The sequence below is a fragment of the Bradyrhizobium sp. RD5-C2 genome (assembly GCF_019972155.1).
Taxonomy (GTDB): domain Bacteria; phylum Pseudomonadota; class Alphaproteobacteria; order Rhizobiales; family Xanthobacteraceae; genus Bradyrhizobium.
Window position 1 is genome coordinate 136,634 of the sequence record NZ_BOVL01000026.1, and the last position, 226,232, is coordinate 362,865.

At 64.3% G+C, this 226,232-nt stretch carries 208 protein-coding genes, 1 tRNA gene, 2 other RNA genes and 2 pseudogenes (1 of these 213 cut by a window edge); 126 read left to right on the forward strand and 87 right to left on the reverse strand.

The genetic code is table 11. From position 1 onward, the window contains the following. A partial coding sequence (locus tag BraRD5C2_RS32390; protein WP_223975405.1) for a hypothetical protein occupies window positions 1-399 on the forward strand: 399 nt, incomplete at its 5' end. An 81-nt stretch (window positions 400-480) separates the two neighbouring features. Here BraRD5C2_RS32390 and BraRD5C2_RS32395 read toward each other — a convergent pair. Together BraRD5C2_RS32395 and BraRD5C2_RS32400 are read right to left on the reverse strand one after the other, a co-directional pair. After that, a complete protein-coding gene (locus tag BraRD5C2_RS32395) occupies window positions 481-1,551 on the reverse strand; it encodes a helix-turn-helix transcriptional regulator (protein WP_223975406.1) in 1,071 nt (356 codons plus the stop codon). Between the two features lie 138 nt (window positions 1,552-1,689). Further along, entirely contained in the window at window positions 1,690-2,337 is a 648-nt protein-coding gene (locus BraRD5C2_RS32400; protein WP_223975407.1) for a TetR/AcrR family transcriptional regulator, read from the reverse strand. A 190-nt stretch (window positions 2,338-2,527) separates the two neighbouring features. On the opposite strand from BraRD5C2_RS32400, the gene BraRD5C2_RS32405 reads away from it, so the two are divergent. The 4 genes from BraRD5C2_RS32405 (at window position 2,528) to BraRD5C2_RS32420 (ending at window position 9,113) form a co-directional block, all read left to right on the forward strand. Then, on the forward strand, window positions 2,528-3,841 hold the full coding sequence (locus tag BraRD5C2_RS32405; protein ID WP_223975408.1) for an HlyD family secretion protein: 1,314 nt from the start codon (window positions 2,528-2,530) through the stop codon (window positions 3,839-3,841). A 50-nt stretch (window positions 3,842-3,891) separates the two neighbouring features. Further along, complete coding sequence (locus BraRD5C2_RS32410) at window positions 3,892-5,481, forward strand: DHA2 family efflux MFS transporter permease subunit (protein ID WP_223975409.1); 1,590 nt, start codon at window positions 3,892-3,894, stop codon at window positions 5,479-5,481. 364 nt (window positions 5,482-5,845) lie between these two features. Beyond that, window positions 5,846-7,645, forward strand: a complete 1,800-nt coding sequence (locus BraRD5C2_RS32415) for an ABC transporter ATP-binding protein (protein WP_223975411.1) — start codon at window positions 5,846-5,848, stop codon at window positions 7,643-7,645. An 82-nt stretch (window positions 7,646-7,727) separates the two neighbouring features. After that, window positions 7,728-9,113 carry an MATE family efflux transporter gene (locus BraRD5C2_RS32420; protein ID WP_223975412.1) on the forward strand — a complete coding sequence of 462 codons (1,386 nt, stop codon included), beginning with the start codon at window positions 7,728-7,730 and terminating at the stop codon, window positions 9,111-9,113. 31 nt (window positions 9,114-9,144) lie between these two features. Here BraRD5C2_RS32420 and BraRD5C2_RS32425 read toward each other — a convergent pair whose 3' ends face one another. After that, window positions 9,145-9,888 (reverse strand): sulfite exporter TauE/SafE family protein, encoded by a 744-nt coding sequence (locus tag BraRD5C2_RS32425; RefSeq protein WP_223975413.1) that lies wholly within the window; start codon window positions 9,886-9,888, stop codon window positions 9,145-9,147. 209 nt (window positions 9,889-10,097) lie between these two features. Here BraRD5C2_RS32425 and BraRD5C2_RS32430 point away from each other — a divergent pair, with 209 nt between their 5' ends. Continuing rightward, window positions 10,098-10,814 carry an alpha/beta fold hydrolase gene (locus BraRD5C2_RS32430; protein ID WP_223975414.1) on the forward strand — a complete coding sequence of 239 codons (717 nt, stop codon included), beginning with the start codon at window positions 10,098-10,100 and terminating at the stop codon, window positions 10,812-10,814. Between the two features lie 594 nt (window positions 10,815-11,408). Here the strand turns inward: BraRD5C2_RS32430 and BraRD5C2_RS32435 are convergent. Both BraRD5C2_RS32435 and BraRD5C2_RS32440 read right to left on the reverse strand, forming a co-directional pair. Beyond that, window positions 11,409-11,936, reverse strand: a complete 528-nt coding sequence (locus tag BraRD5C2_RS32435; protein WP_223975415.1) for a hypothetical protein — start codon at window positions 11,934-11,936, stop codon at window positions 11,409-11,411. 169 nt (window positions 11,937-12,105) lie between these two features. Continuing rightward, window positions 12,106-12,285, reverse strand: coding sequence for a hypothetical protein (locus tag BraRD5C2_RS32440; RefSeq protein ID WP_223975416.1), 180 nt, complete (start codon window positions 12,283-12,285; stop codon window positions 12,106-12,108). 231 nt (window positions 12,286-12,516) lie between these two features. Here BraRD5C2_RS32440 and BraRD5C2_RS32445 point away from each other — a divergent pair, with 231 nt between their 5' ends. Both BraRD5C2_RS32445 and BraRD5C2_RS32450 read left to right on the forward strand, forming a co-directional pair. Next, window positions 12,517-13,536, forward strand: a complete 1,020-nt coding sequence (locus BraRD5C2_RS32445) for a patatin-like phospholipase family protein (RefSeq protein WP_223975692.1) — start codon at window positions 12,517-12,519, stop codon at window positions 13,534-13,536. A gap of 4 nt (window positions 13,537-13,540) precedes the next feature. Beyond that, a complete protein-coding gene (locus tag BraRD5C2_RS32450) occupies window positions 13,541-14,992 on the forward strand; it encodes a GntP family permease (protein ID WP_223975417.1) in 1,452 nt (483 codons plus the stop codon). Window positions 14,993-15,101: 109 nt separating this feature from the next. Here BraRD5C2_RS32450 and rnpB read toward each other — a convergent pair. Continuing rightward, window positions 15,102-15,516: RNase P RNA component class A (gene rnpB / locus BraRD5C2_RS32455), an RNA gene on the reverse strand. 135 nt (window positions 15,517-15,651) lie between these two features. Here rnpB and BraRD5C2_RS32460 point away from each other — a divergent pair. Both BraRD5C2_RS32460 and BraRD5C2_RS32465 read left to right on the forward strand, forming a co-directional pair. Beyond that, a complete protein-coding gene (locus BraRD5C2_RS32460) occupies window positions 15,652-16,551 on the forward strand; it encodes a LysR family transcriptional regulator (protein WP_223975418.1) in 900 nt (299 codons plus the stop codon). 105 nt (window positions 16,552-16,656) lie between these two features. Next, window positions 16,657-17,085, forward strand: a complete 429-nt coding sequence (locus BraRD5C2_RS32465) for a PAS domain-containing protein (RefSeq protein WP_223975419.1) — start codon at window positions 16,657-16,659, stop codon at window positions 17,083-17,085. Window positions 17,086-17,109: 24 nt separating this feature from the next. Here the strand turns inward: BraRD5C2_RS32465 and BraRD5C2_RS32470 are convergent, their stop codons facing one another. Beyond that, a complete protein-coding gene (locus tag BraRD5C2_RS32470; RefSeq protein WP_223975421.1) occupies window positions 17,110-17,310 on the reverse strand; it encodes a hypothetical protein in 201 nt (66 codons plus the stop codon). Window positions 17,311-17,317: 7 nt separating this feature from the next. Next, a complete protein-coding gene (locus BraRD5C2_RS32475; RefSeq protein ID WP_223975423.1) occupies window positions 17,318-17,473 on the reverse strand; it encodes a hypothetical protein in 156 nt (51 codons plus the stop codon). Window positions 17,474-17,708: 235 nt separating this feature from the next. Between BraRD5C2_RS32475 and BraRD5C2_RS32480 the strand changes: the two genes are divergently transcribed. Both BraRD5C2_RS32480 and BraRD5C2_RS32485 read left to right on the forward strand, forming a co-directional pair. Next, window positions 17,709-18,068, forward strand: a complete 360-nt coding sequence (locus BraRD5C2_RS32480; RefSeq protein WP_223975424.1) for a YciI family protein — start codon at window positions 17,709-17,711, stop codon at window positions 18,066-18,068. Window positions 18,069-18,137: 69 nt separating this feature from the next. Further along, complete coding sequence (locus tag BraRD5C2_RS32485) at window positions 18,138-19,373, forward strand: RNA polymerase sigma factor (protein ID WP_223975693.1); 1,236 nt, start codon at window positions 18,138-18,140, stop codon at window positions 19,371-19,373. A 115-nt stretch (window positions 19,374-19,488) separates the two neighbouring features. On the opposite strand, the gene BraRD5C2_RS32490 is transcribed toward BraRD5C2_RS32485, so the two are convergent. Next, complete coding sequence (locus BraRD5C2_RS32490) at window positions 19,489-20,340, reverse strand: N-acetylmuramoyl-L-alanine amidase (RefSeq protein ID WP_223975425.1); 852 nt, start codon at window positions 20,338-20,340, stop codon at window positions 19,489-19,491. 477 nt (window positions 20,341-20,817) lie between these two features. On the opposite strand from BraRD5C2_RS32490, the gene rsmH reads away from it, so the two are divergent. The 21 genes and pseudogenes from rsmH (at window position 20,818) to ligA (ending at window position 47,621) form a co-directional block, all read left to right on the forward strand. Further along, entirely contained in the window at window positions 20,818-21,813 is a 996-nt protein-coding gene (gene rsmH, locus BraRD5C2_RS32495; protein ID WP_223975426.1) for a 16S rRNA (cytosine(1402)-N(4))-methyltransferase RsmH, read from the forward strand. A gap of 2 nt (window positions 21,814-21,815) precedes the next feature. Further along, on the forward strand, window positions 21,816-22,268 hold the full coding sequence (ftsL, locus tag BraRD5C2_RS32500; protein ID WP_223975427.1) for a cell division protein FtsL: 453 nt from the start codon (window positions 21,816-21,818) through the stop codon (window positions 22,266-22,268). Window positions 22,269-22,279: 11 nt separating this feature from the next. Continuing rightward, window positions 22,280-24,037, forward strand: coding sequence for a peptidoglycan D,D-transpeptidase FtsI family protein (locus tag BraRD5C2_RS32505; RefSeq protein WP_223975694.1), 1,758 nt, complete (start codon window positions 22,280-22,282; stop codon window positions 24,035-24,037). A 49-nt stretch (window positions 24,038-24,086) separates the two neighbouring features. Further along, window positions 24,087-25,544, forward strand: coding sequence for a UDP-N-acetylmuramoyl-L-alanyl-D-glutamate--2,6-diaminopimelate ligase (locus BraRD5C2_RS32510; RefSeq protein WP_223975428.1), 1,458 nt, complete (start codon window positions 24,087-24,089; stop codon window positions 25,542-25,544). Beyond that, entirely contained in the window at window positions 25,541-26,974 is a 1,434-nt protein-coding gene (locus BraRD5C2_RS32515; RefSeq protein WP_223975429.1) for a UDP-N-acetylmuramoylalanyl-D-glutamyl-2,6-diaminopimelate--D-alanyl-D-alanine ligase, read from the forward strand. Before BraRD5C2_RS32510 ends, BraRD5C2_RS32515 begins: the two co-directional genes overlap by 4 nt. A gap of 10 nt (window positions 26,975-26,984) precedes the next feature. Next, the gene (gene mraY / locus BraRD5C2_RS32520) at window positions 26,985-28,091 is read left to right on the forward strand and encodes a phospho-N-acetylmuramoyl-pentapeptide-transferase (protein ID WP_097674583.1); all 1,107 of its coding nucleotides are present in this window, start codon (window positions 26,985-26,987) and stop codon (window positions 28,089-28,091) included. An 8-nt stretch (window positions 28,092-28,099) separates the two neighbouring features. Beyond that, a complete protein-coding gene (gene murD, locus BraRD5C2_RS32525; RefSeq protein WP_223975430.1) occupies window positions 28,100-29,500 on the forward strand; it encodes a UDP-N-acetylmuramoyl-L-alanine--D-glutamate ligase in 1,401 nt (466 codons plus the stop codon). A 384-nt stretch (window positions 29,501-29,884) separates the two neighbouring features. Further along, window positions 29,885-31,036, forward strand: a complete 1,152-nt coding sequence (gene ftsW / locus BraRD5C2_RS32530) for a putative lipid II flippase FtsW (protein ID WP_223975432.1) — start codon at window positions 29,885-29,887, stop codon at window positions 31,034-31,036. A 103-nt stretch (window positions 31,037-31,139) separates the two neighbouring features. Next, window positions 31,140-32,240, forward strand: a complete 1,101-nt coding sequence (gene murG, locus BraRD5C2_RS32535) for an undecaprenyldiphospho-muramoylpentapeptide beta-N-acetylglucosaminyltransferase (protein ID WP_223975434.1) — start codon at window positions 31,140-31,142, stop codon at window positions 32,238-32,240. 37 nt (window positions 32,241-32,277) lie between these two features. After that, window positions 32,278-33,117 (forward strand): class I SAM-dependent methyltransferase, encoded by an 840-nt coding sequence (locus tag BraRD5C2_RS32540; protein ID WP_223975436.1) that lies wholly within the window; start codon window positions 32,278-32,280, stop codon window positions 33,115-33,117. Between the two features lie 185 nt (window positions 33,118-33,302). Next, window positions 33,303-34,706: a UDP-N-acetylmuramate--L-alanine ligase gene (murC, locus tag BraRD5C2_RS32545; RefSeq protein WP_223975438.1), complete on the forward strand. Its 1,404-nt coding sequence runs from the start codon at window positions 33,303-33,305 to the stop codon at window positions 34,704-34,706. 2 nt (window positions 34,707-34,708) lie between these two features. Further along, window positions 34,709-35,629, forward strand: a complete 921-nt coding sequence (gene murB, locus BraRD5C2_RS32550) for a UDP-N-acetylmuramate dehydrogenase (protein ID WP_223975696.1) — start codon at window positions 34,709-34,711, stop codon at window positions 35,627-35,629. Between the two features lie 149 nt (window positions 35,630-35,778). Continuing rightward, window positions 35,779-36,765, forward strand: a complete 987-nt coding sequence (locus BraRD5C2_RS32555; RefSeq protein WP_223975440.1) for a D-alanine--D-alanine ligase family protein — start codon at window positions 35,779-35,781, stop codon at window positions 36,763-36,765. Window positions 36,766-36,891: 126 nt separating this feature from the next. After that, window positions 36,892-37,160 (forward strand): annotated as a pseudogene (locus BraRD5C2_RS32560) (hypothetical protein); the annotation flags it as partial. Then, window positions 37,100-38,107: a cell division protein FtsQ/DivIB gene (locus tag BraRD5C2_RS32565; protein WP_223975443.1), complete on the forward strand. Its 1,008-nt coding sequence runs from the start codon at window positions 37,100-37,102 to the stop codon at window positions 38,105-38,107. The pseudogene BraRD5C2_RS32560 and the gene BraRD5C2_RS32565, both read left to right, overlap by 61 nt. Continuing rightward, window positions 38,104-39,420, forward strand: coding sequence for a cell division protein FtsA (gene ftsA / locus BraRD5C2_RS32570; protein WP_223975445.1), 1,317 nt, complete (start codon window positions 38,104-38,106; stop codon window positions 39,418-39,420). Before BraRD5C2_RS32565 ends, ftsA begins: the two co-directional genes overlap by 4 nt. An 89-nt stretch (window positions 39,421-39,509) precedes the next feature. Then, entirely contained in the window at window positions 39,510-41,294 is a 1,785-nt protein-coding gene (ftsZ, locus tag BraRD5C2_RS32575) for a cell division protein FtsZ (protein WP_223975447.1), read from the forward strand. Between the two features lie 351 nt (window positions 41,295-41,645). Beyond that, window positions 41,646-42,608, forward strand: coding sequence for a UDP-3-O-acyl-N-acetylglucosamine deacetylase (lpxC, locus tag BraRD5C2_RS32580; RefSeq protein ID WP_223975449.1), 963 nt, complete (start codon window positions 41,646-41,648; stop codon window positions 42,606-42,608). A gap of 258 nt (window positions 42,609-42,866) precedes the next feature. Next, window positions 42,867-43,775, forward strand: coding sequence for an outer membrane protein assembly factor BamD (locus tag BraRD5C2_RS32585; RefSeq protein ID WP_374708072.1), 909 nt, complete (start codon window positions 42,867-42,869; stop codon window positions 43,773-43,775). 13 nt (window positions 43,776-43,788) lie between these two features. Further along, entirely contained in the window at window positions 43,789-45,459 is a 1,671-nt protein-coding gene (gene recN, locus BraRD5C2_RS32590; RefSeq protein WP_223975451.1) for a DNA repair protein RecN, read from the forward strand. 8 nt (window positions 45,460-45,467) lie between these two features. Beyond that, a complete protein-coding gene (ligA, locus tag BraRD5C2_RS32595) occupies window positions 45,468-47,621 on the forward strand; it encodes an NAD-dependent DNA ligase LigA (protein WP_223975452.1) in 2,154 nt (717 codons plus the stop codon). A gap of 159 nt (window positions 47,622-47,780) precedes the next feature. On the opposite strand, the gene BraRD5C2_RS32600 is transcribed toward ligA, so the two are convergent. Beyond that, a complete protein-coding gene (locus tag BraRD5C2_RS32600; protein ID WP_223975453.1) occupies window positions 47,781-49,058 on the reverse strand; it encodes a multidrug effflux MFS transporter in 1,278 nt (425 codons plus the stop codon). 216 nt (window positions 49,059-49,274) lie between these two features. Further along, window positions 49,275-51,104, reverse strand: coding sequence for an aminopeptidase P family protein (locus BraRD5C2_RS32605; protein ID WP_223975454.1), 1,830 nt, complete (start codon window positions 51,102-51,104; stop codon window positions 49,275-49,277). A 187-nt stretch (window positions 51,105-51,291) separates the two neighbouring features. Between BraRD5C2_RS32605 and BraRD5C2_RS32610 the strand changes: the two genes are divergently transcribed. Beyond that, window positions 51,292-51,477, forward strand: coding sequence for a hypothetical protein (locus tag BraRD5C2_RS32610; RefSeq protein ID WP_223975455.1), 186 nt, complete (start codon window positions 51,292-51,294; stop codon window positions 51,475-51,477). Window positions 51,478-51,484: 7 nt separating this feature from the next. On the opposite strand, the gene BraRD5C2_RS32615 is transcribed toward BraRD5C2_RS32610, so the two are convergent. The 3 genes from BraRD5C2_RS32615 to BraRD5C2_RS32625 form a co-directional block, all read right to left on the reverse strand. Next, window positions 51,485-51,751, reverse strand: a complete 267-nt coding sequence (locus tag BraRD5C2_RS32615) for a hypothetical protein (protein WP_223975456.1) — start codon at window positions 51,749-51,751, stop codon at window positions 51,485-51,487. A gap of 85 nt (window positions 51,752-51,836) precedes the next feature. Continuing rightward, window positions 51,837-52,337 (reverse strand): YkgJ family cysteine cluster protein, encoded by a 501-nt coding sequence (locus tag BraRD5C2_RS32620; RefSeq protein ID WP_223975457.1) that lies wholly within the window; start codon window positions 52,335-52,337, stop codon window positions 51,837-51,839. A gap of 1 nt (window position 52,338) precedes the next feature. Next, window positions 52,339-53,226 carry a 50S ribosomal protein L11 methyltransferase gene (locus BraRD5C2_RS32625; protein ID WP_223975459.1) on the reverse strand — a complete coding sequence of 296 codons (888 nt, stop codon included), beginning with the start codon at window positions 53,224-53,226 and terminating at the stop codon, window positions 52,339-52,341. A gap of 170 nt (window positions 53,227-53,396) precedes the next feature. Between BraRD5C2_RS32625 and BraRD5C2_RS32630 the strand changes: the two genes are divergently transcribed. After that, entirely contained in the window at window positions 53,397-53,561 is a 165-nt protein-coding gene (locus tag BraRD5C2_RS32630) for a Flp family type IVb pilin (RefSeq protein WP_223975461.1), read from the forward strand. 272 nt (window positions 53,562-53,833) lie between these two features. Here BraRD5C2_RS32630 and BraRD5C2_RS32635 read toward each other — a convergent pair whose 3' ends face one another. Then, on the reverse strand, window positions 53,834-55,441 hold the full coding sequence (locus BraRD5C2_RS32635) for a phytoene desaturase family protein (protein ID WP_223975463.1): 1,608 nt from the start codon (window positions 55,439-55,441) through the stop codon (window positions 53,834-53,836). 181 nt (window positions 55,442-55,622) lie between these two features. Between BraRD5C2_RS32635 and BraRD5C2_RS32640 the strand changes: the two genes are divergently transcribed. The 3 genes from BraRD5C2_RS32640 to BraRD5C2_RS32650 all read left to right on the forward strand — a co-directional run bounded on the left by BraRD5C2_RS32640 (window position 55,623) and on the right by BraRD5C2_RS32650 (window position 59,119). Next, window positions 55,623-56,342, forward strand: coding sequence for a hypothetical protein (locus BraRD5C2_RS32640; protein ID WP_223975465.1), 720 nt, complete (start codon window positions 55,623-55,625; stop codon window positions 56,340-56,342). A gap of 6 nt (window positions 56,343-56,348) precedes the next feature. Then, on the forward strand, window positions 56,349-56,744 hold the full coding sequence (locus tag BraRD5C2_RS32645; protein ID WP_223975467.1) for a DUF6915 family protein: 396 nt from the start codon (window positions 56,349-56,351) through the stop codon (window positions 56,742-56,744). Window positions 56,745-56,854: 110 nt separating this feature from the next. Further along, the gene (locus BraRD5C2_RS32650; protein WP_223975468.1) at window positions 56,855-59,119 is read left to right on the forward strand and encodes a spermidine synthase; all 2,265 of its coding nucleotides are present in this window, start codon (window positions 56,855-56,857) and stop codon (window positions 59,117-59,119) included. Window positions 59,120-59,136: 17 nt separating this feature from the next. On the opposite strand, the gene BraRD5C2_RS32655 is transcribed toward BraRD5C2_RS32650, so the two are convergent. Further along, window positions 59,137-59,724 carry a TetR/AcrR family transcriptional regulator gene (locus BraRD5C2_RS32655; protein WP_223975469.1) on the reverse strand — a complete coding sequence of 196 codons (588 nt, stop codon included), beginning with the start codon at window positions 59,722-59,724 and terminating at the stop codon, window positions 59,137-59,139. 138 nt (window positions 59,725-59,862) lie between these two features. Between BraRD5C2_RS32655 and BraRD5C2_RS32660 the strand changes: the two genes are divergently transcribed. Beyond that, window positions 59,863-60,420, forward strand: coding sequence for a DUF308 domain-containing protein (locus BraRD5C2_RS32660; RefSeq protein ID WP_223975470.1), 558 nt, complete (start codon window positions 59,863-59,865; stop codon window positions 60,418-60,420). 48 nt (window positions 60,421-60,468) lie between these two features. On the opposite strand, the gene BraRD5C2_RS32665 is transcribed toward BraRD5C2_RS32660, so the two are convergent. Next, on the reverse strand, window positions 60,469-61,314 hold the full coding sequence (locus tag BraRD5C2_RS32665) for an alpha/beta fold hydrolase (protein ID WP_223975471.1): 846 nt from the start codon (window positions 61,312-61,314) through the stop codon (window positions 60,469-60,471). Between the two features lie 258 nt (window positions 61,315-61,572). Beyond that, entirely contained in the window at window positions 61,573-62,367 is a 795-nt protein-coding gene (locus tag BraRD5C2_RS32670) for a L,D-transpeptidase (RefSeq protein ID WP_223975472.1), read from the reverse strand. A 285-nt stretch (window positions 62,368-62,652) separates the two neighbouring features. On the opposite strand from BraRD5C2_RS32670, the gene BraRD5C2_RS32675 reads away from it, so the two are divergent. Further along, entirely contained in the window at window positions 62,653-62,982 is a 330-nt protein-coding gene (locus BraRD5C2_RS32675; protein WP_223975473.1) for a hypothetical protein, read from the forward strand. Window positions 62,983-63,114: 132 nt separating this feature from the next. Here the strand turns inward: BraRD5C2_RS32675 and BraRD5C2_RS32680 are convergent, their stop codons facing one another. The 5 genes from BraRD5C2_RS32680 to BraRD5C2_RS32700 all read right to left on the reverse strand — a co-directional run bounded on the left by BraRD5C2_RS32680 (window position 63,115) and on the right by BraRD5C2_RS32700 (window position 68,927). After that, window positions 63,115-63,876, reverse strand: coding sequence for an ABC transporter permease (locus BraRD5C2_RS32680; protein ID WP_223975475.1), 762 nt, complete (start codon window positions 63,874-63,876; stop codon window positions 63,115-63,117). Then, window positions 63,873-64,796 (reverse strand): ABC transporter ATP-binding protein, encoded by a 924-nt coding sequence (locus tag BraRD5C2_RS32685; protein WP_223975477.1) that lies wholly within the window; start codon window positions 64,794-64,796, stop codon window positions 63,873-63,875. The genes BraRD5C2_RS32680 and BraRD5C2_RS32685 overlap by 4 nt, the downstream gene beginning before the upstream one ends. A gap of 347 nt (window positions 64,797-65,143) precedes the next feature. Continuing rightward, complete coding sequence (locus BraRD5C2_RS32690) at window positions 65,144-65,836, reverse strand: OmpA family protein (protein ID WP_223975478.1); 693 nt, start codon at window positions 65,834-65,836, stop codon at window positions 65,144-65,146. Next, a complete protein-coding gene (locus BraRD5C2_RS32695; protein WP_097674553.1) occupies window positions 65,833-66,246 on the reverse strand; it encodes a hypothetical protein in 414 nt (137 codons plus the stop codon). Before BraRD5C2_RS32695 ends, BraRD5C2_RS32690 begins: the two co-directional genes overlap by 4 nt. Before the next feature lie 101 nt (window positions 66,247-66,347). Further along, window positions 66,348-68,927 carry an ATP-dependent helicase gene (locus tag BraRD5C2_RS32700; protein WP_223975479.1) on the reverse strand — a complete coding sequence of 860 codons (2,580 nt, stop codon included), beginning with the start codon at window positions 68,925-68,927 and terminating at the stop codon, window positions 66,348-66,350. 293 nt (window positions 68,928-69,220) lie between these two features. Here BraRD5C2_RS32700 and BraRD5C2_RS32705 point away from each other — a divergent pair, with 293 nt between their 5' ends. Next, the gene (locus BraRD5C2_RS32705; RefSeq protein WP_212310518.1) at window positions 69,221-69,394 is read left to right on the forward strand and encodes a DUF1328 domain-containing protein; all 174 of its coding nucleotides are present in this window, start codon (window positions 69,221-69,223) and stop codon (window positions 69,392-69,394) included. A 45-nt stretch (window positions 69,395-69,439) separates the two neighbouring features. Here the strand turns inward: BraRD5C2_RS32705 and BraRD5C2_RS32710 are convergent, their stop codons facing one another. After that, window positions 69,440-69,958 carry a thioesterase family protein gene (locus BraRD5C2_RS32710; protein ID WP_374708073.1) on the reverse strand — a complete coding sequence of 173 codons (519 nt, stop codon included), beginning with the start codon at window positions 69,956-69,958 and terminating at the stop codon, window positions 69,440-69,442. Between the two features lie 130 nt (window positions 69,959-70,088). Here BraRD5C2_RS32710 and BraRD5C2_RS32715 point away from each other — a divergent pair, with 130 nt between their 5' ends. Together BraRD5C2_RS32715 and BraRD5C2_RS32720 are read left to right on the forward strand one after the other, a co-directional pair. Then, window positions 70,089-71,513, forward strand: coding sequence for an FAD-binding oxidoreductase (locus BraRD5C2_RS32715; RefSeq protein WP_223975480.1), 1,425 nt, complete (start codon window positions 70,089-70,091; stop codon window positions 71,511-71,513). Between the two features lie 34 nt (window positions 71,514-71,547). Continuing rightward, window positions 71,548-71,940 (forward strand): hypothetical protein, encoded by a 393-nt coding sequence (locus tag BraRD5C2_RS32720; RefSeq protein ID WP_223975481.1) that lies wholly within the window; start codon window positions 71,548-71,550, stop codon window positions 71,938-71,940. A gap of 90 nt (window positions 71,941-72,030) precedes the next feature. Here BraRD5C2_RS32720 and BraRD5C2_RS32725 read toward each other — a convergent pair whose 3' ends face one another. From BraRD5C2_RS32725 to BraRD5C2_RS32770, 10 genes are all read right to left on the reverse strand, one after another. Further along, window positions 72,031-73,719 carry a SulP family inorganic anion transporter gene (locus tag BraRD5C2_RS32725; RefSeq protein WP_223975482.1) on the reverse strand — a complete coding sequence of 563 codons (1,689 nt, stop codon included), beginning with the start codon at window positions 73,717-73,719 and terminating at the stop codon, window positions 72,031-72,033. Window positions 73,720-73,815: 96 nt separating this feature from the next. Continuing rightward, complete coding sequence (locus BraRD5C2_RS32730) at window positions 73,816-74,805, reverse strand: gluzincin family metallopeptidase (RefSeq protein WP_223975483.1); 990 nt, start codon at window positions 74,803-74,805, stop codon at window positions 73,816-73,818. Then, window positions 74,802-75,578 carry a creatininase family protein gene (locus BraRD5C2_RS32735; protein WP_223975485.1) on the reverse strand — a complete coding sequence of 259 codons (777 nt, stop codon included), beginning with the start codon at window positions 75,576-75,578 and terminating at the stop codon, window positions 74,802-74,804. Before BraRD5C2_RS32735 ends, BraRD5C2_RS32730 begins: the two co-directional genes overlap by 4 nt. A 12-nt stretch (window positions 75,579-75,590) precedes the next feature. Continuing rightward, on the reverse strand, window positions 75,591-76,376 hold the full coding sequence (locus tag BraRD5C2_RS32740) for an HvfC/BufC N-terminal domain-containing protein (protein WP_223975487.1): 786 nt from the start codon (window positions 76,374-76,376) through the stop codon (window positions 75,591-75,593). After that, a complete protein-coding gene (bufB, locus tag BraRD5C2_RS32745) occupies window positions 76,373-77,272 on the reverse strand; it encodes an MNIO family bufferin maturase (protein WP_223975489.1) in 900 nt (299 codons plus the stop codon). The genes BraRD5C2_RS32740 and bufB overlap by 4 nt, the downstream gene beginning before the upstream one ends. Window positions 77,273-77,374: 102 nt before the next feature. Beyond that, entirely contained in the window at window positions 77,375-77,632 is a 258-nt protein-coding gene (gene bufA2, locus BraRD5C2_RS32750) for a BufA2 family periplasmic bufferin-type metallophore (RefSeq protein WP_021077200.1), read from the reverse strand. 185 nt (window positions 77,633-77,817) lie between these two features. Next, window positions 77,818-78,081, reverse strand: a complete 264-nt coding sequence (gene bufA2, locus BraRD5C2_RS32755; protein ID WP_212310512.1) for a BufA2 family periplasmic bufferin-type metallophore — start codon at window positions 78,079-78,081, stop codon at window positions 77,818-77,820. A gap of 322 nt (window positions 78,082-78,403) precedes the next feature. Then, entirely contained in the window at window positions 78,404-80,194 is a 1,791-nt protein-coding gene (locus BraRD5C2_RS32760; RefSeq protein WP_223975490.1) for a thioredoxin domain-containing protein, read from the reverse strand. Between the two features lie 97 nt (window positions 80,195-80,291). Beyond that, on the reverse strand, window positions 80,292-80,756 hold the full coding sequence (locus BraRD5C2_RS32765; protein WP_223975491.1) for a DoxX family protein: 465 nt from the start codon (window positions 80,754-80,756) through the stop codon (window positions 80,292-80,294). 135 nt (window positions 80,757-80,891) lie between these two features. Next, entirely contained in the window at window positions 80,892-81,623 is a 732-nt protein-coding gene (locus BraRD5C2_RS32770; RefSeq protein WP_092115881.1) for a cytochrome c biogenesis CcdA family protein, read from the reverse strand. A 190-nt stretch (window positions 81,624-81,813) separates the two neighbouring features. Between BraRD5C2_RS32770 and BraRD5C2_RS32775 the strand changes: the two genes are divergently transcribed. Continuing rightward, window positions 81,814-83,859, forward strand: coding sequence for an adenylate/guanylate cyclase domain-containing protein (locus BraRD5C2_RS32775; protein ID WP_223975492.1), 2,046 nt, complete (start codon window positions 81,814-81,816; stop codon window positions 83,857-83,859). 74 nt (window positions 83,860-83,933) lie between these two features. Next, window positions 83,934-84,218, forward strand: a complete 285-nt coding sequence (locus tag BraRD5C2_RS32780) for a hypothetical protein (protein WP_223975493.1) — start codon at window positions 83,934-83,936, stop codon at window positions 84,216-84,218. Window positions 84,219-84,230: 12 nt separating this feature from the next. On the opposite strand, the gene BraRD5C2_RS32785 is transcribed toward BraRD5C2_RS32780, so the two are convergent. After that, on the reverse strand, window positions 84,231-84,962 hold the full coding sequence (locus BraRD5C2_RS32785; RefSeq protein ID WP_223975494.1) for a FadR/GntR family transcriptional regulator: 732 nt from the start codon (window positions 84,960-84,962) through the stop codon (window positions 84,231-84,233). Between the two features lie 159 nt (window positions 84,963-85,121). Between BraRD5C2_RS32785 and BraRD5C2_RS32790 the strand changes: the two genes are divergently transcribed. The 7 genes from BraRD5C2_RS32790 (at window position 85,122) to BraRD5C2_RS32820 (ending at window position 93,773) form a co-directional block, all read left to right on the forward strand. After that, window positions 85,122-86,153 carry a TRAP transporter substrate-binding protein gene (locus BraRD5C2_RS32790; RefSeq protein ID WP_223975495.1) on the forward strand — a complete coding sequence of 344 codons (1,032 nt, stop codon included), beginning with the start codon at window positions 85,122-85,124 and terminating at the stop codon, window positions 86,151-86,153. A 9-nt stretch (window positions 86,154-86,162) separates the two neighbouring features. Next, a complete protein-coding gene (locus BraRD5C2_RS32795; protein WP_223975497.1) occupies window positions 86,163-88,019 on the forward strand; it encodes a TRAP transporter large permease in 1,857 nt (618 codons plus the stop codon). A 12-nt stretch (window positions 88,020-88,031) separates the two neighbouring features. Then, window positions 88,032-89,015, forward strand: a complete 984-nt coding sequence (locus BraRD5C2_RS32800) for an NAD(P)-dependent oxidoreductase (RefSeq protein ID WP_223975498.1) — start codon at window positions 88,032-88,034, stop codon at window positions 89,013-89,015. A gap of 161 nt (window positions 89,016-89,176) precedes the next feature. Next, on the forward strand, window positions 89,177-90,373 hold the full coding sequence (locus BraRD5C2_RS32805; protein WP_223975499.1) for an ABC transporter substrate-binding protein: 1,197 nt from the start codon (window positions 89,177-89,179) through the stop codon (window positions 90,371-90,373). A 19-nt stretch (window positions 90,374-90,392) separates the two neighbouring features. Continuing rightward, on the forward strand, window positions 90,393-91,250 hold the full coding sequence (locus BraRD5C2_RS32810; RefSeq protein ID WP_223975500.1) for a branched-chain amino acid ABC transporter permease: 858 nt from the start codon (window positions 90,393-90,395) through the stop codon (window positions 91,248-91,250). Then, on the forward strand, window positions 91,250-93,049 hold the full coding sequence (locus BraRD5C2_RS32815; protein ID WP_223975501.1) for a branched-chain amino acid ABC transporter ATP-binding protein/permease: 1,800 nt from the start codon (window positions 91,250-91,252) through the stop codon (window positions 93,047-93,049). The genes BraRD5C2_RS32810 and BraRD5C2_RS32815 overlap by 1 nt, the downstream gene beginning before the upstream one ends. Then, entirely contained in the window at window positions 93,030-93,773 is a 744-nt protein-coding gene (locus BraRD5C2_RS32820) for an ABC transporter ATP-binding protein (RefSeq protein WP_223975502.1), read from the forward strand. Before BraRD5C2_RS32815 ends, BraRD5C2_RS32820 begins: the two co-directional genes overlap by 20 nt. A gap of 51 nt (window positions 93,774-93,824) precedes the next feature. Here the strand turns inward: BraRD5C2_RS32820 and BraRD5C2_RS32825 are convergent, their stop codons facing one another. From BraRD5C2_RS32825 to BraRD5C2_RS32835, 3 genes are read right to left on the reverse strand one after another with little or no spacing between them, the layout of a single operon-like run. Beyond that, window positions 93,825-94,862, reverse strand: a complete 1,038-nt coding sequence (locus BraRD5C2_RS32825; protein WP_223975503.1) for an A4/G1 family peptidase — start codon at window positions 94,860-94,862, stop codon at window positions 93,825-93,827. Next, window positions 94,859-95,740: a phosphatase PAP2 family protein gene (locus BraRD5C2_RS32830; protein WP_223975505.1), complete on the reverse strand. Its 882-nt coding sequence runs from the start codon at window positions 95,738-95,740 to the stop codon at window positions 94,859-94,861. The genes BraRD5C2_RS32825 and BraRD5C2_RS32830 overlap by 4 nt, the downstream gene beginning before the upstream one ends. 43 nt (window positions 95,741-95,783) lie before the next feature. Then, window positions 95,784-97,553: an adenylate/guanylate cyclase domain-containing protein gene (locus tag BraRD5C2_RS32835; RefSeq protein WP_223975507.1), complete on the reverse strand. Its 1,770-nt coding sequence runs from the start codon at window positions 97,551-97,553 to the stop codon at window positions 95,784-95,786. A gap of 701 nt (window positions 97,554-98,254) precedes the next feature. On the opposite strand from BraRD5C2_RS32835, the gene BraRD5C2_RS32840 reads away from it, so the two are divergent. Then, window positions 98,255-99,547 (forward strand): MFS transporter, encoded by a 1,293-nt coding sequence (locus BraRD5C2_RS32840; RefSeq protein WP_223975509.1) that lies wholly within the window; start codon window positions 98,255-98,257, stop codon window positions 99,545-99,547. 4 nt (window positions 99,548-99,551) lie between these two features. Here BraRD5C2_RS32840 and BraRD5C2_RS32845 read toward each other — a convergent pair whose 3' ends face one another. Continuing rightward, window positions 99,552-100,163, reverse strand: coding sequence for a TetR/AcrR family transcriptional regulator (locus BraRD5C2_RS32845; RefSeq protein ID WP_223975511.1), 612 nt, complete (start codon window positions 100,161-100,163; stop codon window positions 99,552-99,554). A gap of 171 nt (window positions 100,164-100,334) precedes the next feature. Between BraRD5C2_RS32845 and BraRD5C2_RS32850 the strand changes: the two genes are divergently transcribed. Both BraRD5C2_RS32850 and BraRD5C2_RS32855 read left to right on the forward strand, forming a co-directional pair. Continuing rightward, window positions 100,335-101,567, forward strand: coding sequence for a cytochrome P450 (locus BraRD5C2_RS32850; RefSeq protein WP_223975513.1), 1,233 nt, complete (start codon window positions 100,335-100,337; stop codon window positions 101,565-101,567). 229 nt (window positions 101,568-101,796) lie between these two features. Further along, complete coding sequence (locus BraRD5C2_RS32855) at window positions 101,797-105,519, forward strand: AsmA family protein (protein ID WP_223975515.1); 3,723 nt, start codon at window positions 101,797-101,799, stop codon at window positions 105,517-105,519. 67 nt (window positions 105,520-105,586) lie between these two features. Here the strand turns inward: BraRD5C2_RS32855 and BraRD5C2_RS32860 are convergent, their stop codons facing one another. From BraRD5C2_RS32860 to ssrA, 6 genes are all read right to left on the reverse strand, one after another. Then, complete coding sequence (locus tag BraRD5C2_RS32860; protein WP_223975517.1) at window positions 105,587-105,940, reverse strand: VOC family protein; 354 nt, start codon at window positions 105,938-105,940, stop codon at window positions 105,587-105,589. 55 nt (window positions 105,941-105,995) lie between these two features. Next, a complete protein-coding gene (locus tag BraRD5C2_RS32865) occupies window positions 105,996-106,271 on the reverse strand; it encodes a ribbon-helix-helix domain-containing protein (RefSeq protein ID WP_021077181.1) in 276 nt (91 codons plus the stop codon). Beyond that, window positions 106,268-106,456 carry a DUF4169 family protein gene (locus BraRD5C2_RS32870; protein ID WP_097674527.1) on the reverse strand — a complete coding sequence of 63 codons (189 nt, stop codon included), beginning with the start codon at window positions 106,454-106,456 and terminating at the stop codon, window positions 106,268-106,270. The genes BraRD5C2_RS32865 and BraRD5C2_RS32870 overlap by 4 nt, the downstream gene beginning before the upstream one ends. 275 nt (window positions 106,457-106,731) lie before the next feature. Further along, window positions 106,732-108,147, reverse strand: a complete 1,416-nt coding sequence (gene fumC, locus BraRD5C2_RS32875; RefSeq protein WP_223975519.1) for a class II fumarate hydratase — start codon at window positions 108,145-108,147, stop codon at window positions 106,732-106,734. A 176-nt stretch (window positions 108,148-108,323) separates the two neighbouring features. Then, entirely contained in the window at window positions 108,324-108,842 is a 519-nt protein-coding gene (locus BraRD5C2_RS32880; RefSeq protein WP_223975521.1) for an SspB family protein, read from the reverse strand. A gap of 143 nt (window positions 108,843-108,985) precedes the next feature. Further along, window positions 108,986-109,351, reverse strand: a transfer-messenger RNA (tmRNA) gene (gene ssrA / locus BraRD5C2_RS32885). Window positions 109,352-109,427: 76 nt separating this feature from the next. Between ssrA and BraRD5C2_RS32890 the strand changes: the two genes are divergently transcribed. From BraRD5C2_RS32890 to BraRD5C2_RS32945, 12 genes and pseudogenes are all read left to right on the forward strand, one after another. Then, window positions 109,428-110,039: a chromate transporter gene (locus tag BraRD5C2_RS32890; protein ID WP_223975523.1), complete on the forward strand. Its 612-nt coding sequence runs from the start codon at window positions 109,428-109,430 to the stop codon at window positions 110,037-110,039. After that, complete coding sequence (locus BraRD5C2_RS32895; RefSeq protein ID WP_223975525.1) at window positions 110,036-110,569, forward strand: chromate transporter; 534 nt, start codon at window positions 110,036-110,038, stop codon at window positions 110,567-110,569. The genes BraRD5C2_RS32890 and BraRD5C2_RS32895 overlap by 4 nt, the downstream gene beginning before the upstream one ends. Window positions 110,570-110,713: 144 nt before the next feature. Next, window positions 110,714-111,163: pseudogene (locus BraRD5C2_RS32900) on the forward strand (tripartite tricarboxylate transporter TctB family protein); the annotation flags it as partial. Between the two features lie 7 nt (window positions 111,164-111,170). After that, window positions 111,171-112,685, forward strand: coding sequence for a tripartite tricarboxylate transporter permease (locus BraRD5C2_RS32905; RefSeq protein ID WP_223975529.1), 1,515 nt, complete (start codon window positions 111,171-111,173; stop codon window positions 112,683-112,685). Window positions 112,686-112,815: 130 nt separating this feature from the next. After that, the gene (locus BraRD5C2_RS32910) at window positions 112,816-113,796 is read left to right on the forward strand and encodes a tripartite tricarboxylate transporter substrate binding protein BugD (protein WP_223975530.1); all 981 of its coding nucleotides are present in this window, start codon (window positions 112,816-112,818) and stop codon (window positions 113,794-113,796) included. 177 nt (window positions 113,797-113,973) lie between these two features. After that, a complete protein-coding gene (locus tag BraRD5C2_RS32915) occupies window positions 113,974-114,768 on the forward strand; it encodes a thymidylate synthase (RefSeq protein WP_092115855.1) in 795 nt (264 codons plus the stop codon). After that, complete coding sequence (locus BraRD5C2_RS32920) at window positions 114,768-115,253, forward strand: GNAT family N-acetyltransferase (RefSeq protein WP_223975531.1); 486 nt, start codon at window positions 114,768-114,770, stop codon at window positions 115,251-115,253. The genes BraRD5C2_RS32915 and BraRD5C2_RS32920 overlap by 1 nt, the downstream gene beginning before the upstream one ends. Beyond that, window positions 115,253-115,765: a dihydrofolate reductase gene (locus BraRD5C2_RS32925; RefSeq protein ID WP_223975532.1), complete on the forward strand. Its 513-nt coding sequence runs from the start codon at window positions 115,253-115,255 to the stop codon at window positions 115,763-115,765. The genes BraRD5C2_RS32920 and BraRD5C2_RS32925 overlap by 1 nt, the downstream gene beginning before the upstream one ends. Before the next feature lie 144 nt (window positions 115,766-115,909). Next, entirely contained in the window at window positions 115,910-117,052 is a 1,143-nt protein-coding gene (hflK, locus tag BraRD5C2_RS32930; RefSeq protein ID WP_223975533.1) for an FtsH protease activity modulator HflK, read from the forward strand. Further along, window positions 117,049-117,948 (forward strand): protease modulator HflC, encoded by a 900-nt coding sequence (hflC, locus tag BraRD5C2_RS32935; protein ID WP_223975534.1) that lies wholly within the window; start codon window positions 117,049-117,051, stop codon window positions 117,946-117,948. The genes hflK and hflC overlap by 4 nt, the downstream gene beginning before the upstream one ends. A 106-nt stretch (window positions 117,949-118,054) precedes the next feature. Next, on the forward strand, window positions 118,055-118,255 hold the full coding sequence (locus BraRD5C2_RS32940; protein WP_092115850.1) for a DUF2065 domain-containing protein: 201 nt from the start codon (window positions 118,055-118,057) through the stop codon (window positions 118,253-118,255). 186 nt (window positions 118,256-118,441) lie between these two features. Continuing rightward, window positions 118,442-119,938, forward strand: a complete 1,497-nt coding sequence (locus BraRD5C2_RS32945; protein WP_223975535.1) for a Do family serine endopeptidase — start codon at window positions 118,442-118,444, stop codon at window positions 119,936-119,938. Between the two features lie 159 nt (window positions 119,939-120,097). Here the strand turns inward: BraRD5C2_RS32945 and serB are convergent, their stop codons facing one another. Continuing rightward, a complete protein-coding gene (serB, locus tag BraRD5C2_RS32950) occupies window positions 120,098-121,015 on the reverse strand; it encodes a phosphoserine phosphatase SerB (RefSeq protein ID WP_223975537.1) in 918 nt (305 codons plus the stop codon). Between serB and miaA the strand changes: the two genes are divergently transcribed. The 8 genes from miaA (at window position 121,014) to ilvC (ending at window position 129,088) form a co-directional block, all read left to right on the forward strand. After that, window positions 121,014-121,943, forward strand: a complete 930-nt coding sequence (gene miaA / locus BraRD5C2_RS32955) for a tRNA (adenosine(37)-N6)-dimethylallyltransferase MiaA (RefSeq protein ID WP_223975539.1) — start codon at window positions 121,014-121,016, stop codon at window positions 121,941-121,943. The genes serB and miaA overlap by 2 nt on opposite strands. Before the next feature lie 395 nt (window positions 121,944-122,338). Continuing rightward, window positions 122,339-124,114 carry an acetolactate synthase 3 large subunit gene (locus BraRD5C2_RS32960; RefSeq protein WP_223975541.1) on the forward strand — a complete coding sequence of 592 codons (1,776 nt, stop codon included), beginning with the start codon at window positions 122,339-122,341 and terminating at the stop codon, window positions 124,112-124,114. 14 nt (window positions 124,115-124,128) lie between these two features. Continuing rightward, window positions 124,129-125,115, forward strand: coding sequence for a threonine dehydratase (locus BraRD5C2_RS32965; protein WP_223975542.1), 987 nt, complete (start codon window positions 124,129-124,131; stop codon window positions 125,113-125,115). Between the two features lie 22 nt (window positions 125,116-125,137). Continuing rightward, entirely contained in the window at window positions 125,138-125,680 is a 543-nt protein-coding gene (gene ilvN, locus BraRD5C2_RS32970; RefSeq protein WP_016841057.1) for an acetolactate synthase small subunit, read from the forward strand. 3 nt (window positions 125,681-125,683) lie between these two features. Then, complete coding sequence (locus BraRD5C2_RS32975) at window positions 125,684-126,379, forward strand: class I SAM-dependent methyltransferase (protein ID WP_212310478.1); 696 nt, start codon at window positions 125,684-125,686, stop codon at window positions 126,377-126,379. Between the two features lie 43 nt (window positions 126,380-126,422). Beyond that, complete coding sequence (locus BraRD5C2_RS32980; RefSeq protein WP_223975543.1) at window positions 126,423-127,301, forward strand: EamA family transporter; 879 nt, start codon at window positions 126,423-126,425, stop codon at window positions 127,299-127,301. A gap of 7 nt (window positions 127,302-127,308) precedes the next feature. Next, window positions 127,309-127,917, forward strand: coding sequence for a LysE family translocator (locus tag BraRD5C2_RS32985; protein ID WP_223975544.1), 609 nt, complete (start codon window positions 127,309-127,311; stop codon window positions 127,915-127,917). A 151-nt stretch (window positions 127,918-128,068) separates the two neighbouring features. Then, on the forward strand, window positions 128,069-129,088 hold the full coding sequence (gene ilvC, locus BraRD5C2_RS32990) for a ketol-acid reductoisomerase (RefSeq protein WP_223975545.1): 1,020 nt from the start codon (window positions 128,069-128,071) through the stop codon (window positions 129,086-129,088). Window positions 129,089-129,245: 157 nt separating this feature from the next. Here the strand turns inward: ilvC and BraRD5C2_RS32995 are convergent, their stop codons facing one another. Both BraRD5C2_RS32995 and BraRD5C2_RS33000 read right to left on the reverse strand, forming a co-directional pair. Next, window positions 129,246-130,352, reverse strand: a complete 1,107-nt coding sequence (locus tag BraRD5C2_RS32995; protein WP_223975546.1) for a DUF2336 domain-containing protein — start codon at window positions 130,350-130,352, stop codon at window positions 129,246-129,248. A 182-nt stretch (window positions 130,353-130,534) separates the two neighbouring features. Then, the gene (locus BraRD5C2_RS33000; RefSeq protein ID WP_223975547.1) at window positions 130,535-131,554 is read right to left on the reverse strand and encodes an adenylate/guanylate cyclase domain-containing protein; all 1,020 of its coding nucleotides are present in this window, start codon (window positions 131,552-131,554) and stop codon (window positions 130,535-130,537) included. A gap of 133 nt (window positions 131,555-131,687) precedes the next feature. Between BraRD5C2_RS33000 and BraRD5C2_RS33005 the strand changes: the two genes are divergently transcribed. Together BraRD5C2_RS33005 and BraRD5C2_RS33010 are read left to right on the forward strand one after the other, a co-directional pair. Next, a complete protein-coding gene (locus tag BraRD5C2_RS33005) occupies window positions 131,688-132,086 on the forward strand; it encodes a lysozyme inhibitor LprI family protein (RefSeq protein ID WP_223975549.1) in 399 nt (132 codons plus the stop codon). 28 nt (window positions 132,087-132,114) lie between these two features. Continuing rightward, the gene (locus tag BraRD5C2_RS33010; RefSeq protein ID WP_223975551.1) at window positions 132,115-132,348 is read left to right on the forward strand and encodes a hypothetical protein; all 234 of its coding nucleotides are present in this window, start codon (window positions 132,115-132,117) and stop codon (window positions 132,346-132,348) included. Between the two features lie 12 nt (window positions 132,349-132,360). On the opposite strand, the gene BraRD5C2_RS33015 is transcribed toward BraRD5C2_RS33010, so the two are convergent. Next, on the reverse strand, window positions 132,361-132,981 hold the full coding sequence (locus BraRD5C2_RS33015) for a hypothetical protein (RefSeq protein WP_223975553.1): 621 nt from the start codon (window positions 132,979-132,981) through the stop codon (window positions 132,361-132,363). Window positions 132,982-133,092: 111 nt separating this feature from the next. On the opposite strand from BraRD5C2_RS33015, the gene BraRD5C2_RS33020 reads away from it, so the two are divergent. After that, complete coding sequence (locus BraRD5C2_RS33020; protein WP_223975555.1) at window positions 133,093-133,809, forward strand: TetR/AcrR family transcriptional regulator; 717 nt, start codon at window positions 133,093-133,095, stop codon at window positions 133,807-133,809. 169 nt (window positions 133,810-133,978) lie between these two features. Then, window positions 133,979-135,691, forward strand: coding sequence for a sulfatase-like hydrolase/transferase (locus BraRD5C2_RS33025; protein WP_223975557.1), 1,713 nt, complete (start codon window positions 133,979-133,981; stop codon window positions 135,689-135,691). Between the two features lie 99 nt (window positions 135,692-135,790). Here BraRD5C2_RS33025 and BraRD5C2_RS33030 read toward each other — a convergent pair whose 3' ends face one another. The 3 genes from BraRD5C2_RS33030 to BraRD5C2_RS33040 all read right to left on the reverse strand — a co-directional run bounded on the left by BraRD5C2_RS33030 (window position 135,791) and on the right by BraRD5C2_RS33040 (window position 138,510). After that, window positions 135,791-137,341, reverse strand: a complete 1,551-nt coding sequence (locus tag BraRD5C2_RS33030) for an ABC transporter permease/substrate-binding protein (protein WP_223975559.1) — start codon at window positions 137,339-137,341, stop codon at window positions 135,791-135,793. Then, entirely contained in the window at window positions 137,338-138,126 is a 789-nt protein-coding gene (locus BraRD5C2_RS33035) for an ATP-binding cassette domain-containing protein (RefSeq protein ID WP_223975561.1), read from the reverse strand. Before BraRD5C2_RS33035 ends, BraRD5C2_RS33030 begins: the two co-directional genes overlap by 4 nt. A 168-nt stretch (window positions 138,127-138,294) precedes the next feature. After that, entirely contained in the window at window positions 138,295-138,510 is a 216-nt protein-coding gene (locus BraRD5C2_RS33040; protein ID WP_021077148.1) for a hypothetical protein, read from the reverse strand. 228 nt (window positions 138,511-138,738) lie between these two features. Here BraRD5C2_RS33040 and BraRD5C2_RS33045 point away from each other — a divergent pair, with 228 nt between their 5' ends. The 4 genes from BraRD5C2_RS33045 (at window position 138,739) to BraRD5C2_RS33060 (ending at window position 141,070) form a co-directional block, all read left to right on the forward strand. Beyond that, entirely contained in the window at window positions 138,739-139,575 is an 837-nt protein-coding gene (locus BraRD5C2_RS33045) for a metal-dependent phosphohydrolase (RefSeq protein ID WP_223975563.1), read from the forward strand. Between the two features lie 124 nt (window positions 139,576-139,699). Beyond that, window positions 139,700-140,410: a hypothetical protein gene (locus BraRD5C2_RS33050; RefSeq protein WP_223975565.1), complete on the forward strand. Its 711-nt coding sequence runs from the start codon at window positions 139,700-139,702 to the stop codon at window positions 140,408-140,410. 41 nt (window positions 140,411-140,451) lie between these two features. After that, on the forward strand, window positions 140,452-140,724 hold the full coding sequence (locus BraRD5C2_RS33055) for a DUF3551 domain-containing protein (protein WP_223975566.1): 273 nt from the start codon (window positions 140,452-140,454) through the stop codon (window positions 140,722-140,724). A 76-nt stretch (window positions 140,725-140,800) separates the two neighbouring features. Then, window positions 140,801-141,070 (forward strand): DUF3551 domain-containing protein, encoded by a 270-nt coding sequence (locus tag BraRD5C2_RS33060; RefSeq protein ID WP_223975567.1) that lies wholly within the window; start codon window positions 140,801-140,803, stop codon window positions 141,068-141,070. A gap of 32 nt (window positions 141,071-141,102) precedes the next feature. Here BraRD5C2_RS33060 and BraRD5C2_RS33065 read toward each other — a convergent pair whose 3' ends face one another. From BraRD5C2_RS33065 to BraRD5C2_RS33095, 7 genes are read right to left on the reverse strand one after another with little or no spacing between them, the layout of a single operon-like run. Next, on the reverse strand, window positions 141,103-142,302 hold the full coding sequence (locus BraRD5C2_RS33065) for an FAD-dependent monooxygenase (RefSeq protein ID WP_223975568.1): 1,200 nt from the start codon (window positions 142,300-142,302) through the stop codon (window positions 141,103-141,105). Window positions 142,303-142,317: 15 nt separating this feature from the next. After that, window positions 142,318-142,713 carry a hypothetical protein gene (locus BraRD5C2_RS33070; protein ID WP_223975569.1) on the reverse strand — a complete coding sequence of 132 codons (396 nt, stop codon included), beginning with the start codon at window positions 142,711-142,713 and terminating at the stop codon, window positions 142,318-142,320. A gap of 23 nt (window positions 142,714-142,736) precedes the next feature. Continuing rightward, window positions 142,737-142,931: a hypothetical protein gene (locus BraRD5C2_RS33075; RefSeq protein ID WP_223975570.1), complete on the reverse strand. Its 195-nt coding sequence runs from the start codon at window positions 142,929-142,931 to the stop codon at window positions 142,737-142,739. A gap of 15 nt (window positions 142,932-142,946) precedes the next feature. Continuing rightward, complete coding sequence (locus BraRD5C2_RS33080; protein ID WP_223975571.1) at window positions 142,947-143,540, reverse strand: 3-phenylpropionate/cinnamic acid dioxygenase subunit beta; 594 nt, start codon at window positions 143,538-143,540, stop codon at window positions 142,947-142,949. Window positions 143,541-143,571: 31 nt separating this feature from the next. Then, the gene (locus BraRD5C2_RS33085; RefSeq protein ID WP_223975572.1) at window positions 143,572-144,378 is read right to left on the reverse strand and encodes an SDR family NAD(P)-dependent oxidoreductase; all 807 of its coding nucleotides are present in this window, start codon (window positions 144,376-144,378) and stop codon (window positions 143,572-143,574) included. Beyond that, window positions 144,375-145,724: an aromatic ring-hydroxylating oxygenase subunit alpha gene (locus tag BraRD5C2_RS33090; RefSeq protein ID WP_223975573.1), complete on the reverse strand. Its 1,350-nt coding sequence runs from the start codon at window positions 145,722-145,724 to the stop codon at window positions 144,375-144,377. Before BraRD5C2_RS33090 ends, BraRD5C2_RS33085 begins: the two co-directional genes overlap by 4 nt. A 57-nt stretch (window positions 145,725-145,781) precedes the next feature. Further along, entirely contained in the window at window positions 145,782-147,011 is a 1,230-nt protein-coding gene (locus BraRD5C2_RS33095; RefSeq protein ID WP_374708076.1) for an ABC transporter substrate-binding protein, read from the reverse strand. Window positions 147,012-147,139: 128 nt separating this feature from the next. On the opposite strand from BraRD5C2_RS33095, the gene BraRD5C2_RS33100 reads away from it, so the two are divergent. Together BraRD5C2_RS33100 and BraRD5C2_RS33105 are read left to right on the forward strand one after the other, a co-directional pair. Beyond that, window positions 147,140-147,949, forward strand: coding sequence for an IclR family transcriptional regulator (locus tag BraRD5C2_RS33100; protein WP_223975575.1), 810 nt, complete (start codon window positions 147,140-147,142; stop codon window positions 147,947-147,949). A 396-nt stretch (window positions 147,950-148,345) separates the two neighbouring features. Beyond that, window positions 148,346-152,122 carry a C2 family cysteine protease gene (locus BraRD5C2_RS33105; RefSeq protein ID WP_223975576.1) on the forward strand — a complete coding sequence of 1,259 codons (3,777 nt, stop codon included), beginning with the start codon at window positions 148,346-148,348 and terminating at the stop codon, window positions 152,120-152,122. A 33-nt stretch (window positions 152,123-152,155) separates the two neighbouring features. Here the strand turns inward: BraRD5C2_RS33105 and BraRD5C2_RS33110 are convergent, their stop codons facing one another. Then, a complete protein-coding gene (locus tag BraRD5C2_RS33110; protein ID WP_223975577.1) occupies window positions 152,156-153,079 on the reverse strand; it encodes a ketopantoate reductase family protein in 924 nt (307 codons plus the stop codon). 170 nt (window positions 153,080-153,249) lie between these two features. On the opposite strand from BraRD5C2_RS33110, the gene BraRD5C2_RS33115 reads away from it, so the two are divergent. Continuing rightward, window positions 153,250-154,065, forward strand: coding sequence for an ABC transporter ATP-binding protein (locus BraRD5C2_RS33115; RefSeq protein ID WP_223975578.1), 816 nt, complete (start codon window positions 153,250-153,252; stop codon window positions 154,063-154,065). Then, entirely contained in the window at window positions 154,065-154,850 is a 786-nt protein-coding gene (locus BraRD5C2_RS33120) for an ABC transporter permease (RefSeq protein ID WP_223975579.1), read from the forward strand. The genes BraRD5C2_RS33115 and BraRD5C2_RS33120 overlap by 1 nt, the downstream gene beginning before the upstream one ends. Window positions 154,851-154,926: 76 nt before the next feature. Here the strand turns inward: BraRD5C2_RS33120 and BraRD5C2_RS33125 are convergent, their stop codons facing one another. Together BraRD5C2_RS33125 and BraRD5C2_RS33130 are read right to left on the reverse strand one after the other, a co-directional pair. Beyond that, entirely contained in the window at window positions 154,927-155,202 is a 276-nt protein-coding gene (locus BraRD5C2_RS33125; RefSeq protein WP_223975580.1) for a hypothetical protein, read from the reverse strand. Window positions 155,203-155,314: 112 nt separating this feature from the next. Further along, window positions 155,315-156,163, reverse strand: a complete 849-nt coding sequence (locus BraRD5C2_RS33130; RefSeq protein ID WP_223975581.1) for a helix-turn-helix transcriptional regulator — start codon at window positions 156,161-156,163, stop codon at window positions 155,315-155,317. A gap of 92 nt (window positions 156,164-156,255) precedes the next feature. On the opposite strand from BraRD5C2_RS33130, the gene BraRD5C2_RS33135 reads away from it, so the two are divergent. Both BraRD5C2_RS33135 and BraRD5C2_RS33140 read left to right on the forward strand, forming a co-directional pair. Continuing rightward, window positions 156,256-157,146 (forward strand): SDR family oxidoreductase, encoded by an 891-nt coding sequence (locus tag BraRD5C2_RS33135; protein ID WP_223975582.1) that lies wholly within the window; start codon window positions 156,256-156,258, stop codon window positions 157,144-157,146. 34 nt (window positions 157,147-157,180) lie between these two features. Then, window positions 157,181-157,891, forward strand: coding sequence for an SDR family oxidoreductase (locus tag BraRD5C2_RS33140; protein ID WP_223975583.1), 711 nt, complete (start codon window positions 157,181-157,183; stop codon window positions 157,889-157,891). Window positions 157,892-158,010: 119 nt separating this feature from the next. Here the strand turns inward: BraRD5C2_RS33140 and BraRD5C2_RS33145 are convergent, their stop codons facing one another. Both BraRD5C2_RS33145 and BraRD5C2_RS33150 read right to left on the reverse strand, forming a co-directional pair. Beyond that, window positions 158,011-159,336 (reverse strand): 4Fe-4S binding protein, encoded by a 1,326-nt coding sequence (locus tag BraRD5C2_RS33145; RefSeq protein ID WP_223975585.1) that lies wholly within the window; start codon window positions 159,334-159,336, stop codon window positions 158,011-158,013. A gap of 228 nt (window positions 159,337-159,564) precedes the next feature. After that, window positions 159,565-160,014 (reverse strand): cupin domain-containing protein, encoded by a 450-nt coding sequence (locus tag BraRD5C2_RS33150; RefSeq protein WP_223975587.1) that lies wholly within the window; start codon window positions 160,012-160,014, stop codon window positions 159,565-159,567. A gap of 167 nt (window positions 160,015-160,181) precedes the next feature. On the opposite strand from BraRD5C2_RS33150, the gene BraRD5C2_RS33155 reads away from it, so the two are divergent. The 3 genes from BraRD5C2_RS33155 (at window position 160,182) to BraRD5C2_RS33165 (ending at window position 162,781) form a co-directional block, all read left to right on the forward strand. Beyond that, complete coding sequence (locus tag BraRD5C2_RS33155) at window positions 160,182-161,207, forward strand: ABC transporter substrate-binding protein (protein WP_223975589.1); 1,026 nt, start codon at window positions 160,182-160,184, stop codon at window positions 161,205-161,207. A gap of 59 nt (window positions 161,208-161,266) precedes the next feature. Further along, on the forward strand, window positions 161,267-161,968 hold the full coding sequence (locus tag BraRD5C2_RS33160) for an NUDIX hydrolase (protein ID WP_223975701.1): 702 nt from the start codon (window positions 161,267-161,269) through the stop codon (window positions 161,966-161,968). 111 nt (window positions 161,969-162,079) lie between these two features. Continuing rightward, window positions 162,080-162,781: a glutathione S-transferase C-terminal domain-containing protein gene (locus tag BraRD5C2_RS33165; RefSeq protein WP_223975591.1), complete on the forward strand. Its 702-nt coding sequence runs from the start codon at window positions 162,080-162,082 to the stop codon at window positions 162,779-162,781. Window positions 162,782-162,926: 145 nt separating this feature from the next. Here BraRD5C2_RS33165 and BraRD5C2_RS33170 read toward each other — a convergent pair whose 3' ends face one another. Continuing rightward, on the reverse strand, window positions 162,927-163,478 hold the full coding sequence (locus BraRD5C2_RS33170; protein WP_223975593.1) for a TetR/AcrR family transcriptional regulator: 552 nt from the start codon (window positions 163,476-163,478) through the stop codon (window positions 162,927-162,929). 72 nt (window positions 163,479-163,550) lie between these two features. On the opposite strand from BraRD5C2_RS33170, the gene BraRD5C2_RS33175 reads away from it, so the two are divergent. From BraRD5C2_RS33175 to BraRD5C2_RS33215, 9 genes are all read left to right on the forward strand, one after another. Further along, the gene (locus BraRD5C2_RS33175; protein ID WP_223975595.1) at window positions 163,551-163,787 is read left to right on the forward strand and encodes a DUF2798 domain-containing protein; all 237 of its coding nucleotides are present in this window, start codon (window positions 163,551-163,553) and stop codon (window positions 163,785-163,787) included. 103 nt (window positions 163,788-163,890) lie between these two features. After that, on the forward strand, window positions 163,891-164,808 hold the full coding sequence (locus BraRD5C2_RS33180) for an SDR family NAD(P)-dependent oxidoreductase (RefSeq protein ID WP_223975596.1): 918 nt from the start codon (window positions 163,891-163,893) through the stop codon (window positions 164,806-164,808). 91 nt (window positions 164,809-164,899) lie between these two features. Further along, complete coding sequence (locus BraRD5C2_RS33185; protein ID WP_223975597.1) at window positions 164,900-165,469, forward strand: hypothetical protein; 570 nt, start codon at window positions 164,900-164,902, stop codon at window positions 165,467-165,469. Window positions 165,470-165,672: 203 nt separating this feature from the next. After that, window positions 165,673-166,983: an ABC transporter substrate-binding protein gene (locus BraRD5C2_RS33190; RefSeq protein ID WP_223975598.1), complete on the forward strand. Its 1,311-nt coding sequence runs from the start codon at window positions 165,673-165,675 to the stop codon at window positions 166,981-166,983. A gap of 21 nt (window positions 166,984-167,004) precedes the next feature. Then, on the forward strand, window positions 167,005-167,778 hold the full coding sequence (locus BraRD5C2_RS33195; protein WP_223975599.1) for an ABC transporter ATP-binding protein: 774 nt from the start codon (window positions 167,005-167,007) through the stop codon (window positions 167,776-167,778). Between the two features lie 5 nt (window positions 167,779-167,783). Beyond that, window positions 167,784-168,488, forward strand: a complete 705-nt coding sequence (locus BraRD5C2_RS33200; RefSeq protein ID WP_223975702.1) for an ABC transporter ATP-binding protein — start codon at window positions 167,784-167,786, stop codon at window positions 168,486-168,488. Window positions 168,489-168,692: 204 nt separating this feature from the next. After that, the gene (locus BraRD5C2_RS33205) at window positions 168,693-169,574 is read left to right on the forward strand and encodes a branched-chain amino acid ABC transporter permease (RefSeq protein ID WP_223975600.1); all 882 of its coding nucleotides are present in this window, start codon (window positions 168,693-168,695) and stop codon (window positions 169,572-169,574) included. After that, a complete protein-coding gene (locus BraRD5C2_RS33210; protein WP_223975601.1) occupies window positions 169,571-170,581 on the forward strand; it encodes a branched-chain amino acid ABC transporter permease in 1,011 nt (336 codons plus the stop codon). The genes BraRD5C2_RS33205 and BraRD5C2_RS33210 overlap by 4 nt, the downstream gene beginning before the upstream one ends. After that, on the forward strand, window positions 170,547-171,503 hold the full coding sequence (locus BraRD5C2_RS33215; protein ID WP_223975603.1) for a polyphosphate kinase 2 family protein: 957 nt from the start codon (window positions 170,547-170,549) through the stop codon (window positions 171,501-171,503). The genes BraRD5C2_RS33210 and BraRD5C2_RS33215 overlap by 35 nt, the downstream gene beginning before the upstream one ends. 219 nt (window positions 171,504-171,722) lie before the next feature. Here BraRD5C2_RS33215 and BraRD5C2_RS33220 read toward each other — a convergent pair whose 3' ends face one another. Together BraRD5C2_RS33220 and BraRD5C2_RS33225 are read right to left on the reverse strand one after the other, a co-directional pair. Then, entirely contained in the window at window positions 171,723-173,918 is a 2,196-nt protein-coding gene (locus BraRD5C2_RS33220; protein ID WP_223975605.1) for a spermine/spermidine synthase domain-containing protein, read from the reverse strand. A 278-nt stretch (window positions 173,919-174,196) separates the two neighbouring features. Then, window positions 174,197-174,622, reverse strand: coding sequence for a nuclear transport factor 2 family protein (locus BraRD5C2_RS33225; RefSeq protein WP_223975607.1), 426 nt, complete (start codon window positions 174,620-174,622; stop codon window positions 174,197-174,199). A 126-nt stretch (window positions 174,623-174,748) separates the two neighbouring features. Here BraRD5C2_RS33225 and BraRD5C2_RS33230 point away from each other — a divergent pair, with 126 nt between their 5' ends. The 4 genes from BraRD5C2_RS33230 to BraRD5C2_RS33245 all read left to right on the forward strand — a co-directional run bounded on the left by BraRD5C2_RS33230 (window position 174,749) and on the right by BraRD5C2_RS33245 (window position 179,639). Then, complete coding sequence (locus BraRD5C2_RS33230) at window positions 174,749-175,318, forward strand: bifunctional transcriptional activator/DNA repair enzyme AdaA (RefSeq protein WP_223975609.1); 570 nt, start codon at window positions 174,749-174,751, stop codon at window positions 175,316-175,318. A 407-nt stretch (window positions 175,319-175,725) separates the two neighbouring features. Further along, entirely contained in the window at window positions 175,726-177,288 is a 1,563-nt protein-coding gene (locus tag BraRD5C2_RS33235; RefSeq protein WP_223975611.1) for a 2-isopropylmalate synthase, read from the forward strand. A gap of 464 nt (window positions 177,289-177,752) precedes the next feature. Beyond that, the gene (locus tag BraRD5C2_RS33240) at window positions 177,753-178,730 is read left to right on the forward strand and encodes a LysR family transcriptional regulator (RefSeq protein WP_223975613.1); all 978 of its coding nucleotides are present in this window, start codon (window positions 177,753-177,755) and stop codon (window positions 178,728-178,730) included. A gap of 270 nt (window positions 178,731-179,000) precedes the next feature. Then, a complete protein-coding gene (locus BraRD5C2_RS33245) occupies window positions 179,001-179,639 on the forward strand; it encodes an HD domain-containing protein (RefSeq protein ID WP_223975615.1) in 639 nt (212 codons plus the stop codon). 18 nt (window positions 179,640-179,657) lie between these two features. On the opposite strand, the gene mobA is transcribed toward BraRD5C2_RS33245, so the two are convergent. Together mobA and BraRD5C2_RS33255 are read right to left on the reverse strand one after the other, a co-directional pair. Then, window positions 179,658-180,275, reverse strand: coding sequence for a molybdenum cofactor guanylyltransferase MobA (gene mobA, locus BraRD5C2_RS33250; RefSeq protein ID WP_223975617.1), 618 nt, complete (start codon window positions 180,273-180,275; stop codon window positions 179,658-179,660). Then, entirely contained in the window at window positions 180,268-181,152 is an 885-nt protein-coding gene (locus BraRD5C2_RS33255) for a formate dehydrogenase accessory sulfurtransferase FdhD (RefSeq protein WP_223975619.1), read from the reverse strand. The genes mobA and BraRD5C2_RS33255 overlap by 8 nt, the downstream gene beginning before the upstream one ends. A 194-nt stretch (window positions 181,153-181,346) precedes the next feature. Between BraRD5C2_RS33255 and BraRD5C2_RS33260 the strand changes: the two genes are divergently transcribed. The 5 genes from BraRD5C2_RS33260 to BraRD5C2_RS33280 all read left to right on the forward strand — a co-directional run bounded on the left by BraRD5C2_RS33260 (window position 181,347) and on the right by BraRD5C2_RS33280 (window position 188,967). Continuing rightward, window positions 181,347-182,600 (forward strand): molybdopterin molybdotransferase MoeA, encoded by a 1,254-nt coding sequence (locus BraRD5C2_RS33260; RefSeq protein ID WP_223975621.1) that lies wholly within the window; start codon window positions 181,347-181,349, stop codon window positions 182,598-182,600. 209 nt (window positions 182,601-182,809) lie between these two features. Further along, window positions 182,810-184,522, forward strand: coding sequence for an NADH-ubiquinone oxidoreductase-F iron-sulfur binding region domain-containing protein (locus BraRD5C2_RS33265; protein WP_223975623.1), 1,713 nt, complete (start codon window positions 182,810-182,812; stop codon window positions 184,520-184,522). Between the two features lie 36 nt (window positions 184,523-184,558). Continuing rightward, window positions 184,559-187,345: a formate dehydrogenase subunit alpha gene (gene fdhF / locus BraRD5C2_RS33270; protein WP_223975624.1), complete on the forward strand. Its 2,787-nt coding sequence runs from the start codon at window positions 184,559-184,561 to the stop codon at window positions 187,343-187,345. Window positions 187,346-187,406: 61 nt separating this feature from the next. Beyond that, window positions 187,407-188,201, forward strand: a complete 795-nt coding sequence (locus BraRD5C2_RS33275) for a dienelactone hydrolase family protein (RefSeq protein ID WP_223975625.1) — start codon at window positions 187,407-187,409, stop codon at window positions 188,199-188,201. 31 nt (window positions 188,202-188,232) lie between these two features. Beyond that, on the forward strand, window positions 188,233-188,967 hold the full coding sequence (locus tag BraRD5C2_RS33280) for a substrate-binding domain-containing protein (protein WP_223975626.1): 735 nt from the start codon (window positions 188,233-188,235) through the stop codon (window positions 188,965-188,967). An 85-nt stretch (window positions 188,968-189,052) separates the two neighbouring features. On the opposite strand, the gene BraRD5C2_RS33285 is transcribed toward BraRD5C2_RS33280, so the two are convergent. Next, window positions 189,053-189,592: a hypothetical protein gene (locus BraRD5C2_RS33285; RefSeq protein WP_223975627.1), complete on the reverse strand. Its 540-nt coding sequence runs from the start codon at window positions 189,590-189,592 to the stop codon at window positions 189,053-189,055. 38 nt (window positions 189,593-189,630) lie between these two features. Here BraRD5C2_RS33285 and BraRD5C2_RS33290 point away from each other — a divergent pair, with 38 nt between their 5' ends. The 10 genes from BraRD5C2_RS33290 (at window position 189,631) to BraRD5C2_RS33335 (ending at window position 200,819) form a co-directional block, all read left to right on the forward strand. Continuing rightward, window positions 189,631-190,269 carry an exopolysaccharide biosynthesis protein gene (locus BraRD5C2_RS33290; RefSeq protein ID WP_223975628.1) on the forward strand — a complete coding sequence of 213 codons (639 nt, stop codon included), beginning with the start codon at window positions 189,631-189,633 and terminating at the stop codon, window positions 190,267-190,269. Between the two features lie 115 nt (window positions 190,270-190,384). Beyond that, window positions 190,385-191,596, forward strand: coding sequence for an ABC transporter substrate-binding protein (locus BraRD5C2_RS33295; RefSeq protein WP_223975629.1), 1,212 nt, complete (start codon window positions 190,385-190,387; stop codon window positions 191,594-191,596). A 902-nt stretch (window positions 191,597-192,498) separates the two neighbouring features. Beyond that, window positions 192,499-192,891: a nuclear transport factor 2 family protein gene (locus BraRD5C2_RS33300; protein ID WP_223975630.1), complete on the forward strand. Its 393-nt coding sequence runs from the start codon at window positions 192,499-192,501 to the stop codon at window positions 192,889-192,891. Between the two features lie 186 nt (window positions 192,892-193,077). Continuing rightward, window positions 193,078-194,697, forward strand: a complete 1,620-nt coding sequence (locus BraRD5C2_RS33305; protein ID WP_223975631.1) for a GMC family oxidoreductase — start codon at window positions 193,078-193,080, stop codon at window positions 194,695-194,697. Between the two features lie 248 nt (window positions 194,698-194,945). After that, the gene (locus BraRD5C2_RS33310; protein ID WP_223975633.1) at window positions 194,946-195,722 is read left to right on the forward strand and encodes a bestrophin-like domain; all 777 of its coding nucleotides are present in this window, start codon (window positions 194,946-194,948) and stop codon (window positions 195,720-195,722) included. Window positions 195,723-196,752: 1,030 nt separating this feature from the next. Continuing rightward, window positions 196,753-197,757 (forward strand): TRAP transporter substrate-binding protein, encoded by a 1,005-nt coding sequence (locus BraRD5C2_RS33315; RefSeq protein ID WP_223975635.1) that lies wholly within the window; start codon window positions 196,753-196,755, stop codon window positions 197,755-197,757. Between the two features lie 225 nt (window positions 197,758-197,982). Continuing rightward, window positions 197,983-198,555 (forward strand): TRAP transporter small permease, encoded by a 573-nt coding sequence (locus tag BraRD5C2_RS33320; RefSeq protein ID WP_223975637.1) that lies wholly within the window; start codon window positions 197,983-197,985, stop codon window positions 198,553-198,555. Continuing rightward, on the forward strand, window positions 198,555-199,841 hold the full coding sequence (locus BraRD5C2_RS33325) for a TRAP transporter large permease (protein WP_223975639.1): 1,287 nt from the start codon (window positions 198,555-198,557) through the stop codon (window positions 199,839-199,841). The genes BraRD5C2_RS33320 and BraRD5C2_RS33325 overlap by 1 nt, the downstream gene beginning before the upstream one ends. 155 nt (window positions 199,842-199,996) lie before the next feature. Then, window positions 199,997-200,578, forward strand: a complete 582-nt coding sequence (locus BraRD5C2_RS33330) for a Spy/CpxP family protein refolding chaperone (protein ID WP_223975640.1) — start codon at window positions 199,997-199,999, stop codon at window positions 200,576-200,578. 165 nt (window positions 200,579-200,743) lie between these two features. Then, window positions 200,744-200,819 (forward strand) — tRNA-Lys (locus tag BraRD5C2_RS33335). 57 nt (window positions 200,820-200,876) lie between these two features. Here BraRD5C2_RS33335 and BraRD5C2_RS33340 read toward each other — a convergent pair. From BraRD5C2_RS33340 to BraRD5C2_RS33360, 5 genes are all read right to left on the reverse strand, one after another. Continuing rightward, entirely contained in the window at window positions 200,877-201,335 is a 459-nt protein-coding gene (locus BraRD5C2_RS33340) for a hypothetical protein (RefSeq protein ID WP_223975641.1), read from the reverse strand. A gap of 290 nt (window positions 201,336-201,625) precedes the next feature. Next, on the reverse strand, window positions 201,626-202,480 hold the full coding sequence (locus BraRD5C2_RS33345; protein WP_223975642.1) for an FAD binding domain-containing protein: 855 nt from the start codon (window positions 202,478-202,480) through the stop codon (window positions 201,626-201,628). Further along, a complete protein-coding gene (locus BraRD5C2_RS33350; RefSeq protein ID WP_223975643.1) occupies window positions 202,477-204,849 on the reverse strand; it encodes a xanthine dehydrogenase family protein molybdopterin-binding subunit in 2,373 nt (790 codons plus the stop codon). The genes BraRD5C2_RS33345 and BraRD5C2_RS33350 overlap by 4 nt, the downstream gene beginning before the upstream one ends. Further along, window positions 204,842-205,339 carry a (2Fe-2S)-binding protein gene (locus BraRD5C2_RS33355; protein ID WP_223975644.1) on the reverse strand — a complete coding sequence of 166 codons (498 nt, stop codon included), beginning with the start codon at window positions 205,337-205,339 and terminating at the stop codon, window positions 204,842-204,844. Before BraRD5C2_RS33355 ends, BraRD5C2_RS33350 begins: the two co-directional genes overlap by 8 nt. A 20-nt stretch (window positions 205,340-205,359) precedes the next feature. After that, window positions 205,360-206,085: a hypothetical protein gene (locus tag BraRD5C2_RS33360; protein WP_223975645.1), complete on the reverse strand. Its 726-nt coding sequence runs from the start codon at window positions 206,083-206,085 to the stop codon at window positions 205,360-205,362. Between the two features lie 117 nt (window positions 206,086-206,202). Between BraRD5C2_RS33360 and BraRD5C2_RS33365 the strand changes: the two genes are divergently transcribed. The 4 genes from BraRD5C2_RS33365 (at window position 206,203) to BraRD5C2_RS33380 (ending at window position 209,552) form a co-directional block, all read left to right on the forward strand. Next, window positions 206,203-206,694: a winged helix-turn-helix transcriptional regulator gene (locus tag BraRD5C2_RS33365; protein ID WP_223975646.1), complete on the forward strand. Its 492-nt coding sequence runs from the start codon at window positions 206,203-206,205 to the stop codon at window positions 206,692-206,694. Window positions 206,695-206,859: 165 nt separating this feature from the next. Beyond that, entirely contained in the window at window positions 206,860-207,657 is a 798-nt protein-coding gene (locus BraRD5C2_RS33370) for an enoyl-CoA hydratase/isomerase family protein (protein WP_223975647.1), read from the forward strand. Between the two features lie 2 nt (window positions 207,658-207,659). After that, the gene (locus BraRD5C2_RS33375; protein ID WP_223975648.1) at window positions 207,660-208,925 is read left to right on the forward strand and encodes a CaiB/BaiF CoA transferase family protein; all 1,266 of its coding nucleotides are present in this window, start codon (window positions 207,660-207,662) and stop codon (window positions 208,923-208,925) included. A 153-nt stretch (window positions 208,926-209,078) separates the two neighbouring features. Continuing rightward, on the forward strand, window positions 209,079-209,552 hold the full coding sequence (locus BraRD5C2_RS33380; RefSeq protein WP_223975649.1) for a winged helix-turn-helix transcriptional regulator: 474 nt from the start codon (window positions 209,079-209,081) through the stop codon (window positions 209,550-209,552). 237 nt (window positions 209,553-209,789) lie between these two features. Here BraRD5C2_RS33380 and BraRD5C2_RS33385 read toward each other — a convergent pair whose 3' ends face one another. Next, window positions 209,790-210,470 carry a hypothetical protein gene (locus BraRD5C2_RS33385; RefSeq protein ID WP_223975650.1) on the reverse strand — a complete coding sequence of 227 codons (681 nt, stop codon included), beginning with the start codon at window positions 210,468-210,470 and terminating at the stop codon, window positions 209,790-209,792. 138 nt (window positions 210,471-210,608) lie between these two features. Between BraRD5C2_RS33385 and BraRD5C2_RS33390 the strand changes: the two genes are divergently transcribed. Next, the gene (locus BraRD5C2_RS33390) at window positions 210,609-211,697 is read left to right on the forward strand and encodes a M91 family zinc metallopeptidase (RefSeq protein WP_223975651.1); all 1,089 of its coding nucleotides are present in this window, start codon (window positions 210,609-210,611) and stop codon (window positions 211,695-211,697) included. A 258-nt stretch (window positions 211,698-211,955) separates the two neighbouring features. Here BraRD5C2_RS33390 and BraRD5C2_RS33395 read toward each other — a convergent pair whose 3' ends face one another. Both BraRD5C2_RS33395 and BraRD5C2_RS33400 read right to left on the reverse strand, forming a co-directional pair. Next, complete coding sequence (locus BraRD5C2_RS33395; protein ID WP_223975653.1) at window positions 211,956-213,338, reverse strand: hypothetical protein; 1,383 nt, start codon at window positions 213,336-213,338, stop codon at window positions 211,956-211,958. A gap of 39 nt (window positions 213,339-213,377) precedes the next feature. Continuing rightward, window positions 213,378-214,391: a hypothetical protein gene (locus BraRD5C2_RS33400; RefSeq protein ID WP_223975655.1), complete on the reverse strand. Its 1,014-nt coding sequence runs from the start codon at window positions 214,389-214,391 to the stop codon at window positions 213,378-213,380. A gap of 47 nt (window positions 214,392-214,438) precedes the next feature. Between BraRD5C2_RS33400 and BraRD5C2_RS33405 the strand changes: the two genes are divergently transcribed. Further along, complete coding sequence (locus BraRD5C2_RS33405; protein WP_223975657.1) at window positions 214,439-215,014, forward strand: hypothetical protein; 576 nt, start codon at window positions 214,439-214,441, stop codon at window positions 215,012-215,014. A gap of 88 nt (window positions 215,015-215,102) precedes the next feature. On the opposite strand, the gene BraRD5C2_RS33410 is transcribed toward BraRD5C2_RS33405, so the two are convergent. From BraRD5C2_RS33410 to BraRD5C2_RS33450, 9 genes are all read right to left on the reverse strand, one after another. Then, window positions 215,103-216,689, reverse strand: a complete 1,587-nt coding sequence (locus BraRD5C2_RS33410; RefSeq protein WP_223975659.1) for a methyltransferase regulatory domain-containing protein — start codon at window positions 216,687-216,689, stop codon at window positions 215,103-215,105. Window positions 216,690-216,694: 5 nt separating this feature from the next. Then, window positions 216,695-219,331 (reverse strand): type VI secretion system ATPase TssH, encoded by a 2,637-nt coding sequence (tssH, locus tag BraRD5C2_RS33415; RefSeq protein WP_223975660.1) that lies wholly within the window; start codon window positions 219,329-219,331, stop codon window positions 216,695-216,697. A gap of 99 nt (window positions 219,332-219,430) precedes the next feature. Beyond that, window positions 219,431-220,495, reverse strand: a complete 1,065-nt coding sequence (gene tssG / locus BraRD5C2_RS33420) for a type VI secretion system baseplate subunit TssG (protein WP_223975704.1) — start codon at window positions 220,493-220,495, stop codon at window positions 219,431-219,433. Then, window positions 220,459-222,426, reverse strand: coding sequence for a type VI secretion system baseplate subunit TssF (gene tssF, locus BraRD5C2_RS33425; RefSeq protein WP_223975661.1), 1,968 nt, complete (start codon window positions 222,424-222,426; stop codon window positions 220,459-220,461). The genes tssG and tssF overlap by 37 nt, the downstream gene beginning before the upstream one ends. Before the next feature lies 1 nt (window position 222,427). Next, entirely contained in the window at window positions 222,428-222,976 is a 549-nt protein-coding gene (tssE, locus tag BraRD5C2_RS33430) for a type VI secretion system baseplate subunit TssE (protein ID WP_223975662.1), read from the reverse strand. A gap of 67 nt (window positions 222,977-223,043) precedes the next feature. Beyond that, window positions 223,044-223,529 carry an Hcp family type VI secretion system effector gene (locus BraRD5C2_RS33435; RefSeq protein ID WP_223975663.1) on the reverse strand — a complete coding sequence of 162 codons (486 nt, stop codon included), beginning with the start codon at window positions 223,527-223,529 and terminating at the stop codon, window positions 223,044-223,046. Between the two features lie 51 nt (window positions 223,530-223,580). Beyond that, window positions 223,581-225,083, reverse strand: coding sequence for a type VI secretion system contractile sheath large subunit (gene tssC, locus BraRD5C2_RS33440; RefSeq protein WP_223975664.1), 1,503 nt, complete (start codon window positions 225,081-225,083; stop codon window positions 223,581-223,583). Between the two features lie 16 nt (window positions 225,084-225,099). Then, window positions 225,100-225,627: a type VI secretion system contractile sheath small subunit gene (tssB, locus tag BraRD5C2_RS33445; protein ID WP_223975665.1), complete on the reverse strand. Its 528-nt coding sequence runs from the start codon at window positions 225,625-225,627 to the stop codon at window positions 225,100-225,102. Between the two features lie 125 nt (window positions 225,628-225,752). Continuing rightward, on the reverse strand, window positions 225,753-226,232 hold the 3' end of the coding sequence (locus BraRD5C2_RS33450) for a type VI secretion system protein TssA (RefSeq protein WP_223975667.1). Its footprint extends 834 nt past the window's final position; 480 of the gene's 1,314 nt are visible here — the last part of the coding sequence; the start codon falls outside the window, past its right edge; the stop codon is at window positions 225,753-225,755.

Here is a 226,232-nt window from a genome sequence, read left to right on the forward strand (position 1 = left end):
CCGCAATCTGCTTGCGGCGGGTGGGTGATCGGGACATTCGAAATGACGTGGCGTTTGCCGATATTTGCCATCTCCGCAATCACCCTTGGTGTGATCGACATGACCGCGACGACGCAGATGAACGCGACAAGTGCACTTGCCGCTTCGCCGATCTCGGGCGCCGCGCCGCTTGAGGTGACCTTCACCGGCATGGGGCCGGGGATGCTGGAGGGGGTGGTCGTGCTCGATTTCGGCGACGGCCGGACCGATGACACGATCTCACCGATCCGCGGCTTTCGGCGGACGCACGTCTATCGCGCGGCTGGATCGTATACGGCCGTGCTCAAGAGCGGCGCGTACGGCGGTCAACGCCCGGCCGTGCTGGGCGAAATCGGGCGGGTAACCATCATTGTGGATTGAGTCGAATCTCTCTCTCCCGTGACGCTACGGCGCGCGCAGCGCGTCTCGAAGGGTAAGCGCCGCGCCGGTGCGGCGCCATGCTCAGGCAATCCGAAGCACGAGGCTGACCAGTTCGGGCTGGCGGTGCGTGCCGGTTTTGGCGAAGGCCGACTTCAACTGGTTGCGTGCCGTGTCCCGAACGATCCCGAGCCGTTCGGCAGCGTCGTCGATCGAGAGGCCGCCCGCGAGCAGCGCCACCAGCCGCGCTTCTGCCGGCGTGAGGCCGAATGCCTGCGCGATCATGCCGGGCTCGGGCATCGCGCGTGGCGTCAAATTGACGAAGATCAGCATCGCCCGCGCGCCGAGGAAGACGTTGCGTGCCGCACCGTCGATCGGCAACACGCGCAACACCACGGGCCCCTTGTGCATGCGGTGGATCACGATCGGTTCGATCGGCAGCGCCGCGCGCTCGGGGGCAGCCCGGATCAGATCGACGACTTGATCAAGCCGCGCCTGTGCCGCTTTGTCGCGCACGATCAGCCGGCGATCCCTGATCCTGATATCAGCGTCGAAGCCGGCATCGGCCGCTTCGTTGCGATCGATCACGAGGCCCGCGCGGTCGAGTACGACGGCCGGCTGCCGCACCCGGTCGAGAATGCCGGTGATGGAGGCGAGCGCGATGCGGCCGACCGCAGTCGACAGTGTCGCTGTCTCCGTCAGGCGCGGCCCCAGCTGCGCCAGCAGCCGCGTCTCGCGTGTATCGAAATGTCCTTCCTCTCCGGTGCGCTGCAACGTCAGCACCCACGGTGCGCTGTCGGCCCAGAAGCCGATGCCGGCGAACCATTTGAAGCCGAACGGATACAGCACCTCGTTGTACATCGGATCGGACCGGATCTGCTCGGGCGTCAGCAAGTCCTGATCGGTGATCACTTCGCCGGCCATTGCTCGCGGAACGCCTGGAGCGCGCGAATCCTGCTCATGCCAGTTGTGTGCGAAGTAGTGCTGCACCATCTCTTCGGTCGACGCCGTGCGCGGCACGTCCGGGGTCCGCACGTCGCTTTGCAGTAGCACGGCGCCGGTTGCGCCTACCGCTTCGCAGATCGACGTCATGATGCCGGTCCACGCCGCCGGGTCGACCACGGCGTCCCCCAGCCGCGCCATCACGCTGGACATTCGATCTGGGTCGATATCCCCGTTCATGCAGGGAAGTGTTGCGCGAGGTGGCGTCGCGCGACAAGCGCTAAGTTGCAGTCCTGCCAAAGGAAATAGTCGTATTGGATCGTCACTCGCCCGTCTTGCGACGGCGAGGGTTCAATCCGCCTGCTTTGGCCGGTATGCGGCGAAGAACACCCGTGTCGCGCTGTCGACGACATCAGCGATCCGCTCAGGCGAGGGCGACGGATTGGCCTGGAAGATGAACGCCTGGAACAGCGTTGCCTGGCACATCTGCATGAACTGCCAGGCCGCGAGCTGATAGTCGTCGATCACCAGCTCGCCGAGCGCGGCGCGTGCCTCGAGATAGGCGGCGAAGCGGTCGACGGTGTGGGCGATCACATGGGTGTAGAACCGGCTGCCGAGCTCGGGCATCCGCTCGGCGATCGCCATCACGGTGCGGATCGCCGAGCCGCCGCCGGGGCGACACAGCACCGCGACATAGGCGCGGCCGAATTCGGGGAGGGTGGTGTCGACGTCGCGCGCCGGATCGAAGTTGAACGCGACCTTGCCCTGTTCGCGCTTTTCCTCCTCGACGATCGCCGCGAACAGCCCAGCCTTGTCGGGGAAATACACGTACAGGGTGCCCTTGGAGACGGCGGCGGCGCGGGCGATCTCGCCCATGCTGGCGCCGTCGAAGCCGAGCTCCAGGAATACCTTGCGGGCGCCGTCCAGGATCTGGCGGCGCTTCGAGGATTCCTCGTCGCCGGCGACGAGGTGGAGGGGGTTTGGGGGCGCTGCAACCATTGATTTAGCTTCTCACGAAAGAACCCAACCCAGAATCAGTCCGGGAAGAATCGAAGCCTTATAATCCGCTGGACGGGAATATAGATTGACCGAACCGTTCGGTCAATGGTATTGGTGCGAGTGGCGATGCGCCGTACGGCCTTTCTTCCGCCATTGCGGGCGTCGAGATTTTTTCTGGGGAGCCTTGGTTATGGCCGCAGCACGAGATCAGGCTGCACGCATTGTTCGTTCCGAGCCTGACATGGCCGAGGACGCGATGGCGCGCGACGCGTCCGTCGATCTCGGTGAGCAGGCCAGAACTGACGAGGCCAAGAGTCCCGGCGACAAAGGTCCTGGTGACAAGCGTCCCGCCGAGGCGCCGCCCGCTTCCGCACCCGAGCAGCCGGCGGCGTCGCCTGTCGCCGCAGCACCGAAGTCCGGCAAGCGCAGATTCGTGATGATGGGTGTGCTCGGGCTGCTCGCGCTCGCCGCCGCGAGCTATGCCGCCTATTACCTGATGGTCGGGCGCTTCTACATCTCGACCGACGACGCCTATGTCCGGGCGAACAACACCATGCTCGGCGCGCGCGTCGCGGGCCATATCGCGGCGATCCTGCCTGGCGACAACGCGCTGGTGCGCGCTGGCGATGTGATCTTCCGGATCGATGACGGTGACTATCGCATCGCGGTCGATGCCGCGCGCACGCGGATCGCGACCCAGCAGGCGACGATCGAGCGCATCGGTCGCCAGGTCGCGGCGGCCGAAAGCTCGGTGGAGCAGGCGCAGGCGCAACTCGTCTCCGCCGAAGCCGGTCTGAAGCGCGCCGATCTCGATTTCGATCGCCAGCAAGCCCTGAGTACCAAGGGCTTTGCCTCGCGCGCCACTTTCGAAGTCTCCGAAGCCGGCCGTGATCAGGGCGCGGCCGCGGTGCGGTCGGCGCAGGCTGCCTACGATGCCGCAAAGAGCAACGTCGATGTCACCAAGGCGCAGCAGGCCGAGGCCCGCGCCCAGCTTGCCGAGTTGCAGACCCAGCTCGCCAAGGCCGAGCGCGATCTCGATTTCACCCAGGTGCGCGCGCCGGTCGACGGCACCTTCTCCAACCGCCTGGTCAACACCGGCGACTACATCAATGTCGGCCAGCGGCTCGGCAATGTGGTGCCGCTCGACGGCGTCTTCATCGACGCCAACTACAAAGAGACCCAGCTCAAGCGCATCCGTACCGGACAGCGGGTGACGATCAAGGTCGACGCCTACGGCTTCCGCAAGTTCACCGGCATCGTCGACAGCATTTCGCCGGCGGCAGGCTCGGTGTTCACGCTGCTGCCGCCCGACAACGCCACCGGCAACTTCACCAAGATCGTGCAGCGCCTGCCGGTCCGCATCCGGGTGCCGAACAGCGTCGCGAAGCAGGGCATGCTGCGCGCCGGGATGTCGGTCTACACCACCGTCGACACGCGAGAGGGCGCGGCCGACGCCGACGCCGATACCGACCTCGACGCGTCGATGATGATCCATCCGCAGTGATGCCTTGAAGCTTCGAACCGCAGGTTCGAAGCGCGGAGCCTGATGAGCCCATGGCCGACGCGACCACTGCTTCGCCCTCGATGATGACCGGCGCCTCGGAGACCGAGCGGCTCCAGCCCAAGCGGGTGGTCGCCTTCATCATCATGGTGTTCGGCATGTTCATGTCGATCCTGGACATCCAGATCGTCTCGGCCTCGCTCACCGAGATCCAGGCCGGCCTGTCGGCGTCGTCGACCGAAGTGTCGTGGGTGCAGACCGCCTATCTGATCGCCGAGGTGATCGCGATCCCCTTGTCGGGATTCCTGTCGCGCGCGCTTGGCACCCGGCTGCTGTTTGCGATCTCGGCGTTCGGCTTCACGGTGTCCAGCCTGCTGTGCGGCTTCGCCTCCTCGATCGAGCAGATGATCCTGTGGCGCGCGCTGCAGGGCTTCCTCGGCGCCGGCATGATCCCGACGGTGTTCGCCTCGGCCTACACCATCTTCCCGCGCTCCAAGTTCTACATCGTGGCGCCGATCATCGGCCTGGTCGCGACGCTGGCGCCGACCGTTGGGCCGACCGTCGGCGGCTACATCACCGATCTGATGTCGTGGCACTGGCTGTTCTTCATCAACATCGTGCCCGGAATCATCATCACCGTCGGCGTGCTGGCGCTGGTCGATTTCGATCAGCCGAACTTCGCGCTGCTCGAGCGCTTCGACTGGTGGGGCCTGATCTTCATGGGCGGCTTCCTCGGCTCGCTCGAATATGTGCTCGAGGAAGGCCCGCAATATGAATGGCTGCAGGACACCTCGGTGGCGATCTGCGCCGCGATCGGTTTCGTCTCGGCGGTCGCCTTCTTCTGGCGGGTGCTGACCGCGGAGGAGCCGATCGTCGATCTCTATGCCTTCTCCAACCGCAACTTCGCGGTCGGTTGCGTGCTGCAGTTCTGCATCGGCATCGGGCTCTACGGCCTGACCTACGTCTATCCGCGCTATCTTGCCGAGATCCGCGGCTACAGCGCGCTGATGATCGGCGAGACCATGTTCATCTCCGGCATGACGATGTTCTTCATGGCGCCGGTGGTCGGCCGTCTCATGCAGAAGGTCGATCTGCGCTACATCATCGCCTTCGGCCTCGTCACCTTCGCGCTCGGTTCCTGGCAGATGACCTGGATCACGCGCGAGTACGATTTCTACGAGCTCCTGGTGCCGCAGATCCTGCGCGGCATCGGCATGATGTGCGCGATGGTGCCGACCAACAACATCGCGCTCGCCACGCTGCCGCAGGACCGCGTCAAGAACGCCTCCGGCCTGTTCAACCTGATGCGCAATCTCGGCGGCGCGGTCGGGCTTGCCGTGATCAACGAGGCGCTCAACGACCGCACCGATCTGCACATCTCGCGGCTGCAGGACCGTGTGACCTGGGGCAATGCGACCGCGGTCGAGACCCTCAACAATTTCGCCCAGCGCCTGCAGGGCATGGGCGATGCCACGACCATGGCGATGAAGCAGCTCTCGCAGCTCGTGCATCGCCAGGCTCAGGTGATGAGCTATGGCGACGCATTCTTCATGCTGTCGCTGTTCTATGTCGGCCTCAGCCTCCTGGTGCTGTTCGTCAACAAGCCGCCGTCGATGACCGCGGGCGGCGGCGACGCGCATTGAGCGCATCGGCTTTTGCGTGGTGTGCGCCCGGTCGCGTGCAGAGCGTTGCATCGCCGACACATTGACGCACTCTCGTTCTTGTCATCTTGCCAATTGCGCGTGATGCATTTATAAGCAGCGCATTCCTTACTCGAACCCGGGAGATGCGCATGAAGTCGTTTATTCCGCAGATCGCGCGCCCGCGTTCGATGGTGCTTGACGTCGTAGCGCGTTAGCTCCCGGCGCTGATCGGGCCTGATCCCCGATCACCCAAACTTCCCAACACGTTATCTACAATTTCCAGCGACATTAGCGGCCGGATTCCGTCCGCCTGTCGCCTCAGATGGAGCCGGCTTGCGCTGCAGAAGCGTGGCCGGAATGTGCCATGACCTCTCTGACGACCAAGCGACCGGCCGCGATCCGGATCGTCCTGCCATTCGTGTTCCGCCACTGGCTGGAGCAGCCGCTGCGCGCCTTCGCCGTCACGGCGGGCTTCCTCGGTGCGACCGCGGCCGACCTGTTCATGCCGGTGTTTTCCGGCCATTTGGTTGATGCGCTGACCGCGGGTGCCACCGATGCCGCCGCGCGCCATGCGGCGATGCTGGCATTCGGCGCCATCGTCGGCCTCGGCGCGCTGTCGCTGATGCTGCGGCTGGTCGGTATCCAGACCATCGTGCCGTTCACGCTGAAGACGATGTCCGATGTCGGGCAGCAGGCCTTCATGCGCGTGCAGCGCTTCTCGACCGACTGGCACGCCAATTCGTTCGCGGGCTCCACCGTGCGCAAGATCACGCGCGGCATGTGGGCGCTCGACCTGCTGAACGACACCATCCTGATGGCGCTGTTGCCGTCGCTCGTGGTGCTGCTCGGCTCGATGATCCTGCTCGGGCTGCACTGGCCATCGCTCGGCGCGGTGATCGCTGTCGGCTCGGTGATCTATGTCGCGATGACCATGGTGTTCCAGGTGCGCTACGTCGCGCCGGCCGCGCGCGTCTCCAATGCGTGGGACACCAAGGTCGGCGGCACACTGGCCGACGCCTTGACCTGCAACGCGGTGGTGAAGTCGTTCGGCGCCGAGACGCGCGAGGACATGCGGCTCGACGGCGTCATCAGTCGCTGGCGTCGGCGGGTGCGGCGGACCTGGTTGCGCTACAACCACACCTCGACGGCGCAGCTCCTGGTGCTGTTGTGCTTCCGCGCTTCGGTGATCGGCGGCGCGATCCTGCTGTGGGCGGCCGGCCACGCCACGCCGGGCGACGTCACCTATGTGCTGACCAGCTACTACATCATCCACGCGTATCTGCGGGATGTCGGGATGCACATCAACAACCTGCAGCGTTCGGTCAACGACATGGAGGAGCTGGTGCAGATCCATGGCGAGCCGCTCGGCATTGTCGATGCAGATGACGCGAGGACGATCGACATCCAGGGCGGCCGCATCGTGTTCGACGACGTCACGTTCCACTATGGCGGCCATCGCTTGCCGCTCTATGACGGGCTGTCTGTCGACATCGATGCCGGCGAACGCGTCGGCCTCGTCGGGCGCTCCGGCTCCGGCAAGACGACCTTCGTCAAGCTGGTGCAGCGGCTCTACGACGTCACCAGTGGCAAGATCCTGATCGACGGTCAGGACATCGCCAGGGCGACGCAGCAATCGCTGCGCAGCCAGATCGCGATCGTGCAGCAGGAGCCGATCCTGTTTCACCGCACGCTGGCGGAGAATATCGCCTATGGCCGGCCGGGCGCCAGCATGGAGGCGATCGAGCAGGCGGCGCGGCTTGCCAATGCGCACGACTTCATCATGCGGCTGCCGAAGGATTACGGCACGCTGGTGGGCGAGCGCGGCGTCAAGCTGTCGGGCGGCGAACGGCAGCGCGTGGCGCTGGCGCGCGCCTTCCTGGCGGATGCGCCGGTCCTGATCCTGGACGAGGCGACCTCGAGCCTCGATTCGGAATCCGAGGCGCTGATCCAGCAGGCTATGGAGCGGCTGATGAAGGGCCGCACCTCGATCGTGATCGCGCACCGGCTGTCGACCGTGCGCAGCATGGATCGCATCCTGGTGTTCGATCGTGGCGAGATCGTCGAGCAGGGCACGCATGAGGTGCTTGCCGCGCGGCAGGGCGGTATCTACCGCGGCCTGTTCGAGCGGCAGGCGACCGAGTTTGGCCAGGCGGCGGCGGAATAAGGCGGCGGCGCGCGGCTGACGGATCGATCTCCGGCAGCCGCGCGCCCGAATTGACACGAGACGATTTGAGACTGGAATTGAAATGAAAGACCTTACGCGCGGCTCCATTGTGAGCCACATATTGGTCATGGCTCCCCCGATCGTGGTCGGCATGATCACGATCATGATCTGCCAGCTGGTCGACCTGTATTTTGTCGCGGGTCTCGGCGACGCGGCCGTCGCCGGGGTGGCCGCAGCCGGCAATGCCGGCTTCCTCGTCAACGCGCTGATGCAGGTGCTGGGCGTCGGCAGCGTCGCGCTGATCGCGCATGCGGTGGGACGCAAGGACCGCGGCGACGCCAACCTCGTGTTCAATCAGTCGGTCGTGCTGTCGGTGCTCTGCGGGCTGTTGACGCTGGCCGTGGGGGCATTGCTGTCGCGCCCTTATATGCGCTCGGTCGCGACCGACCCGGCCACCATCGAGGCGGGCACCACCTATCTCCTGTGGTTCATGCCGGCGCTGGCGCTGCAATTCATCATCCAGGTGATGGGGTCCGCGCTGCGGGCAACCGGTATCGTGCGGCCCAGCATGCTGGTGCAGGCGGTGGCGGTCATCATCAACATCGCGCTGGCGCCGGTCCTGATCGCGGGCTGGGGCACCGGTCACGCGCTCGGCGTTGGCGGCGCGGGTCTGGCAAGTTCGATCGCCGTTCTCATCGGCGTGCTGATGCTGTTCGCGTATTTCCGCAAGCTGGAACGCTATGTCGGATTCGATCCCGCGCAATGGCGTCCACGGTTGCGGCAATGGGCGCGCATCCTCAATGTCGGCCTGCCTGCCGGCGGCGAGTTCGCGCTGATCTTCGCCTGGATGGGCGTGATCTATTATGTGCTGCGCGATTTCGGCCCGGCGGCCCAGGCCGGGTTCGGCATCGGGACGCGCGTGCTCGGCCTGATCCAGATGCCGGCATTGGCGGTGGCGCTCGCCGCCGGCCCGATCGCCGGACAGAATTATGGCGCGGGCAATGGCAGGCGCGTGCAGGAGACCTTCGCCAAGGCGGTGTCGATCGGCACCGTCGTCATGATCGTCTTCACGATTCTCGCGCAGTGGAAGCCGGGACTGTTGCTCGACGGCTTCTCGAACGATCGCGAGACCATGGCGGTCGCAGGAGGGTTCCTGCACTTCGTCTCCATCAATCTCGTCGCGCAGGGCGTGATCTTTACCTGCAACAGCATGTTCCAGGGCCTCGGCAACACCAGGCCGGTGTTGCTGAGTTCGGCCGTGCGCCTCTTCACCTATGCGGTGCCGGTGATCTGGCTCTCGAGACAGCCCGGCTTCCGGATCGAGCATGTGTGGTATTTGTCGATCGCGACGACGACGCTGCAGGCCGGTTTGAGCTTGTGGTTGCTGCGTCGCGAATTCAGCAAGCGTCTCGTGCCGCCGGCGCGCGACGTCGCGCCGGAACGCGTTGGTCTCGAGCCGGTGGGATGACCGGCTCAGCCGATGTTGCGGTGGCGGTCGGTCATCTCGGCGCCAGCCCGTTCCATACCAGCGCCACGCCGGACAGGAACAACAGCACCAGCACGATGTCGGAAAAATTGCGGTCGCTGAGTGCGTGGTAGAGGCGGGCGCCGAGCCAGGCGCCGAGCAGCGTTCCCGGAAACGCGCAGGCCACGAGCCAGATCAATTCGGGCTTCACCAGGCCGCTTGCGATCTGGACCAGAAGCGCGGCCGCCAGGATCGTGAAGTTGAAGATCTGAAACACGCCGCGGCGCTGCTGCTTGCCCCAGCCGCGCAGGCTTGCCCACAGGATCGGGAGCGGGCCTGACAGTCCGGCGAGGCCGCCGAGGATGCCGCCGGCAAATCCGATCGCGCCGTCGGCCCATTTGCCGCCGAAGGCGATCGACATCGGCTTGCGTTGCAGGAACAGCAGGGTCGGGAACACCAGCAGGAAAACGCCGATCGTCAGCTTGAAGACCTCGGGGTCGGCGCGGGCGATCAGCAGGATGCCGATCGGCACGCCGGCCAGGCCCGCGATGACGAACGGCCAGACCAGACGGAAATCGATGGTCTTCCAGATCGACGGCAGCGTCGACACCTGCGCGATCACCGAGCAGACCAGCACCAGCGGCACCGCAAGCGTCGGCGGCAGCACATAGAGCCAGATGCCGAGCGCCATCAGTGCGGTGCCGAAGCCGGCCAGCCCGGAGACGAAACCGCCGGCAAGCGCGCCGAAGAACAGGACCGCGTAGCTTGCCGGGTTCATCGTGGCCTTTCGATCGTCATTCCGGGGCGATGCGAAGCATCGAACTATGGCGCGCAATTGCGCGCCTGAGAATCTCGAGATTCCGGGTCTGGTCCTTCGGACCATCCCGGAATGACGATCATGTTTTGCCGCGACGTTTACACGACGCGCGCGGCGGGTACACTTCAAAATCGCGGCTCATCAACGACAATCGGAATGGAAGCGTGCCCATGACTGCGAATTCGTCGAAAACCGTTCTGGTCTGTCACGGCGCCTGGTCGGCCGGATGGGCGTGGAAGAAGATGCATCCTTTGATGCAGGCCGCCGGGCACCGGCTGGTCACGCCGAGCTACACCGGGCTCGGCGAGCGCGCGCACCTTGCCCATCAAGGGCTCGACCTGGAGGCGCATATCCAGGACGTGCTCAGCGTCATTTCATACGAAGATCTGCGCGACATCGTGCTGATCGGCCACTCCTATGGCGGCATGGTCGCGACGGGCGTCGCAGACCGGGTGCGCGGGCGGATCGCGCAGATGATCTATATCGACGCCTTCGTGCCGCGCGACGGCCAGTCGCTGTTCGACCTCAACGAGCCGGCCATCGAGACCATGCGCGAGCTCGCTAGCGACGGCGACGGCTGGCGCATCCCGCCGATGCCGCCGCCGCCGGATACGTCTCCAGCAGATGTCGAATGGCTCACAGCGCGCCGCGTCGACATGCCGATCAAATGCTTCGAGCAGAAGCTGAAGCTGCAACACGGCGAGACGAATTTGCCGCGCAGCTACGTCTACGCGACCCGCACCACCCAAGCCGATACGTTCGGCCAGTTCGCCAGGCGCATCAAGAATGAACCCGGCTGGCGCTATTTCGAGATCGACGCCAGCCACTCACCGAACGTCACCGCCCCGGAGGCGCTTATGGCGCTGCTGCAGGAGATCGTGGCGTAGCGATTCGTCATTGGGTTCGATGCGGAGCATCGCACCCGGCATCTCGAATTCTGTCGCCGATTGTGCGCGACGCTACCGCGAGACAGCCTTCGCAGCCGACCCGAGCGAGGCAGCCGCATCTCTCTTGCAAACCAGCTTTAGCCTATATAACAACTCGATCGGCTTGTTTCAGCTGGAGGTTGTCGGTGCAAACACTAGGCTTGACTCTGAAAGCGGCGATCGTCGCACTGCTGCTGCTGTCGAGTGTCGACGCCAATGCGGCGCGGGTCGATGTGGGCCCCCGTACTTGCAGCAATCAGCGCGATCGGTGCGTTGCCTACCGGTTTCGCATTGGTCCGATCGGGTCCGAAGAGGTCTGCATGAGCGTGTTTCGTGGCTGCATGCGGTCTGGTGTTTGGGACGGCGCTACTGCGTTTCCCTATGGGGGAGCACGTATCACCGGAATGATCCGTCGCTAGTGCAGCCTTGCTGCGGTGGCCGTTGTCCAATTAGGCCCACGGCCCGCAGCAGGAGATCGGTTCCTGACGAGCCGTCATTCCGGGGCGACGCGAAGCATCGTCCCGGAATCGATCGGGTGCGTGTGTTCACCCGGCGTCATGCGCCACGCGCGTCGCGCGCGGCCTGAGCGACTTTCGTCGCCTGCGACACGCGTCCGATTTTCGCGCCTGCAATGATCTTTCTTCGACGTTCGCTTGGCTTCGGCGCCATGCCTTCGCTCGGGGTTGCTCCGGCCGAGGGACGGGTTGTGAAGTTCGCAGCTCGGTGCAGCGCGAGGGCTTTTCGAGCCGCTTCGACATGCGCAGTCCGGGTCGCCAGATTGTGCTGACGCTTGAGCTCCGTGTTCACCCGCTTCAACGCCGCTGCGAACACTTGCTTCCGTTCTGATGCATGCGTGGCGGTTCCCGGAAAGCTTGTCCCGCGAGCCTCGGCTTTTCCGCGGCTCTCTCGCTGCTTTTGCCGGCCGACCGTTCGTTCCTTGTCGCGCATCTTGCGCAAGCGGGGGCGCATGGCCTCGAGCTCGGCTACCTCGACGCCATAGATTGCGGGATGATGCGTCAGGCGGATTGCTTCATATTCTTCGTGGCTGAGAATGCTGCGCTCGAACTTGCAGGCAACCGACATTATCATTCCTCCTCTTGATCTTCTTGAATTTGGGGGCAGAAGGACACGCCCAACTCGAGCGGATCATAGCTGCAATGCCGCCGGATGGCCAATCTGCCACCATCCAAACTGGGACAGTTTCGATCGCAGCGATCGATCGCCTTGCGATAGCGTCAAAGTACGGTGGCTCCTACTTTTCTGCTTCGTCGTCCTTGAGACGAATCCCTTCAGTTCGCAGAGCCGCAAAGAGAGCCGCGATGTCTCCGGGCTCCATGTTGTTGGGACACATTCCGTTGAGTTGTTCGGTCGTGATCGTGCCAGTGCTCTTGGCGATATCCCGCGCCTTCGCCATGATTTTCTGAAGGTCCATCTGCGATCCTCCGCGAGGCACACATCTTACGCCCGCCAACCCATTATGTCGCCTTTTAAGAAACGTGCGCCTACGCCGCGAAGCGAACCAATCGCGTTGGTGCCGCCAACGATGAGGCAACATCCTTCGAGAAGTTCGCCATCGGAACCGGACGGTGACCGCAACTTTGTCTCGCATGTTCCGCCAAACCGCGACATAATCAGCGTCTCGCGTGCTGGTGAACATGGCCTCATGAACCGCAGCCCCGTGCTCGTAGATCTGGCGCTCCAGGGTGGAGGATCGCATGGTGCGTTCACATGGGGCGTCCTGGATCGACTTCTCGAAGAATCATGGTTTCAGATCGCGGGCATATCCGGGACATCGGCCGGAGCGATGAATGCCGCCGTGCTGGCGGATGGCTGGACCGCGGGCGGCGCTGCGGGCGCACGCGAAGCGCTTGAAAAATACTGGCGAAGCGTCTCACGCGCCGCCGCATTCAGTCCGTTGCAACGCTCGCCGCTCGACCGTCTGATGGGACGCTGGTCGCTCGACAGCTCTCCGGCCTATCTCTTCACGGATTTGATGTCGCGGATGCTTTCACCCTACGACCTCAATCCCCTCGGCTTCAATCCGCTGCGCGACATATTGAACAACAGCATCGATTTCGAGCGCCTTGCGCGCGCGCCGATCAAGCTCTTCATAACCGCCACACGGGTCCGTACGGGGCGGGGGCGGATTTTTCGCAACGCGGAGATTACCGCGGATGTCCTGCTCGCGTCGGCCTGCCTGCCAACGATGTTTCGTGCGATCGAGATCGATGGCGAGCCCTATTGGGACGGCGGCTATGTGGGCAATCCCACGATCACGCCGCTGGTCCGCGAGACCGACGCACACGATACGGTCGTGGTCCAGATCAACCCGACCGAGCGGCCGGAGCAGCCGCGCACGGCCGCTGACATTCTCGACCGGCTCAACGAGATCTCATTCAATTCGCCGCTGGCAAAGGAGCTGCGGATGATCGCGTTGCTTCGTCAGGTTGCCGACCCCGGCACCGGAGAGGGCGCCCGCTGGGCCCAGATGAAAACGCATCGGATCAAGAGCGACATGCTTGCGACGTTCGGTTCATCATCCAAGCTCAATGCCGAATGGGCGTTCGTGACCAAGCTGCACGAGGAAGGGCGGCGTGCCGCCGGCGAATTCCTCGACGCGCATGGCGCCGATATCGGTGAGCGCTCGACCGCCGATCTGGATATTCTGCTGGCGGAGTGCTGAGCCGATGGGTCTACTCGGCATTCTCGTCGGGCTTGGACTGCTGGTCGGTCTTGCGTTCCGCGGCTGGAGCGTCCTGCTGCTCGCGCCGCTCTGTGCGTTGGTGGCCGCAGCCTTCGGTGGCGAGCCGTTGCTTGCCAACTGGACGCAGACCTTCATGGGCAGCGCGTCGGACTTTCTCGCGCAGTTCTTTCCGATTTTCCTGCTTGGCGCCGTGTTCGGGAAACTCATGGATGACAGCGGCGCGGTCGGTGCGGTCGCGGGCTTCATCTCCCGATGTCTGGGCGAACGCCGTGTCATCCTCGCGGTCGTGCTCGCGGGTGCACTGGTCACCTACGGCGGCGTCAGCCTCTTCGTCGCGTTCTTCGTCATCGTTCCGATGGCGCAGTCGCTGTTTCGCACGGCAGGGATTCCGCGTCGTTTGGTGCCGGCGGCGGTTATTCTCGGGACTTCGACCTTTACCATGTCGGCGCTGCCGGGCACGCCGTCGATACAGAATGCGATACCGATGCCTTTCTTCGGCACGACTCCGTTTGCCGCGCCGGGCCTTGGCATTGTCGCATCGATGATCATGCTTGGTGTCGGGCTTTGGTGGCTTCTTCGCGCGGAGAAAGCGGCGCGTCGCACAAATGAGGGTTATGGCGACGAGCCGCCGGTTTCGGCGGATGTAGCCGACGATGAGTTGTTGCGCGAGCGGGCGACGACGGCGCGAGAATTCGACCCGGCGGAGATCCGCCACGGACATCACAGCGACGCCGCCGTCCCGGTCTTCAACGCCATCCTTCCCCTGATCGTCGTTGTCGCAGTCAATCTGCTGATGTCGCTCGTTGTCCTGCCCCGGCTTGATTTCTCATTCCTGGCCGAACAGCGATGGGGAAATACATCACTGGCTGCCGTGGCCGGTGTCTGGTCGGTTGTCGTGGCGCTGGCGGGAGCGATCGTAACGGTCATACTCTGCAACTGGACGCGACTGCCCGCATTGCGACGAACCATGGATGCCGGCGCCAATGCGTCGGTGCTGCCGGCGCTCAGCGTCGCAAGCCTTGTCGGATTCGGCGCCGTAGTCGCCTCGCTTCCCGCTTTCGGCGTGGTGCAGGAATGGGTATTGCGAATTGAGGGCGGCCCATTGGTGTCGCTCGCAGTCGCGACGAACATCCTTGCCGCGCTGACGGGGTCGGCTTCCGGCGGCTTGACGATTGCGCTCGATGCGCTGGGCAAGACCTATATGGGTCTTGCTGCGGAGGCGGGTATTGATCCCGGCCTTCTGCATCGCGTCGCGGTGATCGGCTCGGGAACACTGGACATTCTGCCTCACAACGGCGCGGTCGTTAGCCTGCTCGCGATCTGCGGGCTCAAGCATCGCGACAGCTATCTCGACATCGTCATGGTCGGCATTGTGAGTTCCGTCATTGCTCTCGCCGCGGTGATTGCAATCGGCACCGCGTTCGGGTCGTTCTGACGCAAGACGATGGGTCGGCTCGACCGGCCGAGGGCGCGCGTAGCTGGAACGAAGTTTACCGAAAATGGCGAGGGGCCCGGCGTGTTGCGCCGAGCCCCTCATACTCCAAAATATCAGCCGGCCTGTAAGCCGGGTTCTGTAGGGCACCATTCTTGCGAATGGTACGCGACGGCCATTCCTCTGGGACAAGGTTTGCACCTTGCCTCGAGCAACCTACCCGGACAGCGGGCCTGACATCGCCCTGCGGTGTTATCGCGCGAGCGCGAACTAACCGCGTTGCCGTCCCTATTCGGTTTTGCTCCCGGTGTGGTTTGCCATGCCGTCTCCGTTGCCGGAAACGCGGTGCGCTCTTACCGCACCTTTTCACCCTTGCTTCCTCCGAGGAGGGAGCGGTTCGTTCTCTGTGGCACTTTCCCTGGGGTCGCCCCCGCCGGACGTTATCCGGCACCGCATGTCGATGGAGCCCGGACTTTCCTCCCCCGCGGCCTTTCGGCACCAGCGGGAGCGGCCGTCCGGCCGACTGACGGCCTGTGCATGCGGGCTTTGGCCGCCCGCGTCAAGCGATTGCGATGGTTAACCGGTCGCCGGCGTTCGATTTTGACATCCGCGAAGGAGGAGCTTTTGATATCGATTTGATCGAACCAAAGGGGTGAGGCGCCATGGACACCGAACTGGCCCGGACGTTCCTGACGGTGGTGAGCGCCGGCAATTTCATCACCGCGGCGGAACGGCTTCACGTCAGCCAGTCGACGGTCAGCACCCGCATTCACACCCTCGAGCAGCAGCTCGGCTGCGTGCTGTTCGTGCGCAACAAGGCCGGCACCACGCTGACGCCGGCCGGCCGGCAGTTTCAGCGTCACGCCTCGGTGCTGGTCCGCACCGTCGAGCAGGCCCGCCACGATGTCGGAATCCCCAAGGGGTTTTCCGCGACGCTGGTGGTCGGCGGCCGCATCGGACTTTGGGAAGAGTATCTGCTGCGCTGGCTGCCGCTGATGACGCGGGCGCATCCCGACATCTCGATCCGCGCCGAGAGCGCACTCGAGCCCGAGCTGATGCAGGGCCTGGTCGAGGGACGCATCGATATCGGCGTGATGTACACGCCGCAGAGCCGCCCGGGCCTCAAGGTCGAGCAGCTGTTCGAGGAACAGCTCATCCTGGTGTCGACCGATCCCAAGAGCGCACCGGAGCCGGGGCAGGGCTATGTCTATGTCGATTGGGGACCGGAATTCTATGCGCGTCACGCGACGCTGTTTCCGAACTTCACCGGCCCTGCGCTGACGGTGAATATCGGCTGGCTCGGATTGCAGCATCTGCTGGTGAATGGCGGCTCCGGCTTCTTCGCGCGCCGCATCGTGGAGCCGCTCCTGAAGGCACGGCGGCTGCACGCCGTCGCCGGCGCACCCAGCTTTGCGATGCCGGCCTATGTCGCCTATCCGGCTGATCGCCAGGACGACCATCTGGCGCGTGCGGTCGCGATCATGCATCGCCTCGCCGCATCTCAGGTCCAGGTCGCCACGGAGGTCCCGCGGGCCAAGACCGGCACGCGGCGGCGGCGTTGATCGCAATTGCTATCGGCATCGCCGATCGGTTGCATCGGCATTCTTCGCTTGTCAGCGCCTTCGCCAGAGTCCAGAGCAGGATCGGGATCAGCAGGAGGTCAGGCGATGGACATTGCGGCAGCGGTGGGAGATGCGTTGCTCAACAGCGCGTCCGACGCGATCGTTGCGACCGATGCGAGAGGCCGCATCACCCTGTGGAATCCCGGCGCGGCCAGGGTATTCGGCTTCACGCCTGAGGAGGCCGTCGGACAATCGCTCGACCTGATCATTCCGGAAGCCTTGCGCGCGCGTCACTGGGCCGGCTTCCGCCACACGATGGCGACCGGGACGAGTCGTTACGGTCAGGGCGATCTGTTGTCGGTGCCTGCGCTGACCAAGGATGGCGCGCGGATCTCCGTCGAATTCACCATCGTGATGCTGCATGATGCGGAGCACAAGGTCGCCGGCACCGTCGCCGTGATGCGCGACGTGACCAAGCGCTTCGTGGAGCTCAAGGAGCTGCGGCGCCGCGCCGCGCAAGGCGGGCCATCCTGACAAGGCCGCTGGTGGCAACGCCAGCTATTTTCCCGATCGCAGACGGGATTCAGCCAGCGCGGTCACGAGGCCGACGATCAGCATCGAGGCGACAATGTCGGCTTCTGCACCGAAGCCAAACACGATTGCCGTCGCCGAGGCGACTGCCGCAAGGATTGCGATGGTCAGCCCTTCGTCGGCGACTAGCTGACGCAGCGCCTTCAGGCGCGTGATGCCCCCTTGCATCGCCTGTTCACACGCCGAGCGGATGGCCGGCCGCGGCGATCGCAGAGGCGACCTGGCTGGCACGGTGGCCCGGTTGCGCGACCATCCGGCCGCGCAGCATCCGATACAGCGTCCACAGCAGGAGCCGCCAAAGGCGTGTTGCTGACTGCGGCAGTAATGTCATGGCCAGTCCTCCTGATATCCCACCCAAGGCTACGCGCGGCCATGAATTTAACAAACGAATAATATTGGCGGTTGGTATCGGATTGTCAGATATAAGCTTCGGCCGGGTCCGCCCGCCGCGCGCCGGAGATGCGCTCACGCGGGCCGGCCAAAATAATTTATCCTGACCCTGTCGTCCTGCATGCCGCCCGTTCGACTGGGTGTCGGCGATCCAGCCGATCAAGAGGAGAGACGAGATGCAATATTTGCTGCTGATCTACCGGAGCGACGCGGAATACACCCACATGACCGCTGACGACCGCAAGGCCGTGACGGCGGAGTACGGCGCTTACACGCAGTCGATCATCCAGAGCGGGCACTTCAAGGCGGGCGACGGGCTGCAGCCGGTGTCGACGGCCACCACCGTGCGGGTTCGTGACGGCAAGACGCTGACGACCGATGGGCCGTTCGCGGAAACCCGCGAACAACTCGGCGGCTACTATCTGGTCGAAGCGAAGGATCTCGACACCGCGCTCGGCCTCGCGGCGCGGATTCCCGGCGCCAAGACCGGCTCGATCGAAGTCAGGCCGGTGATGATCTACGACAACCCGCGATGACGCCATTATCGCATCATGAATGCAGCGGCCGCGTCGCCTGGCGCGGCCGCTGAGCAACGATTGATGGCCATGACCCCCCGCCAGATCGAGAAAATCTTCCGCGACGAGGCGGGCCGGGCGCTCGCAACGCTGATCCGTCTCGTCGGCGATTTTGACCTGGCCGAGGATTCCCTGCAGGAGGCCTTCGCGGTCGCGCTCGAGCGCTGGCCGATCGGTGAATTCCCCGCCAATCCGCGCGCCTGGCTGGTCAATGTCGGCCGCAACAAGGCGATCGACCGCGTCCGCCGCGCGGTTTCGTTTCGCGGCAAGCAGCAGGAATTGACGCATCAATTGCTGCTGGATGCGGAGGCGTCGCCCGAGCCGGCCGATGCGACGCTCGATGACGACATGCTGAGGCTGATCTTCACATGCTGCCATCCGTCCTTTGCCGCCGAGGTCCAGGTTGCGCTGACCTTGCGCACGGTGTGCGGCCTGACCACGGCGCAGGTCGCGCGCGCGTTCCTGGTGAGCGAGGACGCGATGGCGCAGCGGCTGTTGCGTGCCAAGCAGAAGATAAAACTCGCCGGCATTCCCTATGAGGTGCCGGAGCGCGAGGCACTGGAGCCGCGGCTCACCGTCGTGCTTGCCGTGATCTACCTCGTCTTCACCGAAGGCTATGCCGCGACCGCCGGCGAGGATCTGATGCGGCCCGATCTGGCGCGCGAGGCGATCCGGCTGGCGCGGCTGCTCGACGGATTGATTCCGGCGCGCGGCGAGATCAAGGGCCTGCTGGCGCTGATGCTGCTGCACGATGCGCGCCGCGCCGGTCGCCAGACCGCAGGCGGCGACATCGTGCTGCTCGAGGAGCAGGACCGCTCGCTGTGGGATTTCCGACAGATTGCCGAAGGTGTGAGGCTGGTCGAGGAGGCGCTGCAGATGCCAGGCCGGCCGCAATCCTACGCGGTGCAGGCCGCGATCGCCGCACTGCACGCGCGCGCGCCGAGCTATAAGGATACCGACTGGCCGCAGATCGCCGGTCTCTATGAGGTGCTGCTCCGCATCAGCCCGTCGCCGGTGATCGAGCTCAATCATGCCGCCGCGGTGTCGATGGTCGATGGCCCGGCGCGTGCGCTCGATCTGATCGATGCGCTGGACGCGCGTGGCAGCTTGAAGGGATACGACCAGCTGCCCGCGGTGCGCGCCGATCTGCTGCGCCGCCTCGGCCGCAAGGACGAGGCGCGGCAGGCCTATGTTGCGGCCACCGCCGCGACGCAGCTTGAGCCGCTGCGACGGCTCTACGCGCGCCGGATCGCCGAGATGGGGTGACGCACTAACGTCTCCGCGTCATTGCGAGGAGCGAAGCGACGAAGCAATCCATCTATCCATGGGCGGAGGAATGGATTGCTTCGCTTCGCTCGCAATGACGATGGAGAGACCGAGCTTACTTCGTCGCATCCGGCGGCAGGCTCTCGAGCAGCGCGTGCAGCGTCGCCATGGTGGAGCGGTCGGCGATCCCGTCGACGCGCTCGGGGCGGAAGTGACGCTGGAAGGCGGTGACGACCTCCATGGTCGGGCCGTCGAACTTGCCGTTGGTCGGGATGTTGTAGCCATAGCGCCGGAACGCGGCCTGCATGTTGGAGACGCTGTCGCTGATCGCGCCGAGCTGCAACGCGTCGCCGCGCACGATCGGCACCGGCTGCACCCAGTGCCCGACGCCGGAATTGGCCAGCGAGTGCCAGGGGAATTTCTCGCCGGGATCCTTCTTGCGCCCCGGCGCCACGTCGGAATGGCCGAGCACGCGATGCGAGACCACGTTGCGGCGAAGCATGATGCCGCGGCACAGCGCGATGATGGCCGCGATCTGCCGCAGCGGGAAGTCGGGATAGCCCCAATCGTGGCCGCGGTTGACGATCTCGACGCCGATCGAACAGGAATTGATGTCGTCCTCGCCGGCCCAGGCGGCGACGCCGGCGTGCCAGGCGCGCTTGCTCTCCGGCACGCATTGCACGATGCGGCCGTCCTCGAGCACGATGTAGTGCGCCGAGACCTCGGTGCCGGCCGTACAGAGCTGGGCGATCGCGCCCTCGACGTCGGGCATGCCGGTGTAGTGCAGCACGATCATGTCGGGCTGCCGATTGTTGGCGCGGTCGCCGAAATTCACCGACGGGATCACGTCGGAGGCGATCGAGGAATCCGGCGTGAACGTCTCCACGTCGGCCACGCCCTTCGGAACAGGAAGGACGCGCTGACGCTTCGAATCAGCGTTGCCGGACGAGGACGAACCAGAAGCCATACGAATCACTCAAAACCCGAACCAGGAGAAAGCATTTTGACATATGGATAAACAAATAGGCGTTTACTATTCCTTTACCGTGAGGGCCGCCGCAATCGGCCTGCCGGTTCCAGGGTCTGCTCCATGAGCCGCGCAATGATGCCGGAGCGAGGGCCGAGAATATCACTCGAATGCGGATCAAAGTCGTGCGATTCCGCTAACCGATCATCAACGTTTTCTTAACGTTAAGTGCCGTTACTGAGAGGTGAAGTGCCGAACCGGTTTCGGGGACGGCCAAGGTCCGCTGTTGCGCGAAATCCCATGGAAACCCTCCCAATTCCGGTCGGATATCAGGATTTGCGGCCGAGGACGGGAGTTGGCGCTGGGATCACGCAGCGGCCTTTTTGCCGGAACAGCCAGCGCGAGGATTCGAGACGCAATGAGTCGGCGCGCAGCCAGCTTGCATGCCTGTTATGCGGCCCTGTCCGGGGGCGGCGCATGAGCGAACGTGCTCCCCGTCACATTTCCGTGCTGGGCCGCGAGGCGGTCGCCTATCTCGAGCCGCGCGCCGGCGGCATCTATGTCGACGCGACCTTCGGCGCCGGCGGCTACAGCCGCATGATTCTCGATGTCGCCGATACGCGCGTCATAGGCATCGACCGCGACCGCACCGCGATAACCGGCGGCTTCGATCTGGTCGACGGCGCGGGCGGCCGGCTGACGCTGGTCGAGGATCGCTTCTCCAATCTTGCCGACGTCTGCGCATCGCAGGGGGTGGATCAGGTCGACGGCGTCGTGATGGATGTCGGCGTCTCCTCGATGCAGCTCGACCAGGCCGAGCGCGGCTTCTCGTTCCGCCTCGGTGGTCCGCTCGACATGCGAATGGCGCAGAGCGGCCCGACCGCGGCCGATGTGGTCGCCACCGCGTCCGAGAAGCAGCTCGCCGACATCATCTATATCTTCGGCGAGGAGCGACACTCGCGCGGCGTCGCGCGCGCCATCGTCGCCGCGCGCAAGGACGCGCCGATCACGACGACCGAGGCGCTCGCCGACATCGTCGGGAAAGTCGTGCGCGCCAAGCCGAACGAAATTCATCCGGCGACGCGGACCTTCCAGGCGCTGCGCATCTTCGTCAATGAAGAGCTCGATGAGCTGCATCGCGCGCTGGCTGCGGCCGAGCGCGTGCTGAAGCCGGGCGGGCGACTTGCCGTGGTCTCGTTCCATTCGCTGGAAGACCGCATCGTCAAGAATTTCCTGAGCGAGCGCGGCAAGGTTTCCGGCGGCTCGCGGCATCTGCCGGAAGTGGCGCAATCCGCGCCGAGCTTTCAGATCCTGACCAAGCGCCCGGTGACGCCCGGAGACGCCGAGGTCTCAGCCAATCCGCGCGCCCGGTCGGCCAAGCTGCGCGCAGCCGAGCGCACTGCGGCGCCGGCGCATGCGGACGACGAGCTGCCATCATGGCCGCGTCTATCAGACCTGAAGCGAGGAGGCTGACGATGCGTCTCCTCCATCTCCTCGTCATCGGCATGCTGATCTTCGCGGCATCCTATGTCTACCGCATCAAGATGGAATCGACCGCGCGCGTCGAACGCGTGTTGCAGCTCAATGCCGAGATCCGCGAGCAGCGCAACGCGATCGCGACCTTGCGCGCCGAATGGGCCAAGCTCGACGCGCCGCTGCGGCTGCAAGGGCTTGCCGAGCGCCATCTGCCGCTGAAGCCGGTCAACGCCAACCAGTATGATTCCCTGAAGAACCTGCCGGAGCGGCCGCCGAGCTTCACGCGGCCCGGTTCGCGCGATCCGATCGGCGCGATGATCGACACCATCGAGGCCGCCGCCGCGCCCGACAGCACGACCGGCTCGATCGGCAAGCCGGCGACCGACCAGCCGGCCGCCGACCAGCCCGCGTCCGCAGAAGATTCCGAGCAGGGCGGGGGAGACCAGCAATGACGGGACCTGCCATGACCGATCCGGCACCCGCCACCACGCCGGCCGCGAAATCCGCCGAACCCTGGCGCACGCGGCTGATCCGCACGCTGCTGTACGGAAGCAATGTCGACCGCGCCGCGAAGGCGCGCGCGCGCGTCGGTCTTGCGATCCTCGCTTTTGCCGCGGTCTATTGCGTGCTGGCCGGACGGCTGGTGCTGTTCGCCGTTGGTGCCGACAGCCATGGCGCGCGGCGCACCGCCTCGCAGGACGCGATCGCCACCGCCAGGCCCGACATCACCGACCGTAACGGCGAAATTCTTGCCACCGACGTCAAGGCGCCGAGCCTGTTCGCCGAGCCGCGCCGCCTGATCGACAAGGACGAGGCGATCGAGCTCTTGACCGCGGCCTTGCCCGACCTCGACAACAGCGAAGTGCGCGACCGCCTGTCGTCGCGCAAGGGCTTTGTCTGGCTGAAGCGCGAGATCACGCCGAAGCAGCAACTCGACATCCACCGCCTCGGTCTTCCCGGCGTCGGCTTCCTGCGCGAGAACAAGCGCGTCTATCCGACCGGCAACGAGGTCGCCCACCTGATCGGTCTCGTCAACATCGACAACCAGGGCATCGCCGGCATGGAGAAGTGGCTGGACAGCAACGGTCTGGCCGATCTGCATCGCGCGGGCTTCGCCACCGACAGGCTGCAGAAGCCGGTGGAGCTGTCGGTCGATCTGCGCGTCGAGCACGCGCTGCGCGACGAACTGATCAAGGCGAAGGAGAAGTTCAAGGCCAAGGCCGCTTCCGGCCTCGTCTCCAACGTGCGCACCGGCGAGATCGTGGCGATGGTGTCGCTGCCGGATTTCGATCCGAACAATCCGAAGGAAGCGCACGATCCCGATCGCATCAATCGCCTGACCACCGGCGTCTACGAGATGGGCTCGACCTTCAAGGCGTTCACGCTGGCGATGGCGCTGGACAGCGGCCGGTTCGATCTCAACTCGATGTGGGATGCGCGCGGCCCGCTGCACTACGGCAAGTTCGCGATCCATGACGATCACAACATGGGCCGCATGATCAACATGAAGGAGGTGTTCTACTATTCCTCCAACATCGGCGCCGGGCGCATTGCGCTCGCAATGGGCGTCGACGCGCACAAGGCGTTCCTGCGCAAGATGGGGCAGCTCGAGCGGCTGCGCACCGAATTGCCGGAGAGCGCCTCGCCGATCGTGCCGAAGAAGTGGGGCGAATTGAACACCGTCACGATCTCGTTCGGTCACGGCATCGCGGTGGCACCGCTGCAGGCGGTGATGGGCATCGACGCGCTGGTCAATGGCGGCTACCTGATCCCGCCGACCTTCCTGAAGCGCACCGAGCAGGAAGCGATGGCGCTGGCCAAGCGCGTCATCAAGCCCGAGACCTCGGACAAGATGCGCTATCTGATGCGGCTCAACGCCGAGATCGGCACCGCGAAGAAGGCCGACGTCAAGGGCTACTACATCGGCGGCAAGACCGGCACCGCGGAGAAGGTGATCAACGGCCGCTACGCCAAGAAGCGCGTGCTGAACGCCTTCACCGCGATCCTGCCCGCCGACAATCCGAAATACCAGCTGCTGATCATGCTCGACGAGCCGCAGCCCCTGAAGGAGACGTACGGTTTCATCACCTCGGGCTGGAATGCGGTGCCGACCGGCGGCAACGTGATCGCCCGAATTGCGCCGCTTTTGGGCGTTGAACCGCGCTTCGACCTGCCGCCGTCCGACCGCCTTATTCTTGCGGCATCCAGAACAACCCAGTAAGGCGTATCATCACGCGGCGCCAGAACGGCGCCGGCCAGACTGGAAGATCATGAGACTTCGCGACCTCTTCAGCGCCGATGCCACGATCGATCCGAGTGCCGACACGATCGTTGTCGGAGGGCTTGCGGTCGACAGCCGCGCGGTGAAGCCGGGCGACCTGTTCTTTGCGCTGGCAGGCAGCAGGACCGACGGCGCGCGCTTCGTCGATGCGGCGATTGCCGCCGGCGCAGTCGCGGTCGCCAGCGACCATCTGCCGCAAGGCCACGGCCGTGTTCCGTTCGTCATCACGCCCAATCCGCGCCGCGCGCTGGCGCTTGCCGCCGCGAAATTCTTTTCCGGCCAGCCCGCGACGATTGCGGCGGTGACCGGCACCAGCGGCAAGACCTCGGTGGCGGCGTTCACGCGCCAGATCTGGCAGCGGCTCGGTCACTCCTCTGCGAGCATCGGCACCATCGGCCTCGTCTCGGACAAGCGCACCGTCTACGGCTCGCTGACCACGCCCGATCCGATCGCGCTGCATCGCCAGCTCGACGAGATCACGGGCGACGGCGTCACGCATCTAGCCTTCGAGGCCTCCTCGCACGGCCTCGACCAGTATCGGCTCGACGGCGTGCGCATCGCGGCCGGCGGCTTCACCAATCTGTCGCGCGACCACATGGATTATCATCCCGATGTCGCGCATTACCTGAATGCAAAGCTCCGGCTGTTCCGCGATCTCGTCGCCGACGGCGGCACCGCCGTGATCTCGGCCGATCATGACTGCTCGCGAGAGGTGATCGATGCAGCACGGGCGCGCGGCTTGCGTATCATCACGGTCGGCCGCAACGCTGACCTCACCGAGGGCATCAAGCTCACGAACGCTGCGATCGAAGGCTTCGCCCAGCAGCTCGCCATCGAGCACCGCGGCCGCAAGCACGCGATCCGGCTGCCGCTGGTCGGCGAATTCCAGATCGAGAATGCGCTGGTCGCCGCGGGCCTTGCGATCGGCACCGGCAGCGCCGCCGATGACGTGTTTGGCACGCTCGAACATCTCGAAGGCGCCAAGGGTCGGCTCGAATTCGTCGGCGAGCACAATGGCGCGCCGATCTTCGTCGACTACGCGCACAAGCCCGATGCGCTCGCCAAGGCGCTGCAGGCGCTGCGGCCCTATGCGAAGCGCAGGCTGGTCGTGATCTTCGGCGCCGGTGGCGACCGCGACGCCGGCAAGCGTCCGATCATGGGCGCGATCGCCGCCGAGAATGCCGATCACATCATTGTCACCGACGACAATCCGCGCAGCGAGAAGCCGGAGGCGATCCGCGCCGCGATCATGGTAACCGCAAAGGGCGCGCGCGAGATCGGCGACCGCGCCGCCGCGATCCGCGCCGGCATCGCCGGCCTCGAGCCGGGCGACGCGCTGGTCGTGGCCGGCAAGGGCCATGAGGTCGGGCAGATCGTCGGCAGCACGACGCTGCCGTTCAGCGATCATGAAGCGGTCGCGAATGCATTGGCCGAGGAGGGCGCATGAGCACGATGTTGTGGACCTCGGATGCGATGGTGCAAGCGATGCGCGCCGCCACGCAAGGCGCATTGCCGGAGGGCGTCACCGGTCTCTCGATCGACAGCCGCACCATCGCGCCGGGCGATGCGTATTTTGCCATCAAGGGCGACGTCCATGACGGCCACGCCTTCGTCGCGGCGGCGCTGAAGGCCGGCGCCGGGCTCGCGGTGGTCGAGACCGCGCAGCGCGAAAAATTTCCCGCCGACGCGCCGCTGCTGGTGGTCGATGACGTGCTCGCCGGCCTCGTCGAGCTCGCGCATGCCTCGCGGGCGCGGCTCAAGGCGCAGATCATCGCGGTGACCGGCTCGGTCGGCAAGACCTCGACCAAAGAGGCGCTGCGGCGCGTGCTGTCGGCGCAGGGCGAGACGCACGCGTCGGTCGCGTCGTTCAACAATCATTGGGGCGTGCCGCTGTCGCTGGCGCGCTGTCCGGCGAGCGCGCGCTTTGCGGTGTTCGAGATCGGCATGAACCATGCCGGCGAGATCACGCCGCTGGTCAAGATGGTGCGGCCGCATGTTGCCGTCATCACCACGATCGAGCCAGTGCATCTGGAGTTCTTCTCCGGCATCGAGGCGATCGCCGACGCCAAGGCGGAGATCTTCGCAGGGCTGGAGCCCAATGGCGCCGTCGTGCTCAACCGCGACAACGCCCAATTCGCGCGGCTGCAGAAGCAGGCGAAGAAGGCCGGCATCTCGCGCATCGTCTCGTTCGGCGCCGACAAGCGCGCCGAGGCGCGGCTGATCGACCTGTCGCTGCACGCGACCTGCTCGGCGGTGCATGCCGATATTCTGGACCATGACATCACCTACAAGATCGGCATGCCCGGCCGCCACATGGCGATGAACTCGCTCGCGGTGCTCGCGGGCGCCTCGCTGCTCGGCGCCGATATCGCGCGCGCGGCGCTGTCGCTGTCGCAGCTCGAGGCGCCGACCGGCCGCGGTCTTCGCCGCACGCTCGAGGTCGGCCATGGCGAGGCGACGCTGATCGACGAGAGCTACAACGCCAACCCGGCCTCGATGGGTGCCGCGCTCAACGTGCTCGGCCAGGCCCAGACCGGGCCGCACGGCCGCCGCATCGCCGTGCTCGGTGACATGCTCGAGCTCGGGCCGACCGGGCCCGACCTGCACCGCGGCCTCAACGAAGCCGTGACCGCCAACCGTATCGACCTCGTATATTGTTGTGGTCCGCTGATGCGGAATCTGTGGGATGCCCTTTCCACCGGCAAGCGGGGAGGCTATGCCGAGAGTTCGGCGGCGCTCGAAGCGCAGGCGGTCGCCGCGGTCCGTGCCGGTGACGTGATCATGGTGAAGGGCTCGCTGGGATCGAAGATGAAGCTCATTGTCAGCGCGCTGGAAAAACGCTTCCCCGACAAGGCCGCGCACGAAGAAGCGGTATAGGACTTTTTGAATGTTCTACTGGTTGATCGAACTGTCCAACACCGTTCCGGGGTTTGGGGCATTCCGCAGCGCTCTGAACGTGTTCCGCTACATCACCTTCCGCACCGGCGGCGCGATGGTGACCGGCGCGCTGTTCGTGTTCCTGTTCGGGCCCTGGATCATCGATCATCTGCGGCTGCGGCAGGGCAAGGGCCAGCCGATCCGCACCGATGGTCCGCAGTCGCATTTGATCTCCAAGAAGGGCACGCCCACCATGGGCGGGCTGATGATCCTGTCCGGGCTCGTGGTGTCGACGCTGCTCTGGGCCAACCCGCTCAATCCCTATGTCTGGATCGTGCTGGCGGTGACGCTCGGCTTCGGCTTCGTCGGCTTCTATGACGATTATCTGAAGGTCACAAAGCAGTCGCACAGCGGCTTCGCCGGCAGGCTCAGGCTCCTGATCGAGGCGGCGATCGGGCTCGCCGCCACCTACGCGCTGGTCCGGCTCGGGCGTGACGTGTCCTCGACCTCGCTTGTGATTCCGTTCTTCAAGGACCTCGTGATCAATTTCGGCTGGTTCTTCGTGATCTTCGGCGCCTTCGTGATGGTCGGCGCCGGCAACGCGGTGAACCTGACCGACGGCCTCGACGGCCTTGCCATCGTGCCGGTCATGATCGCAGCCGCGAGCTTCGGCATGATCTCGTATCTGACCGGCAACGCGGTGTTCTCGGATTACCTGCAGATCAACTACGTCGCCGGCACCGGCGAACTGGCGGTGCTCTGCGGCGCGGTGCTTGGCGCGGGCCTCGGCTTCCTCTGGTTCAACGCGCCGCCGGCCTCGATCTTCATGGGCGACACCGGCTCGCTCGCGCTCGGCGGCATGTTGGGTGCCACCGCGGTTGCGGTGAAGCACGAGATCGTGCTCGCCGTGATCGGCGGCCTGTTCGTGCTGGAGGCGGTCTCGGTCATCGTGCAGGTCACCTCGTTCAAGCTCACGGGAAAACGCGTGTTCCGGATGGCGCCGCTGCACCATCATTTCGAGCAGAAGGGCTGGACCGAGCCGCAGATCGTGATCAGGTTCTGGATCATCTCGGTGATGCTGGCACTCGCCGGCCTTTCCACCCTCAAGCTGCGCTGAGCGCCATCATGGTTCCGGTCACCTCCTTCTCGGGCAAGACGGTCGCAGTCTTCGGGCTCGGTGGCTCCGGGCTCGCGAGCTGCCACGCGCTGAAGGCCGGTGGCGCGGAGGTGGTCGCGGCCGACGACAGTGCCGACAACGTCGCCAAGGCGGCGCAGGCCGGCTTCACCACCGCTGATCTGCGCACGGTGTCGTGGGCGAATTTCGCCGCGCTGATCCTGACCCCCGGCGCACCGCTGACCCATCCGGCGCCGCACTGGAGCGTGCTGATGGCGCGCGAGGCCGGTGTCGAGGTGATCGGCGACGTCGAACTGTTCTGCCGCGAGCGGCGCCGTCACGCACCGAACGCCCCGTTCGTCGCCATCACCGGCACCAACGGCAAGTCGACGACCACAGCGCTGATCGCGCATCTGATGAAGGTGGCAGGCTACGACACCCAGATGGGCGGCAATATCGGCACCGCGATCCTGTCGCTGGAGCCGCCGCGGATGGGCCGCGTCCATGTCATCGAGATGTCGTCCTACCAGATCGACCTTGCGCCGTCGCTCGATCCCTCGGTCGGCATCCTGATCAACATCAGCGAGGACCACATCGATCGCCACGGCACGCTGGCGCACTACGCCGCGGTCAAGGAGCGGCTGGTCGCGGGTGTGCAGCAGGGCGGCACCGCGATCGTCGGCGTCGACGACGGCTGGTGCCGCGACATCGCCGACCGGCTCGATCGCGCCGGCAAGCGTGTGGTGCGCATCTCGGTGAAGAACCCGCTGCCCGACGGTCTTTATGTCGAGCACGAGAGCATCGTGCGCGCCTCGGGCGCGGCGCGCAGCGAGATCGCGCGTCTCGGCGGCATTGGCTCGCTGCGCGGCCTGCACAATGCGCAGAACGCCGCCTGCGCCTCGGCCTGTGCGCTGGCGATGGGGATCGCGACCGATGTGTTGCAGAACGCCCTGCGCAGCTTCCCGGGTCTGGCGCATCGCATGGAGCAGGTCGGCCGCCGCGGCAACGTGCTGTTCGTCAACGACTCCAAGGGCACCAACGCGGATGCCGCCGCGCATGCGCTGTCGTCGTTCGCCGACATCTACTGGATTGCCGGCGGCAAGCCGAAGGCCGGCGGCATCACGGGCCTCACCGGCTATTTCCCGCGCATCCGCAAGGCCTATCTGATCGGCGAGGCGGCGGCCGAATTCTCCGGCACGCTCGGTGACCGCGTCCCGCATGACATGTCCGGCACGCTCGACGTCGCGATCGCCGGCGCCGCGCGCGATGCGGAAGCGTCGGGGCTCGCAGAGGCCGTCGTGCTGCTGTCGCCGGCGTGTGCGTCGTTCGACCAGTACCGCAATTTCGAAATCCGCGGCACCGCCTTCCGCGACATCGTCCAGGCGCTGCCGGGTGTGAAGCCGGTGGTGTGAGAGCCTGCAGAATTGTAGGATGGGTAGCGTAGCGAACCCATCAGATCGCGCCACGCATTCGCTGTCGTCCCGGCCTAGTGCGCGATTGCGCACGGGGACCCATAACTCATCGTCGTCCTGGCGAAAGCCAGGACCCATTACCCCAAATCTCAATTGTTGCGCGACGCTGGGGCCGCCATCCTCTTCATCATTGAATGCGGTGGTTATGGGTCCTGGCTTTCGCCAGGACGACGGCTGTGTGAGGCGACCGCATGCCCGGATGGCGACACCGGAGGCGCCGCGGGCCTCCCAATCCACCTCCCTCAAAAGTTACCGATCCCGTTAATCCCTTGGAAACCATCCTGCGCCACGAATGAACGTTATCTCTGCCATCTGGGGACGCCCATGCTCGCCCGTGACCAACGCACCCCGTTCTCGGACTGGTGGTGGACCGTCGACAAGCTGCTGCTTGTGGCGATCGCCGCGTTGATGCTGGCCGGCGTCATCCTGTCGCTGGCGGCGAGCCCGCCGGTCGCGACCCGGATCGGGCTCGATCCGTTCCACTTCTTCAACCGCCACGTCATGTTCCTGGTGCCGTCGCTGATCGTGCTGATCGGGGTGTCGTTCATGACGCCGCGGCAGATCCGGCGCACTGCGCTGATCGTGTTCGCGGTCTCGATCGTGCTGATCGTGCTGACGCTGCTGATCGGGCCCGAGGTCAAGGGCTCGCGGCGCTGGATCACGTTGCTCGGCGTCAACATCCAGGCTTCCGAAGCTGCCAAGCCCTCGTTCGTCATCGTCGCGGCCTGGCTGTTTGCGGAATCGACCAAGCGGCCGGAGATGCCGGCAACCTCGATGGCGCTGGTGCTCTTGATGATGCTGGTCACGCTGCTGGTGATGGAGCCCGACTTCGGCCAGACCATGCTGATCCTCACCGTGTGGGGAGCGCTGTTCTTCATCGCGGGCATGCGGATGATCTGGGTGTTCGGGCTCGCCGGCGCCGCCGGCGCCGGCCTGTTCGGCGCCTATCTTTTGGTGCCGCACGTCGCGGGCCGCATCAAGCGTTTCATGAATCCGGCCTCCGGCGACACCTTCCAGGTCGACACCGCGATGGAAGCGTTCTGGAATGGCGGCTGGTTCGGGCTCGGGCCGGGCGAGGGCATCGCCAAGCGCAGCCTGCCGGACAGCCACACCGACTTCGTGTTCGCGGTGGCGGCGGAAGAGTTCGGCATCATCCTCTGCCTGATGCTGGTCGCGCTGTTCGGCTTCATCGTGATCCGCACGCTGACCCGCGCCTATGCCACCGAGGACATGTTCTCGCGCTTTGCGGCATCGGGGCTTGCGATCCTGTTCGGCGTGCAGGCGACCATCAACATGGCGGTCAATCTGCAACTGATCCCGGCCAAGGGCATGACGCTGCCGTTCATCTCCTATGGCGGCTCCTCATTCGTCTCGCTGGCCTATGGCGTCGGCATGATGCTGGCGCTGACGCGGCAGCGGCCGCGCACCGAGATCGAATCGATGGAAGGCGCCAGCGCTCGGCGCGCCTATGCATGAAGCTTCCCGTTGGCATTGCGAGGAGCGCCATGGATTGCTCCGCCTTCGCCAAGGCTTCGGCGGACAAGTCGCTTCGCTCGCAATGACGGTATAAATTGTAGCCATGGCTGAGTCCCCCCTGATTCTGCTGGCGGCCGGTGGCACCGGCGGCCATCTGTTCCCGGCCGAAGCGCTCGCCGTGGAATTGATCAGGCGTGGCCTGCGGGTGCGGCTAGCGACCGACGGCCGCGCGCTGCGTTACTCCGGCCTGTTCGGCCGGGAGAGCATCGAGCTGGTGCCGAGCGCGACCGTGCGCAGCCGCAACCCGATCTCGCTGGCGCACACCGTGCTGATGCTCGGCTACGGCACGCTGGTGGCCGCCAATGTGGTGCGCCGGCTGAAGCCGTCGGCCGTCGTCGGCTTCGGCGGTTACCCGACCTTGCCGCCGCTGATGGCGGCGCGGATGCTTGGCGTCCCCGGCATCATTCATGACGCCAACGCGGTGCTCGGCCGCGCCAACCGCTTCCTCTCCGGCCGCGTCAACGCGATCGCGACCTCGCTGCCCGGCGTGCTCGATCGCGATCCTGCGCTCGCCGGCAAGGCGACCACCGTCGGCACGCCGATGCGGCCGGCAATCCTCGCCGCCGCTGCGGTGAAATACACCCCGCCCGCGTTGAACGGCCCGCTGCGCCTGCTCGTCGTCGGCGGCAGCCAGGGCGCGCGGGTGATGAGCGACATCGTGCCGCCGGCGATCGAGCAGCTCGATCCCGCGCTGTGGAGCCGCCTGATCATCACCCAGCAGGTGCGCGAAGAGGACATGGCGCGGGTGCGCGCGGTCTATGATCGGCTCAAGATCGATGCCGAGCTCGCGCCGTTCTTTCCTGACCTGCCGGCGCGGCTGGCCTCGAGCCAGCTCGTGATCTCGCGTTCCGGCGCCGGTACCGTCGCCGAGCTCGCCGCGATCGGCCGGCCCTCGATCCTGGTGCCGCTGCCGGGCGCCATCGATCAGGACCAGTTCGCCAATGCCGGTGTGCTGTCGCAGGCGAATGGCGCGCTACGCATCACGCAGGGCGACTTCACGCCCGAAAGACTCGCGGCCGAGATATCGGCCTTCGCCGCCGCGCCCGAGAGACTGACCGCGATGGCGGATGCGGCGCGCAGCGTCGGCCGGCTCGATGCCGCCGAGCGGCTGGCCGATCTGGTTGCCAAGGTGGCCGGGATTTGATGCGCCAATCCGGCAGGAGGCCGGGGGAGACTTGATCATGACGGGTCTTTTGATCCACTCCGTCTCGGAATTCTCGGACCTGATCCTCGAAGCGCTGCGCGTGGCGGACGCGCGAGACATCGTCGAGATCGGAGCGGAGTATGGCGGCATGTCGGCGCTGCTTGCCGATCACTGCCGGGCCCGCGGCGGCCAGTTCACCAGCGTCGATCCGGCGCCGAAGCGCGAATTCCTTGATTGGGTGAGCGCCAATCCGGATGTGCGTCACGTCGCGAAACCCAGCCTCGATGCGTTCGGCGAGCTTGATGCCGTCGACGCCTGGATCGTCGACGGCGACCACAATTGGTACACGGTCTATCACGAGCTCCGGCAGATCGAGGCGATCAGCCGCCGTGACGGCAAGCCGGTGCTGGTCTTCCTCCACGATGTCGGCTGGCCCTGCGGGCGGCGTGACATGTATTACGCGCCCGGCCAGATTCCGGCTGAGTTTCGTCACCCGCACAGTTTCAACGCCGGCGCCACGCTGGATCGCCCGGCGCTGGTCGAGGGCCGCGGATTTCGCGGCGCGGGCTTCGCCGCATTCGCGAACGTCGCCGGCGGTGCGCGCAATGGCGTGATGACCGCGATCGATGACTTCCTGGCTGAGGAGCTGGCGCAGGGCAGGGAGTTCGGTTTTGCCGAGATCCCCGCCGTGTTCGGCCTCGGTGTGCTGTTCGATATGAACGCTGCCTGGAGTGGACAGCTTGCCGAGCTCGTGCTGCCCTATCACCAGAACAAGCTGCTGCGCGCGCTCGAGACCAACCGGCTGCGCAATTATCTTCGCGTCATCGAGATGCAGGACGAGTTTGCGGCGCGCGCCGTGCGGCCGGGAGCGGCGTAACCGCCGGCCGGGATGGAGATGTCCGTGACGTCAGATCACCAGCACTGGCCGGTAGCTGACAACAGCGACATTTCCGCGGCTGCGGGGTGGAAAAAGCCCTTGTCACGCATGGGAAAAGCGGGGCATCCAGTAGTCTGCGCGACCAATGTGAGGCGCACAGAGACGATGATATCAGGAACCGGATCATGAGACTGCCGCGCGAGATCGGACCCATTCACTTCGTCGGGATCGGCGGCATCGGCATGAGCGGCATCGCCGAGGTGCTGATCAATCTCGGCTACACGGTGCAGGGCTCCGACGCATCGGACAATTACAACCTCGACCGGCTGCGCAAGAAGGGCGCCAAGGTCTCGGTCGGCCACACCGCCGAGAACGTCGATGGCGCCGATGTCGTCGTGGTCTCGACCGCGATCAAGCGCGACAATCCGGAGCTGATGGCGGCGCGCGCGCGGCGCATTCCCGTGGTGCGGCGCGCCGAGATGCTGGCGGAATTGATGCGGCTGAAGAGCTGCGTTGCGATCGCCGGCACCCATGGCAAGACCACCACGACGACGATGGTTGCGACCTTGCTCGACGCAGGCGGGCTCGATCCGACCGTGATCAACGGCGGCATCATCAATGCCTATGGCTCCAATGCGCGGCTCGGCGCCGGCGACTGGATGGTGGTCGAGGCAGACGAGAGCGACGGTACGTTTTTGAAGCTGCCGTCCGATGTCGTCATCGTCACCAACATCGATCCCGAGCATCTCGATCACTTCAAGACCTTCGAGGCGATCCAGGACGCGTTCCGCAATTTCGTCGAGAACGTTCCGTTCTATGGTTTTGCCGTGATGTGCACAGATCATCCGGTGGTGCAAACGCTGGTCGGCAAGATCGAGGACCGCCGCATCATCACCTATGGGCAGAATCCGCAGGTCGACGCGCAGCTGCTGGACCTGACGCCGATGGGCGGCGGCTCGAAGTTCACGGTTGCGATCCGCGATCGCAAGTCAGGCGCGACGCACGAGATCGCTGATATCATGCTGCCGATGCCGGGGCGCCACAACGCGTCGAACGCGACGGCGGCGATCGCGGTCGCGCATCAGCTTGGCGTGTCCGACGATGTGATCCGCCAGGCCATGGCCGGCTTCGGCGGCGTCAAGCGGCGCTTCACCAAGACCGGTGAGACCAACGGCATCACCGTGATCGACGATTACGGTCATCATCCGGTCGAGATCGCGGCTGTGCTGAAGGCGGCGCGGGAATCCACCAACGGCAAGATCGTCGCCGTGGTGCAGCCGCATCGCTACACTCGCTTGCAGTCGCTGTTCGAGGAATTCTGCACCTGCTTCAACGATGCCGACGCGGTCGTGGTTGCCGACGTCTATCCGGCCGGCGAGGCGCCGATCGCAGGAATCGACCGCGACCATTTCGCCGCCGGCCTGCGCGCCCACGGTCATCGCAACGTTGTCCCGCTGCCGAACGCCGGCGAGCTCGCTAAGATCGTTCACGGCCTCGCGAAGTCCGGCGACCTCGTCGTCTGCCTCGGCGCCGGCAACATCACGCAATGGGCCTACGCACTGCCGGACGAATTGAAGGCGCTGGGGTGAGCGTGACCTTCCCCGACATCACGCCCGACCTGAAAGCCGCAATGCCGGAGCTGCGCGGGCGGCTGCTGGCGAACCAGTCGCTTGCGGAGCTGACCTGGTTTCGCGTCGGCGGTCCTGCGCAGGTGCTGTTCACGCCCGCGGACGAAGACGATCTCGCCTATTTCCTGAAGCGGCTGCCGCAGGAATTGCCGGTCTATGTCGTCGGCGTCGGCTCAAATCTCATCGTGCGCGACGGCGGCATGCCGGGTGTCGTGATCCGGCTGGCGCCGCGTGCCTTTGGCGAGACCAGCGCGGCCGGCGATGTCGTCACCGCAGGCGCCGCGGCACTCGACAAGCGCGTGGCCGAGACGGCGGCTGCTGCAAACATCGGTGGCATGGAATTCTTCTTCGGCATTCCCGGCACGGTCGGCGGCGCACTGCGCATGAACGCCGGCGCCAATGGCGGCGAGACCAAGGACGTGCTGATGGAGGCCACCGGCATCGGCCGTGACGGCACCAAGCACACGTTCGGCAATGCCGGCATGAAGTTCGTCTATCGCAACTCTGGCGTCGATCCGTCCATCGTGTTCACCTCAGCGCGCTTTCGCGGCAGGATAACCGATGCGGACGCGATCCGCGCACGCATGAATGAAGTGCAGATCCATCGTGAGACCGCGCAGCCGATCCGCGAGAAGACCGGCGGCTCGACCTTCAAGAATCCGCCTGATAGCAGCGCCTGGAAATTGATCGACGCCGCCGGCTGCCGCGGCCTCAAGGTCGGCGGCGCGCAGGTGTCGGAGATGCACTGCAACTTTCTGATCAACACCGGCAACGCCACCGGGCATGACATCGAGACGCTCGGCGAGACGGTGCGCGAACGGGTCAAGCAGACCAGCGGAATTGAGCTGCACTGGGAAATCAAGCGGATCGGGAATTCATTGTAGTCGTCATTCCGGGATGCGCCGAAAGGCGCAGGCCTCAGATGCGCAAGTTGCGCATCGGGGAATCCATAACCACGATCGGGAGTATGGATTCCGGGCTCTCGCTTCGCGGGCCCCGGAATGACAGAAGTAGCGAGCGACAGGTAAAGAACATGCAGGTGACCATTCTGTTCGGCGGCACCAACAAGGAGCGGCTGGTCTCGGTGGCGAGCGCGCAGGCGCTGCACCGCGCACTGCCCGACGCTGACCTCTGGTTCTGGGACGTCGACGACACCGTGCATGCGGTGACGTCCGAACAGTTGCTCGGCCACACACGGCCCTTCGAGATCGACTTCAAGCCCGATGGTCGCGGCATCGCGCTCGACCAGGCGCTCGATAAAGCAGGCGCCGAGCAGCGCGTGCTGGTGCTTGGCTTGCACGGCGGTCGCGCCGAGAACGGCGAATTGCAGGCGATGTGCGAGATGCGCGGCGTCGCCTTCACCGGCTCCGGCTCGGCGTCGTCGCATCTGGCGTTCGACAAGCCTTCGGCGAAACGCTTCGCCGCGATCGCGGGCCTCAACGCACCGCAGGGTATCACCGTCGACCGGATCGATGATGCCTTCGCGAAACATGGCAGACTGATCGCAAAACCCGCCAAGGACGGATCGAGCTACGGGCTGATCTTCGTCAACGCCAAGCAGGACCTCGTCGCGGTCCGCAATGCCGCGAAGCATGAAGACTATCTGATCGAGCCGTTCGTGTCGGGCGTCGAAGCGACCTGCGGCGTGCTCGAGCAATCCAACGGAACGGTGTTCGCGCTGCCGCCGATCGAGATCGTGCCGGCGGAGGGGGGGTTCGACTACACAGCCAAATACCTCCTGAAGTCGACCCAGGAGATCTGCCCCGGCCGTTTCGCGCCCGAGGTCAGTGCCGCGATCATGGACCATGCGTTGCGGGCGCACCGCTCATTGTCCTGCACCGGCTATTCGCGCAGCGATTTCATCGTGTCGGCCAATGGCCCGGTCTACCTTGAGACCAACACGCTGCCCGGCCTCACCGCGGCATCGCTGTACCCTAAGGCCTTGAAAGCACAGGGCATCGCCTTTGCCGACTTCCTGGCCGACCAGATCGAGCTCGGTCGCCGCCGCGCCAGGAGTTAAGGCCGACTGGGCGGGGAACCCGCCAGACTCGGCCGGATGGAACCCGGGCGCTGTTGCTAAAATGCTAACGGGTTCGCGGCAAAGTATTCAGAGCGTTGATCAAAATACACTCCAGGCTGAACTCCTTTACCATTTGTTTACCAGGAAGCCCGAAGGTTAACGCTGGCGGCGCATGTAGCGCTTGGCTGCCGGGGCGTGAGCTGTCGCGGATTACCGCTTCGAGGATCGCAACCAGGGAACAGGGGGCCTCTCTAATCCCACCGGTCTAGCCGAGACGACACTTGTGCCGAGATCCCGCAGGGTTTGCGGGCGCAACATGTGACGAGCTCGTGCAATGGATGGTGCAGGACGCCTCACCCGATCGCTGCGATCGCTGGGGCCTCAAGCTGACCTGAAAGCAGCCGCTATTGGAGCGGCAATGCTGCTGCGCGAGTATGTCGGCGCCCATCTCGCGCGTCGCCGCCGGCGTCCCGCCAGGCGGCCGCAGGTGATCGATCGCGAGCCGCCGAACCGCTACATCATGCTGGTCGAACGCTATCTGCCGCGCCGCATCGGCCTGGTCGCGACGCTCGCGATCCTGTTCGGCAGCCTGGGCTTCGGCATCGTCAGGGGCGGCCATCTCGAGGAGTTCACCACCGCGCTCAGCGACACCCGCAACGCGCTGGCCAATTCCGCGGGCTTCCGCATCACCACCGTCGGCATCAACGGCCGCAAGCAGCTGAGCCAGGACGAGGTGCTTGCGATCGGCGGCGTCAACGGCCGCTCCTCGCTGCTGTTCCTCGACGCCGATACCGTGCGCGCCAAGCTGAAGGCCAATCCCTGGATTGCCGACGCCACGATCCTCAAGCTCTATCCGGGCCGGCTGCAGATCGACATCGTCGAGCGCACCGCCTTCGCGCTGTGGCAGCAGAACGGCCGCCTGTCGGTGATCGCCTCCGACGGCGCGGTGCTCGAGCCCTACGTCTCGCGCCGCTTTCTCAATCTGCCGCTGGTGGTGGGCAAGGGCGCGGACACCCGCGCCCAGGACTTCCTGGCGCTGCTCGACCGTTATCCGCAGGTGCGTTCGGTGACCAAGGCCGCGATCTTCGTCGGCGAGCGGCGCTGGAACCTGCGCCTCAAGGACGGCCTCGACGTCCGCCTGCCGGAGAACGACGTCGGCAACGCGCTGGCCGCGCTCTCCAGGCTCGACAAGGACGAGAAGCTGTTCTCGCGCGACATCGTCGCCGTCGACATGCGGCTGCCCGACCGGCTGATCGTGCAATTGTCCGACGAAGCCGGCAAGGCGCGCGACGAACTGTTCAAGGACAAGAAGTCCAAGAAGAAGCCGGGTGACTCCGCATGACCGGCCTCGATCGCAATCTGACCCCGAAGACCCGCCCGATGCAGAAGCGCACCGCGATGGTGGCTTCGCTCGACGTCGGCTCCAGCAAGATCGCCTGCATGATCGCGCGGCTCAGGCCGTCGCCGCCGAACGAGGCGCTGCGCGGCCGCACCCATGCGGTCGAACTGATCGGCTACAGCCAGATCCAGTCGCGCGGCGTCAAGGCCGGCTCCGTCGTCGATCTCGCCGAATGCGAGAAGGCGGTGCGCCATGCCGTGGCGCTGGCCGAGCGCATGGCCAAGGTCCGTGTCGAATCCGTCCTGCTGTCGGTCTCCGGCGGCAGGCTGCATGGCCAACTGGTCGAAGCCGCGGCCGATATCCACGGCGGCTCGGTGACCGCGGACGATATCAGCCGCGTCACCTCGGCCGGCATGCGCCACGCCGCCGGCGTCGGTCGCACCGTGTTGCACGCGCTGCCGGTCGGCTACGCGCTCGATGGCGTCAAGGGCATCCGCGATCCCAAAGGCATGGTGGCGCGCCAGTTCGGCGTCGACATGAACGTGGTGACGTCGGATGCGACGGTCGCCAAGAACCTGATGCTGGTGGTCGAGCGCTGCCATCTCAACGTCGAAGCCATGGCGTCGAGCCCGTACGTTGCGGGCCTGTCGGTGCTGACCGATGACGAGGCCGATCTCGGCGCTGCCGTCGTCGAGATGGGCGCGGGCTCGACGACGATCGCGACGTACTCCGGCGGGCGCCTCGTGCACGCATCCGGATTTGCGCTCGGCGGGCAACACATCACGATGGATCTTGCGCGCGGCATCGGCGCGTGCATTGCGGATGCCGAGCGAATCAAGACTTTATACGGCACGGTACTGACCGGCGGTTCGGACTCGCGCGAGTTGATGTCCGTTCCCACTGCAGGCGACGATCGGGAGACTCCGCAAATCGTGTCCCGCGCCACGATCGCCAACATTGTCCGGCATCGGGCCGAGGAGATTTTCGAAATGATCCGTGACCGGCTCGCGGATTCTCCCTTTGCGGCAGAGCCGAGGGCGCGCGTCGTGCTGAGCGGCGGCGCGTCGCAGCTCACCGGCACCGTCGAGCTTGCCACCCGTATCCTGAACCGTCAGGTCCGCATCGGCCGCCCGCTCGGCTTCGGCCGGCTGCCGAACGAGGCGAAGGGCGCCTCGTTCTCGGTGCCGACGGGCCTCTTGGTCTATCCGCAATACGCACATCTTGAACATGTCGAACCGCGGCGCACGCGGCAGCTCAGGACAGGGACAGACGGTTACTTCGGAAAGGTCGGACGATGGCTTCGCGAGGGCTTCTGATGACCACACCCCGGCTCATTGCATTTTCACCAGATCCTGCGGCCAGCGGCCGGGACGAACCAACGCGCGCATAATCGAGAGAGGCAACCATGGCACTCAATCTGACACCCCCTGACATCAGCGAGCTGAAACCGCGGATCACCGTCTTCGGCGTTGGCGGCGCGGGTGGTAATGCCGTCAACAACATGATCACCGCCGGGTTGCAGGGCGTCGACTTCGTCGTCGCCAACACCGACGCGCAGGCGCTGACCATGTCGAAGGCGCAGCGCATCATTCAGATGGGCACCCAGGTCACCCAGGGCCTCGGCGCCGGATCGCAGCCCGATGTCGGTGCTGCGGCCGCGCAGGAAGTCATGGACGAGCTGCGCGATCACCTGACCGGCGCCAACATGGTGTTCGTCACGGCCGGCATGGGCGGCGGCACCGGCACCGGTGCTGCGCCCGTGATCGCCAAGGCCGCCCGCGAGATGGGAATCCTCACCGTCGGCGTGGTGACGAAGCCGTTCCACTTCGAGGGCCAGCGCCGGATGCGCACCGCCGAGCACGGTATTTCCGAGCTCCACAAGGTGGTCGACACGCTGCTGATCATCCCGAACCAGAACCTGTTCCGGGTAGCCAACGAGAAGACCACCTTCGCCGACGCGTTCGCGATGGCCGACCAGGTGCTGTACTCGGGCGTCGCCTGCATCACCGACCTGATGGTCAAGGAAGGCCTGATCAACCTCGACTTCGCCGACGTCCGCGCCGTGATGCGGGAAATGGGCAAGGCGATGATGGGTACTGGCGAGGCCACCGGCGAGAAGCGCGCGCTGACCGCTGCCGAAGCTGCGATCGCCAACCCGCTGATCGACGATAGCTCGATGAAGGGCGCCCGCGGCCTGTTGATCTCGATCACCGGCGGCAAGGACCTCACGCTGTTCGAGGTCGACGAAGCCGCAACCCGCATCCGCGAGGAAGTCGATGCCGACGCCAACATCATCGTCGGCGCCACGTTCGACGAGTCGCTCGACGGCGTGATTCGCGTCTCGGTGGTCGCAACCGGTATCGAGCAGGCCGCGATCGCCTCCCGTGCCCAGGCCCCCGCGCAGCAGACGGGCGGCTCGCCCGAGAGCCGGCTGGCCGATCTGACCGCGCGCCTGCGTGCCGACAACCAGCGCATGGCCGAGCGCGCCCAGAAGCTGGAACCGCCGACCGGCGTGACGGTTGCTCCGATTGCAGCTCCCGCCGCAGCCCAGCAGCGTCCGGCTGTCGAGCGCGCCGCGCTCGCGGCAATCGCCGCCGCGGTTGCCCCGGACAGCGCACCGGCTCAGGCGCCGATGCAGCCGGGGTCCTACGGTGACGTCACCGTGCGGCCGATCGCCCAGAAGCCGACGTTGTTCCCGGACCACGAGGCGGCCCGCGCCGAACAGCACGAGCCGATGCCGCCCGAGACCTTCATCCCGCAGGCGGCAGAGCGGTCGCCGGTCCGTGCCCCGCGGATGCCGAAGTTCGAGGATCTGCCGATGCCGGCGCAGGCGGAGATCCGCCAGGCCAGCGGTGACGGCGAGGCGGAGCACCCGCAGAAGACCCGGCTGTCGCTGTTGCAGCGGCTGGCCAATGTCGGCCTCGGCCGCCGCGACGAAGAGACCGAACCGCCGATCGCGGCCCGTGCCTCGGGTCCGGCGATGCCGACGATGCCGCCGCTGCCCGATCGCAAGCCGGCTCGCAGCGTCGCCCAGCAGATCTCGGCGAACGAATCGCCGGTATCGGAATATGCGAAGCGCCCGGCACCGCAGGGATTGGACGCCCATGGCCGTCAGGCGCCTGTTGCCCCGGCGCCACAGGGTGACGACCATCTTGATATCCCGGCCTTCCTGCGCCGGCAGGCAAACTGAAGTTTGTTACAACCTTGACCACGAAGAAGGCCTCGGCGGGGAACCGCCGGGGCCTTCTCCTTTTGGCGGGCAGGCGGTTGCATCGGGTAAACAAGCAACTGATTTTAAATGATTAATTATTATTTTGGTGGTCAGATAGTCACTCGCCGAGGGCCGTTTTCGCTGCCGCAATTGGGTTAACCTTGGGCGCGAATGCGGCGGAGATGGGGTAACAATCGGTAAAGAAGCGTGAGTTGGCGCGGTTTGGGGCTGTGACTATGGTCTGCCGGGACTTGGGGAGCTCATGCGAGTCGGCCTTGGGGAAGTTTGGCCACTTGATGTTGAGCGAAGTCGGGTAGTGGGCATTATCGAATGAAGTTCAGCCGTCAGACAACGCTTCGGTCGCAAGCCACCGTGACTGGCGTAGGCGTTCATTCCGGTCTTCCTGTCAGTCTCACGCTGGGACCTGCACCCGTCGATGCGGGTTTTATTTTTGTCCGCACCGGTCTCGACGGTGCCGACCGCGAAGTTACCGCCACCGCCGACGCTGTGATCGCGACCGAGTTCGCGACGGTGCTGGGTGACCGCGAAGGACCGCTGGTCTCGACCGCTGAGCATGTTCTCGCCGCGCTGCGCGGCATGGGCGTCGACAACGCCACGATCGAAGTCGACGCTGCAGAAGTTCCGATCATGGACGGTAGCGCTGCGGCGTTTGTCGCGGCCATCGATCAGGCTGGTATCGTGACCCAGCCCGCCGTCCGCCGCTTCATCCAGGTGCTGAAGCCGGTGCAGGTCAAGATCGGCGATGCGATGGGCGAGCTGCGTCCGTTCGCCAGCGGGTTCCGCGCCGAAGTCGAAATCAATTTCGCCAACAAGGCGATCGGTCACCAGACCTACGCCTTCGATCTGTCGCCGGAAGGCTTCCGCCGCGAAGTCGCGCGGGCCCGCACCTTCGGTTGCATGAACGACGTGGCGCGGCTGTGGGGCGCCGGCTTCGCGCTCGGCGCCTCCTTCGACAACACCGTGGTGTTCGACGAGGCCCGCCTGCTCAACGCCGAGGGCCTGCGCTACGCCAACGAGTGTGCCCGCCACAAGGTGCTCGACGTGATCGGCGACCTCGCACTGGCCGGCCTGCCGCTGCTCGGCAGCTACCGTTCGGTTCGCGGCGGTCACAAGCTCAACAACGCGGTGCTCAAAGCGCTGCTCGCCGACCGCAGCGCCTGGCGCATGGTCGAATCGGAAACCGCCCGGCGGCCGGTCCGCGGCCATGTCGAGGCCGGTGCAAGCGCGGTGGGCGGCCTCGTCGCCCCGGCCTACGGTCCGGACGTGTCCTGAGCGCCCAAGTCCTGATCGCCTCGCCGGTCGGCCCGATTTCCGTAATAACCACAGCAGGCTGTGAGCATCGCCGGGTCGCCTTATTCCCGGCGGATTGGCTCCCTATTCGGTTGGTCGACGGTCATTTTTCGGTTAAACAGGCCTGCGGTTGCCTTGATACGGCGCCAACGGCGCGAGTGATGTTGCATCCATGATCGCGGTTCATGGGTGGAGTGGGGTCGCCGTTAACCGCATCAAAGGCGTCAGGTTTTACAATCCATGTCGGCAATGCGTATGGCGCTCGAACCACGCTCTTCTTCTGACGTCTCCGGCCTGACCAGGGCCGTGCGCACGCTGCGTTTCGCGGCGGGCCTGATCATACTTGCATTGCCACTCTCAGGCTGCGGCACCGGCGCGCTGTGGGACAAGTTCATGGCCAAGGACGACACGTTCGTCGATGAGCCCGCGGACAAGCTCTACAATGAGGGCTTGTACATGATGAACGAGAAGAAGGACCTGAAGGCCGCTTCGAAGAAGTTCGAGGAAGTCGACCGTCAGCATCCCTATTCGGACTGGGCGCGCAAGTCGCTCCTGATGTCGGCCTATTCGTACTATCAGGCGGGCGATTACGACAGCTGCATCGGCTCCGCCACCCGCTACGTGACGCTGCATCCCGGCAGCCCGGACGCGTCCTACGCGCAGTACCTGATTGCGGCATCACATTTCGACCAGATCCCGGACATCTCGCGCGACCAGAGCCGCACCGAGAAGGCGATCGCGGCCCTCGAAGAGGTGGTGCGCAAATATCCGACCTCCGAATACGCCACCCAGGCCAAGAACAAGATCCAGGCTGCGCGCGACCAGCTCGCCGGCAAGGAGATGGCGGTCGGGCGTTATTACATCGAGAAGCGCGACTTCACCGCTGCGATCAACCGCTTCAAGACCGTCGTCACCCAGTACCAGACCACCCGCCACGTCGAAGAGGCGCTCTACCGGCTCACCGAGGCCTATATGGCGATCGGCATCGCCGGCGAGGCGCAGACCGCCGCCGCGGTGCTTGGCCACAATTTTCCGGACAGCCGCTGGTACAAGGACGCGTATAATCTAGTAAAGTCCGGCGGTCTCGAGCCGAGCGAGAATCAGGGATCCTGGATCAGCAGGACCTTCAAGAAGATAGGTCTCGGCTAGGAATTGTCCTCGCATGCTGGCCCGTCTGTCGATCCGTGACATCGTCCTGATCGAACGGCTCGATATCGAATTTTCCCGTGGCCTGGCGGTGCTGACCGGCGAAACCGGCGCCGGCAAATCCATCCTGCTTGATGCCTTTGCGCTGGCGCTCGGCGGCCGCGGCGATGCCGGGCTGGTGCGCCATGGCGCCGAGCAGGGCCAGGTCACCGCCACGTTCGATGTCCCGAAGGGGCATCCGGCCGCAAAAATCCTCGCCGAGAACGGCCTCGACGACACCGGCGAGATGATCCTGCGCCGCGTGCAGCTCGCCGACGGCCGCACCCGCGCCTTCATCAACGACCAGGCGATCAGCGTGCAGACCCTGAAGGCGGTCGGCGCGGTTCTGGTCGAAATCCACGGCCAGCACGACGAGCGCGCTTTGGTCGACGCCTCCACCCACCGCCAGCTGCTCGACGCCTTCGCCGGCCATGAGAAGGACGTCACGGCGCTGGAAGCGTTGTGGGATATCAGGCGGACGGCCAACGCCGATCTCGACGCGCATCGCGCCGGCATGGAGCGCGCCGCGCGCGAGGCCGACTATCTGCGCCATGCCTCCCAGGAGCTGAAGGCGCTGGCGCCGAAGGAGGGCGAGGAGACCGAGCTCGCCAACCGCCGTACCACCATGATGCAGGGCGAGAAGGTCGCGACCGATCTGCGCGAGGCGCAGGAGGCGATCGGCGGCTCGCATTCGCCGGTGTCGGCGTTGTCGGCCGCAGTGCGGCGGCTGGAGCGGCGCGCCGCGAATGCGCCCGGCCTGATCGAGCCGGCGGTGAAGGCGATCGACATCGCGATCAACGCGCTGGAAGAGGCCGACCAGCACCTCCACGCCGCACTTGCTGCGACCGATTTCGACCCGGCCGAGCTCGAGCGCATCGAGGAGCGGCTGTTCGCGTTGCGCGCCGCCTCGCGCAAATACTCGACGCCGGTCGATCTGCTGGCGGCGCTGGCGGCGCAATACGCCGGTGACGTCGCGCTGATCGATGCCGGCGCCGACCAGCTGAAGAAGCTGGAAGCGGCCGCCGCTGAAGCCGACAAGCGCTATACTGCCGCGGCGGCAAAGCTGTCGGCGGCGCGCACCAAGGCGGCCGAGAAGCTCAACAAGGCCGTCAATGCCGAGCTCGCGCCGCTCAAGCTCGAGCGTGCGAAATTCATGACCCAGGTCGAGGCAAATGCCGCCGCGCCGGGGCCGCAGGGCATCGACCGCGTCGAGTTCTGGGTCCAGACCAATCCGGGCACCAAGCCGGGGCCGATGATGAAGGTCGCCTCCGGCGGCGAGCTGTCGCGCTTCCTGCTGGCGCTGAAGGTCGTGCTGGCCGATCGCGGCTCGGCGCCGACTTTGGTGTTCGACGAAATCGACACCGGTGTCGGCGGTGCGGTGGCGGATGCGATCGGTACGCGGCTGGCGCGTCTCGCCGGCAAGGTACAGGTGATGGCGGTGACGCATGCGCCGCAGGTCGCAGCCCGCGCCAGCCAGCATCTTCTGATCTCCAAGGATGCGCTCGACAAGGGCAAGCGGGTCGCCACCCGCGTCAACGCGCTCGCCGCCGATCACCGCCGCGAAGAGATCGCGCGCATGCTGGCCGGCGCCGAGATCACCGCCGAGGCCCGCGCCGCTGCGGAACGGCTGCTTAGGGCCGCGAGCTAGTTGCGCCCATGGCCACCAAGGCGAAGAAAGCGCTGGTCGACGTCGACAAGCTCACCAAGGCCCAGGCCAAGGTCGAGCACATGCGGCTGTCACTCGAGATCGAGGGGCACAACGAGCGCTACTATCAGAAGGACGCGCCGACTGTATCGGACGCGGCCTACGACGCCTTGCGGCAGCGCCTGGAAGCAATCGAGACCAGGTTTCCCGATCTCGTCACCAAGGACTCGCCGACGCAGACGGTCGGTGCGGCACCGGCGCGCGGCTTTGCCAAGGTGCAGCATGTCGTTCCGATGCTGTCGCTCGGCAACGCGTTCAGCGACGAGGACGTCACCGAATTCGTCGAACGCATCAGGCGCTTTCTCAAGCTGGATGCCGACCATATTCCGGCGCTGGTCGCCGAACCGAAGATCGACGGCCTGTCGCTCTCGCTGCGCTACGAAAATGGCGAGCTGGTCCGCGCCGCAACCCGTGGCGACGGCTTCACCGGCGAGGATGTCACCGCCAATGTCCGTACCATCAAGGACATCCCGCACAGCCTGAAGGGGCGCAACGTTCCGGCCGCCTGCGAAATGCGCGGCGAAGTCTACATGCTCAAGAAGGACTTCCTTGAGCTGAACAAGAAGCAGGCCGCGGCCGACGACACGGTGTTTGCCAATCCGCGCAATTCGGCAGCGGGTTCGCTGCGCCAGAAGGACGTCTCGATCACCGCGTCACGACCGTTGAAATTCTTCGCCTACACATGGGGCGAGATGAGCGAGCCGCCCGCCGACACCCAGCACGGCATGCTGGAGTGGATGGACAGAGCAGGCTTTGTGGTCAATCCGCTGATCACGCTCTGCAAGAGCGTCGACGACGTCCTGAAATTCTACAACAAGATCGGCGAGGAGCGGGCTTCGCTCGGCTACGACATCGACGGCGTGGTCTACAAGGTCGACCGCCTCGACTGGCAGGAGCGGCTCGGCTTCGTGTCGCGCAGCCCGCGCTGGGCCATCGCACACAAATTCGCGGCCGAACAGGCAACGACGGTTCTCAGGGGCATCGACATCCAGGTCGGGCGCACCGGAGCGATGACGCCGGTCGCGCGGCTCGAGCCGGTGACGGTCGGCGGCGTCGTGGTTTCGAACGCGACCCTGCACAACGAGGACTACATCAAGGGCATCGGCAACGACGGCAATCCGATCCGGGATGGCGTCGATCTGCGCATCGACGACACCGTCGTGGTGCAGCGCGCCGGCGACGTCATCCCCCAGGTCGTCAGCGTCGTTCTGGACAAGCGGCCGAAGAGTGCAAAGCCGTACAAGTTTCCGGACACTTGCCCGGTGTGCGGCAGTCACGCGATTCGCGAGGAGGGCGAGGCGGTGCGCCGCTGCACCGGCGCGCTGATCTGTCCGGCGCAGGCGGTCGAGCGGCTGAAGCATTTCGTGTCGCGCCTTGCTTTCGATATCGATGGTCTCGGCGAGAAGCAGATCCAGGAATTCTACGACGACGGGCTGGTGATGTCGCCGGTCGACATCTTCACCCTTCGCGAGCGAGACAAACGTTCGACCAGCAAATTGATGGAGCGCGAAGGCTACGGCGAAACCTCGGTACGCAACCTGTTCGACGCGATCGACGCCCGCCGCAACATCGACCTGCATCGGCTGATCTTTGCGCTCGGCATTCGCCATGTCGGCGAAGGCAATGCCAAGCTGCTGGCGCGCCACTACCACACGATCGAGAATTTCCGTGACGCGATGCTGGCCGCCGCCAAGGGCAGCACGGATGAGGAGAACACCACCGAGGCCTACCAGGACCTCAACGATATCGATGGCGTCGGCGAGATCGTCGCCGATGCGGTGGTCGAGTTCTTTGCCGAGCCGCGCAACGTCAAGGCGCTCGGTGAATTGTTGCACCAGATCGAGGTGAAGCCCGCCGAGCAGCCGCGCAACAGCTCGCCGGTCTCGGACAAGACCGTGGTGTTCACGGGGTCGCTGACGAAATTCACCCGCGACGAAGCCAAGGCGATGGCCGAGCGTCTCGGTGCCAAGGTCGCGGGCTCGGTTTCAAAAAAGACGGATTACGTCGTCGCTGGCGAAGAGGCCGGCTCGAAGCTGACCAAGGCGCGCGAGCTCGGCGTCGCGGTGCTGACCGAAGACGAGTGGCTGAAGCTGATCGAGGAGTGAGGTGCGCGCAGCAGCGCCGCGTTCTCCGCTGTCGTCCTCCGCGAAAGCGGGGGACCCAGTATTCCAGAGACCGCAGTGATTCACCCGGTAGGCCGCGGCGTACTGGATCCCCCGCTTTCGCGGGGGATGACGAGGCGAGAGCGCGGTACGAGCGCAGCCTCACATCATTCCCTGCTCATCCTCCTCGGCCTGCGCGATCAGCTCTTCGCTCACCACCAGGTTCCGCCGCGGCACCACGAAGATCATGGTGCAGGCGCAGGCGAGCGAGATCGCGAAGACCGCCGATGTCAGCGGCAGCGTCGTGGTCGAGTGGCCGCCGAGATAGGCGCCGAACTGCGAGATCAGCGAACCGATGCCCTGCTGCAGGAAGCCCATGGCGCCGGAGGCAGTGCCGGCGGCCTCGGGGCGGATGCTGATGGCGCCGGCAGCGGAATTGGCCATCACGAAGGCATTGGCGATCATCACGATCATCTGGGTGCCGAACAGCCACAGCGGCGCCTGGTTCAGCCCAGCGAAACTCCAGATCAGGTTCAACAGACTGCCGCCGACCTGCAGCGCGAGGCCGAACCAGATCAGCTTCTCCAGCGAGTGGCGCGGCGCGAAGCGGACGCAGAGCAGATTGCCGATGAAATAGCCGAACCCGGTCATCGCGAACCACGCGCCGTATTCGGCGCTGCTGCGGCCCATCTGGGTGACGACGATGTAGGGGCCTCCACCGGCGAAGGCGAAGATGATCTGCGAGGCCAGCACTTGGCACAGCAGATAACCGACGAAGGCGCGGCTTCGCATCAGCTTGCCGAGGTCGCCGCGGAAGCTCGAGCTGTCGGCGCGGTCGCGGCGGGTTTCAGGCAATGCGAGCGCGATGAAGATCGTGGTGATCAGCGACGCCGCGGTGATGAGATAGAGGATCGCGCGCCAGCCGAATGTGGTCTCCAGCAGACCGCCGGTCAGCGGGCTCACCATCTGCGCGATCATCAGCGCGGCGACGACGAGGCTGATCATCGCGCCGACCCGCTCGCGCGGATAGAGATCGCGGATGATGGCGCGGCTGATCACCATGCCGCTGGCGCCGCCAAGCGCCTGGAAGAAGCGCGCCGCGATCAGCTGCGGCAGGGTCTCGGCGAACACCGAGGCGATGCCGGCCACCACCATCAGGCCGAGGCCGGAGAGCAGCACCGGACGGCGGCCGAACTTGTCGGACAGCGGTCCCATGATCAGCTGCGAGAGCGCGATGCCGACCATGTAGAGCGACACGGTCATCTGCGCGATTGAAATGTCGCGGCCGAACGTCGTCGCCAGCACCGGCAGCGCCGGAACCAGCATGTAGAGCGAGATCGGCGCGACGCCCGTCATCACGACGAGCATCAGCAGCATGACCTTCGATGTCGCGATGTTATTTGTGGCCGCGCCGGGCGGCTTGCCCATCACGCCGTGCATTCAGATCCGATCCAGCATTGTGGAACGACTGTAGCGTGCCGGTTCGCGCGGAATACGGGAGTTTCGGCATACGGCCATGCATTTCGGGTGGCGAACCGGTGGAGTTTCGTCTCGCGCAACAAGCGCCGCTGTCGTGAGCCACAAATTCCACTGTCGTCCTCCGCGAAAGCGGGGGATGACACCGAGTATGAGGAGCGTTGAGCGCTAAACTCGACGCTACGTCAGCGCCGCCGTTGCCTCATCCAGCCACAGCTTGGTGGCGTTGTCGTCGAGATGCGGGCGCACCACGCGGGCGACGCGGGCGTGGTAGTCGTTGAGCCAGCTCAATTCGGCTTCGCTCAGCATGCTGACCTCGATCAGGCGGCGATCGATCGGCGCCAGGGTGAGCGTCTCGAATGCGTTGACCGGCTTCTCGGCGCCGGCGATGTCGGTGCCGATCACCAGCTCGAGGTTCTCGATCCGGATGCCATAGGCGTCGGTCTTGTAGTAGCCGGGCTCGTTGGACAGGATCATGCCGCGCTTCAGCGGTGTGGTGCCGAGCTTCGAGATCCGCGCCGGCCCTTCATGGACGCTGAGATAGCTGCCGACGCCGTGGCCGGTGCCGTGCTCAAAATCGATGCCGGCCTGCCAGAGATGTTGCCGCGCGAAGCTGTCGAGCTGTGCGCCGGTGGTGCCGTCGGGGAAGACCGCGCGGGCAATCGCGATATGGCCGCGCAGCACGCGGGTGAAGCGGTCGCGCATCTCGTCGGTCGGCTGGCCGATCGCGATGGTGCGAGTGACGTCGGTGGTGCCGTCCTCATATTGCGCGCCGGAATCGATCAGCAGCAGATCGCCGGGCGCGATGCGGCGGTTGCTCTTGCGTGTCACGCGATAATGCACGATGGCGCCGTTCGGCCCGGTGCCGGCGATGGTCGGGAACGAGACGTCCTTCAGCGCGCCGGTCTGGCGGCGGAAGGTTTCCAGCGCCTCGACAGTGTCGATCTCGGTGAGGTGGCCTGACGGTGCCTCGCGGTCGATCCAGGCGAGGAAGCGCACGAGCGCCACCGCGTCGCGCTGATGCGCGGTGCGCGTGCCGTCGATCTCGGTGAGGTTCTTGACCGCCTTCAGCAGGCTGACCGGATCGTTGCCGCGCACCGGCTTGCCGCCGGCGCCGGAGATCAGGCGGCTCAACGCGTTGGCCGCGGTCGCGCTGTCGAGTGCGATCGAGGCGCCGCGTTTGGCGAGCTCGGTGAGCTTCGGTGTCAGCGCCTCCGGCTCCTCGACATCGGCGGATTGCTCGAGATGGTCGCGGGTCGCGTTGGACAGCTTGCGGTGATCGATGAACACCAGCGGCCGGCCTTCCTTCGGCACCAGCGCGTAGGACAGCGGCAGCGGCGTATGCGAGACGTCGGCGCCGCGGATGTTGAAGGTCCACGCCACCGCGTGGCTGTCGGAGAGCACCAGCGCATCGACGCCGAGCTTGTTGATCTCGAGCCGGATGCGCTTCAGCTTCTCGGCCTCGATCTCGCCGGAAAACTGCGCGCCGTGGATCGCGACCGGGCCGAGCGGCGGCGCCGGCCGTTCGTGCCAGATCGTATCGATCGGGTTGCCGTCGACGGCGACCAGCTCGGCGCCGGCCTTGGCGCAGGCCGCCGCCAGCCGTTCGGCTGCCGCAGAAGTGTGCAGCCAGGGGTCAAATCCTAGGCGGTCGCCGGCTGCCAGATGCCGGGTCAGCCAATGCTCCGGCGGCGGCTCGACCAGCGGCTCGACCTGCCAGGCCTTGCGGTCGATCTGCTTGCCGGCCTGCAGCGTGTAGCGTCCGTCGACGAACAGGGCGGCTTCCTTGGCCAGCACGATCGCGAGTCCGGCCGATCCGGTGAAGCCGGTCAGCCAGGCAAGCCGCTCCTCGGACGCCGCAACATACTCATTCTGCTGCTCATCGGCGCGCGGAACCACAAACCCGGTCAGCTTGCGCCGCGCCAATTCCTCGCGCAGCGCGCTCAAGCGCGCAGTCAGCGCCACGCCGCCTTCGGGCTCTTCGAACGTCTGGAAATGGGCTTCGAACATCGCCTTTGCACTCTCTTCGGATGCCGCATGACCTTCGCGTAAACGCGCTGAGGCATGACCACATTTTTGGCATTACTTATGCTTGAATCATGGCATAGTTGAAGTGACTGGACGATGTCCACCATCGCCGGTCAAGCGTACAGGGGGTGTCCAGGAGTGTCTCAACTCAACGGTGAGGAGAAGCACGATGCCTGCATTCACGTTTGAGAAGATCTCGCCGCCGGTCCCCCGCGGCCCGATCCCTCCGATCGAACAGAAGCAGCGTGGCGTCATCGTGCAGATGCTAGACCGTTTGGTCGCGGCGCGGGCCAGGCGCGCAGCCGGTCAGGACAACGTCGAGACGCCCGGCCGCGATTCTGAGCCATCCGCCTAGCACTCCTTCAATCGTCGTGACGCTGGCCGAGGTACACGCCTCGGTCCCGGTCTTCGTACTCCAGAGGATACGATCCGCTCGGCCAGCCACGCTCGCGACCGCCGCTGCGCAGCCGCAGCCGGTTGTCATGCCTCCCGATCGCATAATCGCGATAGGACTCGCCAGCATGGCTGCGGCCGCTGACGGGGCGGAAGCCGGCCCCTTCATTGGCGACCGCCGGAGACACGACGGTGAGGATCGCCGCAATTGTCAAAGCGCGAACCGTACGTTTCATGCACATGGTCTCCCTTGCCAAGATTCCGGACCAACGCTTGATGATACCTGCCGTTGCAAGGCTTTAGTCCTTGCCCCTTTGGCGACTATTCCAGGTCGGACGCCTTCGCCACGGTTACGTTGACGACTCTGGTGCCCTCGAGTTCACGCACAATCCGCTCATCGGGGCCGACGATACCCAGATCGAATTCGCGCTCCGCCGTCAGCAGCGTGATGCGCTGACCGACGATCACGACGACGGTCATGTCGAGCGCCTCGCCGGATCTCGCCCATTCCCTGAGCTCATTGCGAAACGGCTGCCTGCGCCAGGCATCCGGGAAGCCCGGATCGCATCTGACCTCGAGGCCGTCGTTGGAAGTGGTCAGGACGAGCTTCGATCGGGAGGGCTTCCAGTGCTCCTCCAAAAGCTCGTTGACCAGCCAGACGCAGCTGAACGTGCGGCACTCCGCCGGCCGGCTTGGATAGATCCGGCAGCCGCGCCCCGGCCTGCAGTGCGGGCACCATTTGTCGGCGGGCTTCGCCAGCGCCTCGATCGCCATCACCTTGCAGCAGAGCGTGCAGTCGCACTGTCTGCCGGCGGCGGTCATGTCACCTGACCGAGCGCAGCAGCAGGCTGCTCCAGCCCTCGATCTTCAGGTGCCGCAGTGGCACCAGGCCGCGGGCGCGATAGGCGGCAATGACCGCCGGCGCCTGGTGCGTCAGCAAGCCCGAGAGGATGACCTGCGCCGACGATGCGAGGTGCCGGGCCATCGGCCCCGCCAGCTGGCGCAGCGGATTGGCCAGGATGTTGGCGAGCACCAGATCGAACGGCCCGTCCTCGGCAAACCGCGGCGCGGCGAAGCCAGTGGCGCGGATCACATCCACCAGATGTCCCGCCCCGTTCAGCCGGGCGTTTTCCTCGGCGACCTTGACCGACGGTGGGTCGATGTCGCTCGCCAGCACCTTGCGATGCTGTGCCTTGGCGGCGGCAATCCCCAACACGCCGGTCCCGGTGCCGAGATCGAGCACCCGGCGGGGCTGATAGGCCTTCAGCACGTGGTCGAGCAGCAGCAGGCAACCGCGCGTGGTGCCGTGATGGCCGGTGCCGAAGGCGAGCGCCGCTTCGATCTCGATCCCGAGCTTGTTCGGAGGTATCCTGTGCCGGTCATGTTGGCCGTGGACGATAAACCGGCCGGCTGCTACCGGAATCAGGTCCTCCAGGCTGGCCTTGACCCAATCCTTCGCCTCGATGATGTCAAATACCAAAGTCGATGCGACATCCTGCCGCACAATCGCCTGGCCGACCAGCTCGCGCAGCAAGGTCTGGTCCGGCGCGTCGGCAAAATGGACGGTGACGTCCCAGCGGCCGTCCGGCCGCTCGAAGGCCGCAAAAGCCGCCTGATCCTCGAAATACAGCTCGGACAGCGCGTCGACCACGCGTTTTGCGGTCGATTCGTCCGGAAGGGTGACGCTGGCGCGGTGTGTGGACGGGGTCATCGGAGGCCGGTAGCGCGGTTTTTGTTAAAATTTCAACCCGTATTCAATCGAATTTCGCGAGAATCGATAGGTTCCCGATTCAGGCAACTTTAGATTTCACCGTAGTAGTACCGGTTCCGGAACAGGGAACTCCCCGGTTCCAAGGCATCACAACCCAGGGCAGGGCTGCAATGAAGACTCTTTTCGTTAGATTCTTGAAGAATGAAGCCGGCGCGACCGCCATCGAATACGGACTGATCGCGACCGGTATCGCCATCGCCATCATCGCTGCGGTGAATGGCGTCGGCACCAACTTGAGCGGGACGTTCAACACGGTCGCCAGTTCGCTCAAGTAATTTCGCAGACGGCGTTCTCGAGCAAGCACCGGGCAACGAGGCCCGGTGTTTTCTTTTTGACAGGTTGTCCACAGCGCCACGCGTAGCCTGTCCACAAGATATACAGCCAGTCGTCCCGGGGTTGTCGGCCTCTGTTCCACAGGCAGTCCACCGGGATACTCACCGATTGTCCCGCTAGGGGACACCAGGTCTGACCCCGGTCGACCCACAGCTTCTCAACAGACATGTCCACAGCTTGCCACGCCATCGGCGCGCCCGGTGCGTCCTCCGCCCTATGTGAACAGCGCGCGATGGTCGGCGAGCACGGCCCGCGCAGCGTTATGCCCAGGGGCGCCGGTGACCCCGCCGCCCGGATGGGCCCCGGAACCGCAATGGTAGAGACCGCGCAGCGGACCGCGGTAATCGGCATGGCCGAGCATCGGACGCGCCGAGAACAACTGGTTCAAGGTCAGCGCGCCGTGAAAGATGTCGCCGCCGAGCAGGCCGAACTGCCGCTCGAGGTCGAGCGGCGACAGAATCTGGCGGCCGAGCACGCTGCCCGCGAAGCCGGGGGCGTAATTATCGACGGTTGCGATCATGAGATCGGCGACCTCATCGCGATGATCGTCCCATGATTTGCCGTCGGGCAATTGCGGCGCGACGTGCTGGCAGAACAGGCTCGCGACGTGCTGGCCCGGCGGGCTCAAACTGTCGTCGAGCGTCGAGGGGATCAGCACCTCGACGACCGGCGCGCGGCTCCAGCCGGACTCACGCGCATCGCGCCAGGCGCGATCCATGTAGCCGAGACCAGGCGCGATGATGATGCCAGCGGTGAGGTGATCGCCCGGGCCGGGCAGCGCGGTGAACGAGGGCAGGGTATCAAGCGCCACGTTCATCCTGAACGTCCCGGAGCCGTTCTGCCATCGCGCGATGCGCGCGCGGAATTCGCTTGCCAGCGCGCCCTCCGGCACCAGGCGCGTGTAGAGCAGCTTCGGGTTGACGTTGGAGACGACATATCTGGCGCGCACCGTCTCGCCATTGTCGAGGATGACGCCGGTGGCGCGATCCTTCTCGACGATCACCTCGCGGACACCAGCATCGGTTTCGATCTCGACGCCATGGATGCGCGCGGCGCGCGCCATCGCCTGGGTGATCGCGCCCATGCCGCCGATCGCGTGGCCCCAGACGCCCTTCTTGCCGTTCACCTCGCCGAACGCATGGTGCAGCATCACATAGGCCGAGCCGGCCGCGTAGGGGCTGGCATAGTTGCCGACGATGGCGTCGAAGCCGAACAGCGCCTTGACGAGGTCGTTCTCGAAGCGCTCGTCGAGCATCTCGCCGGCCGAACGTGTGAACAGGTCGAGCAGATTGCGCTGCTGCTCGAGCGACAGCCGCCTGAGGATGTTGGCGGAGCCAAGCGCGTTGAAGGCTTCACTCATGGCGCCGAGGCCAAAGCCTTCGACGACGTTCGGCGGCGCGCGCAGCACGAATTGGCGCAGCACATCGGCGATGGCTTCGAGTTCCGCCGAGAACACGCCGATTGTCGCCGCGTCCCGCTGGCTGAGTTTCGCCACCGACTGTTGTGTGCGGCCTTCGCCGGTCAGCAGATAGCTGCCATCGGGTGCGGGCAGGAAGTTCTGCGCGCGGCGCTCGACGATCCGCAAGCCGTGATCGGCAAGTTTGAGGTCGGAGATGATCTGCGGATTGAGCAGGCTCACCGTGTAGGCGGCGACCGAATTGCGGAAGCCCGGACAAAATTCTTCGGTAACGGCGGCGCCGCCGACCACCTTGCGGCGCTCGACGATCCTGACCTTGAGCCCGGCCATCGCGAGATAGGCCGCGCAGGTGAGGCCGTTGTGCCCCGCACCGATGATGACGACGTCGACTTCATGATTGGACATGGTGCTTCTATAGGCCGGATGATCTCATCCGGCCACCATCCGCGATGGCTCGCATCCGGCGGGTCACAAAACCGTACCGATCCGGATACGATAATTCGACCGCGATGGTGCGGGCCGTGAGCCGCCGGCGGGGCAGGCAAGGCGCCTCGTTCGTTCCGTGTTGCCAAGCCGTGGAGTGCAAATGCCGTTTGTTTTTGATCAAACTCAAATCGAGTGGCCCGACGACGATTCCGATCTGCCGCCGCCGCGTGCCGACCAGTTCGTCTATCTGCCGGCGCCGGATTTCGGCGGGGAACGCGAGCCGGTGCATTTCTCGCTGGACGTTCCACCCGAGCCGCCCGCGCCGGCGCTGATCACGCCGGTCATGAAGCCGCCGAGCCTTTGGGATCGCCTGCGGGGCCGACGGTATCCGACCGCGCAGATCACGCCGGCGGTCAGGGCCGCCGCGACGGCGCGGGCTGCCCGGGAGGTCTTTACCCCCCAGCGTCTGATCGCGGTCGCTGTGCCGGCGCTCCGCGAACTCGGCGTGCAACGGCTGTATTGCCGCTATGACGGCGGCAACGACGAAGGATTCGCCTGGCTCGACAGCGCCGCGCTCCGCGAAGGCACGCGCATCGACGCCGATGCGCTGGCGCAGCGGCTCACCGAGCAGAAATTTCTCGATCGACTGGTGGACCACGGCGTGATGAAGCGGGTCGATGGCGCCAGTGAACGCGACCAGGTTGCTTCCTTCGTCCGCGATTGGTTGTGCACGGAATGGGCGACCTTGCTGCTTGGCCGCGGCTTCGGCACCGGCGAGTACGTAATGTACGGCGCCTTCACAGTCGATCTCGACAGTTGCACCGTAATCGACGATCCCAAGGCCGATGCGGTCACAAGCAACGTCGAGATCACGAGGTAGCCTGCGATGGCGCATCCCTATCATCATGCCGTGCGTTCCGCGCGCCTGTTCGGCGGTGTTGCCGAGGATTACCTGCCGATCCACGACTGGTTCGACGAGAGCAAGGCGCATCTCGCCGACGTGCGGCACCGCGCGCTGCGTCATCACAGCGAAGGCATCTTCCTCTGCGAGAAGATCTTCGGTGCGACGCTGACCAACAGCGCCGGCAAGCAGGTGCCGATGCGGACGGTCGGCGAGCAGCACGTCAAGGACGATCTCGGCTGGATCCCTTCGGTCAAGGATTGGCTGCAACATCTGGAAATGCAGCCGTGGATGGGACGGACGCCGTTCCGGCCGCAGATGGACGAAACCGCATCGCTCACCGGCGCGGCAAGTTCGGCCGATGATGTCGTGAGAGGCTGAACCGCTCAAGCGATTGGCATCGGTGGCCGTGTTGCCCGCTGCGTGGCGCTATGATTCAATGCAATGTATGTACCCGGTGTTGATCTGCCGGATCGTGACCGGGAGTATTCATGTCGTCTGAGCCGTCCGCTTCGCGAAACCGGCTGGTGCTGGTTGTCTACACCGCCGCGATCTTCGTCAGCGCGTTGTTGCTGTTCTCGGTGCAGCCGCTGTTCACCAAGATGGTGCTGCCGCGGCTCGGCGGCTCGCCGGCAGTGTGGTCGGTGGCGATGGTGTTCTTCCAGTCGCTGCTGCTCGGCGGTTACGCCTACGCGCATCTCCTGATGAAGCTGAACAGCCGCATTGTGCCGATCGTGGTGCATCTCGTGCTGCTCGTCGTCGCGCTGCTGACTTTGCCGCTCTCGATCAAGAGCGGCTGGGGCGAGCCGCCGACCTCGGGCTATGCGGTCTGGCTGCTCGGCCTGTTCGCGGTCTCGATCGGCCTGCCGTTCTTCGCGCTCGCTGCCAACAATCCGCTGCTGCAGGCCTGGTTCGTCCGCACCGGTCACCCCAACGGGCCCGACCCGTATTTTCTCTATGCGTCGTCGAACATCGGCAGCTTCCTGGCGCTGCTGTCCTATCCGGTGCTGCTCGAGCCGATGTTCACATTGCGCACCCAGAACCTGATCTGGACCGGCGGCTACGGTCTGCTGATCGTTCTGATCGCAGGCTGCGGCGTGCTGCTGTTGCGTGCGCCGGCCTATGCCGCCGCACGCAATATGCAAGTCGATGATGCCGATGCGCCGGCGCCGTCCTGGTCGCGGCGGGCGCGCTGGATCTTCCTGGCTGCCGTGCCGTCCGGCCTCTTGATCGCGGTGACGGCGCATATCTCGACCGACGTCGCGGCCGCTCCCTTGCTCTGGGTGCTGCCGCTGTCGCTGTATCTGTTGACCTGGGTGCTGGTGTTCCAGTCGCGGCCGCTGCTGCCGCACAAATGGATGCTGCTGGCGCAGCCGCTGGCGATCGCCGGCGTCGTGATCCTGCTCGCGGTCGGCGGCGAGCAGAACCTGCTGCTCACGCTCGGTGGCCATCAGCTCTGCTTCTTCATCATCGCGATGGCCTGCCATGGCGAGCTCGCGCGCACCCGTCCCGCGGCGAAATACCTCACCGGCTTCTATGTCGCGCTGTCGTTCGGCGGCATGGTCGGTGGCCTGTTCGCGGGGCTGATCGCGCCGTTCACCTTCTCGTGGATCGCCGAATATCCGATCCTGTTGGCGCTCGCGGCGCTGTGCCGTCCGCCCGGCGGCGCGGAGCGGCTGCCGCGCTGGAGCGCCTGGTACTGGCCGTTCCTTGCGGTGCTGGCGGTGGCGCTGATCGCGCCGAGCTATTCTGCCGGCGACATCTTCAACTGGTTCGACGACCACCGGGTGTGGGTGATCGGCGCCGTCGGCGTGCTCTCGGCGCTGCTCGCGCTCGCACTGAATGCCGATCGCTGGAAGATCTTCGCCACCGTCGCCGTCGCGCTGGTGGTGCTGCGCGCCTATCCCTCCGACGACGGCCGCGTCGAAACCGTGCGCAGCTTCTTCGGCGTGCACAAGATCGTGGTGACGCCGAACGGCCAATATCACGTGCTGATGCACGGCACCACGATCCATGGCGCCGAGAAGTTCAAGAACGACGACGGCACGCCGGTCACCGGTAAGCCGGAGCCGATCAGCTACTACCACAAGGACGGCGGCATCGGGCAGGCCATCACCGCAATCCGCGAGCGCAAGGGCGCGCCGCTGAAGGTGGCCGTCATCGGGCTCGGCTCGGGGACGCTGACTTGTTCATCGCTCCCCGGCGAGGACTGGCGCTTCTTCGAGATCGACCAGTCGATGGTCGATACCGCGCGCGACCCGAAATACTTCACCTACATCCAGAACTGCGAGCCGAACCTGAAGCCTGTGATCGGCGACGCGCGGCTGACCTTCGCCAAGGAGCCGGACGGCGTCTACGATCTCATCATCGTCGACGCCTATTCGTCGGACGCGATCCCGATCCATCTCGCGACCGAAGAGGCGATGGCGATCTACAAGGAGAAGCTGGCGCCGCAGGGCGCGGTTGTGATGCACGTCTCCAACCGGCATCTCGAACTTGCCAGCGTCGTGGTCGGCATTGCGGACGCCAACGACATGAGGAGCTGGGTCTACAGCGAGGATTCCGGGCGCGACAACGAGTATATCTTCTCGACCTCGGTCGTGGTCTCCGCGCGCGAGGACGCCGATGTCGGCAAGCTCGCATCATCGGACGTCTGGACCGAGACCGATGCCAACGAGAAGCAGCGGGTCTGGACCGACGACTATTCGAACGTGCTTGGCGCGGTGTACCGGCGCCTGCGCGACGGCGAGCAATAGGGGCGAGCGATCTTGCTCTAGCGGTCCGCCATTAGCAGCCTTGCGACCTGGGGCTTGACGATTGCGGCAAACAGTCCGGGATCGTCGAAAGCGCGCGCAGAGAGCATGGCGCCATGGACCGATGCCATCAGCATCTGGGCCTCCTCGTTCGGCCGCCTGCCCAGCCGGAACAGGTGCTGATCTGCGCCAGTCTTCAGCACCGACGTAAGCCATCCCGCGAGATGATCGAAATGGCCCCGGACGCGCGCGGCGACCTCGTCCGGCAACATCGGCATCTCGCCGGCAAGCATCGCGCAGACGCAGAACGGCAGCGAGGCGTCTTGAATGCACCCCTGCCAGAAGTTCACATAGGACTGCAGTTGGTCGGCAGGGTCGGCGGACTGCTCCCGAAGCGACCTCAGGCCCAGCTCCGTCTCCTGCCGGTAGCGATCGACCAGCGCCGAAACCAGTTCGGCCTTGGTCGGGAAGTGGTGGTGGATGCTGGCCTTCCTGATGCCGATCGCATCCGAGATGTCGGCATAGCTGAACCCGTTATAGCCGCCCGCCACGATGAGGGACTGCGCGACATCGAGAATCCGGTCCGAGGTCGAAATCACTGAGTTCATAGCGGCGCCTACCTTCCGGTAGGTAGCTTGTCAAGGCGGGGCCGCGCACCTGTTCGACACAAGAAGGTGTCCCGGCGCCCGATTGACCCGCGATATTTATCTACCTACTAGTAGGTAGATAAACAGAGGAGTTACTCAATGCAAAGCCGACTTTCGGCCCAATCCAGCTGGCTGCAATCCTACTATTTCGGGCGTGCGATCTTCTCGAGCGCCTGGGTTGCCGCCGCCGTACTTTTCAGCAGGCAAGCGGGCCCCGCCGCGTTCCTGCTGGTGATCTACCCGGCATGGGACGCGATCGCCAATCTGGCCGACGCGCGGGTCAACGGTGGGCTGAAGGCCAACCCGTCCCAGGCATTGAATGTCGTGGTCAGCACCATCACGGCGCTCGCCGTGATCGTGGCGGTCAGCCGTGACACCCATGCCGTTCTGGCGGTGTTTGGGGTTTGGGCGATCCTCGCCGGAGTGCTGCAATTGTCCACCGGCGTCAGGCGCTGGCGTCAGGTTGGCGCGCAATGGGCGATGATCCTCAGTGGTGCACAGTCGGCACTGGCCGGCGGCTACATGATCAGCCGATCGATTGGCACCGTCGCGCCGACGATTCTGGACGTCGCGCCCTATGCGGGATTCGGCGCGTTCTATTTCCTGCTTTCGGCGATCTGGCTCGTTGCCAGGGCCCATCGCAGCGCCCGTGCGTAGGCGCCTCCTGGCAGCATCAGAGAGCGCCAGTCGACGTCACCGCGGTAGCTATTTCTTCTCCGCCGCTGTCGTCGCGGAGGCGGGTGTCGAAGCGGCGAGCAGCGGCATCGTCGGCGTGGTCTCGCCAGCGTCCTCGTCGAGGAATTGCTCCACGCCGGCCTGGATCGACGATTTCGCGCTGTCCGGGCCGCGGTCGCTGAGGTCGTTGTGGTGGAATTCGGTTCTGACCACCTTGATGCCGAGTCTGGCGCAGGTCTCGTCGTCAGGCACGACGCCCGGGTCGGCCTTGAACACCGGGTCCCTGGAGCGGAACGACAGGATCTTGATCTTGCTGTCGGTGATGAACGGGACGCGCAGATTGTCCAGCGTCACGACCTTCTTGACCAGGTCGGGATGCTGCTTGGCGAAGTACATCGAGATGTCGCCGCCGTTGGAGTGACCGATCAGCGTCAGCGCGCGATAGTTTGCGTTCGGATAGAGCTTCTTCAGCTCGTCGATCGCGTACATGATGTTGAAGACGCCGCGATTATATTGCATGCGTCGGCCGACATATTCCTCGCCGACCTTGGTCACCATCGGCGTATCGCTGTCGAGATCATGCTGGATGCTGACCACGAGATAGCCGCGTGACGCGAACACGTTGGTGAGGAACGAGTACTCGGTGTTCCTAACGGTGTTGCCGTGGCTCAGGATTGCGACCGGCAGCTCGATCATCTCGGCCATCGCCTGCATTTGCCGGTCGCGCCGGACCGCGACCTCGACCGTGACGTTGCGGTCGTCGCGCAGAACGTCGTGGAACGTCAGCGTGGTGTGACGGATGGCCCATCTGTCCGTCGTGAAATAACCGGCCATCGCCACGATGCACAGGCAAAGGACAATGATGCCCCGTTTCATGTCGACCTCTGATATTGCCTACGCGACCCGCGCTTCTCGCCCTGGCTTCACGGGGCATTCCGCGTGAATCGGCCTCCAGGGGCCAAGGCGGGCGCTCTTGCCGCCGAATATCGAGCTAATTTTACAATCAGATGACAGCGCGACAACGGGCCACGGCGGACGACATCGCGGGCCATTTGCGACGGTCACAAGCGGGTGAGGGGAGCGTGAACTGACGGCGCGCTGCCTGCGGCGCCGTCAGCGGATCAGGAGATTGCGTCAGTCCTGATAGTTGTTGCCGTAGAAGCCGCGCTGCTGCTGCTGGTAGTAGGACCGCGGCTGATAGGTGCCTTGCGGCGCCGCCGCGTAGCCCTGGTTGCCGTAGTATTGCTGCTGGCCGTAGGCCTGCGCGTCGTAGACGCGACGGCTTGACGGTGGCGCCGGGTAGCGCTGCGCGGTCGAGCTGCCGTCGGCCGGATAGATGTAGCCGTCGTCGGGGCGGGCCTGCGCCGGATATTCGCGTGGCCGCGGCGTCAGGACGACAGGGTCGCCGGCGGCGGCGGTGCCGTACTGCTCGTCCTGCTGCGGCGCGCGGCGGGCGACCGCGGTGCCGTTGCGCCCACGCGGATTGCGCGCCAGCGCGACCTGCGCCGAGCCGGTCAGCGTCACCGTGGTGTTGAGCACGCCTTCCTTCTGGACCAGGGCGTAGAGCGTCGATGCGTTGTCGCGCGACAACCGTACGCAGCCATGCGAGGCCGGCGTGCCGAGGCGGCCGACCGAGTCGGTGCCGTGGATCGCGTGTCCGATCTTGGTGAAGAAGATCGAGTGCGGCATCGGCGCGTCGTCGAATTCCTTGGAGTAGTGGTCCTCTTCCATGCGGAAGGCCCGGAAGGTGCCGTTCGGCGTTTCGCGCGAGGGTATGCCGCTCGAGACCGGCCAGTGATAGCGCGCGACGCCGTCGACCGCGACGGTCATCTGCTGGTTGTCCTTGTCGATGGTGATATCGACCTTGGCCTGCGCGGCGCCGGCCGTGAAAAGCATCACGGAAGTGAACGCAATGAGGAACGAACGCATTTTACCTTTGGCCTCCAGGCCCGATCGCAGCAGCGGCTCTCCGTCCCGCAACCAATATGCACGGAATCCGAATTTGGTTCCAGTCGCGGACCTCGTGCATCGTTAATCCCGCGCGCGGCGCAAACAAGGCCGAAGCCGGGCTCTCCTGTCACGGCGGACTGACATTTTCGCGAGCAAGCCGCGACAACGGCCCCAACCGGTCATTGCTACGCAACCATTTGGCCGCATGGGCGTTTCACAGTCCCGCCCCGGCGGCGCGTTCGCGCCGCGTACCAAGGAACCAAGATGAACAACACCAAGGTCAAGACCGCGGCCGTCGTCCCGGCCGGCCTCTCCGCGCGACTCCTGCTTGCGGCCGCAGCCCTCGCTTTGGCGCTGGTGACTGTCCCCCAAGCCGGCCATGCCCAGGGTATCGTCCGCGGGGCGCATGAAGGTGCTTATGAGGGTAATCGGGCCGCCGGTCCGATAGGTGGCGTGGTTGGCGGTGCCGTCGGTGCCGGGGTCGGCGGCGCCATGGGCGCGGTCAAGGGCGTGTTCGGTATCCCGGATCGCGGCTACCGCCGTGGCCACCGCTGCCGCGGCTATTACCGCCACGGCCATTTCCATTGCTATTGATCGGCATCGTCATTCCGGGGCATGCGAAGCATGAACCCGGAATCTCGAGGTGATGGCGCGAGATTCCCAGATGCGCAATTGCGCATCTGAGGTTCGCGCCAGGGCGCGCCGCGGAATGACTTGCTTCGCAAGTCAGTTCTTCAGCCGGTAGCCGGTCCGGAAGATCCAGGCCACGATCACCATGCAGGCGATCAGGAAGCCCGCAGTCATGCCGAGGCTGAGCCCGACGCTGACATCGGCGATCTCGTAGAAGCTCCAGCGGAAGCCGGAGATCAGATAGACCACCGGATTGAACAGCGTGAGGGTGCGCCAGCCCGACGGCAGCATGTTCACCGAATAGAAGCTGCCGCCGAGGAAGGTTAGCGGTGTCACCACCAGCATCGGGATCATCTGCAGCTTCTCGAAGCCGTCGGCCCAGATGCCGATGATGAAGCCGAACAGGCTGAAGGTGACGGCCGTCAGCACCAGGAAGGTCAGCATCCACACCGGATGCTGGATATGCAGAGGTACGAAAAGTCCGGCGGTGGCCAGGATGATCAGGCCGAGGATGATCGACTTGGTGGCGGCGGCGCCGACATAGCCGATGACGATCTCGAGATAGGAGATCGGCGCCGACAGGATCTCGTAGATCGTGCCGGCGAATTTCGGGAAGTAGATGCCGAACGAGGCGTTCGAGATGCTCTGGGTCAGCACCGACAGCATCACGAGCCCCGGCACGATGAAGGTGCCGTAGCTGACGCCCTCGACCTCGGTGATGCGCGAACCGATCGCGGCGCCGAACACCACGAAATACAGCGAGGTCGAAACCACAGGCGAGACGATGCTCTGCAGCAGCGTGCGCCAGGTGCGCGCCATTTCGAACAGATAGATCGCCCGGATTGCGCGGTAGTTCATGGCGCCCTCACGAGGCTGACGAAGATGTCTTCGAGGGAGCTCTGCCTGGTATCGAGATCGGAGATCCGGACGCCGGCGTTGCGCAGATCGTTGAGCAGGCTGGTGATGCCGGTGCGATCGCCCTTGGTGTCGTAGTCGTAGGTCACCGCGTGGCCGTCGTCGGAGAGTTCGAGGCTATAGGCGGCGAGCGCGGGCGGAACGGCGTCGAGCTTGCTCTGCAATTGCAGCGTCAGCTGCTTCTTGCCGAGCTTCTGCATCAAGGTCGCCTTGTCCTCGATCAGGATGATCTCACCCTTGTTGATGACGCCGATGCGGTCGGCCATCTCCTCGGCTTCTTCGATGTAATGCGTGGTCAGGATGATGGTGACGCCGGCCGCCTGCAGCGTGCGGACCACTTCCCACATCCCCTTGCGCAACTCGACGTCGACGCCGGCGGTGGGCTCGTCGAGGAACAGGATCTGGGGTTCGTGCGACAGCGCCTTGGCGATCATCACACGGCGCTTCATGCCGCCGGACAGCGTGATGATCTTGCTGTCCTTCTTGTCCCACAGCGACAGGTCCTTGAGCACCTTCTCGATATGATCAGGGTTCTTCGGCTTGCCGAACAGGCCGCGGCTGAAGCTGACCGTCGCCCAGACCGTCTCGAAGGCATCGGTGTGCAGTTCCTGCGGAACCAGCCCGATCATCGACCGCGCCGCGCGATAGTCGGCGATGATGTCGTGTCCGCCGATCGAAACGCGGCCCTCGCTCGGATTGGCGATGCCGCAGATGATGCTGATCAGCGTGGTCTTGCCGGCGCCGTTCGGCCCAAGCAGCGCGAAGATCTCGCCCTTGAAGATATCGAGATTGATGCCCTTCAGCGCCTTGAAACCGGAGCCATAGGTCTTTGACAGATTGGATACGGAGATGATCGGCGACATGGAGGATCGGAAGCGTGAGGGAAGGGCGCGCGCGGATTGGAGCCCGGGCGGGCGGGCGGGGGGCGTGATGCGGGTTCAGCCCAGATAGGGACGCACGGTCCGTTCTGCAATCGGTTGGCGAGGGAGAAATTTATTCTGCGGCGCGCCTTAGGGGCGCACTGCCAAAATATCGAAAACAACCCCATGCAAAGGAGCCGGCGGCGGGCGGCGGGCATTGCAATTTGACCAGTCGGGCAAATCAGCGGTGCTCTTCTAGTATTCCGAAGTTGTGGCGGCGCCCTTCGTTCCGGGGCCATCGCATACGGGCGGGAGGGGACGCAGTTCCGACGCTCCGCTATTCAATCCAATCAGTGCCGCTTCGCCGGTTTCGCTGGCTTCTTGGCGGCCGCCGCCGGGGCGGGGTGCGCGGGCGGCGCGGTATCGGCGACCTTGCCGACCAGCATGATCTGCACCTGGTTGTTGACCGGCGCGTTGGGGCGGGCGGCGTCGAGCAATTGCTCTTCGCCAAGCCCGACCGACTGCAGGCGCTTCGCCGTGATCTTGAAGGTGTTGACCAGGATGTCGCGGATCGCGTCGGCGCGCCGCTGGCTCAGCAGCACGTTGTTCTCGCGCCGTCCGGTCGATTCGATGTGACCGACGATCAGGAAGGTGTAGGGCAACAGCGAAGAGTGCGTCAGCGCATCGGCAATGCGCCCGACGGACTGATAGGAGTCGGGCAGCACGATCGGCGTGTCGACATCAAACTGGATGTCGGCGTTGAATGTCGGCAGGTTGGTCAGGTCGGGGGCGATCGGCGGCCGCTTTTGCGGCGGCGGCTCGTTTTTCGATCGCGACCGCGATCGTTCCAGCACTTGCTGGCGCAATGCGGGGACGTCGATCGTTGCGTCCGTCTCGTAGTGATTGAGCTTGGCGATGACGTCGTCGCGCGTGATGGCGGTTTGCGCCTGGGCTGGCGCAAGCGGCATCGCCAGCAAGACCAGCGTGCCGAGCACGCCCAGAAGGCCAGGATTGCGCAAGCCTCGCGTCGTCAGGCGCATCATTGATACCCCGCGTCATTGATCGCCTGGGCGCAATTGCGGCTAAGGCCCTTGGCGGTGACGAGGCAGGGTACCGATTTGCTGGTCTCCTTGGTCGAGCCGCCGCAGACCTTGACGATCTCGCGGGTGCATACGTTGGCAACTGTCACGCGCGCCGCGATCCGCTTCTGGATCGCATCGAGGGTGGAGAAGTAGCTCTCCTTGCACTGCGGCGAGATCACGTCGCGGTTGCGCGACAGGCACTCCTTGAGGCGGTTGGAGTCGAGATTGACGCCGCGGCAATTGGCGGTGATGTCGGCGCCGCAGGCCTTGGCGAGCTGCGCTGCGGAATCGCCAAAGCTGATCGTTTCCGCGACCGCCAGCGACGGCGCAGTGAGCGCGATGACAAAAAGGAAAAACCCACCCCGGACCATGGGGCCATCTCAACCCGTGAAATCAGCGATGGTCAAGGGCTACGAACAGAGAAGGCCGCCAACGAAGGCCACTAACGAAGGCCGCCAAGGAAAGCCGCTATTCACGCCCGTTCCACAAAGCTGTCGACCACCTTCTTCTCGCCGGCCTTTTCGAAGGCGATGGTCAGCTTGTTGCCGTCGATCTTCACCACATGGCCGTAGCCGAATTTCTGGTGAAACACCCGGTCATCCAGCGAAAATTCCGACGTCGTGCCCGTGGACTTCGCCACCAACTCGCCCTCGATCACCATGGGGCCGCGCTTGGTGCGATTGAAGCTTTCGGAGGAAAAGGACGATTGCCGCTCCTCGAAGCCGCCGCTACGCCCCCCCCCGCCGCGATTGCGGTTGGCTTGGGCGCGCTGCCAGCCCGGGGTCGAATAGCTCGAGCCGAATGATTCGAGGTTGTCGAAGCGCGAGGCGCCATAGCCGCCGCTGCCGCCCCAGCCCGAGCCGCCCTTGGATTCGGTGATCTCGACATTGTGCGCCGGCAACTCGTCGAGGAAGCGCGAAGGGATCGTGGTCGACCAGGTGCCATGGATGCGGCGGTTGGTCGCGAAATAGATTTTGGCGCGGCGGCGGGCGCGGGTCAGCCCGACATGGGCAAGGCGGCGCTCCTCCTCGAGCCCGGCGCGGCCCTGTTCGTCGAGCGTGCGCTGGCTGGGGAACAGGCCTTCCTCCCAGCCCGGCAGGAACACGTTGTCGAATTCGAGGCCCTTGGCCGAATGCAGCGTCATCAGCGACACGGCTTCGTCGCCGGCCTCGCCGTCGCGGTCCATCACCAGCGAGATATGTTCGAGAAACCCTTGCAGGTTCTCGAATTCCTCCATCGATCGCACCAGCTCCTTGAGGTTATCGAGCCTGCCCGCGGCGTCGGCCGAGCGGTCCTTCTGCCACATCTCGGTATAGCCGCTCTCGTCGAGCACGATCTCGGCGAGCTCGGTATGCGAGGTGACCTCGCGCTGGGCGCGCCAGCGGTCGAACTGCATGACGAGATCGCGCAACGACCCGCGCGCCTTCGGCTTCAGCTCGTCGGTCTCGACCACGGCGCGTGCCGCCTCGAACAGCGGAATGCGGCGCTTGCGGGCGTGGTCGTGCAGCAGCTGCACGGTGGCATCGCCGAGCCCCCGTTTCGGCACGTTGACGATGCGCTCGAAGGCGAGATCGTCGGCCGGCGAGTTGATGGTGCGCAAGTATGCCAGCGCGTCGCGGATTTCCGCGCGCTCATAGAATCTGGGGCCGCCGATCACGCGATAGGGCAGGCCGAGCGTGACGAAGCGGTCTTCGAACTCGCGCATCTGGAACGAGGCACGGACCAGGATGGCGACGTTGTTGAGGTTTTCGCCCGCGCGCTGCAACTCCTCGAGCTCCTCGCCGATCGCGCGCGCCTCCTCCTCCGAATCCCAGGAGCCGGTAACGGTGACCTTCTCGCCGTCGACATCCTCGGTGCGCAGCGTCTTGCCGAGCCGGCCCTCATTGTGCGCGATCAGATGCGAGGCCGCGGCCAGGATGTGGCCTGTGGAGCGGTAATTGCGCTCGAGGCGGATGACCTTGGCGCCGGGGAAATCGTGGTCGAAGCGCAGGATGTTGTCGACCTCGGCGCCGCGCCAGCCATAGATCGACTGGTCGTCGTCGCCGACGCAGCAGATGTTTTTCAGTGGGGCCGCATTCTCTGTCATTCCGGGATGCGCCGCAGGCGCAGACCCGGAATCTCGAGATGAGTCCTCATGACCTCTGGATTCCGGGTTCATACCTTCGGCATGCCCCGGAATGACGGGAGAGGTGATGTCGCCCGGAATGACATCGGCGAGCGATCGCCCCGGCCGCGACGGCGCCTGCGACAGCAGCCGCAGCCACAGATACTGCGCGACGTTGGTGTCCTGATATTCGTCGACCAGGATGAACTTGAAGCGGTTCTGGTACTGCCGGAGCACGTCAGGATTTTCGCGGAACAGCCTGATGTTCTCGAGCAGGAGATCGCCGAAATCGGCCGCGTTGAGGATCTTCAGCCGCTCCTGATAGGTCGCGTAGATCTTGCCGCCCTTGCCGTTGCCGAACGAGGCGGCTTCGCCCGCCGGCACCTGTGACGGCGACAGGCCGCGGTTCTTCCAGCTGTCGATCAGGCCGGCGAGCATCCGCGCCGGCCAGCGCTTGTCGTCGATGTTCTCGGCCTGCAACAGTTGCTTCAGCAGCCGTACCTGGTCGTCGACGTCGAGCACCGTGAAGTTGGATTTGAGCTGCACCAGCTCGGCGTGGATGCGCAGGATGCGGCCGCCGATCGAATGGAAGGTGCCGAGCCACGGCATGCCTTCGACCGCCTGGCCCAGCATCTGGCCGAGCCGCAGCTTCATCTCGCGCGCCGCCTTGTTGGTGAAGGTCACCGACAGGATTTCCTGCGGCCGCGCGCGGCCCTGGCTCAGGATATGCGCGATGCGCGTGGTCAGCACGCGGGTCTTGCCGGTGCCGGCGCCGGCAAGCACCAGCACGGGCCCGTCGAGTGTCTCGACCGCCTCGCGCTGCTCCGGATTGAGGCCGTTGAGATATTGCGGAGCGCCCGCCGCAGCCCGCGCACGCGCGGCGATGCCGCCAGCCACCGGCTGGTGCTCGGGAACGCCGTGATGGGGCAGTTTGCTCGGCTCGGTCATTGGCGAATCGTCTCGGCCCCACGATGGCACCGTGGGACGGTGAAGGGGAGCCTTCTTAACAGGGATTGAAGGCCATATAGGGCCTGATCGGCCGTTTTGACAGGTTTTATCGTGGCCGTTTGGAACGGTTTTGGCAGCAGCGCACAACAGGCCCGGTTCCTGAAATCGGCGAAAATTTCCCGGTTTCGCGCTCAGGAACCAGCGTTTCCCCGCAGGATTGTTTCAACAGATGCGGCGCCGGCTAAGCGCCCGCGCCAAGAACCGAACAAGGAAACGAAGCGAGAGGTTTGATCATGTTGAGCTGGGTCGTCACATTCCTGGTCGTCGCCCTGATCGCGGGCATTCTGGGCTTCGGCGGCATCGCCGGCGCCTCGATCGAAATCGCCAAGGCGATCTTCTTCATCGCCATCATCCTGTTCCTGGTGTCGGCGGTGGTCGGATTGGCGCGCGGCCGCACGAGGGTCTAGCGAAGGGCTGGGTCTAGCGAAAGGCTGGGTCTAGCGAAGGGCTGGCTATTTCTTCGAGGGCATCGCCACGTTGCGGCCGATGCCCTCGGGTCGCGGCACGCCCGCATAGCTATCCACGATCTTCTGAGTGCGGGCGCGAATATCAGGCGGAAACGGCGCCACCTTGCGCGCCTCCATGTCGATGTGCAGCGTGAGGTTTTCCGAAGTCGCGGAGAGCCAGCCCTCGGTGGCGTGGCGCAGCTCCTCGAACGTGTGCAGCCGCTTCTCGTCGGCGCCGAGCAGGAAGACCGAGACCTGCACGGGATCGCCGAGATGAATCTCTCTCAGATAGCGGACGTGGCACTCGGCAGTGAAGGTCGAGCAGTGCCGCGCCTTCATGTAGGCCGGCCCGATGCCGAGCTGCAGCCACATTTCGTCGATGGCGCGGTCGAACATCACATTGTAATAGGCCATGTTGAGATGGCCGTTATAGTCGATCCATTGCGGATCGATCTGCATCACGGAAGATTTGAACGGAGCCGAAGGAAGCGGCATCTCGCTGGCGGCAGTCGCTGAAGTCATCATCCGTCCCCGGTTCGTTGGCGTTCGAGCATGAGCTTTTCTGTGACTCCGGCGTCCACTTTTTCAAGTCAGGCTCTCTTGACCCCTTATACAAGCTTTGCCACGGTCGGCTAAAGCCGGGAGGAAATTCGACGTGGCGACAACGATTTCGAGCAATCTGACGCGACCTGAGCCGGAGGCCCTGAAGCGCGCGATCGACGCGCTGGCGGCGCGGTTCGGCAACCGGCTCGTGACGTCTTTAGCCGTGCGTGAACAGCACGCCCATACCACCACCTGGCTGCCGACCCAGCCGCCCGATGCGGTGGTGATGGCGCAGGAAACCGCCGACATCCAGGACGTGGTGCGGATCTGCGCCGCCAATCGCGTGCCCGTCATCGCCTTCGGCACCGGAACTTCGCTGGAAGGCCAGGTCAACGCCCCGGCAGGCGGCGTCTGCATCGATCTGCGCGACATGAACAAGGTGCTCGAGGTGCACGCCGAGGACCTCGACTGCGTGATCCAGCCCGGCGTGACCCGCAAGGCACTGAACGAGCATCTGCGCGACCAGGGCCTGTTCTTCCCGATCGATCCCGGCGCCGATGCCTCGCTCGGCGGCATGACCTCGACCCGCGCCTCCGGCACCAACGCGGTGCGCTACGGCACCATGCGAGAGAACGTGCTGGCGCTGAAAGTGGTGCGCGGCGACGGCGAGATCATCACCACAGGCACGCGCGCCAAGAAGTCGTCGGCGGGTTACGACCTGACGCATCTGTTCATCGGCGCCGAAGGCACGCTCGGCATCATCTCCGAGCTGACCATCCGCCTGCGCGGCATTCCCGACACGATCGCGGCCGCCGCCTGTTCGTTCGAGACCGTGCGGGGCGCTTGCCAGGCCACCATCCTCGCGATCCAGACCGGCATTCCGGTCGCGCGGATCGAGCTGCTCAATGCCGCGCAGGTGAAGGCCTGCAACAATTATTCGAAGCTGTCGCTGCTGGAGACGCCGCTGCTGCTGCTGGAATTCCACGGCAGCGAGGTCGAGGTCGCCGAGCAGTCGAAGAATTTCCGCGACATCGCCGCCGAGTGCGGCGGCGGCGAGTTCACCTGGACCACCAAGCCGGAGGACCGCACCAAGCTGTGGCAGGCTCGGCACGATGCCTATTGGTCGGTGAAGGCGATTCGTCCCGGCGACAGCATCGGCGTGGTCGCAACCGACGTCTGCGTGCCGATCTCGCGGCTTGCCGACTGCGTCACCGAGACCGAGGACGATCTGAAGCGGCTCAATTTGCTGTCGCCGATCGTCGGCCATGTCGGCGACGGCAATTTCCACTGCTCGCTGGTCTGCGACGTCAACAACAGCGACGAGATGGCGCGCGGCGAGGAGTTCATGCATCGGCTGGTCGAACGGGCGCAGGCGATGGGCGGAACCTGCACCGGCGAGCACGGCATCGGCCAGGGCAAGCAGAAATATCTGAAGGCCGAGCTCGGCCCTGAGGCGCTCGACGCGATGCGGGCGCTGAAGCACGCGCTCGATCCGCAGAACATTTTCAATCCCGGCAAGATCGTTCCTGTGGCCTGACGAATCGGATATTCCGGGGCCACAGGACGTTGCGATGTCGTGGTTCAGTAAGGCCAAGCGCAAGGATATTTGGGACGACCCCGTCGCGCAGCCGCTCGGCGACATCGAGGCTGCGCAGAGAATCCGTGCGATCTGCCGCGATGCGGCCGGCTGTGCCGAGGCGGTCTCTTCGGCCGACATACGCTCGCCGGAGAAGCAGCAGATCGAGCGCGATCGCTACGAGCGTGCCGCCAAGGTCGCGATGAAGACCGCGATGAGGATATCCGACGAGCTGGTGCGGGATTCCGCGGTGCGCGAGATCGTCTGCCTCTGCATGAAGGCTAACAACGTCAAGACCGGGCGGGCGCTGTTCCGCGCCATCCACGCCAACTCGATCAAGGCCGAGGTGCTGAAGGAGCATCCGACGCTCGAGGGCGAGCAGGCCTGAGTTGTTCCGGCTGAGTGGAGAGCCAGTAGCCCGCATGAGCGAAGCGATATGCGGGAACGATTTTCCCGGGTATCGCTGCGCTCACCCGGGCTACGTCTGCCCGCCCAGCGTGCGAACCGCTTCATCGACGCTGTGGAAGACGTGGTCCCTCGGCAGCACGGCGTAGAGATCGAAGCGCTCGAACGCCTCCTGGGCGCGGGAGGATTCGAGCCGCGCCACCGCCAATGTCACACCGTCATCGCGGCACTCGCGAAACAGGTCGCGCAGCGCCTGCGCCGCCGTGAAATCGATCTCGATCATGCCGCTGGCCTCGATCACCAGCAGTTTCGGCTTGGGCGTCGCGTGGCCGATGGTCTTGAGCACGCCGCCGTGAAAACCTTCCGCGTTGAGGAACGACAACGGGGCCTGTAGGCCGACCACGGCAATGCCGGGCTTGCGCTCGCCGGTGACGTGCGGGCCGGTCGGCCACCAGATCGTGGTGCCGGGCACGTGGACGAATTCCACCAGCTGGCCGCGCGTCGTGGTCCAGATGCCGTGCAGCAGCGACAGCGCGATGCCGACGGCGACGCCTTGCTCGATCGGCAGCACGATGATCGCGGCGGCCGTCGCCACCACCAGCAGGAATTCGTAGAACGACTGGCGGAAGATCGCGACGATCTGCTTCACGCGGATGATGCGCAGCGCCACGAACAAGAGGACGCCGCCGAGCGCCGCATCGGGCACGTGCTGCAGCAGCGTCGCCCCGAACGCCAGCAGCGCGAGCACGATGGCCGCGGCAAACAGCCCCGAGACCTGCGTGCGCCCGCCAGTCTCCGACACGATGCCGGTGCGCGGCGGGCTGGCGTTGACGGGGAAAGCGCCGAACAGGCCGGCGAGCACGCTGCCGGCTCCGGCGCCGAGGAAGTCGCGATCGACGTCGGCCGGCTTGTCCGGGTCTGACAGGAACGAGCGCGTCGTCGCCGCGGTCTGCACCATGACGACGATGGCGATCAGGATCGCCAGCGACAGCAATTTGATCCACCGCTCCGGCGCGATGTCCGGAAGCGATGGCGTCGGCAGCGACCCGGGCACGGTGCCGACCACCTTGACGCCTTTGCTCTCGAGATGGCCGGCGATCACGGCGATGGTGGCCACGACAAGGCCGATCAGTGCGCCCGGAATCCGCGCGCTGATCTTCTCCGATCCGGCAACGAGCGCGAGCACGCCGAGGCCGATCGCCAGCGTGTAGCCATTGGTCTGGCCGATCTTCTCGGTGAGGACGCCGAGCTTGTAGAGCGTCGGGCCGTCCGGCGTGGTCAGGCCGAGCACGCCCGGCAATTGCGAGACCAGGATGTGGACGGAAATGCCGGCGAGGAAGCCGACGGTCACCGGCGTCGACAGCAGATTGGCGATCCAGCCCAGTTTGAACAGGCCGCCCGCGATCATGATCGCGCCGACCATCAGCGCCAGTGCCATCGCCAGCGACTGATAGTCGGGCGAGCCAGCGGTCGCCATCAGCGCCAGGCCGGCCGCGAAGATCGGCGTGATGGTGGAATCGGCGCCGCAGGACAGGAAGCGGTTGGCGCCGAACATCGCAAAGCCGAGCGAGCCGGCCATGAAGGCGAAGAAGCCGATCTGCGGCGAGAAGCCGCCGAGCCGGGCGGTCGCCATCTGCTCGGGGATCGCGATCGCGGCGAGCGTCAACCCGGCGATCAAATCGCCCGGCAAGTCGCCCGGCCGAAAGCTGGCCAGCGAACGGAAGATAGGCCAGCTGGCGCGTGTCTGATGAACGTCGGCCATCGGTCTCCCGTGAGGATTATGACGATTCGCCGATAGTCCGACATCGCGCCGGCAAAATCCAGCGCAGTGGGCCGTGTGCAGCCGCGAAGCAAGTCGCTATCCCGCGCGTGCTGCGGTGATCGCCTTGCGGATATCGGCCAGCGGCGCGCTGTCGTCTAATTCGACGCTGTCGCCCTGGAGCCTGACGCCGAGGTCGCGCCACAGCGCGGCGAGATCGGGCGTCACCGGCTTCGATCCCCATTCGCCGTGCAGCCGCGTCAGCACGTCGACGCCGACCGCCTTGTCGGCGGTCGAGAGCACGCGCGCGATCGGCCAGTCCTTTTCGTGGTTGCCGCCGGCGGCGAGCACGCCGCGCATGGCATCCTGCAAGCCGAATTTGTTGCCGGTGCGTTTGCGGATTTCGACATCGGCGAACAGGCAGAACATCGCGCCGCCCCAGTATTTCCGGCCCCAGGTGTCGGTATTGTCCAAGCCCTCGTCGCCGGCCTGCGGCAGGCCCTTGGGCATGTCGCGCAGCATCGCCAGCCAGATCTCGCGCGCCGTGAGATCGCCGGCCTGCACGCGCGCGACCGGCTCGACATAGACCGCGAGCCCCTCCGACAGCCAGGCATAGCGGTCGTCGAGATCGGGCAGGGCGGTGTGCACCATCTCGTGCACGATCACCCAGTCGTGCTTGAGATCGTCGACGCCTGCGTCGCGGCCGATCGGAAGCCGGATTGCGGCGCCGCGATAACCCCATGTGGTGCCGCCGCGAACCCGCGAACCGTCGACCGGCACGATCAAGAGCCGCAACGAGCTGACGGGAAATCGGCCGTAATAGGTCGAGACCGCGCGGGCCGACGCCTTGATCCAGTCGAATATCCGGTCCTTCGGCAGCGCCATCTCGCCGGGTGCGAACCCGACATGGATGGCGGCGCCGGCGACCTCGAGATCGGTCTTGGGCAGCCGGTCGAAGGCGTCGTAGGGCATGCCTTCGCCGCGCATGAACTCGGACTGCGCCTCGACATGACATGATGCGATGCCGATCAGGATCGCAGCGACCAGCATCGCGGCGGCGATCACGCGATATGTCGGGATGCTCTTCATCGCGGCGTGCCGTGCCGCTGTGACATGGCGTTCTCGCCAAGCGCCGCGGTCACTAGTTCGCCGAGATCGTCGAGGATCGCCGCGAGCAGCGTCTCGCCCTTGGCTGATGTCGCCAGCGTCGGATCGCCGTAACTGCCGGAGCGGCTGTAGTTCGGCGAAGTGCTGTCCGATAGCGTCAGGCGGCCGGGCGCCTCGTGCTGCAGGGCGGGGCTCGCCTCGGCGCGGTCCCGATCGACCACGTCCGGTGCCAGCGCCAGCATCAGGGATGTCTCCAACTCGTCGGCATGGCTGCCATGGCGTTGCTCGGAGATCTGCTCGGCGGTGCGGCGGAAGCGCGGGCCCTGGTAGAGCCGCAGATGTCTCACGCGGGCCGGCTCGAAGGGCGCCAGCGCGCGTTCGACCGGAGCGAGCGTGCTGATCCCCGTGTTGAGCACGAACAAGGTGCCGATGCCGCTGTCGAGGATGCCGGCGGCGATCTCATGCACCATGGCTTCGAACGTTGCCGCCGACAGGCTGGCGCTGCCGGCATATTCGACGAAAGCGGGGTAGTGACCGTAGGTGATGGTCGGCCAGACCAGCGCGTCGAAGCGTTCGGCGAGATGCGCTGCAAACCACTCGGCCTGCAGGCGGTCGGTGTTCAGCGGCAAATGGAAACCGTGTTGCTTGGCGGCGGCGCCGATCGGCAGGATCGCCGGCCGTTTGGCCGCAACGCGCCGCGCGACCTCGTCCCAGGTGAGGCGTTCGATGCGATGGCTGACGATGTCGGCGCCCATGCCGCGGGCCCTCTATGTGCCGATGGAAGCCGCTGTCAGAAGCCCCGCCGTGATCCAGCCATGCAGATAGCCGGCGCCGCGCGCGGCGGCATTGTCGGGATCGTCATAGGTCGCGAGCATCTCGCAGAGCACGCCGAACGGAACGCCATCGGAGGCTTCGTCCCACATCATCGCTTCCTCGGTCGGCAGCTCGCGGAACATCGGCGTGGTGTCCTGGCGCCAGATCAGGAGGCGGGTGGGTTCGGCGAGCGCCTCCGCCTCGGGCGGCGTCTCGTCGTTCTTCAGGGTCATCCAGATCGCAGCCGCATTGGTCGATAGGTCGATCCTCGCAGCGCTGGGATGCGGCTGGAATACGAGGTCGTTCCAGACCTCGGGCGCGAAACCGGCCATCGCCTCCAGCGCGAGCACGGCGCCTTCACCGGCGTCGAAGGCGTCGTTCAACGCCTTCTCCAGCGCGGCGAGGTCGGCGAGCACGGGATGGTTGCTGTAGGGGGTGGTGGCCTTCAGGAAATCCGGGAGCCCTTGCGAGAACCAGCGCAGGTTCGGGTGCTCGGACGGCCGTGCCTTGACATAGGCATGGCCCATCTCGTCGAACATCTCGTCGCCGAGAAAGCGATGCAACAGCTCGTGGTCGTTACGCATCGCCTCGACCAGCCGCGAGCCGTAGGCATAGCGATAGACGCCGAACAGCGTCGCGCGCGTCTCCTTGGGGCTGTCGAGGATTTCGCTCAGGATGCCGTCGTCGCCGCTGAGGATGGCGCGCTGGAAGTCACCTTGCTGGCGCGCGAAGTCGGTCATGCCGCCGGCGCGCCCACGGGCAGCACCTGCCCCGCGATCTCGCGGGTGCGCTCGACCTCGTGCAGCAATTCGTCGAGCGGCGGGATGTTGTCGTCGCGCTCGATCATGGTCGAGACCCGTCCGAACCGCTTCAGCGCCGCGACATAGAGGTCCCAGACGTCCTCGCACACCGGATGGTCGTGGGTGTCGATGATGTGGGTGCCCATGTGGCTGTGGCCCGCCATGTGGAATTGCACCACGCGATCCGGTGGAATGCCGTTGAGGAAGGCCATCGGATCGTAGCCGTGGTTGAAGGCGCTGACATAGACATTGTTGATGTCGAACAGCAGCCAGCAGCCGGAGCGACGCGACAGTTCGGAGAGGAATTCCCACTCCGTCATCTCGGAATTGTTGAATTGCACATAGGTCGAGACGTTCTCGAGCACGATGGCGCGGCCGAGGAAATCCTGCACCAGCTGCACCCGGCTCACGACGTGATCGAGCGCCTCCCGCGTGTAGGGGATCGGCAGCAGATCGTGCAGGTTCTTGCCGTGCACGCCGGTCCAGCACAGATGGTCCGACACCCATTTCGGCTGCACGCGTTGTGCGAGGTCCTTCAGGCCCTGCAGATAGTCGAAGTTCGGCGGCGCGGTGGAGGCGATCGACAGCGAGACGCCGTGCATCACCACGGGATAGCGCGCGCAGATCCGGTCCAGGATGCGCAGCGGCTGGCCGCCCGGCAGCATGTAGTTCTCGCTGATCACCTCGAACCAGTCGATCGGCGGATTTCCGTTCAGGATCTCGTCGTAGTGCTGAGCACGCAGGCCGAGGCCGAAGCCGAGGAACGGCGGCTTGGCCGATTGCAGCGGGCGCTCTGCGAGCACCGACTTGTCCGGTGATCGGCTCGCAACGTTCATGGCGGCTCCGCGCTTCCGGCGCCAGGATCGCGGCGCCCAACTTCAAAAACTATCATGGAAACGAGGCCCGGCCTACACCGGGCCCCGCTTGGTCCGATCCGTTCACCCGGCCTTGAACTTGCCCTTCGCCGCGGTGCAGTCGGCCTTCGTCATCTCCGCAAAGCCCTGGCCCTTGCAGGCATTCTGACCCTTGCAGGCGTGGTTGCCGCCCTTGCAGGCGCTCTGGCCCTTGCAGGCATTGGCGCCAACGCATTTGCCTTCGCTCGCAGCGTAGGACTGCGTCGACACCACGGCTCCGGCCAGGAAAAGCGTCGCTGCAGCGGCGGCGAGAGTGGCACCGGACTTGGTTGTAAGCTTCATGGGCGTCTCCTTGTGCAAGTTGGTTGAAGGTGCGCCGCCCGCAAGCCGTGTGAGTTGGCCGAAGGCTGCACCCAAAGTTAGCTACGGATGTGGTCCCGCTTTGGTTACCAATGCCGGGATCATTTATCCGCGCCTTGGCGTGAGAAGGCCCGGCGCCGTCGCCGGGCCTTCCTGGGGCGATGCGATCAGCCCTTGACGAACTTGCCGCCCATCGCGTTGCACTGCTTTTCCGAGCTCAGCGAGAAGCCGGTGCCCTTGCAGGCGTTCAGGCCCTTGCAGGAATTGGCGCCGCCCTTGCAGGCGCTCTGGCCCTTGCAGGCATTGCCGGCCATGCACTTGCCCGCGGCGGCATTCGCGGACGTCGAGGTGGTCGAAACCACGGAGCCGGCGAGGAACAGGGTAGCCGCAGCGACGGCGAGCGTTGCGCCGGACTTCGAACTCAACTTCATGACGATCTCCTCGGTGATTGTTTGAAAGCAAAAAAACATGGCGCCGTGAGCATCCTTCGATCGTTCGATCCCGGACCGCACAACGGGTGGATATTCGGAGAGCAATCAGATCGCAGGGGCATCCGCGGCGCGGTGCTTCCCGCGATTTGAGTGCTCGTCCAAGATCAGCTACGGGGTATCAGGCGATTTGGTTACAGCGTTTCAAAAGAAAATTTTGCTTGGGCCGGGTCTGACGCCCGGTCCATGTCAAACACCGTCGGCCAAAGAGTATTTCATTGCGCCAGGCCGATCGGTTTGCTGCATCGCACAGTCTGCATTTTAATCAGTTTTGCGCGGCGCGTGCCGGCTTCAGCTTCGCCATCTGCGCCACGTTCGCCTGCAATTCCTCAGCACTGAACGCCGGGAACGAGCAGATGCGGTTGCTGCACGCGAAGGCCGCGGGCTCGCCGAGGTCGGGATAGTCGACGTCCGGGTTGGGCAGCTTGCCTTCGCGCAGGTCGAGCCATTCGAGCCGCTTGTAGCGGGCGGGCAGGGCGCGGGCGATCGCATGCAGGCGTTGCGCGCGGGCGTCGTCCTTGTGTCCGACGATGGTGACATGCGTCGGCTCGGTGGCCAGCTCCTCGTCGGCGAGCAGCACGCCGGGCATCGGCCGCGGCATCTCGGCCGAAGCCGCGCCGAGATAGCGCATCGCATGCGCGGCCACTTCGCGGGTGCCGTCGCTGCCGACATAACGATTGAGCATGTTCATGAAGCGCGCGACCTGGATCTGGTCGTCGATCAGCTTGGCGGGCTTGGCGAACACGCCGGCTTGGCCTTCCGACGTCTTCGAGGTGAAGAAGCCGCTGGCGTCGTCGCGGAACGTCGCGGCGAAGTCGCCGGCTCGCACCGCCGACGTCAGCCAGTCGCGATTGCCGGTCGCGGCGTAGAGATCGAGCAGGGCCTGACCTATCGCGACGGTGTCGCCGAGGAAAGGGCCACCGCGATCCGTATCGCCATGGCGGAAGCCGCCGTCCGGCAGCGCGCGATTGGCGAGCACCCATTTGGCTGCGCGCTCGGCGATCGCAAGCGCCTTGGGATCGGCGCTCGCGTCGTAATAGGCGACGAGGCCCGAGATCGCCCAGCCGTTCTCGCGCGCATAGAGGTTCTTGTCGATGCGCGGCAGGCCGAGCTTGCGGCGCGCGGCATCATCAAGCGCATAATAGACGTGGCCGTCGACGTCATGATTGAGATCGGCGTCCTGGCTGACATAGAAGGCGCCGTCGGGGCTCAGCAGGACATCCGTCAGGTAACGCTCGACGTTGCGCGCGGCTGCGAGATATTTCGGATCCTTCCATTGTGCATAAGCCTGGCTGTACTGCCGCAGATATTGCGACTGGAACGAGATGATCTTCTCGAAATGCGGATGGCTCCAGGAGCCGGCTTCGGAATACTGGAACACGCCACCCCACACCGGATCAATCAGAGCGACCGCGGCGTCGAGCGTCTGCCTTGCGCGCTTTGTTGCCGTCGCGTCGCCGGCTTCGGCGCGGCTGATCGCAAGGTCGAGGCTGTCGGCATCGATATATTTCTGGTTCTCGCCCCAGCCGCCGAGCTTGTCGTCGTAGGATTCGTCGAACGTCCTGGTCAGCTCAGCGCGCTGCGCCTTCCCGAGAAAGGCCGACGTTGCGGGCTTGATCTCGAACGCCTCGCCGACCGACGGGCCGGGCGAGGGATCGTCGATAATGGCCTTGAGCAGCGCCTGCATCCGCGCGGGCTCGATATAGCCCCTGATCTTGGCGATCTCGCTGCCGTCGGGCGCGAACACGATGGTCGCGGGCCAGCCCCAGTCGCCGTAGCGGCTCGACAGATCCGGATTGGCGTCCTGGTCGACGCGGACCGGGAGATATCTCGCTGCAAGCAGCTCCTGCACCTTGGGGTCGGCGTAGGTGGTCTTCTCCATCACGTGGCACCAATGGCACCACACCGCTTCGAGATCGAGGATGACGAAGCGCTGCTCGGTCGTGGCGCGCGCGAACAGATCGTGGCTCCAGCCGCTCCATGCCGGGGCGTCCGCCGCAAGTGAGGGCGACGCGCTCAACGCCATGAGAATTGCGATGCTGCGGACAAGTCTCATGGCGCGCTCCCGAAGGCGAGGGTCGTCTGAGCTACGGGGCCGCCGGCATCGGGGCTCGCGATGTCACGGCATTGTGAGCCGGTCTTCCGGCCTAATCTCAGGTCGACGCCTTCCGGCCCTCGACCGCGTTGACCAGCAGGCGGTCGAGCGAGGCGGCGCCGGGACCTGCGATCGCAAGCCACATGAAGGCGGCGAAGTAGGTCGCTTCCTCGAACCCGAGCAAGGTCTCCAGCGAGTCGACGTCACCCCATTTCGCCGACTTGATCGCGACGATCATCACCACCGCGAGCATCGCGGCCGGGATGCGGGTGAACAGGCCGAGGATCAGCATCGCGCCGCCGAAGCATTCGACGCCGGACACGAAGGGGGTGAGGATGGTCGGGAATGGAATGCCCCAGCCGACGAAGTTCTCGGTGACCTGGGCGAGGTTGGTGAGCTTGCCCCAGCCGGCCAGCATGAACGTGTAGCCGACGATGATCCGCATGATCAGCGGCCCGGCCCAGGCAAAATGCGCGGCGATCCGCGCCGGCAGCAGAATCAGCAGGTTGACGATGGAGTTCATGCGAAACCCTCCCAATATTCCGCCACGCAGCCGGCGTCGGCGTTCAGTGCGAACGCACGTCAACCGGCACGAGCCAAAAGCTACGGCTGCGTCATGGTGGGAGTTTCGCCTGACATGGCGGGCTTGTTACGGGCCCTAGCCGATATTTTGCAGCGCCGGGAAGGTTTCCAGCAGCCAGACGCTGACGCCGGACACCGCGCCGGTCAGGAAGCCGATGCCGGTGACCACCATCAGCACGCCCATCACGCGCTCGACGGTGTCGAGATGGCGCTTCATCCGCGCGAACACCGAGGAGAACTGCTTGACCATGAAGGCGGCGAGCAGGAAGGGGATGCCGAGCCCGGCGGAATACACCGCGAGCAGGCCGGCGCCCTTGGTCACCGTGGCCTCCGCGGCCGCGATCGAGAGGATCGCAGCCAGGATCGGCCCGATGCAGGGCGTCCAGCCGAACGCGAACGCCAGCCCCATGACATAGGCGCCCCACAGCCCGACCGGCTTGGGCGCGGTCAGCCGCCCCTCGCGCATCAACAGGCCGATCCGGGTGATGCCGAGGAAGTGCAGGCCCATGATGATGATGACGATGCCGGCCAGGATCGAGAGCTCGGCCGACCAGGCGCGCACCAGCCCGCCGACGATCGAGGCGCTGGCGCCGAGCGCGACGAACACGGTGGAGAAGCCGAGCACGAACATCACCGCCGCCGTCATCACGGCGCGCTTGGAGGCCGCGGTGGCGCCGTCCTGGTTCACCTGCTCGATGGTCGCACCGGTCAGGTAGATCAGATACGGCGGCACCAGCGGCAGCACGCAGGGCGACAGGAAGCTGACTAGACCGGCGATCAAGGCGGCCGGGATCGTGACGTCGTGCATCAAGGAACCTTCGAAGATAGCTGTCTTGTCTTGGCGTGTACGCTGCCAACAATCCAGAAGTTTCGTCGCAGATGCATTCAACTATGGTCACAGGCCCGTGTCCGGGGGCTGCGTTGCGTCCCGGGCTGGTGAAACAATCGCGGATATGTTCCGTAGTGCGGTAAAGCAACCGCTGAACCGGACCTCATCGATGCGCATCGGCATCCGCAGCGCCATCTCCGCCCTCGTCCTGACCTCGATCGTGGTCAGCGCCGTCGGCGTGCATCTGTTGTGGTGGCGCACCGCACAACGGGTGAGCCAGACGCTGGCCGACACCATCAACGACCAGATCGTGTCCGCGGTCGGCGACGAGTTGCAGTCGATCACGACCGAAGCGCGCTCGTCGATGACGGCGGTGCGGACGCTGTTGACCGAGAAGGTGCTGGACGCCCGCGACGCGCGCAAGCGGCAGTTCGTGTTCCTGTCGCAGTTGCAGTCGCAACCGACCATCTCGTGGGTTGCGTTCGGCTGGCCGGACGGCTCGTTTTTTGGCGCCCACAAGCTCGGCGACGCCGGCGTCGAGATGCTGACCATCTCGCCCGACCGCAAGCTGCGGACCGATCAATACGACTATGCCGGCATCGACATCAAGCCGAAGGGCAGCACCGTCGAGGACGGCAAATATCTGGTCACGGAGCAGCCCTGGTTTCGCGACGCGATCGCAGCCCGCGACCAGCAATGGTCGACGCTGACGACGCTGCCCCGCGGCGAGCGGCTGGCCGCGATGCTGGCGGTGCCGATCGATGTCGACGGCGAGCGCACCGGCGTGCTCGCCATCATCATCGAATTGACCCGGGTGTCGAACTTCCTTTCGCAACTCACGGTCGGCAAGTCGGCGGGCGCCTTCCTGCTCGATCGCGACGGCGGCGTGATCGCGTCTCCGGATCAGGACGCCGACGAACTGAATGCGCTGAAGACCGACCATCCGCTGTTGCCGGTTGCGCTCGCCGCGGTCAGGCAGGCCGGCAAGGCCTACGATCCCGGCGAGGGCGAGGCGTTCCGCTCCCAGGTGACGCGGGACGGGCAGGCCTATCAGGCGGTGCTGACGCCGATCTCGTTCCCGGGCTGGTCGCTGGTGACGGTGGTGCCGGAATCCGAATTCCTCGGCCCGGTGCGGATGACGATCCGCAACCTGCTGATCGGGCTCGCGGCGCTGATCGCGGCCGCCGGGCTGTTGTCGGCCTGGCTGGCGCAGCGCCTGATCGCGGCGCCCCTGATCAAGGTGGTCGGCGAGATCAGACATGTCGAGCGCTTCGACCTCGACAAGGTCGAGCGGCATCCGTCGCGCCTTGCCGAGATCGAGAACCTGTCGGGTGCGATCGGCGACATGGCGCAGGGGCTCGCCGCGTTCCGCAAATACATTCCCGCCGATCTGGTGCGGCGGCTGGTCAGCGACGGCAATGGCGCGCGGCTCGGCGGCGCCGTGCGGCCGATGAGCGTGATGTTCGTCGATCTCGCCGGCTTCACCGGCATGTCGGAACGGCTCGGCGACCGCATCATCCCCTTGCTGTCGCGCTATTTCGACATCGTCTCCGCGGCGATCCAGCAGGAGAGCGGCACCATCGACAAGTTCATCGGCGACGCCGTGATGGCGTTCTGGGGCGCGCCCACTGCCAATCCGGACCATGCCGTGGATTGCTGCCGGGCGGCGCTCGCCTGCCAGCGCGCGGTCGCGCAGGCCGGCCTCGCCGACGACAAGGGAGAGGCGGTCAGGATCCGGATCGGCATCAATTCCGGCGACATGCTGGTCGGCAATATCGGCTCGGAGGTGCGGCTCAACTACACCGTGATCGGCGACGCCGTGAACATCGCAAGCCGCCTCGAGGGCACCAACAAGGTCTATGGATCGACCATCATCATCGGTCCGGAGACGCGGCGTCTGGCCGGTGACCGCATCGTCGTCCGCGAGCTCGACCGGCTCGCCGTCTACGGCCGCGCCGGCGGTCTCGAGATCTACGAGTTGATCGCAATGGCCGACGAGGGCGCGATCGCGCGCGACTGGATCGCGTCCTATGAGGCCGGGCTTGCGGCCTGGCGCGTCGGCGATTTCACCGTGGCGGCGGTCGCCTTCGAGACGGCACAGCAACTGCGCGGCACGGACGCGGCGTCTGCGCTGATGATCGCCCGATGCCGGCATCAGCTCGACAATCCGACCGATGAGGATTGGGACGGCACCACGGTGGCGCGCTCGAAATAGTGCTGCCGGTTTTTGCCAGTCCGCGCAAAATGGCGTTATCGTTTGCCGATCGCAGGGGTGGACGGGAGAGCGGCATGAACGCCCACGAGTTCGAACAGCAACTGAAGGCCGACGGTTTCCAGGAAATCGAACGCCAGAAGCTTGATCCGCGCCCCGGCAAGGGACGGCATCGGCATCATTTCGAGATCCGCGGCTTGGTCATCTCCGGAACGTTTGTTGTCAGGCAAACCGGCGAACCCGTCGCCTATCGTTCAGGACAGGTCTTTTCGGTTGCCGAGGGCGAATTGCACGACGAGTGGATCGAGGCCGATGGCGCACACGTGCTGATTGGCCGGAAGTTTTCCGAGACGAGCGCCTGACGCCAGGAGCTGCTATCGGCGAACCGGGGTCTCGAACTCGCGTCCCCGAATCCGCACCAGATCGTCGGCGGAATGCGTCAGCAGCACCACCGTGGCCTCGCGCGCAGCCTCGGCATCTCCCGCGACGATCGCGTCCAGCACCGCGCGGTGCTCGATCAGCGCGCGCGGGCGGTGCGAGCCGGGCGCTGCGATCGTAAAGCTCTGGCGCAGGGTGATCTCGAACATCTGCGCGATCGGCCAGAAGAACTGGTTGCGGGTCGCGAAATAGATCGCCTGATGGAACATGATGTCGGCGGCGACGAAGTCGTCGTTGGTCTTGGCCGCGTCCATGCCGTCGCAGCCGGCGCGGATGCGGGCGATGTCGTCAGCCTCGGCATGGTTCGCCGCCAGCGCTGCGGCGGCGGGCTCGACCGCGGAGCGCAGCTGGAACAGCTTGGCGAGATAGCGATCGATCTCCGTGGTCTCGAGGTGCCAGCGCAGTACGTCGGGATCGAGCTGATTCCACTGCTCGGGTGGCCGCACGCGCGTGCCGCTTTTGGGGCGCGACTCGATCAACCCCTTGCCGGTCAGCGTCCGCATCGCCTCGCGCACCACGGTGCGGCTGACATCCATCATCGCGCAGATCTGCATTTCCGGCGGCAGCGTCTCGCCGACGCCGATCTCGCCGCGCACAATGCTGCTGCCGACCCGGTCGGCGACCTGGCTGTGCACGCTCCGGCGCAACGCGTTGGAGGTCTGGAACATCGGAAGCCTCGCTGCGGTTGGTTGTCTCCGCCGCCGCCGCGGCACTCTTGCACAACCGAATGTCTTTTGTCATACATTATGACAAAAGAGCTGCCAAGCTCGCACCAACAGGGCGGGTAGCTGAGACAACAAGATCTGTTCCTGGGGAGGAGCACCATCATGATCTCGAAGCATGTGAACCGCCGCATCGTGCTGCGGTCATCGGCCGCCGCTGCGGCGTGGCTTGCCGCCGCGCCGGCGATCATCGGCCGCGCGCAGGCCGCGACCATGAAGATGCGCTGCTCGTCATCGCTTCCGAACGACCCCAAATATGCCAACGGCCGGGTCTACTATGCCAACCTCATCAAGAGCCTGAAGGCGAACGGGCTCGGCGAGCAGATCGAGGTCACTTTCTTCCCCGACAACCAGCTCGGCCAGGAGATCGACGTCATCAACTCGGTGAAGCTCGGGGTGATCGACCTGATGGTCTCGGGCTCGTCGATCTCGGCGAATCTGGTGCCGTTGGTCGGGACGTTCGATCTCGGCTACCTCTTCACCAGCTACCAGCAGCAGACCAAGGCGTTCGACGCCGGCGCCGCGAAGCCGATCGAGGATGCATTGCTCAAGGGCGGCAGCATCCACATCATCGCCTGGGCTTACAATTTCGGCGCCCGCAGCGTGCTGGCGAAGAAGCCGGTGAAGACGCCGGAAGATCTGGCCGGCCTGAAGATCCGCACGCTGCCCAACCCGATCATCACCGAATGTTTGCGGTTGATGGGCGCGGCGGCAACGCCGCTGGCGTTCGGCGAGATCTACACAGCGCTGCAAGCCGGCGTGCTCGACGGCCTCGAGCACGATCCGCCGACCATCCTGGCCAGCAAGTTCTACGAGACGGCCAAGCACTATGCGCTGACCCAGCACATCTTCTCGCCGCTCGCGGTCTATTTCAGCGACACCACGTTCAATCGCATGGCCCCGAAACTGCGCGACGGCTTTCTCGACGCGGCGAAGCAGGCCGCAACCGACACCCGCGCGCACGGCCTTGCGGTGGAGAAGGAGGCGCTGGCGACCCTGGTGGAGAAGGGCGTCACCGTCGTCGAGTGCGACAAGGAGGCGTTCCGCAAGCGCGTGCTGCCGCAGACCGACAATTTCATCAAGGCGCGGCCCGAGGCGAAGGCCGTCGTCGATCTGATCCGCGCCACCCAGGCCTGAGGTCGGCGCATGTCAGTCGCCGCAGTTGCGACGAGAAGCAGCACCGATCGGGTCACGGCGCCGCTGCTCGCCATCAGTGACACGGTCGCCGCGGTCCTGCTCGCCGCCGATCTCGTGGTGGTGTGCGTCTCGGTGCTGGCCCGCTTCCTGTTCAACGCACCGGTCGAGTGGTCCGACGACGTCGCCCGCGGTCTGATGGTCGGGTCGAGCTTCTTCGGCGCGGCGAGCGCGCTGGCGCGCAGCGAGAACCTCGGCGTCGCCTTCTTCGTCGACATGCTGCCGCCTGGCGTGCGGCGGGTCGTCGACGCGGTCGGGGCGCTGCTCGTCACCATCGTCGCAGGCACCGTCGCGTTCAACGCCGTCAAGATGGGCTGGCTGACCACCGGCCAGACCTCCGGCTCCGGCCTGCCGCTGGAATGGACGTTCTATCCGATGGGCATCGGTGCGGCGTTCATGACGATCTTCGCGTTCGAGACCTTCTGTGGCCCGCCGCTGCGCGACATGGTTGCGGGCATCGTCGCCACCGCCGTCGTCGCCGGCCTCTATCTGGCCTGGGATGCGCTAGCGCCATCGTCGGTGCCGTCGTCGCAGGCGTTGATGCTGATCGGTTTCTTTCTGACGCTGTTCGGCGGATTGCCGATCGGCTTTGCGCTGGCGCTGGCGGCGCTGATCTTCATTTGGGTGGAAGGCACGCTGCCCGGCGTGATCTTCGCGCAGCAGATGGCGCGCGGCATCGACAATTTCGTGCTGCTGGCGATCCCGTTCTTCATCCTGGTCGGCTATCTGATGGAAGCCAACGGCATGTCGGTCCGGCTGATCGAGTTGTTGCAGCGTGCGGTCGGGCGGATGCGCGGCGGGCTCAACGTCGTGATGGTGATGTCGATGGTGTTGTTCTCCGGCATCTCCGGCTCGAAGATGGCCGACGTCGCAGCCGTCGGCTCGGTGCTGATCCCGGCAGCGCGCCGCTCGCGGCAGAATCCGGGCGGCGCGGTGGCGCTGCTCGCCGCCTCCGCCGTGATGGCGGAGACCATTCCGCCCTGCATCAACCTGATCATCCTCGGCTTCGTCGCCAATCTGTCGATCGGCGGATTGTTCGTCGCCGGCATGCTGCCGGCCGCGCTGATGGCGCTGGCGCTGATCGCGGTATCGATCGTGTTCGGCAAGCGTCCCGCCGCGACTGAGGAAGCCGAGCCGCGCGCCGCAGTATCCGGCCTGTGGACCGGCGCGATCGCCTCGTTCGGGCTGATCTTCATGATCTTCTTCGGCTTCAAGAGCGGCTTTGCCACCGCAACCGAAATCTCCGCGTTCGCTGCGGTCTACGCCATCGCCGTCGGCAGCCTCTTGTTCCGCGAACTCGGCGCCAAGAGCCTCGCACATTGCTTCGTGCAATCGGCTGTTCGCTCGGGACTGGTGCTGTTCATCGTTGCGGCGGCGCAATCGCTCGCCTTCATCCTGACGCTGCAACAGGTGCCGCACGCGGTCGGCGAGCTCATGCTGGCGATCTCGGGCAGCCACGGCGTCTGGCTGTTCATGCTGCTGTCGATCCTGGTGCTGGTGGTGATGGGCTCGGTGCTGGAGGGCGCTGCGGCGCTGATCATCTTCGGGCCGTTGCTGCTGCCGGTTGCCGTCAAGCTCGGCATCGATCCCCTGCATTTCGGCGTCGTGCTTGTCATCGCGATGGGGCTCGGGCTGTTTGCGCCACCGCTTGGTCTTGGCCTCTACGGCGCCTGCCTGATCGGCAATGTGCCGATCGAGCAGACCATCAAGCCGATCTCGGGCTATCTCGGCCTGCTGTTGCTGTGCCTGCTGGTGATCGCTTTCGTACCCGCCATCAGCACGGCCTTGCCGCATGCGCTCGGCTACTAGGGGGATGGAAACGTGAAGGTCCTGCTCGCCCATACGCCGCAGATGCGCCGCGACTATTACGGCGAGCGCAGCCTGACCGGGTTGCGCGCGGTTGCCGACGTCTCGCTGCACGAGGGTGACGATGCGCTCGACGCGGCGGCGCTGGTCGCGGCCGCAGCCGATGTCGACATCATCGTCGCCGACCGCATGACGCCGGGGCCCGGCGAAATATTTCCGAGGCTGCCAAAACTGCGCGCCTTCGTGCGCTGTGCGGTCGATATCCGCAACATCGACGTCGCGGCAGCGTCTACCGCCGGTGTGCTGGTGACGCAGGCGAGCGCCGGCTTTGTCCAGTCGGTCGCCGAGCTCGCGCTCGGCTTCATGGTCGATCTGTCGCGCGGCGTCTCGCGCGCCACCGCTGACTATCGCGCGGGCAGGGCGCCCGAGGTCGTGATGGGCCGCCAGCTCGCGGGCAGCACGATCGGCATCATCGGCTATGGCAGCATCGGGCGCTATCTGGCTGGAATCGCCAAGGTGCTCGGCATGAACGTGCTGGTCGCCGATCCCTTCGTGATGCCGGATGACGCGGCGATCGAGCATGTCCCGCTCGACGATCTCCTGGCGCGCGCCGACTACGTCGTCTGCCTTGCGATCGCCAATGCAGCGACCGAGAACCTGATCGGGCAGGCCGCGCTGGCGCGGATGCAGACGCACGCGTTCTTCATCAACCTGTCGCGCGGCAACCTCGTCGATGACGTAGCGCTGGCGGCCGCGTTGCGTGAGGGCCGCATCGCGGGCGCGGCGATCGATGTCGGCCGCGCGCCGGACCAGATGCCGACGCCGGAACTCGCGAAGCTGCACAATGTCATTGCAACGCCGCATATCGGCGGTCTTACGCCGCAAGCCATCGAGCATCAGTCGTCGGAGACCGTGCGCCAGGTCGCGAAGATCATCGCCGGCGAGATCCCGGTCGGCGCCGTCAATGCCGAGCACTGGACGCGGCGACCGAAGCCATGAACGTTCCGCTGATCTCAATGTCGCGGAGGGGCTGGACAAGACCTTCACATCCAGCTCAAACTTGAGCCCGTCAACCGCGGCCCCTGAGCGCGCGGACAATCAATCAACGGACGTCCCGCAACAAACGACGGGCGCCGAGAGGGAAACAGGGAGTGCATCACATGGCCATTTCACGCCGTGACGTTTTATTGGGCAGCGCCGGCGCACTCGGCGCCGCATCATTCTCCTTCCCGGCTCCTGCCATCGCACAATCGGAACCGATCAAGATCGGCTGCCTCGCGGCGATCACCGGGCCGAGCTCGGCGCCGACGGTCGGCTTCAACCGCGGCGTCAACTTCGCGGTCGATGCCATCAACGGCGCGGGCGGGGTGAAGGGGCGCAAGATCGAGCTCGTGATGCGCGACACTCAGGGCGATCCGACCAAGGCGGTGAACGCCACGCAGGAACTGATCAGCCAGGCCAAGGTTCACGCGATCTGGGGGCCGCTGAATTCGGGTGAGGCGCTGGCGACGACGCCGATTATGGCGCGCGCCAAGATGCCTGATTTGCATCCTTGCGTCGTCGAGACCCTGATCGATCCGGTCAAATTCCCCAATGCGTTCCGCATCGCGCCGTCGAACAATCAGTGGGACGATGCCGTGCGCAATTATTGCCTGAAGATCCTCAAGGTGAAGAAGGTCGCCGTGATCGGCGACACCACCGGCTACGGCGTCACCGCGGTGGGGGCGTCGGTCGCGGCGTTCAAGAAGGACGGCGCCGAAGTGGTCTATCAGGCCAATATCGATGCCACCCAGCCCGACATGACGCCGGACATGCTGCGCGCCAAGAACGCCGGCGCCGAGGCGATCGTGGTGTGGAGCGTCTCGACCGGCATGGAGGCGCGGATGTTCAACACCCGCGCCGCGATGAACTGGGACGTTCCGTTCGTCGGCCACCCTTCGATGGCGTCGGGGGAGCTTGCGAGCCTCGTCGCAAAACCGGAGAACTGGAAGAAGGTCTATGCGATCGGCTACAAGAGCTGCAGCTATGACAGCGCCGGCAAGCTGCCGCCGAAGAGCGAGGATCTCGTCGCGCGCCTGACCAAGGCCAATATCGCGCTGAACGATACGCTGTTGTGGTGGGTCGCCGGCGGCATCGATTGCATCGAGCTGATCGCGAAAGCGGTCGCGGAGAGCGGCTCGACCGACAGCGCCGCCATCGTCAACTACTGGAATTCGCTGTCGACCTATCCCGGCTATTTCGGCAATTACCGCTTCTCGCCGACCCAGCATAACGGCTATTTGACCGAAGAGATCGTGATGTCGGAATCCTCGACCGCCAAGAACGGCACCTTCGCGCTGGCGCCAGGATACACATAGCAGGGCGAGGGCGCAGCCGATGCTGGCCTCTATCCTTGCATCCGGTCTCGCGGCGGGCGCGATCTACGCGCTGGTCGGCGTCACCTACAACACGATGTTCTCGACCTCGCGGGTAATGAGCTTCACCGCCGGCCAGCTTGCGATGCTGGGCGGCGTGTTCGGTTCGCTGTTCACGCTGAAGCTCGGCCTGCCGATCGCTGTCGGCTTCGTGCTGACGCTACTCTGCTGCGCGGTGATCGGGATCATCACCGAATTCGTCGCGGTGCGGCCGGTGTTGAAAAGCCTCGACCAGCATCTTTACGTGCTGTCGACCTTGGCGGTCGCACTGATGATCCAGCAGGTCACCGCGATCAAATGGGGCACCGAGCCGCAGCCGTTCCCGCGCATCGCAGGATTCGGCGAGGGCGTTTGGGACGAGAAATTCTGGCTGCCGGTCGCTGCCTGCGCGATCACCATCATCGGCCTTGAGTATCTCTACCGCCGCACGCTGGTCGGCCGCGCGTTCCTGGCGATCGCCGAGGACAATTTCGCGGCGCGGGCGCTCGGTCTGCCCGAGCGCAATCTGCGTGTCGCGAGCTACGCGCTTGCCGGCGTGGTCGGCGGTATCGCCGGATTCTCCGGCGGGCAGTTGCTGCTCGCCTTCTTCGCCAATGGCGCGCTGCTCAACTTCTACGGCTTCGTGCCGGTGGCGCTGGGCGGACTCGGCAACAACCGAGGCGCGATCATCGGCGGGCTCGCGCTCGGCCTGTTCCAGCAGGCGGCGAACTTCCTGGTTGGCGGCATCTTCTCCTCGGTCGCGGTGTTCACGCTGTTCATCGTGGTGCTGCTCGCAGCGCCGCAAGGCTTGTTCGGCGCCTCGACCGCGCGGAGAGTCTGATGACGTCGGTCACGACCACGCCGCCCCGGACCGACAGCGGCGCATGGCGCGCCGCGCTGCCGCATATCGCGCCGTTCCTCGGTATCTTGGTCGTGGCGGTGCTGCTGCCCTTCGTCAGCAACGACTATTGGGTGTTGATCGGCACCCGCGCCGCGATCTACTGGGTGCTGGTGTCCGGCCTCAATCTGGTCGTCGGCTTCGCGGGGCATCTCGCGATCGGCTATGTCGCGCTGCTGACGCTCGGCGCCTACACGACCAGCGTGCTGGTCGCCGGCAACGTGATGCCGGCGATTCCGGTGTTTGCCGCCTTGCCGATCGCGGGCCTGATCGGCGCGATCTTCGGCGTGATCGTTGGTCTGCCGGCCTTGCGCCTGCGTACCTTCTATTTCGCGATGTCGACCCTGGGCTTTGCGACCATCGTGACCCAGATCGCGCTGGCCTGGCAGAGCGTGACCGGCGGCGGCATCGGCATCACCGGCCCCGAATTCCCGGCGCCGTTCAACACGCCTTGGGGATTCTACGGGCTCTGTATCGCGTTCGCCGCGGTCACGACCTGGATGAGCGCCAATGTCGCGCGCAGCCGCTTCGGCCGTGCCTTGATCGCGGTGCGCGACGCCGAGGTCGCCGCCGAAGCCAGCGGCATCTCCAAGCCGAACATGCTGATTGCGATCTTCCTGTTCGCCGGCGCGCTGGCGGCGATCGCCGGCGGATTGTTCGCGACTCTGCAGACCTACATCACGCCCGATGCCTTCACCTTCGATCTCTCGGTGCTGTTCTTCATCGCGATCCTGATCGGCGGCCGCGGCTCGATCCTCGGGCCGATGCTCGGCACCATCATCCTGACCATCCTGCCCGAAATTGCGGCGCCGCTCGCGGCGTGGTCGACCTTCCTCTACGCGGTGCTGCTGCTGCTGATCGTGCTGGTGATGCCCGGTGGCATCGCGGCGCTGCTCGATTTCCGCAATCGCCGTCCGCTCGCCAGCAACCGCGCCATCGTTCCGCGCCCGGCGGCGCTCGCCGACATCGTGCGCCGGCGCGATGGCGGCAAGCCGCTGCAGCTGCGCGGCATCGCGCTGAGCTTCGGCAATGTGAAGGCGATCGACGGCCTCGACCTCGACGTCGCGCCCGGCCAGATCCACGGCCTGATCGGGCCGAACGGTAGCGGCAAGACCACCACGCTGAACGTGATCTCGGGCTACTACGCCGCGAAGGCCGGCACCATGACGCTAGGCGACGCGATGTTGCCCGCGGGCGCACCGGTCAAACGCGCGGCCAGCGGCATCGCACGCACCTTCCAGACGCCGCGCGTGATCGGCGAAGCCTCGGTGCTGGAGAACGTCATGATCGGCGGTTCGATCGAGGGCAGGGCCAACTTCGTCGAGGCGATGCTGGCACTGCCGCGCAACGGTGCGGACGAACGTCTGCTCGCCGCCAAGGCGCGAGCGCTGCTCGGCGTCGTCGGCCTCGAGGCGCTCGCCGATGTGCGCGCCGACCGTCTGCAGCACAGCGAACTGCGCTTCATCGAGATCGCACGCGCCCTGATGCTCGATCCGGATTTCCTGCTGCTCGACGAGCCCGCGGCTGGCCTCTCCAATGACGAGATCGAGCGGCTCGCCAGCCTGATCAAGGCGATCTGCGGCCGCGGCACCGGTGTGCTGCTGGTCGAGCACCATGCCGACCTGATCTTCGACATCTGCCACCAGGTCACCGTGCTCAATCTCGGCCGCATCCTGGCGGCGGGAACGCCGGCGGAGATTCGCGTCCACAAGGAGGTCGTCAGTGCTTACCTCGGCGGCTGAACCTCTGCTTGACGTACGCGCGCTGGAGTCCGGCTACGGCAAGATCCGGGTGCTGCACGGCATCGACATGACGATCGCCGCCGGCGAGGTCGTCGCATTGCTCGGCCCCAACGGCGCCGGCAAAACCACGCTGCTGCGCGCGATGTCGGGACTGTTGCCAGTCAATGCCGGGCAAGTGCGGTTCGGCGGACGCGACATGACCAACGCCACGCCGCGCGAGGCCGCGCGTGCCGGGCTCGTGCATGTGATCGAAGGCCATCGCGTGTTCACGCAGATCTCCGTGACCGACAATCTGCTGCTCGCCGGCTACGACCTGCCGCGCGCCGAACGCGCCGTGCGCATCGAGGAGGCGTTGTCGTTCTTTCCCGAGATCGCCGAGAAGCGGCATGAGCGCGGCGGCGCGCTGTCGGGCGGGCAGCAGCAGATGCTGACGGTGGCGCAGGGCCTGGTCCGCCGCCCGCGGCTGTTGATGCTCGACGAGCCCTCCGCGGGATTGTCGCCGGTGCTGGTCGATCGCGTCCTCAACGTCATCGGCCGGCTGCGCGAGCAGGGCACCTCGGTGCTGCTGGTCGAGCAATTGCTGGAGAAGGCGCTGGCCTGCGCCGATCGGGTCTACGCGCTGGTGCAGGGGACGATCGCGCTGGAGGCTGTGACCGGCGAGGGCGACCTCGCGCGCCGGCTCGAGCGCGCTTATTTCGGCCATGAAAGCCACGCGTTGGGGTAGGTAGCAGTTCCAATTTCTTCGGCGCCGAGTCCCGCAGTGTCGAACGCAGCGCTAGCGGAAGTAGGTAAGAAACTCCGTCGAATCGATCGGCCTCGCAATGGAGGGCTTCTCGGTCCTCTCCGGGCCTTCCTTCACGACGTACATGTCGATGAGCTTCGCGCCGGAGAGATTGCGCTCCACCGTCGCTCCGGTATCCATGTTGATTGCGGACGCGCCGCAGTCGTGGAAGACCACGGTGCCGTAGTCCGGGAGCTGCAGTGGGGTTGGATTTCCCGGGAGGGCCGACCGCTCCATCACCCATTCCGCCGTTGCGCCGGGAATCTTGAAGGGTTGCCCCAGCTGGGTCAGGGGTGCTGTTTGAAAGAACTGCACAGAGCGACTGGTCGTGAGGTTCGTGATCACGAACGACACCCCGGTGCGGTCCGGCGCCACCTGCATGAGGCACATGATCAGATCGCCGGCATGAATCTTCGGCGACACGAGCGTGATCGGATGCGCCTGGGCCGGGTCGCCCCTGACCCACCATTGCCACCACGCGAAGAACGAGGTCGTCGGGTTGCCGGCGCCTGTGGCAGGGTCGATGTTCTGCGCGGTGCCGATTTGCGGCAGCGTCGATCTGTAATACCGACGTTGTCCATCAAAGCCGATCCACGTCGAACTGTGATATGTCTCGCTGGCCCGGCCGCTCGCCGGCTGGGTTGGCGTCGGCACCTGAAACTTCCCCCAGACCGACGAGAATACGGTGCCATCCCTCGGCGTGACGTAGGCACCGGACCAGTTGAGGCTGCTTTCCCGCCGCGGCGATTGGTCGAACGATCGGCGGAGGCCCGCCGTGACCGGGGAAAGCACCTGGAAATCGAAGGCCTCGAACGCCACCGTCGGACCAAACATCTTCTGCCAGAACGCATACTCGGCCGGCTGAAGCACGGGGTCCGGTCGTCTTGGAAAGCCGAGCGCCGTCAGCTCGTCCTGCGAGGCGACCAACGTGCGAAATCCGGTGGGAGGAAGCACGCTGGTCGTCGAGTCCTTGATGACCTTCCTCAGGCCTTCGGTGTCGTATGTGGGGCTCCGCCCGTCCCGCGTGCTCATTGCCATTCGCCTGCGGCAGCCGCGATTGCGGCGTCAAACATCGGCACGACGTTTGGTGTCAGAATGACGGTGTCGAGCAGATCGGCGATTCTGGCGCCACCTTCCGAATCCTTCGGATAGTGCACGCCGGCAATCTCGCGGTTTCGGGCGATCGAATCCGCCAGGATGGACAGGTCGGATTTCCAGACGGTCTGGTCAGCCGCGGACATCGCCGTCGCGGCGAACACCCTGAGCATGCAGTTCTTCATGAAATGCGCCTGGGTGGAATGCCCGCTCGGCCAGGACGAGTGACCGGGGACCTGGATCGGCGGCAGCAATGCGGGGCAAATCTGTGACGGTCGAGGCAAATCGTACTTGTCCTTGAAATACAATGCCGCAAAGGACCCGATCAAACTCGCGATATTCAACAGGCGCCAGGTTTGCGTATGCGAGCCGGGCCTCGCGGTCAGCACAGCCAGAAAATCCGTGAAGAATTCAGCGTCCTGCGAGAGGATCAAGCCCATCGCATCCGGCCGTTCATCCCGCGCGGCGAGCACGAGGTTGTCGATCTGGGCGGCATAGCCGGTGACCAAATCGGTCCGAATCTGTGTGAGTGTGGCGTCAGCATCGATGGTCGTTGCCCAGCCTGGGGCATTGGCGATGAACTGATGCAGGACACGCCACGCATACCAGTTTGCCGACCATTGTCGGCTGCCGAAATGCGCCGGCGGCGTCCGCCGCAGGCTGCCAAGCTCGTTTGTGCCGGAGGGATCGAGCCGTGTCACGAACGGCAAGTCGACGCGGTCTGAGATAAACCAACCGCCCCCTCCGACGTTGCCGGTGTTTCCCGTATTGCCGGTGTTTCCGGTATTGCCCGTGTTACCTGTGTTGCCTGTCATTGACGTCGCTCCCTTGTTCGGCAGTTGTCGTCAGCAGTATCAGTCAATCAGGAAGCCCCGCCGATCGCAGGTGGCCGAGCCAGCTTTCCAATGCCTCGCCGCGAAACGGGCAGCGTGGCGCGTAGGACGAAATACGGAATCCGGGTTGAATTTCCAGGTAGCGGCGCGCCGCCTCCGCTGCTTCTTCACGACGGCTCAAGGCACCGAGCGTGACGATGAGCAGGCGATGATTGAAGCGAATAAGTCCGTTGCGGTTCAGCGCGCCACGTACCCACTCCAATGCCTGCTCATAGTCGCCATTCACGTAGTGAGCCTGGGCGAACAATCCCTCGTGCCAGAACGAGCGCGCGTCGAGCGGCGAGAGCCGGACGCCCTGTTCACCTTGGCGCAGGGCGGCAGGGCCATCACCAAGAAAGCCGGATGTTGCGCTCGCCATGGTCCAGGCCATGGCTGAACTCGGGCCGGCGGCAACAGCGCGGTCGAGGGCAATCCTTGCGCTTTGGAAGTCATGCAGCAGAAATGACTGGACGTGACCATACACCGCCAACGCGAATGCATCGTCACCGCCTCGATCGATAGCCTCCCTGGCATATCTGGCGCCGGCGATGACATCACCCTCGGGATCCGGCGATCCGATTTCCCCGATCCGGAACACATACCACAGCGCGACGTAGGAATAGGCCAGCGCAAAATTAGGGTCGTATGAAATGGCTTGCTCAAGCAGGCCCCGCGCCTTGGAGAAGGAATCGTAGTCCATCCGGAACAACAGATCGAGCGCCTGCAGTACGAGATCGTAGGCGGTCAGGTTCTGCGGATGTTTGCGCATCGATCGCATAAGCTCACGCTCGCGAACCTGCGGCGCGATCTGTCTGACGACATTGACGGCAATCCGATCCTGAAGCGCAAAGAGTTCGCGAAGGTCGCCTTCGTGCAAATCCGAACGAATGACTTCGCCCGACTCGGCGTCGCTGAGCTCGGTCACGATACGGACCGAGGTCATCGTCCTCTGAATCCCGCCATAGAGGACATAGCGAACCCCGAGCCGACGCCCGATCTCGCGCACGTCTATGTTTCGGCCGCTGAAGCCAAGGCTGGACCCGCGTGATACGACGAAAAGCTCCTTGAGCCCGGCAAGGCCGCGAATGATGTCGTCAACGACACCATCGGCGAAATACCCCTCTTCCGGAGTGGCCAGGTTCATTCGGAACGGCAGAACGGCTATCGAGGGACGAGGTTCCGAGCCCACCGGGGCTTCGCCGACAAGCTTCGCGGGCTGCATGGGTCGGTGGAGCGCATACACGCGGACTGGCCGACCCATGTTGCGAAGATGCAGATCGCCAAGATCAATCACGCTGACGTCGAGGTCCTGGCCGATCTGCTCCGCGACGGCTCCAGAAACCACCACGCCGCCCGCTTGCGCATAGTTCTGAAGGCGCGCCGCGATGTTCACGCCCTCGCCATAGACGTCATCTTCTTCAACGATGATGTCAGCGGCATTCAGCCCTATGCGAAAGCTGATGCGCTCGTCGGCGGGCATCCCGGCTGTATTCACGGCCAGAGCTTCTTGCAGCGAAAGTGCGCACCGCGTCGCGTCGCGCGCGGTATCGAAGGTTGCAAGGAAGCCGTCGCCGGTATTCTTGATGATCCTGCCGTTTTGCGCCGAGACGCCCGGGTCGAGGACTTCCGAGCGCAAACGCATCAGCCGGGTATGGGTGTTTTCCTCGTGCGCCTCCATCAGGCGCGTATAGCCGACCACGTCTGCCGCGAGGATTGCCGCAAGGCGTCGGCGAACTTCCGGGACCGATGGGGTCATCATATGATTGATATTTCTGCAAAATTTACTGATAGGCGACTAAAATCTGGCACAAAAAAACAGAACACCAACGCGAAAAGGATATCTTCATCAAGATCATAAAGGAAGGCTCCATCCGGATGGGTGTGCCAGCCAAGTGCGCTGGTACAGTGTGATGTTTGCAACCTTTGAGGGGGGCGTCCGTGGGCGCGCAATCGCGATCCGCCCAACGGGTGGATACGGTGCGGACCAGGCAGGCATTGGCGCCTTGAACACGCAAATGCGTTCCTTGGCTTCATGGCTGGATCATCGCCGCGGCGAAACTCGTCTCCGTTGATCTGCGTCAATGCGGGAGCGGTGTTCTCCTTTCTTCCCGCCGATCACGGGCGAGATTGGCCGGGAGCGCGGCGTTACCGCTGGAGCGATCGCCATCGTCGTATCCGGGGCTGCCAGTCGTCCGATTGAGCGTACTCGGAAGTCCCGCAGGCAACAGAAGGTCAACTGATATGGCCGAGGCGTTCGACATCGCGCGCAAGTCTGCAGCGCTGGGCCTGATTGTCTATGAATTGCTTCACAAAATTTGGACCGTTGATTGAGCGAATTGACGCGGGCGGGTGGAATACCCGCCCTTGAAGCCACCTTGCCGGTCGATGGGACTTGACCGTCAGCGAGCACGGGCTGAAACAGGTATTCGTCCTCCAACCCTGGCAACGAAGACCTCCATGCGTCTCCCCTTCTTCTACGGCTGGATCATCGTCGCGGTGACCTTCGTCACCATGGCGATCGGCGTCAACGCACGGACGGCCTTCTCGCTGTTCTATCCGCCGATCATCTCCGAATTCGGCTGGGAGCGCGGCGTTACCGCGGGCGCATTCTCGTTCGGGTTTGTCGCTTCCGCGATCGCGAGCCCGCTGATCGGCAGGCTGATGGACCGCCGCGGTCCGCGCGCGGTGATGGAGCTTGGTGTGCTCTTGATGGGCTCCGGCCTGCTGCTGGCGCCGCTGACCACGCAGCCCTGGCATCTCTATCTCACCATCGGCGTGCTGGTTGGTTCCGGCAGTGTCTGCCTCGGCTATTCCGGCCAGTCGCTGTTCGTGCCGAACTGGTTCACCCGCCGCCGCGGCCTCGCAATCGGGCTCGCCTTCGCCGGCGTCGGCATCGGCTCGGTGACATTGCTGCCGTGGGTGCAGCACATGATCGAGCAGACCGGCTGGCGCACCGCCTGCACCGCGATGGGGATCCTGGTGCTGGTCGTGCTCGCGCCGATCAACCTGTTGCTGCACAAGAAGCCGGAAGACATCGGCCTGCAGCCGGACGGCGATGCCGCACCGACGGCGACGTCGGCCAGGCCGGCATCGAACATCGTCGATCCGGTGTGGGCCGGCACCGACTGGACGCTGTCGCGCGCGCTGCGCACCGCGCGGTTCTGGTGGATTGCGACCGGCTATTTCTGCGGTCTGTACATCTGGTACGCCGTGCAGGTGCACCAGACCAAGTTCCTGCTCGACATCGGCTTCAGCTCCAATGTCGGCGTCTGGGCGCTGGGCGTCGTCAGCCTGCTCGGCATTCCCGGCCAGATCTGGCTCGGGCATCTCTCCGATCGCATCGGACGCGAATGGGTGTGGGCGATCTCCTGCTTCGGCTTCGTGATCTGCTTTGCTGCGCTCGCCGCCTTGAAATACTGGCCGAGCATGACGCTGATCTATCTCATGGTCTTCACCCAGGGCGCGCTCGGCTACGGCCTGACATCCGTGATGGGACCGGTGGTGCTGGAGATCTTCCAAGGCAAGCAATACGGCAGCATTTTCGGCACCGTGATGCTGGCCGCGCTCGCCGGTGGAGCCGCCGGCCCCTGGATCACTGGACAACTCTACGATCTCTCGGGCAGCTATACGAGCGCGTTCCTGCTCGGCATTGCCGTCAGCCTGCTGTCGGCATTCGCGATCTGGCAGGCTTCGCCGCGCAAGGTCCGCGCCGTCGCCGGCCAGATGCACAAGGTCGCCAGCGCGGCCTGACGCATCAGGCGGATGAAACGCCGATCGCCCGCTGCAGGTCGGTGATCGCGCGCAGGCAACTGTCGGCCGGTGTGGTTTCCGGATCGATCAGGCGGTGCAGGCGGAAACCATCTTCCAGCGCCAGCACGATCGCGCCGGTCCAGTCCGGATTGAGTCTCGCGTTCCTGCCGCTATTCTTCTGCGCGGTCTCGACGATGTCGGCAATCAGCTTGCGCCGCGCGCGCAGGCGCTTGGCGAGCTCGGGCCGGCGCTTCTCGGCGCGCGCCACGAACAGGATCATCTCCATATGCAGGAGAGGCGAGCGGCCGAGCGGATCCTGCCGGCTGCGGTCCACGGTGCGGAGCGCCTCCAGGAAGTCGGCGAGGTCCTTGTGCTTGGCGAGCAAATCGAGATTGCGCCGGATCGATTGCTCGACGTGATCCTCGAGCATCGCAAAGATCAGCTCGTCCTTGCTCTTGAAGTTCGAATAGAAGGCGCCGCGGGTGAAACCCGCCGCGGCCGCGATCGTCTCGATGCTGGCGCCGCCGATTCCCTGTTCCTCGAACACCTGCGCCGCCGCCTCGAACAGCTTCTCGCAGGTGTCGTCGCGTGTCGGTCTGGTTCGAACCCTTGACATCGGCGCATTTTAGGGCAGAATGCAACTCGATACAAGAGTGTATCGAGTTGCGCTTTATAGAACGAGAGTTGCTAAAACCAGAATGGCCGTACCCGTGTTGGTGCGGTCTTGAGGATGACACCAAGGCGCGCCAGAGTGCAGGCACCGGCGTAGCGCACGAACGAGGTCACCATGAACGAGCAAGTTCAGCCGGCCAGCGGCGAGCCGCTTTTCAACCCCCTGGCGCCCGAATTCATTCGTAATCCCTATCCCTACTATGAGCGGCTACGCCGCCTCGATCCGATGCATGTCAACGCGCACGGCGCCTTCGTGGCCAGCCGTCACGCGGAGGCGAGCCTTGTGTTGCGCGACAAGCGGTTCGGCAAGGACTATGTCGAGCGCTCGATCCGCCGCTACGGCCCCAAGATCATGGACGAGCCGGTCATCCGCAGCATGAGCCACTGGATGCTGCAGCAGGACCCGCCCGACCACACCCGCCTGCGCGGCCTCGTCGTCAAGGCGTTCACCGCACGCCGGGTCGAGGACATGCGCCCGCGCATCCAGCACGTCGTCGACGAAACGCTCGACCGCATCATTCCGCAGGGAAAGATGGACCTGATCGAGGATTTCGCGTTCCGCCTGCCGGTGACGATCATCTGCGACATGCTCGGCATCCCCGAGGAGCATCGCGATGCCTTCTACAATGGCTCGCGCGACGGCGGACGCCTGCTCGAGCCGGTGCCGCTGACGGCGGAGGAGATCAAGCAGGGCAACGCCGGCAACGCGATGGCCGCGATGTACTTCCACCAGCTGTTCGAGCTGCGCCGCAAGCAGCCCGGTGACGACCTCACCACGCAACTGGTGCAGGCCGAGGAGGACGGCCAGAAGCTGACCAACGAGGAGCTCACCGCCAACATCATCCTGCTGTTCGGCGCCGGCCATGAGACGACCGTGAACCTGATCGGCAACGGCCTGCTCGCGCTGTTCCGCAACCCGGATCAGCTCGCGCTGCTGAAGGCCAATCCCGGCCTGATCACCAATGCGATCGAGGAGTTCCTGCGCTACGATTCCTCGGTGCAGCTGACCGGCCGCGTCGCGCTGGAAGACATCGAGGATCTCGGCGGCAAGCGCATCCCGAAGGGGGAGAGCGTGCTGTGTCTGCTGGGCTCGGCCAACCACGATGAGGCGGTCTATCCCGACCATCCCGAGAAGCTCGACATCCAGCGGCCGAACGTGAGGCCGCTGTCGTTCGGCGGCGGCATCCATTTCTGCCTCGGCGCCCAGCTGGCGCGGATCGAGGCCGAAGTCGCGATCTCGACGCTGCTGCGCCGGATCCCCGACCTGCGGCTCGATGACGCGGAAAATCCGGAGTGGCGGCCGACCTTCGTGCTGCGCGGGTTGAAGCGGCTGCCTGCGAGCTGGTGACATCGGGGATGTGGCGACATCCGGGATGCGCGGCAGGGCAGTAATCCTGCCGCGGAAGGCCGGTGTGCACGCACGCTTGAGCGGAAAACCGTCATCCGCCTGACGTCGCAGCGGTAAAGCCGCTGTGACTTCGCCATACTTGTCTCTATATTTGGGTTGCTCCGGCCAAGGGTTGGCAAAGGGTTCAGCATAAGGAGGCTGCCGCGGAGCGGGCTCAAAGGGAGACACCGTGCAGACGACACTGCTCGGCCTGGCAATCGCCTTCATTCTTGCGCTGGTGGCCGCGCTGGTCGGTCCGTATTTCGTTGACTGGAACCAGTTCAGGCCGCAGTTCGAGACGGAGGCGTCCAAGATCATGGGCATGCCGGTTCGTGTCGCCGGCAATCTCGACGCGCGTCTGCTGCCTGCGCCCTCGCTGCGGTTGAAAAACGTCACCGTCGGCGGCGCCAACGACCGCGGCAAGGTCCGGGCCGCCAATCTCGACGTCGAGCTCAGCTTGAGCTCGCTGATGCGCGGCGAATGGCGCGCGAACGAACTCACCGTCAATGGCATGTCGCTCGATCTCGGGCTCGATCCGAATGGGCGGATCGACTGGTCGCCGTCGAGCGGGAGCTTCAACCTGGCTTCGCTGGCGATCGACCGTCTCAATCTGACCGGCCGCATCACACTGCATGACGCCGCAAGCCGCAGCACGCTCGAGCTGAACGACATTGCCTTCAGCGGCGATGTTCGTTCGCTTGCCGGCGCGATCCGCGGCGACGGCAATTTCATGTTCGACGGCAACCGCTACCCGTTTCGGATCTCGTCCGGGCAAAGCGCCGACGGCAGCGGCACCCGCCTGCACTTCAACATCGATCCCGGGCAGCGGCCAGTGTCGGCCGATCTCGACGGCATCCTGACCTTCGAGGCCCGCGCGCCGCGGTTCGAGGGGAGCGTGACGCTGGCGGGCACACCTGGCCAGCGCGGCGGCAGCGATATGCCGCCCTGGCGTATCGCGGCCAGGATCAAATCGGATTATTCGGCGGCGCGTCTCGACCAGGTCGAGGTGAGCTATGGCGGCGAAGACCGCGCGCTGAAGCTCGCAGGAAATGGCGATCTCCGGTTCGGCGCGTCGCCGCTGCTGCGCGCATCGCTTTCAGCACGACAGCTCGATGGCGACAAGTTCGCCGCCAAAGATAGCGCCAAGGACGGCAGCAACGGCAATGTCGAGCCGGTGCGCGTGCTCCCGGCGATGCGCGCGGTGTTGTCGGGTCTCCCGCAAAGCCCGATCCCTGCGCAGGTCGAGCTCACCTCCGAGCAGATCATGCTCGGCGGCCGCCCGTTGCAGGACATCTCGGCAGAGCTGCAATCGGATGCGAAATCATGGACCGTGCGCCGGCTGGAGTTTCGCGCGCCGGGATCGACGCGGGTCTCGATGAGCGGCGCCAGCGCGCAGACCGGCGTCGCCAACAGCTTCAAGACCGCGCTCAATATCGAATCGTCCGACCCCGATACGCTGATGAGCTGGCTGCAGGGGCGGAGCGACATCGCCTATCGCAGCCAGAAGCCGCTGCGGTTGCGCGGCGACGTCACGGTGTCGCCATCAGGCTTTTCGATCGACGCGATGAAGGCGGAAATCGAGAGCGGCGCGATCGAAGGCCGCGTCGCGGTCGCGCATCGCGAGGGAGCGAGCGGCTCCAAGGTCGAGGCGCAGTTGAAGGCGGAGCGGCTCGATCTCGATGCGACCGCAGCCTTCATCCGCTCGCTGGCCGGCCCGCAAGCCGAATGGCCGGACGAGGCGCAACTGTCGCTCGATATCGGTCGCGCGATCTCTTCGGGGCAGGAATTGCGGCCGCTGCTCGCGAAGATCGCCTACAGCCCGAAGAGCATCGTGCTCGAGCGCGTGAGGATCGGTCAGCCCGACAATGTCACGCTTGACGGCAGTGGCAATTTCGATCGCGCCAATGCGACCGGCAAGCTCGCGGTCGATGCGACCGCCGCGTCGCTCGGCCGGCTGACCGCTGTGGTGCAGCCGTTCGCGCCGGCGCTTGCCACGCGGCTCGGTGTGCTGCGCGCGGACGCCGGTCCGGTCCGTGCCAGGCTTGCGCTCGACCTCGGCAAAGGCAAGACCGCCGATCGGGTCAGCGCGCGCGCGACGATCGATCTCGACACGCCGCAGCTCAAGGGCAATACGGTGATCTCGGCGACGCCGCCGGCAACTGCGATCCGTGCGCTGGATTTCGACGCACTTCGCAGCAGCGACGTGACGGCCGAGGCGAAATTCTCCGCCGGCGAGGGCAATGCACTGCTCGCGCTGCTTGGGCTTGACCGTGCGGTTGCAGCCGGTGCGGGCACGACGCAGTTCGAGGGCAACGTGAGCGGCGCGTGGCAGGCGCCGTTGCGGCTCAAGGCACGGCTCTGGGGCGCCGGGCTCGACGCGGATGCGGAAGGGACCGCGGAGCCGTGGTCCAAGAACGGGGCCGGGGAGAGCAAATCGAACATCAGCCTCCGCGTCCGCAGCGCCGACCTCAGTCCGCTGCTCGGTCTGAAATCATCCGATCCGGCGGCAAACATCCGCCTGTCGTCGCGGGTCACGCTTGCGGGTGACAGGCTGACCTTCGACGATCTCGACAGCATCGTCGCCGGTTCGCGGCTGCGCGGCCGGCTGGCGCTGACGCTCGCCGACCAGAAGAGCATCGAGGGCGAAGTCGGCCTCGATCAGATCACGCTGGCGCCGATTTTCACGGCGGCGATCGGCGCGGCCGGTCACGATGCGACGGAGCCGCTCGGCCAGGGACTGACGAGCGCCTGGCGCGGCAAGGTCACGTTCGAAGCGCTGCACGGCCTGCTGCCCGGCGGGGCCGAGCTGCAGCCGGTCAGCGGCACCATCAGGTCGGACGGGCAGTCGCTGACCTTCGACGGCGTCAAGGGCAAGATCGGCGGCGGCGAGGCGACCGCCTCCATCGATGCGCGGCAGGGCGTCAACGGACTTGCCTTGAATGCAAATGTGCAGCTCTCGGGTGTCGACGGCTCGGCCTTGCGGTACCGCAGCCTCGCGATGCCCAAGGGACGCACTTCGATGCAGATGACGTTGTTGACGCAGGGGCGCAGCGCCTCGGCGCTGATCGGTGCGCTGTCCGGCAGCGGCGCCGTGACGCTGGAGGGGCTGAACCTTCCAGGGCTCGATCCGCGCGCGTTCGACGTTGCGATCCGCGCCAGCGATTCCGGGCAGGCGACCGACGACACGCGGCTGAAGCAGATCGTCGAACCGGCGCTGGCCGCCGGCGGGCTGGCGGTCGCTTCGGCGCAAATCCCCTTCAACATCCGCGACGGCCGCGTCCGGTTCGGCACCACCACGCTTGCGGCGAGCGGTGCCAACGTCACCGTGTCCGGCGGCTATGATATTCCAGCCGACCAGGCCGACATCCGCGCCGCGCTGGCACCGACGCAGATCGGCACTGCGAGCAGCCGCCCGGAAATCCAGCTGCTCGCCGTAGGCACGCCGGACGGATTGTCGCGCAGCATCGACATTGCGGCGTTGTCGTCATGGCTTGCGGTGCGCGCGATCGACCGGGAGACCAAGCGGCTCGACGCGATCGAGCGCGGCGAACCAGTGCCGCCGCCGACCCCGGCAGCCCTTCCGCCGCCCGCCGCGCCGGCGCCTGATGTGTCAAATCCAAATTCGGCGGGCGTGCCTTCTGTCAATCTGCCGGTGCCGGGCCCTGATCCACGCCGCGTGCCGGCGAAGCCGAAGATCGTTGCGCCACGGCCGCCGATCATCCCGCCGGTCGTCACCGCGCCCGCCATTGCGCCGCCTGCGCCGGTTGCGAGCCAGCCGCAGCTGGCGCCGCTGCCCCCGCCGATCGAGGTCAAGCCGGTGCCCGGTGCGGCCAGGTCGAGGCCGCTGCGGCCGCCGCTGTCGCTGACGCCGCAGGTCGCCAATCCGCCGCCGCGGCCAGCGGTGCAGAACTAGCGAGTGTCTTCAGGCGAAATGGGTCCGGTTCGCGTGATGAAAACGCGTCGGAACGGGAATCCAGAGCCTACGATCGGTGCTGGAGAACATTGATCAGCCGGCCGAACGGATCGCGGACGTAGAAGCGCCGTACGCCCCATGGCTCGTCCGCTGGTCCGTATTCGATCGCGATGCCGGCACCCTTCATCCGGTGCAGTGCTTCGTCGAGGTCGTCGACCTCGATCGAGAGATCAGGCACCGGCGTGCCGGAGCCGCCTTCGGAAGCGAAGCTGATTTGAACCTGCATCGTTTCGGATGAACCGTAAGTCGCAATCCAACCGAAATCCATCAGCGGGTCGAGGCCGAGGATGTCGAGATAGAACGACTTCGCTGCCGCTACATCTGATGCGGCAACGTTCGCGACGATGCGATTGACCTTCATGCTGAAGTCCGCGTGGCGGAACGACCATCTGCCGAAGCGACGGTCGGCAAGGCAATCAGGCTTGCTGGCGCGTGTCGACCTGTTGCGGCCTGACATCCGTCGGCACCGCAGGAGTGGCGCGCGAGCGGAAATAGTCGAGCACGAAAAGCCGGATCGCGGAGGACAGATTGCCCTGCTGACGATTGCTGTCGATCTCGCCGACCAATTCCGACAGCGTCATGTTCCGCAGACCGGAAATCTCCTTCATGCCGTTCCAGAAGGCTTCTTCGAGGCTGACGCTGGTCTTGTGACCGGCGACGACGATCGACCGCTTGACGACCGGAGACTTCATGATGCGTCACCACTTTCGATGCGGTGCTGATCGAGCACGCGCTCACTGCGCTCGCCGAGAAATTCGTCACGCGCTCGTTCGGATTTGGTGCGACCGAATAGCGCACGATTGGCTTCGGCCTGCTTTGCTGCTTGTTCGCGCTCACCGCGCTTCTTGAATCGTTTCAGGTTGACCACGTCGCCCATGCTCGTCGTCCTCATCGTCCCCAGAGCGGAATTGGTGATGCATCGTGACGAAAGCAAGAGCGATCGCGCTAAGCGCCCGGCTTGATATCCATCCCGAATCCCCATTTGATGCTTGTGATAGCATCAAAGAATCCGTTTCGCTCTGCGAAAACTAGACGTCTGTACCATGCGCCAGCGCAGAGCTGATAGGCAAACAGCCTTAGCCTTTAGGCGTTATGATCCATAATTATATCACGCGCGCTGACCGTAATTATCCGGACATTGCGCGCGTCACTTCAGCCGGGGTGTGTCATTTTGTCCGGCTGCACGAGGCGATCAAATTCGTCGGCGGTTACGAATCCGAGCCGCAAAGCCTCTTCCTTCAACGTCGTTCCGTGCGCGTGCGCCGACTTGGCGACCTTGGCTGCGTTGTCGTAACCGATCTTGGGCGCGAGCGCCGTCACCAGCATCAGCGAGCGCTGCATCAGCTCGTTGATGCGCTTTTCGTCGGCGCGTATTCCGACAACGCAATGCTCAGTAAATGAGCGGACAACATCAGACAGCAACTGAATGGAATTTATCATACAATATGCCAACACGGGCTTGTACACGTTGAGCTCGAAATGGCCCTGGCTGCCGGCGACGGTAATCGTGGTCTGATTGCCGAATACCTGGCAGCAGACCATGGTCATGGCCTCGCATTGGGTCGGATTGACCTTGCCCGGCATGATCGACGAGCCCGGCTCGTTCTCGGGCAGCACCAGCTCGCCGAGGCCGGAGCGCGGGCCCGAGCCGAGGAAGCGGATATCGTTGGCGATCTTGAACAGGCCGGTCGCCACCGAATTGATTGCGCCATGCACCAGCACATAAGCGTCGTTGGACGCGAGTGCCTCGAACTTGTTTGCCGCGCTCGTGAACGGCAGCTTGGTGATTTCGGCGACGTGCTTGGCAAAAGCGTTGGCGAATTCCGGCTTCGAGTTGAGGCCGGTGCCAACAGCAGTGCCGCCCTGCGCCAGCGGGAACAGCTCCTTCACCGCGGTGTGCAGCCGCGCGATGCCGCTCTCGACCTGCGCGGCGTAGCCGGAGAATTCCTGGCCGAGCGTCAACGGTGTCGCGTCCTGGGTATGCGTGCGTCCGATCTTCACGATCTTGGCAAACGCTTCCTGCTTCTGGTGCAACGCCTGATGCAGCTCGGTGAGGGCAGGGATCAGGTCGGCGATGATGCGGCTGGCCGCTGCGATATGCATCGCGGTCGGGAACGAGTCGTTCGACGACTGACTCATGTTGACGTGATCGTTCGGATGGATCGGCTGCTTGGCGCCGAGCTCGCCGCCGAGCATCTGGTTGGCGCGGTTGGCGATCACCTCGTTCACGTTCATGTTGGTTTGCGTGCCCGAGCCGGTCTGCCAGACCACCAGCGGAAAATGATCGTCGAGCTTGCCCTCGATCACTTCCCTGGCGGCGCTGATGATGGCGTCGGCGCGGCGCGCATCGAGCTGGCCGAGTTCGCGATTGGTCTCGGCCGCGGCGAGCTTGACGATGGCGAGTGCATGAATGATCGCGATCGGCATCCGGTCGTGGCCGATCTTGAAATTCTGCCGCGAGCGCTCGGTCTGCGCGCCCCAGTAGCGATCGGCGGCGACGTCGATCGGACCGAAGCTGTCGGTCTCGCTGCGGGTCGCGGCGTTGGATGGTGTCGTCGATTGAGCCATGCATGCTCTCCGTTGCGTCATCAGAACGTGGTCCGGCGGGGCGCCAGCTTTCCGGCGCGGCCACGCGACAGCGGACGCGCGGAGGCACGTTCATGCAGAAGATAGTCCGTGATGACGGTCTGTCATCCCGGCCCTCGCAAGCATCCTACAAGGTCGCGGATCGATCGGTGTTTAGATTATTTCTTGCGGAAGCGGTCCAGCCGCACGACCTCGGCGCCTTCGCTGGGCTTCGTCGGCTCCTGCTCGGTCTCGGCCGTCTCGTGCTCGACCGCCCGGGCGGCCGGTGCGGGAAGGGGAGAGGCCGGTGCCGTCGCGGGCGGGGCGTCCTCGGACAGCGCCTCCGAGACGTCGAACCGTAGATCGAACGGAGCAGACGGATCGAGGAAGCGGGTCACCGCGGCGAACGGCACGTTCAGCCGCTCGGGAATCCCGCCGAACGACAGGCCGACCTCGAACCGGTCCTCGGTCACCACCAGATCCCAGAACTGGTGCTGCAGGATGATGGTCATCTCCTCCGGATACTGCGCGAGCAGCCGCGGCGACAGCTTCACGCCGTCGCCGTGCGAGAGGAAGGTGATGTAGAAATGGTGCTCACCCGGCAGGCCATGTTCGGCGGCGTCGGACAATACCCGGCGCAGCACCCCGCGCAGCGCGTCGCGCGCCAGCACGTCATATCGGATGTGATCGGTCGCCATCGTATTCCTGTCGCTTCGAAAATGCCGGCAGGGCCTCGTCGGACCTGTCCGACTCGCCCTTTTGGCCATGCTACCCCGCCGGGACCCGGAAATCAGCAGGGCTGGCAGCGGAAAATGCGGGCGGACGCCCGATCGGGAAATAAAGTGGAGGCTTCTGTTGCCAGGTGCCTCCGAACCCCGCCTAACGGAGCTTAACCCGTTAGGACTTTAAGATGGTCTTTCAAACTGCGTTACGCAGCCTGAGCAACCGGAGCAAAGTTGTCGTTGGCAACTATTGCATTAGCCCGATAACGGCGGAACCATACCGAGAAAAAACACGCCCTTTACGCCCTCGTCGATCCTATTTCGCCCCCGCCAAAAGCCACCGAAGCTAGAGGCTCGGATGGGTTTTGGTGGAGGCGCCGGGTACCGCCCCCGGGTCCGAATGGTTTATTGCGACGGCCATTTATTTCCATAGCCGGCGAACCGGCACCCCCAATATAGGCGGCACGAACGAAGAAAAATAGAGCCGATTCAGCCTTGTTCAGGTGTGAAAACACGCCGATTTGGGTTGGCCCGCGTCCTGACGCCGTTCTAGATTTTGCCATGCCCCCGGAATCCCCGCCGGTTGCCGCCCCGGCGCCGGATGCCTCCGCACCGTCTGCGCCCCTCCAGCCCGGCCTGCTCGAGCTGTTCCTGGCCTTTGCCAAGATGTCGCTGGCCGGCTTTGGCGGGGTCCTGGTCTGGGCCCGGCGGTCGATCGTCGAACAGCACCGCTGGATGACGGCGGAGGAGTTCAACGAGACCTTCGCGCTGTGCCATTTCCTGCCAGGTCCGAACATCGTCAACCTGTCGGTCGTATTCGGCTCGCGCTTTCGCGGCATAGCCGGCGGCCTTGCGGCCTTCGCCGGACTGGTGGGGCCGCCGATGGTGATCGCGACAATCCTTGCCGCGCTCTACGCCCGCTACGGCGATATCGACGTCCTGCGCCGGACGCTCGCCGGCGTGGCCTGTGCCGCGGTCGGTCTGCTGTTCGCGGTCGTCCTCAAGATGATGATGCCGCTGTTGAAGCGGCGTGATGTCACAGGCCTGGTCATTCTGGCGGCGGTTTTCGTCGCGATCGGTCTGATCCGATGGCCGCTCCAGATCGTGCTGCTGGTGGCGATCCCGCTCAGCATCGCGACGACAGTTTTGGCGCGACGCATGGTGAAGGCATGAGCTCGGAGCCCAGCCCGATCGCAGCACTGGTCTGGACCTTCGGTCTGATGTCGCTGTTTGCGGTCGGTGGGGCCAATTCGGCGATCCCCGAAATGCACCGCGCTGCCGTCGACGTGCATCACTGGCTGACCGACAAGCAGTTCGCCGACGTGTTCGCGATCTCGCAACTCTCGCCGGGACCGAACGTGCTGATCGTGACGCTGATAGGCTATTCTGTCGCAGGCGTCGCGGGGGCATTGGCCGCAACGGTCGCGATGTGCGGACCGACCGCGTTGCTTGCCTATTATGTGAGCCGTTTCCTCGATCGCTCGCGCGACGCGCGCTGGCCGGCGATCATTCAGGCCGCATTGGTTCCGCTGTCGATCGGCTTGATGGCTGCCTCCGGCCTGATCGTGGCGCAGACATCAGACCAAAGTTGGATCGCGATCCTGATCACCATTGTCGCAGCCGCGCTTGCTTTTGCGACACGGATCAATCCCTTATGGATGCTGCTTGCCGGAGGTCTCTTGGGTTTTGCTGGCGTTGTCTGACGAAAATCGCTAGCAAGGCGTTCGGTCAACGCACCACAAGCCAAGCCATTCAATTACAACGGGCGGGACAGCCCTGACGGGGGAAGCGCAGTCATGAGCGATACGCCAAGCGAGGCGCCGGTCAAATCGATCTTGCAGAAATGGGTGCGCGGTCCGCAGGACTTTGTCGGCGGGCTTGTCATGATGGCGGTTGCCCTGTTTGCGTTGTGGGCTTCGAGCGATCTGCAGGGCATGCATGGATTTTCGTTTGGTGCCGGAACCGCACCGCGCATGTTCGCCGTGCTGTTGCTGCTGCTCGGCGGCGCTGTCGCGCTGATGGGGCTCCTGAACGACGGCCCGCATATCGCGGCCTATTCATGGCGCGGGCCGCTGTTCGTATCGGCAGCGATCGTGTTCTTTGCGGTGTCGATCCGGCCGCTTGGGCTCGTCGTCACGGCATTTGCCAGCTTCATGATTGCGGCACTCGGCTCGGAGGAGACGAAGTGGCTGGAGGCGACCATCGTCGGTGCCTGTCTGACGCTGGGCTGCGCATTGTTGTTTCCTTACGTGCTGGGACTTCCGATGCCGATGTTCCCTCGTTTCCTGATTCAGTGAGGGCGCAATGGAACTGTTCGCCAATCTCGCCCACGGTTTTGCCGTTGCGCTTTCGCCGATTAATCTTCTGATGTGCCTGATCGGCGCACTGGTCGGTACGCTGGTTGGCGTGCTGCCGGGCATCGGCACCATCGCCACCGTCGCGATGCTGCTGCCGATCACCTTCGGCCTGCCGCCGGTCGGCGCGTTGATCATGCTCGCCGGCATCTATTACGGTGCGCAATATGGTGGCTCGACCACCTCGATCCTGGTCAATATTCCGGGCGAGGCGACTTCGGTGGTCACCGCGCTCGACGGCCACCAGATGGCACGACAAGGCCGCGCCGGCCCGGCGCTCGCGATTGCCGCGATCGGCTCGTTCTTCGCCGGTTGCGTTGCGACCGTGCTGATCGCCGTGCTCGGTGCGCCGCTGACCAAGCTCGCGCTGGCGTTCGGTCCGGCCGAATACTTCTCGCTGATGGTGCTCGGCCTGATCTTCGCGGTGGTGCTCGCCAAGGGCTCGGTGCTGAAGGCGATCGCGATGATCGTGTTCGGCCTGTTGCTGTCGATGGTCGGCTCCGACATCGAGACCGGCGCCTCGCGCATGGCCTTCAACATCCCCGAGCTTGCCGACGGCCTCGGCTTTGCCACCGTGGCGATGGGCGTGTTCGGCTTCGCGGAGATCATCCGCAATCTCGACGCCGGCGCCGGGATGAGCCGCGATCTGGTGCAGCAGAAGATCACCGGCCTGATGCCGACTAGGAAGGACCTGATGGATTCCGCGCCGGCAATCGTGCGCGGCACCATCCTGGGCTCGATCCTTGGCATCCTGCCGGGCGGCGGGGCCGTGATCGCGTCGTTTGCCGCGTATACGTTGGAGAAGAAGATTGCCAAGGATCCGTCGCGGTTCGGCCGCGGCGCGATCGAGGGCGTAGCGTCGCCGGAAAGCGCCAACAACGCCGCGGCGCAGACCTCGTTCATCCCGCTGCTCACGCTCGGCATCCCGCCGAATGCGGTGATGGCGCTGATGGTCGGTGCGATGACCATTCATGGCATCGTGCCGGGTCCGCAGGTGATGGTGAAGCAGCCGGACCTGGTCTGGGGCATGATCGCATCGATGTGGATCGGCAACCTGATGCTGATCATCATCAACCTGCCGCTGGTCGGCATCTGGGTCCGTCTGCTGCGCGTGCCGTACCGGCTGATGTTCCCCTCGATCGTGATCTTCTGCGCGATCGGCATCTACTCGGTGAACAACGCGCCGGTCGACGTCGTGCTCGCGGGCGCGTTCGGTCTGGTCGGGTACTGGCTGATCAAGCACGATTTCGAGCCGGCACCGCTGCTGCTCGGCATGGTGCTCGGCCCGCTGATGGAAGAGAACCTGCGTCGTGCACTCCTGATCTCGCGCGGCGACTGGAGCGTGTTCCTGTCGCGGCCGCTGTCGGCAGTGCTGCTGGCGATCGCGGCGGGTCTCCTGGTGCTCGCCGTGTTGCCGACCTTGCGTGCAAAGCGCGACGAAGTGTTCGTGGAGTCCGAGGGCTGAGTGCTTCGCCTGCGTCGGCGCGCCGCAGGCGGAAGTCGAATCGACACTCGATGTCGTCTCATGAAATGAAAATGCCGGCCGATTTGGCCGGCATTTTTATTTGGTCAAAACGTTCCCGGGAGGAATTGAGATGATGTCCGTTCGCTCGCTTGCGGGCGCATGCCTTTCGGCATTTGCCGCGCTGGGCGCATTCGCCGTGCCGGCCTCGGCGCAAAACTATCCGACCCGTACCATCACCATGATCGTGCCGTTCGCAGCCGGCGGTCCGACCGACGTGATCTCGCGCATCGTCACCGCGCACATGGCGCAGACGCTCGGACAGAGCATCGTCATCGAGAACGTGGTCGGTGCCGGCGGCACCACGGCGACGACGCGCGCCGCACGCGCCGCCAATGACGGCTACACGCTGGTCACCGGACATATGGGCACGCACGCGGCGTCCGTGCCGCTCTATCCGAAGCTTGCCTATCATCCGGAGAAGGATTTCGAGCCCGTCGCGCTGCTCGCGGGCACGCCGATCCTGATCCTTGCCCGCAAGGATTTCCCGCCGAAGGATCTGAAGGAATTCGTCGCCTACGTGAGGGCCAATGCCGACAAGGTCAACGCCGCGCATGCCGGCATCGGCTCGGTCTCGCACGCCTCCTGCGAGCTGTTGAATTCGATCCTCGACGTCAAGCCGGTCGGCGTGCCGTTCAACGGCACCGGCCCTGCCATGAACGCACTGGTCGCCGGCCAGGTCGACTACATGTGCGACCAGATCGTCAACGCGGTGCCGCAGATCAACGCCGGCACCATCAAGGCCTATGCGGTCGCGACCGCCGAGCGCAATCCGTCGCTGCCCAATGTCCCGACCACGGCAGAGGCCGGCCTGCCGGCGTTCCAGGCCCAGGCCTGGAACGCGATCTTCGCGCCGAAGGGAACTTCGCCCGCGATCATCGCCACGCTGAATGCCGCGGCCATCAAGGCGCTCGACGACGAGAACGTGCGCAAGCGGCTGCTCGAGCTCGGCAGTGTGATCCCGGCGCCCACCCACCGCACGCCGGAGGCGCTCGCGACCCTCGTCAAAAGCGAGATCGCGAAGTGGACCCCGGTGCTCAAGCCGGCAAGTTAAGCCAACGCGATCAATCGGATAGAGCAGGGGCGGAACACAAGTTCCGCCCCTTGTCGTTTGGCGCAAGGGTGCTCACTTTTCGGGGTATAATCGGTGCAATCAGCCGAATCAGCGTGTCGGCCGGCGGCCTCGACCGTTAAGTTCGCCGCTTCCCCCGAAGGGTCCGAAACCAACGCCATGAACCAGTATCACGACCTGCTCGAACGCATCCTCGCCGATGGCGCGGAGAAGCACGACCGCACCGGCACCGGCACGCTGTCGATCTTCGGCCACCAGATGCGCTTCAACCTGTCGGCCGGCTTCCCGATGCTGACCACCAAGCGGTTGCCGCTAAAGGCGATCGTGCACGAGCTGCTCTGGTTCCTCGCCGGCGACACCAATATCAAATATCTCAACGACAACGGCGTCACGATCTGGGACGAATGGGCCGACGCCAATGGCGATCTCGGTCCAGTCTACGGCTCGCAATGGCGCTCGTGGCCCGCGCCCGATGGCCGCAGCATCGACCAGATCGCTGGCGTGATCGAGATGATCAAGCGCAATCCGGACTCGCGGCGGCTAATCGTCAGCGCCTGGAATCCGGCCGAGGTCGACAAGATGGCGCTGCCGCCGTGCCACTGCCTGTTCCAGTTCTATGTCGCGAACGGCAAATTGTCCTGCCAGCTCTATCAGCGCTCCGGCGACGTCTTCCTCGGTGTGCCCTTCAACATCGCCTCCTATGCGCTGCTGACCATGATGGTCGCGCAGGTGACGGGCCTCAAGCCCGGCGATTTCGTGCACTCGCTCGGCGACGCGCATCTCTACTCGAACCACCTCGAGCAGGCGCGGCTGCAATTGACGCGGCCGACGCGGCCGTTGCCGACGATGGCGATCAATCCCGACGTGAAGGATATCTTCGCGTTCCGCTACGAGGACTTCAAGCTCGAGGGTTACGACCCGCATCCGCACATCAAGGCTGAAGTCGCGGTCTGATGTCGCTCACCATCCGCCGCGCGCGGCCCGATGAGGCCGGACTGGTGTTCTCGCTGGTCCGCGAACTCGCCGACTACGAAAAGCTCCTGCACGAGGTCCACGCCAGCGAGGCCGATATCGCCGAGGCGCTGTTCGGCGCCAACCCGCGGCTGACTTGCGACATCGCGGAATGGAATGGCGAGCCTGCCGGCTTCGCGGTCTGGTTCGTCAACTTCTCGACCTTCGCCGGCCGCCACGGCATCTATCTCGAGGATCTCTTCGTGCGTCCGGCACTGCGCGGCAAGGGCATCGGCAAGGCGCTGCTGGTGCATCTGGCCAAGCAATGCCTCGCCAACGGCTGGTCGCGGCTGCAATGGGCGGTGCTCGACTGGAACGCGCCGTCGATCGCATTCTACAAGTCGCTCGGCGCCGAGATGATGGACGAATGGACGATTTGCCGCGTCTCCGGCCCGGCGCTGTCGGCGCTCGCGCAAGGAACGCGCTGATGGAAATCGTGCTCGTCGTCGCGGTCGCCGAGAACGGCGTGATCGGAAATGCCAACGCAATCCCGTGGCGGCTGAAATCCGACCAGCAACGCTTCAAGGCGATCACCCTGAACAAGCCCATCGTGATGGGGCGCAGGACTTTTGAGTCTCTGCGCCGGCCGCTGCCGGGGCGCACCAACATCGTGGTGACGCGCGATACGAATTATCGCGCGCGCGGCGCCATCGTCACTACGTCGTTCGAAAATGCCCGCGCCATTGCGCTTGGTGACGCGCTGCGGCGTTTCGCCACTGAAATTGCCGTCATCGGTGGCGCGGAAATCTATGCGCAATCGATGGGCATGGCCGATCGGCTGGAGATCACCGAGGTTCACGCCCGGCCCGACGGCGATACACGGTTCGACACTATCGACGCGAAAGAGTGGGACGAGGTCGCGCGCGTGCGAAATCCGGCTGGTCCGGACGACAGCGCGGACTTCTCCTATGTGACATATCGTCGGCGCGGCCGGGGTTAACCAATGTTTGCATTGACAATTTTGCCCCGGCGCATAGCTCGTCCGGCAAGGAAGCTTGCGTTGTAAGGGCCTGAGCGGTCCCCTATAACCGGGCCGGACATTCGAGGCCGGGCGTCCCGTCCGGACTTGTCGAGGAGATGTTTGATGCCGTGGAAAAATCAAGGCGGGGGGCCATGGGGCTCGGGTCCGAAAGGACCATGGGGCACAGGTCCGCAGTCAGCCGGGCCGAGGCCGCCGGATCTTGAGGATCTGCTGCGGCGCGGCCAGGACCGGCTGCAGCAGTGGCTGCCCGGCGGTCATTTCAGTGGCATGGGCATCGCGCTGGTGCTGGTCGCCGCGCTGGCGATCTGGTTCGCCACCGGGATCTTCCGCGTCCAGTCCGAAGAGCTCGGCGTCGTGCTGCGCTTCGGCAAATACGTCCGCGATGCCCAGCCGGGCCTGCGCTACCACCTGCCGTACCCGATCGAGACGGTGCTGCTGCCGAAGGCGCTGCGCGTCAACACGATCTCGATCGGCATGACCCTGATCGACGATCCCGCACGGCGCGGCCGCACCATGCGCGACGTGCCGGAAGAGAGCCTGATGCTGACCGGCGACGAGAACATCGTCGACGTCGATTTCACCGTGCTCTGGCGTATCAAGCCGGGCGGGGCCGGCGCCTATTTGTTCAACATCCAGAATCCCGAGGGCACCGTGAAGGCGGTTGCCGAAAGCGCGATGCGTGAGGTGATCGGCCGCTCGCAGATCCAGCCGATCCTGACCGGGGCGCGCAACGTCACCGAGCAGAACGTCCAGGAACTGATGCAGAAGACGCTCGACAACTACAGCGCGGGCATCCAGATCACCCAGGTGCAGATGCAGAAGGTCGATCCGCCGGCGCAGGTGATCGACGCATTCCGCGACGTGCAGGCGGCGCGCTCCGACCTCGAGCGCAAACAGAACGAGGCGCAGACCTACGCCAACCGGATCGTGCCGGAAGCGCGTGGTCGGTCCGCGCAGATCCTGCAGGCCGCCGAGGGCTACAAGGAGCAGGCGGTCGCCGAGGCCAAGGGCCAGAGCGCACGCTTCCTGAAAGTCTATGATGAATACAAGAAGGCACCCGAAGTGACGCGCGAGCGCATCTATCTGGAGACCATGGAACGCGTGCTCGGTAGCTCCGAGAAGCTGGTCTATGACGGCGGCCAGGGCCAGAATATCGTGCCCTATCTTCCGCTCGGCGAACTGACGCCGCGGCGTCCGCCGGCAGCGCCGGCCACGACTGGCCAGCAGCAGGGAGCCACCCGATGAGGTCCCCTGTCACCGGCATTGTGTCCCTGATCGTCCTCTTCATCGTGCTCGCCGTCGGCTACAGCTCGATGTTCACCGTGGCGCAGACCGAGCAGACCATCGTCCTGCGGTTCGGCGAGCCGGTTGAGGTCGTCACCGATCCCGGCCTGCACTTCAAGGCGCCGTGGAATTCGGTGATCAACGTCGACAAGCGCATCCTCGATCTCGAAAACCCGTCGCAGGAGGTGATCGCCTCCGACCAGAAGCGGCTGGTGGTCGACGCCTTCGCGCGCTATCGCATCAAGAATGCGCTGCGCTACTACACGAGCGTCGGCTCGATCCAGGCCGCCAATCTGCAGCTGACGACGCTGCTCAACGCGGCGCTGCGCCGCGTGCTCGGCGAGGTCACCTTCATCACGGTGGTGCGTGACGAGCGCGAGAAGCTGATGGCACGGATTCGCGAGCAGCTCGACAAGGAGGCCGACGGCTACGGGATCGAGGTCGTCGACGTCCGGATCCGCCGCGCCGACCTGCCGGAGCAGAACAGCCAGGCGGTGTACGACCGGATGAAGTCCGAGCGTCAGCGCGAAGCGGCCGAGTTCCGTGCCCAGGGCGACCAGAAGGCGCAGGAGATCCGCTCTAAGGCCGACCGCGAAGCAACGGTGATCGTCGCCGAGGCGAACTCGACCGCGGAGCAAACCCGCGGTGCGGGCGATGCCGAGCGCAACCGCCTGTTCGCCGAAGCCTATGGCAAGGACAAGGACTTCTTCGCGTTCTATCGCTCGATGACGGCCTATGAGAATAGTCTGCGCTCCGGCGATACACGTTTCCTGTTGCGGCCGGACTCGGAATTCTTCAGATACTTCGGCAATGCGAACGGCAAGTCGCCTGACGCGGCCGCCGCGCCGAAACAGTAACGTCACGACGAACACCACGACCTAAGTATCAAGACTTGGCGGCGATGCGGAACACGCGTCGCTGCCACTCAACAACAATAAGCATCGAGCGGGAGGCTGCCATCCGATGAAGTCCATAGCGTTCGGCGACTTCCTCATCGGGTTGGGAATCCTGTTCGTGCTCGAAGGCATCCTGTTTGCGGCAAGCCCCGCCTGGATGCGCCGGGCGATGAAGAGCGCACTGGCGACGCCCGACAACATCCTGCGCATCGTCGGCATCGGCTCGGCGGTTGCGGGACTGATCCTAATCTGGCTGGTGCGGCGCTGATCACTGCCTGTTCCACCGCGCAGATCGCACCGGAATGAACATAATCGTGAGCCTCGTGCGGCCGGTTTTTCGCCGAAATGCCCGGCTGAGATGCTTGCGCCATATGCCCGTTCGGGCGCACTCTATGATCACGGGCGCATACTGCGACCAACTAATTTGAACCCGTTTGCCTGGAGAAACTCCGACATGATCGCTGCCAGACCAGCCCTGAGCCGTCGCCTCCGCATGATGGGAGCTGCGATCTCGATCGGTGCTGCGAGCATGCTGAGCTCCGGGCCGGCGTCAGCGCGCGGCCCCGAGGGCATCGCCGACATCGCCGAGAAGGTGATCGACGCCGTCGTCAACATCTCGACGTCGCAGACGATCGAGGCCAAGGACCGGACGATGCCGCAGCTGCCGCCCGGCTCGCCGTTCGAGGAATTCTTCGACGACTTCTTCAAGAACCGCCGCGGCCCGCCTGGCAAGGGCGGCGACAAGAGCGGCGAGTTCCAGCCGCGCAAGACCAACTCGCTCGGCTCCGGCTTCATCGTCGACACCGCGGGTATCGTCGTTACCAACAACCACGTCATCGCCGATGCCGACGAGATCAACGTCATCCTCAACGACGGCACCAAGATCAAGGCCGAACTGGTCGGCGTCGACAAGAAGACCGACCTCGCGGTCCTGAAGTTCAAGCCGCCGAAGCCGCTCACCTCGGTGAAGTTCGGCGACAGCGACAAGATCCGCCTCGGCGATTGGGTGGTCGCGATCGGCAACCCGTTCAGCCTCGGCGGCACGGTGACGGCAGGCATCGTCTCGGCCAAGAACCGCGACATCAGCCAGGGCCCGTATGACAGCTACATCCAGACCGACGCGGCCATCAACCGCGGCAATTCCGGCGGTCCGCTGTTCAACCTCGATGGCGAGGTGATCGGCGTCAACACGCTGATCATCTCCCCGACCGGCGGCTCGATCGGTCTCGGTTTCGCGGTGCCGTCCAAGACGGTGGCCGGCGTCGTCGACCAATTGCAGAAGTTCGGCGAGCTGCGTCGTGGCTGGCTCGGCGTGCGCATCCAGCAGGTCACCGACGAGATCGCCGACAGCCTCAACATTAAGCCGGCGCGCGGCGCGCTGGTTGCCGGCGTCGACGACAAGGGTCCGGCCAAGCCGGCCGGCATCGAGCCGGGCGACGTCGTCGTCAAGTTCGACGGCAAGGACGTCAAGGATCCGAAGGACCTGTCGCGCATCGTCGCCGACACCGCGGTCGGCAAGGAGGTCGACGTCGTCGTCATCCGCAAGGGCAACGAAGAGACCCGCAAGGTCACGCTCGGCCGGCTCGAGGACAACGACAAGGCTCAGCAGGCCAACGCCAAGCCCAAGGACGACACCGCCGAGAAGCCGGTGACCCAGAAGGCGCTCGGTCTCGACCTGGCCGCGCTGAGCAAGGATCTGCGCACCAAGTACAAGATCAAAGACAGCGTGAAGGGCGTTATCGTCACAGGCGTCGACAGCAACTCCGATGCTGCCGAGAAGCGTCTGTCGGCCGGCGACGTCATCGTCGAGGTGGCGCAGGAGGCGGTGTCCAGCGCCGCCGACATCAAGAAGCGTCTCGATCAGCTGAAGAAGGACGGCAAGAAGTCCGTGCTGCTGCTGGTCTCCAACGGCGACGGCGAGCTGCGCTTCGTCGCGCTCGGCGTGCAGTAGAGGCGCGCGCTCACGCCTCACCCGTCACTGTCATCCCCCGCGAAAGCGGGGGATCCAGTACGCCGCGACCTCTCTTGTTGAGGAAGTGGGCAACGGCTTTTCTAGCCAATCGGCATCGGTGGTTATGGGTCCCGGCCTGCGCCGGGACGACACCGTAGACTACCCCTCGACGAACTCATCCCGCCGATAGCCCTGCGCATACAACAGCGCGGTGAGGTCGCCGTGATCGATCCGCGCCGCCGCGGCGGCTGCGACCGCGGGCTTGGCGTGATAGGCGACGCCGAGACCTGCGGCCTGGATCATGCCGAGATCGTTGGCGCCATCGCCCGTGACCAGCGTGTCGATGTCGTCGAGGTCGAAGGATTCGGTCAGCTCGACCAGGGTGGCGAGCTTGGTGGCGCGGCCGAGGATCGGCTCGATCACTTCGCCGGTCAGCTTGCCGTCCGCGACCTGCAACTGGTTGGCGCGGTTCTCCTGGAAGCCGATCTTCTCCGCGACCACCGTGGTGAACAGGGTGAAGCCGCCGGAGATCAGGCAGGTATAGGCACCGTGCGCGCGCATCGTCATCACCAGCGCGCGGCCGCCCGCCGTCGGCGTGATGCGCTTCTCCAGCACCTCGTCGACGACGCCGACGGGCAGACCCTTGAGCAGGGCCACCCGCTCGCGCAGCGCGGACTCGAACTCGATCTCGCCGCGCATCGCACGCTCGGTAATGGCGGCCACATGGGCCTTCAGCCCGGCGAAGTCGGCGAGCTCGTCGATGCATTCCTGGCCGATCATGGTCGAATCCATGTCGGCCAGAAAAAGCTTCTTGCGCCGGCCGAGCCGAGGCTGCACGACAATGTCGATCGGCAGGTCGCCGCGGGCCTGGCGCAAGCGCTCCTCGATAGCCTTGATCTCGTCCCTGCCGGCGTCTCCGCTCGAATTTTGGCTCTCGAACGGAATGTCGACGGCGACTTCGTTGAACAGCCACTGCGCCGGACCCGGTGAGGGCAGCACGGCCCGCGCACCGTCGACGATGGTGGAGTCGAGCGCGGGGCTTGCAGGATTGCAGATCAACGTGGCAACGAGGGACATGCAGGCGCATTCAGGATTGTTGGACAAGGCAGTGCTTATCGCAGGGCCGACCGCCAGCGGCAAGTCGGCGCTGGCGCTCGAGCTAGCGCAACGGACCGGCGGGGTCGTGATCAACACCGATTCCATGCAGGTCTATCGCGATCTCCGGATCATCACCGCGCGGCCGACCGCTGCCGAGGAGGCACAGGTTCCGCACCGGCTCTATGGCCATGTCGACGCCGGCGTGAATTTCTCCGCGGGGGCCTGGGTGACCGACGCGGCAAAAGTGCTCGACGAGGCCCGGGCGGACCAACGCCTGCCGATCTTCATCGGCGGCTCGGGCTTGTATTTCAAGGCACTGACGCGCGGGCTGTCAGCGGTGCCACCGATCCCGGCCGATGTGCGCGACAGTGTGCGCGCGCGGCTGGAGCAGCACGGCGTCGAGGCGCTGCATGCCGAGCTTGCGGCGCGCGATCCGGTGTCGGCCGAACGGCTGAAGCCGCGCGACCGCACCCGCATCGCGCGGGCGCTCGAAGTCATCGAGACCACCGGCCGCCCGCTGCCGGACTGGCATCGCGATGGCCTGCCGCCGCTGCTGCCGCCGGGCCAATTCCACGCGTTGTTTCTGGCACCGGAGCGCGAGCGGCTCTATGCGCGGATCGACACCCGGTTCGGCGCGATGCTCGATGCCGGCGCGCTCGACGAGGTCGCGGTGCTGGCGGCGCGCGGGCTCGATCCGCTGCTGCCGGCCATGAAGGCTCATGGCGTCCCGGCGCTGATCCGGCACCTCAAGGGAGAGATCAGCCGTGAGGAGGCCGCCGAGATCGGCCGGGCCGACACCCGCCACTACGCCAAGCGCCAGTTCACCTGGTTTCGTCACCAGCTCCCGGAATTCGAGTGGGTGGTGCCTGAGGCGGCGAGGGAGTGGCTGAAGGTGCAAATCCCGTAGCCCCGTTGGCTCCGATCCGGGTTACGGGCTCTCTCTCGGACTGCGGCGCCGCCGCGCGCCCGTCTGCCATGCGCGTTGCGCCGCGCAAAAACACTCGCCGAACGGCTGGAACCCCGTTACACTTCAAAAATCGCGAAACTGCTTGCCTTGCCTTGACATTCGGGCTTTGGCCGCTATGTTCGCGCAACCTTTGGGAAGACTGGGTCACCTCGTGCGCAACATTATTACCAAACTGCTTATCGCCGTCGTACCCAGGCACACCGCCGGGGATGGCTAGCGGCCATCCAAATTCGGGCGGTGTGCATGGGGCCTCTGGGGCCCCTTTTTATTGCCCGAAACAGAACTGACGAGAACTGACAAAAGCCGCGCAAAAACAAGCGCATCCGGAGCGAACCATGACCGACAAGAGCCACGATCCCAATCAGATGACCGGCGCCGCGATGATCGTGCGCGCGCTCATCGATCACGGCGTGCAGCATGTCTTCGGCTATCCCGGCGGCGCGGTGCTTCCGATCTACGACGAGATTTTCCAGCAAAGCGAAGTCGAGCACATCCTGGTCCGCCACGAGCAGGGCGCCGGCCATGCTGCCGAAGGCTATGCCCGCTCGACCGGCAAGCCCGGCGTGGTGCTGGTGACGTCAGGGCCCGGCGCCACCAACATGGTGACGCCGCTGACCGACGCGCTGATGGACTCGATCCCGTTGGTCTGCATCACCGGCCAGGTGCCGACCCACCTGATCGGCAATGACGCCTTCCAGGAATGCGATACGGTCGGCATCACGCGGCCCGCCACCAAGCACAACTGGCTGGTGCGCGACGTCAACGACCTCGCAAGGGTGCTGCACGAGGCTTTCTACGTCGCCACCACCGGCCGCCCCGGTCCGGTGCTGGTCGACGTGCCGAAGGACGTGCAGTTCGCGACCGGCACCTATCATCCGCCGCGCAAGTCGGACGTTCACATCTCCTACACGCCGCGCCTGAAGGGCGATGCGACCCAGATCCGCAAGGCGGTGGCGCTGCTCGCCAATGCCAAACGTCCCGTGATCTATTCCGGCGGCGGCGTGATCAATTCCGGTCCCGAGGCCTCGCAACTGCTGCGTCAGCTGGTGGAGGCGACCGGCTTCCCGATCACTTCGACCCTGATGGGGCTCGGCGCCTATCCGGCGTCGGGGCCGAACTGGCTCGGCATGCTGGGTATGCACGGCACCTACGAAGCCAACATGACGATGCATGATTGCGACGTCATGTTGTGCGTCGGCGCGCGCTTCGACGACCGCATCACCGGCCGCGTCGATGCTTTCTCGCCGGGCTCGAAGAAGATCCACATCGATATCGACCCGTCCTCGATCAACAAGAACATCCGCGTCGACGTGCCGATCATCGGCGACGCCGGCAACGTGATCGGCGACCTGCTGCAGGTGTTCAAGGCGGAGGCCAGGAAGCCCGACATCAAGGCGTGGTGGCAGCAGATCGCGCAATGGCGCGCGCGCAACTCGCTGTCTTACCGCAAGAACAACGATATCATCCTGCCGCAATACGCGATCCAGCGGCTGTTCGAGCTGACCCGCGGCAAGGACACCTACATCACGACCGAAGTCGGTCAGCACCAGATGTGGGCCGCGCAGTTCTTCGGCTTCGAGGAGCCGCACCGCTGGATGACCTCCGGCGGTCTCGGCACCATGGGCTACGGCCTGCCGGCCGCGGTTGGCGTACAGGTGGCGCATCCGGACAGCCTGGTGATCGACATCGCCGGCGACGCCTCGGTGCAGATGACGATCCAGGAGATGTCGACGGCGGTCCAGTTCGAGCTGCCGATCAAGATCTTCATCCTCAACAACCAGTACATGGGCATGGTGCGGCAGTGGCAGCAGCTGCTGCACGGCAACCGCCTGTCGCATTCGTACTCCGAGGCGCTGCCGGACTTCGTCAAGCTCGCCGAAGCCTATGGCTGCGTCGGCCTGCGGGCGACCAAGCCGTCCGATCTCGACGGCGCGATCAAGGAGATGATCTCGATCAAGCGCCCGGTGCTGTTCGACTGCCGCGTCGCCGCGCTCGAGAACTGCTTCCCGATGATCCCGTCGGGCAAGGCGCACAACGAGATGCTGCTGCCGGAAGAAGCGACCGACGAGGCCACCGCGAAGGCCTTCGCCGGCGGCAAGGCGCTGGTGTGAGGTGAGGGTGGATCATGTTTGATCTCAGCGAGCTCGAGCGCGCCCACAGGATCGTCGGCACCGCGGTGCCGGCGACGCCGGCGTATGCCTGGCCGCTGCTGGCCGAGCGGCTCGGCACCGAGGTCGTGGTCAAGCATGAGAACCACACGCCGATCGGCGCCTTCAAGGTGCGCGGCGGCCTGGTCTATCTCGAGCGGCTGAAGCGCGAGCGGCCCGATCTGCCCGGCATCATCTCGGCGACGCGCGGCAATCACGGCCAGAGCCTGGCGTTTGCCGCGAGCCGCCACGGCGTGCCGGCCGTGATCTACGTGCCGCGCGGCAACTCGGTCGAGAAGAACCGCGCCATGCACGCATTCGGCGCCGAGCTCGTCGAGCACGGCGAGGACTTTCAGGCCGCGCGGGAAGAGGCCGAACGCCGCGCCCAGTTCGCAGGCCTGCACATGGTGCCGTCGTTCCACCCGGACCTGGTGCTGGGTGTTGCGACCTATGCGCTGGAACTGTTTCGATCGGCGCCCGATCTCGACATTCTCTATGTGCCGATCGGGCAGGGCTCCGGCATCTCCGGCTGCATCATGGCGCGCGACCTGCTCGGCCTCAAGACCGAGATCGTTGGCGTGCAGTCGACCGAGGCGCCGTCCTACGCGCTGTCGTTCGCGGCCGGCAAGATCGTGACCACCGAGACCAGCAACACGCTTGCCGACGGCATGGCGACGCGGATTCCGGATGCGGATGCATTCGCTTTGATCCGCAAGGGCGCCTCGCGCATCGTGCAGGTCACCGACGACGAGGTCGGGCAGGCGATCCGTGCCTACTGGACCGACACCCACAATCTCGCCGAGGGCGCAGGTGCTGCGGCGCTCGCGGCCGCGCTGCAGGAAAAGAGCAAGCTCGCCGGCAAGCGGGTCGGCCTGATCCTGAGCGGCGGCAATATCGATTTCGATCTGTTCCGGACCTGGATCGGGACAGATGCTGCGCCGGCTGCCCAGCGGGCGGTGGCGTGAAAAGAATGCAAGGGGACGACCAATGAACCAGCCCGCATCCGCCTACTTCCTCGAAGAGCGTCACGATCCGAACGAGACGCACACGCTGTCCGTCCTCGTGCAGAACGAGCCCGGCGTACTCGCGCGCGTGATCGGGCTGTTCTCCGGCCGCGGCTACAACATTGAGAGCCTCACGGTTTCGGAAACCGAAAGCCAGAAGCACCTCTCGCGGATCACCATCGTCACCACGGGCACGCCGATGGTGATCCAGCAGATCAAGCATCAGCTCGACCGCATGATCCCGGTCTACCGCGTCGTCGACATGACGCTGACCGGCAGCTCGATCGAGCGCGAGCTCGCGATGGTCAAGGTGAGGGGCGGCGGCGATCACCGCGTCGAGGCGCTGCGGCTGGCGGATGCGTTCCGCGCCCGGGTGATCGACGCCACGACCGAGAGCTTCGTTTTCGAGATCACGGGCAACTCGTCCAAGATCAGTCAGTTCATCGACCTGATGCGCCCGCTGGGCTTGGTCGAGGTGTCACGAACCGGGGTGGCCGCGATCACGCGTGGGCCGGAAGGGATGTGAATCATGTTGGCGCGCGACTGGTACTACACGCAACGGCGGCAGGTCGGTCTCGATACCGCGGTTGCCTCGATCTATGACGTCAGCGAGGACAGCGATGTCCGTGCCCGACAGGCGCTGACCATGCTCGGCGTCAAGCCGGGCTGGCGGATCGCCGATATCGGCTGCGGCAACGGCGTGCTGGCGACCGAGGCGGCGCTGATGGGCGCCGAGGTCGACGCCATCGACATCTCGCCGGCGATGATCGGGCTTGCCGAAATTTATGCGCGCGACCGCAAGGCGAAGATCCGGACCCAGCCGGCCGGGCTGTTGTCCTTTGCCTACCAGCCGAACTCCTACGACGTCATCGTCAGCGAGTTCACGCTGCATCACCTGCCCGACTTCTGGAAGGCGGTGGCGCTGTCGCGAATCTTCAACGCGCTGAAGCCCGGCGCGAACTTCTATCTGCGCGACATGGTGTTCGTCAGCATGCCCGACGGGGTCGATCGCGATGTCGAGGGCTGGGCCGATTTCTCGATCAAGAACCACGATTTCGAGCGCGAAAGCGTGATGACCCATATGCGCGACGAGTACTCGACCTTCGGCTGGGTGATGGAGCGGATGCTGACCGAGACCGGTTTCACCCTGGTCGCCGCCGACTATCACGCGCCGCTGCACGGCACCTATCTGCTGCGGAAGCCGAAGCCGGACGAACAGATCTAGAGCTTGCATCGACAGCGCCAAACCGAACCAAAGAAGAAGAACAATGAAGCCGGCCGATGTTGGCATCGCCGTCATGGTCGCGGTGATCTGGGGGCTTGCGTTCGTCGCGAGCCGGATCGCGCTCGATGAGCTGCCGCCCGAATTGATGACGGCGCTGCGCTTCGGTATCGCGGCGGTGCCGTGCCTGTTCCTGCCCAGGCCTCGGCAGGTGTCGTGGCCGCTTCTGGTCGGAATCAGCCTCACTTTGTTCCTCGGCCAGTTCCTTGCGCAATCCATCGCCATCGCCCATGGCATGCCGGTCGGGCTGACCAGCGTGATCGTGCAGAGCCAGGCGCTGTTCACCATCGGTTTTGCTGCGGTGCTGTTCGGCGAATTGCCGTCGCGGTTGCAGACCGTCGGCATCGGCATCGCCGCGATCGGTCTGCTGATGATCTGCGGCACCGTCGGATACGATTTCAGCGTCGCAGCCTTTGCTATCCTGATGATCTCGCCGGTCTCGTTCGCCATCGGAAACCTGCTGCTGCGGCCGGCGCAGGGCGCGCGCATGTTCGACCTGTTCGCATGGCTGTGCCTGTGTGCCGCGATTCCGTTGTTCGGCCTGTCGCTGCTGACGCTGGGTGCGAAGCCGGTGTGGCAGGCGCTGTCGCACCTGTCGTCCGCCGGCATTGTCTCGATGCTGTTTGTCGGCACCGTTTCCACCAGCATCGCCTATTGGCTGTGGGGCCGGCTGCTCAGGGATTATCCGGCGGCGCAGGTGGTGCCGTTCGCGCTGCTGGTGCCGTTCGTCGGCTCCGCCGCTTCCAGCATGGTGTTCGGCGAGAGGTTCGGGCCGCTGCGGCTAGCCGGCATGCTCACAGTCATCGCCGGTATCGCCGTGATGCTGCTGTCGAAGCGGCCAAAAGCTCTGCCGAAAGTGGCGTGAGGGCACCATGTCGCATTCGCTGATGTTCGCCTTTGTCGTGTTTGCCGTCGTGATGTTCTTCACGCCCGGCCCCAACAACATCATGCTGCTGTCGTCGGGGCTGACCTACGGCTTCCGCCGCACCGTGCCCCACATCGCCGGCATCACGGTCGGCTTCGCCTTCATGGTCGGTGCGGTCGGCGTCGGGCTCGGGGCGGTCTTCATCGCCTATCCGGTGCTGCAGACGATCCTCAAATATGGCGGCGTCGCCTATCTGGTCTATCTCGCAGCCGTCATCGCCATGGCCGAGCCGCCCTCGGCGGACAAGGACGACAGGCCCGGCCGTGGCCCGATGACCTTCTGGGGCGCCGCCATGTTCCAGTGGATCAATGCCAAGGGCTGGGTGATGGTGATCGGCACCATTACGGCCTATGCGGCGATTGCCGCCTTCCCCTGGAACATCGCGATCCAGGTCGGCCTGAGCCTGGCCCTCGGGACGGTGTCCTGCATCGTCTGGGCGCTGTTCGGCACCGCCCTGCGGCCGGTCCTGACCTCGCCCCGGGCGATCCGCGTCTTCAATGTGCTGATGGCCATCCTGCTCTTGGCCTCGCTCTACCCGGTCTTCATGGACGCATGATGCCGCACCGCGCCATGCGAGATGGGGGTTTCCCCTGAGGGGAAAAATGCTCTAGACAACGCCGGAAATTCGCGGGCGCCCGGCGGTTCTGACCTTCCGAAAGCCTGACTCATCGGCCGATTTTGGCCCCCTTCAAAACGAGGAAAATACGATGCGAGTTTACTACGATCGCGATGCCGACCTGAACCTGATCAAGGGCAAGAAGGTCGTCATCGTCGGCTACGGCAGCCAGGGCCACGCCCACGCGCTGAACCTGAAGGATTCCGGCGTCAAGGAAGTGGCGATCGCGCTGCGCAAGGGTTCGGCCTCGGCCAAGAAGGCCGAGAACGCCGGCTTCAAGGTGATGGAAGTCGCCGAAGCCGCCAAGTGGGGCGACCTCGTCATGATGCTGACCCCGGACGAACTGCAGGGCGACATCTACCGCGAGCACCTGCACGACAACATGAAGAAGGGCGCGGCGCTCGTGTTCGCCCACGGCCTCAACGTGCACTTCAACCTGCTCGATCCGCGCGCCGACCTCGACGTGCTGATGATCGCGCCGAAGGGCCCCGGCCACACCGTGCGTTCGGAATATCAGCGCGGCGGCGGCGTGCCCTGCCTGATCGCGATCGCCAAGGATTCGTCGGGCAACGCCCATGACCTCGGCCTCAGCTACGCCTCGGCGATCGGCGGCGGCCGCGCCGGCATCATCGAGACCACCTTCAAGGAAGAGTGCGAGACCGACCTGTTCGGCGAGCAGGTGGTGCTCTGCGGCGGCCTGGTCGAGCTGATCAAGGGCGGCTACGAGACGCTGGTCGAGGCCGGCTACGCGCCGGAGATGGCCTATTTCGAGTGCCTGCACGAAGTGAAGCTGATCGTCGACCTGATCTATGAAGGCGGCATCGCCAACATGAACTACTCGATCTCCAACACCGCCGAATACGGCGAGTACGTCACCGGTCCGCGCATCGTCACGGCCGAGACCAAGGCGGAGATGAAGCGCGTGCTCGCCGACATCCAGGGCGGCAAGTTCGCCCGCGACTGGATGCTGGAGAACAAGGTCAACCAGACCTCGTTCAAGGCGACCCGTGCCAAGCTCGCCCAGCATCCGATCGAGGAAGTCGGCGCCAAGCTGCGCGACATGATGCCCTGGATCAAGAAGGGCGCGCTGGTCGACAAGAGCAAGAACTAAGGCTGGATGCGTAGGGCGGGTTAGCGAAGCGTAACCCGCCGCGCCTCCGCGGAACGAATGGTGGGTTACGCCTTCGGCTAACCCACCCTACGCATCGAATCAAAAAGGGTGGGCGCGTTGCCCACCCTTTTTCTTTGTCGCGACAAAGCAGCGGCAGCTAACCGGCCGCCATCGGCTGCTTCTCGATCCTGTTGTGCAGCTGCCAGAACCGCACGGTGCGCTGTGCGGTTTCCAGCGACAGCCGCTGGTAATCGCGGTGCGCGATCTCGAGCGTCGCATGGTCGATCTGATGCGGCAGCGGCCGCTTGCGCAGGATGGTTTCGACCGTCGGCCAGTTGAGCCGCGCCGAGCGGCACGGGATCAGCAACAGGTCGGAGCGCAGGCCGAGCATCAGGCGCTCGATCATCGCGATCGGCATGTCGTTAAGCACAGCGAGCGCGACCGTGACCTCGTCGAACTTGCCGTCCTCGGCGAATTTGTAGACCGCCGCATCGTCGAGCTCGTTCAGCTGCTTCATCAGCTTGACCAGCTCTTCGGCGATGCCGTAGTTGCGGCGCGGGGCGGCGGCCTCTTCCTGCGCGATGTCGTTCAGCACCTGGCTGATCTCCTCGCGGGCCCTGGGCGATGCGATCGCGAGCAGGCGGGCGCGCACTGTATCCTTGGCGCGCTGCAACAGGTCGCGCAGCAGCTTGGCCGGAATATCGATGCGCAGCCCGAGGATCTCGACCAACTCGTCGTCGCCCTCGGCGCGGGCGACGATCGAGGAATAGCCGTTGTCGGAGAACTGCGCGCCGGCGTTCTTGGCAAGACGCCGGATCACCTTGTCCTCGCCACGGTCGATGATCACGTCGGTGACGGATGCCGGCAGGTTTTCCCGCGCCGAGATCGCGAACAGATGGTCCTGGCCCTTGCTGGCGGCGATCTCGCGCAGTGCGTCGTTTGAGAGGCGGCTGGAGTGGGTCAGCACGTCGCCGGCGACGCCGATGTCGTCGTCCCAGGCGAGGTGCTGAATCACCTCAAACGGCGCATAGTCCAGCGGCGCGAGCCGCTTGCTGAGCTCGGCCCGCGCACGCGTCTCGACGCGCGCGACGAGCAGGCAGAGCACGTCGTCGAACACCTTGACCTGTTCATCGTTGAGGCGGTCGCCGTCGTTCAGGAAAAGATCGGTGACCTGCCGCAGCGTCTGCACGCGCTTGGCGGACGTCCCGTCCCGGACCGCATCCTCGAGTTCGGCAATAATCGATTGTGACGCCTGTTGCGCCATCGATGGGCGACCTTGTTTTTGTTGAATGACACCTGTCCGTGCACCATGCATGGCGTCGTCTTACACCTGCGTTAAGGTGGAACCCGGTGCAAATACGGGTGCATCGCATCCTTAACGGGCTACGACCGGACAGGGCGCAATTGGTGCTTTCGCCGCCATGGCGGTGCGCCTTAAGAGATTATTTAGGACGATGCGCGCCGCGCGACGGCAAATAGCTCGATCGAAGCGGCGCGCCCACGCAACTGCGTCGAGCCGAGCGGCTCGATGACAAAATCCAGGTCCGAAGGCAGCAGGCGACGCAGCTCGCCCGAGATCAGGAGCGGCCGGCCGGCCTCCTTGCAATGCGCCTGCAGCCGCGCCGTGACGTTCACCGTATCGCCGAAATAGGCGATCTGCCGCCGCGAGTCGCCGCATTCGCTGATGACGACAGGGCCGGCATGCATCCCGGCGCGAAACGCCGGCACCACGCCGAACTCCTTGCGATAGCGATCGGCCCGCTTGGCGAGGCGGTCCTCGATCGCGAATACGCAGTCGAGGTAGCGCCGCGACGGCTGGCCTGCGCCGGCCGGCCAGGTCACGATGACCTCGTCGCCGACATAGGCATGAACCTCGCCGCCATGCGCCACGATCGGCTCGTCGATGTCGAAGAAGAAGCGCGTCAAGAGCTCCTGCACGCGGAGCTCTCCCATCGCTTCCGCCAAGGTCGTCGAGCCGACCAGGTCGAGAAATAGCAGAACGCGTTCCTCGCGCACCGGCTGGCGGTAGCGTCCAAGCACGATGTTGAGCAGCGTATGCCCGCCGATCATCCGGACCAGTTCGTAGATCGTCGTGATCGGGATCGAGAGCAGCAGGCCGACCCCGATGATCTTGAAGAAGGTCTCGCGAATCCACTTCGCCTCGAGCCCATGCCCGTACAGCAGGATCTCGAGCACAATCGCAGCGACCGCAACGATAACGGCGAGGATCACGGAGCGGGCAATCAGCTCGACGATGAGCGGCCGCCGCCGCAGCCAGCCGCCACGCGCGGCCAGATAGAGATGCGTGGCCCAGACGATCAGGGTGATGACGGCGCCTTCGAGCGCGCTGCGCGTATAGTTCGCAACGGAGGCCTCGTCGGATTGGTCGAAGACGTAGCGAAACAGCCCGCCGACGAGCAGGCCGAGCACGGCCAAAACGATTGCAGGCGTCACCGTCCGCCGCATGGTCCCTCCATGCCTATGAAATATCCTGCACGGATCGGGAAGGCCAGCCGCAGGCGATTGATATGAACGGGATGTGCTACGGCCGCACTAACGTATGGCCCAGCTACGGCATCCATCGGAAAGGGAAGGCGGCATGAAATCGGCTCTCACGACAGGCCTGTGCAGGCTCGGGCGCTTGGTTGCGGCCGCTTTCATCATCGCCACCTCGTCGGCATGGGCCGGCGATCAGGGCGATCCCGAGCCGTCCTGCGACGGCAATACCTACCAGATGGTCGAGTGCCTCAAGGCCAAGACCGCGCAATGGGACAAGCGGATGAACGTCGCCTATCAGCAAGCGCTGAAGGATGCCGCCGGCGACAAGCAGCGCGACCAGCTGCGCACCGCGCAACGGTTATGGATCCAGTACCGCGACGCGAACTGCCTGTATTACGACCTCGGCGAGGGCACCATCGCCCGGCTCGATGCCGGCGAATGCATGCGCAGCATGACGGAAGTCCGTGCCAAGGAACTGGAAAATCTCGGCCATCAGTGAGCCATCTTCCGGAGTCAGGACCGGGGTCATGACCGACGGAAAGAGCCAGGACGAATTGACCCAGCTTGCCGAGGAGGCGCTGCGCGCCCAGCCCGGCTGCGAGACCGCCCGCGTGCGGGCGGTCGCGGCGCTGCCTGATGCGCAGGTCGGGCGCAACTGGGAGATCCCGAACGTGGTGCTCGGCGACAGCCTGATCAGCGACGTCGACCGCGCGGTGCTGTCGGTGCATCGCCGGCTCGGCCGCAAGTTTCACCTGGTGTGAGGCGGCCGGATTTCAGCTCGCCTGTGCCTGACGTGGCGCAGGCCGCGCGGCCATGCTGACCATCCTGAGCGCGAACACCGCGGCGAGCGGCACCAGGAACAGCGCGTAGAGTGGCATCTCGGGAATCCGCTTGCCGAACGAAACCATGAACTGCAGCAGCAGATAATAGCCGCCGATCAGATGCAGCCTGCGCCAGGCGCGCTGGCCCAGCAGCGCAGCGGTGCGATCGAACGAGGTCGCGGTCAGCGCGATGATGACGAGATAGCCGATGCCGCCGAAGATGTAGGAGACGATAGAGGTGGCGGCGGCGAAGCCGGCCGGGTCCAGCATTGCGAACGCTGATACCGCGACCGCGTGGATGGCGTGCGAGGCGGCGAAGGTGACGCCGAGATAGCGGCGGTTGCGGCGCTGCCAGTGCGTCCAGGCATTCGGCCGGAGCCGCGCCAGCGCCGCCGCGGAGAAGGCGAGGCAGAAGAATAGCAGCGAGGTCCGCGCCGTGAAGCGGATCACCATCCGCACGCCCTCGACCTCGAACTGCCGCATCGCGGCGATCCAGATCGAAAGCCCGATCAGGGTCAGTGTGAGCAGGCCGAACAGCCGCCAGCCCTCGAACCAGTTTCGACGCGTCGTCACATCCTGCCTCCCATCGTTGATGTAATCGCCAGTTACATTTCGCGATGGAGCGCGGTCAATCCGTGTAATCACCGCTTACATTCACAAGCGGGTGATGCTAGAGATGGCGCGATGCGCCGTCCCGCCAAAACCCCACCCGCCAAAAGCCCGTCGGCCGGACGCCGGTCCGCCAAGCCGCGTCCGGCCGTTGCGGCGCGGGCGCCGGCGGCCAAGCCGTACCACCACGGCGACCTCCGCCGGGTCCTGATCGAGGCCGCCATGCAACTGGTCGGCGAGGGCGGGCCGGAGGCGGTCAGTGTGCGCGAAGCCGCCCGCCGCGCCGGGGTTTCGCCGGGCGCGCCGTTCCGGCATTTCCCGAGCCGGGATGCCCTGATGAATGCGGTGGCCGAGGAGGCGCAGCGCCGCTTCCGCGCCGAGATCGTGGCGGCGCTGGCCGATGCACCGCCCGGCGATCCGCTCGGCCGCTTCCGCTGCCTCGGGATCGCCTATCTGCGCTGGGCGATGAAGAACCCGACCCATTTCGAGATCATCTCCAGCCGCCGCTTCTTCGACCACGACCGCTCGGCTGGGGTCTCCAGTGACAATGCGGAGTTGATCGGCCTGACCGAGCGGACGCTGGCCGAGGCCTTTTCAGCCGGCCAGCTTGCGGCGCGCGACCTGAAGCAGGTCCAGATCGCCGGCCGCGCGCTCGTCTACGGTTTTGCACGGATGCATATCGACGGCCATTTACCGCGCTGGGGCGTCGCCGAAGCTGAGGCCGAGCAGATGGCCGCTGACATCGTCGACCTCTTCATTGCCGGCATCGCGAGGCCTGCTGCGAAGGTCTGAGGCGCGTCGCGCCGGCCGGGCGTGCTCCGGGCGGGCAAATTCATTGCGCGTTCATGACGATTCAATTACGTTTTTGTGACACGGCGCAGACTCCGGCTGTGCGGTGTGCCTCCTGGCCTTTGCCAGTCAAGGCCGTGGCATTGCGCCGGGTTTGTATTGCGTCCCACCCATGGCGCCCGCGCCTCAGCAAAACTCGTCCGTTGCCGCGCTGGCCGGCGGTCTCGCCGCGATCGGCATCTGGCGGTTGCTGGCGGTCGCCGCACCGCATCTCGGCGCGCTGATCCTGATGCTGCGGACCGAGACCGATTTCGGCTCGCGGCTCTGCTTCCTGCTCAGCTGGGGAATTCTCAACTTCCTGTTCATCGCGCTGCTGCGCCGGCCGGCGCTGTCGGGCGCGCTGTCGCTGACGCTGGTCGTGGTGCTGGTGCTGCTGTCGCGGTTCAAGCACGACGTGGTGCAGATGACCGCGAACTTCGTCGACCTGATGGTGATCGATCGCGACACCGCGTCGTTTCTGCTCACGATCTTTCCGAACCTGCGCTGGTCGATCATCGGCGCCGGCCTGGTCACGCTGCCGCTGATGTACGCGCTGTGGTGGCTCGACCCGTTCCGCATCCGCCGCCTGCCGGCCGCAGCGGCCTGCCTTGCCTGCACCGCGGCGCTCTCGGGCTATGCCTTCGCCTGGCCGGACGAGGCCTGGCGCGGCTATTACGACGACGGCTATCTGTCGAAATTCGCGCGCTCCGGCGTGACTGCGGTGTCGGACTTCGTCGCCTATGGCTTCATGGAGTCGGATCCGAGTGCGAGCGACCAGCTCAAGGTGCCCCTGGTCGACGCCTGCCATCCCGCCGGGCGGCGGCCGAACATCATCATGATCCATGATGAATCGAGCTTCGACATCCGCGCTGCGTCCGGCGTCAAGGTCCCGCCGGGCTATGGCGGCCAGTTCAAATCCTACGACGGTGTCGAGCGCAAATTCCTCGCCGAGAGCAATGGCGGGCCGAGCTGGTTCACCGAGTACAATGTGCTGGCGGGATTGTCCTCGCGCTCGTTCGGCCGGTTCGCCTATTTCGTCACCCGCATCGCATCGGGCCGCGTCGCGCGCGGCCTGCCGCTGGCGCTGCGCCGCTGCGGCTACGACACGCTGTCGCTCTATCCGGCGTTCGGCGCCTTCATGAGCGCGCGCAGCTTCCAGACCACAACCGGCATCCAGCAATTCTACGACGCGCATGATCTGCACGCGAAGGACGTCGAGCCCGACAGCTTCTTCTACGACAAGGCGCTGAAGCTGATGGCCGAGCAGAAGACGCTCAGCACGCCGCTGTTCACCTTCGTCTATCTCGCCGCCAATCATTTCCCGTGGGAGACGAAATTCCGTCCCGAGTTGCTGCCGGCATGGAAGCGGCCGGGTAACACGCCGTCGGTCGACGAATATCTGCGCCGGCAGGCGATGAGCGCCAGTGACTATGCCGGCTTTGTCGCGGCGCTGAAGAAGAAGTTTCCGGCGCAGCCGTTCCTGATCGTGCGCTACGGCGATCATCAGCCGGAGTTCTCGCCGCAGCTGCTCGATCCCGGGCTCGACGAGGCCGGCATCGGCAAGAAGCTAATGGACTACGATCCACGCTACTACGCGACATATTACGCGATCGACGCCGTCAACTTCGAACCGGTGAAGAGCCCGACGGTGATGGACACGATCGACGCCGCCTATCTGCCGCTGGTGATCCAGGAAGCCGCGGGCATTCCGCTCGATCCGTCGTTCGAGGAGCAGAAGGCGATCATGCTTCGCTGCAACGGCGAGTTCTACGCCTGCAAGGATGGCGCGGAAGCGCGCCGCTTCAACCGCCTGTTGATCGATGCGGGGATCATCAAGGGACTTTGAGAATTCGTCATTGCGAGGAGCGTAGCGACGAAGCAATCCATCTTTCCTCGCATGCGGAGAGGTGGATTGCTTCGCTTCGCTCGCAATGACGGCAAGAGGCTATTTTCCCCCGACCTTCTCCCACAACCAGCGCGCCACGGCGTCGGGCGATGATGATGCGTCGTTGCCCGATGCGCGCAGGTTGGCCTCGCGCATCTCGGCGATGCCGATCTTGTCGAGCAGCGGACGCAGCGCCGCCTTGAGGACCTCGTCGTCGCGCCGCTTTGGCGACAGCAGCACGATCGCGTCATAGGGCGGGATCGCGTGCCTGTCGTCCGCGAGCGCAACCAGGTCGTATTTTGCGATCAGCCCATCGCTGGTGTAGCCCGCGATGACGTCGACCTCGCCGGAGGCAACCGCCGCATACATGAAATCCGGCTGCATCTGGCGCTGGGCGCGGAACGTCAGCCCATACGCCTTCTGGATGCCGGCCCATTCCGGCCGCGAGAAGATTTCATAGTCGCCGGCGATCGACATCGTCGCAGCGTGCGACGCCAGGTCGGCGATCGAATGGATGCCGAGCTCCTCGGCGCGCTTCTTCGGCATCACCAGTGCATAGGCGTTCTCGAAGCCGAGCTCGCCGAACAGCGTGATGTCCTGCTTCGCCAGCGTCGTCTTCAGTTCGCCCAGCAGCTCGGCACGGGGCCTGATGTCGGTGTGGTGGAACTGGTTGGCCCACAGTGTCCCGGAATAGTCGACATAGACGTCGATATCGCCGGCCGCGAGCGCATCGAAGATCACATTGGAGCCGAGTCCGGCGCGGGTCGTCGTCGGCAGTCCGGCCGCTTGTAGCCGCTGCGCCATCAGCGCCGACAGCACGTATTGCTCGGTGAACGTCTTGGCGCCGACGACGTAGCGCGCCTGCTGCCGTGCGATCGCTGGCACCAGCGTCGCCGCGATCAGGGCGGCTATGCCGAGCCCGCCGAGTGCGGTCCGGACGCGGCTGCGATTGCGCAGGCCATTCTCGATCAGCGCCAGCAATTGGTCGACGACGAGCGCGAGCACGGCGGCGGCGAAACAGCCGAACAGCACGAACACCCAGTTCTGGGTCTGCAGCCCCGCGAAGATGTAGTTGCCGAGGCTGGTCTGGCCGATCGGCGTCGACAGCGTCGCGGTGCCGATCACCCACACCGCGGCGGTGCGGATGCCCGCCATCATCACCGGCAGCGCGAGCGGCAGCTCGACCATGGTGAGTGATTGCCGCGGCGTCATGCCGACGCCCTGGGCTGCCTCCAGCACCGCCGGATCGACGCCGGAGAGGCCGGTGATGGTGTTGCGTAAGACTGGCAGCATCGAATAGAGCGCGAGCGCCAGCACCGCCGGCAGGAAGCCGAAGGCGGAGAAGCTGAAGCCGAGCCACGTCGCGGTCAGAGCCGTGAGCGCCAGCAACAACGGATAGAACAGCGCGAGCAGCGCAAGACCGGGCACCGTCTGCACGATGCTGGCAAGCCCGAGCAGCGTGCCGCGCAGCACCGGCCGGTTGCGCGCGATGAGCGCAAGCGGCAGGCTGATCAGAAGTCCGAGCGCCAGCGCGGCGACGCTGACCCGGACATGGTTGCCGAGATAGTCGGGCAGATGCGCAAGCGCCTCGCTCCAGCGTGGATCGCTCATGCCGTGCCGTCCCGCGGCAGCAATGCGCCCAGCCGTTCCGCCTGTCGCCGCGGCGTCCGCAAGAGTTCGCCGACATAGGCATCGGTGTTGGCCGCGAGCTCCGCCGGCGTGCCCAAAGCGAGCAGCTTGCCGCCGCGCATCACCGCGATACGGTCGGCCAGCAGCAGTGCTTCGGTCATGTCGTGGGTGATCATGACTGTGGTCAGTCCAAGCTCGCGGTGCAGTGTGCGATAATCGTCGCCGAGCGCGTCGCGGGTCAGCGGATCGAGCGCGCCGAACGGCTCGTCCATCAGCACGATGCGCGGCTTCGCAGCCAGCGCACGCGCGACGCCGACGCGTTGGCGCTGACCGCCGGAGAGTTCGTGCGGCAGGCGGTCGCGATGTTGGGCGCGGTCGAGCCGCACGAGGTCGAGCAGCTCGTCGACCCGTGCCGAGATCTCGGCCTGCGGCCAGCCGAGCAGTTTTGGCGTGATGCCGACATTGTCGGCGACGGTGAGATGCGGAAACAGTCCGCCACTCTGGAAGACATAGCCGATACGGCGCCGCAGCAGGATCGGGTCGATGCGGCTGACGTCTTCGCCCTCGACGGCGATCCGGCCGCGGTCGGCCTCGATCAGGCGGTTGGCGAGCCTAAGCAGCGTCGTCTTGCCGGAGCCCGAGCCGCCGACAACAGCCAGGAATTCACCCTCGGCGACGTCAAGCGAGACGTCGTCGACCGCCACCACGCGACCATTGTCAAAACTCTTGCCGACATGCGCGTAGGCGATCAGCGGCGTTGCAGGCATTCTCGTGCCATTCCTGGGCGACCTCACGTCTCACCATCGTGAACGACAGTGATAGCCCATAAAATGGACTTTGACTTGAGGTGCACGCGCCTGCGTCACGCGGCTTTCGCAGGCTGTTCCAGTTGGGCGCGCGAAGTGGTCAGCCCCTTCCGGGGCTGTGAGCACACATCACACTTCGTTCTTGGGGACGTACTTGCCCATGATGCACTTATAGCTCTGCAAGCGCCAATCGTGATACGGCCCCTTGGCGAGCCAGTCGGCGATGCCGATTTGGGCGTTCACGGCGCAGGCGCCCATGGTGATGCCGGATTGGTCGCTGTTGGTGACGACCTTTTCCATGCAGAGCTGAGCATTGCAAAGGATGGCGACGAGCGTAACGAGCATGATGGTCTTTATCCGTAGGATTAACCCGGTCTGAACCGAATCATGCACGGTTCATGCCATTATCAGCGACTTTGGTGTCACAGCCGGCAAGACCGGAAAAGTACGGCGGACCGAATCACGCGCTCGCCGGCGCGTAGCCGCACGCCCGCAGATACGCTATAGTTCTCCCCAACTACGACGTGAGATCGGGGGCGAGTGAGGAACGTTGCGCTGTCGGGGGCTGCATCGATGATGACGTTACCTGAGTTGGCGGCAGGCGCTTTGGAGAAGTTTCTCGCCACGCATGTCAGCCGCACCTTCGGGGCTTCGCAGGCCCGCTTTGGCGAACTCCTGCCGGCCGCAGCCCGCATTGCGCTTGAATGCATCGGCAACAGCGATGCGCTCTACCACAATGTCGAGCACACGATGCTGGTCACGCTGGCCGGGCATGACATCATCCGCGGTCGCGCGCTGCACACCCATGTCACCGCGGAGGATTATACTCACACGATCATCGCGTGCCTGACGCACGACATCGGCTATGTGCGCGGCCTGCTGAAGGGCGATGGACCGGATGGATATGTCATCGATGCCTCCGGCAACAAGGTGGTGCTGCCGCGCGGCTCGTCGGATGCCGGCCTGATGCCGTATCACGTCGATCGCTCGAAGCTCTATGTGCTCGACAGGCTCGAGGCGGTGCTTCCGCTCGATCGCGAGCGCGTCGCACGCAACATCGAGGGCACGCGGTTTCCGGCGCCGGAAGGCCAGCAATATGACGACGAGGCGGCGATCGTCCGGGCCGCTGATTTCATCGGTCAGCTCGGCGATCCCAACTACATCAGGAAAGCCAACGCGCTCTATCACGAGTTCGAGGAGGTCGGCATCAACCGCCAGCTCGGCTATGAATCGCCGGCCGATATCGTCGACCGCTATCCGCAATTCTACTGGAATATGGTTGCGCCGCACATTCAGGGCGCCATCAACTGCCTGAACATGACGGCAAGCGGCCGTCAGTGGATCGCGAACCTCTACAGCAACGTCTTCCGCGCCGAGCGCGAGGTCACGCTGTCCGGCCCGCAGATCTGAGGCACGGCGCCAGCGGCGCGGCCTTTCAGCACGGCTCGCCTGCATTCCCCGGTCGATTGCGGAGCGTCCACATTTCGGCCCGCTTCATCGTTGCACAGTCCGTGGAAATCGGCGACCTTGCGCCATGGACCTCTCCATTGACCGTGTTCTCGATCGTTTCAGCATGATCTCCCGTTTCGCTCAATTGATTGCGATTGCTATCGTGTGCTGGCCCGCGCTCGCCGTGGCCGCCGGCCCGGTCTACGACGTCGACCTGTATGCGTTGATGTCGGGCACCTGCCGCAATGTCAGCGTCGCCGGCCGCAGCTATACCTGCAAGGCGGTGGCCTACTTCCACACCCTGCGCGGCCGTTCCGAGTTCACCGTGGTGCTCGACGATCCCGCCGACAAGAGCCATATCGTCTCGTTCTCCGGCGAGAGCACCGAGCGCACCCAGGACAATCTGTTCGAGCTCGCGGTCGACCGCATGTTGCTGAAGTCGAGCGACCGTCCGCGTGTCGATGGCTTGCCGGTGCCGCTGGTCGAGATGTCGACAGGCTCCTGCCGTCAGGTCGGAAGCTTCATCACGCGGCAGGTGTCGACCATCACCTGCGCCGCCACCGACCAGAACGGCAAGCGGTACGAGCTGAGCTTCGAGTCGGACGGCTCGCCGATGACCTTGCGCCGGCTGCGGCAATCGACGCTGCCGTCGGAACGGCAACGGGCGCGCCAGATCGCGCAGCTCGAATGCCGCCTCAAGGCGCGGGCCGCGCAGGTTCTGCCGCGGGACACCACGGCCTTCATGATCCGTTGTCTCGGTGAGGACGACGGCAAGCCGGCCGGCGAACAGCGATAGCCGCGCGCCCGGCGTTGCGGAGCAAGCTCGAGGAGAATTCGATGCGCTTGAAATTCGCCATCATCGCCGCCATCGGCGTTGGCATCGCCTCGCCCTCCGCCGCGCAAATGTACGATCCGAATTATCCGGTTTGCCTGGAAGTCTATGGCGGCAGGCTGACGCCCGAGTACATCGATTGCAGCTTCACGTCGCTTCCGCAATGCAAGGCGACGGCGTCGGGACGATCGGCGACATGCTCGGTCAATCCCTACTACAAAGGCCCAAAAAAGCCGACCAGGGAGCGGGGGCAACGACAGCGCCAGCCCGCCGACTAGGGCGCCGTCGCGTCGCCAGCGCAGTTGACCAGCTCCGGCTGTTGCGGGGAAGCCTTCGAACGACAAGGAGAGACCGATGCGCCTGAAACTGTTCGCGATCGCCGCATTTGCGGTCGCCCTGGCAGGACCTGCCGCCGGGCAGGCCTATGATCCGAACTATCCGGTGTGCATGCACGTCTATGGCGGCCGATTCGGTGGCGGCAACTATATCGACTGCAGCTTCACCTCGATTCCGCAATGCCAAGCGAGCGCGTCGGGCCGGGGCGCGATGTGCTCGGTGAATCCCTTCTTTGCGCCGCCGCCGCCTCCGAAGCGCCGGGCGCATCGCCGCCATCACGCCCACTGACGCGCGCGCACGAGGCTGGTCGGACGCCTGCCTCACACCGGCACGCTCAAGGCGTCGTAGGTGAACAGCCAATCATAGCGCTCGCGCACCCGGTCCGGTTGCCATTCGCGCGAGACATAGGCGTCGGCGCCTGCGGCATCGGCGAGCGCCGGATTGTGGAAGCGCCTGGCATTCTCGGCGGACTTCGTCACGATCATGTTCGTCCGCGTCAGCCGCGCGGCCTGATAGCGCTGCAACGCCTCTTCGGGCGGGAAGCATTCGAGGCAGCGAGCCAGCACCATGCCGTCCTCGATCGCCATGTTGGCACCCTGGGCCAGGAACGGCAGCGTCGGATGCGCGGCGTCGCCGAGCACGCAGGCCCGCCCGACGGCGAAGCGACCGAGCGGGTCGCGGCCAAGCAATGCCCATTTGTAGGGAATATTGAGGTTGTCGATGATGGTATGGATGTCCGGATGCCAGCCGGCAAAGGCATTGGCGCAGGCCTCGCGCGTGCCGCGTTCGGTCCACGACTCGACCGACCAGCTTTCGCCCTCGAAGATGCCGACGAAGTTCAACAGCTCGCCGCGGCGCACCGGATAGGTGATGACATGGCCGCCGGGGCCGACCCAGTTGGTGCCGACGTCGCGCCTGAGGCTCGCCGGCAGCCGCTGCATCGGGACCAGGCCGCGCCAGGCGGCCACACCCGCGAAGAATGGTTTTGTGTCGCCGCCAATCTGCCGGCGAATTTCGGAGTGCACGCCGTCGGCGCCGATCACGGCGTCGCCGCGGCGCCACTCGCCATTGGCGAGATGCAGCCGGATGCCGTCACCGTCCTCGTCAAATCCGGCGCAGCGGCTGTTGAGATGCAGACGTCCTGGTGCCCGTGCATTGAATGCGTCGACCAGCACGCGGTGAAAGTCGCCACGATGCACCATCCAGTACGGCGCGCCATAGATCGCCCGTAAGGAGGCGCCGAGGTCGAACAGCTTCCAGGTCCGCCCGGTGCTGAACAGCCGGATCTCCTTGCCCGAGGGCTCGCAGGCGATCGCCTGCATGTGTGGCTCGAGGCCGAGCGCAATGAGGACGCTTGTGCCGTTGGCGCTGAGCTGGACGCCGGCGCCGAGCTCGCGCAGCTCCGATGCCTGCTCGAAGATCTCAACCTCGATCCCACGCTGCAGCAGCGCCAGCCCCGCGACGAGGCCGCCGATCCCGGCGCCGGCAATCAGGACTTTTGGCCTGCGGTTTGCGTTCACGCGATCCATCCGCCGCTATCTGCGCGTGACAAGGAAGTCATCGGTGAACTCGCCACGCGAGATCTTGACCGGGATCTCACCCTCGCTGCCGATCTCGACGAGCTCCGAGCCGGACTTGTTATCCTCAGGCGTCAAGAGCTCGATGCGCTCGGCGATCCGCTCGGCCTGCCAATCGGTCAGCTTCCAGGCAAACCGGCCGCCGAGATCGCGCATGCCGAATTGCTCGTCGGCGGGCAAGAGCACCAATTCGTTGCGCGAGACGGCGCCGGGAATGTGCTCCGCCACGGCAGCGGCTTGCGGATTCTCTGCAAAGCGCCGCAACAGACTTGCCAGCGCGGCAAGATCCGCAGCCTCGCCGAGGAACAGGAACAGCGGATGGAAATCGCTCGGCATGTATTCAAATCGCAGCATGATCGATGGTCCGTTGGCTGGAACTAGTCGCTGAGCACCTCGACGACGTCCTGGGCATGGCAAAGCTCCACCGTGCCGACATCGCCCGGACGGGCAGGGGACTCCAGATAACGCACCTGCAGCCACTGGCCGTCGTCCATGTTCTCCACCACCCCGGCGACGATATCAGCCTCCAGTTTCAGCCGCGTCCCGACCTTGATCGCCGTCACGTCAATCATCGCACCACACCTTGCTCAGAAGAACGTGGTGAGATTTTTGGCCAGCAGGATATTCTGTTCAAGCAATATCTCGCGCCTCGCGACCTTCCAGCCGTCGTCGGTCAGGCGCAGCGCGTCGTTCCGGCGTCCGACGAAGATGTAGGTCTCGTACTCGACGCGGTTCTGGTAGACGAGAAAGCGGCTCGTGACATCGAGCTCCCGCGCCGCGGCGATATCCGGCCGCGCGCCCTTGATCTGCACGTTGCTGACCATGTGCGTGATCCGCGACAGCGGCTCCTCGGCGTAGTGCACGCCGGTCAGGATCTGTTCGACCCGTTTGGTCAACGTCCACTTGTCCTCGTCGAACCAGCTGATGCCTTCACCGCGCTTGGTGTTCTCGCGTGCGGCCTGCTGGCCGAATTTTACATTGCGGCGGATCGGCATGAAGTAGCTGACATCCTCGGCGAGCAGCGCGAGCCAGTCGCGGAAACGCCGGTCATCGAGCAGGTCGGCCTCGTGGTAGTAGAAATCCTCGACATCGGCCTTCAGCCGGTAGTAGGCCGCCGAACGTTCGATCGTGGCACCGGCAGCCTGCGCTTGCTTGTCGTGATCCTGAACAGTCATCGTCATCGGCATCTCCTCATCGGGGATCGCGGGGTTGTCAGGTTGCCGGGGCGGGTGGAATCGGCCCGCCCTGTTGCGCGAAGCAGCCGACGTCGATCACGGTGCCGGACAGCGTTTCCGCTTCCGGCGACAGCAGGAAGGCCACGACATTGGCGATGTCGTCGCCGGCGGCGACCCGGCCCGCGGCGGTGCCCGGTGCGCCCTTGCCGAAGCGCGCCGCATCGCCGCCGACCCGGCCAAGGCTCATGCCGCTGACGATGCCGCCACCACCAGGGATCACGGTGTTGACGCGGATGCGCTGGTGGAAAAAATCGTAGGCCATCGCGGCGCTCAGCGCGACGACGCCGCCTTTGCTCGCGCTGTAGACCGCCATGTTCGGCTTGCCCCAGCCGGCGCCAGATCCGATATTGACGATCGAACCGCCGCCCTGCGTGATCATGTGCGGGATCGCCGCGCGGCTGGTGAGATACGGTCCCTTCAGATTGACGGCGATAATGCGATCGAACAGCGCCTCGTCGGTGTTGAGCACGGTGCCGAGCGGGCCGATCGCGGCGTTGTTGACGACGCCGTCGATGCGGCCGTACCGCGCCATGGCCTGTGCGACCACTCTGCCGACATCACCCGATTGCGACACATCGGCTTCCATCAATTCGGCGGACAGGCCTTCGCGATCGAGCTCCTCGCGCAGGGCCGGAATGGCGTTCTGTGCGGTGCTCGAGACCTGCGGCGCCTCGAGGCCGAACGCCACCACCGCATGGCCGCGGCGCGCGAGGCCGAGCGTGATCGCGCGGCCGATGCCGAAGGTGCCGCCGCTGACCAGGACGGTTTTTCGGGGCGCGGTCATTCTGCGGCCTCCCGGTTGCCTGCGGGGGATCCGAGCAGCTCGTGCCAGCCGCTTCCCTGCATGTAGCTGGACCAGCGGCGATAGAAGCCGCGCGCGATCTGCTCGGTGACTTGCGTGGAGACATCGCCGCCGAGCGGATGATCGCTCACGTAGGCACCCATCGACTGCTGATAGTTGAAGGGATAGCGCCGCGCGACCGTGCCGGTGCTCGCCGCGGTCGCATAGAGCCAGTTCTCCATGTCGTCCTGTTCGGTCATGCCGGCCGGGCCGGAGTAACGCATGTAGTAGTGGCGCAGATAGTCCTTGGCTTCCTGTGGCGCGTCCTTGTCGACCAGGAAGAAGCGCCAGCCTTCGGTCGAGGTCGGGCTGTGCGGATGCCAGGCGCAAAGTCCGCGAGGCTGACGACCGTGATAGGAGGTGTTGGGGAAGATCGTGCCGACGAAGGGCAGCAGCCGCGCGCCTTCGCCGAGCCGCCGCTTGCGCTCCTCGAAACAGTGCCGGAAGTATTGTTCGAGGATCGGATTGTCGAGGAAGGACTCGGTGTATTCGTTGGCTTCCGGCTGGATCGCGCTGTGCACGCCGTGGCCTCCCGGAAAGCTGATCCAGACGTGCTGTGCCTTCTCCAGTTCGTCGTCGCGGCGGCCCTTCTTGCCGGCCGCAGCGCTCGGCCCGATGCCGATCAGATCGACCGAGCGGTGGCTCGGATTGTGATAGGTGTCGCCGAGGAAATTCTCGGCGGCGAATTTCCAGTTGGCGGGGAATACCCATTTGTGGACGCCGATCACCTCGGAGCCGCCCTCGCGGCCGTCGCGGCAGTCGAGCGCCTGGTCGAGATGGATCCTGGCATCGCCGAGATAGGTGATGAAGTCGGGCGCATCCTTGTCCCAGGTCGCCCAGATCGAGCCCTTGTAGTTGCAGAGCTTCGCCACCGAGACCAGCGAGTTGGCCTCGCGGTCGAGCACGCCGTCATAGAGCGTCCGGTGCAGCGGAACACCCTGCAGCTTGCCGTCGGTGGTGTAGGTCCAGCTGTGATACGGGCAGGTGAACAGCGAGGTGTTGCCCTGCTCGTAGCGGCAGACCTTCATGCCGCGGTGCCGGCACGAATTCAGGAAGACGTGGATCTCGCCCTTCTTGTCGCGGCAGAGGATGACGGATTCCTCACCCATCCGCGAGGTGTAGAAGTCGCCGGGATTGGGCACGAGGCTTTCGTGGCCGACCAGCAGCCAGGCGCGGGTGAAGACCTTGTCGAGCTCCTGCCGGTAGATATCGGCGTCCACGAAGATCTCGCGGCTGATGAAGCCGCCCTTGATGTCAACAAGCTGATCGAAATCGTTGCGAAGCGGCATCGGCGTCTCCTTGTTCTTCCCTGCGCGACCGTGCGTCGCGGCGAATGATGGTGCGTCCTATTTGTCGAGCTTGCAGCCGCCCGTTCCCTCGGGGCGGAATGCCTTGTCGCCGGGAATGACCGCGATCTTCTGGTAGTAGTCCCAGGGATATTTGCTCTCCTCGGGCTTCTTCACGCGATAGAGCGACAGGTCGTAGACGACGCGGCCGTCCTTTCGGATGTGCGCGGGGCGGCCGAAGAAATCGACCGGCAGCTTGCGCATCTCGGCATTGACCGCCTTCGCTTCGTCGCTGCCGCCGGCCTCGATCGCCTTCAGATAATGCCGCACGGCGGCGTAGATGGCGGCTTGCAGCTTGGTCGGCTCGCGCTTCTCGATCTCGATGAAGCGCTTGGCGAAGGCGCGGCTGCCGTCGTCGTCATCCCAATAATATTGGGACGCGATGTACATGCCCTGCGCATCGCGCAAGCCGATCGAATGGACGTCGGAGATGAAGGTCAGCATGCCGACGATGGTCTGCCCGCCCTGTTGCAGGCCGAATTCGTGGGTCTGCTTGACCGCGTTGACGGTGTCGGCGCCGGTACCGGCCAGTGCCACCACCTTGGCGCCGGAATTCTGCGCCGCCAGCAGGAAGGACGAGAAGTCGGTGGTGTTGAAGGGATAGCGCACTGCGCCGACGACTTTGCCGCCGGCATCGGTCACCGCGCGCGAAGCATCCTTCACCATGGCGGTGCCGAACGAATAGTCGACCGCGACGAAGAACCATTCCTTGCCGACGCGGCGGCTCAGCTCGCCGACGAGGCCAGCCGACAGTGCGTAGGTGTCGTCGGCCCAATGCGTGATGACGGGCGAGCATTTGTCGCCGGTCAAATCGGAGGTCGCTGCGCCCGAGACCAGTGCGGTCCGGTTGCTCTGCGTCGCAAGTCCGGCAACCGCAAGGCCGACCGAGCTCACGGCAAGATCGGTCACCGCGTCGACATGCTCGACGTCGAACCATTGCCGCGCGATCCCGACCGCGACGTCGGGCTTGTTCTGGTGATCGGCCGAGATGATCTCGATCGGTTTGCCCAGCACCTTGTTGTGAAAATCCGCGGCGGCAAGCCTGGCGGCGGTCACCGAGCCCGGCCCGCCGAGATCGCGGCCGCTGCCGTAATCGCCCAGGACCGCAATCCGCACCACGCCGTCGGAGATGCCCGAGCCATCCGGCGCGGCATACGCCAGCGACGTCGACAGCATCAGCGCGGCGATCGCGGACCATCTGCGCGTGGCGTCAGTCTGAAGCAATTCCAATCCTCCCGTCATTTTGCTGTGTCCATCTAGTGGACATCATTCTCATAATATGAGATAGTATCCGGGCAGGCCGATTGGTCAAGTGCGCTGGATGCAGCGCGCCCTGTCGAATTTGCGGATGTGGACGGATGGCGAAGAAACCGACGGCGGAAGCTCAGGACGCGGAGCAGGGCGTGTCAGGCGTGCGGGCGGTCGACCGCGCGATCGCGATCCTGCAATGCTTCACGCCCGATCAGCCGGCGATGAGCGTGATCGAGATCCAGAAGCGCGTCGGGCTGAGCCGGCCGACGCTCTATCGCCTGCTGCAGACGCTGGCGCAGCGCGACCTGATCCAGGCCCAAGGCGACCCACAGCGCTTCCGGCTGTCCCACGGCGTGATGAAGCTGTCCCATGTCTGGCTGACGGGGCTTGAGGTCGTCGTGATTGCACGCCCGGTTGTCGAAGGCCTGCGCGAGGCGACCGGCGAGACCGCCGCGCTGTTCCGCGTGCAGGAGGATCGCGGCATCTGCATCCTCGAATGCCAGAGCCGTCACGTGCTCTCGATCAGCCGCGGCGTCGGCGACAGTTTGAGCCTGACCCGGGGCTCGACCGGCAAGGCGATGCTGGCCTTCATGGACCCGGCGCGGCAGGCCGAGCTTCTTGCCACCATACCGGACAGCGCCGACCGTGCGCGGTTGGAGGAAGCCCTGGCATTTGCGCGGCGCAACGGCTACGCGACCAGCCACAGCGAGATCTTCGCCGGCACGGTCGCGGTCTCCGCGCCCTGCTTCGATCACCGCGGCGACGTCGTCGGTTCGGTCGGCCTCTACGGACCGGGCGCACGCATCGACGAGCAGAAGCTGCTGGAATTTTCCGGGCTGGTGCGCGAGGCCGGCCGGCAGATTTCGGTTCTGCTGGGATTTCAGGGTGCCGAGCCGGCCACTCCCCAACGCGCGTGATTTCGATCGGGCCGGCGGCGCTCCGCCTGCCTTCATGCCGCGCGAGCCGGGGATCGAAGGGACGCCGGCGCGGGTGAAGCGCCGGAGAGAACCCGGACGATCGAAACAGGTCCGGCTTCCCTGGGAACCCGGCGCGGCGGTCGGGGCTAGACCCTGCCGCGGTCCCCGGGTGGTGGCGGCGCATCAGGCAGACGTTAACGAATCTTCACGATCATGCGAGCTGTTTGGCCGTCGGCAGCGGTCGGCAAGATCGACACGCGTCCCGAATTCGTTCACAACTATGGCGATAGTTACGCAATCTATTGCTGCATTCGTCGCGACGGGACGCGCGCAACCTCGCCAGGACAGGCCTGGCCGACAGCAATCGTATCGCGTCATGATTTGCGAAGGAATTCTATGACGGCAAGCTGGGTCAATTCTCTGGTCGACAGTGGCGTCAAGTCCGACATGCTCAACTTTGCTGCGGACGGCGTTTTCACCGATGCTGAAGCCATTCAGTTGCTGGCGGATGTCGCCAATCGCGGGAGTGTCACCGCGAATGAGCTGAACTCGCTGCAGCTGATTGCGGCCAATCTGAACAGCGGCCTCTACACATCGGATTATGTCTCCCATCTCTTCAACCAGCTCGTTGATGGGAATCCGGCGAACGCCACCTGGACAGGGGGCGGCACTGCTCACATCACGCTCGGCAATCTGCAGGTCGGCACGACATCGACGCAGATGTCGGAGCTGATCGGAAAGTGGTTTCAGGGGACCGACCTTCCGGACCCAACCTTGCCGCCCGATGCAGGCGCGAGCGGCTGGACATTGCAGGGCTACAGCACGGTTACCGGACCGCTGTATTCTTCGGCGGGCGCAGCCACCGTCAACGACATCTGTCAGGGAGCAGACGGCGATTGCGAGCTGATGTCGGGTTTGATCGACGTCGTCGTCTTTCATCCTCAGGTCATGAGCTCCATGATCGTGGACAATGGAAACGGCACCTATGGCGTGCGCTTCTATGTCAATGGTCAGGAGACATGGGAGACCGTCAATGACGAGTTTCCAGTCGTCAAGGGCACCGAACTTGACTATGGCCACAACTACAATGAGCAACCCACGGCGATGTGGGTTGCCTTGGTGGAAAAGGCCTACGCGCAGCTCAGTTCGTCGGGACAGATTGGACACCCGGCCGTCAATAGCTACAACAACATCTCTGCCGATCCCCCGACGGATGTCTTCGAGAATCTGACCGACGCGACGAGCGTCAACTATTATCTGAGCAGTTCATCCTCCTGGTACAGCAACAAGTCCGTCTATATCGCAGCACTCTCCAACCACGACGATGTCATCCTCGAGATTCCCTCAACGTCTCCGTACACGTATGACAGCGCCGGAAATATCCAGCTGGTCCCGGACCATGCTTTCGGGGTCGTCGGCTATGACAGCGCGACGGGCAATTTCATCGTCCGTAATCCATGGGGAAATAGCTATTCCGGCCAAAACTGGGACGTGCAGTTTGAAGTCTCGCTGACACAGATCGCCAGCGAGGGCGGCGACTTCGTCATCGACAATTCCGGCGCCATCGACGTCGCGCCCACGGTGGTCGCGTCAAACATAACCGGCCGCGTGCAAACATCGGTTGCAGCGTCGTCCATGTTCTATACGACGGGCGGTTCTCTGCCCATCATCGAATATGCGCTTTGGAACTCCACGGGTAACGGGCACTTCACCGTGGGCGGGGTGGCGCAGGCGAACGGGGTCGAGATCGACGTCGCTGCTTCACAGTGGTCCAGCATTGCCTATCAGTTCGGTCCCGCGAGCGACCAGCTGTGGGTGGAGGCGTTCAACGGCGTATTCTGGAGCGCCTGGACCGAATTTACGGCAACCCCGCAAGGGCCCATGGTGTCGGCCGCAAACGTGACGGCAACGCACGGCCAGAGCTTTGCCGTGTCGTCGCTGTTCACCTATTACGACCCGTTCGGCCTCGCTGCCACCGAATACGATGTCTGGGACAGCGGCACCGGTGGCGGCCACTTCGTCCTGAACGGGGTGGCGCTTGCCGCCAATCAGGACAACTACATCACGGCCGCGCAGCTCTCATCATTGACCTATCAATCCGGCTCCGGTGTGGACACGCTCTGGATCCGGGTCAACGACAGCACGGTGTGGGGACAGTGGTCGAACGCCTTCACGGTCACCGCGCCGGTCGACAGCGGTCCCGTCGTGGCGGTGTCGAACATCGTCGCAGCGCATGGCCAGAGCTACGCGGCCTCGTCCTTGTTCTCCTCCTACAGCGATCCGTTCAGCAATCCTGCAACGCAGTATGACGTCTGGGACAAAGGAACAGGTGGCGGACACTTCGTTCTGAACGGGGTGGCGCTTCCCACCAACCAGGACAACTACATCACGTCCGCCCAGCTGGCCTCGTTGAGCTATCAATCCGGCTCCGGCATCGACACGCTCTGGATCCGCGCCAATGACGGCACCGTGTGGGGAGCGTGGTCGAGCCCCTTTACCGTCAATGCGCCGGTCGACACCGGGCCCGTCGAGGCGGTGTCGAACATTGTCGCGGCTCATGGCCAGAGCTATGCAGCCTCGTCGCTGTTCACCTACAGCGATCCGTTCAACAGCGCCGCGACCCAATATGACGTCTGGGATAGCGGCACCGTCGGAGGGAGCTTCGTTCTGAACGGCGTGGCGCTGCCGGCCAATCAGGACAATTACATCACGGCCGCCCAGCTGTCGTCGCTGACCTATCAGTCGGGCTCCGGCATCGACAAGCTTTGGATCCGCGCTAATGACGGCACCGTGTGGGGCGCGTGGTCGAACGCCTTCACCGTCAATGCTCCGGTCGACAGCGGACCCGTTGAGACAGTGTCGAACATCGTCGCGCCGCACGGCCAGAGCTATGCGGCTTCGTCGCTGTTCGCCTACAGCGATCCGTTCAACAGTGCTGCGACCCAATATGACGTCTGGGATACGGGCACAGGCGGCGGGCACTTCCTTCTGAACGGGTCGGCGCTGTCGGCCAATCAGGACAATTACATTTCGGCCGCGCAGCTGTCGTCATTGACCTATCAATCCGGCTCGGGGACCGACACGCTCTGGATCCGGGCCAATGACGGCACGGTTTGGGGGGCGTGGTCGAGCGCCTTCACCGTCAATGGTCCCTTCGACAGCGGACCCGTTGAAACGGTGTCGAGCATCGTTGCCAGTCACGGTCAGAGCTATGCGGCCTCCTCGCTGTTCACCTACAGCGATCCGTTCAACAGCGCCGCGACACAATATGACGTCTGGGACACGGGCACAGGTGGCGGGCATTTTGTCTTCAGCGGGGTGGCGCTTGCGCCCAACGTGGACAACTACGTCACGGCGGCCCAGCTGGCGTCGCTGAGCTATCAATCCGGCTCGGGCGCGGACACGCTGTGGGTCCGCACGAACGACGGCACCGTCTGGGGAGCGTGGTCAAGTGCCTTCACCGTGACTGCGCCGGTGGACACGGGTCCGGTGTTGACTCCGACCAGTTCAAACACGCTGTCCGTTCAAGGCCAGACGTTTTCGGTGTCTTCGCTCTTCACTTATTCGGATCCGTTCGGCAGTTCCGCGAACTCGTATGATGTCTGGAATAGCGGAGGCGGCAACGGCTACTTCACGCTGAACGGCGTTGCGCTGGGAGCAAATCAGGACAACGTCGTCGCGGCCTCGCAGCTCTCCCAACTCGCGTATCACGTCGGATCGGGCACCGACACGCTCTGGATCAAAGCCAATGACGGAACCGTCTGGGGCGCCTGGTCCAGCGCCTTCACGATCAGCGATCCCTCGATCATTCCAGCCGGACAGACCCTCGAGCTTGCGTCTTCGAGCTCGGCGCAAATCTCCTTTGCATCAAGTTCCGGGACATTGAAGCTCGATGACCCCGCCGACTTCTCCGGCACCGTCGCCGGCATGACGGGGGCCGACGCGATCGATTTCGCCAATATCAGTTTTGCGGCTGGGCAAACCGTGGGCTTTGCCGGCAACACCGCGGGCGGATCGCTCTCGGTCTCGGACGGCGTGCACGCCGCCAGCATCGCTCTGCTCGGAAACTACATGGCTTCCACCTTCGTTGCCGCGAGCGATGGACATGGCGGCACGAGCATTACGGTTCATCCCGATCAGGTCGCCACGCTTGCCCCGCCGCAACATGCGTGAGCGGCGCGGCTGCTTCGGCGCGCGGTTGCCTGCTTACGACGGCGTGCCCATCGCGTAGGGCTTCAGCACGGCATAGAGGAAATCGTGCGTCGGGGTCGGCACGCCGAGCTTGCGGCCGAGCTCGACCACCTTGCCGCTTAGCCAGGGCAGTTCGAGCCGGTTGCCGCGCTCCAGATCGAGCGCCATCGACGCTTTCATCGCCGGCGGTGCGTGCCCGATGAAGTCGAGCACTTTCGCAAGCGGATCCGGCGGCAGCTTGATGCCGCTGGCGTGAGCGACGGCGATGATCTCCTCGCAGGCCGAGACGAAGAACGGACGCAGGTCGGGATCGTCGCGCAGCCTGCCGATCGGCTGGCGTGTGACCGCGGTCATGCCGGCATTGGTGGCGAGGCCGACGAACTTCATCCACAGCTCGGTGTTGATCTGCTCGCTCAGCGTCGCATCGAAGCCGGCCTTCAGGCAGAGCTCCAGCAGCGCCTTGCCGCGCGGCGTGATGCGGCCGTCGAGCTCGCCGAAGATCATCCGCATGAAGGTGCCGACCTGGTTGATCACGCCGGGCTTGATGATCGAGGCGGAGATCTGCGCCACGCCGCCCATCACGGCGTTGCGGCCCAGGATCGGGATCAGCCGGTCGGGCGCGTCGATGCCGTTCTGCAGCGGGATCACCGCGGTGTCGGGACCGACCATCGGCTTGATGTGCGCGCCGGCGCTCTCGACGTCCCACAGCTTGACGCAGAACAGCACGATATCGACCAGGCCGACGCTTGCGGGGTCGTCGGTCGCCTGGGTCGGGACCAGGTGGGTTTCGCCGCGGCCGCCCTGAACCTTCAGACCTTCGCCGCGCATGGCGGCGAGGTGCGCGCCGCGCGCGATAAAGGTGACGTCGGCTCCAGCATGCGCCAGTGCCGCACCAAAACCGCCCCCGACGCCTCCGGCGCCGACCACTGCGATCCGCATGATAGTCTCCTTGTCCCACGCTTTGGCCCGCAGCCTCAACGAAGTCGGTGCGATGCGCAACCCGGCTTGTCTGAAAACTGCGTGACCGCAGCCTCCGCCTTCTTCCTGCGTTGAACTTGTCCGGGCGAACCGCTAAGCCATCTGCTGATGTTCGGGAGGAATGGGTGGCGATGACGGAGCCGACGGCGGTCGCGCTTGATGGTGCGACGGTGGCGTTTCGGTTGGCGGATGGACGCGTCTATACCGCGGTCGAGCAGGCCAATCTTACGGTTGATCATGGCGAGTTCGTCGCCATTGTCGGCCCGACCGGATGCGGAAAGTCGACGCTGCTCAACGTCACCGCGGGGCTGTTGAAACCGGCGGCCGGGTCGGCGCGGATCTTCGACCAGCCGCTCACTGGCCTCAACCGCGACGCAGGCTATCTCTTTCAGGCCGATGCGCTGTTCCCGTGGAAGACCGCGATCGACAATGTCGCGATCGGGCTCGAGATTCGAGGCACGCCGCGCGCCGATGCGCTGGCGCGCGCGCAGCAATGGCTGACCTCGGTCGGGCTCGGCGCCTTCGCGGGCCGCTATCCGCATATGCTGTCGGGCGGCCAGCGCAAGCGGGTCGCGCTGGCGCAGGTCCTGATTCGCGATCCGAAGATCCTGCTGATGGACGAGCCGTTCGGCCCGCTCGACGCCCAGACCCGGCAGATCATGGGAAATCTGCTGCTGGAATTGTGGACCGCCGACCGCAAGGCGGTGCTGTTCGTCACCCACGATCTCGAGGAGGCGATCGCGCTCGCCGACCGCGTCGTGATCATGTCGGCTGGGCCCAGCGCGCGCATCATCGGCGACTGGCGTATCACGCTGCCGCGGCCGCGCGATATCGCCGAAGTCAGGATGGAGAAGGATTTCCATGCCCTGCACCGCGAGATCTGGGGCGTGCTGAAGGACGAGGTGATGAAGGGCTATGTGCAGTCGACGCAGGCGGGAGCCGCCTGATGTCGCGCATCACGTTGCTGGCCCTGCAGGTTCTGGTCGCCGTCGTCACCCTGGCGCTGTGGCAGTTGTTTTCCACCGTGCCTGTTTTCGGCAAGGTGCTGCTGCCGCCGTTCTTCTTCTCCAATCCGGTCGACGTCTTCAGCCAAATCGTAAAGTGGTTCTCGAGCGGGGTGATCTGGAAGCATCTGGCGATCACGCTATGGGAATCGATCCTGGCCTTCGTGATCGGCTCAGGCAGCGGCATCCTGGTCGGCTTCTGGTTCGCACGGCAGCCGCGCGTCGCCGCGGTGTTCGATCCTTATGTGAAGATGGTCAACGCGCTGCCGCGCGTGGTGCTGGCGCCGATCTTCGCGCTGTGGTTCGGGCTCGGCGTCTGGTCCAAGGTCGCGCTCGGCGTGACCTTGGTGTTCTTCATCGTGTTCTTCAACGTCTATCAGGGTGTCAAGGAAGTGCCGACCACCGTGCTCGACAACGGCCGCATGCTCGGCATGAACGAGCAGCAGCTGATGCGCCACGTCTACTGGCCCTCGGCGCTGTCGTGGATGTTCTCCTCGCTGCACACCTCGGTCGGCTTTGCGGTGGTCGGCGCGGTGGTCGGCGAATATCTCGGCTCCGCCGCCGGCCTCGGCTACCTGATCCAGCAGGCCGAAGGCGTGTTCGACGTCGCCGGCGTGTTCGCCGGCATGTTCGTGCTGTCGGCCTTCGTCATCCTGATCGACATGGCGGTGACTGCCGTGGAGAAGCGGCTGCTGGTCTGGCGGCCGACTGCGGTGGCGCGGGATTAACCCACTAGCTTGGCACGTTCGGAACGAAAGAGGCCGCGAACGAAGGCGGCCTCTACGTATTCCGGCTGCGAAACCGTCAGGTCTTGTATCCTTGGCTGGTGCAGAACCAAGAGATGCCGGCGGTATCGAAGCCAAGCTTCAGAAAGGATTCCCTGCATTCGTTGAAGTTGTGGAAACGTTTGACGCCCTCCGGCCAGCAAACCACAGGGGTAGGATTGGGCCAGGTACCGGAGACTGAGCAGCCCGGTCCCGCGGCTGCTTGCTTGGCGAGTTTGGGTTTGGTCTCGGCATTTGCGGGGGCAATCGACAAGATTGCGACAGCTAGGCCCGCGAGGAGTAACGAGGCTTTCATGGCTATCTTCTCCCAAATCCCACCGTTGGGTCGGTGGGTGGGCGACTATACCTGAGGTCGTGTCGGAGGAGCGACTCAATTTGCGTTTCGGTTTGTGAGAAGCGCGCGACGGTCACGCGCGTTCGTGCGCCGGCGCGGTATCCATCAGCCCGCGGATCTTCTCCGTCACGTCGGGGTCAACAGGATTGTAGACAATCATGCTGAGGTCGGACCGGCCGTCGACCGCGAACGCCGAATATTCGAACTTGACCGGGCCGAGGATCGGATGGCGGAGCTGCTTGACGCCCTCGCCATGGGTTCGCACGTCGTTGTCGCGCCATAGCGCCGCGAACTCCGGGCTGAGCCGGCAGAGCTCGTCGACAAACGGTTGCACCTCGGCGGCAGCGCCGGCACGCGCCGCATCCACCCTGAAGGCGCCGACCACGAAGCGCGCCACGCTTGCCCAGTCGTGCTGCGCGGCGCGGACGCGCGGATCGAGAAACATGAAGCGCAGCACGTTGCGCTCGCGCGGCGGCAGCGATCCGTAGTCCGTCAGCATCACGGTCGCCGCCCGGTTCCAGGCGACGATGTCCCATGTCGCGGTCCTGATCACGGCGGGGCTCGGCAGCAACGCGTCGAGCACGCGCTGCAGCCGCGGCGAAACGCCTTCACTCTTCTGGTAGCGCACCTCGGGCGTGCGGCCGAGGCCGAGCAGGAACAGATGCTCGCGCTCGACATCGGTCAGCATCAGCGCCCGCGCGATGCGGTCGAGCACATCGGCCGACGGCGCGCCGCCGCGGCCCTGTTCGAGCCACGTGTACCAGGTCGCCGAGATGTTGGCGCGCTGCGCCACTTCCTCGCGGCGCAGGCCTGGCGTGCGCCGTCGCTCCGGCGGAAAACCGAACGTCGCAGGATCGAGCTTGCTGCGGCGATCCTTCAGGTAGGCGCCGAGCTGGTTCTCATGCGCGAGCGGTTCGCTCATCCTGTTAGCCATTATACCATGATAAGGTCACTACTTTACCACGATAGCCGGACCGCCCAGGTTTGTCTCCAGCAAAACCTGGAGACTTGCTGATGCGCGTGCTTGTCACTGGAGCCACCGGCTGGGTCGGCTCGGCTGTTACCAATGATCTGATTGCTGGCGGCCATCAGGTGCTCGGCATGACCCGTTCCGACAAGGGCGCGGAAGCGCTCGCTGCCGCCGGCGCCGAGGTTCATTACGGAACGCTGGAGGATCTCGACAGCCTGAAGAGCGGCGCTGCACGGGCCGACGCCGTGATCCATTGCGCCTTCAACCACGACTTCTCGAAGTTTGCGCAGAACTGCGCGGACGACCGGCGCGCGATCGAGACGCTGGGTGCCGTACTCGAAGGCTCGAAGCGTCCGCTGATCACGACATCGGGCGTCGCTCGGGTGGCGCAGGGCCGCGTTGCGACCGAAGACGATCCACCGATTCCGGTCTCCGAGCTTTATCCGCGTGCGTCCGAGGCGACGACGATGGCGGTGGCATCGCGCGGCGTGCATGCCGCCGTGGTACGGCTGCCGCCCTCGGTGCATGGTCATGGCGACCATGGCTTCGTGCCGCGGCTCGTCGCCTTTGCGCGCGAGAAGGGCGTCTCTGCCTATATCGGTGAGGGACAGAATCGCTGGCCCGGCGTGCATCGTCTCGATGCAGCTCGCGTTTACCGGCTCGCGCTCGAGCGCGGCGTCGACGGCGGTCCGTTCCATGCCGTGGCGGACGAGGGCGTGCCGTTCAAGGCGATCGCCGAGGTCATCGCCCGCCGGCTCAGCGTTCCGCTGGTGTCGAAGTCTTCAGAGGAGGCGGCCGAGCATTTCGGCATGTTCGGCAGGTTCGTCGCCTTCGATGTGCCGACCTCGAGCGCGCGGACGCGGTCGCGGCTCGACTGGCAGCCGCAGCAGCCCGGGCTGATCGCGGATATCGATCACCCCGCTTATTTCGCGTGAGCGCGCCGGAGTACCGACCATGACAGACGCCAAGATGTCGCTCGACGGCAAGCGCGTGATCGCAATCGGGGGATCGTCGGGGATCGGCTTTGCCGTCGCCGCGCTCGCGCGGGAGCAGGGCGCGGAGGTGGTGATTGCTTCCAGCAAACCGGCCAACGTCGATGCCGCGGTCGCGCGGCTGCCGGGATCTGCGGGCATGACCGTCGATCTGCGGGACGAAGCCGGCGTGTCGCGCTTCTTCGACCAGGTCGGCGCCTTCGACCATCTCGCGATCACGGCGGGCGATCAGGGCCTCCCGGCGTTCGGTGCCACGCGTGATCTCGATCTCGTTGCGGCGCGCGAGGCGCTCACTCTTCGTTTCTGGGGCTCGCTCGCGGCGGTCAAGCACGCCAGCCGTGTGATCGCTGCGAACGGATCGATCACGCTGACCGGCGGCCTGCTGGCACACCGTCCGCAAAAGGGGATGCCGTTTGTTACCGCGGCCGCGGGGGCCATGGAGAGCCTGGCTCGCGGCCTTGCCGTCGATCTTGCGCCGGTCCGCGTCAATGCCGTCTGCCCGGGGCTCGTTCTCACCGGGCGCGTCAAGCAGATGCCGGAGGAGAGGGTGCGCGGCTACGTGGCAGTCTTGCCGTTGCCGCGCGCGGCGTCGCCGGGCGAGGCGGCCGCGGCTTATGTCTATCTGATGCTGAACAGCTACGTGACCGGGCAGATTCTTCCGGTGGATGGCGGTGGTCTGCTGGTGTGACGCACGACGCCGTCATTGCGAGGAGCGAAGCGACGAAGCAATCCATCTACCTGCGTGCACGGACAGATGGATTGCTTCGCTTCGCTCGCAATGACGTGGAGATCACCCTACGCAGTGGCTCAGAGCGGGAAGCACCGCATGTAGGCAGCGAACAGCTTCTCATCGTTATAGCTCACCAGCCCCGAGGCAACCGCGTCGGCAAGTTCGAGGTCGCGGTTCTGGACGCGCAGCCATGCCTGGGTGTCGGCGGTGATGGTCAAAGCCGCATCTCCGACATGACGCCCCGGCACCACCTGCAGATCCTTGCCCTTGATCACGACTGTCATGTCCAGCGCGCTTGCCCCGGTGAAGCGCAGATGCGTCACGAAATCCAGGCCGCGCGCCCTGCCGCGCTGAAATCCGAGCGAGAGCGAGAAGATGTAGGACTGGATGCTGCCGGTATGGCGGCCGGACGTGACATGCTGGACCTTCTTGTGCGGAAACCGCCGCGTCACCGTGTCCTCGGCATCGGTATCCGGGATCACATAGACGAACTCGTCCTTGTCGATCAGTGGCTGCACCACCTCGGAGAAATGCGCGTCACGATCATGCAGGAACGGTCCGATCACATTTTCGCCAGCAGGGCAGGCCGAGATGCAATAAGCAGCCTTGTAGCCCGGCTTGAACGACAGCGATTGCCAGATGTTCAGCGTCTCGGTGCGAGGGACGCGGGCGCGATAATCCCTGGCGTCCTTGGAATCCGCGACCTTCTCCACCCACTGCGTGAAGTTGCCGAGGAAGTCGTGATAATTGTGGGTGTGGCAGGACAGGAAATCGAAGCCGCCGTCCGGCTTGATGGCGCCGACCGGGCAGGCGGCGACGCACAGCTTGCACTCCAGGCAGGGGTTGTAGTCGATCGGCTGGTCATAGGCGTCCACCTCGGATCCGAGCAGGACGGTGCCGAGCAGGACGAAGCTGCCGAATTTCGGGTGGATGATGCTGCGGTGGATTCCCATCCGCCCGAGGCCGGCTTCCACCGCGATCGGCTTGTGCTGGACCATCATGATCCGGGGCAGGTCCATCTCCATCGGGAAGGCGGCGACTGAGTTGCAGGCCGGGATGCCGTGCTCGTCGAGCGCGCGGACGATGGCGCGCGCGGTTTCGTTGACGTGGTCGTAGGTGCCGTGGAATTCCTCGTTGGCGACCGAGCGCGACGGCGAGCGCACCGGCTCGCGGTTCATGTGGCACACGATCGCAAGCAGGGAACGCGTCCGGCCGTAGACCTTGCGGATGAAGTCGCGCTGCGGCGCGATGGCGGCGCGGTCGAACTCGATGATGCCGACGTCATCGGCTCCGCACTCCCGCGCGATCCGCTTGAGCAGCTCCGAAGAGACCGGGACGTCGTGAACGTGCTGGCTGCCGCGCGCGCGCACCGCCCTGACCGTGGGGTGATCGTCCAGGCTCATGGTCCCGCTCTCTATAAAATGACGATTATCATCTTATGGAGCAGGCCGACGTCAGGCAAGTGAATTATCTGTCAATCGTCATGTAATGGAACTGCGCTGGGCGTGCGCGACCCTGAAGGCGGAGGATTGTGCAATCGTAGGGTGGGTTAGCCGAAGGCGTAACCCACCATCTTCTGTGCGGCACGAAGTCGGTGGATTACGCTTCGCTAACCCACCTACGCACCCGCTTCAATCCAGCAGCTTGGTATCGTCAGGCGCCTGCGGCGGCGTCTTGATCGCGATCGACTTGATGGCGCGGCCGTTCGGCTTGTTGCCGCCATGCGGCGTGCCCTTCGGGATCACGATCAGGTCGCCCGGCTTGACCGTCACTTCCTTGTCGCCGAGCCAGACCGTGCCGGTGCCTTCGAGCACGAATTGCATCTCGTTGGTGTTGGGGTGCATGTGCTTCGGCACGTTGCCGTCCTGGATCGAGACGGTGGCGCCGTCGGCGGAGACGAACGTCTTGGAGCGGAAGCCGACCTTGTTGGCGTCGCCGAGCTTGTCGCCCTCCATTTCGCCGGTGTGGATGACCTGCGCGGTGATGCTCTCGGCCGCGAGCGCCGGCCGCAGCAAATGGGTGACGCCACAGCCGGCCGCAAAGGCAGTGGCAATCGACAGCGCGGTTGCAAGACGATTCATGAAGGCCTCCCTTGGTGTTTCCCTTGAAATATTCTTGGTGCTTCTTCGGTGTTTTCCTGTATCCGCGATGCTATGCCGGGGCCGCAGGCTTGACCAGTTACCGGAAAGTCGCCTTCTCAGGGCAGGCCTGCTCCTCTATCTTGCCGGCCAGTCGAACGGAGGACGTCATGAACAAACTGCTGGGCAAGCTTGCCGGAACGCTGTTGGCGCTGACCCTGTCCACGGGCCTTGCCGCGGCGCAAAGCAAGATCACCATCGCGGTCGGGGGCGGCGCCTGCCTGTGCTATCTGCCCACCGTGCTGGCCAAGCAGCTTGGCGAATACGACAAGGCCGGGCTTGCGGTCGAGCTGGTCGATCTCAAGGGCGGCTCGGATGCGCTGAAGGCCGTGCTCGGCGGCAGCGCCGACGTCGTCTCCGGCTATTTCGACCACTGCGTCAATATCGCCGCCAAGAAGCAGGAGATGCAGGCCTTCGTGGTCTATGACCGCTATCCCGGCCTCGTGCTGGTGGTCTCGCCGAAGCACACCGGCGAGATCAACTCGATCAAAGATCTTGCCGGCAAGAAGGTCGGCGTCAGCGCGCCGGGCTCTTCGACCGATTTCTTTCTGAAGTATCTCTTGAAGAAGAACGGCCTTGATCCCCAAGGCACCGCCGTGATCGGCGTCGGCCTCGGCGCCACCGCGGTGGCCGCAATGGAGCAGGGCCAGATCGATGCCGCCGTGATGCTCGATCCCTCTGTCACCGTGCTGCAAGGCAGCCACGCCGACCTCAAGATTCTTAGCGACACCCGCACCCAGCACGACACGCTCGCGGTGTTCGGCGGCGAATATCCCGGCGGCGCGCTCTATTCGACCACAGCCTGGGTCAACGGCCACGAGAAGGAAGTGCAGGCGCTGACCAATGCCATCATGGCGACGCTGTCCTGGATCCATTCGCATTCGGCCGAGGACATCATGGCCAAGATGCCGGAGGAGCTTGTCGGCAAGAACAAGGAGCAATATCTGGCCGCGCTGAAGAACACGATCCCGATGTATTCCGAGACCGGCAAGATGGATCCCAAGGGCGCCGAAGCCGTGCTCGCGGTGTTCAGCGAGGGCTCGCCGGAGGTCGCGAAGGCCGGCATCGACGTCACCAAGACCTACACCAACAAGTTCGTGGATCAGGTCAAGAAGACGACCGGAAGCGCGAAGTAGGGCATGATCCGCAAAAGTGTGAAGCGGTTTTGCGAAGAGATCATGCCCAAATGAGCGACATGCAGTCTCCGCTGATTTGCCGCGTCACCACGCTCGATCTGGCATTGCAGCAGCGTCCCTGGCCGTTCGCGGACGAGCGGCGCGGCGAGATCGACGCGCATTTCGCCGAGCAGCAACGGCTGAACCCGAACCTGTGGAACGGCCGCGTCCTGCTCGGGCGCGATCCGGTGTTTGCCGGCGAGCGGCTCAGCGCGAGCTATTTCGAGACCGATTTCGCAAGCTTCCTCGCCTGGCGCGACTGGGGGTTTCCCGACAAGGAGATTTTCAACGGCTTCGGCATGGGCGCGCTGCTCTCGATCGACGGCGCCTTCGTGTGTGGCGTGATGGGCGAGCGGACCGCGAATGCCGGACGGATCTATTTCCCCTCCGGCACGCCCGATCTCGACGACATCAGCGGCGAGACCGTCGATATCGCCGGCAGCGTGATGCGCGAGCTCGAGGAGGAGACCGGGCTTACCGCAGCGGATTGCCGTGCGGATGCCGATTGGCACTGTATCTACACCGGCGTTGCGCTCGCAATGATGCAGATCCTGCGCGTCGACATGTCCGCTGAAGCCCTGCGTGCGCGCATCGAATCCAACCTCGCGCACCAGAAAAATCCCGAACTCGTCGGCATCCATCTGGTGCGCAGCCGCGCCGATCTCACCAGCGCAATGCCGCGCTTCGTCACCGCCTTCATCGAAACGCAGCTGCTGGCATAGGCGCATAGAGGTCCGCTTCCGGGGTGAGGCGGTCGTTGCCAGGATCTGGCTGACGTTTCCAACGAACCAATCTTGGGGTATCGTTAGCCGTCTCGAACGTGGCGAACCAGCATGCTCACGCTCTATTCCTATCCACCGCTGTTCGGCGTCGCCGACAACAACGGCTACGGCTTGAAGGTTTTCGCGTTTCTGAAGCTCGCCGACGTGCCGTTCCGGCACGAGCACATTTTTGATGCGTCGAAGGCGCCGCGCCAGCAATTGCCCTATATCGTCGACGGCGACGACACCGTCGGCGACAGCGAGACTATCCTCGCCTATGTCACCGACAAATATAGCGTGACGCTGGATGCGGCGTTGACGCCGGCGCAACGCACGACCAATCTCCTCGTCACGCGCACGCTCGACGATCTCTACTGGGTGATGTCCTATTCGCGCTGGCAGGACGAGCGGTACTGGCCCCAGTTTCGCGATGCGCTCAAGCGCGAGCATCCGGGCCTCACCGATGACGGGTTGATGAAGGCCAAGGAGTTCAACGCGAAGCGCTATTACTACCAGGGCATTGGCCGCTTCGAGCCCGACGCCGCGATGGCCCGTGGGCTCGCCGATCTCGCCGCGCTGGCGAGCCTGATCCCGGGCCAAGGCTATGTGCATGGCGACACACCAACGAGCATCGACGCCAGCATCTATGGCTTCGTGGCCAACATCTACTTCTACGACATCGAGACGCCGTTGAAGAAATTCGTGGTCTCGCACGATGCGCTGGTAGGGCACTGCCGTGCCATCCACGCAGCAGTCGGTACGAGCGCGGAATAGGGTCAAGTCGCCGAGATCGCACGGCACCCGGCTTCGCCCGGAGCCCGATTGCCGAAATGGCACACCGAGCTGTGGCCTTCGCCCGTTGGCTTGCGGGTCTGTCTGTCGCGCTTGCGGCGCTGGGCGTGGCTGGCGCCGCGCTCTGCTATTTCCCCTGCCGCGCGCTTTCGAGCAGCGTCATGCAGGCGTCGAGGCAGGCTGCTGCAATCGTTCGGCCGAGGGGACCCGGCTTCTTGTTCAACAGCCGATGCATCACCACGCCGTGCAGCATCATCATGATCGGATAGGCAATGTGCGCGGCCCTGCTTTCATCGACACCGGCGCGCACGATATGGGTGGTGTATCGCTCGATCTCGCCGGCCTGCGCACCCGTGGTGACACGCTCCATCCAGCCGCGCCCGTAGAGCAATTCATAATCGCGGGGGTGGGTGCTGCCGAACTCGAGATGCCGTACGCAGGTGTCCTGAAAGTCGCGGGATTTTGCGAGGTAGGCCGAGAAGCGCTGAAAGGCCAGCGTGCGTAACGCCGTCAGCAACGCCTCCCGGTCGGCGTAGTAGCTATAGACCGTCGGCGTCGTCGTGCCTGCTTCCGCGGCCACGCCGCGGATCGTCACGGCCTCCTCGCCGCCCGACTGCCACAGCGTGTCGGCGGCCTTCAAGATCCTGTGAGGCAGCTCCGGATCGGCGGTTCTCGGCATTAGCTCTCTTGCTTTTACAATGTATAAGTTATACGTCGTCTAAATAATAAACCCGAAACCAGGAGCAGGCAAATGGCCCTTTCCCCGAAACTGATTGGCCCCTCGATCTCCATGATCACCGGCCTGATCACGTCGACCAGCATGTCGTTCGTCGGTCTCGCCATGAACTATGGGTTCCAGCCCGATTTCGCCGTGCGCTGGCTGAAGGCCGCAGCAACGAGCTACGTCGTGATCGTCCCGCTGTTGATCATGGTCATCCCGCGGATCCAGCGCTTCGTCATGCGGCAGGCCGGGTTGTCGACGCGCTGAGGTCGGGTCGCAGCACAATGCGCACCGTCTCCGGGTTCGAGCCCCCGAACATCACAGATATCACGCCAATTCGTCCTTTGAACGCAACCCGAGGGTCAGCAACATGACGACGAAACATAAGCACGACAAGCCGATTCTCGTGACCGGAGCCGCCGGCGCTGTGGGCGGCATCGGCCGCAGCCTCACCGAATTCCTGCTCAAGAATGGCCACAAGGTGCGTGCCCTGGTTCGGCGGGAGGACGCGCGCGCCGAAGCCTTGCGGCGGCTCGGCGCCGAGGTCGTCAAGGGTGACCTGACGGACCTCGCCTCGATGCACCGCGCCATCGAAGGTTGCCGGCGTATCTATTTCGGTATGTCTGTCTCGGCGGCTTACCTGGAAGCCACGATCAACACTGCCGCGGTGGCGCGGCACCACGGCATTGAGGCTTTCGTGAACATGTCGCAGATGACGGTCTCGCAGATGAGCATCAACGAAACCACCGACAGCCCTCAGCAGAGGCTGCACTGGCTGGCGGAGCAGGCGCTGGCCTGGTCGGGACTGCCGGTCGTCACGGTGCGGCCGACGGTGTTCCTTGAGGGCTTCTTTCTGATGCTCGCCGCCGCCGGCGTGCGGGCCTCCGACGAGTTGGCGCTTCCGATGGGCGATGGCAAGACCTCGCCGATCTCGGCGGTCGATGTGGCGCGCGCGGTCGCGGCGATCCTCGACGATCCCGCACCACATATCGGACGAATCTACGATCTGACGGGGCCCGAATCCGCCGATCTGAACCACCATGCGCGTGCTTTCTCCGAGGCGCTCGGCAGGCCCATCCGATATCGCGACGTCCCGCTCACGGCGTGGAGCGAAGGCCTTCGGCGGGCGGGATTTCCCGAGCACGTCGTCAGCCATCTCTCGGCCATGACCGAGTTGAACAGGCAGGGGCGTTACGACCGTATGACGGACACCATATACACGCTCACGGGCGAAGTACCGGTGAACACGCGCGATTTCGTGAAGCGCCACGCCGCCGAATTCAAATAGTGTAGACTGGCGCTTTGATGAGGTGCTCGGCACAGATCGAAGCGGAATCCGACCGTTGCGGCGCCGGGATGGCGCGCTTTGGATCGCGGCCGTGCAATGGCTCGGCCGACCGGAATTCCGGCACAACAATCTGCCCGCGGTCACGCTCCGTCGTCGGTCTGGCGCAAGCGTATCGGGGCAATCCGACGCGGGCAGTCCAATGAGACCTATCAGGGAAGGGCAGGCGCTTCTGGCACGCTTCGTTCTGCTGCTGCTGTTGAGCGGCTGTGGCGAAGCGGATCAAATTGCGGAGCAGCAGTGTCGTTCCTTGGATGCCCGCAGTTCGGTACTCAGGACATTTTCGGACGATCAAAACAACAAGCTGGTGACTTTTACTCTCAAATACTCGAGTTCGCTTGAAGCAATGATGAATGCTGCGAAATCGGAAACCGAAAAATCGGCGATCTTGGACGGTGCAAGGAAAAGCGCTGTCTACAGCCTGGACGGCACGATACTCGTGAAGTCAAAGGACAAGGCAACGCGAGAAGTCACTTGCATTGCAATACTGTCCGTTAGCGTCCTGGATACGAGCGCGGAAAAAGAGATAGAATTTCAGGTGAAGCAAACGAGCGACGGAACGCGGCTCGTTTCAGTCAGTCCTTTTCTTTTCTCGGTAGACTAGTCCTGAAACGCCGAGCGGGCGTGCTCGGTATTCGGTCTGGTCGGCTATCGACCCGCCCGTGCGTCCGCGACCATTTGCTGAAGCTTTGATCACGCCTGCGCCGTGGCGACGCAGGCATCGTGCTTGACATCATGGGCCGCTCCCCCTGTGATAGGGCGGCACGAAAACAAAAAATGCAGTGCACAATCTCTGGGGAGGGATTCATGCCGGTCAGGAAGGCCGCCCGCTGGCTCGCGGGTCTGTCTGTCGCGCTTGCGGCGCTGGGCGTGGCAGGTGCCGCGCATGCGCAGGACAAGAAGATCAAGATCGGCGTGATCTTCGATCTGACCGGCCCGCTGGCCGGCGGCGGCTCCGAGCTGCAATACACCGGCGTCAAGATCATGCTCGACCACTACGCCAAGACCGGCGTCGATGGGTACAAGGTCGAGGCCGTCTATGCCGACGCGCAGAGCAAGCCGGATATTGCCATCAACGAGGCCGTCCGCCTGCTCGAGCAGGAAAAGGTCGATATGGTGATGGGCTTCTTCTCCTCGGCGCAATGCGTGCCGGTGGCGGCCCGGGTCGACCAGATGAAGAGGTTCATGTGGATCACGACCTGCATCTCATCGGGCGTGTTCGACGGCAAGAACTATAAATATGTGTTCCGTCCGCAGGCCGCCGGCAATCAGTACGGCATGATGACGACCGACTTCATCGCGCAATACTCCATGTCCAAGTTCGGCAAGGAGCCGAAGGACCTCCGTGTTGCCATCATCCATGAGGACGGCGCCTATGGCGTCGACGTCGCCAAGGGCAACGAGGCCGGTGCGAAGAAAGCCGGCTTCAACGTCGTGCTCAAGGAGGGCTATTCGGCGACTGCGCCCGATCTGTCGGCGCTGGTCACCAAGCTCAAGCGCGCCAAGCCCGACGTGATCTTCCACACCGGCTACAATCCGGACATTACGCTCCTATTCCGTCAGGCGCGCGAGCAGGGGCTGAAGTTCGGCGCCATCGTCGGCCACGGTGCCGGCTATGGCGTCTACGAAAAGCTGAAAGAAGGGCTCGGCGCCGACGCCAACTATCTCTTCAACACCGACCCGATCTCGATCTGGCTCGCCAACCAGAACGGCATGGATGCCAAGCTGCCGCCGGTCATCAAGATGGTCGGTGAGGCGTTCGACCGGCTGAAGCCCGGCGTGCCGATCCGCTCCGCCCATGTCGGCATCGGCGCGGCCAACGCCTATGTGTTCCTCGACGACGTGCTGCCGCGCGCAATCAAGAAGTATGGCGGCATCGATCCGGAAGCGCTGCGCAAGGCCGCGCTCGACACCGACATTCCCGAGGGCGGCACCATGCTCGGCTACGGCGTGAAGTTCTACGGCGAGGGCGAGCAGTACGCCGGCCAGAACGCGCGCTCGTTCCCGGTGGTGCTGCAATATATCGACGACAAATCCTATGTGGTGTGGCCGAAGAGCCAGATGCAGCGCGAGACCGTGCTGCCGCTGCCGGCCGGCACCACCTACAGCTACAAATAGCTCGCTCGCGAAGGGGACGCCGTGCTCGCCGTCGAAGGCCTGGTCAAGCGGTTTGGCGGCTTTCGCGCCGTCAACAACGTGTCGTTCCGCGTCAAGCAGGGCGAGATCCTCGGCCTGATCGGCCCGAACGGCTCGGGCAAGAGTACGATCTTTAACATGCTCTCAGGCACCTTGCCGCCGACCGAGGGCTCGATCCTGTTCGACGGCCGGGAGATCGCGGGTCTTGCTCCGCACCGGATCATCGTCGGCGGCATCGGCCGCACCTTCCAGATTCCGCGGCCGTTCCATCGGCTGAGCATTTTCGAGAATGTCGTGCTCGCCGGCTTCTACGGCCAGGGTCGCCACAGCCGCAGCAAGGCGGAGGAGGCGGCCGAGCGCGCGCTGGCGATGGTCGGCCTGCCGACCGATCGCCACAGCAGCGTCGAGGGCCTCGGGGCCGCGGGGTTGAAGAAGCTCGAACTCGCCAAGGCGCTCGCCACGGGACCGAAATTGCTGTTGGCCGACGAAAGCCTCGGCGGGCTCGACGAGACCGAGATGGACCAGGCCGCCGACATGCTGCGCCGGATCCGCGACGAACTCGGCATCACCATCATCTGGGTCGAGCACATCATGGGCGTCTTGATGCGGGTGGTCGACCGCGTGATGGTGCTGGATCACGGCGAGAAGATCGCCGAGGGCCTGCCGGCCGAGGTCGCCGGCGATGCAAAAGTGATCGAGGTCTATCTCGGTACCGATGCGGATGCGAGTCTGGCTGCCGCCGTCGCCGAGCAGGCGCGCCGCCGGATCGGGGCGTGACCAGCATGCTGGAGCTCCGATCGATCGACGCGGGTTATGGCAGCTTCCAGGCGCTGTTCGACGTCAGCCTCGACGTCAAGGCGGGCGAGGCGGTCGGTGTGATCGGTCCGAACGGCGCCGGCAAGACCACCTTGATGCGCGTGATCTCCGGCCTGATCCGCCCGAGTAACGGCAAGATATCGATGGAGGGGGCCGACGTCGTCAGGACGCCAGCGCATCGCATCGTCAGCCTCGGGATTGCGCATGTGCCAGAGAACCGCAGGCTGTTTCCGCGGCTCACCGTCGACGACAATCTGAAGATGGGCGCCTACATGCCCGGCGCCCGCGCGCATTACGCCGAGCGGCTCGATTTCGTGTTCGAGTTGTTCCCGCGCATGAAGGAGCGTCGCCACCAGATGGCCGGCACCATGTCGGGCGGCGAGCAGCAGATGTGCGCGATCGGCCGCGCGCTGATGTCGAACCCGAAACTGCTGCTGCTCGACGAGCCCTCGGCCGGACTCGCGCCAGTCGTGGTGCAGCAGGTGTTCGAGCTGGTCAAGCGCATCCGCGCCAGCGGGCTCACGGTGCTGATCGTGGAGCAGAACGTGCAGCAGGTGCTGCGCGTGGTCGACCGCGCCTATCTCCTGGAAGCCGGCAGCATCCGCGCCGCCGGCACGGCGGCGGAGCTCGCAGCCAGCGACACCATCAAGCAGGCGTATCTCGGGGTGTAGGATGATGACAGCAGGCCGTGCGAGTGCGCTCACATATTTCCCCGTCATCCTGAGGTGCGAGGTCAGCGGCGCACTTGCGCCGCTGGGCGAGCCTCGAAGGATGAATCGGCCACAGACGGGCCGTGCATCCTTCGAGGCGCGCGAGAGCGCGCACCTCAGGATGACGGCTAACTGGATAATGACGTCACGGTCTCCGGTGTAGCCATGCAATCCTTCCTCGACATCTTCGACATCTACCTGCTGGAGGCCGTGATCAACGGTATCCTGCTCGGCGGCGTGCTGGCGCTGTTGGCGCTCGGGCTGAACCTGATCTTCGGCGTCATCGACGTCACCTGGATCTGCTACGCCGAGCTCGTGATGATCGGCATGTACGGCATGTACTACCTCGTGCAGGTCTTTCATCTGCCGTACTGGGCCGCCGCGCCGCTCGTCATCCTGCTGGTGGCGCTGCTCGGCGCCGCGCTGCATTTCCTGGTCATCGCGCCGCTGTTGACGGCGCCGCCGATCAACCAGTTGCTCGCCACCGGCGGCGTGCTGTTCATCCTGCAGAGTTTTGCCACCGTCGCCTTCGGCATCGACTTCCGCAATCTCGGCATCCGCCTCCCGGTCCTGGCGCTCGGCGAGATGAATTTCAGTTACGCGCGACTATTGTCGTTCGGCGCGGCGCTGGTCGGCATGGTGGGCGTCTATCTGTTCCTGACCCGCACCTTCACCGGCACCGCAATTCGCGCCATCGCACAGGACCGCCAGATCATGCCGCTGATGGGCGTCGACCCAAAGCGCATCTATCTCGTCACCTCCGCGATCGGCGGCGGGCTCGCCGGTCTCGCGGCGTGCCTCTTGGTACTGCAATATGACGTGCATCCGTTCGTCGGGCTGTCGTTCGGGCCGATCACCTTCCTGATATGCGTGCTCGGCGGCCTCGGCAATTTCATCGGCGGCTTCATTGCCGCTTTCGTATTTGCCGAGATCATCTCGCTCGGCGGCCTGTTCTCCGATCTCGAATGGGGCTACGTGCTGGCGTTCGCCTTCTTCATCGTCATGATGTTCATCCGGCCCGCGGGCCTGCTCGCGAGGCGCTCGTGAACAGGCAGGTCGCCTTCTGGATCATCGCGCTGCTCGCGCTCGTCGCGCTGCCCTTCGTGCATCGTGATCCCTATCACCTGCACGTGCTGGTGCTGATTCTGATCTGGTCGTTCGCCTACACCTCCTGGTCGATCATGGGCCGCTTCGGCTTGGTCTCGCTCGGCCATGGCGGCTTCATGGGGATCGGCGCCTATGTCACCGCGCTGCTCTGGAACCACCTCGGCGTCTCGCCCTGGATCGGCATCCCCCTGAGCATGGCGACCGCGGGCGTGCTCGCGCTGATCGTCGCCTATCCCTGCTTCCGCTTCCGCATCACCGGGCACTATTTCGTGCTGGTGACATTGGCGCTGTCGGGCATCGTGCTGCAGGTCATCACCGCGACCCGCGACTATACCGGCGGCTCGCTCGGCTATACGCCGCAGCGCGCGCCGAGCGGCAAGGGGCTGTTCGCGCTGCAATTCGACGACAAGATCACCTGGTATCTGATCGCGCTCGCGGTCTGGGTCGCAGGCCTCGTGATCTGGCGCGCGATCGACCGCAGCATGATCCGCCATGCCATGGAGGCGATCTCGGAGGATGAGGATGCGGCGGCAGCGGCCGGCGTCAACGTCACCGCCGAGAAGCTCAAGATCACGCTGATCAGTGCGCTGATGACCGCGCTCGCCGGTGCGCTCTACTGCCAGTACCAGATGTTCATCTCGCCGGACACCGTGAGCGGTATCGCGGTCTCCTTGCAGATGGTGTTCGCGGCGATCGTCGGCGGCGTCTATGTCGCGCTGGGGCCGACGGTCGGCGCTATCATCACCATCGTGCTGGCCGAGGTGCTGCGCATCTCGTTCGGCACCAAGGCGGTCGGCTGGGACAATCTGGTCTATGGCGTGCTGCTGGTGCTGTTCATCATCTTCCTGCCCAAGGGCATTCTTGGTAGCGTGATCGACCGGATCAAATCGCCACGCAAGCCGTCGAGAGGCCATGAGCAGCAAACCGTCCCCATCGCTCGCCGATGAACTGAAACCCTTTGTCGCACCGTTCCGCTTCGACGGCGCAGGCGAATTTCGCCTGAAGTCGTATCCGACCGCCGAGAAGGGCGGCATCGACAAGGACGCCGGCGGCAAGATCATCGAGGCCAACCGCAAGCGGCTCAACGATTTCCAGGAGAAGCTCTACGCCCAGGACCGCTGGTCGCTGCTCCTGATCTTCCAGGGCATGGACGCTGCCGGCAAGGACAGTGCGATCAAGAGCGTGTTCGAGGGCGTCAACCCGCAGGGCTGCGAGGTCTCCTCGTTCAAGCAGCCCTCGACCAAGGAGCTCGACCACGACTTCATGTGGCGCGCCATGATCGCGCTGCCGGAGCGCGGCCACATCGGCATCTTCAACCGCTCCTATTACGAAGAATGCCTGGTGGTGCGGGTGCATCCCGAGGTGCTCGGCAAGCAGAAGCTCCCGAAGAAGCTGGTGACCAAGGACATCTGGCGCGAGCGCTTCGAGGACATTGCCGCGATCGAGCGCTATCTGTCGCGCAACGGCACCATGATCCTGAAATTCTTCCTGCATGTCTCCAAGGAGGAGCAGCGCCGGCGCTTCCTCGACCGGCTCGAGGAGCCGGCCAAGAACTGGAAGTTCTCGATGGCCGACGTCACCGAGCGCGCGCTGTGGGCCAAATACCAGGCGGCCTATCAGGACATGATCCACCACACCGCGACCGGGGATGCGCCCTGGCACATCGTCCCCGCCGACCACAAATGGTTCGCCCGCGTCGTGATCGGCTCGACCATCGTCAATGCGCTCGACAGGCTCGAGCTGAAATTCCCCGAGGTCGACAAGGCGGACCTCAGCGAATTCAAGCGCGTCCGCGCGGCGCTAGAGGCGGAAGGCAAGGGCGCGGCGGAAAACAAGGTGCCCGCGAAGAAGGAAGCGGTGAAAAAGTAGCGCCGCGTCTTTCTCTCGCTCGTGGGGCTTGCACGATTTCTGAATAATAGAAAAATGCCGCTGATTTGCCCGACGTGTCAAGCTGCCATGTCGAACGCCGGCAGCCGTCGGCTACTGTGCATGGGGTTGTTTTCGATATTTTGGCAATGCGCCCCTGCGACGGGGCGAGGGAACCCTAGGCGGGTCCCTCGCCCCGTGCGGCATCAAGCACACCAGTCGCTAGCCCTTGCGCGAAGGCATCCAGGCGGACAGCAGATAGAAGCCGATCGCGACGATCAGGAGATAGCGGAAGCCGAGCAGGGTCGAGCACGACTCGGCGAGGCCGCCGATGACCGATCCCGCGATGTTGGATCCGAACGCCTGATCGGGATTGGCTTCGTCGCGGAACGAGCGGGCGAAGATCACGCCGGCGAAGAACATCGGGCCGAGCGCCAGCGCGCACGGGATCACGTAGCGCCAGACGATGCCGCCGCTGAGGAACGTGTCCAGCGGCACCAGCACCGAGACCGCCAGCAGCGCCAGCAGCCCGGCATAGTGCCGCGCCAGCCGGGTGGACGGCACCTTGATCACGTACAAATTGGCGGCGAGGATCAACAATAGCGCGGTGAAGAACACCGCCGAGTTGACCAGCCAGGTGCTGCCGAACAACAGCGCCATTTGCACCACCGCCTTGGTCTCGAGCAGCATGAACGCCGCGCCGAGGAAGAACATCCGGTTGTTGGGCCGCCAGGCGCCCTTCGGCTTGAACAGATAGACCAGACCGAGCCCGAGCACGCCGAGCAGGATCATCGAGCGAACGGTCAGGTCGGGGATCAGCCTGCCGCTGACATAGAGGAACGGCCAGTCGTCGCTGGTCGATTGCTTGGCGCCTTCATTGTCGACCACCAGTTTCGCCGGCGCCAGCGGCACCCAGTCGCCGTGCTGGGCGGCAGCCTTGTCCTGTGGCTTCTCAAAGCCGTCGACCGCCAGGTTCTCCGGCGGAATGCTGTTCAGCCAGAATTGGCCGCGGTCGCGGAACGCGGTGGAGATGCGCGGATTGCAGCCCGCGATGATGGTGGTGAAGCCGACCGCTTCGGACGAGGTCAGCGTTTCCTTGTAGGGCAGCGGCAGCACCAGCGGATCGCAGCCGAACACCTGCTTCGCCATCTCGGCGACGCGCTGCACGATCCAGCCCTGGCGATAGTAGTTGTACATCACGAACACGCCGTCCTGCTTCAGCACACGGCGGACATCCTGGAACGCCTGTTCGGTGAACAGATAGCTTTCGAGGCGGATGTTGGCGTAGCCGCTGTGCAGGATCAGCGAGTCGACGAGCGCATACACCACCAGATCGTATTTGCGTTCGGTGGTGCGCAGGAAATGCCGACCGTCGTCGAGATGCGGCACCACCCTCGGATCCTGATAGGGCTTGTCGGGATGGTTGTGGATGCCGATGTTCTGGATCACGGGATCGATCTCGACCGCATCGATGCGCTCGACGCCGAAGCGCAAGGCGTGCGCCAGGTCGTTGCCGGAGCCGGCGCCGATGATCATGACGTCCTTGAACGGCGCGCCACCGCTATGCTTCTGCAGCAGGTGGATCAGCGAATAGGACGAGCCGCGTTCGCTGAACGGCATCATTTCCTGATGGCCGATGCTGTTGACGGTGATCACGCCGTTGGATTTGTTGAGGTCGACGGCGTAGTAGGGCGACCAGCGGATGTCGTGGCTGCCGGAACGATCGGTGTAGTAGGCGGTAAATCCCACCACGACGATGATCGTCACGAGGCGCAGCAGCGACAGCGCCTTGTCCTGGTAGAGCAAATAGACGATGCCGGCGCAGCTGATGCCGAACCAGACCACCGGCGGCGCCTGCGCGAACGACAACAGCGAGAACCCGACGATGCCCGCGAGGCTGCCGCCGATATTCAGCGAATAGCCGGCGACGCGGTTGGGGTAGGCGTCGAAGGCGCGGCCGAGCGTCTGGCCGAGGCCGACGAACATCAGCGCGATCAGCACGAAGAACAGCCCGGCGATCGCCTCGATCGGCACGACGAATTTGGCGAGATCCGGGTTGCGATACTCGGTGCCGAAAAACACTTCCTGCGGCGAGGCCTGATGGCCGACGTCGACCGCGAACTGGCCCCAGTTGGAATACAGCATCATGATCGTGGCCACGGCGGCGAAGGTCACTAGGGCGAGCCCCGGAAACAGCGCGAGCCAGTTGGTGCTCCGCCGCGCGGCAAGGCAGCCGCAGGACATGCCGAGGAAGGCCGCGAGCAGCACGATATTGGTGAAGAATTGCAGGAACACGACCTTGGCCGAGAACCAGCGGATGCAGGCGAGTTCGAGGAACAGGATCAGGAATCCGACCAGGAAGAGATTGAAGCCGGCTTGGCGCTGATTGGGCCCATCGGCCAGATTCGTCGTGGACATGATCCTGATATCTCCTTAACCAACCAAAGGACGCGCCCCAATACCCGGTCGCCGCCGGCACACTAGATGCAACCGGTTGAGCAAAGATTGATTTGCCCGGCCGCATACGTGTTGCGGTTGGCGCCGCTGCCACGCAAGGAGTCATGGTGTAGGAAAGGTTTCGCTGCGAGCGGGTCGCGCCCCGCCTTTTACCCCGGGCGTCGATTGTTCATGGCAGGAGCGAAAAGGGATGGAGCCCTTTCGGCAGCGTGTCCCTCACCGGTCGGCAATGGCCGTCCTCACGCCGCTTCTTCGCCAAACACCATCTGCCAGCCCTTGCGCGTATCCATGTATTCCCGCACCTGCTTGATGCGGCCCGCCTCGACCACGAACACGAAGCAATAGTCATTGTCGTAGGGCCGGCCGCCCGGCAGCGTCGCGCGCGTGCGCTCCTCGACGATCACGCAGTCGCCGTCGGCATGAACGGCGCGGAACGCGATGTCGACCTCGGAGAACAGGCGGTGCATCTCGGTTGCGATGAAGCGGGCGATCGCATCCGCGCCGATCATGTGATCGGTGTGATCGAGCGCGACCGCGGTGGCGTTGCGCGCCGGCGCGATCCATTCGGCATCCGGTGCGAACACGGCAGCAATCAGGTCGGCGTCGCGGGTCCTGAACGTCTGCCAGGCGTTGAGGACGATTTCCTTGTTGGTTGGGCTCGTCATTGCGATGTCTCCAGGGGGTGATCGATCGGCTCGATTTAGGTCAGTGCTGCGGTTCGCGCTGGCCGGAATCGGACCTCATCACCGCAGGCCACTTTCCCTGATCGCGCGATACGCTAGTGTCCGATCATGCTCAGCTTCGAGGTCTGCAACGCTGCGCGGCTGCGGCGCGACGCGCGCTATGACGGCCGCTTCTTCACCGCGGTGAAGACGACCCGGATCTATTGCCGCCCGGTCTGTCCGGTGAAGCACCCGCTGCCGCGCAACGTCAGCTACTACCCCACTGCCGCTGCTGCCGAGGCGGCGGGCTATCGGCCATGCCTGCGCTGCCGTCCCGAAACCGCACCGTTCTGTCCGGCACGGAACGGCACCCGCTCCACGGTTGCGCGTGCGCTGAAGCTGATCGACGACGGCGCGCTCGAGCGCGGCTCGGTTGCCGCGTTGGCCGATCGGCTCGGCATCACCTCGCGCCACCTTGGGCGGCTGTTCGAGCGCCACGTCGGCGCCAGCCCGCAGCAGGTCGCGACCACCCGCCGCGTGCAGCGCGCCAAGCGGCTGATCGACACCACCGACGATGCGATGACCGAGATCGCCTTCCGTGCCGGCTTCGGCAGCGTCCGCCGTTTCAACGCCGCCTTCGCCGGTCTCTACGGCCGCTCGCCGTCGAGCCTGCGCGCGTCTTCACGCGGCCGGAGGTGAGGGGACAGCGCCGAGCCATGCGGCACGATAGGTCAACCCCGCTGACCATCTTTACCCATTGCGGCGGCTTGCCATAATCGTCTAGAACGACGGCGTCCAAGCGCTCCCGGCAACCAACCGTCAACGGTTTTGCCCGAGGATTTCGGCGCTCAACAGGGTCTGGCAATGCTGATTCGCGGCCAAATCGATGGGATTTCGGGGGAGGTGGCCCAGGCTACCGCCACGTTCCCGGCCGCACGGCCCACCCTGCTTATTGGCGGCCTGCTTCTTACCTGCCCCTGAGGGCCGGCTGGGCATTTGCGCCTGGGCACTCAGGGGTTTGTACGAGATCACCGGACCCCGACAATCGCCCAAGCAATTGCTCAAGCAGCAACATGACGGGCGCCAAGCTTAAAGGAATTTCTGACATGGCCACCGCTGATAAGTCCGATAAGGACCGCGTCATCATTTTCGACACCACCCTGCGCGACGGCGAGCAGTGCCCCGGCGCCACCATGACCTTCGAGGAGAAGCTCGAGGTCGCCGAGTTGCTGGACGATATGGGCGTCGACGTCATCGAGGCCGGCTTCCCGATCACCTCGGAAGGCGACTTCCAGGCGGTCAGCGAGATCGCCCGCCGCTCCAAGAACGCGGTTATCGCGGGGCTCTCCCGCGCCCATCCGGCCGACATCGACCGCTGCGCCGAAGCCGTCAAGTTCGCCCGCCGCGGCCGTGTCCACACCGTGATCGCGACTTCGCCGCTGCACATGCGCGTGAAGCTGAACAAGACCCCCGAGGAGGTCATCGAGACCTCGGTCGCGATGGTCGCCCGCGCCCGCAACCAGATCGACGACGTCGAATGGTCGGCCGAGGACGGCACCCGCAGCGAGATGGACTATCTGTGCCGGATCGTCGAAGCCGTGATCAAGGCCGGCGCCACCACGGTCAACATCCCCGACACCGTCGGCTACACGGTGCCGGAGGAATACACCCACTTCATGCGAACCTTGATCGAGCGGGTGCCGAATTCCGACAAGGCGATCTTCTCGGTCCATTGCCACAACGACCTCGGCATGGCGGTCGCGAATTCGCTGGCCGGCATCGTCGGCGGCGCGCGGCAGGTCGAATGCACTGTCAATGGCATCGGCGAGCGCGCCGGCAATGCCGCGCTGGAAGAGATCGTGATGGCGATCAATGTGCGGAACGACAAGTTTCCGTACTGGAACAAGATCGACACCACGCAGCTCACCCGCGCCTCGAAGGTGGTGTCGGCTGCCACCTCGTTCCCGGTGCAGTACAACAAGGCGATCGTCGGCCGTAACGCGTTCGCCCATGAGAGCGGCATCCATCAGGACGGCGTGCTGAAGGACGCCTCGACCTACGAGATCATGCGGCCCGAGATGGTCGGCCTGAAGCAGTCCTCGCTGGTGCTCGGCAAGCATTCCGGCCGCCACGCCTTCATCCACAAGCTGGAGGAGATGGGCTACAAGCTCGGCGCCAACCAGCTGGAGGATGCCTTTACGCGGATGAAGGCGCTCGCCGACCGCAAGAAGGATATCTACGACGAGGACATCGAGGCGCTGGTCGATCAGGAGATGGCGGCCGCGCACGACCGCATCAAGCTGGCTTCGCTGACCGTGATCGCCGGCACCCATGGCCCGCAGCGCGCGACCATGAAGCTCGACGTCGACGGCCAGATCAAGATCGAGGAGGCCGAGGGCAACGGCCCGGTCGATGCCGTGTTCAACTGCATCAAGCGCCTGGTGCCGCACGAGGCCAAGCTGGAACTCTACCAGGTCCACGCGGTAACCGAAGGCACCGATGCGCAGGCCGAAGTCTCGGTCCGCCTCGCCCACGAAGGCCGCTCGATGACCGCGCGTGCCGCCGATCCGGACACGCTGGTCGCGTCCGCAAAAGCCTATCTCGGTGCGCTGAACAAGATCGTGATGAAGCGCCAGCGCGACGTCCCGGCCGCCAAGGTCGTGGGCTGATCGACGCGAGCAGGATCGACAAGTTGAAACGCGGCGCTTTGGCGCCGCGTTTTTGTTTTGAGGCGCACGCATTCAAACCCGTCATCCTGAGGTGCGAGCTCTTGCGAGCCTCGAAGGATGAATCGGCCCCTACTGCTTCAGCACGTCGCGATCCCTTCGCGGAAGGACCCGCGCCGTCGCCCTTCGAGGCTCGCTTCGCTCGCACCTCAGGGTGACGGGGAACAGAGCTTTCCCGTCATTGCGGACGCAGCGAAGCAATCCATCTCACGGCTTGCCGATGCATGGATTGCTTCGTCGCTCCGCTCCTCGCAATGACGGCTATGGGTGATCGGCTTGGGATAAGATCCGCCTCACTTGACCATTGTTGGAATCTTATCCCAACAATCCGTTCTATCCCGCACTGCTTTGGAATCTTCCGCGCCGGCCCCGGCGCTACCCTGCGTTCTTTCCCGGGGACGCCGCCCATGCCGCTTGCCTCCATCGACGTCGACATCCCGCGCGCCGCCACGCCGGCGGAAACCGCGCTCACCCGCCGGGTCGATCTCACCACGCTCCGCCTGTTCGTCGCCGTCTGCGACGAGCAGAACCTCACCCGCGCCGCGCTGCGCGAGGGGATCGCGGCTTCCGCGGTGTCGAAACGGATGAACGATTTCGAGCTGGCGTTCGGCGTCACGCTGTTTAAGCGGCTCGCCAAGGGCATGGCGTTGACGCCGGCCGGCGAGGCGCTGCTGCATCACGCCCGGGTCACGCTGCTCAACGTCGAGAAGATCGCGGTCGAGCTGTCGGAATATTCGCAAGGCGTGCGCGGCCATGTCCGCATGCTCGCCAACCTCTCGGCGATCGTGCAGTATTTGCCCGAGGACCTCTCCGCCTTCTTCGCGGCGCACGAGCTGCTTCGCGTCGATCTGCAGGAGCGGCCGAGCGGGCAGGTGGTGCGCGGCATCGAGGAGGGTGCGGCCGAGATCGGCATCTGCTCGGCCGAGGCCGACAGCCGCGCGCTCGAAGCCTTCCATTATCGCTACGACAATCTGGTGGTTGTGATGCGGGGGGACCATCCGCTGGCCGGCCGCGAGAAATTGCTGTTCACCGAGACGCTCGATTTCGACCATATCGGCCTGCACACCGCGAGCTCGATCTATCTGCGTTCGCAATACGCGGCGACGCAAGCGGGCAAGACGATGCGGCTGCGCATCAACGTGCCAGGCTTCGATGCGGTCTGCCGCATGGTGCAGGCCAATATGGGCCTCGGCCTGATTCCGGATCGCGCCTTCGCGGTCGTCGGAGCCGGCATGGGCCTTCGTGCGATTCCCCTGCGTGACGATTGGGGGCGGCGCGAGCTGAAGATCGTGGTCCGCGATGCCGCGCGGCTTTCCGGGACCGGCCGCCTGATGCTGGACTATCTGCGCGCCGTCGAAACGGATCGGGTCGGGCGGGTCGGCTAGCGCTTCGATCCCCTACAGCCGGCGGAGCCTTAGCCAGCCGTCGCCTGGATTGAACGCAAAAGCGCGCGTGATCGGCTGATCGCCGATCGCGCCTTCGGCGTTGCATCAGCCTCATTATCTCCCTGCAAAATCTTCATGCCGCAGGGGCCTTCCGGTCGCTCCTTCGCGGGTTACGTATTGGACAACGATGCACTGCAGTGCCGGTACGCATGATTAGCGACGCCGTTGGCACGCATCCGGCAACGCGACAGAGGGGACAGGAGCGCGACGATGACGAACACGATTTCCGGCATTCGAATCCCGGACAGCAAGATCGCGCGGGAGGCCGCCGAGTTGGTGCGGCAATACGAAACCGAGATGCTGTTCAATCACTCGGTTCGCGTGTTCGTGTTCGGCGCGCTCAAGGGCGTCAGGCAGAATCTGACGTTCGACCCTGAACTGCTTTATGTCGCCGCGCTGTTTCATGACCTCGGCCTTGTCGATCACTTCCACACCGAGACCAAGCGGTTTGAAGTCGACGGCGCCGATGCGGCGCGCGCATTCCTCAGAAGCCACGGCATCCCAGAGCCGAAAGCCGATCTGGTGTGGGAAGCGATTGCGCTACACACCACGCCCGGCATCCCGCAATACATGCGACCGGAAATCGCGCTCACCAATGCGGGCGTTCTGGTCGATGCTGTCGGCATCGGATACGACGACTACACGGCCGAGCAGCGCGACAGCGTGATTGCCGCGTTTCCGCGCGGTGATTTCAAGAACGAGTTCATCGAGGTCCAGACCTGCTCGGCCCTGAAGAAGCCCCAGACCACGTTCGGCACGGTCAATTTCGATTTTATCGCGGAGCGCGACCCCGCGTTTCACCGGCCGAACGCCTGCAGTCGGATCCGCAACACGCGGTGGCCCAGCTGAACCGGGCGGTGCTGGATATTAGCCGCCGTCAAGCGCGGCGAGACGATCGGCTTCCGCGATGTCTTCGACGGTGTTGGCGTTGAAGAACGGATCCAGCGGCTCGGTCGGCCATTCGACCGTTGCGAGCGGATAGCGCGCGGTCCAGCGATCGATCCTGCGCACGTCCTCCTCGACCAGCGCGTGGCGCAATTCACCGCGCAAGCGCACGCTCCAGAGACCGATCACCGGGTGCACCTGCCCGCCGGATGAGGCGACCGCGAGCTCGGCATTCTCGGCCGCGCGCGCCTGCTCCAGGCGTGCGACAAGATCGCGCGGCAGAAACGGGCAGTCGCCCGCCGCGCTCAGCACCCATTTCGCATCCGGCCGGTTGGCCGCAGTCCAGTCCAGCGCGGCCAGGATGCCGGCGAGGGGGCCCGGATAATCGGCGACATCGTCGGCGACGACCGGAAGGCCGAAGGCGGCGAAGCGCGCGGGATCGCCATTGGCGTTGATGATCAGCCCGCCGCATTGCGGGGTGAGACGGTCGATCACCCGCTGCAGAATGGTCCGGCCGGCGATCTTGCGCATCGGCTTGTCGCCGCCGCCCATCCGCCGCGCGAGGCCGCCGGCCAGCAGCACGCCCGGGATATTAGTCATTATCGGCCTCGCCCTTGCGCTTGTGCCGCATCGATTCCTCTTCGACATAGTCGAGGTTCTGGTCGTAGACGATCCGCGCCTCACCCGACAGCGCGATGAAGCGCTTGCCGCGGGCGCGGCCGACCAAGGTCAATCCGACCTGCCGCGCCAGATCGACGCCCCATGCGGTGAATCCGGAGCGGGAGACCAGGATCGGGATGCCCATCCGCACCGTCTTGATCACCATCTCGGAGGTGAGCCGTCCGGTGGTGTAGAGGATCTTGTCGGCGGGATCGACATTGTGGCGATAGATCCAGCCCGCGATCTTGTCGACGGCGTTATGCCGGCCGACATCCTCGGTGTAGCAGACCGGCGTGCTCTCCTTGCACAGCACGCAGCCGTGGATGGCCCCCGCTTCCAGATAGAGCGACGGCATGGTGTTGATGGTGTGCGTCATCCGGTAGAGCCACGAGGTGCGTAGCTCGGCCTTCGGCAGCGCAACCTTCTCGACGGCCTCGAGCAGGTCGCCGAACGCCGTTCCCTGGGCGCAGCCCGAGGTCTGGGTGCGCTTCTTCAGCTTCGCCTCGAAATTGGTGTGGTGCTCGGTGCGGACCACCACCACCTGGAGATCGTCGTCATATTCGACCTCGGTGACGACGTCGTCGTATTTGAGCATGTTCTGGTTCAGGAGGTAGCCGAGCGCGAGGTATTCGGGATAGTCGTTGATCGTCATCATCGTGACGATCTCCTGCGCGTTGAGGTACAGCGTCAGCGGCCGCTCGACCGGTACCCTGATCTCGGTCGGCGCGCCGGTCTGATCGACGCCTGTGACGCGCTCCGTCAGCCGTGGGTCGTCCGGGTCAGGAACAATAAGGGGAGCGGTGGTCTTCTCGGTCACTGGCGCATATCCAGACGGGTTCACATGGCAGCGAAGCAGGGGATATAAGCACGATCGGAGACGGACTGGCCACTCTCCGCCGCTTCGCCGGAACTGCCAAGGATTCGTCAAGGATGGTCCGGCTTTGAGGATAACGCTGCAGTTCGCGATGTGGGTCGAACAAATCTTGTCGATGGCCGAGGACTGAGGACATCATGGCGCAGCTTTCCGACGACTGCTTCGCGTTCGGCGGACCGATGATGTCGGTCGACGAGGCCGTCGCGATCATCGCGTCGCGCGTCAAGCCTGTCGGCGAGACGGAAACCGTTGCCCTGGTCGACGCCGATGGACGCATCCTCAGCCAGGATGTCGCTGCGCCGCTGCCGCTGCCGCCTTTCATGAATTCCGCCGTCGACGGTTACGCGGTCTCCGGTGCAGACCTGCCGGCGAGCGGCGAGCGCGCGTTTCCCGTTCTGGGCCGTGTGCAGGCGGGAGCGCCGGCGCAGCCCGCGCGGCCCGGTCAGGCGGTGCGGATTTTCACCGGTGCGCCGATGCCCGACGGCACCGATACCGTGTTCATGCAGGAAGACGTGCGGATCGACGATGCGGGCAACGTGATCCTGCCGTCCGGCCTGAAGGCCGGCGCCAATGTGCGTCCGGCCGGCGAAGACATTGCGCGCGGCCATGTCGCGCTGGCGGCGGGGCGGCGGCTGCGGCCGCAGGACATCGCGGTTGCCGCTGCCTTCGGGCTCACCACGCTAGACGTGGTGCGGAGCCTGCGTGTCGGGGTGTTCTCGACCGGCGACGAGCTGGCCGCGCCGGGGAGCGCGCGTGCTGAAGCTCAATTGTTCGATTCCAACCGCTTCATGCTGATCGCGATGTTGCGGCGGCTCGGTTGCGATGTCGGTGATCTCGGCATCCTGCGCGACGAACGCGCCGGGCTCGCCGCTGCGCTCAAGCAGGCCGCGCAACGATACGACCTGATCCTCACCACCGGCGGCGTCTCGACCGGCGAAGAGGACCACGTCAAGGCCGGCATCGAACAGGCCGGCTCGCTGGTGCTGTGGCGGATGGCGATCAAGCCTGGCCGTCCGGTGGCGATGGGAATCATCGACGGCACGCCGCTGATCGGTCTGCCTGGCAACCCGGTGGCGAGCTTCGTCACCTTCGTCCATGTGGTGCGGCCGACCGTGCTGGCGCTGTCAGGAGCTAAGCCGTCTGCCTTGCTGCCGATGCCGGTCCGGGCCGCCTTCGGCTACAACAAGAAGAGCGGCCGCCGCGAATATGTCCGCGCCTCGCTGCGGTGGGCGGCGGACGGCGCGCTGGAAGCCACCAAGTTTCCCCGCGAAGGGGCCGGCCTGTTGTCGTCGCTGGTCGAGACGGATGGGCTGATCGAGCTCGGCGAAGCCATCGTGCGGGTCGAGCCGGGCGATACGGTCGGCTTTCTCGGCTACGCCGACCTGCTCTGAGGCCGCGAGATGCGGTCGCGATCGCGCGAGCTGGATGCTCGCGTGATTGGGAATTCAGATCGATCGATAGGCAAACATTAACAACGGCCTGCGCGGCAACCCGACGCTGCTAGAGGCGTTCTAAATCTGCTTGCCTGTGGCATGCCAGAGAATAGAGTTGGGTCGAACCGGCGCAACTTGCGCAAAGCCGGGTTCCAAGGCGAGGTTTCATGAGTGGAGACGACGTTCACAAGGTCCGCGCGTTCGAGCATCCCGGAGCCGGCAGGAAGCGGGCGAAAGCCACGCCCAAGGGACGCCAGGTCGACCCCGCGGCCGCTCATGAGATCGAGGTGCTGCTCGCCGACCGGCCGAGGCGTCGCGACCTGCTGATCGAATACCTCCATCTGATCCAGGACAAGTATCACCAGATCTCGGCGCAGCATCTTGCGGCGCTCGCCGACGAGATGAAACTATCGTTCGCCGAGGTGTTCGAGACCGCGACCTTCTATGCGCATTTCGACATCGTGAAGGAAGGCGAGCCTGATATCGCGCCGCTCACCGTGCGGGTGTGCGATTCACTGACCTGCGCGATGCTCGGCGGCGAGAAGCTGCTGAAGGATCTCCAGAGCCGCGCCGGCCCCGGCATCCGTGTCGTGCGTGCGCCGTGCGTCGGCCGATGCGACACCGCACCCGCTGCGGAGGTCGGCCACAACTTCATCGATCATGCGACCGTCAGCAACGTGCTCGCTGCGGCGAAGAACGGCGACACCCATGTGCATCTGCCGCCTTACGTCGATTACGACGCTTATGTCGCTGACGGCGGATACCAGCTGCTGACGCGGCTGCGCTCGGGCGAGCTGCCGCGCGAAGACCTGCTGAAGGCGCTCGACGATGCGTCGTTGCGCGGTCTTGGCGGCGCCGGTTTCCCCACGGGCCGCAAGTGGCGGGCCGTGCTCGGCGAACCCGGTCCGCGGCTGATGGCTGTCAACGGTGACGAGGGCGAGCCCGGCACGATCAAGGACCGCTACTATCTCGAGCGCGATCCGCATCGCTTCCTCGAGGGCATGCTGGTCGGCGCCCACGTGGTCGAGGCGCCGGAAGTCTACATCTACATCCGCGATGAGTATCCCGCCTGCCGCGAGATCCTCGCGCGCGAGATCGCAAAACTTCCACCCGGCGGTCCTGTGCTGCATCTGCGACGCGGCGGCGGCGCCTATATCTGCGGCGAGGAATCCTCGCTGCTGGAATCGATCGAGGGCAAGCGCGGCCTGCCGCGGCACAAGCCGCCATATCCGTTCCAGGTCGGACTGTTCGGCCTGCCGACGCTGATCAACAACATCGAGACGTTGTGGTGGGTGCGCGACATCGTCGAGAAGGGCGCCGACTGGTGGAAGAGCCACGGCCGCAACGAGCGCCACGGCCTGCGCAGCTTCTCGGTGTCGGGACGCGTCAAGGATCCCGGCGTCAAGCTCGCGCCCGCCGGCATCACCCTGCGCGAGCTGATCGACGAATTCTGCGGCGGCATGGCCGACGGCCATACCCTGCAGGCCTACCTGCCGGGCGGCGCGTCCGGCGGCATCCTGCCGGCCTCGATGGACGACATCCCGCTCGATTTCGGCACGCTGGAGAAATACGGCTGCTTCATCGGCTCCGCCGCCGTCGTCGTGCTCTCGCAGGCCGATGACGTCAGGGACGCCGCGCTCAACCTGATGAAGTTCTTCGAGGACGAGAGCTGCGGGCAATGCACGCCCTGCCGCGCCGGAACCGAGAAGGCGGCACTCTTGATGCAGCAACCGGTCTGGAACAAGGAGCTGCTCGACCAATTGAGCCAGGCGATGCGCGATGCATCGATCTGTGGCCTCGGTCAGGCGGCCTCCAATCCGCTGACCTCAGTGATCAAATATTTTCCGGACGGGTTTCGTCCGCAGCAAGCCGCCGAATAGGCGGACCAAGCAGGCGAACTTCGACGAGGATTTTGAATGAGCAACGATCACAACTCCGGCCAGACGATCCAGTTCGAGCTCGACGGCCATCAGGTCGAGGCGCGGGCCGGCGAAACGATCTGGCAGGTCGCCAAGCGCCAGGGCACCGAGATCCCGCATCTCTGCTATTCGCCCGCGCCGGACTATCGGCCGGACGGCAATTGCCGCGCCTGCATGGTCGAGATCGAAGGCGAGCGCGTGCTGGCGGCGTCCTGCAAGCGGACGCCTTCGGTCGGCATGAAAGTGAAGTCCGCCAGCCAGCGCGCCGTCGCGGCGCAGAAGATGGTGATGGAGCTGCTCGTCGCCGACCAGCCGGCGCGCGAGACCTCGCACGATCCGGATTCGAAATTCTGGCACTGGGCCGAGAAGACCGGCGTGACCGAAAGCCGCTTCCCCGCCACCGAGCGCTGGCATGCCGACACCAGCCATCCGGCGATGCGCGTCAATCTCGACGCCTGCATCCAGTGTGGTCTGTGCGTGCGGGCCTGCCGCGAGGTGCAGGTCAACGACGTCATCGGCATGGCTTATCGTAGTCACGGCTCGAAGATCGTGTTCGACTTCGACGATCCGATGGGAGAATCGACCTGCGTCGCCTGCGGCGAATGCGTCCAGGCGTGTCCGACCGGCGCGCTGATGCCGGCTGTCATGCTCGACGACAAGCAGACGCGCGTCGTCTATCCCGACCGCAAGGTGGACTCGCTGTGCCCGTATTGCGGCGTCGGCTGTCAGGTCACCTACGAGGTCAAGGACGAGAAGGTGATCTACGCGGAAGGCCGTGACGGTCCCGCCAATCACAACCGGCTCTGCGTCAAGGGCCGCTTCGGCTTCGACTACATCCATCACCCGAACCGGCTGACCAAGCCGCTGGTGCGGCTGCCTGGCGTGAAGAAGGATGCCAACGACCAGGTCGATCCCGCCAATCCCTACACCCATTTCCGCGAGGCATCCTGGGAAGAGGCGCTCGATCTTGCCGCGGCGGGCTTGAAGAAAATCCGCGACGAGAAGGGCGCCAAGGCGCTCGCCGGATTCGGCTCGGCCAAGGGCTCGAACGAGGAAGCTTACCTGTTCCAGAAGCTGGTCCGCACCGGCTTCGGCTCCAACAATGTCGATCACTGCACGCGGCTGTGTCACGCCTCGTCGGTGGCGGCGTTGTTCGAAGGACTGAGCTCCGGCGCGGTGTCGGCGCCGTTCTCGGCCGCGGCCGACGCCGAGGTGATCTGGGTGATCGGCGCCAATCCGACCGTGAACCATCCGGTCGCCGCGACCTTCATCAAGAACGCCGCCAAGCGCGGCGCCAAGCTGTACGTGATGGACCCGCGCCGGCAGACGCTGTCGCGCCACGCCACCCAGCATCTCGCCTTCAAGCCGGGCAGCGACGTCGCGATGCTGAACGCGATGATCCACACGATCATCACCGAGGGCCTGACCGACGAGCAGTACATCGCCGGCTATACCGAGGGCTATGACGAGCTGAAGGCGAAGATCCAGGAGTTCACGCCGGAGCGCATGTCTCAGATCTGCGGCATTCCCGCCGAGACGCTGCGCGAGGTGGCGCGTGCCTATGCCCGCGCCAAGTCGTCGATCATCTTCTGGGGCATGGGCATCAGCCAGCATGTCCACGGCACCGACAATGCGCGCTGCCTGATCGCGCTCGCTTTGATCACCGGCCAGGTCGGCCGTCCCGGCACCGGGCTGCATCCGCTGCGCGGCCAGAACAACGTGCAGGGCGCCTCCGACGCTGGCCTGATCCCGATGTTCCTGCCGGACTATCAGCCGGTCGGCCGCGACGACATGCGCGGCGCCTTCGAGAAACTGTGGGGGCAGGAGCTCGATCCGGTGCGCGGGCTGACGGTCGTCGAGATCATGAACGCGATCCACGCCGGCGAGATCCACGGCATGTTTGTCGAGGGTGAGAATCCCGCGATGTCCGATCCGGATCTGCAGCACGCGCGCCAGGCGCTGGCGAAACTCGATCATCTCGTGGTGCAGGATTTGTTCGTCACCGAGACCGCGTTCCATGCCGACGTCATCCTGCCGGCTTCAGCGTTCGCAGAAAAATCCGGCTCCTTCACCAACACCGACCGCCGCGTGCAGCTGGCGCGCGAGGTGATCCAGCCGCCGGGCGATGCACGGCAGGATCTCTGGATCATCCAGGAGATCGCCAAGCGGATGGGATTGCCCTGGAACTACGCCGGGCCGGGCGAGGTCTTCACCGAGATGGCGCAGCTGATGCCGTCGCTGAAGAACATCACCTGGGAGCGGCTGGTCCGTGAGGGCGCGGTGACCTATCCGGTCGACGATCCCGACAAGCCGGGCAATGAGATCATCTTCACCACCGGTTTCCCGACCGAGAGCGGCCGCGGCAAGATCGTGCCGGCCAAGGTGATCCCGCCGGATGAACTGCCCGACGACGAGTACCCGATGGTGCTGTCGACCGGGCGCGTGCTCGAACACTGGCACACCGGCTCGATGACGCGTCGCGCCCAGGTGCTCGATCAGATCGAGCCCGAAGCGGTCGCGTTCATGACGCCGAAGGACATGCGCAAGAAGGGGCTCGCGCCGGGCGATTTCATCCGCCTCGAGACGCGTCGTGGCGCGGTCGAGGTCAAGGTGCGCGCCGACCGCGACGTGCCCGAGAACATGGTCTTCATGCCGTTCTGCTACGCGGAGGCGGCGGCGAATTTGCTGACCAACCCGGCGCTCGATCCGTTCGGAAAGATTCCGGAGTTCAAGTTCTGCGCCGTCCGCGCCGAGAAGATCGATATCCGGACGGCGGCGGAATAGCCGTCCGGGCTACGCAAGAAACAAACGCAACGCGGCGACGCCAACCCGCAGGGAGATCAGCATGCGAACGATCATCGTCGGAGCACTTTGCGCCATCGCAATGGTCGCGAGCGCACACGCCGCGGTCAAGGAAGAGCCGGTCACCTATACCGACGGCGAGACCACGATGAAGGGCTTCGTGGTCTATGACGACGCGACCCAGGCCAAGCGGCCCGGCATCGTCATGGTGCACGAATGGTGGGGCATCACCCCGCATATCCACAACGAGGCGCGGAAGTTCGCGGAGCAGGGCTATGTCGCCTTCATTGCGGACATGTACGGCGACGCCAAGACCGCCGACAACCCGAAGGACGCCGGCGCGCTCGCAGGCTCGGTGATGAAGGATGCGAAGGTGATGGAGCAGCGCTTCAACGCCGCGCGCGAGCAACTCGCCAAGCAGGCCTCGGTAAATCCGCAGCGGATCGGCGCGGTCGGCTACTGCTTCGGCGGCGCGGTGGTGCTGAACATGGCGCGCACCGGCGCCGATCTCGCCGCCGTTGCGGGCTTTCACGCTTCGCTCGGACTCAATACGCCCGCACCCGCGCCGGGCACCGTCAAGGCGAAGATCCTGATTCTGAACGGTGCGGACGACCCGTTCGTGAAGCGCGAGCAGTACGATGCGCTGAAGAAGGATTTCGACGCAGCGAAGGCCGATTACCGGATCATCGAGTATCCCGGCGCCGTGCACGCGTTCACGAACCCTGAAGCGACCGAACTCGGCAAGAAGTTCAACCTGCCGCTCCGCTACGACGCCAAGGCCGATCAGGAATCGAAGGCCGAGGCGGCCAAGCTGTTTGCCGCAAGCCTTCAGAAATGAGCCGACGGGCCGCCGACATGGTGCCGCTGCCTTGACGCCGCCGATCGCCGATAGCCCGGACACGATCAAGGTCATCATTTCCGGCGGCTTCGCTGCGGTCTATCGGGAAGTCCTGCCCGAATTCGAACGCAGCACCGGCATCAAGGTGGAAACCGGATCCGGCGCGTCGGAGGGCACCGGTCCGAAAACGATCAGGCACCAGCTTGCGCACGGCACCAAGGCCGACGTGGTGATCCTGTCGCGAGAGGGACTGCGCGGGCTGAACGAGGACGGGCGGATTCGCGCGGGATCCGACACCGGCCTCGCGACGGCGCCGTTGGCGGCCGCGGTGCGCTCAGGCGCTCCGAAGCGGGACATCGGCAACGCTGCCGCGCTGAGACAGGCTTTGATCGATGCAGGCCGGGTGGTGGCGCCAAGCAGCACGAGCGGACAATTCGTCCGCGACAAGGTCTTCCCCAGGCTGAACCTCCCGGACACGGTGCGGCTCACCCTCGAGGCGCGCGGAACCGAGGCCGCCGAAGCGTTGCGCGCGGGCAAGGCAAATTTCTCGATTGGGCCGACCAGCGAGCTGATGCAGGAGACCGGTATCGAGGTCGTCGGTCTGCTGCCTCCGGATCTCCAGCTTGTGCAGACCTTCACGGCCGCGATCGTCAGCGACTCAAAATCGCCTGACGCAGCCAGGCGCCTGATCGATTTCCTTTCCTCGGATACCGCTATCTTGCGCGCGGCCATCAAGCGGGCGGGCATGGAGCGGCCGCGCGGATAGGCAGCCCTTGCGCTGACGTCCGGCACTTACCTTCTTGGTAATGAGCCGCCGATGCATCCCATCGTACCGCTGACGGGGGCGCGACTCAGCGAGCCCCGGCGCCCGGTGCCACGTTGAGCGGCGCACCACCGGTCGAAATCGGCCCCGCCGGTTTCGGTGCCCGAATCGGCGGCGGCTTTCGGGGCTTCGGGGCAGCCTGTGCGACCGGTGTTGCACGCGGCTGGTCAGCCGCTGCGGTGGCCGGCAATGGCACCGGAGCCGGAGCGGGAAGTTGGAGCGCATCGACCTTCGACGTCAGGGCCGCCAGCTGGTCGACGACGGTCTTCAGCTGGTCCTGCTGGTCTGCCACCGACTTGCCGAGCGCGCTGATGTCATCCTCGAGCTTCTGCTGGGTCGCGAGCAGATCCGGCAACGTCTCCTTGTCGCCTGCTGCCACTCTGTCGCTGGCCGCAGCGCTGCCAAGGGACGGGACCATCGGCGCGATCTGCGGCCAGGCGTACACGCCCCCGGCGCCCGCACAGGCGATGATGACGATCAGCAGGAACCACGGCCAGCGGCGGCGAGTGGCGGGAATCGGGCTTGACGGCGCATGGGGCTGCCATGCCTGATCGGAATCGTTGGTCACCCATGCTTCCTAGTCTGCTTCGGCAGCTGTTGCAATCGATGCCGAGTCTGACCACTTTGGCAGCTATGTCCCCCTCGTCCGGAGCCCCATTGGCGCCCACGCACACGTCCCAACTTCTTGAGGAACTCGTCGCTCAAGCACCGGACGGCCCCGTCGATCTCGAATGGCTCCTCAGCAACCTGGATAAGCGGTCGTTCGGCCTACTCCTGCTGCTTCTGGGGCTGCTGGTGATCATCCCCGGCGTCGCGACGGTTGCGACGCTGGCGCTGCTGTTTCCGGCGGTCGAGATGATGCGTGGCCGCAGCGCGCCGTCGTTTCCGCGTTTCCTGTCGAAGCGGCAGTTCGACTTCAAGCGCTTCAAGCGGTTCACCGTCCTGGTCCGTCCGATTCTGCAAGCGATCGAGCGCATCAGCCGGCCGCGCTGGGACGCGCGCCGCGACGTGATCGACCGCCTCGTGGGACTGGTCGTGTTTCTGCTGGCCTTCTCGGCAGGCTGGCCGCTGCCTCTGGTCAACGTCATTCCGGGAATGGTGGTCGTCCTGATCGCGGTCGCCTACCTGCAGGAGGACGGCCTGCTGCTGACGATTGCGATGGCGGCGGCGCTGATCTGCCTGCTTGGGCTCGGATGGACGCTCTGGGCGACGTTCGGTGCCGTGATGAACTGGATGGGGCTGTGACACCAGGCGGTTAGGGCAGTTCGATGTCCCGACTTCAGGGGTCGACATCTCGCGCCGGCATGTTCATGATCTCGCCGGACGTCGCGGCAAACAGCGACGCGAATGGGGAGAACACATGCGTTGCATCACGCTCGCGGCGGTCGCCGCGCTCAGCCTTGTTTCCACTTCGGTGGTTCTCGCTGCCGACAAGAAATACGATCCCGGCGCCAGCGACACCGAAATCAAGATCGGGCAGACCATGCCTTACAGCGGTCCGGCTTCGGCGTATGGCACTCAGGGCAGGGCCGAGGCCGCATACTGGAAGATGATCAACAGCCAGGGCGGAATCAACGGCCGGAAGATAACGCTGCTGAGCATGGACGACGGCTATAGCCCGCCGAAGACGGTGGAGCAGACGCGCAAGCTCGTGGAGCAGGACGAGATCCTAGCCAACATCGGCTCACTGGGCACGCCGACAAACTCGTCGATCCAAAAATATTTGAACGGCAAGAAAATCCCGCATCTGTTGATCTCCACCGGGGCCTCCAAGTGGAACGATCCGAAGGAATTCCCCTGGACCACGCCGTTCTATCCGCCCTATGCGCAGGAAGCGAAGATCTACGCCAAGTACATCCTCAAGCAGCTGCCCAACGCGAAGATCGGCGTGATCTACCAGAATGACGACTTCGGCAAGGACTATCTGAGGGGCTTCAAGGAGGGGCTGGGAGAGAAGGCCGGTCTCATCGTCAAGGAGCTCAGCTACGAGGTGACCGATCCCACGATCGATTCCCAGATCGTCAATCTGAAGGCCAGCGGCGCCGACGTGCTGATGACGATCACCACGCCCAAGTTCGGCGCGCAGGCGATCCGCAAGGTTGCCGATCTCGGCTGGAAGCCGACGCATTTCATCGTCTCCGTCGCGAGCTCGATCGGCGGTGTGCTCGAGCCTGCCGGCCTCGAAGCATCCACCGGCCTCATGACGGCGCTGGCGACCAAGGTGGTCGGCGACCCCGCATGGGACACCGACAAGGGCGTGCAGGACTATCTTGCCTTCATGAAGCAGTGGTATCCGGAAGGCAATCCGATCGATGGCAGCAACCAGATCGGTTATCTGTCCGCGCAGTTCACGGCCATCATCCTGAAGAACTGCGGCGACGTGCTGACGCGCGAGAACCTGTTGAAACAGGCCACCAACCTGAGCAAGGTCTCGCTGCCGCTCTTGCTGCCGGGCATCACGGTCTCGGTGTCGCCGACGGACTATTCCACCTTCGACACGTTCAAGCTCGCGAAGTTCGACGGCAAGACGTGGAAGTTCTTTGGCGAGAACATCAGCACCGCGTCGCGCTGAGGACCAGCGAGAGGCGGCCATGCTGGCCGGCAACCATGGACGCAGCAGAGTTCGCTGCGTCCATGCGGGGGCGTTGCCTAGCGCGGATGTCTGGATCGCTTGAGCTCGGCGACCTGAAACTTCCCGGCGGCAGACAGGCTGCTGCAAACCCAGTAAGCTCGATTTCGGTAATCGCCCAGGAACACCTTGGTCTCGACGCAATCCACGTAGGATTTGTAGGTGAGGTTGTCTCGGCACGTTGCCGAGAACGGTCCATATGTCTGTCCGCCGCCCGACTCGCTACACCCAACCCAGGGGTCTTTGCCGTGGGGAAGGCTGGATTCGCAGCCACCGTTGCAGTTGCTGGCGACCTTCTCCAGACTGGCGATCCTCCCCAAAACTGTATCCGGCGCAGGCGACGGCGTTCGCGCGTCTTGGGATGACGTGTGACCGGCCAGCGATGTCCGGCGAGCAGCCACTCGGCTGCTTGAGACCTCCTTCGGCCTGATTGGCCTTGCCGCCTGCTTCGGCGCGTCGACCGTGATGGAGGGAAGCGGGGCGCTGGAGCCTGTTGCGGTTTGCGACGCAGCAGGGCCGCACAGCATGACAGTTGACAGGAAAGCGACGGCGGTGGGCGCGACAAACCTTGACGACAATTTCATGACCTTGTCCTCTCGAGGACGGACATGCCGTCCTAATTGCATTGCCACGCCGATTCAACTAGCCGAAATTCCAGAACTTGACCACTGAGGGTCAAAAGAATTTCTGCCCATGATCGCCCGTGACATGGTTGCCAGGGAGGACGCGGACTGCTTCGCCCGAAGCCGTTGTCGTGTCTGTTATTGAGCCGCAAATGGCATTGGCCGGGGTTTGCATTCGAGCTATCCTTGGCCCGATGCCGCCCTTCCATAGTTGGGTGTCCGATGCCGCAGCCCTTGGTAGACGAGATCAGCAAATTCTTCGACGATTACAATCGCACGTTCGCTGAAAGGGATGGTGCTGCAATCTCGATGTTCTATTTCGTGCCGAGCGTTTCAATGCGAGGCGACGGGTCGACCCATTGTTTTCAGTCCCGCGAGGAGTTGGTCGCGTTCTTTCAGGAAGTGTCCGATCGTTACGAGCGCGAGGGTGCCAGTGGCGCTCGCTTCCTTGACCTCGCGGTGCAGCCCATCGGAGGCCGGAGTGTGCTTGCCACATTGGAGTGGCAAAATACGCGATCGGACGGCAGCGTTGTTCGGAAATCGCGGCAGTCCTACAACCTCATTCGACCGGATGATCGGTGGCAAATTTTCGTTTCCACGTTTCACGTCGAGTGAGGATCAGCCCTCAGCCTTTCGATAACATGCCCGTGTTGAACGACGGATAACATACTCTCCGACCTTGATTTCAATGATCGTCGATGAAGCAGACCGAAGATCGTAGAGGGTGCTGCCGTGACAACGTGCGTCCTTGGCTAAAGCCAACACCCTTTCTTACCAAAGCAATCATGGCAAACCGGAGTCATGGGTAAATTGGAATTTGATACCGAGTTCGATGTTGTTGTGGTTGGTGCGGGGTCCGCGGGATGCGTGTTGTCGGCGCGTCTTACCGAGAACCCGGACATTACGCTTTGCGTCATTGAGGCTGGCGGACGTGACCGCAATCCCTGGATACATCTACCGGTCGGCTTCGGTAAGGTCGTCCCGGATCCCCGATTAAACTGGGGTTACGCGACCGAGCCGGAGCCCGGCCTCGGCGGCCGCAGCATCATTTGGCCTCGCGGCAAGGTCCTCGGCGGCTCAGGCTCCATCAACGGACTGGTGTTCCTACGCGGGGCATCCGTCGATTACGACGAATGGCAACGACTTGGTGCAGCGGGTTGGAGTTATGGCGACGTGTTGCCGTACTTCAAGCGGATGGAACATTGCGTCGACGGCGCCGACCAGTGGCGTGGCACCGGCGGCCCGATGACGATCACGCAGAGCAAGCGGCCGTGCACAGTCACGAAGGCATTCATCGAAGCCTGCGAGCGTCTGCAATACCAGTGTAACCCGGACTTCAATGGCGAGCGTCTCGACGGGATCGGTTTCGCCCCACTCAACGTACACAATGGCTGGCGCCGTTCGACCGCCGCCGGTTACCTCAAGCCGAATCTCCACCGGCGCAATCTCGAACTGATGACCAAAACCCATGTGCGCCGAATTCTGTTCGATGGCCTCCGCGCGATCGGTGTCGAAGTCGAACGTGACGACGGAACGACGCTGCGTATCGGTGCCCGGCGTGAACTGATCCTGTCCGGCGGTGCGATCAACTCGCCGGTGCTGTTGCTTGCTTCCGGCATCGGACCCGCAGCCGAACTTGGTGCTGAAGGTATCGACGTCAAACTCGATCTCGTCGGCGTCGGCAAAAATTTGCAGGATCACTATCTGTCGAACTTCGCCTTCAAGACCCGCTCACCCGGCACACTCAACGAAGCCGTGATCTCGCCGCTCAAGGCTACAAAAATGGCGTTGCAATGGCTAATCGACGGCTCGGGACAAGTGGCCGTCGGTGCGACCGAGGCCATTCTGTTTGCCAAGTCGAACGCGTCTGAGCAAATGCCCGATCTCCAGTTCATGGTACACAATTTCTCGTCCAACGGCCTCGTACACGGCTTGCATCGCTGGCCCGGCTTCAGCTTTGTCTTTTGCGTTTGCCGACCGAAAAGCCGCGGCGAGATCACGTTGCGCGATAGAGATGCCCGGATGCCGCCACGGATTGTGGCCAATTACCTGACCCACCCCGACGATATCAGGATCATGACGGCGGGGTTTCTCATCGCCAGCCAGATCGCGGCCACCGATCCGTTTCGTTCGTTGATCAGCGAGCCATTGCGGCCGGGACCTGAGGAAAAAAGCGACGAGCAGATCGAAGACTATATCCGCAAGGTCGGCTCAACCGTGTTCCATCCATGCGGCACCTGCCGAATGGGAGAGGACGACAGCGCGGTGGTTGATAGCGCCTTGCGGGTACGCGGTCTCGATGGCCTGCGGGTCGTGGACGCTTCCGTGATGCCGGCCATACCGTCCTCGAACATCCATCCTGCGACGATCATGGTCGCCGAGAAAGGGTCGGATATTATCGCAAAAGCGTTGCGACACTGAACCGAGCGGGAAGCATTGGCGAAGCTGGGCTTCCTCTTTTCAGCGAACGCATGTCGCCTATTGACCGAGAGCGGACGTTATAGCCGCATTGGCCGATGTCTTTTCGGCTTGAAGGCGGCGATGCCTGGACACCGCCATCGCGACTTCCATTCAGGGGTACGCCTTCCGGTGCGGGAGTTTCTGGATGACGTGAGCTTCACGCAACCCTATTCTGGCCGCAGTCGCCGCGGGGGGCGTTGCGCGCAACGATGATCAAGGCCTGGCTGGACTTTCCGACATACGAATTGTTTGCCGTTCTCGTCGTCCTCTATACGACGACGGGCGCTGCGATCGTCATCGTCAGTTTCAATCCGGCAACCGCTCGGGCGAGGCGTCGCGTCGAAGGCGTCGTGGCGCCGTTCTTTGGTGCGGTCGGCGTGCTGTTTGCGCTGCTGACCGGATTCCTCGCCAGTGATATCGCCGATCGCAACCGTCAAGCGGCCCGTGCGGTGCAATCGGAGGCGGGGGAGTTGCGCAACGTCGATGCGCTTAGCATCGCTTCTGCCCTGGACATGCGCAACGTCCGATCCGTCCTTGCCAAATACGTCACAGCGCTGGTGGACGATGAGTGGCCGGCGATGACGGAGGACCATGAGGCGCGCACGGCCGAGTCCGCCTATAATGCGCTGCTGCAGGAAGTCAGCGATCCCAGGATCGCGCAGAAAGCGGGCGCGCCGGTGCAGACGGCCCTGCTCAATGCTGCGGTCCGCGCCGGCAGTGCGCGCTCCGAACGGCTTGCGCTGGCATCCGATCGTACGATCGATGCCAAGTGGATCCTGGTGATCGTCCTCGGGGTGGTCACGCAGATCGCGATCGGGCTGGTGCATCTGAACAAGGCCGGTGCGCAGATCACGGCGCTCAGCGTGTTCTCGATCGCGGTGGTGATGGCGCTGGGGCTCATCGGTCTGCAGGAGCGTCCGTTCGCCGGGGATGTCCGGGTCGAACCGGGACCTCTTACAGAACTCGCGAATACCATCACGCAATAAGGATGCGGGCCGCTGTTGCCGCCGATGCCGCGTTCGTGCGTGCCGTACGGCGCCGTGTTCGTTCGGAGGCGTGTTGCCTGTTCGACACGACGGGCAACTCAGCAAAACCTGTCAATGTCGGCATAAGAAAATATTCCGTTTGGCGTTTCACCCAACTCAGATGTTCAATATGCGTGTCTCACCCGATCGAGGGGCGCTTCGCGGTCGTCACGAACGTGGGTCGAGATGCGGTGGACGCGGAGTGCGCAGTTGACGAACGCGCATGAGGCGGACGGTGAAGTCGTGTGGTCCTGACGCCCTAGCGGCAGGTGTCTTTTCGAATTGCGCGGTGCGCGTTGCGAAGACGGTGACAAGCAAGCCCAGTCTCGCCGGGGAGAGCACGAAGTAAGCCGTAACCCGTCGCGCAGGGAAGGCCGGGTTGTTTCCGGTTACACCTGTGGTCCTACCCCCGAGCTTTCCACCTTTTGCTCGGGGCCCATGGGTGCGATCGGCACCCGGCTTTCCCTGCGCCCTCTTCAAGAGAGGGCGGAACGAAGAGCAAAGCTCGGACAGGTCATGTCGCGAGAATGCGGACGCTCACCGTCAACGTTTTTTTGACACGTGAACTGACCCACCCCGTCATCCTGAGGTGCGAGCCTTGCGGCGCAATTGCGCCGCTGGGCGAGCCTCGAAGGATGCACGGCCCGGCTGGTGGCCGTCGACCCTTCGAGACGCGCTGCGCGCTCCTCAGGGTGACGGAGTTAATGACCGCGCGCAGTGAGCGTGGGCACCAGCATTCGCGCCCGGCGAACTCGCCATTGCCAAACCTCGCATTGACCGCGCCGCCATGGCCGGGCACAGCGTGCGGGCGGTGTCATTGAACGGTCGCAAGAGCCGAAAGGGATACCGCCGCATTGGATTTTGCAGTGCAGCAATGGCGCAATTCAGCCCCTGCTAAAGGGGCAATGGCAATCGCCGTTGCTTGTCTGTAATGGTGCGACCGGATGTCTCGGGGCCGGTATTTCGTGCTCCGCAATACGCGGGAGGAAACATGCGTAAACTCATATTGGCTGCGGCGTCGATCGCGGCCTTGACCTTTGTCGGACAGGCCTCGGCGCAGTCGCCGATCGTCATCAAGTTCAGCCACGTGGTGGCGTCGGATACGCCGAAGGGCAAGGCGGCCGACAAGTTCAAGGAACTCGCCGAGAAGTACACCGGCGGCAAGGTGAAGGTCGAGGTCTATCCGAACTCGACGCTTTACAAGGACAAGGAAGAGCTCGAGGCACTGCAGCTCGGCGCGGTGCAGATGCTGGCGCCGTCGAACTCGAAGTTCGGCCCGATCGGCATCAAGGAATTCGAAGTCTTCGATCTGCCCTACATCCTCCCCGACCTGAAATCGCTGCGCAAGGTGACCGACGGTCCGCTCGGCGCCCAGTTGCTCAAGAAGCTGGATTCCAAGGGCATGACCGGTCTCGCCTATTGGGACAACGGCTTCAAGCAGATGAGCGCGAACAAGAAGCTGGTCGCGCCGGCCGACTACAAGGGACTGAAATTCCGCATCCAGTCGTCGAAGGTGCTGGAGGCCCAGTTCCGCGCGCTCGGTTCGATCCCGCAGGTGATGGCGTTCTCCGACGTCTACCAGGCGCTGCAGACCGGCGTGGTCGACGGCCAGGAGAACACCTGGTCGAATATCTACACCCAGAAAATGCATGAGGTGCAGAAGTACGCGACCGTCACCAATCATGGCTACATCGGCTACGTCGTGGTCGTGAACAAGAAGTTCTGGGACGGCCTGCCGGTCGACATCCGCGACCAACTCAACAAGGCGATGAAGGAAGCCACCGAGTTCGGCAACAACCAGTCGGCCAAGGAGAACGAGGACGCGCTCGCCGAGATCAAGAAGGCCGGCAAGACCGAAATCATCACCTTGACGCCGGAGCAGGACGAGGCGATGCGCAAGGCGATGATGCCGGTCTACAAGGATGTGGCCTCGCGCGTCGGCCAGCCGCTGATCGACGAATTCCTGAAGGAAACGGGCCGCAGCCCGATGAACTAAGGCGGTGTTTGCACCTCGCCCCGCGTGCGGGGAGAGGTCGAAATTCAAGCGCAGCTTGAATTTCGGGTGAGGGGGAGTCTCCGCGAGCGCAACTACCAACGTGCGCGCGGAGGGAACCCTTCACCCAACCCTCTCAGGGCGAGCTTCGCTCGTCCCGGCCTCGTAAGAACGGGGAGAGGGAGACAAATGCTCTGGCCGCGGGGGCGGCCATGTCAGGGGAGATCAATGCTGCTGAAAATTCTGGACCGGCTCGAGGAAATCATCATCGCGAGCCTGATGGGCGCTGCGACGCTTCTGACCTTCATCACGGTCGTGCATCGCTTCCTGGTCGACGTGCCGGTTCTCTATCCGTATCTGTTCGGCATCAATCTCGCATGGTCGCAGGAACTGTGCATCTACATGTTCATCTGGATGGCGAAGTTCGGCGCCGCCTATGGCGTGCGCACCGGCATCCATGTCGGCGTCGATGTGCTGATCAACCGCCTCAATGACCGCTGGCGTAAGATCGTCATCCTGTTCGGGCTGCTCGGCGGCGCGCTGTTCACCGGGATCGTCGGCACCATGGGCGCCAAGTTCGTCTACGAGCTGATGCACACCGACCAGGTGTCGCCCGACCTCGAAATTCCAAGCTGGATCGTCTACGCCTGCATTCCGCTCGGCTCCTATCTGATGTCTTTCCGCTTCCTGCAGGTGTGCTGGAATTACATCCGGACCAATGAGCTGCCGCACCATGACGCCGCCCATGTCGATGGCGTCGAGACCAGCAAGACCGCGCCGATCGCGCTTGGAGAAGCGTGATGAGCGCCGCACTTATTTTCGGACTGCTGTTTGCCCTGATGCTGACGGGCATGCCGATCTCGATTTCGCTCGGCCTGTCGGTGCTCACCTTCCTGTTCACGATGACGGAAGTGCCGATCGAGAGCGTCGGCCTGAAATTGTTCTCAGGGTTGGACAATTTCGGCATCATGGCGATCCCGTTCTTCATCCTGGCCGGCACCTTCCTGACCCGCGGCGGTGTCGCGCGGCGGATGATCGATTTCACGACCTCGCTGGTCGGCCATCTGCCGGGCGGTCTCGGTCTTGCCGGCGTAGCGGCCTGCGCGATGTTCGCGGCGATCTCGGGCTCGAGCGTCGCCACCGTGGTGGCGATCGGCTCGATCATGATGCCCGCGATGGTCGATCATGGCTATCCGAAGCGGTTCGGCGTCGGCGTGATCTCGACCTCGGGTGCGCTCGGCATCCTGGTGCCGCCCTCGATCATCCTGGTGCTCTACGGCGTCTCCACCAACACCTCGATCGGCGCGCTGTTCATGGCCGGCATCGTGCCGGGCATCCTGCTGGCGTTGATGCTGGCCGCGGTGACCTTCTTCGTCGCCCAGCGCAACGGTTATCCGAAGATGCCGAAGGCGACCATCGGCCAACAGTTCAAGGCGTTCCGCGAAAGCATCTGGGGCCTGTCGCTGATCGCGATCGTGCTCGGCGGCATCTATGGCGGCATCTTCACGCCGACGGAAGCAGCCGCGGTCGCCGCCACCTACGCCTTCTTCATCACCGTGTTCGTCTACAAAGAGCTGAAGCTCTCCGAGGTGCCGAAGGTGCTGCTGCAGGCGGCGAGCATGAGCTCGATGCTGCTCTACATCATCACCAACGCGGTGCTGTTCTCGTTCCTGATGACGCATGAGCAGATCCCGCAGGAGATGGCGGCCTGGATCATCGACAAGAATTTCTCGGTCTGGATGTTCCTGCTGGTGGTCAACGTCATCCTGCTGCTCGCCGGCAACGTGATGGATCCGTCGTCGATCCTGCTGATCATGGCGCCGATCCTGTTTCCGCTGGCGACCAAGCTCGGCGTGCATCCAGTGCATCTCGGCATCCTGATGATCGTCAACACCGAGGTCGGGCTGTGCCATCCGCCTGTCGGGCTCAATCTCTACATCGCGAGCAGTATCGCCAAGATGGGCATCAGCGAGATCACGATCTCGGTGCTGCCGTGGCTATGTGCGATGCTGGTGTTCCTCGGCCTGATCACCTACGTGCCGGAGATCTCGCTGTGGCTGCCGCGGCTGTTGGGAATGATCCAGTGACAACAAGAAACCAAAGCGCGATCTCGCGCTTTGGATGTTTCTGACGGGCAATGAAGCGGATTACATCTTGGCAAGAAAGGTCTCTCTGTCCAATCCGTAAGTTGAAGGCGAGGGGCGGCGGCAGCATCTTCAAGCAACCTTCAAAGGAGGTTCGGATGAAGAAAGTTCTGCTCGCCGGCATCGCGGCGCTCACGATTGCCGGTTCAACCGCGGTCTATGCCCAGCATCGTCCGTGGTTCCATGGCCAGACGCGGATGAGCCCCGAAGATCGGGCCGCTTTCCTCGACGCGCGCATTGCCGCAGTGCACGCCGGGCTAAAGCTGACCGCCGATCAGGAGAAGCTGTGGCCGCCGGTCGAAACCGCGGTGCGCGACTTCGCCAAGATGCGGCTTGATCGCGCCAACGCGCGGATGGCTGCGGAGAAGAGCGATGCGGACAAGGCCGCCAAGCCGGATGATCCGATCACGCGGCTGCGCGAGCGCGCCGACAACATGGCCGCAACCGCGACGTCGCTGAAGAAGATCGCCGATACCGCCGATCCGCTCTACAAGACGCTCGACGACAACCAGAAGCGGCGGCTGACCATGCTCACCCACATGGAAGGACGCGGCTTCGGCGCCGAGGGCTGGCGCCGCCATCGCCTCGAGCGTGGCATGGACCGCTGGGAGCATGGCGGCCGCGACCATCATTTCGATCGCGATGACGGTCCGGATCAGGAACGCTCCGGCCGGCTCTGAGAGCCAGCCGCCGGCATCCTCGCCAAGCCTATGAAAGGCCGCCGGAATCCGGCGGCCTTTCGGCTGTCAGAAAGTCGGGAAAAGTTGCGCCAGCTTGCTGGACATCGCGGAATCGCTTTGCTAAACGACGGCCTCTCTTGCGAGGGTCATTTCCGGACAAGTTCCGGGCGCATAGCTCAGTTGGTAGAGCAGCTGACTCTTAATCAGCGGGTCCCAGGTTCGAGCCCTGGTGCGCCCACCAAGCTTTTCAATAGCTTAGGTTAGCCCTCGTAGTTGTCATTCCGACAAGCAGCCGCGGTTATTCCGACAAACCGGCTGCTTTTGTTCGCTCCTCGCGACGCTTCCTGGTCCCCGAGATCAGCTGTTTGCGGGTTCGCTTTGCATAGGTCGGCAATTGCCGTGCAGACCTGTGGCGGCCGGCTGCGCGCCGTTCCGCGTCAGTCAGGTCGATGTCGGCCCCCTCGGTGAAGCCGCCGTGGCGGAACGAGGTGAATGAAAGTTCACCTCGAATGCCGGCCGCGGCGACGATGTCTTTCACGACGCTGCTCAGGTATCGGAGATGCTTGCGCTCGGTTATCCACGGTAGCGGAGTACGCGACTTGCGGTGCGCATGATCGCGCCTGAAGACCAGACCCGAAACCGTGACCTGCTTGATGGCATCGAACTCGGCCATCAGTTCGGGGAAAAGTGCTTCGCCCCGATCATCGAACAGGGGCCACCAGGCTTCCTCGCCATTCTTAGGGTGCACGATCTTCACGCTATTGGACCGCCCCTTTGGGCGATAGTGCGCGATCTCAAAGGCGCCGATGGGCTGGCCCGTGGATACGATCGTCCGCTCAGGAAAGGCGCGTTGTATCGGCGGATCAAACTTTCTCTCTTACCGTCTGGCAAAAGCACTAGGACGCCAGGACACGCTGGGCGAATCGACCGGACGGTGTTTAGTCTCACTGCGCCTCACGCAGCACGAAGAGCTCGCACGTAACACCGTCGTTCGGCCGACAAGTTGCGCTTGTCGTCAACTTCTACGGCGCAGATCAGCCGGCCCGCTCAGGCACCATTCAGCGATGCCAACGCCCTGCTGACCTCGGTCTTAACCAGATGCTTGCGATAATCCGCCGAGGCGTAATGGTCTGACAGGCACTCAGCCTGTTCGCCGGTAAGCGATGCGGCCATTGCGATGTTTTCAGTCGATAGCGGCTTGCCGATCAGATGCGTGCTCGCAGAATCGGCCGCAAAGGCCCGGCTAGTCGCTCCGGTGATGGCGATCATGACTTCTGAAACGATGTCGTCGCGCAAGCACAGCGTGGCGGCGACACCGACCACGGCATAGCCGCTGGCCGGATGGCGTATCTTGCGATACCGGAATTTCGCGCCGCGGTTCGGACGCGGCATATGGATAGCAACGAGCACTTCTCCTGGCTCGAGTGCGGTGGTCATGATATCGACGAAGAAGTCCCTTGCCGCGATACGCCTGCGTCTGGTGGGGCCGGCCAGCTCCAGTTCGCCCTTCAGCGCGATGACGACCGCCGGCCAGTCGGCCGCAGGATCGGCGTTTGCCAGTGAACCGCCAATCGTGCCGCGATTACGCACTTGCGGGTCGGCGATCATGTCGGCGGCTTGATGGAAGATCGGCAGCACCTCTCGCAGAGGTTTTGAAGCCAGCAGTTCGGCATGCGTGGTCAGGGCGCCGATCCTGATGCAGTCGGCAACTTCGATTCCTCTTAACTCATCGATGCCGCTGATATCGATCAACAGCGCGGGCGATGCCAACCGCAATTTCAACGTCGGAATCAGCGTATGGCCGCCGGCCACGAGCTTGTTGCCGTCGGGGTCGTCTTGCAGCAGGCCGATGGCGTGAGAGAGCGACGTTGCACGGACATAGTCGAATGAGGCCGGGATCATCGGTCTGCTCCGGCGCGTGCCTTCTGGATCGCCGACCAGACTCGCGGCGGCGTCATCGGCATGTCCAGATGTTTGATCCCGAACGGTGAAAGCGCATCGAGCACGGCGTGAACCATGCATGGGGGTGCTGCGATCGATCCGCTCTCGCCGATGCCCTTGACGCCGATCGGGTTGGTCGGCGAGGGTGTCTCCTGAAACAGCGATCGTATGCTGGGAACGTGCTCCGCGCGGGGCACTGCATAATCCAACAGCGATCCCGTCATCAATTGCCCGGTATCGGCATCGTAGCTGACTTCTTCATAGAGCGCCTGCGCGATGCCTTGCACGACGCCGCCATGAATCTGTCCGGCGGCAAGCAGCGGATTGATGATAGTGCCGGCATCATCAACGGCGACATAATCGAGAATGTCGACGATTCCGGTCTCCGGATCGACGTCGACATAGGCCATGTGGACGCCCGAAGGCGCGCCCATGCCCTTCGGATCGTAAAACACGGTCTCGTCGAGACCCGGCTCCATTCCATCCGGAAGCTGATGGCCGACATGCGCCATCCTCGCCACTGTGCCGAACTTCAAAGACGCGATGTCGGTTCCGGGGACACTGAACTTGCCAGCCTGATAGGAAACATCCGCTTCATCGACTTCGAGCATGCCCGCGGCAATCTTTTTCGCCTTGGCGACGACGCGGGTAGAGGAGACGTGAACGCCGGATCCGCCCACCGCCATCGACCGCGAGTTGAAAGTGCCATGACCGGCCTGGACTTGCCGCGTGTCGCCTTGCACCACGTCGATGTCTTCGATCGGAATCTGCAGGACGTCGGCGGCAATCTGCGCCAGTGACGTGACATGGCCGTGGCCCTGACTCATGGATCCCGAGAAGATTGTCACCCGGCCGCTTGAATCCACGCTGACCCGGGCGCTTTCCCAGCCGCCACGGTTGAAGCCGATCAGCGAGAGCCGGCGTGACGGCGCCATACCGCACATGTGGGTATAGGCCGCAACGCCAATGCCGCGATAACGGCCTTTGGCGCGCAATTGATCGCGTTCGGCGCTGCGGAAGTCGTAGTTGAAGGCTTCCATCGCTTTGACGAGGCAGCCTTCATAATTGCCGCTGTCGTAGATCGTGGCGGGTCCGCTATAGGGCCGATACGGAAAGTCGGCGGGCTGAATGAAATTAAGCCGGCGCACCTCCACCTGGTCGAGATTGAGATGGCGTGCGACCGCATCGATCGCGCGTTCGGCGATGTAGGCCCCCTCGGGCCGGCCATATCCGCGATAGGCATCAACCGGCACGGTGTTCGTCACAACCACCCTGGAGCGCGCCTCGTAGTGCTCGATCTTGTAGGCGCCGGTCCCGAAATTGATCGTGTTCACGGTGGGGCCGCCTGATGCCATGTTCGACAGATAGGCGCCGACATTGCCCAGTGTCTCGACCTTCAGACCGAGGACCTTACCGTCGTTGCGGAAGGCTATCTCAAGCGCCTCGGTATGCGCCCGGCCATGGTTGGTGGATTGATGGCTTTCGGAGCGCGATTCCCACCATTTGACGGGCACGCCGAGGAGCCGCGCCAGATACGGGCAGAGGAGTTCCTCCGGATAGAGGTGCATTTTTGCGCCGAAACCGCCGCCGATATCGGGCGCCACGATCCGCAATTGATGTTCGGAAATACCGACGGTGTCGGCGATCCAGCGGCGATGCATGTGCGGCACCTGGCTCTGGAGGTAGACTGTCAGGCTACCGTCGACATTTGGCTCGGCCAGGATGGAGCGCGTCTCCATGCAGGTCGGGATCAGGCGGTTGTTGGCAACGCGAAGCGTGATGACCTGGTCGGCCTCCCGCGCAGCCTTGCCATAGTCGCCACCGCCGATCTTGTAGATCGTGGTGATATTGTTGGGCACGTTGTCGTGGAGTTGCGGCGCGCCGTCGCGGATCGCCGCTTCCTCGTCGACGACGGAGGGAAGCGTTTCGTAGTCGACATCGATCAGCCCGATGGCATCGTGCGCCATCGCCTGGGTTTCGGCGACGACGAGTGCGACGCATTCGCCGACGAAACGAACCCGGTCGATGGCGACGACGGGCCGGTCTGGCACCTTCGTGCCGGGTATGATCCAGTTGGGAACGATCGAGCCGATCTTGCCGGCGAGATCGGTGCCTGACAAGGCGAGGCGGACGCCCGGCGCCGCTTTTGCCACCGTTAGATCGACGTGCTTGATGATTGCATGCGCATGCGGCGATCGCAGCACGGCAATATGCAGCATGCCCGGTGCCTTGATGTCGTCGCTGTAACGTCCCTTGCCGGTAACGAACTTGAAGTCTTCGCGCCGTCGCAAGGACTGACCGACATATCTGATCGCGGTTGTGTCAGTCATGGCGAGGCGCCTCCGAGGCAAGGGATTGAACCGCGCGAACGATGTTGTTGTAGCCGGTACAGCGGCAGATGTTGCCGGCGAGGCCGTGACGGATTTCGCTTTCGGTCGGATTCGGATTTTGCCCAAGCATCTGGCGGACGCTCATGATCATCCCCGGCGTGCAAAAACCGCATTGCAGGGCGTGGTGCTCATGGAAAGCTGCCTGCACCGGATGCAACGCCCCGCCGCCGCGCGCGAGCCCTTCGATTGTCGTGATCGACGAGCCGCTGGTCATCACAGCCAGAACCGTGCAGGATTTGACGGCCTGTCCGTCGATATCGACGGTGCATGCACCGCATTGCGACGTGTCGCAACCAACATGGGTTCCCGTGAGGCCGAGATCGTCGCGGAGCAAGTGAACCAGAAGCTTGCGGGCTTCAACCGAAGCGGTCCGGCGTACGCCATTCACGTCGACTGTCACAACGTGAAGCTCTTCGGTGTGGTCAGTCATTGTTTTCTCCGACGGTCCAATCATGAGAATCTGACGTCGGCGATATCTATCGCCACGAACACCGGACCGGGAATCGCGGTGCTGTCTGCATTCCGGCGGACCGCTCGCCGCTTCGTCGCCACCTTGATTCCGGAAAAATCACGATGGTCGTCGAGGTAATGCGCCGTCGGTACGCCACCGGCAACGGCCGCGCTGTAGTCCATCCGGCAGATCAAGCCTTCACCATTGATGTGGAAAACCTGCTCGGCGCAATGCGTCGCGATATGATCCGGAAAGGTGACCTTGAGCCGCCTGCGTGTTTCGCCGTTCTCATCCCAGGGCTCGATTTCTTCAGCGCGAAATCCGGGCAGCGCGAAGATAAAGGGCGTATTGAGGTAATTCCACATCGCGTAGCCGCTGAAATAAGCAAGATGCAATTCGTCCCACCGGGTCTCGACGGTATGGCCGTCAAACGCGGCGCGGGGATTTTTGCGATCCTTGACGGATTTGCCGTCGAGCGTTTCGATGACGGTATGGTCGGGGGTGCATGAACTGCGCATACCTTCGCCGAGGAAGGGGTGGTAGCTGATCCATTGTTTGCCGGCGGCGGCCGTGACGCGGACGTTCTTCAGCGCCACCGGCCACCCCTTTCGTGCCCAAAGGCCGCCGCTGATCGACATGTCGCCTTCGATGGCTTTCACATTATTCCAGCGTTCGATGCCGCCGTGGGCATCGATGACAAGGTCGCGAAGCTCGCGCATGATCATGGTTCCATTCCGTCGAAATTGGTGGCCCCCATAGACGGGGGCTGGCCTGCGGAAGCGAAGATAGCCGTCGACAATTAGTCACTCTAATGATAAGAGTGAATAAGAGGCAAGCGTTTTATGAAGTCAAAGAGCTTTGATGGGATGGCGTGCTCGATCGCCGGCGTCATGGACGCGATCGGTGATCGCTGGGCCGTCTTGATCCTGCGCGATCTGTCGCTCGGGCTCAGCCGGTACGAGGACCTGCGCCGCTCTACCGGCGTAACCAACGCGACCTTGTCCGATCGGCTAAAGCACCTTGACGGCCACGAATTGGTCGAGCGGCGCCAATACCAGACCAATCCCGAGCGATACGAGTACCGTCTGACTGCGAAGGGCCGGGACACCATCCTTGTACTGCAGGCGCTGTTACAGGTGGGGGACAAATGGGCGGTTTCCGGGGACGCTGGGCCGCCACTCAAATTCGTCGATCGAAAAACCGGGCACCCGGTGAAGCTTGCGAGGGTCGACAGCGAGACCGGGCAAGGCATCAGGCTTCAGGACGTGCAGCCGCAAGCAGGCCCCGGCGCCGATGAACTGGTGCGGTGGCGCCTGACCCATTTCCGGAAATGAGAGCCGGCGAACCTGCCTCTGTCTGCAAGCCGCGCCGCACAGCCTTTGTGAAATGATTGGTATCATTTAATTCGCCATCATGACTTGCAAATTGCAAGTCATGATGTAAGCTCGCCGCAACGAAAGAGCAGCGCGCATCGTAGCGTTCAACCAGGGAGGTGCGTGGTGTCCGAGGATGCACTGATTGCGCGCGAGCAGCGCGGCAATACTTCCGTATTGACCATGGTCTATCGGCCCTACAATTTGCTTGGACCAAAGCTCATCAATGCCGTCGTCGAGCAGGTCGAAGAGGCGCAAAAAGCCGGTAGCCGGGCGATCGTCCTTCGCAGCGGGCTTCGACATTTTTCCGCCGGCGCCGATCTCGATATTTTCGACAAACGCGTGGAGCAAGGCAGTGGCGAATCAAGCAGCGAGAACCGCCGCCTGAACGGTGTCGAGTTTCTCCGCTTCATGGAATTGCTGCCGATCCCGTTGATCGCGAGCATCCATGGCGTCTGTCTCGGCGGTGGCCTCGAGCTGGCGCTGTCTTGCGACTACATCATCGCGGCGTCGTCGGCGAAGATCGGTTCGGTGGAGGCTACGCTTGGACTGCATCCATTGCTGGGCGGCATCCAGCGTCAGGTGCAGCGGATCGGTGCACTGCGCGCCAAGGAGATGTCGATGCTGGCGCGCCGCTATGATGCGCCAACCCTGGAAAAGTGGGGCCTGATCAATCTTACCGTTCCGGAAGAATCGCTGGAGAAGGCGACCATGGCGGTCGCCGAGGAATTCGCGCAAGGTCCGACGCTGGCCCACGCGGCGACCAAGGAGCTGGCCCACATCGCCGTCAACGACGGGGTGGCCGCGGCCGACGAGGCCATGGCAAGAGTGCAGGCGCCGATCTGGGCGTCGGAAGATCTGAAAGCCGGCCTTGCCTCGTTCCGTAAGAACGGCCCTGGCCTTGCCAAATTCGCGGGGCGCTGATCATGAGTGGTCCTCTCAGCGGAATTCGCGTCGTCGACTTTTCCCGTGTGCTCGCAGGTCCGCTGTGCGCACGGACCTTGCAGGACCTCGGCGCCGAGGTCGTCAAGGTCGAGCCGCCAAGCCCGGACGTGTCGCGCTTTGCGTTTCCATCCACCGACGGCATGTCGGGCTATTATGCGCAGCAGAACGCCGGCAAGCGCAACGTCAGCATCAATCTGAACGTACCTGGCGCCTATGATCTGGCGCTGAAGCTCTGCGATAGCGCCGATATCGTGGTGGAGAATTTTCGCGCGGGAACGCTCGGCTTCTTCGGCCTTGACTACGCGACCCTGTCGACGCGAAATCCGCGGTTGATCTACGCGTCGATCACCGGTTACGGCCAGGGTGGCCCCTGGCGCAGCCGGATGGCCTATGCTCCGACGGTGCAGGCTGAGGCCGGCTTTACCGAGAATAGTGTTCGGCACTATGGCGAGGCCCTGACAGAGCCGCGCACGGACAGTCTGTCGCATGCCGACGTCTATGCTGGATTGCAGGCGGTGATCGCCATCCTCGCGGCACTCCACAGTCGGCAGACAACCGGGCAGGGCCAGCATATTGACGTGGCGATGGCAGCGACCTTGCTTGCGGTCAATGAACGCGCGCATGTCGATCTGTCGGATGAGGACATCGGTGCAGAGCCTGCAGTGCTCGGCGCCACTGATTGCTCCTTTTTCACGGGGCCGAGGGGTGAGCATTTCACCGTCGCCACCAGCATTATCGGCAGCCGGACGTTTCCGTCCTGGCTGCGTGCGATGCGGCGCGTCGATCTGATGGACGACCCGCGGTTTTCGAGCGCCGCGGCCCGGCGGCTGAATTTCGGCGCGTTGCATCAGATCATCCAGTCCTGGATGCTGACATTCCCGGATATGGCGACGCTCGACGCACAGTTCGACGAGGCGAAGATCGCGATGGGCGAAATCCGCTCGATCAAGGAGCTGACGAAATCGGACTGGAGCGACTACTGGGGAGCGGTCCAGCTCGTGCCGGATCGCAGCGGCGGCGAATACAAATTGCCGGGCCGCCCCTGGCGCTTTTCCGGGGATGAACTGACACCTATTGGCACGCCGGCTTTCCAAGGCGAACACAACAAGGAGGTATTCCGCGAGCTCGGCGTGAGCGAGGCGGAACTGCAAAGGCTTTCTGAGACCGGGGTACTCGTGACGCACCGTCGCGCCCTTGAGCCGGAAGTCGCGGCCAAACCACCGCAGCCGGCTGGGCAGGCGGCTTGATCCCTGGCACAACGGCCAAAGGATCGAAGAAGGGGAGGCGGACCGCACTTCCCTCCTGCTATAAGTAATCGGGAATCACCGGAGCAAAAGACTGCGAGACACATCGTGAAGCGCTCCCGTTCCACCAACAAGGAATGCTCGATCGCCCGCGCCATGGAGGTGGTGGGCGACCGCTGGTCGATCCTACTGCTGCGGGAAGCCTATTATGGCACCAAGCGGTTCGACGAGTTTCAAGATTATCTCGGCGTGGCGCCGAACATTCTCAGCGCGCGGCTGAAGAAATTCGTCGATCTCGGCATGATGACGCGTGGGCCGCTGCCGGAGCATGGCGGGCGGTACGAATATGTATTGACCGAGAAGGGCCGCGATTTTTTCCCGACTTATCTCGCGCTCAAGAAATGGGGCGACGACTGGCTGGCGGAGCCGGCCGGACCGCAGGTGGTCTTCAGGGATCGCACGAGCGGGCAGAAGATCGAATATCCCGCCTTGCTGTCGGCGCGCGGCGAGCCGTTGCAGCTTGAAGACGTCGAGATCGTTGCTGGTTCTGGCGCCGTGCCTTTCAATCAAAAGCGATTTGGTGGGCAACTACCGCATGCAAAGGTCAAACCACGACGTATCAGCCGATGAACCGCTCTGCAAACTCTAATCACTGACGCGGCTCACGTTGCAGGTCAAACCGACGCCAAAGTTATCGCGGAATTGGCGAGATGTCTCAATCGGCTTGCCGTTCTCCAACATGCCCGATCCTGTCGTTAAGCTCGTGATTGATGCGCATTCCGGCCCGTCGCTTTGCCGGTTCGGGCAGCCTCGACCGCACGCTGCTCTGTACCAATTCGCCATCCAGCTCAGAACCGGTGACTCCTACTAGAGTTTGATTCCTTCCATCGATTTTCTCAACTCATCGGCCGATTGTTTGGCGAGAGCGCCGCCCTGCACGCTGACCCACGTCTCTGGCCACGCCTTCTTAATTCTTGAGATCGTGTGGCCGCCTAGTTTCGGGGGCGGGACCGTGCCGCTGCTATCGATGACCAGTGTCCCTATGAAGACGTCATCGTTGCTATGTGCGCAATTCGAGAGACCAATACAATGGACGAGTTCGTGCACAAGGATGTGCAGCCGCATTGCCTGGCCAGCGTCCGCGCGGCCGACTTTCGGGGTTGCAGGCACCCGCAGCTTCACTGAATTCATCGAAGGGCCACTACGAGAGTCGACGATGGTCTGTACGGCGCTGCCGTGGAGGCCGGAGCCCGGATACGTTTCGGCCACGATCGGGCTGCCAGCTGGACCGTCAGCCTTTCTGAACGCAAGATAGACGCCGTTCTGCTTGAGAAGCTCGTTGATCGTCGTGATCGCTGTATCGAGATCATTGACCCAAACGCTTGGGGTGAAGCTCGGCCCAGGGAATATCTTTAGCTCACCCGTGCGCCGGACCCGTTCGGGCCAAGGCGTAATCTCCGGTTCCGTACACGCCACGATGCGGCCCCCGTAGAAGGTCGATACAACGTCCTTAAGATCTATGTCTCGCCCTTGTTCAAATCGGTTCAACCCGGCGTGGAACCGGGTCGTTGCCTATCACGGTCGTGTGTTCGTGAGCGGACGAACCGTTGGTGTCTGCTTTGCGACTATTCAGCGTAGTTCTCGGCGGACCATCGCGTTGTCGAAAGCATAATATGGAGAGCCGCCATGGCCGACGATGTTGATCTTACGGAGCTGGATTACGATTTCTTAGGTTTTACCTTTCAGCAGAACGAGCAGTACAGAAAGTTCAACAAATATATCGAGAAGCACGCATCGCCACTCGATGCTTCGATGTTGCAGTGGGATCTAGGCGATCCCGTGGTTGATGAAGGACTGCCGAACGGCATTCTCATAGCCTTCCGAAGCATGGGATCGTGGATGGTGGTGAACCACGAGACTGCCGACAGCCATGCCGGCAAATTCGAGTCGCTGAAGCAGAAATACTTGGCGGCCAAGAACAGCTACAGGCGTCAGATTGTCGGTCTCCTGAAACAAATACAAAGCCACCCGACCGGCCGGGCCCTGCTTGACGAATTCGGCACCAGCAAACCATCGTTCGCGAGAATTCGCCCATATAACCTGGATGACGCCAACGCACTGACGGTGGCCGACGACCTTGATCAACAGCAATATATTATTGCCCGCGGTACCCGCCTAAGTGCCGATCCAAAGAAAAAGGACCTGTTCAAAGTCGTCGGGAAAGGCGGAGGCGCAAATTGTGATGTCCTGTTTTCGCCCGAGAAAGCAGAGCTTCTTCGAAAGAAATTCAAGAAGGCTCACCATGGCCATGCCCCCGCGATGGCAACCGACGAGGTGCTGTACCACGAACTCGTTCACGCCTCACGAATGATAGCCGGCGTGATGAACTTTGCCCCAGCAGACCATTGGTACCAGGATTCTGAAGAGTATCTCGCAGTCATTTTGACGAACATATACGTGTCCGATAAGGGCGGGCCCCCACTCTTCAGAGCGTTTTATGGGCCGACCGAAGGCCCCTATAAAGGCAAGGATCCTGCGCCCGATGATGCGTTGTGGGAAGCGGCTGTCTTCCTTGATAATCCGCAGAACACATCTCCATCGCCTGTGCAGCTAATCGAGCGGTTCAGGCTCAGCCAGCCCGACCTGTACTGGAGGCTCGCCCATCTGCCACCCATGGGCGGGTTGGTAAGGAAGTACAATTGGATTTACTGGTACGACCAAATCCGGATCAAAGGACGGACGCGGCCGCGCAGGCCGATGGTCGGTCGACCGTGAAAAATCTCCCATCGAAGCCGCAATGTCACGGCGCTCCGGGCCACCACGTTGACGGCGAGTTCATGGCCGAGCGATCCCGGCAAGACTGATTCCAACATAAACGGGCCATTGGCTCGTCGCGCGGGCTCGAAGCCGTCGACCAAGGCTACCGATCAGCAGGCCTGACGCCGCGCTACGCGGCGAATCCGATGTCACCTGGAGAGGTCTGGACGATTGAGGGAATCGTCTCGGTAGATGGCGAATGCCAGCGAGCGCCGCTTACGCCTTGGCAGCAACGTAGCCGTAATAATTCATCAGAAAATCCGCAAGGGGCAGGGGCTTCAGAGCCCCGCCCTTGCTCGGGTGCGGGATCGCGTAGTCTCCCTTGCCCCAGGTAAAGATCGTTGTCGTCACGTTTCCGTTCGACACTTGAACCTTGTCGCGCAAGACGACCCAGTGCCGCGTGAGCACGGAGCCTTCGTCAGACTGGTCGTCATATTCGATCATATTGGCGCTTATGAATAGGCATACGCGGTATCCGCCGGCGAGCAGGGCGTTGGCTTCCATGACGTTGTCGATGCCCTTGCTGAATTTCAGATTGGTCTCCTCGCGCACGTCCTGGTATCCAGCCTTGCGGAACCATTGCTCCATTTCGCTCGGTACGGTGATTCCAGCGACATCGCTTATTCTGCCGGTGTCGTCAAAATCGAGGAACCAATTTTCGGAGTCGCGAATGGAGGCGCATGTCAGCCAATCAACGTGGTCCAGCGAGTAGGGCGGCGTGTAGTTCTTCACGTCCTTTCCAGGCTTGATCAGCAGGCGGCCGAGGCTCGCTTGCCCCTTCTGATACATGTCGATGGCGAACCGCGCATACTGCCCCGGCTTGTCGGATGCGTAGCTGAACATCAATGCGGACGGTCCGCACAGGCTTGCCTGATCCTGATCGATGAGGCTCGGCTTCGCAATGCGCCTGAGAATGCCTATCCCGACGCGGTGCGGGTCGAGCTTCGGAAAGAACGTCGTCCTCGTGTTCTTCAGGAAATCGCAGACCATCTCCGCGGCGAGCTTCTTTTGATCCGAATTGAGGTCGTACGGACCAACCCCGAGCCACTTCTTCTTTTCGTCGCCGACGAAGAGCGTGATGAGCTTTTTTGAAGTCGGCGAGAGCGTTCTGGAGGTGCTCGCAATGGTCATCAGGTCGTCCAGCTCGAATGCGGTGACCGTGCCGTCCGCGACGGTCGCCCTGATGATGTCAACCACTTCCGCATAATCTAGCTTTGAATCGTCGATCAAACCCTTGCGAAGCGCGGCATCGACGGATGGGGTCGTGATCCCATCCCATTGACCTTTTGGAGAGGGAGGCTTGGCGGCCACCTTCGTCGAGAGGTCAACGAGCCTGCTGAAAGTTGGCCCGCCAGGCCGAATATAGCCGTCAGGCGTGCCCGGGAAGTTCTTTTGCTGGAAATACAGAATTGAGGTGTAGAGGCTGTCGCTGGCATGACCTGTCACGACCACTTGCGGCTTGAGCGTGGTCTCCGCACCCCCGTCGGAAATGGCGATCTTGTTGAGCAGCGAGATGACCAGCTCCTGGTCTTGCTTCCAGTTCTGGCAGCTGCGACCCGTCGCCGCAAACCGACCGACCTTGTCTTTCAACTGCGGCATATCGCCTCCCAGATCCGGACCGCAGATCTACGGTCCGCGTCAGCGCGAGCCTCTCGGCTTGGAGCCGAGCAAATCGTGCGTCCCACTGACGCTCAACGTTCCCGAGCACTCGAAGCCCCCGAAAATTCCGCAGGAACCGGTGACGGTGACGCGCAGGTCCTTGCGCTGATACAGGTCGACCGATATGCCAAATCGCGAAAAGTCATTGGCGCTGTTCGGCAGGATCAGGTCGATGTGATCGATCGCCCAGCGCGGCAAATTGGGGTTGCTCTTCCAGAACAGCTCATTGACGGCGTGATGGCCGAAATTCGGTCCGACCGTGAGGGCGCCGTCTGCTCCCTCAAACACGAAGCCCGTCTCGTCGATGTGAACGTTGACGCGGTCGGGCGCTACCGCGAAATGTAGCGATGTGATGTCTTGCGGCTGCGGGTCCTTGCCGAACTGCGCACTGTAGTCGTCGCTCCATTGCCCTCGGTCGCGCCCAAGCCCGAAGCCGTGCCGGCCTGGAAGATCTCGCGTCGAGAGCGGCCGGTCGGATAGCTTTGGGCGCCAGATTTCCCGAAATCCCTTGCCGATCGTGGCCGCCATCGACAGATCTAGCGCCCAATGCGACGGTTTCTCCGGGCTTTTCCCTTCGGCGAAGGCGTCGAATCCATCCGACGTCTTGGCAATCCGCAGCACCTTGACCAAGTCTTCCCAATCCTTCGGCAGAAACGTGACGCCGTCGAGCGTGCTCGTCGCGGCCGCTACGCCGTACTTCTCCAATTGACGGCGGATATAGGCTTTTTCGTCGTAGAGGCGGACATTGGGATTCGGCCCCGCGAAATATTTTGACAGATCGATCTGTGGCCGAAGCATGGTTAGCCGCGCGGCGATCTTCCGGTAGGTGTCGGTCGTTGTCGGGTCGGTGGTCGTCACGGGGCCATCCTCAGAGCAAAGCCTGTCTCCGATTGGTCTGGCCCGGACGGGGCCGGGTTCAACTGAACCTCCCAACCGGAAAAGCCGACCACTATTCGTGGAGCGGTGTAAAGAGCGAGGACGATCCGATGTCACTTCGGAGCAGGGTGCTAGACGTACTCCACGGCCCGGCGGTCGCGCGCATGCGCTTCCGGTTTCCGATCCGTGGCAGCCACGTAACGATTGCACCGCAAACGTTCCATCACGTCGCACGCGCGATCCGGTTGGGACAGGTCAGCGTCAGGGTCCCGACGGACCTCGCGGCAGGTGTTGCGGCGCAATATAACGATGTCGCGCGAACACGAGCGGACGGTACTGTCGTCGCGGCGAATACGCTGGAGGTGGTGTCGGCAACGGGCCGGATGGACGAAGCCTATATCGTCCATGAGGCCTTGCATGCGGCTTACGATCTGCTGCGCACCGGCCTTGACGCCAATGCGGAGGAGGCGTCCGCCTATGTCTGCACTGCGCTTTATTGCCGCATGACAGGTCTACCGCGACCTCGCTGGGCGAACGGCCCGATCTACGCCAACGCCGCCGAAGTTGCCCGAACGCTGCTATCACAATATCAGAAGGGTGATCCCGGCATTCCCTGGGTCGGCGAACATGAATGGCGGATGCTGCGCGCCGGTGTGGGCCTTAATTCGGTCTATGCCAGTGGGCCTGGCGGCATTCTCACCGGATGGCTCCTCGGCCAACAATACACCCACGACGGCTGATGGGACGGGGCCGGATCCGCTCCACAAACTGCTGGCCGGCGGGCTAATCGCTGCCAGTTCGTGCCGAGGTTAACCGCCGTTGAAGGTGTTAGGCAACCAGCAGACCTAGTTTGCCGACCGTCGCCAGCGAGCGGTCAACACTCTGTCGGGTTGAGAGTAGCAACGGCTCGGCGGGCTGCCCGGCATCATCCACTTGCTTGACCTGGATGGTCTGTCCGAAGGTTTCGGTCATTTCGGCCGTGATTTGCTCGATCGTTCGAGAGCCGTCGAGCAGTTGCAGGAAGTGGCGCGTCCTGTCGTCTTCCAACTGCACCGTTTGGTGGAGCAGGTTGGTGACCAGTGGTCCGGTCTGCGCTTGTCTGCGAGCGAGTAGGCTCGCCTGCGGGCAATCCGTGACTTCCGTCACGAGAAAGGGCGGCGATTTCAGAAAGGAGATCTCGCCGCTGCAAGCTAGGATATAGAGCGCATCCGTCAATATCCGTTGGTCGTCGCTTGTTTGCCGGCCTTCCAACAGCGCCCGGGCGCCATCGAGCAGTTCAGTGAACGAGAGCGCGCGAGGCCAGGCCCGGCCGAGACAAAGATGTGCAGCCTTCAGGAGCGGATTGGCCACCGTGATTTGGCTGCCGTCCTGATTTTCAAACTCCATTTCGGAATCGTCGGTCAGGCAGGTGTCGGGTCGACGTGGGCTCGCGGTGCTTAGCAGATAGAACCGGGTGATGAAGTCGAGATCGACCCGGCGGCCAAGGGAGATGCCCTCGTGGCAGAGCAACGTACGCCGAAACCCGTTGCCGTCGATGAAGTCCTGATATTGATCGCGCGCCATGAATTCGTTTTCGGGAAAGCGCTGCAGCGTGGCGCGCACCTCTTCAGTGTAACCCGCAAGATAGCGTCGTGAAAAGTCGGCGTCGCTCAGATACTGCAGCCCATGTCGGCCAGCATCTTCGACGACTTCGTGTAGCAGGAAGGCTGTCGCGCCCTGGTCGAGATCGTCGTGAAAAAGCAATTCATCCGGAGCCTTGAGAACACGGTTGCACTGATCGCGCATGACCGCACCGTGCACTGAGTTGGACTTCGTCCCCTCGCTGAGAAACTTCACGATGGCGCGAGCTTGTCCAACCTTCTCCTTCATCCCCGTTATGCTCCGGGTGTGGTAGCGCATCATGTCGCGAACCATGTCGCGAAGGTGCGAGAACGGGTGCGCGTTATAGCTGACGTAGCAGAGCCCCTCGGGTGCCAAATTCCGTTTGAAAATGGTCATCATCTTCTCGCGCACGATCGGCGGTACCCATGAATACACGCCATGAGCGATGATGTAGTCGAACTGTCCGAAGGCCGCGTCGACATCCATGATGTCGCAATGCAGAAGCCTGATGTTGCTCAGGCCCAATGCGGCGATGTTTCGCTGCCCGCGTTCGATGGTAACGCCACTCAGGTCGATGCCGACGAACTCGCTATCCGGATATTGGAAGGCCATGGGCAGCAGATTGCCGCCAACGCCGCAGCCGAGCTCCAGAACCCGGCAGTGCTCGACCGGAGCCGGCTGCATACCGTAGACGGTCGCGATCGTTGCCAGTTGGTTTGGGTGAGTGAGCCCGTAGACATGCCCGGGATAGTACACCTCATCGTATGGTGTGATGCCGGTGGTTGGCTGGCGGTGTTCGGTCTGGATGTTCATCGCAGTCAGTTCCACGAGTATGCAAACTTGTCGTTCACGATCGAGACGCGCGTCTGCTTGACTTCCTCCTTGGCGAGAGACTTGCTGAGGAATTCACGCGACAGTTCTGGCAACAGCGTGTTGGTGATGATGTTATCGATCATCCGCCCGCCGGAGTCCGGATCGTTGCAACGGGATACGATGTGCTCGACGACCGCATCGTCGTAGCCGAAGGCAGCCTTGTGATTATCGCGGAGGCGCTGTCCGATCCGGTCGAGCTGCAATCTGACGATTCCGGCAAGCATCTCGTCCGAAAGCGGAAAGTACGGGATCGAAACTATGCGTCCAAGTAACGCGGCAGGGAACACCTTCAGCAATTCGGGCCGCAGCAGCCTGGCGAGTTCTTCCGGCTCGTTGCGATACTTTGGGTCTCGCGCCAGGCCCATGATGAGATCAGTGCCGACGTTTGTGGTCAGAATGATCAGTGTGTTCTTGAAGTCGATTCGCCGGCCGTTGCCGTCCTCCATGACCCCTTTGTCGAACACCTGGAAGAAGATCTCATGGACGTCAGGATGGGCCTTCTCCACCTCGTCGAGCAGGATCACGCTGTAGGGCTTGCGGCGAACCGCTTCGGTGAGCCGGCCGCCTTCACCATAACCGACATAGCCCGGAGGCGCGCCTTTCAAGGTCGAGACCGTGTGCGCTTCCTGGAACTCCGACATGTTGATCGTGATCATGTTCTGCTCGCCGCCATAAAGGGTTTCGGCAAGTGCGAGGGCGGTTTCCGTCTTGCCCACGCCGGACGGTCCGGCCAGCATGAAAACGCCAATCGGCTTGGACGGGTTGTCCAATTTGGCGCGGCTGGTCTCAATTCGTTTCGCGATCATCGTCAGCCCGTGAGACTGGCCGACGACGCGGCGATTGAGAATTTCCGGTAGCTTCAGGACGGTCTCGATTTCGTCGCGCATCATTCTGCCGGTCGGAATGCCGGTCCAGTCAGACACGACAGAGGCGACCGACTGCTGGTCGACATGGGCATAGATCATCCGCTTTTCCGGATTGATGCCCTCCAGTGTCTCAAACTTGCCACGCAACTCCACGCGCTTCGCTGCTCGATCGTCGTCTCCGTTCTCGGAGAGGATCTCGCGAATGCCGCGAATGTCCTTGACGAGTTCCTGTTCCCTGGCCCAGTCGCCTTCAAGGCCGCTCAGCTTGTCCTTCAGCGCGGCTATGTCGCCGTCGACCTCGGCAATCCGCTCGCTGTTCTCGTCCCCGAGGTCACCATCGCTGACCAGCGCTGATCGTTCGGCTTCGCGAGCGGCGATAGCGACGCGAGCGTCCTCGATCAGAGCCGGCGTCGCACTTTGACTGATGGCGACCCGCGCCGAAGCTGTGTCCAGCAGGCTGACCGCCTTGTCCGGCAACTGTCGGGACGGAATGTAGCGATGCGACAGGTTGACCGCGGTCACGATCGCGGCGTCCGAAATGCGAACGCCGTGGTGCTTTTCCATCGGGCCGAGGAGACCGCGCAGCATGATGCAGCAGGTCTCGACATCCGGCTCATCGACCTGGATCGGCTGGAAGCGTCGTGTGAGCGCGGGATCCTTTTCGATATATTGGCGATATTCTGCCCAGGTGGTGGCGGCGATGGTACGCAGCGTGCCGCGGGCGAGGGGAGGCTTGAGGAGATTGGCTGCGTCGCCGGTGCCGGCCGCTCCACCGGCGCCGATCAGCGTGTGAGCTTCGTCAATGAACAGGATAATCGGGGTCGGCGAGTTCTGCACCTCGTCGATCACCGAGCGCAGGCGTTGCTCGAATTCACCCTTCATCGAGGCGCCGGCCTGCATCAGGCCGATATCCAGCGCGCAGAGCCTGACGTTGCGCAGTGGCGGTGGCACCTCGCCAGCGGCAATGCGCTGGGCAAATCCCTCGACCACGGCGGTCTTGCCGACGCCGGCTTCGCCGGTGAGGATCGGATTGTTTTGCCGCCGGCGCATCAGCACGTCGATCAATTGGCGGATTTCGTCGTCTCGCCCGAGGATCGGGTCCATCTCGCCCGATCTGGCTTTGGCGGTGAGATCCTGGGAGAATCTGTCGAGCGGCGTTGTTCCCTTGGGATTTGCCCGGTCGGCACCGTCAGAGCCGGCACCGGCCAATCCGGTGCCGTCCATCGGACGCATCGTTTCTTCCTCAGAGCCTGCCCAGACGGCGCGGTGCTCCGCTGCCAATGCGTCTACGTTTATCTTGGCGAACTCCTGCGAGATGTTGTTGAGGGCACGACGGATCTCATTCGATTTCAGTCCGGCGACCAGGAGATGGCCAGTGCGGATCTGAGTCTCGCCGAAGAACAGCGTGGCGTAGTGCCAGCCACGGTCGAGAATATCGATGACCGAATTGGCGATCCCCGGCATATCGGTTTCGTTCTTGCGGAAGCCGTTGATGACGCCTGCGAGATCAGACAGCAGCCGCGCGCGGTCCAGCTTGTAGTGGTCCGCCGCGAGGCTGAAGTCGGTCCTTTCCTGTTGCAGGATGTGAAACAGCCAGTGTGCGAGCTCGACGTTGCGGTTGCTCGCGCTCTTAGCGTGACGCAGGGCCTGTATGAAAGCATCGTAGCCGGCGCGGTTCAGCTTTCCAGTCACGGCCTCGAGGCTGATGTCGGTCACGGTGGGCCTCCTGCTCAATTGCCCCGGGGCGATGCCCGGCTCATCTTGGAAATTGGCGCGAATTCCATGATGTTAGGACAGTCGGACCGGTGCCTAGGTTCAAATCGGTGGGGCGTCTGTCGGGGTGCTTCGCCGGGCTCTCAGACGCTCGGCAAGGTGAAAGCGAGCATCGCGGCGATATTCCTCGGTCGAGGCCCAGTTCGGTGAAACCCAGCTGGTCCACCCGAGGCGTCCGCTCTGTCCAAGCTTCATCGGGACGACTGCTCCCGCCGGAATGGCGAGTTCTACCTCCCACTCGAGTTCGTCGCCGATATAGAAGTACACGGCGTCAGCTAGGGGCTCGGACAAGTTAGGCGCTTCAGTGGGCAGGAACTGCTCGTATTGAGCAAAATCCTTCACGAAAACGCGAACCCTGATCTTGTCTTCGACACTGAACACCCGCGAGCCCAGAAGCGCGTCGTGGCCGAGCCTGGCGTGCGCCGCGCCGAGGCGGCTGCAGTGGCTTGCCTCGAATGGGAGCCATGTGCCGACAAATTCGTCGATCTCAACCCTGACATCGAACAGCCCCTGCAGCAGCCGGGCCAGTCGTGACGCGGATTTCGCCCTGGGTGCGACCAGTCCAGCGAAGCTGAGCTTCGCCATGTCCGGTACCGTGTCTCGATTGGCAAAGATATCAGAGCCAAGGCCGGCAAAGGAGCCCACATAGGCGATGAAGCGGTCATCCGATGGCCTGTCATGCTGCGCGATCGGCCGCGCGTCCGCCCAGGCACGAAAGAACAATTGCAGAAAGCGTCCATTGAGAAGGTCGAGAAAGCGCGGAAAGGCGTCGTCTCGCATCAACTGCCAACCGACGCTCTCGTCGGTGGTGGCCAGAGGCAGCGCGCCTTGCGGTCCGAGGAGGCCGAGGAATTTGACCAGGATTCTGAGCCTGCCATCGCGGTCGTCGACTGAGCTCAGATTGGACGCGGGAAATTCCAGATAGGGGGTTTGACCGAGGTCAACAAATTCCTCGCGACGCGCGGCACTGTCGCCGATCCGCGGTCGATCTGGATTGGATCGCTCGAGCTGGCGGAGCGTCTGGAAGAAATCGAACCGCCAAGGCTCGGCCTTCATTTGATCGATCAGCATCACAGCGGCCTCCGGGTGCCCATGCGGGTCGGCCAGCGCATGATCTCGCCGCGTTCCGAAGTCGATATGACCGTTTGGGTGAAGGTGTTGAAGCCCGAATAGTCGGCGAAAAAGCGCTCCAGCACCGCCCCGAGCAGGAACACGCCACTGCCTTCGAATGCCTTCTCGTCGAGTGTGACGGTGATCTCCAGGCCGCGCGCTGCGCCACTGCCGGTACGCTCACGCACTCGCCGCACCACGGGCCTGCTCTCGACGCTGCGCACGCCACGAATCTTTCGTTCCGTAGCGTCGTCGAACTGGTCGGCGAATAATGACAGCATCTCCCGCAGTGCTCCGGCGTTCTTGCCGCCGCTGCGTTCTACGAGGCCGAGATAGTTCAAACTCAGCATGTTGATCAGGCGCCAACTGACAACACCGCTATTGGCGATTTCACTGCGACTGCGCAACTGCGCCACCACTGGCTCGCGTGGCCGGGTGGGCCCGGCGATGCACATCAGCTCGAGCGAGGTGTCATCCAGCAGGCGAAAGTCCGCTCCGCCTTGGCCGACCGGCAGATGTTCCGTGAGATGCCGGTTGGAGCACAACGCCCGGACGCTCAGTTCGGCGGCAGATCCGTCGCCGCTCAGGTCACCAGGCTCGAGCAGCGAAAGGAACATGTCTGTCCCGGTGTAGTCGGAGGCCGTGCCATATGTCTTTTCCTCGACGGTGCGGCGCCGCGGTAGCCGACGAACGGTAAAATAAAGTCCCTCGACCGATGTGGCCGTGCGGTCGACTGCGGCGGAGTACAGCGGACGCACCTGCCGCTTGTCTTTTTCTGCGGGGAAGTGCGCGTAAACCTCCAGTACCTGGTGCGGCTCGTATTCGAGATAGCGGCTTCGGTCGGGCACCACGTGGTATTCGTGCGTATTCGATTTGACAGGGATGCGATCGCTGGTTTTCTCGAACAGGTTGATTGCCGGGGCAGTGTAGAGACTGAAAGTCTCTGCCCGGACGTAGGCCGCAAGCCGTGAGTTGTGCTCATCGAACGCGAAGACGATATCGATTGACTTGCCGCGCAACCGAGGCATCACAGCGCGAAGTCCCGTCAGATTGATGCCAAGGAACTTGCGCGGAAACACGAAATACTCCCGCAACAACTCCGAGCCGCGAAAGACCCGGTTATCGTTAGGAAACAGGGATTCGTTCTCGCCGAAGCCGACCTGTTGCACACAGTCGTTCGGGGCCCGGATGACGACCGGATCGCCGAAATCGTCGAGATAGCGAAAGTAGACGCTGATGCAGTTCGAGGTCAGCTGTTCGTAGAGCGCGACAGCGTCGGATTCGGCGCCGGTAAGATAGATAGGCAATTCGCTGGTGCGGCAGCCCGCGAACCAGGTTTCCGGCTTGTTGCGAGCCTCCGCGTCCGCCGGCTCTTCGTCGAGCCGCGCGGCGGTACGGTGGGTCATGGAGAGCCTGAGCCCCGCAATGACCTCTCCGCCGATTGGAATCCCGAGGGCCTGCAATGCGCCCGCGGTCGCAAAATATTCGGCACCGGTGACGTCAAAGGGCCAAAGTACGATATCGCGGCAAAGCCTGAATCGGCAGGCGAGGCTCCGTTCCCTTTCGCGATAGCTCGCATCGAAGTAGGCGCCCCGCGCGATTTTCCTGCCGTCGCGCAATGCCGGATCGGCATAGGGTGGCTGTGCCTTGACCAGCATGGCAGATGGAGTTGGCGCGAGATAGTTCGGAACCAGCTGTTCGAGCAGGTTTGCCGTGAACTCCGGAAATTCGTGCTTGAGCTTGAGCTGAACGCGAGCAGCAAGGAACGCGGCTCCTTCGAGCAGCCCCGAAATCATTGGATCTGAGCGATCGCGGATCAGCCCGCCGAGGCGTTCGGCGATGCCAGGATATTCCTCGGCAAAGTCTTCCGCATGCTCGTACAGCAGCGACAGTTCACGGTTGTAGAAGTCGAGGAATTCGCGATTCATGCTATAGTCGATTGATCTGGATGTCGCCGCTGTCGAGGTCGACGTCCGCGACGAATTCTACGGGCACGTTGAGCGGCTCGCACTTCAGGTCGGATTGCACGACAAAGCGCAGCTTGAGTTGTTCGGGGCCCACGGAGGTGTCACGGCGCACCCGGATGGACCTGCGATCGAGTCGCGGCTCGTACGTCGCAAGTGACATGCGCAGGGCGTCGCTGAGCTCTTCGTCCGTGACCTCGTCGATCGAACGGTTTGCGATGTCGGGAAAACCATAGTTTAAAATCGAGGTGCGAACGTGGCCGCGGCCAGTCAGATCGAGCGTCGATTCGAGGGCAATGGTATTCAGGAGCGTTTCAACATCATGCGAAACCTCCCGCCGTAGCACCGTCTCCGAGATCGGGAAACGACCAGTGCTGCGCCGTCCCGCTATGACTCGCTCACCGAACTGATCGCGCAGTTCGAGTGGCTTGCGCGCATCACGAGCGTCATAAGCCGCACGAAAGGCCAGCATCAATGGCGGAGAGAGCCGGTCCTTCTTTGGCGTAACAGTCATTGACAATCTCCGTACCGCCAACGCCGATTGCCATTCTTGGCAACCGGCGCCAGACAGGAGCTTACGATCAGGCCCATTCCTTGTTGGCCGGAACGTCCCAGCCGAAGGTCGGCGATGCGCCGGCGCCACCCTTGTCCGTCTGGGTCTTGTACGTCATCTTCACCTTCGCGAAGTTCAAGCTCACATTTTCGGTGAGACGATCTTCGCCATGGGATCCGCCGGTCGATACGCTCGAGACCAGCACGTGCTTCATCTCGATCTTGAGATACTCCAGCGGATTTTCACCGGCCTTGCGGACAGTGAGGATCGCGGTATCGATGTGCTTGCCGTTGGCGCAGACCTTGAACAGCTCAGGCGTCGCCTTGTCGACGAAGTGCGTGAAGTGGAGATCCTGAACGTTGACCTTGCCGGCGCCACCGCCTGACCCGCTGTGGAAGGTGCCGCTCTGGCTCTCGCCAAAGGACCAGCTCAAAATGTCGATTTCGTCCTTGTGTTTGTCGTCGAGCGACTCGCCCTTGATCGGGTCGAGTTTCAAAAAGATATCGACAGCCATATCATAGCCCTTTCAAAAACCTGGATGAGTGACAGTTGCGATAACGCGGCGTCAGGAGCTCGGGCCTGGAAGGCGGGAAACAAGGCTGAGGCCGACGTCCATCGCTTCCAATTGAAAGTGTGGACGGAGAAAGAAGCGCGCGTTGTAGTATCCCGGGTTCTCCTCGTTTGCTATGACCTCGACCTTCGCAGCGGCCAGCGGCTTGCGCGCCTTCTGCGCCTCTGACGATAGGGCTGGATTGGCATCAACGTACTCGTTGATCCAGGTTTGCAGCCAGACCGTCAGCTCATCCTTTTCCTTCATGGATCCGATTTTGTCGCGAACCATGCATTTCAGGTAGTGCGCAAAGCGGGACACTGCGAACATGTAAGGCAGACGTGACGACAGGTTGTCGGATGCGGTTGCGTCCACACCCTTCTCGCCGAAGTATTTCTTCGGCTTGTAGATCGACTGGGCACCGATGAAGGCGGCCTTGTCGGTGTTCTTGCGGTGGATCAGCGGGATAAGGCCCGCCTTTGCAAGCTCGTGCTCGCGGCGATCGCTGATCGCGATTTCGGTGGGGCATTTCAGGTCAACGCCACCATCGTCAGTCGGGAATGTGTGCGTCGGCAGGTTGATGACCTCGCCGCCCGACTGCACACCGCGGATGCGCGTGCACCAGCCGAACTCCTTGAAGGCGCGGTTGATGTTGACTGCCATCGCATAGGCGGCGTTGATCCAGCCGTACTTATCACCGGTGTGTCCGTCCGTCTCCTCTTCGAAGGCGAATTCTTCCACGGGCTCCGATTTGGCGCCGTAGGGGAGGCGACCCAGAGCGCGCGGCATGCAAAGGCCGAGATAGCGGGAATCGTCCTGATCGCGCAGTCCCTTCCATGCGGCGTATTCCGGTGTGTCGAACACCTTGCCGATGTCGCGAGGGTTGGACAGTTCGGTCCACGAGTCCATTCCCATCAGGGTAGGCTCGGCGCCGCTGAAGAACGGGGCATGCGCGGCGCCGGCGATCTTGCTGAGGTCGCGGAGCAGCTGCACGTCGGTCGGGAGGTGGCTGAAATAGTAGTCGCCGATCAGGCAGCCGAACGGCTCGCCGCCGAGCTGGCCGAATTCGTACTCGTAGATCTGCTTGAACAGCGGGCTCTGGTCCCAGCGCGCATCGGGATAGAGTCGCAGGTTCCGATACAGCTCGCTCTTGGAGACGTTCATCACCCGGATCTTGAGGTTGGCGTCGGTCTCGGAACTGAAGACGAGGTAGTGGAGGCCGCGCCAGGCACTTTCGATCGCCTGGAATTCGGGTGCGTGCAGGATCTCGTTCATCTGCGCGGTCAGCTTCTGATCGATCCGCGCGATCATCTCCTCGATGGTGTCGAGCACGTCCGATTTGATGACGCTGGTGTCCTTGAGCGCCTCTTGAACGAGCGTGGACACCGCGTTCTCGACCTCGGTCGCCGCACGTTCGGTGCGCGGCTTGAAGCTTTGCTTCAGCAGGGCAGCAAACTCGTCAGCCTCGACGGTCCCGACTTGGGTGGTCGTCTCTTTATGGGTAGCTTCTTTTGCCATGGTCCCCATCCTTCCCTTAGCTGTTGGTGTCGGGTTCGGTGGACTGGCTGGCCGCGCGCTCGCGCAGTGCGGCCATCAGTTGAGGATCGGCGAGGAGTTTCTTCAGCTGGTCCTCGGCGCCCACCTTGCCATCCATGTAGCGCAGCAGGTTGGCGAGCTGTTCACGTGCTTCGAGCAGTTTGGCCGTCGCCGGCACCTGGCGAGCGACCGCCACAGGCGTGAAGTCGGACATCTTGTTGAAGCGCAGGTTGACGGAGATCTTCTCGTCAGAGTCATCGCTCAGACGATTGACGACGCGCGTCGTCACACCGGGCTGGATCGCCGTCATGCGATTGTCGAAATTGTCCATGTCGAACTCAAGGAACTTGCGCTCCTCGACCTTCGCCTTCTCGACGCCGGGGTTGTTGCCGGAAAGATCGGACAGGACGCCCATGACAAACGGCAGTTCGATTAAGCGTTCGGCGTCGTATGGATCTTCGTAAGTGATGTGCACGCGCGGTGCGCGGTTTCGGCGAATAAATTTTTGGCCGCTGTCGGTTGCCATTGGGGTGCCCTCTTCACAAAAATCTCTGCGGAAGCCGACTTGCGCGACGCAGGCAGGGAAGTGCCCGGGTCTTCTTCGGCAAAGCTTCCTTTCGTTTAGTTAGTCCCTTCGAATGGAAGGCGGGTTCAATTCGATTTGTCGATCGCCTTCAGAGCGCCCTCCGGCAAGACTTCGTTCAGCAGGCTGAGGAAATCTCGTTGTGCGAGTTCGCGTGCGCGATCGACCAGGAAGGGGATCGGGCTGGACGGCTCTGCGGTCCGGAAGAAAGACGCTACCTTGCTCAGCAAGTCCAACGCTTGGGCTCTGCTTTCTGCTGCAAAAACAACGTCTTGGGCATCATTTTCCGTCGTGGATGGGAGCGATGTGGCGAACTCCGCCATGCGCTCGATCGGCAGGTCAAATACCTTGTCGCGACCGATATTGATGGCGGCGCTCTCGACGTGGGCGGGCATCAGCATCCGCATCACTTCGATAAACGATTTGCCAACCATGTCCTGTGCCTGCCGCACCAGCAAGAGTGCAGGGCTCGACGGTTCCCTCCGAGCGAAATATTCGGCAGCGGCCGCCAGCGCCGCGGATGCCTGTCCGGGCGAGGTCACGGCGCC

Coding starts and splice junctions, on each gene's coding strand:
- BraRD5C2_RS32395 (WP_223975406.1), bottom strand. CDS start 1,551: ATGTCCAGCGTGATGGCGCGGCTGGGGGACGCCGTGGTCGACCCGGCG.
- BraRD5C2_RS32400 (WP_223975407.1), bottom strand. CDS start 2,337: ATGGTTGCAGCGCCCCCAAACCCCCTCCACCTCGTCGCCGGCGACGAG.
- BraRD5C2_RS32405 (WP_223975408.1), top strand. CDS start 2,528: ATGGCCGCAGCACGAGATCAGGCTGCACGCATTGTTCGTTCCGAGCCT.
- BraRD5C2_RS32410 (WP_223975409.1), top strand. CDS start 3,892: ATGGCCGACGCGACCACTGCTTCGCCCTCGATGATGACCGGCGCCTCG.
- BraRD5C2_RS32415 (WP_223975411.1), top strand. CDS start 5,846: ATGACCTCTCTGACGACCAAGCGACCGGCCGCGATCCGGATCGTCCTG.
- BraRD5C2_RS32420 (WP_223975412.1), top strand. CDS start 7,728: ATGAAAGACCTTACGCGCGGCTCCATTGTGAGCCACATATTGGTCATG.
- BraRD5C2_RS32425 (WP_223975413.1), bottom strand. CDS start 9,888: ATGAACCCGGCAAGCTACGCGGTCCTGTTCTTCGGCGCGCTTGCCGGC.
- BraRD5C2_RS32430 (WP_223975414.1), top strand. CDS start 10,098: ATGACTGCGAATTCGTCGAAAACCGTTCTGGTCTGTCACGGCGCCTGG.
- BraRD5C2_RS32435 (WP_223975415.1), bottom strand. CDS start 11,936: ATGTCGGTTGCCTGCAAGTTCGAGCGCAGCATTCTCAGCCACGAAGAA.
- BraRD5C2_RS32440 (WP_223975416.1), bottom strand. CDS start 12,285: ATGGACCTTCAGAAAATCATGGCGAAGGCGCGGGATATCGCCAAGAGC.
- BraRD5C2_RS32445 (WP_223975692.1), top strand. CDS start 12,517: ATGAACCGCAGCCCCGTGCTCGTAGATCTGGCGCTCCAGGGTGGAGGA.
- BraRD5C2_RS32450 (WP_223975417.1), top strand. CDS start 13,541: ATGGGTCTACTCGGCATTCTCGTCGGGCTTGGACTGCTGGTCGGTCTT.
- BraRD5C2_RS32460 (WP_223975418.1), top strand. CDS start 15,652: ATGGACACCGAACTGGCCCGGACGTTCCTGACGGTGGTGAGCGCCGGC.
- BraRD5C2_RS32465 (WP_223975419.1), top strand. CDS start 16,657: ATGGACATTGCGGCAGCGGTGGGAGATGCGTTGCTCAACAGCGCGTCC.
- BraRD5C2_RS32470 (WP_223975421.1), bottom strand. CDS start 17,310: ATGCAAGGGGGCATCACGCGCCTGAAGGCGCTGCGTCAGCTAGTCGCC.
- BraRD5C2_RS32475 (WP_223975423.1), bottom strand. CDS start 17,473: ATGACATTACTGCCGCAGTCAGCAACACGCCTTTGGCGGCTCCTGCTG.
- BraRD5C2_RS32480 (WP_223975424.1), top strand. CDS start 17,709: ATGCAATATTTGCTGCTGATCTACCGGAGCGACGCGGAATACACCCAC.
- BraRD5C2_RS32485 (WP_223975693.1), top strand. CDS start 18,138: ATGACCCCCCGCCAGATCGAGAAAATCTTCCGCGACGAGGCGGGCCGG.
- BraRD5C2_RS32490 (WP_223975425.1), bottom strand. CDS start 20,340: ATGGCTTCTGGTTCGTCCTCGTCCGGCAACGCTGATTCGAAGCGTCAG.
- rsmH (WP_223975426.1), top strand. CDS start 20,818: ATGAGCGAACGTGCTCCCCGTCACATTTCCGTGCTGGGCCGCGAGGCG.
- ftsL (WP_223975427.1), top strand. CDS start 21,816: ATGCGTCTCCTCCATCTCCTCGTCATCGGCATGCTGATCTTCGCGGCA.
- BraRD5C2_RS32505 (WP_223975694.1), top strand. CDS start 22,280: ATGACCGATCCGGCACCCGCCACCACGCCGGCCGCGAAATCCGCCGAA.
- BraRD5C2_RS32510 (WP_223975428.1), top strand. CDS start 24,087: ATGAGACTTCGCGACCTCTTCAGCGCCGATGCCACGATCGATCCGAGT.
- BraRD5C2_RS32515 (WP_223975429.1), top strand. CDS start 25,541: ATGAGCACGATGTTGTGGACCTCGGATGCGATGGTGCAAGCGATGCGC.
- mraY (WP_097674583.1), top strand. CDS start 26,985: ATGTTCTACTGGTTGATCGAACTGTCCAACACCGTTCCGGGGTTTGGG.
- murD (WP_223975430.1), top strand. CDS start 28,100: ATGGTTCCGGTCACCTCCTTCTCGGGCAAGACGGTCGCAGTCTTCGGG.
- ftsW (WP_223975432.1), top strand. CDS start 29,885: ATGCTCGCCCGTGACCAACGCACCCCGTTCTCGGACTGGTGGTGGACC.
- murG (WP_223975434.1), top strand. CDS start 31,140: ATGGCTGAGTCCCCCCTGATTCTGCTGGCGGCCGGTGGCACCGGCGGC.
- BraRD5C2_RS32540 (WP_223975436.1), top strand. CDS start 32,278: ATGACGGGTCTTTTGATCCACTCCGTCTCGGAATTCTCGGACCTGATC.
- murC (WP_223975438.1), top strand. CDS start 33,303: ATGAGACTGCCGCGCGAGATCGGACCCATTCACTTCGTCGGGATCGGC.
- BraRD5C2_RS32555 (WP_223975440.1), top strand. CDS start 35,779: ATGCAGGTGACCATTCTGTTCGGCGGCACCAACAAGGAGCGGCTGGTC.
- BraRD5C2_RS32565 (WP_223975443.1), top strand. CDS start 37,100: ATGGATGGTGCAGGACGCCTCACCCGATCGCTGCGATCGCTGGGGCCT.
- ftsA (WP_223975445.1), top strand. CDS start 38,104: ATGACCGGCCTCGATCGCAATCTGACCCCGAAGACCCGCCCGATGCAG.
- ftsZ (WP_223975447.1), top strand. CDS start 39,510: ATGGCACTCAATCTGACACCCCCTGACATCAGCGAGCTGAAACCGCGG.
- lpxC (WP_223975449.1), top strand. CDS start 41,646: ATGAAGTTCAGCCGTCAGACAACGCTTCGGTCGCAAGCCACCGTGACT.
- BraRD5C2_RS32585 (WP_374708072.1), top strand. CDS start 42,867: ATGTCGGCAATGCGTATGGCGCTCGAACCACGCTCTTCTTCTGACGTC.
- recN (WP_223975451.1), top strand. CDS start 43,789: ATGCTGGCCCGTCTGTCGATCCGTGACATCGTCCTGATCGAACGGCTC.
- ligA (WP_223975452.1), top strand. CDS start 45,468: ATGGCCACCAAGGCGAAGAAAGCGCTGGTCGACGTCGACAAGCTCACC.
- BraRD5C2_RS32600 (WP_223975453.1), bottom strand. CDS start 49,058: ATGCACGGCGTGATGGGCAAGCCGCCCGGCGCGGCCACAAATAACATC.
- BraRD5C2_RS32605 (WP_223975454.1), bottom strand. CDS start 51,104: ATGTTCGAAGCCCATTTCCAGACGTTCGAAGAGCCCGAAGGCGGCGTG.
- BraRD5C2_RS32610 (WP_223975455.1), top strand. CDS start 51,292: ATGCCTGCATTCACGTTTGAGAAGATCTCGCCGCCGGTCCCCCGCGGC.
- BraRD5C2_RS32615 (WP_223975456.1), bottom strand. CDS start 51,751: ATGAAACGTACGGTTCGCGCTTTGACAATTGCGGCGATCCTCACCGTC.
- BraRD5C2_RS32620 (WP_223975457.1), bottom strand. CDS start 52,337: ATGACCGCCGCCGGCAGACAGTGCGACTGCACGCTCTGCTGCAAGGTG.
- BraRD5C2_RS32625 (WP_223975459.1), bottom strand. CDS start 53,226: ATGACCCCGTCCACACACCGCGCCAGCGTCACCCTTCCGGACGAATCG.
- BraRD5C2_RS32630 (WP_223975461.1), top strand. CDS start 53,397: ATGAAGACTCTTTTCGTTAGATTCTTGAAGAATGAAGCCGGCGCGACC.
- BraRD5C2_RS32635 (WP_223975463.1), bottom strand. CDS start 55,441: ATGTCCAATCATGAAGTCGACGTCGTCATCATCGGTGCGGGGCACAAC.
- BraRD5C2_RS32640 (WP_223975465.1), top strand. CDS start 55,623: ATGCCGTTTGTTTTTGATCAAACTCAAATCGAGTGGCCCGACGACGAT.
- BraRD5C2_RS32645 (WP_223975467.1), top strand. CDS start 56,349: ATGGCGCATCCCTATCATCATGCCGTGCGTTCCGCGCGCCTGTTCGGC.
- BraRD5C2_RS32650 (WP_223975468.1), top strand. CDS start 56,855: ATGTCGTCTGAGCCGTCCGCTTCGCGAAACCGGCTGGTGCTGGTTGTC.
- BraRD5C2_RS32655 (WP_223975469.1), bottom strand. CDS start 59,724: ATGAACTCAGTGATTTCGACCTCGGACCGGATTCTCGATGTCGCGCAG.
- BraRD5C2_RS32660 (WP_223975470.1), top strand. CDS start 59,863: ATGCAAAGCCGACTTTCGGCCCAATCCAGCTGGCTGCAATCCTACTAT.
- BraRD5C2_RS32665 (WP_223975471.1), bottom strand. CDS start 61,314: ATGAAACGGGGCATCATTGTCCTTTGCCTGTGCATCGTGGCGATGGCC.
- BraRD5C2_RS32670 (WP_223975472.1), bottom strand. CDS start 62,367: ATGCGTTCGTTCCTCATTGCGTTCACTTCCGTGATGCTTTTCACGGCC.
- BraRD5C2_RS32675 (WP_223975473.1), top strand. CDS start 62,653: ATGAACAACACCAAGGTCAAGACCGCGGCCGTCGTCCCGGCCGGCCTC.
- BraRD5C2_RS32680 (WP_223975475.1), bottom strand. CDS start 63,876: ATGAACTACCGCGCAATCCGGGCGATCTATCTGTTCGAAATGGCGCGC.
- BraRD5C2_RS32685 (WP_223975477.1), bottom strand. CDS start 64,796: ATGTCGCCGATCATCTCCGTATCCAATCTGTCAAAGACCTATGGCTCC.
- BraRD5C2_RS32690 (WP_223975478.1), bottom strand. CDS start 65,836: ATGATGCGCCTGACGACGCGAGGCTTGCGCAATCCTGGCCTTCTGGGC.
- BraRD5C2_RS32695 (WP_097674553.1), bottom strand. CDS start 66,246: ATGGTCCGGGGTGGGTTTTTCCTTTTTGTCATCGCGCTCACTGCGCCG.
- BraRD5C2_RS32700 (WP_223975479.1), bottom strand. CDS start 68,927: ATGACCGAGCCGAGCAAACTGCCCCATCACGGCGTTCCCGAGCACCAG.
- BraRD5C2_RS32705 (WP_212310518.1), top strand. CDS start 69,221: ATGTTGAGCTGGGTCGTCACATTCCTGGTCGTCGCCCTGATCGCGGGC.
- BraRD5C2_RS32710 (WP_374708073.1), bottom strand. CDS start 69,958: ATGATGACTTCAGCGACTGCCGCCAGCGAGATGCCGCTTCCTTCGGCT.
- BraRD5C2_RS32720 (WP_223975481.1), top strand. CDS start 71,548: ATGTCGTGGTTCAGTAAGGCCAAGCGCAAGGATATTTGGGACGACCCC.
- BraRD5C2_RS32725 (WP_223975482.1), bottom strand. CDS start 73,719: ATGGCCGACGTTCATCAGACACGCGCCAGCTGGCCTATCTTCCGTTCG.
- BraRD5C2_RS32730 (WP_223975483.1), bottom strand. CDS start 74,805: ATGAAGAGCATCCCGACATATCGCGTGATCGCCGCCGCGATGCTGGTC.
- BraRD5C2_RS32735 (WP_223975485.1), bottom strand. CDS start 75,578: ATGGGCGCCGACATCGTCAGCCATCGCATCGAACGCCTCACCTGGGAC.
- BraRD5C2_RS32740 (WP_223975487.1), bottom strand. CDS start 76,376: ATGACCGACTTCGCGCGCCAGCAAGGTGACTTCCAGCGCGCCATCCTC.
- bufB (WP_223975489.1), bottom strand. CDS start 77,272: ATGAACGTTGCGAGCCGATCACCGGACAAGTCGGTGCTCGCAGAGCGC.
- bufA2 (WP_021077200.1), bottom strand. CDS start 77,632: ATGAAGCTTACAACCAAGTCCGGTGCCACTCTCGCCGCCGCTGCAGCG.
- bufA2 (WP_212310512.1), bottom strand. CDS start 78,081: ATGAAGTTGAGTTCGAAGTCCGGCGCAACGCTCGCCGTCGCTGCGGCT.
- BraRD5C2_RS32760 (WP_223975490.1), bottom strand. CDS start 80,194: ATGAGACTTGTCCGCAGCATCGCAATTCTCATGGCGTTGAGCGCGTCG.
- BraRD5C2_RS32765 (WP_223975491.1), bottom strand. CDS start 80,756: ATGAACTCCATCGTCAACCTGCTGATTCTGCTGCCGGCGCGGATCGCC.
- BraRD5C2_RS32770 (WP_092115881.1), bottom strand. CDS start 81,623: ATGCACGACGTCACGATCCCGGCCGCCTTGATCGCCGGTCTAGTCAGC.
- BraRD5C2_RS32775 (WP_223975492.1), top strand. CDS start 81,814: ATGCGCATCGGCATCCGCAGCGCCATCTCCGCCCTCGTCCTGACCTCG.
- BraRD5C2_RS32780 (WP_223975493.1), top strand. CDS start 83,934: ATGAACGCCCACGAGTTCGAACAGCAACTGAAGGCCGACGGTTTCCAG.
- BraRD5C2_RS32785 (WP_223975494.1), bottom strand. CDS start 84,962: ATGTTCCAGACCTCCAACGCGTTGCGCCGGAGCGTGCACAGCCAGGTC.
- BraRD5C2_RS32790 (WP_223975495.1), top strand. CDS start 85,122: ATGATCTCGAAGCATGTGAACCGCCGCATCGTGCTGCGGTCATCGGCC.
- BraRD5C2_RS32795 (WP_223975497.1), top strand. CDS start 86,163: ATGTCAGTCGCCGCAGTTGCGACGAGAAGCAGCACCGATCGGGTCACG.
- BraRD5C2_RS32805 (WP_223975499.1), top strand. CDS start 89,177: ATGGCCATTTCACGCCGTGACGTTTTATTGGGCAGCGCCGGCGCACTC.
- BraRD5C2_RS32810 (WP_223975500.1), top strand. CDS start 90,393: ATGCTGGCCTCTATCCTTGCATCCGGTCTCGCGGCGGGCGCGATCTAC.
- BraRD5C2_RS32815 (WP_223975501.1), top strand. CDS start 91,250: ATGACGTCGGTCACGACCACGCCGCCCCGGACCGACAGCGGCGCATGG.
- BraRD5C2_RS32825 (WP_223975503.1), bottom strand. CDS start 94,862: ATGAGCACGCGGGACGGGCGGAGCCCCACATACGACACCGAAGGCCTG.
- BraRD5C2_RS32830 (WP_223975505.1), bottom strand. CDS start 95,740: ATGACAGGCAACACAGGTAACACGGGCAATACCGGAAACACCGGCAAT.
- BraRD5C2_RS32835 (WP_223975507.1), bottom strand. CDS start 97,553: ATGACCCCATCGGTCCCGGAAGTTCGCCGACGCCTTGCGGCAATCCTC.
- BraRD5C2_RS32840 (WP_223975509.1), top strand. CDS start 98,255: ATGCGTCTCCCCTTCTTCTACGGCTGGATCATCGTCGCGGTGACCTTC.
- BraRD5C2_RS32845 (WP_223975511.1), bottom strand. CDS start 100,163: ATGTCAAGGGTTCGAACCAGACCGACACGCGACGACACCTGCGAGAAG.
- BraRD5C2_RS32850 (WP_223975513.1), top strand. CDS start 100,335: ATGAACGAGCAAGTTCAGCCGGCCAGCGGCGAGCCGCTTTTCAACCCC.
- BraRD5C2_RS32860 (WP_223975517.1), bottom strand. CDS start 105,940: ATGAAGGTCAATCGCATCGTCGCGAACGTTGCCGCATCAGATGTAGCG.
- BraRD5C2_RS32865 (WP_021077181.1), bottom strand. CDS start 106,271: ATGAAGTCTCCGGTCGTCAAGCGGTCGATCGTCGTCGCCGGTCACAAG.
- BraRD5C2_RS32870 (WP_097674527.1), bottom strand. CDS start 106,456: ATGGGCGACGTGGTCAACCTGAAACGATTCAAGAAGCGCGGTGAGCGC.
- fumC (WP_223975519.1), bottom strand. CDS start 108,147: ATGGCTCAATCGACGACACCATCCAACGCCGCGACCCGCAGCGAGACC.
- BraRD5C2_RS32880 (WP_223975521.1), bottom strand. CDS start 108,842: ATGGCGACCGATCACATCCGATATGACGTGCTGGCGCGCGACGCGCTG.
- BraRD5C2_RS32890 (WP_223975523.1), top strand. CDS start 109,428: ATGCCCCCGGAATCCCCGCCGGTTGCCGCCCCGGCGCCGGATGCCTCC.
- BraRD5C2_RS32895 (WP_223975525.1), top strand. CDS start 110,036: ATGAGCTCGGAGCCCAGCCCGATCGCAGCACTGGTCTGGACCTTCGGT.
- BraRD5C2_RS32905 (WP_223975529.1), top strand. CDS start 111,171: ATGGAACTGTTCGCCAATCTCGCCCACGGTTTTGCCGTTGCGCTTTCG.
- BraRD5C2_RS32910 (WP_223975530.1), top strand. CDS start 112,816: ATGATGTCCGTTCGCTCGCTTGCGGGCGCATGCCTTTCGGCATTTGCC.
- BraRD5C2_RS32915 (WP_092115855.1), top strand. CDS start 113,974: ATGAACCAGTATCACGACCTGCTCGAACGCATCCTCGCCGATGGCGCG.
- BraRD5C2_RS32920 (WP_223975531.1), top strand. CDS start 114,768: ATGTCGCTCACCATCCGCCGCGCGCGGCCCGATGAGGCCGGACTGGTG.
- BraRD5C2_RS32925 (WP_223975532.1), top strand. CDS start 115,253: ATGGAAATCGTGCTCGTCGTCGCGGTCGCCGAGAACGGCGTGATCGGA.
- hflK (WP_223975533.1), top strand. CDS start 115,910: ATGCCGTGGAAAAATCAAGGCGGGGGGCCATGGGGCTCGGGTCCGAAA.
- hflC (WP_223975534.1), top strand. CDS start 117,049: ATGAGGTCCCCTGTCACCGGCATTGTGTCCCTGATCGTCCTCTTCATC.
- BraRD5C2_RS32940 (WP_092115850.1), top strand. CDS start 118,055: ATGAAGTCCATAGCGTTCGGCGACTTCCTCATCGGGTTGGGAATCCTG.
- BraRD5C2_RS32945 (WP_223975535.1), top strand. CDS start 118,442: ATGATCGCTGCCAGACCAGCCCTGAGCCGTCGCCTCCGCATGATGGGA.
- miaA (WP_223975539.1), top strand. CDS start 121,014: ATGCAGGCGCATTCAGGATTGTTGGACAAGGCAGTGCTTATCGCAGGG.
- serB (WP_223975537.1), bottom strand. CDS start 121,015: ATGTCCCTCGTTGCCACGTTGATCTGCAATCCTGCAAGCCCCGCGCTC.
- BraRD5C2_RS32960 (WP_223975541.1), top strand. CDS start 122,339: ATGACCGACAAGAGCCACGATCCCAATCAGATGACCGGCGCCGCGATG.
- BraRD5C2_RS32965 (WP_223975542.1), top strand. CDS start 124,129: ATGTTTGATCTCAGCGAGCTCGAGCGCGCCCACAGGATCGTCGGCACC.
- ilvN (WP_016841057.1), top strand. CDS start 125,138: ATGAACCAGCCCGCATCCGCCTACTTCCTCGAAGAGCGTCACGATCCG.
- BraRD5C2_RS32975 (WP_212310478.1), top strand. CDS start 125,684: ATGTTGGCGCGCGACTGGTACTACACGCAACGGCGGCAGGTCGGTCTC.
- BraRD5C2_RS32980 (WP_223975543.1), top strand. CDS start 126,423: ATGAAGCCGGCCGATGTTGGCATCGCCGTCATGGTCGCGGTGATCTGG.
- BraRD5C2_RS32985 (WP_223975544.1), top strand. CDS start 127,309: ATGTCGCATTCGCTGATGTTCGCCTTTGTCGTGTTTGCCGTCGTGATG.
- ilvC (WP_223975545.1), top strand. CDS start 128,069: ATGCGAGTTTACTACGATCGCGATGCCGACCTGAACCTGATCAAGGGC.
- BraRD5C2_RS32995 (WP_223975546.1), bottom strand. CDS start 130,352: ATGGCGCAACAGGCGTCACAATCGATTATTGCCGAACTCGAGGATGCG.
- BraRD5C2_RS33000 (WP_223975547.1), bottom strand. CDS start 131,554: ATGCGGCGGACGGTGACGCCTGCAATCGTTTTGGCCGTGCTCGGCCTG.
- BraRD5C2_RS33005 (WP_223975549.1), top strand. CDS start 131,688: ATGAAATCGGCTCTCACGACAGGCCTGTGCAGGCTCGGGCGCTTGGTT.
- BraRD5C2_RS33010 (WP_223975551.1), top strand. CDS start 132,115: ATGACCGACGGAAAGAGCCAGGACGAATTGACCCAGCTTGCCGAGGAG.
- BraRD5C2_RS33020 (WP_223975555.1), top strand. CDS start 133,093: ATGCGCCGTCCCGCCAAAACCCCACCCGCCAAAAGCCCGTCGGCCGGA.
- BraRD5C2_RS33025 (WP_223975557.1), top strand. CDS start 133,979: ATGGCGCCCGCGCCTCAGCAAAACTCGTCCGTTGCCGCGCTGGCCGGC.
- BraRD5C2_RS33030 (WP_223975559.1), bottom strand. CDS start 137,341: ATGAGCGATCCACGCTGGAGCGAGGCGCTTGCGCATCTGCCCGACTAT.
- BraRD5C2_RS33035 (WP_223975561.1), bottom strand. CDS start 138,126: ATGCCTGCAACGCCGCTGATCGCCTACGCGCATGTCGGCAAGAGTTTT.
- BraRD5C2_RS33040 (WP_021077148.1), bottom strand. CDS start 138,510: ATGCTCGTTACGCTCGTCGCCATCCTTTGCAATGCTCAGCTCTGCATG.
- BraRD5C2_RS33045 (WP_223975563.1), top strand. CDS start 138,739: ATGATGACGTTACCTGAGTTGGCGGCAGGCGCTTTGGAGAAGTTTCTC.
- BraRD5C2_RS33050 (WP_223975565.1), top strand. CDS start 139,700: ATGGACCTCTCCATTGACCGTGTTCTCGATCGTTTCAGCATGATCTCC.
- BraRD5C2_RS33055 (WP_223975566.1), top strand. CDS start 140,452: ATGCGCTTGAAATTCGCCATCATCGCCGCCATCGGCGTTGGCATCGCC.
- BraRD5C2_RS33060 (WP_223975567.1), top strand. CDS start 140,801: ATGCGCCTGAAACTGTTCGCGATCGCCGCATTTGCGGTCGCCCTGGCA.
- BraRD5C2_RS33070 (WP_223975569.1), bottom strand. CDS start 142,713: ATGCTGCGATTTGAATACATGCCGAGCGATTTCCATCCGCTGTTCCTG.
- BraRD5C2_RS33075 (WP_223975570.1), bottom strand. CDS start 142,931: ATGATTGACGTGACGGCGATCAAGGTCGGGACGCGGCTGAAACTGGAG.
- BraRD5C2_RS33080 (WP_223975571.1), bottom strand. CDS start 143,540: ATGACGATGACTGTTCAGGATCACGACAAGCAAGCGCAGGCTGCCGGT.
- BraRD5C2_RS33085 (WP_223975572.1), bottom strand. CDS start 144,378: ATGACCGCGCCCCGAAAAACCGTCCTGGTCAGCGGCGGCACCTTCGGC.
- BraRD5C2_RS33090 (WP_223975573.1), bottom strand. CDS start 145,724: ATGCCGCTTCGCAACGATTTCGATCAGCTTGTTGACATCAAGGGCGGC.
- BraRD5C2_RS33100 (WP_223975575.1), top strand. CDS start 147,140: ATGGCGAAGAAACCGACGGCGGAAGCTCAGGACGCGGAGCAGGGCGTG.
- BraRD5C2_RS33105 (WP_223975576.1), top strand. CDS start 148,346: ATGACGGCAAGCTGGGTCAATTCTCTGGTCGACAGTGGCGTCAAGTCC.
- BraRD5C2_RS33110 (WP_223975577.1), bottom strand. CDS start 153,079: ATGCGGATCGCAGTGGTCGGCGCCGGAGGCGTCGGGGGCGGTTTTGGT.
- BraRD5C2_RS33115 (WP_223975578.1), top strand. CDS start 153,250: ATGACGGAGCCGACGGCGGTCGCGCTTGATGGTGCGACGGTGGCGTTT.
- BraRD5C2_RS33120 (WP_223975579.1), top strand. CDS start 154,065: ATGTCGCGCATCACGTTGCTGGCCCTGCAGGTTCTGGTCGCCGTCGTC.
- BraRD5C2_RS33125 (WP_223975580.1), bottom strand. CDS start 155,202: ATGAAAGCCTCGTTACTCCTCGCGGGCCTAGCTGTCGCAATCTTGTCG.
- BraRD5C2_RS33130 (WP_223975581.1), bottom strand. CDS start 156,163: ATGAGCGAACCGCTCGCGCATGAGAACCAGCTCGGCGCCTACCTGAAG.
- BraRD5C2_RS33135 (WP_223975582.1), top strand. CDS start 156,256: ATGCGCGTGCTTGTCACTGGAGCCACCGGCTGGGTCGGCTCGGCTGTT.
- BraRD5C2_RS33140 (WP_223975583.1), top strand. CDS start 157,181: ATGTCGCTCGACGGCAAGCGCGTGATCGCAATCGGGGGATCGTCGGGG.
- BraRD5C2_RS33145 (WP_223975585.1), bottom strand. CDS start 159,336: ATGAGCCTGGACGATCACCCCACGGTCAGGGCGGTGCGCGCGCGCGGC.
- BraRD5C2_RS33150 (WP_223975587.1), bottom strand. CDS start 160,014: ATGAATCGTCTTGCAACCGCGCTGTCGATTGCCACTGCCTTTGCGGCC.
- BraRD5C2_RS33155 (WP_223975589.1), top strand. CDS start 160,182: ATGAACAAACTGCTGGGCAAGCTTGCCGGAACGCTGTTGGCGCTGACC.
- BraRD5C2_RS33160 (WP_223975701.1), top strand. CDS start 161,267: ATGCAGTCTCCGCTGATTTGCCGCGTCACCACGCTCGATCTGGCATTG.
- BraRD5C2_RS33165 (WP_223975591.1), top strand. CDS start 162,080: ATGCTCACGCTCTATTCCTATCCACCGCTGTTCGGCGTCGCCGACAAC.
- BraRD5C2_RS33170 (WP_223975593.1), bottom strand. CDS start 163,478: ATGCCGAGAACCGCCGATCCGGAGCTGCCTCACAGGATCTTGAAGGCC.
- BraRD5C2_RS33175 (WP_223975595.1), top strand. CDS start 163,551: ATGGCCCTTTCCCCGAAACTGATTGGCCCCTCGATCTCCATGATCACC.
- BraRD5C2_RS33180 (WP_223975596.1), top strand. CDS start 163,891: ATGACGACGAAACATAAGCACGACAAGCCGATTCTCGTGACCGGAGCC.
- BraRD5C2_RS33190 (WP_223975598.1), top strand. CDS start 165,673: ATGCCGGTCAGGAAGGCCGCCCGCTGGCTCGCGGGTCTGTCTGTCGCG.
- BraRD5C2_RS33200 (WP_223975702.1), top strand. CDS start 167,784: ATGCTGGAGCTCCGATCGATCGACGCGGGTTATGGCAGCTTCCAGGCG.
- BraRD5C2_RS33205 (WP_223975600.1), top strand. CDS start 168,693: ATGCAATCCTTCCTCGACATCTTCGACATCTACCTGCTGGAGGCCGTG.
- BraRD5C2_RS33215 (WP_223975603.1), top strand. CDS start 170,547: ATGAGCAGCAAACCGTCCCCATCGCTCGCCGATGAACTGAAACCCTTT.
- BraRD5C2_RS33220 (WP_223975605.1), bottom strand. CDS start 173,918: ATGTCCACGACGAATCTGGCCGATGGGCCCAATCAGCGCCAAGCCGGC.
- BraRD5C2_RS33225 (WP_223975607.1), bottom strand. CDS start 174,622: ATGACGAGCCCAACCAACAAGGAAATCGTCCTCAACGCCTGGCAGACG.
- BraRD5C2_RS33230 (WP_223975609.1), top strand. CDS start 174,749: ATGCTCAGCTTCGAGGTCTGCAACGCTGCGCGGCTGCGGCGCGACGCG.
- BraRD5C2_RS33235 (WP_223975611.1), top strand. CDS start 175,726: ATGGCCACCGCTGATAAGTCCGATAAGGACCGCGTCATCATTTTCGAC.
- BraRD5C2_RS33240 (WP_223975613.1), top strand. CDS start 177,753: ATGCCGCTTGCCTCCATCGACGTCGACATCCCGCGCGCCGCCACGCCG.
- BraRD5C2_RS33245 (WP_223975615.1), top strand. CDS start 179,001: ATGACGAACACGATTTCCGGCATTCGAATCCCGGACAGCAAGATCGCG.
- mobA (WP_223975617.1), bottom strand. CDS start 180,275: ATGACTAATATCCCGGGCGTGCTGCTGGCCGGCGGCCTCGCGCGGCGG.
- BraRD5C2_RS33260 (WP_223975621.1), top strand. CDS start 181,347: ATGGCGCAGCTTTCCGACGACTGCTTCGCGTTCGGCGGACCGATGATG.
- BraRD5C2_RS33265 (WP_223975623.1), top strand. CDS start 182,810: ATGAGTGGAGACGACGTTCACAAGGTCCGCGCGTTCGAGCATCCCGGA.
- fdhF (WP_223975624.1), top strand. CDS start 184,559: ATGAGCAACGATCACAACTCCGGCCAGACGATCCAGTTCGAGCTCGAC.
- BraRD5C2_RS33275 (WP_223975625.1), top strand. CDS start 187,407: ATGCGAACGATCATCGTCGGAGCACTTTGCGCCATCGCAATGGTCGCG.
- BraRD5C2_RS33290 (WP_223975628.1), top strand. CDS start 189,631: ATGCCGAGTCTGACCACTTTGGCAGCTATGTCCCCCTCGTCCGGAGCC.
- BraRD5C2_RS33295 (WP_223975629.1), top strand. CDS start 190,385: ATGCGTTGCATCACGCTCGCGGCGGTCGCCGCGCTCAGCCTTGTTTCC.
- BraRD5C2_RS33300 (WP_223975630.1), top strand. CDS start 192,499: ATGCCGCAGCCCTTGGTAGACGAGATCAGCAAATTCTTCGACGATTAC.
- BraRD5C2_RS33305 (WP_223975631.1), top strand. CDS start 193,078: ATGGGTAAATTGGAATTTGATACCGAGTTCGATGTTGTTGTGGTTGGT.
- BraRD5C2_RS33310 (WP_223975633.1), top strand. CDS start 194,946: ATGATCAAGGCCTGGCTGGACTTTCCGACATACGAATTGTTTGCCGTT.
- BraRD5C2_RS33315 (WP_223975635.1), top strand. CDS start 196,753: ATGCGTAAACTCATATTGGCTGCGGCGTCGATCGCGGCCTTGACCTTT.
- BraRD5C2_RS33320 (WP_223975637.1), top strand. CDS start 197,983: ATGCTGCTGAAAATTCTGGACCGGCTCGAGGAAATCATCATCGCGAGC.
- BraRD5C2_RS33325 (WP_223975639.1), top strand. CDS start 198,555: ATGAGCGCCGCACTTATTTTCGGACTGCTGTTTGCCCTGATGCTGACG.
- BraRD5C2_RS33330 (WP_223975640.1), top strand. CDS start 199,997: ATGAAGAAAGTTCTGCTCGCCGGCATCGCGGCGCTCACGATTGCCGGT.
- BraRD5C2_RS33345 (WP_223975642.1), bottom strand. CDS start 202,480: ATGATCCCGGCCTCATTCGACTATGTCCGTGCAACGTCGCTCTCTCAC.
- BraRD5C2_RS33350 (WP_223975643.1), bottom strand. CDS start 204,849: ATGACTGACACAACCGCGATCAGATATGTCGGTCAGTCCTTGCGACGG.
- BraRD5C2_RS33355 (WP_223975644.1), bottom strand. CDS start 205,339: ATGACTGACCACACCGAAGAGCTTCACGTTGTGACAGTCGACGTGAAT.
- BraRD5C2_RS33360 (WP_223975645.1), bottom strand. CDS start 206,085: ATGATCATGCGCGAGCTTCGCGACCTTGTCATCGATGCCCACGGCGGC.
- BraRD5C2_RS33365 (WP_223975646.1), top strand. CDS start 206,203: ATGAAGTCAAAGAGCTTTGATGGGATGGCGTGCTCGATCGCCGGCGTC.
- BraRD5C2_RS33375 (WP_223975648.1), top strand. CDS start 207,660: ATGAGTGGTCCTCTCAGCGGAATTCGCGTCGTCGACTTTTCCCGTGTG.
- BraRD5C2_RS33380 (WP_223975649.1), top strand. CDS start 209,079: ATGGAGGTGGTGGGCGACCGCTGGTCGATCCTACTGCTGCGGGAAGCC.
- BraRD5C2_RS33390 (WP_223975651.1), top strand. CDS start 210,609: ATGGCCGACGATGTTGATCTTACGGAGCTGGATTACGATTTCTTAGGT.
- BraRD5C2_RS33395 (WP_223975653.1), bottom strand. CDS start 213,338: ATGCCGCAGTTGAAAGACAAGGTCGGTCGGTTTGCGGCGACGGGTCGC.
- BraRD5C2_RS33405 (WP_223975657.1), top strand. CDS start 214,439: ATGCGCTTCCGGTTTCCGATCCGTGGCAGCCACGTAACGATTGCACCG.
- BraRD5C2_RS33410 (WP_223975659.1), bottom strand. CDS start 216,689: ATGAACATCCAGACCGAACACCGCCAGCCAACCACCGGCATCACACCA.
- tssF (WP_223975661.1), bottom strand. CDS start 222,426: ATGAATCGCGAATTCCTCGACTTCTACAACCGTGAACTGTCGCTGCTG.
- tssE (WP_223975662.1), bottom strand. CDS start 222,976: ATGACTGTTACGCCAAAGAAGGACCGGCTCTCTCCGCCATTGATGCTG.
- BraRD5C2_RS33435 (WP_223975663.1), bottom strand. CDS start 223,529: ATGGCTGTCGATATCTTTTTGAAACTCGACCCGATCAAGGGCGAGTCG.
- tssC (WP_223975664.1), bottom strand. CDS start 225,083: ATGGCAAAAGAAGCTACCCATAAAGAGACGACCACCCAAGTCGGGACC.
- tssB (WP_223975665.1), bottom strand. CDS start 225,627: ATGGCAACCGACAGCGGCCAAAAATTTATTCGCCGAAACCGCGCACCG.